At 70.8% G+C, this 227,681-nt stretch carries 210 protein-coding genes, 9 tRNA genes, 1 other RNA gene and 2 pseudogenes (2 of these 222 cut by a window edge); 111 read left to right on the plus strand and 111 right to left on the minus strand.

What is annotated here, in order from left to right; genetic code table 11:
• The 5 genes from ABT296_RS02220 to ffs all read right to left on the minus strand — a co-directional run.
• Positions 1–255: the start of a N,N-dimethylformamidase beta subunit family domain-containing protein gene (locus ABT296_RS02220; protein ID WP_351922460.1), read on the minus strand. It extends 1,263 nt beyond the left edge of the window; the window shows 255 of its 1,518 coding nt (coding positions 1–255); its start codon is at positions 253–255; its stop codon lies beyond the left edge, outside the window.
• A 232-nt stretch (positions 256–487) separates the two neighbouring features.
• Positions 488–2,254, minus strand: coding sequence for a M48 family metalloprotease (locus ABT296_RS02225; RefSeq protein WP_351922883.1), 1,767 nt, complete (start codon positions 2,252–2,254; stop codon positions 488–490).
• A gap of 343 nt (positions 2,255–2,597) precedes the next feature.
• Complete coding sequence (gene purD, locus ABT296_RS02230) at positions 2,598–3,848, minus strand: phosphoribosylamine--glycine ligase (RefSeq protein WP_351922461.1); 1,251 nt, start codon at positions 3,846–3,848, stop codon at positions 2,598–2,600.
• 132 nt (positions 3,849–3,980) lie between these two features.
• Complete coding sequence (locus ABT296_RS02235) at positions 3,981–6,209, minus strand: DNA polymerase III subunit gamma and tau (RefSeq protein WP_351922462.1); 2,229 nt, start codon at positions 6,207–6,209, stop codon at positions 3,981–3,983.
• Between the two features lie 43 nt (positions 6,210–6,252).
• Positions 6,253–6,351, minus strand: an RNA gene (gene ffs / locus ABT296_RS02240) — signal recognition particle sRNA small type.
• 72 nt (positions 6,352–6,423) lie between these two features.
• Between ffs and ABT296_RS02245 the strand changes: the two genes are divergently transcribed.
• Positions 6,424–6,511: transfer RNA gene (locus tag ABT296_RS02245), tRNA-Ser, on the plus strand.
• Positions 6,512–6,619: 108 nt separating this feature from the next.
• Here ABT296_RS02245 and ABT296_RS02250 read toward each other — a convergent pair.
• Complete coding sequence (locus ABT296_RS02250) at positions 6,620–8,269, minus strand: hypothetical protein (RefSeq protein ID WP_351922463.1); 1,650 nt, start codon at positions 8,267–8,269, stop codon at positions 6,620–6,622.
• 303 nt (positions 8,270–8,572) lie between these two features.
• Between ABT296_RS02250 and ABT296_RS02255 the strand changes: the two genes are divergently transcribed.
• Entirely contained in the window at positions 8,573–9,085 is a 513-nt protein-coding gene (locus tag ABT296_RS02255; RefSeq protein ID WP_502977158.1) for a DUF4396 domain-containing protein, read from the plus strand.
• 36 nt (positions 9,086–9,121) lie between these two features.
• On the opposite strand, the gene ABT296_RS02260 is transcribed toward ABT296_RS02255, so the two are convergent.
• From ABT296_RS02260 to ABT296_RS02280, 5 genes are all read right to left on the minus strand, one after another.
• Positions 9,122–10,861 (minus strand): copper resistance CopC/CopD family protein, encoded by a 1,740-nt coding sequence (locus tag ABT296_RS02260; protein ID WP_351922885.1) that lies wholly within the window; start codon positions 10,859–10,861, stop codon positions 9,122–9,124.
• A 130-nt stretch (positions 10,862–10,991) separates the two neighbouring features.
• Positions 10,992–11,741 (minus strand): SDR family NAD(P)-dependent oxidoreductase, encoded by a 750-nt coding sequence (locus ABT296_RS02265; RefSeq protein ID WP_351922465.1) that lies wholly within the window; start codon positions 11,739–11,741, stop codon positions 10,992–10,994.
• Positions 11,738–12,217, minus strand: coding sequence for a cupin domain-containing protein (locus ABT296_RS02270; protein ID WP_351922466.1), 480 nt, complete (start codon positions 12,215–12,217; stop codon positions 11,738–11,740). The genes ABT296_RS02265 and ABT296_RS02270 overlap by 4 nt, the downstream gene beginning before the upstream one ends.
• Entirely contained in the window at positions 12,214–12,813 is a 600-nt protein-coding gene (locus tag ABT296_RS02275) for a GNAT family N-acetyltransferase (protein ID WP_351922467.1), read from the minus strand. Before ABT296_RS02275 ends, ABT296_RS02270 begins: the two co-directional genes overlap by 4 nt.
• Complete coding sequence (locus tag ABT296_RS02280) at positions 12,806–14,860, minus strand: penicillin acylase family protein (RefSeq protein WP_351922468.1); 2,055 nt, start codon at positions 14,858–14,860, stop codon at positions 12,806–12,808. Before ABT296_RS02280 ends, ABT296_RS02275 begins: the two co-directional genes overlap by 8 nt.
• 89 nt (positions 14,861–14,949) lie before the next feature.
• Between ABT296_RS02280 and ABT296_RS02285 the strand changes: the two genes are divergently transcribed.
• The 5 genes from ABT296_RS02285 to ABT296_RS02305 all read left to right on the plus strand — a co-directional run bounded on the left by ABT296_RS02285 (position 14,950) and on the right by ABT296_RS02305 (position 17,595).
• Positions 14,950–15,657, plus strand: a complete 708-nt coding sequence (locus tag ABT296_RS02285; protein ID WP_351922469.1) for a siderophore-interacting protein — start codon at positions 14,950–14,952, stop codon at positions 15,655–15,657.
• Between the two features lie 48 nt (positions 15,658–15,705).
• Complete coding sequence (locus tag ABT296_RS02290) at positions 15,706–16,299, plus strand: HhH-GPD-type base excision DNA repair protein (RefSeq protein ID WP_351922470.1); 594 nt, start codon at positions 15,706–15,708, stop codon at positions 16,297–16,299.
• A 61-nt stretch (positions 16,300–16,360) separates the two neighbouring features.
• Positions 16,361–17,029, plus strand: coding sequence for an HdeD family acid-resistance protein (locus ABT296_RS02295; RefSeq protein ID WP_351922471.1), 669 nt, complete (start codon positions 16,361–16,363; stop codon positions 17,027–17,029).
• Positions 17,030–17,108: 79 nt separating this feature from the next.
• Positions 17,109–17,408: a hypothetical protein gene (locus tag ABT296_RS02300; RefSeq protein ID WP_351922472.1), complete on the plus strand. Its 300-nt coding sequence runs from the start codon at positions 17,109–17,111 to the stop codon at positions 17,406–17,408.
• 52 nt (positions 17,409–17,460) lie between these two features.
• A complete protein-coding gene (locus ABT296_RS02305; RefSeq protein ID WP_351922473.1) occupies positions 17,461–17,595 on the plus strand; it encodes a hypothetical protein in 135 nt (44 codons plus the stop codon).
• A 184-nt stretch (positions 17,596–17,779) separates the two neighbouring features.
• Here the strand turns inward: ABT296_RS02305 and ABT296_RS02310 are convergent, their stop codons facing one another.
• On the minus strand, positions 17,780–19,390 hold the full coding sequence (locus ABT296_RS02310) for a helicase HerA-like domain-containing protein (RefSeq protein ID WP_351922474.1): 1,611 nt from the start codon (positions 19,388–19,390) through the stop codon (positions 17,780–17,782).
• A gap of 104 nt (positions 19,391–19,494) precedes the next feature.
• On the opposite strand from ABT296_RS02310, the gene ABT296_RS02315 reads away from it, so the two are divergent.
• Positions 19,495–19,791, plus strand: a complete 297-nt coding sequence (locus tag ABT296_RS02315) for a type II toxin-antitoxin system VapB family antitoxin (RefSeq protein WP_030420160.1) — start codon at positions 19,495–19,497, stop codon at positions 19,789–19,791.
• 148 nt (positions 19,792–19,939) lie between these two features.
• Complete coding sequence (locus ABT296_RS02320; protein WP_351922887.1) at positions 19,940–20,554, plus strand: LytR C-terminal domain-containing protein; 615 nt, start codon at positions 19,940–19,942, stop codon at positions 20,552–20,554.
• A 158-nt stretch (positions 20,555–20,712) separates the two neighbouring features.
• On the opposite strand, the gene upp is transcribed toward ABT296_RS02320, so the two are convergent.
• Positions 20,713–21,348 carry a uracil phosphoribosyltransferase gene (gene upp / locus ABT296_RS02325; protein WP_351922475.1) on the minus strand — a complete coding sequence of 212 codons (636 nt, stop codon included), beginning with the start codon at positions 21,346–21,348 and terminating at the stop codon, positions 20,713–20,715.
• 93 nt (positions 21,349–21,441) lie between these two features.
• Here upp and ABT296_RS02330 point away from each other — a divergent pair, with 93 nt between their 5' ends.
• From ABT296_RS02330 to ABT296_RS02370, 9 genes are all read left to right on the plus strand, one after another.
• Entirely contained in the window at positions 21,442–21,627 is a 186-nt protein-coding gene (locus ABT296_RS02330; protein ID WP_351922476.1) for a hypothetical protein, read from the plus strand.
• A 230-nt stretch (positions 21,628–21,857) separates the two neighbouring features.
• Positions 21,858–22,376, plus strand: coding sequence for a tRNA adenosine deaminase-associated protein (locus ABT296_RS02335; protein WP_351922477.1), 519 nt, complete (start codon positions 21,858–21,860; stop codon positions 22,374–22,376).
• Positions 22,377–22,432: 56 nt separating this feature from the next.
• Positions 22,433–22,864: a tRNA adenosine(34) deaminase TadA gene (gene tadA / locus ABT296_RS02340; protein ID WP_351922478.1), complete on the plus strand. Its 432-nt coding sequence runs from the start codon at positions 22,433–22,435 to the stop codon at positions 22,862–22,864.
• Between the two features lie 55 nt (positions 22,865–22,919).
• A tRNA-Ser gene (locus ABT296_RS02345) sits at positions 22,920–23,004 on the plus strand.
• A gap of 157 nt (positions 23,005–23,161) precedes the next feature.
• Positions 23,162–23,338 (plus strand): hypothetical protein, encoded by a 177-nt coding sequence (locus tag ABT296_RS02350; RefSeq protein ID WP_351922479.1) that lies wholly within the window; start codon positions 23,162–23,164, stop codon positions 23,336–23,338.
• Positions 23,338–23,631, plus strand: coding sequence for a Dabb family protein (locus tag ABT296_RS02355; protein WP_351922889.1), 294 nt, complete (start codon positions 23,338–23,340; stop codon positions 23,629–23,631). Before ABT296_RS02350 ends, ABT296_RS02355 begins: the two co-directional genes overlap by 1 nt.
• Positions 23,632–23,781: 150 nt before the next feature.
• A complete protein-coding gene (locus ABT296_RS02360; RefSeq protein ID WP_351922480.1) occupies positions 23,782–24,636 on the plus strand; it encodes an RNA polymerase sigma factor SigF in 855 nt (284 codons plus the stop codon).
• A gap of 266 nt (positions 24,637–24,902) precedes the next feature.
• Entirely contained in the window at positions 24,903–25,796 is an 894-nt protein-coding gene (locus ABT296_RS02365) for an RNA polymerase sigma factor SigF (RefSeq protein WP_351922481.1), read from the plus strand.
• A 372-nt stretch (positions 25,797–26,168) separates the two neighbouring features.
• Positions 26,169–26,606 (plus strand): hypothetical protein, encoded by a 438-nt coding sequence (locus ABT296_RS02370; protein WP_351922482.1) that lies wholly within the window; start codon positions 26,169–26,171, stop codon positions 26,604–26,606.
• 43 nt (positions 26,607–26,649) lie between these two features.
• Here ABT296_RS02370 and ABT296_RS02375 read toward each other — a convergent pair whose 3' ends face one another.
• Entirely contained in the window at positions 26,650–26,844 is a 195-nt protein-coding gene (locus ABT296_RS02375; RefSeq protein WP_351922483.1) for a hypothetical protein, read from the minus strand.
• A gap of 228 nt (positions 26,845–27,072) precedes the next feature.
• Between ABT296_RS02375 and ABT296_RS02380 the strand changes: the two genes are divergently transcribed.
• The 4 genes from ABT296_RS02380 (at position 27,073) to ABT296_RS02395 (ending at position 31,438) form a co-directional block, all read left to right on the plus strand.
• The gene (locus ABT296_RS02380; RefSeq protein WP_351922484.1) at positions 27,073–27,555 is read left to right on the plus strand and encodes a MarR family winged helix-turn-helix transcriptional regulator; all 483 of its coding nucleotides are present in this window, start codon (positions 27,073–27,075) and stop codon (positions 27,553–27,555) included.
• A gap of 82 nt (positions 27,556–27,637) precedes the next feature.
• Positions 27,638–30,058: an MFS transporter gene (locus tag ABT296_RS02385; RefSeq protein WP_502977168.1), complete on the plus strand. Its 2,421-nt coding sequence runs from the start codon at positions 27,638–27,640 to the stop codon at positions 30,056–30,058.
• Between the two features lie 91 nt (positions 30,059–30,149).
• Positions 30,150–30,971, plus strand: a complete 822-nt coding sequence (locus ABT296_RS02390; RefSeq protein ID WP_351922486.1) for a YceI family protein — start codon at positions 30,150–30,152, stop codon at positions 30,969–30,971.
• 5 nt (positions 30,972–30,976) lie between these two features.
• A complete protein-coding gene (locus tag ABT296_RS02395; RefSeq protein WP_351922487.1) occupies positions 30,977–31,438 on the plus strand; it encodes a PPOX class F420-dependent oxidoreductase in 462 nt (153 codons plus the stop codon).
• A gap of 61 nt (positions 31,439–31,499) precedes the next feature.
• Here ABT296_RS02395 and ABT296_RS02400 read toward each other — a convergent pair whose 3' ends face one another.
• The 7 genes from ABT296_RS02400 to ABT296_RS02430 all read right to left on the minus strand — a co-directional run bounded on the left by ABT296_RS02400 (position 31,500) and on the right by ABT296_RS02430 (position 40,954).
• Positions 31,500–32,252, minus strand: coding sequence for a TetR/AcrR family transcriptional regulator (locus ABT296_RS02400; protein ID WP_351922488.1), 753 nt, complete (start codon positions 32,250–32,252; stop codon positions 31,500–31,502).
• Between the two features lie 118 nt (positions 32,253–32,370).
• Entirely contained in the window at positions 32,371–33,843 is a 1,473-nt protein-coding gene (locus ABT296_RS02405; protein WP_351922489.1) for an MFS transporter, read from the minus strand.
• A 65-nt stretch (positions 33,844–33,908) separates the two neighbouring features.
• Positions 33,909–36,074 carry an ArnT family glycosyltransferase gene (locus tag ABT296_RS02410; protein ID WP_351922490.1) on the minus strand — a complete coding sequence of 722 codons (2,166 nt, stop codon included), beginning with the start codon at positions 36,072–36,074 and terminating at the stop codon, positions 33,909–33,911.
• Positions 36,071–37,573 (minus strand): bifunctional glycosyltransferase family 2/GtrA family protein, encoded by a 1,503-nt coding sequence (locus ABT296_RS02415; protein ID WP_351922491.1) that lies wholly within the window; start codon positions 37,571–37,573, stop codon positions 36,071–36,073. Before ABT296_RS02415 ends, ABT296_RS02410 begins: the two co-directional genes overlap by 4 nt.
• Before the next feature lie 14 nt (positions 37,574–37,587).
• On the minus strand, positions 37,588–39,234 hold the full coding sequence (locus tag ABT296_RS02420; RefSeq protein ID WP_351922492.1) for a sensor histidine kinase: 1,647 nt from the start codon (positions 39,232–39,234) through the stop codon (positions 37,588–37,590).
• A complete protein-coding gene (locus ABT296_RS02425; protein WP_351922493.1) occupies positions 39,231–39,968 on the minus strand; it encodes a response regulator transcription factor in 738 nt (245 codons plus the stop codon). The genes ABT296_RS02420 and ABT296_RS02425 overlap by 4 nt, the downstream gene beginning before the upstream one ends.
• Positions 39,969–40,081: 113 nt before the next feature.
• Positions 40,082–40,954 carry a DUF2797 domain-containing protein gene (locus tag ABT296_RS02430; protein WP_351922494.1) on the minus strand — a complete coding sequence of 291 codons (873 nt, stop codon included), beginning with the start codon at positions 40,952–40,954 and terminating at the stop codon, positions 40,082–40,084.
• A gap of 155 nt (positions 40,955–41,109) precedes the next feature.
• On the opposite strand from ABT296_RS02430, the gene ABT296_RS02435 reads away from it, so the two are divergent.
• Together ABT296_RS02435 and ABT296_RS02440 are read left to right on the plus strand one after the other, a co-directional pair.
• Complete coding sequence (locus tag ABT296_RS02435) at positions 41,110–41,556, plus strand: GtrA family protein (protein ID WP_351922495.1); 447 nt, start codon at positions 41,110–41,112, stop codon at positions 41,554–41,556.
• A gap of 290 nt (positions 41,557–41,846) precedes the next feature.
• Entirely contained in the window at positions 41,847–42,206 is a 360-nt protein-coding gene (locus tag ABT296_RS02440; protein WP_351922496.1) for a hypothetical protein, read from the plus strand.
• Positions 42,207–42,269: 63 nt separating this feature from the next.
• On the opposite strand, the gene ABT296_RS02445 is transcribed toward ABT296_RS02440, so the two are convergent.
• Together ABT296_RS02445 and ABT296_RS02450 are read right to left on the minus strand one after the other, a co-directional pair.
• A tRNA-Arg gene (locus ABT296_RS02445) sits at positions 42,270–42,342 on the minus strand.
• Between the two features lie 174 nt (positions 42,343–42,516).
• Positions 42,517–42,607 (minus strand) — tRNA-Ser (locus ABT296_RS02450).
• A gap of 169 nt (positions 42,608–42,776) precedes the next feature.
• Here ABT296_RS02450 and ABT296_RS02455 point away from each other — a divergent pair.
• Together ABT296_RS02455 and ABT296_RS02460 are read left to right on the plus strand one after the other, a co-directional pair.
• On the plus strand, positions 42,777–43,334 hold the full coding sequence (locus tag ABT296_RS02455) for an SSI family serine proteinase inhibitor (protein WP_351922497.1): 558 nt from the start codon (positions 42,777–42,779) through the stop codon (positions 43,332–43,334).
• A gap of 231 nt (positions 43,335–43,565) precedes the next feature.
• Positions 43,566–47,933, plus strand: a complete 4,368-nt coding sequence (locus ABT296_RS02460; RefSeq protein WP_351922498.1) for a hybrid sensor histidine kinase/response regulator — start codon at positions 43,566–43,568, stop codon at positions 47,931–47,933.
• Between the two features lie 93 nt (positions 47,934–48,026).
• On the opposite strand, the gene ABT296_RS02465 is transcribed toward ABT296_RS02460, so the two are convergent.
• From ABT296_RS02465 to ABT296_RS02490, 6 genes are all read right to left on the minus strand, one after another.
• Positions 48,027–49,685, minus strand: a complete 1,659-nt coding sequence (locus ABT296_RS02465) for a long-chain fatty acid--CoA ligase (RefSeq protein WP_502977159.1) — start codon at positions 49,683–49,685, stop codon at positions 48,027–48,029.
• Between the two features lie 129 nt (positions 49,686–49,814).
• On the minus strand, positions 49,815–50,372 hold the full coding sequence (locus ABT296_RS02470; protein ID WP_351922499.1) for a SigE family RNA polymerase sigma factor: 558 nt from the start codon (positions 50,370–50,372) through the stop codon (positions 49,815–49,817).
• Positions 50,373–50,677: 305 nt separating this feature from the next.
• Positions 50,678–51,823: a lipid-transfer protein gene (locus ABT296_RS02475; RefSeq protein ID WP_351922500.1), complete on the minus strand. Its 1,146-nt coding sequence runs from the start codon at positions 51,821–51,823 to the stop codon at positions 50,678–50,680.
• Positions 51,820–52,209, minus strand: a complete 390-nt coding sequence (locus ABT296_RS02480) for a MaoC family dehydratase (RefSeq protein ID WP_351922501.1) — start codon at positions 52,207–52,209, stop codon at positions 51,820–51,822. Before ABT296_RS02480 ends, ABT296_RS02475 begins: the two co-directional genes overlap by 4 nt.
• Positions 52,206–53,171 (minus strand): bifunctional MaoC family dehydratase N-terminal/OB-fold nucleic acid binding domain-containing protein, encoded by a 966-nt coding sequence (locus tag ABT296_RS02485; protein ID WP_351922502.1) that lies wholly within the window; start codon positions 53,169–53,171, stop codon positions 52,206–52,208. Before ABT296_RS02485 ends, ABT296_RS02480 begins: the two co-directional genes overlap by 4 nt.
• A 192-nt stretch (positions 53,172–53,363) precedes the next feature.
• A complete protein-coding gene (locus tag ABT296_RS02490; RefSeq protein WP_351922503.1) occupies positions 53,364–53,690 on the minus strand; it encodes a hypothetical protein in 327 nt (108 codons plus the stop codon).
• Between the two features lie 398 nt (positions 53,691–54,088).
• Here ABT296_RS02490 and ABT296_RS02495 point away from each other — a divergent pair, with 398 nt between their 5' ends.
• Positions 54,089–54,958, plus strand: coding sequence for a bifunctional DNA primase/polymerase (locus ABT296_RS02495; protein WP_351922504.1), 870 nt, complete (start codon positions 54,089–54,091; stop codon positions 54,956–54,958).
• A 33-nt stretch (positions 54,959–54,991) separates the two neighbouring features.
• On the opposite strand, the gene ABT296_RS02500 is transcribed toward ABT296_RS02495, so the two are convergent.
• From ABT296_RS02500 to ABT296_RS02510, 3 genes are all read right to left on the minus strand, one after another.
• Positions 54,992–56,398 carry a hypothetical protein gene (locus tag ABT296_RS02500; RefSeq protein ID WP_351922505.1) on the minus strand — a complete coding sequence of 469 codons (1,407 nt, stop codon included), beginning with the start codon at positions 56,396–56,398 and terminating at the stop codon, positions 54,992–54,994.
• 97 nt (positions 56,399–56,495) lie between these two features.
• Complete coding sequence (locus ABT296_RS02505) at positions 56,496–57,149, minus strand: calcium-binding protein (protein ID WP_351922506.1); 654 nt, start codon at positions 57,147–57,149, stop codon at positions 56,496–56,498.
• A gap of 331 nt (positions 57,150–57,480) precedes the next feature.
• Entirely contained in the window at positions 57,481–58,047 is a 567-nt protein-coding gene (locus tag ABT296_RS02510) for a DUF4240 domain-containing protein (RefSeq protein ID WP_351922507.1), read from the minus strand.
• 83 nt (positions 58,048–58,130) lie between these two features.
• Between ABT296_RS02510 and ABT296_RS02515 the strand changes: the two are divergent.
• Together ABT296_RS02515 and ABT296_RS02520 are read left to right on the plus strand one after the other, a co-directional pair.
• Positions 58,131–58,346, plus strand: a pseudogene (locus ABT296_RS02515) (GntR family transcriptional regulator); the annotation flags it as partial.
• Between the two features lie 369 nt (positions 58,347–58,715).
• Positions 58,716–59,309, plus strand: coding sequence for an SMI1/KNR4 family protein (locus ABT296_RS02520; protein WP_351922508.1), 594 nt, complete (start codon positions 58,716–58,718; stop codon positions 59,307–59,309).
• Between the two features lie 67 nt (positions 59,310–59,376).
• Here the strand turns inward: ABT296_RS02520 and ABT296_RS02525 are convergent, their stop codons facing one another.
• The 12 genes from ABT296_RS02525 to ABT296_RS02580 all read right to left on the minus strand — a co-directional run bounded on the left by ABT296_RS02525 (position 59,377) and on the right by ABT296_RS02580 (position 66,780).
• Positions 59,377–60,513 (minus strand): tyrosine-type recombinase/integrase, encoded by a 1,137-nt coding sequence (locus tag ABT296_RS02525; RefSeq protein ID WP_351922509.1) that lies wholly within the window; start codon positions 60,511–60,513, stop codon positions 59,377–59,379.
• Positions 60,513–60,734 (minus strand): helix-turn-helix domain-containing protein, encoded by a 222-nt coding sequence (locus tag ABT296_RS02530; RefSeq protein WP_351922510.1) that lies wholly within the window; start codon positions 60,732–60,734, stop codon positions 60,513–60,515. Before ABT296_RS02530 ends, ABT296_RS02525 begins: the two co-directional genes overlap by 1 nt.
• Complete coding sequence (repSA, locus tag ABT296_RS02535) at positions 60,728–62,149, minus strand: replication initiator protein RepSA (protein WP_351922511.1); 1,422 nt, start codon at positions 62,147–62,149, stop codon at positions 60,728–60,730. The genes ABT296_RS02530 and repSA overlap by 7 nt, the downstream gene beginning before the upstream one ends.
• An 88-nt stretch (positions 62,150–62,237) precedes the next feature.
• On the minus strand, positions 62,238–62,573 hold the full coding sequence (locus ABT296_RS02540) for a SpdD-like protein (protein WP_351922512.1): 336 nt from the start codon (positions 62,571–62,573) through the stop codon (positions 62,238–62,240).
• Positions 62,574–62,597: 24 nt separating this feature from the next.
• On the minus strand, positions 62,598–62,753 hold the full coding sequence (locus ABT296_RS02545; RefSeq protein WP_351922513.1) for a hypothetical protein: 156 nt from the start codon (positions 62,751–62,753) through the stop codon (positions 62,598–62,600).
• 12 nt (positions 62,754–62,765) lie between these two features.
• On the minus strand, positions 62,766–62,957 hold the full coding sequence (locus ABT296_RS02550) for a mobile element transfer protein (RefSeq protein ID WP_351922514.1): 192 nt from the start codon (positions 62,955–62,957) through the stop codon (positions 62,766–62,768).
• A 1-nt stretch (position 62,958) separates the two neighbouring features.
• On the minus strand, positions 62,959–63,153 hold the full coding sequence (locus ABT296_RS02555; RefSeq protein ID WP_351922515.1) for a hypothetical protein: 195 nt from the start codon (positions 63,151–63,153) through the stop codon (positions 62,959–62,961).
• Between the two features lie 21 nt (positions 63,154–63,174).
• Positions 63,175–63,852: a DUF2637 domain-containing protein gene (locus ABT296_RS02560; RefSeq protein WP_351922516.1), complete on the minus strand. Its 678-nt coding sequence runs from the start codon at positions 63,850–63,852 to the stop codon at positions 63,175–63,177.
• Positions 63,852–64,055 (minus strand): hypothetical protein, encoded by a 204-nt coding sequence (locus ABT296_RS02565; RefSeq protein WP_351922517.1) that lies wholly within the window; start codon positions 64,053–64,055, stop codon positions 63,852–63,854. The genes ABT296_RS02560 and ABT296_RS02565 overlap by 1 nt, the downstream gene beginning before the upstream one ends.
• Before the next feature lie 86 nt (positions 64,056–64,141).
• Positions 64,142–65,503 (minus strand): FtsK/SpoIIIE domain-containing protein, encoded by a 1,362-nt coding sequence (locus ABT296_RS02570; protein ID WP_351922518.1) that lies wholly within the window; start codon positions 65,501–65,503, stop codon positions 64,142–64,144.
• A gap of 2 nt (positions 65,504–65,505) precedes the next feature.
• Positions 65,506–65,862, minus strand: coding sequence for an SCO3933 family regulatory protein (locus tag ABT296_RS02575; protein ID WP_351922519.1), 357 nt, complete (start codon positions 65,860–65,862; stop codon positions 65,506–65,508).
• Between the two features lie 138 nt (positions 65,863–66,000).
• A complete protein-coding gene (locus ABT296_RS02580; RefSeq protein WP_351922520.1) occupies positions 66,001–66,780 on the minus strand; it encodes a GntR family transcriptional regulator in 780 nt (259 codons plus the stop codon).
• 18 nt (positions 66,781–66,798) lie between these two features.
• Here ABT296_RS02580 and ABT296_RS02585 point away from each other — a divergent pair, with 18 nt between their 5' ends.
• Both ABT296_RS02585 and ABT296_RS02590 read left to right on the plus strand, forming a co-directional pair.
• Positions 66,799–67,263, plus strand: coding sequence for an NUDIX hydrolase (locus ABT296_RS02585; protein ID WP_351922521.1), 465 nt, complete (start codon positions 66,799–66,801; stop codon positions 67,261–67,263).
• 298 nt (positions 67,264–67,561) lie between these two features.
• Positions 67,562–70,117 carry a hypothetical protein gene (locus ABT296_RS02590; RefSeq protein ID WP_351922522.1) on the plus strand — a complete coding sequence of 852 codons (2,556 nt, stop codon included), beginning with the start codon at positions 67,562–67,564 and terminating at the stop codon, positions 70,115–70,117.
• 299 nt (positions 70,118–70,416) lie between these two features.
• Here ABT296_RS02590 and ABT296_RS02595 read toward each other — a convergent pair whose 3' ends face one another.
• From ABT296_RS02595 to ABT296_RS02615, 5 genes are all read right to left on the minus strand, one after another.
• Positions 70,417–70,719: a hypothetical protein gene (locus ABT296_RS02595; RefSeq protein ID WP_351922523.1), complete on the minus strand. Its 303-nt coding sequence runs from the start codon at positions 70,717–70,719 to the stop codon at positions 70,417–70,419.
• Positions 70,716–71,459, minus strand: coding sequence for a GntR family transcriptional regulator (locus ABT296_RS02600; protein ID WP_351922524.1), 744 nt, complete (start codon positions 71,457–71,459; stop codon positions 70,716–70,718). Before ABT296_RS02600 ends, ABT296_RS02595 begins: the two co-directional genes overlap by 4 nt.
• Positions 71,456–71,680 (minus strand): hypothetical protein, encoded by a 225-nt coding sequence (locus tag ABT296_RS02605; protein ID WP_351922525.1) that lies wholly within the window; start codon positions 71,678–71,680, stop codon positions 71,456–71,458. Before ABT296_RS02605 ends, ABT296_RS02600 begins: the two co-directional genes overlap by 4 nt.
• On the minus strand, positions 71,677–71,868 hold the full coding sequence (locus ABT296_RS02610) for a hypothetical protein (protein WP_351922526.1): 192 nt from the start codon (positions 71,866–71,868) through the stop codon (positions 71,677–71,679). The genes ABT296_RS02605 and ABT296_RS02610 overlap by 4 nt, the downstream gene beginning before the upstream one ends.
• A 314-nt stretch (positions 71,869–72,182) precedes the next feature.
• On the minus strand, positions 72,183–72,461 hold the full coding sequence (locus ABT296_RS02615) for a hypothetical protein (protein ID WP_351922527.1): 279 nt from the start codon (positions 72,459–72,461) through the stop codon (positions 72,183–72,185).
• Positions 72,462–72,539: 78 nt separating this feature from the next.
• On the opposite strand from ABT296_RS02615, the gene ABT296_RS02620 reads away from it, so the two are divergent.
• Entirely contained in the window at positions 72,540–73,295 is a 756-nt protein-coding gene (locus ABT296_RS02620) for a GntR family transcriptional regulator (RefSeq protein WP_351922528.1), read from the plus strand.
• A 186-nt stretch (positions 73,296–73,481) separates the two neighbouring features.
• Here ABT296_RS02620 and ABT296_RS02625 read toward each other — a convergent pair.
• A tRNA-Ser gene (locus tag ABT296_RS02625) sits at positions 73,482–73,566 on the minus strand.
• A 60-nt stretch (positions 73,567–73,626) separates the two neighbouring features.
• The gene (locus ABT296_RS02630; protein WP_351922529.1) at positions 73,627–75,129 is read right to left on the minus strand and encodes a S1C family serine protease; all 1,503 of its coding nucleotides are present in this window, start codon (positions 75,127–75,129) and stop codon (positions 73,627–73,629) included.
• Between the two features lie 256 nt (positions 75,130–75,385).
• Between ABT296_RS02630 and ABT296_RS02635 the strand changes: the two genes are divergently transcribed.
• From ABT296_RS02635 to ABT296_RS02645, 3 genes are all read left to right on the plus strand, one after another.
• Positions 75,386–76,195, plus strand: coding sequence for a glycerophosphodiester phosphodiesterase (locus tag ABT296_RS02635; RefSeq protein WP_351922530.1), 810 nt, complete (start codon positions 75,386–75,388; stop codon positions 76,193–76,195).
• A 261-nt stretch (positions 76,196–76,456) separates the two neighbouring features.
• Entirely contained in the window at positions 76,457–77,083 is a 627-nt protein-coding gene (locus tag ABT296_RS02640) for an ATP-binding protein (RefSeq protein WP_351922531.1), read from the plus strand.
• 110 nt (positions 77,084–77,193) lie between these two features.
• Complete coding sequence (locus ABT296_RS02645) at positions 77,194–78,183, plus strand: DUF5926 family protein (RefSeq protein ID WP_351922532.1); 990 nt, start codon at positions 77,194–77,196, stop codon at positions 78,181–78,183.
• Positions 78,184–78,426: 243 nt separating this feature from the next.
• Here the strand turns inward: ABT296_RS02645 and ABT296_RS02650 are convergent, their stop codons facing one another.
• Together ABT296_RS02650 and ABT296_RS02655 are read right to left on the minus strand one after the other, a co-directional pair.
• Positions 78,427–79,032 carry a hypothetical protein gene (locus ABT296_RS02650; protein WP_351922533.1) on the minus strand — a complete coding sequence of 202 codons (606 nt, stop codon included), beginning with the start codon at positions 79,030–79,032 and terminating at the stop codon, positions 78,427–78,429.
• 56 nt (positions 79,033–79,088) lie between these two features.
• Entirely contained in the window at positions 79,089–79,754 is a 666-nt protein-coding gene (locus tag ABT296_RS02655) for a bifunctional DNA primase/polymerase (protein WP_351922534.1), read from the minus strand.
• Between the two features lie 505 nt (positions 79,755–80,259).
• Here ABT296_RS02655 and ABT296_RS02660 point away from each other — a divergent pair.
• Both ABT296_RS02660 and ABT296_RS02665 read left to right on the plus strand, forming a co-directional pair.
• The gene (locus tag ABT296_RS02660) at positions 80,260–81,780 is read left to right on the plus strand and encodes a PP2C family protein-serine/threonine phosphatase (protein WP_351922892.1); all 1,521 of its coding nucleotides are present in this window, start codon (positions 80,260–80,262) and stop codon (positions 81,778–81,780) included.
• 87 nt (positions 81,781–81,867) lie between these two features.
• Positions 81,868–83,325: an aminopeptidase P family protein gene (locus tag ABT296_RS02665; protein WP_351922535.1), complete on the plus strand. Its 1,458-nt coding sequence runs from the start codon at positions 81,868–81,870 to the stop codon at positions 83,323–83,325.
• Positions 83,326–83,405: 80 nt separating this feature from the next.
• Here the strand turns inward: ABT296_RS02665 and ABT296_RS02670 are convergent, their stop codons facing one another.
• The 3 genes from ABT296_RS02670 to ABT296_RS02680 all read right to left on the minus strand — a co-directional run bounded on the left by ABT296_RS02670 (position 83,406) and on the right by ABT296_RS02680 (position 85,724).
• Positions 83,406–84,230 carry a triphosphoribosyl-dephospho-CoA synthase gene (locus tag ABT296_RS02670; RefSeq protein WP_351922536.1) on the minus strand — a complete coding sequence of 275 codons (825 nt, stop codon included), beginning with the start codon at positions 84,228–84,230 and terminating at the stop codon, positions 83,406–83,408.
• An 8-nt stretch (positions 84,231–84,238) separates the two neighbouring features.
• Positions 84,239–85,183 (minus strand): intradiol ring-cleavage dioxygenase, encoded by a 945-nt coding sequence (locus ABT296_RS02675; RefSeq protein ID WP_351922537.1) that lies wholly within the window; start codon positions 85,181–85,183, stop codon positions 84,239–84,241.
• Between the two features lie 91 nt (positions 85,184–85,274).
• Positions 85,275–85,724, minus strand: coding sequence for an ATP-binding protein (locus tag ABT296_RS02680; protein ID WP_351922538.1), 450 nt, complete (start codon positions 85,722–85,724; stop codon positions 85,275–85,277).
• Positions 85,725–85,947: 223 nt separating this feature from the next.
• Here ABT296_RS02680 and ABT296_RS02685 point away from each other — a divergent pair, with 223 nt between their 5' ends.
• The 9 genes from ABT296_RS02685 to ABT296_RS02725 all read left to right on the plus strand — a co-directional run bounded on the left by ABT296_RS02685 (position 85,948) and on the right by ABT296_RS02725 (position 95,706).
• Positions 85,948–86,739 carry a hypothetical protein gene (locus tag ABT296_RS02685; RefSeq protein WP_351922539.1) on the plus strand — a complete coding sequence of 264 codons (792 nt, stop codon included), beginning with the start codon at positions 85,948–85,950 and terminating at the stop codon, positions 86,737–86,739.
• A 143-nt stretch (positions 86,740–86,882) separates the two neighbouring features.
• Entirely contained in the window at positions 86,883–87,629 is a 747-nt protein-coding gene (locus ABT296_RS02690) for a YcnI family copper-binding membrane protein (protein ID WP_351922540.1), read from the plus strand.
• 76 nt (positions 87,630–87,705) lie between these two features.
• Positions 87,706–88,356, plus strand: a complete 651-nt coding sequence (locus tag ABT296_RS02695; RefSeq protein WP_351922541.1) for an SCO family protein — start codon at positions 87,706–87,708, stop codon at positions 88,354–88,356.
• Positions 88,353–88,811, plus strand: a complete 459-nt coding sequence (locus ABT296_RS02700; protein WP_351922542.1) for a copper chaperone PCu(A)C — start codon at positions 88,353–88,355, stop codon at positions 88,809–88,811. Before ABT296_RS02695 ends, ABT296_RS02700 begins: the two co-directional genes overlap by 4 nt.
• 12 nt (positions 88,812–88,823) lie before the next feature.
• Positions 88,824–90,719, plus strand: coding sequence for a copper resistance CopC/CopD family protein (locus tag ABT296_RS02705; protein WP_351922543.1), 1,896 nt, complete (start codon positions 88,824–88,826; stop codon positions 90,717–90,719).
• 6 nt (positions 90,720–90,725) lie between these two features.
• A complete protein-coding gene (gene efeB, locus ABT296_RS02710) occupies positions 90,726–92,021 on the plus strand; it encodes an iron uptake transporter deferrochelatase/peroxidase subunit (RefSeq protein ID WP_351922544.1) in 1,296 nt (431 codons plus the stop codon).
• A gap of 69 nt (positions 92,022–92,090) precedes the next feature.
• On the plus strand, positions 92,091–93,023 hold the full coding sequence (gene pheA, locus ABT296_RS02715) for a prephenate dehydratase (RefSeq protein ID WP_351922545.1): 933 nt from the start codon (positions 92,091–92,093) through the stop codon (positions 93,021–93,023).
• A gap of 596 nt (positions 93,024–93,619) precedes the next feature.
• Positions 93,620–94,897, plus strand: a complete 1,278-nt coding sequence (gene serS / locus ABT296_RS02720; RefSeq protein WP_351922546.1) for a serine--tRNA ligase — start codon at positions 93,620–93,622, stop codon at positions 94,895–94,897.
• The gene (locus ABT296_RS02725; protein WP_351922547.1) at positions 94,894–95,706 is read left to right on the plus strand and encodes an HAD family hydrolase; all 813 of its coding nucleotides are present in this window, start codon (positions 94,894–94,896) and stop codon (positions 95,704–95,706) included. The genes serS and ABT296_RS02725 overlap by 4 nt, the downstream gene beginning before the upstream one ends.
• A 410-nt stretch (positions 95,707–96,116) precedes the next feature.
• On the opposite strand, the gene ABT296_RS02730 is transcribed toward ABT296_RS02725, so the two are convergent.
• The 5 genes from ABT296_RS02730 to ABT296_RS02750 all read right to left on the minus strand — a co-directional run bounded on the left by ABT296_RS02730 (position 96,117) and on the right by ABT296_RS02750 (position 99,962).
• Positions 96,117–96,201, minus strand: a tRNA-Ser gene (locus ABT296_RS02730).
• Between the two features lie 271 nt (positions 96,202–96,472).
• Complete coding sequence (locus ABT296_RS02735; RefSeq protein WP_351922548.1) at positions 96,473–97,192, minus strand: ABC transporter permease subunit; 720 nt, start codon at positions 97,190–97,192, stop codon at positions 96,473–96,475.
• A 10-nt stretch (positions 97,193–97,202) separates the two neighbouring features.
• Entirely contained in the window at positions 97,203–98,114 is a 912-nt protein-coding gene (locus ABT296_RS02740) for an ABC transporter ATP-binding protein (protein WP_351922549.1), read from the minus strand.
• Positions 98,111–99,010, minus strand: a complete 900-nt coding sequence (locus ABT296_RS02745) for an ABC transporter permease (RefSeq protein ID WP_351922550.1) — start codon at positions 99,008–99,010, stop codon at positions 98,111–98,113. The genes ABT296_RS02740 and ABT296_RS02745 overlap by 4 nt, the downstream gene beginning before the upstream one ends.
• Positions 99,000–99,962 carry an ABC transporter ATP-binding protein gene (locus tag ABT296_RS02750; RefSeq protein WP_351922893.1) on the minus strand — a complete coding sequence of 321 codons (963 nt, stop codon included), beginning with the start codon at positions 99,960–99,962 and terminating at the stop codon, positions 99,000–99,002. Before ABT296_RS02750 ends, ABT296_RS02745 begins: the two co-directional genes overlap by 11 nt.
• Before the next feature lie 226 nt (positions 99,963–100,188).
• Here ABT296_RS02750 and ABT296_RS02755 point away from each other — a divergent pair, with 226 nt between their 5' ends.
• The 5 genes from ABT296_RS02755 (at position 100,189) to ABT296_RS02775 (ending at position 105,543) form a co-directional block, all read left to right on the plus strand.
• A complete protein-coding gene (locus tag ABT296_RS02755; protein ID WP_351922551.1) occupies positions 100,189–101,031 on the plus strand; it encodes a M24 family metallopeptidase in 843 nt (280 codons plus the stop codon).
• Positions 101,028–102,782, plus strand: a complete 1,755-nt coding sequence (locus tag ABT296_RS02760) for an SDR family oxidoreductase (protein WP_351922552.1) — start codon at positions 101,028–101,030, stop codon at positions 102,780–102,782. The genes ABT296_RS02755 and ABT296_RS02760 overlap by 4 nt, the downstream gene beginning before the upstream one ends.
• A gap of 230 nt (positions 102,783–103,012) precedes the next feature.
• Complete coding sequence (locus ABT296_RS02765; RefSeq protein WP_351922553.1) at positions 103,013–103,588, plus strand: RNA 2'-phosphotransferase; 576 nt, start codon at positions 103,013–103,015, stop codon at positions 103,586–103,588.
• A 41-nt stretch (positions 103,589–103,629) separates the two neighbouring features.
• On the plus strand, positions 103,630–104,532 hold the full coding sequence (locus ABT296_RS02770) for an LLM class flavin-dependent oxidoreductase (RefSeq protein WP_351922554.1): 903 nt from the start codon (positions 103,630–103,632) through the stop codon (positions 104,530–104,532).
• A gap of 123 nt (positions 104,533–104,655) precedes the next feature.
• Positions 104,656–105,543: an HAD hydrolase family protein gene (locus tag ABT296_RS02775; RefSeq protein WP_351922555.1), complete on the plus strand. Its 888-nt coding sequence runs from the start codon at positions 104,656–104,658 to the stop codon at positions 105,541–105,543.
• 121 nt (positions 105,544–105,664) lie between these two features.
• Here the strand turns inward: ABT296_RS02775 and ABT296_RS02780 are convergent, their stop codons facing one another.
• The 5 genes from ABT296_RS02780 to hisC form a co-directional block, all read right to left on the minus strand.
• Positions 105,665–106,711 carry a M23 family metallopeptidase gene (locus ABT296_RS02780; protein ID WP_351922556.1) on the minus strand — a complete coding sequence of 349 codons (1,047 nt, stop codon included), beginning with the start codon at positions 106,709–106,711 and terminating at the stop codon, positions 105,665–105,667.
• Between the two features lie 178 nt (positions 106,712–106,889).
• Positions 106,890–110,450, minus strand: coding sequence for a thiol reductant ABC exporter subunit CydD (cydD, locus tag ABT296_RS02785; RefSeq protein ID WP_351922557.1), 3,561 nt, complete (start codon positions 110,448–110,450; stop codon positions 106,890–106,892).
• A gap of 51 nt (positions 110,451–110,501) precedes the next feature.
• Positions 110,502–111,506, minus strand: coding sequence for a cytochrome d ubiquinol oxidase subunit II (gene cydB, locus ABT296_RS02790; RefSeq protein WP_351922558.1), 1,005 nt, complete (start codon positions 111,504–111,506; stop codon positions 110,502–110,504).
• A 20-nt stretch (positions 111,507–111,526) separates the two neighbouring features.
• Positions 111,527–113,035: a cytochrome ubiquinol oxidase subunit I gene (locus ABT296_RS02795; RefSeq protein ID WP_351922559.1), complete on the minus strand. Its 1,509-nt coding sequence runs from the start codon at positions 113,033–113,035 to the stop codon at positions 111,527–111,529.
• 312 nt (positions 113,036–113,347) lie between these two features.
• Complete coding sequence (hisC, locus tag ABT296_RS02800; protein WP_351922560.1) at positions 113,348–114,427, minus strand: histidinol-phosphate transaminase; 1,080 nt, start codon at positions 114,425–114,427, stop codon at positions 113,348–113,350.
• A gap of 417 nt (positions 114,428–114,844) precedes the next feature.
• On the opposite strand from hisC, the gene ABT296_RS02805 reads away from it, so the two are divergent.
• The 3 genes from ABT296_RS02805 to ABT296_RS02815 all read left to right on the plus strand — a co-directional run bounded on the left by ABT296_RS02805 (position 114,845) and on the right by ABT296_RS02815 (position 118,299).
• Positions 114,845–115,957 (plus strand): LacI family DNA-binding transcriptional regulator, encoded by a 1,113-nt coding sequence (locus ABT296_RS02805; RefSeq protein ID WP_351922561.1) that lies wholly within the window; start codon positions 114,845–114,847, stop codon positions 115,955–115,957.
• Between the two features lie 201 nt (positions 115,958–116,158).
• Positions 116,159–117,235 (plus strand): metallophosphoesterase, encoded by a 1,077-nt coding sequence (locus ABT296_RS02810; RefSeq protein WP_351922562.1) that lies wholly within the window; start codon positions 116,159–116,161, stop codon positions 117,233–117,235.
• Between the two features lie 194 nt (positions 117,236–117,429).
• On the plus strand, positions 117,430–118,299 hold the full coding sequence (locus ABT296_RS02815) for a hypothetical protein (protein WP_351922563.1): 870 nt from the start codon (positions 117,430–117,432) through the stop codon (positions 118,297–118,299).
• A 140-nt stretch (positions 118,300–118,439) separates the two neighbouring features.
• Here the strand turns inward: ABT296_RS02815 and ABT296_RS02820 are convergent, their stop codons facing one another.
• Positions 118,440–119,876, minus strand: a complete 1,437-nt coding sequence (locus ABT296_RS02820; protein ID WP_351922564.1) for a VWA domain-containing protein — start codon at positions 119,874–119,876, stop codon at positions 118,440–118,442.
• A 484-nt stretch (positions 119,877–120,360) separates the two neighbouring features.
• On the opposite strand from ABT296_RS02820, the gene ABT296_RS02825 reads away from it, so the two are divergent.
• Complete coding sequence (locus ABT296_RS02825) at positions 120,361–120,792, plus strand: hypothetical protein (protein ID WP_351922565.1); 432 nt, start codon at positions 120,361–120,363, stop codon at positions 120,790–120,792.
• Positions 120,793–120,906: 114 nt separating this feature from the next.
• On the plus strand, positions 120,907–121,179 hold the full coding sequence (locus ABT296_RS02830) for a hypothetical protein (RefSeq protein WP_351922566.1): 273 nt from the start codon (positions 120,907–120,909) through the stop codon (positions 121,177–121,179).
• A gap of 338 nt (positions 121,180–121,517) precedes the next feature.
• On the opposite strand, the gene thiC is transcribed toward ABT296_RS02830, so the two are convergent.
• The gene (thiC, locus tag ABT296_RS02835; RefSeq protein WP_351922567.1) at positions 121,518–123,362 is read right to left on the minus strand and encodes a phosphomethylpyrimidine synthase ThiC; all 1,845 of its coding nucleotides are present in this window, start codon (positions 123,360–123,362) and stop codon (positions 121,518–121,520) included.
• 250 nt (positions 123,363–123,612) lie between these two features.
• On the opposite strand from thiC, the gene ABT296_RS02840 reads away from it, so the two are divergent.
• Positions 123,613–125,007 (plus strand): YibE/F family protein, encoded by a 1,395-nt coding sequence (locus tag ABT296_RS02840; protein ID WP_351922568.1) that lies wholly within the window; start codon positions 123,613–123,615, stop codon positions 125,005–125,007.
• Positions 125,008–125,304: 297 nt separating this feature from the next.
• On the opposite strand, the gene ABT296_RS02845 is transcribed toward ABT296_RS02840, so the two are convergent.
• From ABT296_RS02845 to ABT296_RS02860, 4 genes are all read right to left on the minus strand, one after another.
• Positions 125,305–125,742: an SsgA family sporulation/cell division regulator gene (locus ABT296_RS02845; RefSeq protein WP_351922569.1), complete on the minus strand. Its 438-nt coding sequence runs from the start codon at positions 125,740–125,742 to the stop codon at positions 125,305–125,307.
• A gap of 100 nt (positions 125,743–125,842) precedes the next feature.
• Positions 125,843–126,727 carry an IclR family transcriptional regulator gene (locus ABT296_RS02850; protein ID WP_502977160.1) on the minus strand — a complete coding sequence of 295 codons (885 nt, stop codon included), beginning with the start codon at positions 126,725–126,727 and terminating at the stop codon, positions 125,843–125,845.
• Positions 126,728–126,926: 199 nt separating this feature from the next.
• Complete coding sequence (locus tag ABT296_RS02855) at positions 126,927–127,139, minus strand: DUF5326 family protein (RefSeq protein WP_351922570.1); 213 nt, start codon at positions 127,137–127,139, stop codon at positions 126,927–126,929.
• A 183-nt stretch (positions 127,140–127,322) separates the two neighbouring features.
• On the minus strand, positions 127,323–127,640 hold the full coding sequence (locus ABT296_RS02860; RefSeq protein ID WP_351922571.1) for a cupin domain-containing protein: 318 nt from the start codon (positions 127,638–127,640) through the stop codon (positions 127,323–127,325).
• A gap of 60 nt (positions 127,641–127,700) precedes the next feature.
• Here ABT296_RS02860 and ABT296_RS02865 point away from each other — a divergent pair, with 60 nt between their 5' ends.
• From ABT296_RS02865 to ABT296_RS02885, 5 genes are all read left to right on the plus strand, one after another.
• Entirely contained in the window at positions 127,701–128,078 is a 378-nt protein-coding gene (locus ABT296_RS02865; protein WP_351922572.1) for a phage holin family protein, read from the plus strand.
• Positions 128,079–128,084: 6 nt separating this feature from the next.
• On the plus strand, positions 128,085–128,576 hold the full coding sequence (locus ABT296_RS02870; protein ID WP_351922573.1) for a low molecular weight protein-tyrosine-phosphatase: 492 nt from the start codon (positions 128,085–128,087) through the stop codon (positions 128,574–128,576).
• The gene (locus tag ABT296_RS02875) at positions 128,573–129,739 is read left to right on the plus strand and encodes a cystathionine gamma-lyase (RefSeq protein WP_351922574.1); all 1,167 of its coding nucleotides are present in this window, start codon (positions 128,573–128,575) and stop codon (positions 129,737–129,739) included. The genes ABT296_RS02870 and ABT296_RS02875 overlap by 4 nt, the downstream gene beginning before the upstream one ends.
• 216 nt (positions 129,740–129,955) lie before the next feature.
• Entirely contained in the window at positions 129,956–130,861 is a 906-nt protein-coding gene (locus ABT296_RS02880; RefSeq protein ID WP_351922575.1) for a LysR family transcriptional regulator, read from the plus strand.
• A gap of 139 nt (positions 130,862–131,000) precedes the next feature.
• The gene (locus tag ABT296_RS02885; protein WP_351922576.1) at positions 131,001–131,483 is read left to right on the plus strand and encodes an NUDIX domain-containing protein; all 483 of its coding nucleotides are present in this window, start codon (positions 131,001–131,003) and stop codon (positions 131,481–131,483) included.
• 39 nt (positions 131,484–131,522) lie between these two features.
• On the opposite strand, the gene ABT296_RS02890 is transcribed toward ABT296_RS02885, so the two are convergent.
• On the minus strand, positions 131,523–132,833 hold the full coding sequence (locus ABT296_RS02890; protein ID WP_351922577.1) for a globin domain-containing protein: 1,311 nt from the start codon (positions 132,831–132,833) through the stop codon (positions 131,523–131,525).
• A 429-nt stretch (positions 132,834–133,262) separates the two neighbouring features.
• Positions 133,263–133,895, minus strand: a complete 633-nt coding sequence (locus ABT296_RS02895; RefSeq protein ID WP_351922578.1) for an HAD family hydrolase — start codon at positions 133,893–133,895, stop codon at positions 133,263–133,265.
• A gap of 200 nt (positions 133,896–134,095) precedes the next feature.
• On the opposite strand from ABT296_RS02895, the gene ABT296_RS02900 reads away from it, so the two are divergent.
• Together ABT296_RS02900 and ABT296_RS02905 are read left to right on the plus strand one after the other, a co-directional pair.
• A complete protein-coding gene (locus ABT296_RS02900; RefSeq protein ID WP_351922579.1) occupies positions 134,096–134,962 on the plus strand; it encodes a GNAT family N-acetyltransferase in 867 nt (288 codons plus the stop codon).
• A gap of 78 nt (positions 134,963–135,040) precedes the next feature.
• Positions 135,041–135,493, plus strand: a complete 453-nt coding sequence (locus ABT296_RS02905; protein WP_351922580.1) for a GNAT family N-acetyltransferase — start codon at positions 135,041–135,043, stop codon at positions 135,491–135,493.
• A 73-nt stretch (positions 135,494–135,566) separates the two neighbouring features.
• Here ABT296_RS02905 and ABT296_RS02910 read toward each other — a convergent pair whose 3' ends face one another.
• Complete coding sequence (locus ABT296_RS02910) at positions 135,567–136,952, minus strand: serine hydrolase domain-containing protein (protein WP_351922581.1); 1,386 nt, start codon at positions 136,950–136,952, stop codon at positions 135,567–135,569.
• Between the two features lie 61 nt (positions 136,953–137,013).
• Positions 137,014–138,492, minus strand: a complete 1,479-nt coding sequence (dnaB, locus tag ABT296_RS02915) for a replicative DNA helicase (protein WP_351922582.1) — start codon at positions 138,490–138,492, stop codon at positions 137,014–137,016.
• A 460-nt stretch (positions 138,493–138,952) separates the two neighbouring features.
• On the opposite strand from dnaB, the gene ABT296_RS02920 reads away from it, so the two are divergent.
• A complete protein-coding gene (locus tag ABT296_RS02920) occupies positions 138,953–140,290 on the plus strand; it encodes an MATE family efflux transporter (RefSeq protein ID WP_351922583.1) in 1,338 nt (445 codons plus the stop codon).
• Positions 140,291–140,429: 139 nt separating this feature from the next.
• Here the strand turns inward: ABT296_RS02920 and rplI are convergent, their stop codons facing one another.
• From rplI to rpsF, 4 genes are all read right to left on the minus strand, one after another.
• On the minus strand, positions 140,430–140,876 hold the full coding sequence (gene rplI / locus ABT296_RS02925; protein ID WP_351922584.1) for a 50S ribosomal protein L9: 447 nt from the start codon (positions 140,874–140,876) through the stop codon (positions 140,430–140,432).
• Between the two features lie 18 nt (positions 140,877–140,894).
• A complete protein-coding gene (rpsR, locus tag ABT296_RS02930) occupies positions 140,895–141,131 on the minus strand; it encodes a 30S ribosomal protein S18 (RefSeq protein WP_003949403.1) in 237 nt (78 codons plus the stop codon).
• A gap of 81 nt (positions 141,132–141,212) precedes the next feature.
• Positions 141,213–141,806, minus strand: a complete 594-nt coding sequence (locus ABT296_RS02935; protein WP_351922585.1) for a single-stranded DNA-binding protein — start codon at positions 141,804–141,806, stop codon at positions 141,213–141,215.
• Between the two features lie 77 nt (positions 141,807–141,883).
• The gene (gene rpsF, locus ABT296_RS02940; RefSeq protein ID WP_017240415.1) at positions 141,884–142,174 is read right to left on the minus strand and encodes a 30S ribosomal protein S6; all 291 of its coding nucleotides are present in this window, start codon (positions 142,172–142,174) and stop codon (positions 141,884–141,886) included.
• 265 nt (positions 142,175–142,439) lie between these two features.
• On the opposite strand from rpsF, the gene ABT296_RS02945 reads away from it, so the two are divergent.
• The 3 genes from ABT296_RS02945 to ABT296_RS02955 all read left to right on the plus strand — a co-directional run bounded on the left by ABT296_RS02945 (position 142,440) and on the right by ABT296_RS02955 (position 145,156).
• A complete protein-coding gene (locus ABT296_RS02945; RefSeq protein ID WP_351922586.1) occupies positions 142,440–142,754 on the plus strand; it encodes a hypothetical protein in 315 nt (104 codons plus the stop codon).
• 174 nt (positions 142,755–142,928) lie between these two features.
• Positions 142,929–144,050, plus strand: coding sequence for a peptidoglycan bridge formation glycyltransferase FemX (gene femX, locus ABT296_RS02950; protein ID WP_351922587.1), 1,122 nt, complete (start codon positions 142,929–142,931; stop codon positions 144,048–144,050).
• 74 nt (positions 144,051–144,124) lie between these two features.
• Entirely contained in the window at positions 144,125–145,156 is a 1,032-nt protein-coding gene (locus ABT296_RS02955) for an alanine racemase (RefSeq protein ID WP_351922588.1), read from the plus strand.
• 114 nt (positions 145,157–145,270) lie between these two features.
• Here ABT296_RS02955 and ABT296_RS02960 read toward each other — a convergent pair whose 3' ends face one another.
• Both ABT296_RS02960 and ABT296_RS02965 read right to left on the minus strand, forming a co-directional pair.
• Positions 145,271–146,770, minus strand: coding sequence for a glycosyltransferase family 87 protein (locus ABT296_RS02960; RefSeq protein WP_502977161.1), 1,500 nt, complete (start codon positions 146,768–146,770; stop codon positions 145,271–145,273).
• Positions 146,771–146,913: 143 nt separating this feature from the next.
• On the minus strand, positions 146,914–149,613 hold the full coding sequence (locus ABT296_RS02965) for a transglycosylase domain-containing protein (RefSeq protein WP_351922590.1): 2,700 nt from the start codon (positions 149,611–149,613) through the stop codon (positions 146,914–146,916).
• Positions 149,614–149,968: 355 nt separating this feature from the next.
• Here ABT296_RS02965 and ABT296_RS02970 point away from each other — a divergent pair, with 355 nt between their 5' ends.
• The 4 genes from ABT296_RS02970 to ABT296_RS02985 all read left to right on the plus strand — a co-directional run bounded on the left by ABT296_RS02970 (position 149,969) and on the right by ABT296_RS02985 (position 153,726).
• Positions 149,969–150,652: a PadR family transcriptional regulator gene (locus ABT296_RS02970; RefSeq protein ID WP_351922591.1), complete on the plus strand. Its 684-nt coding sequence runs from the start codon at positions 149,969–149,971 to the stop codon at positions 150,650–150,652.
• A 44-nt stretch (positions 150,653–150,696) separates the two neighbouring features.
• Positions 150,697–151,779 carry an inositol-3-phosphate synthase gene (locus ABT296_RS02975; RefSeq protein WP_351922592.1) on the plus strand — a complete coding sequence of 361 codons (1,083 nt, stop codon included), beginning with the start codon at positions 150,697–150,699 and terminating at the stop codon, positions 151,777–151,779.
• 87 nt (positions 151,780–151,866) lie between these two features.
• The gene (locus ABT296_RS02980) at positions 151,867–153,135 is read left to right on the plus strand and encodes an MFS transporter (RefSeq protein ID WP_351922593.1); all 1,269 of its coding nucleotides are present in this window, start codon (positions 151,867–151,869) and stop codon (positions 153,133–153,135) included.
• 123 nt (positions 153,136–153,258) lie between these two features.
• Complete coding sequence (locus ABT296_RS02985; protein ID WP_351922594.1) at positions 153,259–153,726, plus strand: LppU/SCO3897 family protein; 468 nt, start codon at positions 153,259–153,261, stop codon at positions 153,724–153,726.
• Between the two features lie 130 nt (positions 153,727–153,856).
• On the opposite strand, the gene ABT296_RS02990 is transcribed toward ABT296_RS02985, so the two are convergent.
• On the minus strand, positions 153,857–155,302 hold the full coding sequence (locus ABT296_RS02990; RefSeq protein WP_351922595.1) for a CCA tRNA nucleotidyltransferase: 1,446 nt from the start codon (positions 155,300–155,302) through the stop codon (positions 153,857–153,859).
• A gap of 212 nt (positions 155,303–155,514) precedes the next feature.
• On the opposite strand from ABT296_RS02990, the gene ABT296_RS02995 reads away from it, so the two are divergent.
• The 7 genes from ABT296_RS02995 (at position 155,515) to trxA (ending at position 165,348) form a co-directional block, all read left to right on the plus strand.
• Positions 155,515–157,863 carry a DUF6049 family protein gene (locus ABT296_RS02995; RefSeq protein WP_351922596.1) on the plus strand — a complete coding sequence of 783 codons (2,349 nt, stop codon included), beginning with the start codon at positions 155,515–155,517 and terminating at the stop codon, positions 157,861–157,863.
• Positions 157,864–157,907: 44 nt separating this feature from the next.
• On the plus strand, positions 157,908–160,184 hold the full coding sequence (murJ, locus tag ABT296_RS03000; protein ID WP_351922597.1) for a murein biosynthesis integral membrane protein MurJ: 2,277 nt from the start codon (positions 157,908–157,910) through the stop codon (positions 160,182–160,184).
• A 118-nt stretch (positions 160,185–160,302) separates the two neighbouring features.
• On the plus strand, positions 160,303–162,003 hold the full coding sequence (locus ABT296_RS03005) for a protein kinase family protein (RefSeq protein WP_351922598.1): 1,701 nt from the start codon (positions 160,303–160,305) through the stop codon (positions 162,001–162,003).
• A gap of 154 nt (positions 162,004–162,157) precedes the next feature.
• Positions 162,158–162,883 (plus strand): RNA polymerase sigma factor SigM, encoded by a 726-nt coding sequence (gene sigM, locus ABT296_RS03010; protein ID WP_351922599.1) that lies wholly within the window; start codon positions 162,158–162,160, stop codon positions 162,881–162,883.
• Positions 162,880–163,818 carry an anti-sigma factor family protein gene (locus tag ABT296_RS03015; protein WP_351922600.1) on the plus strand — a complete coding sequence of 313 codons (939 nt, stop codon included), beginning with the start codon at positions 162,880–162,882 and terminating at the stop codon, positions 163,816–163,818. Before sigM ends, ABT296_RS03015 begins: the two co-directional genes overlap by 4 nt.
• Positions 163,819–164,000: 182 nt before the next feature.
• A complete protein-coding gene (gene trxB, locus ABT296_RS03020) occupies positions 164,001–164,969 on the plus strand; it encodes a thioredoxin-disulfide reductase (RefSeq protein WP_351922601.1) in 969 nt (322 codons plus the stop codon).
• 46 nt (positions 164,970–165,015) lie between these two features.
• Entirely contained in the window at positions 165,016–165,348 is a 333-nt protein-coding gene (gene trxA / locus ABT296_RS03025) for a thioredoxin (RefSeq protein ID WP_351922602.1), read from the plus strand.
• Between the two features lie 97 nt (positions 165,349–165,445).
• On the opposite strand, the gene ABT296_RS03030 is transcribed toward trxA, so the two are convergent.
• The 9 genes from ABT296_RS03030 to rpmH all read right to left on the minus strand — a co-directional run bounded on the left by ABT296_RS03030 (position 165,446) and on the right by rpmH (position 172,357).
• Positions 165,446–166,063, minus strand: coding sequence for a GNAT family N-acetyltransferase (locus tag ABT296_RS03030; protein ID WP_351922603.1), 618 nt, complete (start codon positions 166,061–166,063; stop codon positions 165,446–165,448).
• Positions 166,064–166,381: 318 nt separating this feature from the next.
• On the minus strand, positions 166,382–167,464 hold the full coding sequence (locus ABT296_RS03035; RefSeq protein ID WP_351922604.1) for a ParB/RepB/Spo0J family partition protein: 1,083 nt from the start codon (positions 167,462–167,464) through the stop codon (positions 166,382–166,384).
• Positions 167,461–168,534 carry a ParA family protein gene (locus tag ABT296_RS03040; protein ID WP_351922896.1) on the minus strand — a complete coding sequence of 358 codons (1,074 nt, stop codon included), beginning with the start codon at positions 168,532–168,534 and terminating at the stop codon, positions 167,461–167,463. The genes ABT296_RS03035 and ABT296_RS03040 overlap by 4 nt, the downstream gene beginning before the upstream one ends.
• 309 nt (positions 168,535–168,843) lie before the next feature.
• A complete protein-coding gene (rsmG, locus tag ABT296_RS03045; protein WP_351922605.1) occupies positions 168,844–169,560 on the minus strand; it encodes a 16S rRNA (guanine(527)-N(7))-methyltransferase RsmG in 717 nt (238 codons plus the stop codon).
• A gap of 129 nt (positions 169,561–169,689) precedes the next feature.
• Positions 169,690–170,202, minus strand: a complete 513-nt coding sequence (locus ABT296_RS03050) for a Jag family protein (protein ID WP_351922606.1) — start codon at positions 170,200–170,202, stop codon at positions 169,690–169,692.
• A 15-nt stretch (positions 170,203–170,217) separates the two neighbouring features.
• Positions 170,218–171,474, minus strand: a complete 1,257-nt coding sequence (gene yidC, locus ABT296_RS03055; RefSeq protein ID WP_351922607.1) for a membrane protein insertase YidC — start codon at positions 171,472–171,474, stop codon at positions 170,218–170,220.
• Between the two features lie 3 nt (positions 171,475–171,477).
• The gene (gene yidD, locus ABT296_RS03060) at positions 171,478–171,831 is read right to left on the minus strand and encodes a membrane protein insertion efficiency factor YidD (protein WP_351922608.1); all 354 of its coding nucleotides are present in this window, start codon (positions 171,829–171,831) and stop codon (positions 171,478–171,480) included.
• On the minus strand, positions 171,828–172,199 hold the full coding sequence (gene rnpA / locus ABT296_RS03065; protein WP_351922609.1) for a ribonuclease P protein component: 372 nt from the start codon (positions 172,197–172,199) through the stop codon (positions 171,828–171,830). Before rnpA ends, yidD begins: the two co-directional genes overlap by 4 nt.
• 20 nt (positions 172,200–172,219) lie before the next feature.
• Positions 172,220–172,357, minus strand: coding sequence for a 50S ribosomal protein L34 (gene rpmH / locus ABT296_RS03070; protein WP_007265229.1), 138 nt, complete (start codon positions 172,355–172,357; stop codon positions 172,220–172,222).
• 385 nt (positions 172,358–172,742) lie between these two features.
• Here rpmH and dnaA point away from each other — a divergent pair, with 385 nt between their 5' ends.
• The 9 genes from dnaA to ABT296_RS03115 all read left to right on the plus strand — a co-directional run bounded on the left by dnaA (position 172,743) and on the right by ABT296_RS03115 (position 185,456).
• Entirely contained in the window at positions 172,743–174,692 is a 1,950-nt protein-coding gene (gene dnaA, locus ABT296_RS03075; protein ID WP_351922610.1) for a chromosomal replication initiator protein DnaA, read from the plus strand.
• Between the two features lie 860 nt (positions 174,693–175,552).
• Positions 175,553–176,683 (plus strand): DNA polymerase III subunit beta, encoded by a 1,131-nt coding sequence (gene dnaN, locus ABT296_RS03080; protein ID WP_351922611.1) that lies wholly within the window; start codon positions 175,553–175,555, stop codon positions 176,681–176,683.
• A 170-nt stretch (positions 176,684–176,853) separates the two neighbouring features.
• Positions 176,854–177,729 (plus strand): phosphogluconate dehydrogenase (NAD(+)-dependent, decarboxylating), encoded by an 876-nt coding sequence (gene gnd, locus ABT296_RS03085; protein WP_351922612.1) that lies wholly within the window; start codon positions 176,854–176,856, stop codon positions 177,727–177,729.
• Positions 177,730–177,784: 55 nt separating this feature from the next.
• Positions 177,785–178,906, plus strand: coding sequence for a DNA replication/repair protein RecF (gene recF, locus ABT296_RS03090; protein WP_351922613.1), 1,122 nt, complete (start codon positions 177,785–177,787; stop codon positions 178,904–178,906).
• Complete coding sequence (locus ABT296_RS03095) at positions 178,903–179,436, plus strand: DciA family protein (protein ID WP_351922614.1); 534 nt, start codon at positions 178,903–178,905, stop codon at positions 179,434–179,436. Before recF ends, ABT296_RS03095 begins: the two co-directional genes overlap by 4 nt.
• A 387-nt stretch (positions 179,437–179,823) precedes the next feature.
• Entirely contained in the window at positions 179,824–181,869 is a 2,046-nt protein-coding gene (gene gyrB, locus ABT296_RS03100) for a DNA topoisomerase (ATP-hydrolyzing) subunit B (RefSeq protein ID WP_351922615.1), read from the plus strand.
• Positions 181,870–181,911: 42 nt separating this feature from the next.
• Positions 181,912–184,506, plus strand: coding sequence for a DNA gyrase subunit A (gyrA, locus tag ABT296_RS03105; RefSeq protein WP_351922616.1), 2,595 nt, complete (start codon positions 181,912–181,914; stop codon positions 184,504–184,506).
• A 17-nt stretch (positions 184,507–184,523) separates the two neighbouring features.
• Complete coding sequence (locus ABT296_RS03110; RefSeq protein ID WP_351922617.1) at positions 184,524–185,270, plus strand: DUF3566 domain-containing protein; 747 nt, start codon at positions 184,524–184,526, stop codon at positions 185,268–185,270.
• Between the two features lie 112 nt (positions 185,271–185,382).
• Positions 185,383–185,456 (plus strand) — tRNA-Ile (locus tag ABT296_RS03115).
• Between the two features lie 208 nt (positions 185,457–185,664).
• On the opposite strand, the gene ABT296_RS03120 is transcribed toward ABT296_RS03115, so the two are convergent.
• Positions 185,665–189,603 (minus strand): nSTAND1 domain-containing NTPase, encoded by a 3,939-nt coding sequence (locus ABT296_RS03120; RefSeq protein ID WP_351922618.1) that lies wholly within the window; start codon positions 189,601–189,603, stop codon positions 185,665–185,667.
• Between the two features lie 430 nt (positions 189,604–190,033).
• On the opposite strand from ABT296_RS03120, the gene ABT296_RS03125 reads away from it, so the two are divergent.
• Positions 190,034–191,248 (plus strand): amidohydrolase family protein, encoded by a 1,215-nt coding sequence (locus ABT296_RS03125; RefSeq protein ID WP_351922619.1) that lies wholly within the window; start codon positions 190,034–190,036, stop codon positions 191,246–191,248.
• Between the two features lie 69 nt (positions 191,249–191,317).
• On the plus strand, positions 191,318–191,530 hold the full coding sequence (locus tag ABT296_RS03130; RefSeq protein WP_351922620.1) for a ferredoxin: 213 nt from the start codon (positions 191,318–191,320) through the stop codon (positions 191,528–191,530).
• A 43-nt stretch (positions 191,531–191,573) separates the two neighbouring features.
• Here the strand turns inward: ABT296_RS03130 and ABT296_RS03135 are convergent, their stop codons facing one another.
• The 3 genes from ABT296_RS03135 to ABT296_RS03145 all read right to left on the minus strand — a co-directional run bounded on the left by ABT296_RS03135 (position 191,574) and on the right by ABT296_RS03145 (position 193,670).
• On the minus strand, positions 191,574–192,356 hold the full coding sequence (locus ABT296_RS03135) for a glycosyltransferase family 2 protein (RefSeq protein ID WP_351922621.1): 783 nt from the start codon (positions 192,354–192,356) through the stop codon (positions 191,574–191,576).
• A gap of 8 nt (positions 192,357–192,364) precedes the next feature.
• Positions 192,365–192,976 (minus strand): hypothetical protein, encoded by a 612-nt coding sequence (locus tag ABT296_RS03140; RefSeq protein WP_351922622.1) that lies wholly within the window; start codon positions 192,974–192,976, stop codon positions 192,365–192,367.
• A 118-nt stretch (positions 192,977–193,094) separates the two neighbouring features.
• Positions 193,095–193,670 (minus strand): DUF6344 domain-containing protein, encoded by a 576-nt coding sequence (locus ABT296_RS03145; protein WP_351922623.1) that lies wholly within the window; start codon positions 193,668–193,670, stop codon positions 193,095–193,097.
• Positions 193,671–193,998: 328 nt separating this feature from the next.
• Between ABT296_RS03145 and ABT296_RS03150 the strand changes: the two genes are divergently transcribed.
• Entirely contained in the window at positions 193,999–194,127 is a 129-nt protein-coding gene (locus ABT296_RS03150; RefSeq protein ID WP_003999697.1) for a DLW-39 family protein, read from the plus strand.
• A 236-nt stretch (positions 194,128–194,363) separates the two neighbouring features.
• Positions 194,364–195,653, plus strand: a complete 1,290-nt coding sequence (locus ABT296_RS03155) for a hypothetical protein (protein WP_351922624.1) — start codon at positions 194,364–194,366, stop codon at positions 195,651–195,653.
• Between the two features lie 142 nt (positions 195,654–195,795).
• Here the strand turns inward: ABT296_RS03155 and ABT296_RS03160 are convergent, their stop codons facing one another.
• Together ABT296_RS03160 and ABT296_RS03165 are read right to left on the minus strand one after the other, a co-directional pair.
• Positions 195,796–197,130 carry a serine/threonine-protein kinase gene (locus ABT296_RS03160; protein WP_351922625.1) on the minus strand — a complete coding sequence of 445 codons (1,335 nt, stop codon included), beginning with the start codon at positions 197,128–197,130 and terminating at the stop codon, positions 195,796–195,798.
• Positions 197,131–197,305: 175 nt separating this feature from the next.
• On the minus strand, positions 197,306–197,854 hold the full coding sequence (locus ABT296_RS03165) for a helix-turn-helix domain-containing protein (RefSeq protein WP_351922626.1): 549 nt from the start codon (positions 197,852–197,854) through the stop codon (positions 197,306–197,308).
• A 184-nt stretch (positions 197,855–198,038) separates the two neighbouring features.
• Between ABT296_RS03165 and ABT296_RS03170 the strand changes: the two genes are divergently transcribed.
• The 4 genes and pseudogenes from ABT296_RS03170 to ABT296_RS03180 all read left to right on the plus strand — a co-directional run bounded on the left by ABT296_RS03170 (position 198,039) and on the right by ABT296_RS03180 (position 199,213).
• Positions 198,039–198,111, plus strand: a tRNA-Ala gene (locus ABT296_RS03170).
• A gap of 390 nt (positions 198,112–198,501) precedes the next feature.
• Positions 198,502–198,648 (plus strand): hypothetical protein, encoded by a 147-nt coding sequence (locus ABT296_RS03175; RefSeq protein WP_351922627.1) that lies wholly within the window; start codon positions 198,502–198,504, stop codon positions 198,646–198,648.
• A gap of 54 nt (positions 198,649–198,702) precedes the next feature.
• Positions 198,703–198,750, plus strand: a pseudogene (locus tag ABT296_RS38690) (hypothetical protein); the annotation flags it as partial.
• Positions 198,751–198,844: 94 nt separating this feature from the next.
• Positions 198,845–199,213 (plus strand): threonine/serine exporter family protein, encoded by a 369-nt coding sequence (locus ABT296_RS03180; RefSeq protein WP_351922628.1) that lies wholly within the window; start codon positions 198,845–198,847, stop codon positions 199,211–199,213.
• 17 nt (positions 199,214–199,230) lie between these two features.
• Here ABT296_RS03180 and ABT296_RS38695 read toward each other — a convergent pair whose 3' ends face one another.
• Entirely contained in the window at positions 199,231–199,869 is a 639-nt protein-coding gene (locus tag ABT296_RS38695; protein ID WP_502977163.1) for an NAD-binding protein, read from the minus strand.
• A gap of 59 nt (positions 199,870–199,928) precedes the next feature.
• Here ABT296_RS38695 and ABT296_RS03195 point away from each other — a divergent pair, with 59 nt between their 5' ends.
• Positions 199,929–200,798 carry an RNA polymerase sigma-70 factor gene (locus ABT296_RS03195; protein ID WP_351922629.1) on the plus strand — a complete coding sequence of 290 codons (870 nt, stop codon included), beginning with the start codon at positions 199,929–199,931 and terminating at the stop codon, positions 200,796–200,798.
• 106 nt (positions 200,799–200,904) lie between these two features.
• On the opposite strand, the gene ABT296_RS03200 is transcribed toward ABT296_RS03195, so the two are convergent.
• Positions 200,905–201,594 carry a DUF5324 family protein gene (locus ABT296_RS03200; protein WP_351922630.1) on the minus strand — a complete coding sequence of 230 codons (690 nt, stop codon included), beginning with the start codon at positions 201,592–201,594 and terminating at the stop codon, positions 200,905–200,907.
• A gap of 255 nt (positions 201,595–201,849) precedes the next feature.
• Between ABT296_RS03200 and ABT296_RS03205 the strand changes: the two genes are divergently transcribed.
• Together ABT296_RS03205 and ABT296_RS03210 are read left to right on the plus strand one after the other, a co-directional pair.
• The gene (locus ABT296_RS03205) at positions 201,850–202,377 is read left to right on the plus strand and encodes a peptidylprolyl isomerase (protein ID WP_351922631.1); all 528 of its coding nucleotides are present in this window, start codon (positions 201,850–201,852) and stop codon (positions 202,375–202,377) included.
• 113 nt (positions 202,378–202,490) lie between these two features.
• Positions 202,491–203,378: a rhomboid family intramembrane serine protease gene (locus ABT296_RS03210; protein ID WP_351922632.1), complete on the plus strand. Its 888-nt coding sequence runs from the start codon at positions 202,491–202,493 to the stop codon at positions 203,376–203,378.
• A 324-nt stretch (positions 203,379–203,702) separates the two neighbouring features.
• On the opposite strand, the gene crgA is transcribed toward ABT296_RS03210, so the two are convergent.
• Positions 203,703–203,957, minus strand: a complete 255-nt coding sequence (gene crgA, locus ABT296_RS03215) for a cell division protein CrgA (protein WP_351922633.1) — start codon at positions 203,955–203,957, stop codon at positions 203,703–203,705.
• A 141-nt stretch (positions 203,958–204,098) separates the two neighbouring features.
• Here crgA and ABT296_RS03220 point away from each other — a divergent pair, with 141 nt between their 5' ends.
• The 6 genes from ABT296_RS03220 to ABT296_RS03245 are packed head-to-tail and all read left to right on the plus strand — an operon-like array spanning position 204,099 to position 208,238.
• A complete protein-coding gene (locus ABT296_RS03220; protein ID WP_351922634.1) occupies positions 204,099–204,878 on the plus strand; it encodes a DUF881 domain-containing protein in 780 nt (259 codons plus the stop codon).
• Between the two features lie 19 nt (positions 204,879–204,897).
• The gene (locus ABT296_RS03225) at positions 204,898–205,593 is read left to right on the plus strand and encodes a class E sortase (protein ID WP_351922635.1); all 696 of its coding nucleotides are present in this window, start codon (positions 204,898–204,900) and stop codon (positions 205,591–205,593) included.
• A gap of 18 nt (positions 205,594–205,611) precedes the next feature.
• Positions 205,612–205,809 carry a hypothetical protein gene (locus ABT296_RS03230; protein ID WP_351922636.1) on the plus strand — a complete coding sequence of 66 codons (198 nt, stop codon included), beginning with the start codon at positions 205,612–205,614 and terminating at the stop codon, positions 205,807–205,809.
• Complete coding sequence (locus ABT296_RS03235; RefSeq protein ID WP_351922637.1) at positions 205,806–206,444, plus strand: aminodeoxychorismate/anthranilate synthase component II; 639 nt, start codon at positions 205,806–205,808, stop codon at positions 206,442–206,444. The genes ABT296_RS03230 and ABT296_RS03235 overlap by 4 nt, the downstream gene beginning before the upstream one ends.
• Complete coding sequence (locus ABT296_RS03240; RefSeq protein WP_351922638.1) at positions 206,441–207,478, plus strand: class E sortase; 1,038 nt, start codon at positions 206,441–206,443, stop codon at positions 207,476–207,478. The genes ABT296_RS03235 and ABT296_RS03240 overlap by 4 nt, the downstream gene beginning before the upstream one ends.
• A gap of 13 nt (positions 207,479–207,491) precedes the next feature.
• Entirely contained in the window at positions 207,492–208,238 is a 747-nt protein-coding gene (locus tag ABT296_RS03245; protein WP_351922639.1) for a class E sortase, read from the plus strand.
• Between the two features lie 68 nt (positions 208,239–208,306).
• Here ABT296_RS03245 and ABT296_RS03250 read toward each other — a convergent pair whose 3' ends face one another.
• The 7 genes from ABT296_RS03250 to ABT296_RS03280 all read right to left on the minus strand — a co-directional run bounded on the left by ABT296_RS03250 (position 208,307) and on the right by ABT296_RS03280 (position 217,673).
• Positions 208,307–209,338, minus strand: a complete 1,032-nt coding sequence (locus ABT296_RS03250; RefSeq protein ID WP_351922640.1) for a restriction endonuclease — start codon at positions 209,336–209,338, stop codon at positions 208,307–208,309.
• 152 nt (positions 209,339–209,490) lie between these two features.
• Positions 209,491–211,491, minus strand: a complete 2,001-nt coding sequence (gene pknB, locus ABT296_RS03255; RefSeq protein WP_351922641.1) for a Stk1 family PASTA domain-containing Ser/Thr kinase — start codon at positions 211,489–211,491, stop codon at positions 209,491–209,493.
• 171 nt (positions 211,492–211,662) lie between these two features.
• Positions 211,663–213,132, minus strand: a complete 1,470-nt coding sequence (locus ABT296_RS03260; RefSeq protein WP_351922642.1) for a penicillin-binding transpeptidase domain-containing protein — start codon at positions 213,130–213,132, stop codon at positions 211,663–211,665.
• On the minus strand, positions 213,129–214,571 hold the full coding sequence (locus tag ABT296_RS03265; protein WP_351922643.1) for an FtsW/RodA/SpoVE family cell cycle protein: 1,443 nt from the start codon (positions 214,569–214,571) through the stop codon (positions 213,129–213,131). Before ABT296_RS03265 ends, ABT296_RS03260 begins: the two co-directional genes overlap by 4 nt.
• Positions 214,572–214,598: 27 nt before the next feature.
• Positions 214,599–216,155, minus strand: a complete 1,557-nt coding sequence (locus tag ABT296_RS03270) for a Stp1/IreP family PP2C-type Ser/Thr phosphatase (RefSeq protein ID WP_351922644.1) — start codon at positions 216,153–216,155, stop codon at positions 214,599–214,601.
• Positions 216,156–216,283: 128 nt separating this feature from the next.
• Positions 216,284–216,799, minus strand: coding sequence for an FHA domain-containing protein FhaB/FipA (locus ABT296_RS03275; protein WP_351922645.1), 516 nt, complete (start codon positions 216,797–216,799; stop codon positions 216,284–216,286).
• 10 nt (positions 216,800–216,809) lie between these two features.
• Positions 216,810–217,673 (minus strand): FHA domain-containing protein, encoded by an 864-nt coding sequence (locus ABT296_RS03280; protein ID WP_351922646.1) that lies wholly within the window; start codon positions 217,671–217,673, stop codon positions 216,810–216,812.
• Between the two features lie 466 nt (positions 217,674–218,139).
• Here ABT296_RS03280 and ABT296_RS03285 point away from each other — a divergent pair.
• A tRNA-Leu gene (locus ABT296_RS03285) sits at positions 218,140–218,226 on the plus strand.
• Between the two features lie 145 nt (positions 218,227–218,371).
• On the opposite strand, the gene ABT296_RS03290 is transcribed toward ABT296_RS03285, so the two are convergent.
• Complete coding sequence (locus ABT296_RS03290) at positions 218,372–219,595, minus strand: beta-ketoacyl-[acyl-carrier-protein] synthase family protein (RefSeq protein WP_351922647.1); 1,224 nt, start codon at positions 219,593–219,595, stop codon at positions 218,372–218,374.
• A gap of 293 nt (positions 219,596–219,888) precedes the next feature.
• Entirely contained in the window at positions 219,889–220,875 is a 987-nt protein-coding gene (locus ABT296_RS03295; protein ID WP_351922648.1) for an NAD-dependent epimerase/dehydratase family protein, read from the minus strand.
• Between the two features lie 184 nt (positions 220,876–221,059).
• On the opposite strand from ABT296_RS03295, the gene ABT296_RS03300 reads away from it, so the two are divergent.
• Positions 221,060–221,824, plus strand: coding sequence for an SDR family NAD(P)-dependent oxidoreductase (locus ABT296_RS03300; protein WP_351922649.1), 765 nt, complete (start codon positions 221,060–221,062; stop codon positions 221,822–221,824).
• 699 nt (positions 221,825–222,523) lie between these two features.
• Here ABT296_RS03300 and ABT296_RS03305 read toward each other — a convergent pair.
• Positions 222,524–223,543 carry a ScbA/BarX family gamma-butyrolactone biosynthesis protein gene (locus ABT296_RS03305; RefSeq protein WP_351922650.1) on the minus strand — a complete coding sequence of 340 codons (1,020 nt, stop codon included), beginning with the start codon at positions 223,541–223,543 and terminating at the stop codon, positions 222,524–222,526.
• 159 nt (positions 223,544–223,702) lie between these two features.
• Between ABT296_RS03305 and ABT296_RS03310 the strand changes: the two genes are divergently transcribed.
• The 4 genes from ABT296_RS03310 to ABT296_RS03325 form a co-directional block, all read left to right on the plus strand.
• On the plus strand, positions 223,703–224,368 hold the full coding sequence (locus ABT296_RS03310) for a ScbR family autoregulator-binding transcription factor (protein WP_351922651.1): 666 nt from the start codon (positions 223,703–223,705) through the stop codon (positions 224,366–224,368).
• 49 nt (positions 224,369–224,417) lie between these two features.
• On the plus strand, positions 224,418–224,774 hold the full coding sequence (locus ABT296_RS03315) for a LysR family transcriptional regulator (protein ID WP_351922652.1): 357 nt from the start codon (positions 224,418–224,420) through the stop codon (positions 224,772–224,774).
• A gap of 627 nt (positions 224,775–225,401) precedes the next feature.
• On the plus strand, positions 225,402–226,790 hold the full coding sequence (locus tag ABT296_RS03320; protein WP_351922653.1) for a class II 3-deoxy-7-phosphoheptulonate synthase: 1,389 nt from the start codon (positions 225,402–225,404) through the stop codon (positions 226,788–226,790).
• Between the two features lie 218 nt (positions 226,791–227,008).
• Positions 227,009–227,681, plus strand: partial view of a helix-turn-helix domain-containing protein gene (locus ABT296_RS03325; RefSeq protein WP_351922654.1) — the 5' portion only. It continues 308 nt past the right edge of the window; only the first 673 of its 981 coding nucleotides appear in the window; its start codon is at positions 227,009–227,011; its stop codon lies beyond the right edge, outside the window.

Below are 227,681 nucleotides of genomic sequence, written 5' to 3' on the forward strand. Positions count from 1 at the left end.
GACGTCGTCGGCCGAGCGGGGGCCCTCGGAGGAGCGGCCGCTTCTGCGCGGACCGGGTACGCGGGGCCCGCCCGGGCGGGTGGCGGCGTCCGGGGCGGCGTCCGCGGTGTCGACGTACCAGGGGATCATCTGGCCGCTGTCGCCGAAGTAGCTCTCCGTGCCGCGCAGCCAGGGGACGGGGCCCTGGCCGAAGGGGTCCGTGACGCCGTGCGCGAGTGCTCCCGACTCCCAGCGGCGGATCCGCTCCGGTCCCATGGTCGCTCCCCTCCTCCTCGCCCCCGTGGTGCTGCCGGGCATCGGCCCGTGCGGTGGCGGGGGCCGCGCCCTGTCGTGCGGTCGTGACGGTCGTATGTCGCGGGCTCATGCCATGTGCGCTATCGGTCCCAGCACATCACATTGCGCACGCATGCTGTCACTACTCGTTGCGAATTCGCCGAAAGTGGAATTAGCGCTTCCGGTACAGCGGTTCGGCCGGGTGTCCGGTGCGTCAGACGAGTCGTACGGGCTTCTCCGGGCGTATGCCGGATTCGACCAGCCATGCCCTCAGTGGAGCGGGGTCGCCGTCCTCGACGAGGCTGTGCACCCGGGGGGTGAGGTCGGCGGCGCGCTCCCCGTTGACCAGGAGGGTGGGGCCGTCGAGCCAGTCCAGGCCGGGGGTGGCTCCCGCGGTGTCCATGGCGGCGCAGCAGACCATCGCGGTGACGTGGTCGGTGAGCAGTTCCCGGGCGGAGCGCGGGGGCTGGAGGGGGAAGAGGGGGAGGGCGCCGTCGTCCCAGAGGGGGGTGTCCTGGGCGGCCGGGGCGGTGGGGACGGCCGGGGCGGCGGCCTCCTCGCGGGCGAGTTCGGCGGTGAGGACGGCGGCGAGGGCGGCGGAGCGCTCGTTCTCGGGCTCGTCGGGGTCGCGGTCGGGGTCGGGGGCGCGGTCGTCGAGGGCGCGGTCCGGGTCGTGGTCCGGGCTGACCTCCGGTGCTCGGGGCGTGGGTTGCGCCGTCGGCTCGGTGGTGTCCGGTGCCGTCAGGTGGTCCAGGACGCGGGCCAGGGTCGGGCCGTCGGTCCGAGGGGCCGCGGGGCGGACGCCCAGGGTGTCGAGGACGCGGTGGAGGCGGGCCGCGTCGGTGCGCCATTTGCGGTCCACGACCTCCTCCGGGTACTCCTGCCAGTCCACCGGGGACCAGTCGGGGCCCGATTCGGCCGGGCCGCCGTGGAAGAGGCGGGCGGCCAGCAGCGAGGCCGCCGCGTCCACCGTGCCCGGCTCCTCCAGCAGGTCGCAGGCGGGGCGTTCGCCCAGGCGGGAGGCGAAACCCTCGGCCAGGCGGTCGCGCCGGGACAGCTCCGTCAGCGCCGCGACCACGCCGGCGTCCAGCCGGGACGGCCAGCGGCCCATCCGCCAGGCCGGGAGCGCGACCCGTGTCAGCAGCCGGTCCCACCCGGCGTACGCCAGGCCCACCTGCTCCTGGGCGACGATGCGCAGCCCGTAGTCCACAGCCTGTGCGCGCTCGGCCGCCGCCGCGGCCACCCCGCGCTCCATCTGTGCCGCGTGCTCCCGGCAACCGCGCAGCAGCAGGCGGGAGACCCGGCCGACCCCGGCCAGCAGGAACCGGGAGAGCGGACCCCGGTTCGGGGCGGCGGCGACCGCCACCGCCGCGTCCAGTCCCCGTACGAAACGGCGGGCCGCGGCTATGTCGGGGTGCGCGGAGGGGCCCGTGCCGGCCACCACGGGGGCGAGCACCGCCCGGAGTTCGCCGACCCGCATCCACCACAGGAACGGGGAGCCGATGACCAGGACCGGGGCCGCGGTGGCCCGGCGGTGCGCACCGCGTCGCCCGCCGGTGAGTTCGTCGCCCTCGCCCGGCGGGGGCGGGGCGTGGGCCGGGTGGGTCCGGTCCTCCAGCCAGCTGTCGCAGTCCGGGGTGAGCGCTATCGCGGAGGGGGCGGGCACGTCGAGCCGGTCGGCCAGGTCACGCACCATCCGGTACAGATCGGGGGCCGAGTCCTCGGCGATCGAGACCGTCGGACTGAGCGCGGGCCGGGCCCTGGCTACGACCAGGGCGACCCCGGCGGCGGCCAGCAGCACCAGCACGGCGACACAGCCCACCACCCAGCGGGCGACGTCCCAGCCGGAGCCCACGAGGTGGCCGGTGGAACCGCCGGCCAGCAGCACCACGGCGAGCGCGGCGGGCAACAGGGCCACGGCCAGCGCCCGGCCACGGATCCGCAGTACGCCCAGCGCACGGGACCGCGCGCCCTCCTCCATACCGATACCGGTCACGCCCGACCTCACCCCCTCCCCGATGCGCGTGCCGTCACGGCTGCGCTGCCTGTCCCACCTGTCCTGGTGTTGGTCACTCCCCCACTGTGGCACCCGGCGCCGACATCGCAATGCCGGTGGGCCAAGTGCCGGACCACTTGCGCCGCACCATAGTTGGGGCTCACGCCCCCGTCAGCCGGATGGGGGATCGGTCACTCGATGGAATGGCTGTGGGGAGAGGTGGATGACGGAAAGCAAGCATCAGGCCCCGGATCCTGAGACGGATCCGGGGCCTGCGGGGTTCATCGGACGCACCGCGTCCGCCTGAGACCGCCGGTTGGCGGCTCGGCTACTCGGCCGCGGCCTTCGCCGCGATGTCCGTGCGGTGCTGGGAGCCGTCGAGGCCGATGCGGGCGACCGCGCGGTAGGCGCGCTCGCGGGCCTGGGCCAGGTCCCCGCCGGTCGCGGTGACCGACAGGACGCGGCCGCCGGCGCTGACCACGGCGTCGCCGTCCGTCCGGGTGCCGGCGTGCAGGACGTACGCGTGCGGGGCGTCCTCGGCAGCGACCTCGGCGAGACCGGTGATCGGGTCGCCGGTGCGCGGGGTGCCGGGGTAGTTGTGCGAGGCGACGACCACGGTGACGGCGGCGTCGGCGCTCCAGCGCAGCGGCTCCAGGTCGGCGAGGTCGCCCTTGGCCGCGGCGAGCAGGACACCGGCGAGCGGGGTCCTGAGACGGGCCAGCACGACCTGGGTCTCGGGGTCGCCGAAGCGGGCGTTGAACTCGATCACGCGCACACCGCGGGAGGTGATGGCCAGTCCCGCGTAGAGCAGTCCCGAGAAGGGCGTGCCGCGGCGGCGCATCTCGTCGACGGTGGGCTGCAGGACGGTCTCCAGGACCTCCTCCACCAGCTTGGGGTCGGCCCAGGGCAGCGGGGAGTAGGCGCCCATGCCACCGGTGTTCGGGCCCTCGTCGCCGTCGAGGGCGCGCTTGAAGTCCTGGGCCGGCTGGAGGGGGAGGACCGTCTCGCCGTCGGTGATGGCGAAGAGGGAGACCTCGGGGCCGTCGAGGAACTCCTCGATGACGACCCGCTCGCAGGCGTTGGCGTGGGCCCGGGCGGCCTCCAGGTCGTCGGTCACGACGACGCCCTTGCCGGCGGCGAGGCCGTCGTCCTTGACGACGTAGGGGGCGCCGAAGGCGTCGAGGGCCTCGTCGACCTCCTCCGGCGTCGTGCAGACGTACGAGCGTGCCGTGGGGACCTCGGCACCCGCCATCACGTCCTTGGCGAAGGCCTTGGAGCCCTCGATCCGCGCGGCCTCACCGGAGGGGCCGAAGGCCGGGATGCCCGCCTCGCGCACGGCGTCGGCGACACCGGCGACCAGGGGCGCCTCCGGGCCGACCACGACCAGTTCGGCACCGAGATCGGTCGCCAGGGCGGCCACGGCGGCGCCGTCCAGGGCGTCGACCGGGTGCAGCTCGGCGACCTCGGCGATACCTGCGTTGCCGGGGGCGCAGTGCAGCGCGGTGACGTCGGGGTCGAGGGACAGGGAGCGGCACAGGGCGTGTTCGCGGGCGCCGCTGCCGATGACGAGGACCTTCACGGGGGTCACCCTATCCGGAGCGGGGGTGACGGGATTGTGCGGGCCGCCGAAGCGGGGCGGGGGCGGGGGTTGTGGTTTCGCACAGTCCGGTCGGAGAGAGCCCCCGAGCGCCAGGGGGTTCGGAGGGATCGCTCACTCGTTGGTGAACTCCTCGACGACCGTGGCGCCCAGTTCCCGGACGATCAGGTCGTGGCCGGAGAGGGCCGATTCGTTCAGGTCCGGGTCGTCGTCCTCGGGGATGTCGTCCTCGGGGGCGACGGGTGCCGGGGGCTCCGGGGCGGGGCGGTGGGGTGCGGCGGCCGGGGCGGCCGCCGCCGGGGCGGGCGCCGGATGCGCGGGGGGCGCGGAGGAGGCGGGCGCGGGCGCCGCGGGGCGGGCGGGAGCGGCGGGGGCGCCACCTCCGTAACCGCCGCCGCCGTAACCACCGGTGCCACCGCTGCCGCCGTAGCCCTGGGCGGGGGCCGAGCCGCCGCCCGAGGGGTCGATGATCGCCTCGATCTTCCACTGGATGTTGAACTGCTCGGCGAGCGCCTGCCGCAGCACGTCCTCGCTGCCGCTGCCGGAGAAGTTGTCCCGGGCTCCGGCGTTGACGAAGCCGATCTGGAGGGTGGTGCCGTCGAAGCCGGCGACCTGGGCGTTCTGGCTGAGCAGGATCCAGGTGAAGCGCCGGCGGTTCTTCACCGCCTCCAGGATGTTCGGCCAGAGCGCACGGGGGTCGGGTCCGCCGGCCGGGGCGGACGCGGCGAGGGGCGCGGGCTGCGCGGCCGCGGGTTGGGCCGGCTGCGGGGTGCTCTGGGCGGGCGCGGGCCTGCCTCCGGCGCCGGTGGGGGCGGCGGTGGGCCAGCCGCCGGGACGGCGACCGCCGCCCGCGGGGGAGGCGGTGGGCCAGGCGCCGGGAGCGGAGGCGGCGGGTTCCGGGGTCTGCGAGGCCTGCGGAGCCGGTTGCGGCTGGACCGGCTCAGGAGTGTCGGCGACCGGAGTCGCCTGGACCGGCTGACCGGGCTGCCCCACCGGCACCCCAGCCCCTGGGCCCGTGCCCGGCCCCGTACCGCGGACCGCCGCACGGGCCGCGGCCGCGCCGCCGCCGGGCGGAACGGCAGCCGGCGGAACGGCGCCCGGAGCCGCCTGGACGGGCCCCGGCGCATGCGCCTCGGGCCCGGGGACGTACCCCATCGCGGGAGCGCCGCCGCCCCCGGAGAAGTTGACCCCGCGCTCCAGCCGGTCCAGCCGGGCCAGGAGGGAGCGCTCGTCCCCGTACGCGGCGGGCAGGAGCACGCGCGCGCAGATCAGTTCCAGCTGGAGTCGGGGCGAGGTGGCGCCCCGCATCTCGGTCAGGCCCTCGTTGACGAGGTCGGCGGCGCGGCTGAGCTCGGCGGCGCCGAAGGTGCCGGCCTGGGCCTGCATCCGTTCGAGGACGTCGGCGGGTGCGTCGATGAGCCCCTTCTCCACGGCGTCCGGCACCGCGGCGAGGATCACCAGGTCCCGCAGCCGCTCCAGCAGGTCGGCGACGAAGCGGCGGGGGTCGTTGCCGCCCTCGATGATCCGGTCGACGACCTCGAAGGCGGCGGCGCCGTCGCCGGTGGCGAAGGACTCGACGACGGAGTCGAGGAGCGAGCCCTCGGTGTAGCCGAGGAGGGAGGTGGCCATGGTGTACGTCACGCCCTCCTCCCGCGCCCCGGCGAGCAGCTGGTCCATGACGGACATGGAGTCACGCACGGAACCGGCGCCCGCGCGCACGACGAGCGGCAGCACGCCGTCCTCGACGGGGATGTCCTCCTTCTGGCACACCTCACCGAGGTAGTCGCGCAGGGTGCCCGGCGGGACGAGCCGGAAGGGGTAGTGGTGGGTCCGCGAGCGGATGGTCCCGATGACCTTCTCGGGCTCGGTGGTGGCGAAGATGAACTTCAGATGCTCCGGGGGCTCCTCGACGACCTTGAGCAGCGCGTTGAAGCCCGCCGACGTGACCATGTGGGCCTCGTCGATGATGTAGATCTTGTACCGGCTGCTCGCGGGCCCGAAGAAGGCCTTCTCCCGCAGCTCGCGGGCGTCGTCCACGCCACCGTGCGAGGCGGCGTCGATCTCGATGACGTCGATGGAGCCGGGGCCGTTGCGCGCGAGGTCCTGGCAGGACTGGCACTCCCCGCACGGGGTCGGCGTGGGGCCCTTCTCGCAGTTCAGACAGCGCGCGAGGATGCGGGCGCTGGTCGTCTTGCCGCAGCCGCGCGGACCGCTGAACAGGTACGCGTGATTGACCCGGTTGTTCCGCAGCGCCTGCTGCAGCGGGTCGGTGACATGCTCCTGCCCGATGACCTCGGCGAACGACTCCGGGCGATAGCGGCGGTACAGCGCGAGAGACGACACGCCTACGAGGTTATAGGCGCCCACTGACATCCCGGCCCACGGGAACGCAAGCGCCCCCCACGCACCCGCCAGAGCCGACCTACCCTTGCTGCCTTCCGGCCCTGGGGGAGTTCAGTCAGATAGCGCCGCGTGAGGGGCTCCGCACAGAGTACCCGACGTCAGGGGGTGGGAACGAGTTCGCGAGCACTCCCCTCGGTCATGTAATGTTCCGAGCGGAGGATTCGCCTAGAGGCCTAGGGCGCACGCTTGGAAAGCGTGTTGGGGGCAACCCCTCACGAGTTCGAATCTCGTATCCTCCGCCAGTGCCTCACCGGGCACGATGTCGAAGGGCCCCACCGTTCGCGGTGGGGCCCTTCGACGTTGGTGGACGCGGTTGGCGATCCGGGGCTCGGGCCGAGGCCCGTCGGGCGCTACCGGTCCGCCGATGGGTCGGCCTCGGCGTCAGGGCCCGCCTCGGTGTCAGGGTCCGTCTCGGTGTCAGGGTCCGCCTGCGGGGCGCGGATCGCCGCTCGCTGGGACGCGAGTCTGCGGTGCAGTTCCAGGAGCCAGTCCGGCGGGTCGTGGAAAAGGGCGGCGAGTTCGCCGACGGTGCGCACGTCCAGGTCCTGCGCGTCGCCCGTGGCGTGCGAGATCTGGAGGGCTTTGGTGACCTGGGCGGGCTGCAGCCGCTCGGTGGGCGGTTTGGCCAGAGTCCGCTCCGCCCGGGTCGAGATCAGCATGTGCGGATGGGGCGGACCGGCGCAGGGGGCCGTTCCGGCGGAGACGGGTGCCGCCCCGGCCGTCGCCCCAGCCGTCGCCTCGGTCTTCGTGGTGGACGCTCGCGCCAGGTGGCGTGCCCGACTGGCCGCTCGCTGGGCCGCCAGGGTCTGGTGGTGGCCGACCAGCCACCGCGGCGGCGTGGCGAAGACCGCCCGGAGTTCACGGACGTTCCTGACCACCAGTCCGCGGGCTTCGAACGTCCCCGGCGCCATCTGGAGTGCCTTGCCCACCTGCGTGGCGGTCAGCTTCCGGTCGGGGGAGAGCGACAACAGGCCCTGTGCCCTGACCGACACGAGCAGGCCGGGGTGCGGGGGTGACGGCGGCGCCGTGCGCTGGGCCGGCATGACCGCGGGGGTGACGGCGGGGCGCCGCTGTTCGGCGAAGGTGATCAGTTTGGTGACCGCGCTGTCCGGGATGTGGTCCCAGCGGGGTCCGGGACGGTGGTTGGGGCGGGCGGTGGGCTGGTGGTAGCGCATCGGCAGCCGCCAGCCCTCGTGCCGGGCCAACCGGGAGGCGACCCGGGCCTCGGCCTCCGGAACACCGCCCTTGACCGTCAGCATGTCCATCAGACGGCCTTCCGGCGTGTCCGAGCACTGCTCGCACTGATCGCAGATCCGCCAGACGCGGCCCCGGATCTCCAGTTCGACGGCGTCCGCCGGGGCCGGGCCACCGCAGTAGGCGCAGCCCCACGCCGTATGCGCGGCGACCGTGGGCCGGACCGTGCGCGGAAGCGGGGCGACCGGCGGCAGGTCGCTCAGGAGCCCCTCCAGGACGGCCAGTTCGGGCGGCAGTGACTCATCGGGATGCGGCGTCCGGGGCGCTGCCGTACGCAGTGACAGGGGCTGGGGAGCCAGCGGGCGCAACCCCAGAAGCACACGCATCGCGTCCACCCGTGCCTCGTCGGCGATCGGGTGGCCGGCCACCGTGCCGTAGACCTGGGGCCGCCGTTCGGCCACGCACAGCGCGTCGGTGGCCTCCGCCAGGAGACCGCCGGGGATACGGCGCTTCTCCGCCGCCGCCGCGACCAGGGGCAGGATCTTGCGGATCTCCGGTCCGTCCATGGCCAACAGGATGCGGTGGGCGGCCTGCACACCCTGGTCGCCGACCTGCTCCCTGCCCGGCCAGCTCCGCAGGGAGGCGCACGCGGTCGCCAGGTACTTGAACGCCTCGCGGCGGCACTGGGCCGCGTAGCGGACACGGTTCGCCTTCTCCGCCGGGCCGGCCTCACGGACCCGCCGTCGGGTGTCCTCCACCCTCGCGGCCCACTGCTCCAGTCCGGCCCGGATCTCCTTGGTCAGCATTCCGGTCCACGGGTCGCCCCGGCGACGCGGCCGCATCCCGCTAGACGGCCGCGTGGGACGCCCTCCACCGTCCGGAACCGGTCGGTGGGGCGATGAACCGCGGGAGCAGCCATGACGGAGAAGTCCTCCTGGTGGGGACGCCGGGCGAAAGCGGCCTCATGGTGGACCATGCCGCCCGGTCCTGACGGCGGCACTCGGCAGAGATCACCCGTCCGAGTGGAATGGAATACCCCAGGGGGGTATATGGTTGCCTGCGGTGGGCCCGGGAACCCGGGCCGCGGCAGGGGAAATGGGGACGCAGTCATGGATCACCACGGCGCTCACCACACAGGTCACGCGGGCGAGCACATGAGGCACGCGGACCACGACGGCCACTCCCCCGGCGCCTCCTGGGGCATGGCCGTGCGGGCCACGCTGCACTGCCTCACCGGGTGTGCCGTCGGCGAGATCCTCGGCATGGTGATCGGCACCGCCCTGGGCTGGGGGAACGCGCCGACCATGGTCCTGGCGATCACGCTGGCGTTCCTGTTCGGGTACTCCTTCACCCTGTTCGCCGTGGTGCGCGCCGGGCTGGGGCTCAGGTCCGCCGTCAAGGTCGCGCTGGCCGCCGACACCGTCTCCATCGCCGTGATGGAGCTGGTGGACAACACGATCATCGCGCTCACGCCCGGGGCGATGGAGGCCCATCTGGACGAGGGCCTGTTCTGGGGTGCCCTGCTGGGCGGGTTCGCCGTGGCGTTCGTCGTCACCACGCCCGTCAACAAGTGGATGATCGGGCGCGGCAAGGGGCACGCCGTCGTGCACGCCCACCACTGACCGCCCGGAGCCCCGGCAGCGCGGTGGGCCGGCGGCTCAGCGGACGTCGACCCGCCGCTCCACGCTGACCTGGTCGATGTCCGAGACCCGCACCGTGACCTTCATGGTCCAGGTGCCGGCCAGGGGGAGCTTGACGAAGCTGTTGGCCCAGTAGCCGCCCTGGTCGGTGAGGCCGGCGTCGAGGGGGCCGATGTCCTGGGCGGGCAGCGTGAAGGTGACCTTCAGCTCGGGCACCGAGGTCAGGCCGCCGTCCGCGCCGATCACCACGGCCTGGAGCGAGTTGTCGCCGACCCGGCCCGGGGCGAGGGCGATCTCGACCTTGCCGGTGCCGCCCGGGGTGCCGACGTCGAAGGGGACGGTGAGGCCGACCGTGCCGCCGGGCGGGGGCGCGGCGGCGGCCGCTGCCGCCTCGGCCTCGGCCCGCCCCGGCAGGGTCCCGGTGAGCACGGTGGTGACCACCAGCACCACGACGCCGAGGGCCACCTCGGCCAGCACCGAGCGGCGCAGCGCGCTCCGGCGGTGACCGGCGGGCGGCGGCGGGGGCGGCGCCTCGGGCAGGGACGGAGCCCCGACGGTCTCCGGCACCTTCTCCCGTACGACCGCCTCGGTCACGAGCGTCGCGTCCGCCGCGGCCCGCGTGGTCCAGCGGCGGGAGAGGGCCGCCGCGGCGAGGAGCAGTGCCACCACGGCCAGTTTCAGGAGCAGGAGCCTGCCGTACGGGGAGCCGGTGAGCGCCGTCCAGGAGCCGAGGCCGCGCCAGGACTGGTAGACGCCGGTGACGACGAGGACGGTCACCGAGGCGAAGGCGAGCCGGGAGAACCGGGTGACGGTGCCGGGGGACGGCGGCGGCGTCCGGAACAGGGTGAGGAGCAGGGCCGCGAGCCCGCCGAGCCAGACCGCGGTCGCCAGCAGGTGCAGGACCGAGGAGGTCATGGCCACCGGCACCTGGAGGCCGGCGGAGGCGTGGTCCGAGGCCGCCCAGGTCAGCGCCAGTCCGACGGCCAGGACCGCGCCCGCGCAGGCGTCGGCGCGGCCCCAGGTCCAGCCGCGCCGGGACTGCCGCAGGAGCAGGGCGGCGGTGAGCAGGAGCAGGGCGAGGCGGACCAGCAGGACCACGCCGGGGCGGCCGGTGAGGGTGCGGGTCAGGGCGTCGGCGTCGAGGGCGGCGGCGGGGCCCTCGCCGGTCTCGTAGGGGGCGCGCAGGAGGAGCAGGACGCAGGTGGCGGCGGCCAGGGTCCACCAGCCGGCCAGGAGCGGCCGGCGCAGGGGGGCCGGGTCCGGCGGGCGGCAGACGGCGAGGAAGACGGCCGTGCCGATGAGCAGGGAGACCGCGAGGTAGGCCAGGTAGCGGGCCATCTTGTGCAGGGCGGCGGTCGCCGGGTCCTCGGCGGGGCCGGTGTCCAGGGCGGCCGGGGTGGGTGAGGGCTTGCCGACGGAGAAGGTGAACGCGCCGGACACCGGGTGGCTGTCGGCGGAGACGACCCGCCAGGCCACGGTGTAGGTGCCCTCGTCCATGGCGCGGGGCAGGGTGACCCGGGCGGCGGACTTCCCCGCGTGCTCGGCGTCGCCCAGGGTCAGCCGCCGGCCGTCGGGGCCGACGACGCGGACGGAGTCGTCGAGGAGGCCGACGGACTCGGTGAAGGTCAGGGTGAGCTGACGGGGGGCCGTGGGCAGGACGGATCCGTCGGCGGGGTCGGTGCCGCTGAGGGCGGCGTGCGCCGACGCCGTTCCCGCGCCGCCGAGGACGAGCAGGACCAGCAGGGCGCCCAGCAGCACCAGCCCTTGAACTCCGCGCCGTCCGACCACGTCGTCTCCTCGCCCTCCGCGCTCCCGGCGTCTTCCCCGGTCCCCGCGTCTTCCCCGGTCTCAGCCACGTGGACATGTACGTACGCCACGTCCCGGCCGCTCACCAGGTGGGTCGGGCCGACACCCCTCCGTCCACCACCAGGTCGTGGCCGGTGATCCAGGAGGCCATGCCGGAGGCCAGGAAGACGCACGCGTCGCCCACGTCCTCCGGGCGTCCGAGGCGTCCCACCGCCGACGCCCGCCGCCATCGCCGTACCCCCTCCGGCCAGGCGTCCGCCAGACCGTCCCGTTCGATCAGGCCGGGCGAGACCGTGTTGACCCGGATCCCGACGGAACCGTACTCCAGGGCCGCGGAGCGGGCGTGCATGACCACCGCCGCCTTCGCGGCGGCGTAGTGGGCGTGGCCCTCGGCGGGCATCCGGGCCTCGACGGAGGCGATGTGGGTCACCGTGCCGCCGCCGCCCGCCCGCATGATCTCCGCGGCCTCCCGGGTGCAGGCGAACACGGTCGTCAGGTTGGCGTCGAGCACCGCGCGCCATTCGGCGGCCGTCGTCCGGGACAGTTCCCGCACGGGTTGCGCGCCCGCGTTGTTGACCAGCGCCGTCAGCCGTCCGCCGCCGAACTCGGCGGCCTCCCGCACCACCCGCCGGCACTGCTCCTCGTCGGTCAGATCGCCCCTGAGCACCACGGACCCGCCGATCTCCTCGGCCAGTTCACGCGTGGCCGCGACCGAGGTCCGGCAGTGGAGGGCCACGGCGGCGCCCTCTGCGGCGAAGCGCCGGGCGATGCCCCGGCCGATGCCGCCGCCGGCCCCGGTGATCAGGGCGACCTGGCCCTGGAGCAGCTTCATGGGCGGCACAGTCGCACGATCCGCTCGGCCTCGTGGGGATAGCGGGCCAGCAGGTGCCGCGCGTCGCCGTGCTCGTAGTCCTCGTAGGTGAAGCCGGGTGCCATCGTGCAGCCGAAGAAGGTGAACCTGCCGCCCGGTGCGACCCGCGCGCCCATCCAGGTGCCGGCCGGGACGGTCAGCTGCGGTTGCTGGCCGTGCGGTATGTCCGGGCCGAGGGCGATCGTGCGGGAGCCGCCGTCGGGGTCGAGCAGCAGCAGCTCCAGCGGATCGCCGAGGTAGAAGTGCCAGACCTCGTCTCCGCCCAGCCGGTGCAGGGCGGAGAAGTCGTCCGGCTCGGCGGTGAGCAGGGCGACTATGGCGGTGCCCGCGGGCCGGCCGTCCGGTCCCGCGGGCCCCTCCCAGGTACGGCGGAACAGGCCGCCCTCGCGCGGAATGGGCTCCAGGCCGTAATGGGCGACGAGGTCCTCGGGGGTCACCCGGGGAAGGCTACCTCCCGGCGCAGGAAGGCCAGTTGGGCCTTCTTCTCGGGCAGGTACACGTCCGGGAGGTCGATCTCGGGGAGGGTGACCACCGGGCCCTCGTCGAAGCCCTGACGCAGGAAGCGGGCGACGGCACGGTCGTTGGAGACGTCGGGGTCGACGACGACCCGCCGCCGGTCGAGGCCGACCAGGACGTAGTGGGTGAGCGCGGTGAGCAGCGCGCCGGTCCAGCCGGGGCGGCCGCCCGGCGAGCCGGCGGGCGCGAGCAGCAGGTGGACGCCGATGTCGCCGGGCTCCACGTCGTAGCACTCGCCGACCCGGTCGGCCTCGGGCTCGTAGGTCTGGAGCAGCGCGGCAGGGACACCGTCGCGCCGGACCAGGAAGGCGTGGTGGGTGTCGAGGGTGTCCAGGTGGGCGTAGATCTCGGTGACCTGGTCGAGGGTGAGGCCGTTCATGCCCCAGAACGCGGCGCGTTCCGCACTGACCCAGGCGTGCACGACGTCGGCGTCGGCCCGCGGGTCGAGGCGCAGGACGCTCACCGTGCCGAAGCCGTCGACCGGCCGTTCGTAGAGCGTCACGCGGGGCTCAGACATCTCTTTCCTTCTCCAGTTCGTCGAAGTCCGTGACGACGGGGACCAGTTCTCCGCGCGTCCACAGGGGCAGTTGGTCGCGGTGGTGGGGGGTGCCGGGCACGCCGGAGGCGCCGAACGGCACGCTCCACAGGCTGTGTTCGCGCCGGTCGAGGTCCCACACGTAGCGGGCGGCGGGGCCGCGCGCGGCCAGGTCGGTGAGGCCGGGCACGGAGGAGGTGCACAGCACGCAGTCGTGGTCGCCGGAGAGCGCGGGCTCGTCGTGCTCGGCGGGCAGGGCACGCCAGGGGGCGAGGCGGTGGGTGTCGCCCCAGGTGCCCTCGGGGGGCCGGGCGGCGACCTCCTCCAGGGCGGCGCGCACGGCCTCGGGGCGGTCGATGCCGTACAACTCCTCGGCGCGCAGGAGGTGTTCGAGGGCGAAGCCGACGCGGGGGACGAGGGCGAGCCAGGGGAGCAGGACCTCGGGGTAGGCGGGCGGGGCGGTCAGCGCGGCGAGCGCGGGGTGGGCGGCGAGCCGCCGTACGACGCCGTGGCGCAGGGCCGCGTAGAGGGCCGCGGGCCGGCTGTCGGCGTCCATGTGGCGGTCCCAGGCGAGCAGGGTGTCGCGGGTGCGCTCCGCCTCGGCGGACAGGCCGTCGAGGGCGGCGACCCGGTCCAGCAGGGCGGCCGTGGAGGCGAGCCGGGTGTCGGTGTGGACGGCGGGCATGTCGCCGGGCGCCCAGCGCCGCCGGCCCGCGAGCAGTTCGGCGATGCGGTCGGCGCGGTGCGGCGCCGCGAACTCGACGCCGAGCGGGGTGGCCGGGCCGCGCTGGTTGGCCATCACCGCCACTCCGTCGGCGATGTCGCCGTACGGCATCTCGTGCCAGCCGCGCCACTCGTGGCCGGGTTCCCAGGCGGGGACCAGCCGGGTGCGGTTGGCGCCGGCGCGCAGCGGGACCTTTCCGGCGACGCGGTGCAGCAGGCCGCCCTCGGTGTCGGCGGCCTGGACGACGTTGACCGGTTCGGCCCACTGGTCGAAGGCGCGGTCGACGTCGGCGACGCGGCGGGCGCGCAGCAGCGGCAGCAGGGTGCCGAAGCCGAGGTCGCCGGTGACGCGGGGCGGGTAGCGCAGGCTGATGGCGCACTCGGCGTCGGAGCCGTCGTAGAGCCCTTCGGGGCCGCCGATGACGACGGGGCCCCGCCCGGTCTCGATGACCTCGATCTCGACGGGTTCCTCGCCGGCCACCTCGATCCGCTCGGTGTGCCGGGCGGCCCGGTGCCAGACGCCGTCCGGGCCGAGGGCCTCCACGCCGGCGCCGGTGCGGCGCAGCCGTTCCCGGTAGAGGTCCTGGTAGTCGGCCATGGCGTTGGTGATGGACCAGGCGACGGTGCCGGTGTGCCCGAAGTGGGCGATGCCGGGGACGCCGGGGACGGCGAGGCCGACGACGTCGAACTCGGGGCAGGAGAGGTGGATCTGCTGGTAGACGCCGGCGTCCTCGATGAACCGGTGCGGGTCGCCGGCGACGATGGGCCGGCCGGTGACCGTGCGGTCGCCGCCGACCAGCCAGCCGTTGCTGCCGGAGGTGCCGGGGCCGTCGACGGCGAACAGGCCGACGGCCTCCTCGCCGAGGTGCCGCACCGCCTCCTCGCGCCAGAGCTTGGCGGGGAAGCCGGCGAACAGGATGTGCACGCCGAGCCAGATCCCGAAGGGGGTCCAGGGCTCCCAGTGACCGGGGGTGCCGAGCGGCAGGGAGGTCTCGGCGAGCCCTTCGTTGACGCCGTCGACGTAGGCCCTGATCCAGTCGGCCGTCTCGGTGTCCCCGCGCTCCAGCGCGGCCCAGCAGCGCCGGGCGGTGTCGTCGATCCGGGCCTGCCGGACGAAGCGGTCCCAGGGCAGGGACTCGGCGCCGAGCAGGGCGGCGGAGGTGCCCTCGGCTCGGCGCCGCTCCACCTCCAGCTGCCAGGCCCGGTCGAGGGCGGTCACCCGGCCCTGGGCGCGGGCGAGTTCGCGGACACCGTCCGCGCGCAGATGTGGGATGCCCCAGGCGTCGCGGTGGATCGCTGCGGTCACCTGTCACCCTCCTGTGCTAGTCACTGAGCTTTAGGTTAGCCTTGCCTAACTAATTCGTGGCGGAATAGTACGCGAAGGGTGAAGAGGCAATGGGGCAGGGGCACGGGTGGCAGGGCACGGTCCTGAAACTGATGGGCGCCAAGGACTTCGAGTTGACGGTCACCGGTGCCGAGGACGTCTCCTCCGCGTACCGGCGGCTGCACCTCACCGACGGCGGCCTGCTCACGGCCACCGGCGTCCATCCGACGATGTGGGTCCGGCTCTGGTTCGACAACGGCGGCAAGCCGCACCAGCGGGCCTACACCCTGGTCGACCCCGACCCCGAAGCCGGCACCTTCAGCCTGGAGTTCGCGCTCCACGAAGGGTGCGCCAGTGACTGGGCGCGGGCGGCGAAGGCCGGGCACACCATCGAGGCGACGGTCCAGGGCACGGGCTTCCAGCGGCCCCGGCCCGAGCCCACGCACGTCTTCGCGATGGCCGACCCCGCTTCGCTGCCCGCGCTCAACTCCCTGCTGGACGAACTGGGTTCGGTCCCGGCCACGATCTGGTTCGAGGGCGACCCCGACGGCCTGCCCTACCGGGGCGACCCGTCCCGGCACGAGCTGCGCCGGGTCGCCCGCCACCAACTCGCCGACGCCGTACGCGCGGACCTCCCCGGTCCGCTGGCCGACACCGAGCACCCGTACGTCTGGATCGCCTGCGACACCCTGACGACCCGGACCCTGTCGACGTACGCCCGCAAGGAACTCGGCGTGGCCAAGGAGCGGATGCACGCGCTCGGGTACTGGCGGCCCTGACCCGACGGTGGAGAGGTGGCCCCCGGCGCCCGGGGGCATCATCGGCCCATGGACGTCACCCTTCACCTCGCCCAGGAACCGGAAGCCGACGAACTGCTCGGGCGCAGCCCGCTCGCCGCGCTGGTCGGGATGCTGCTGGACCAGCAGGTCCCGATGGAGTGGGCGTTCAAGGGCCCCCGGACGATCGCGGACCGGCTCGGCGCGGACGACCTCGACGCCCATGACATCGCCGTGCAGGACCCGGAGGTCTTCTCGGCCCTGCTCGCGCAGAAGCCGGCCGTGCACCGCTACCCGGGGTCCATGGCCAAGCGCGTCCAGCAGCTGTGCCAGTACCTCGTCGACCACTACGACGGCAACGCCGAACTGGTCTGGAAGGGCGTGCCGGACGGCAGGGAGCTGCTGCGGCGCCTCGAGGGGCTGCCCGGCTTCGGCAAGCAGAAGGCGCAGATCTTCCTGGCGCTGCTGGGCAAGCAGCTCGGCGTGGCCCCCAAGGGCTGGCGGGAGGCCGCGGGCGCCTACGGCGAGCGCAGGTCCTTCCGTTCGGTGGCGGACATCACCGGACCGGAGTCGCTGGCGAAGGTGCGGGCCCACAAGCAGGAGATGAAGGCGGCCGCGAAGGCGGCGAAGGCCGCCGGGAAGTAGCCGTACGTCGTCCAGCCCCGCTCGGGTGGCAGCCGCCCGGCGCCCGGTTCGAGCATGAACCATGAGCGAGGCACCGTCCGGCCGCTCCCCGGGGCCGGAGTACGACGACCGCAGGGTCCACGCGCGGCACCCGCTGCCGCGCGGCGGCCCCGAACCCGAACCGCCGTTCGAGAGGCCGCTCGCCCTGCTGTCCCGCGCGGCCTGGCGGACCGTCCTGGCGGCCGGCGCCCTCTCCCTGGTCCTCGGGGTGCTCGTCCTGGTCTGGCCCGACGCCTCCCTGCTCGTCGCCGGTGTGCTGTTCGGCCTCTACCTGCTGGTCGGCGGGCTCCTCCAGCTCGTCGCCGCGTTCGGCACCCACCGCACCGCCTCGCTGCGCGTACTGGCCTTCGTCAGCGGCGCCCTGGCGGTGCTGCTCGGACTGTTCTGCTTCCGCGGCCCCATGCGCTCGATCCTGCTGCTCGGGCTGTGGATCGGCATCGGGTGGGTGGTCCGCGGGATCACCCAGACCCTGGCCGCCGCCTGCGACCCGGCCGTGCCGGCCCGCGCCTGGCAGGAGTTCCTCGGCATCGTCACCTTCATCGCCGGGATCGTGCTGATCGTCTCGCCGGTGGAGTCGGTCGCCGTGCTCACCCTCGTCGGCGGCTGCTGGCTGGTCGTGGTCGGCGTCGTCGAGATCGTCACCGGGCTGCGGGTGCGCGCCCGTGTCCGACGGCTCCCGCGCGCCCTGTGACCGGCGCCGATACGCCGTGCGGGCGGTTCTCGGGCGCGGCGCGATGGGCGGCCCGACCCGGCCGGGGAGATGACCTTCCGTGAGCACCGCCCGAGGGATCCCGCCCGGCCGCGCCTGGCTGCGGGCCTTCGTCCTGCTGCTCGCCCTGTGCGTACCGGCGGCCCCCGCCGGCTCCCCCGCCGCCCCCGTCGCCGCGGCCACGGAGACCATCGAGTACGACGTCCTGGACGCCGTCCCCAGACCGGCGGCCGCCCGCCGCGCGCACCGCACCGCGGCCCCGCCTCCGGCTCCCGCGCCCCGCCCCCGAGCCGTGGCACCCGTCCGCGTGCCGCGGGCGCGCACCCCGTTCGCCCGGCGCTCGGTGGTCCTGCGCTGCTGACCGGACCGGTCCCCACCGGTTCATCAGTCAGCACGAAGCGAGGAGCAGTGCCATGCCCATGGATCCCTACGCCGTCCTGCGCGCCCTGTTGCGCGCGGAGGCCGCCCGCAACGGCGGCGAGCCCAAGCCCGAGCCGCGGCCGCGGCTGAACCAGGACGAGCGGCCCGCGAGGAAGCGCGACCGCTGAACGTGGGCGGAGGCGGGCCTACCGCCTCCGCCGGACCGAGGGGGCCCAGTGCCTCCGCGGGACCGAGGCCGGCCTACCGCCTGCGCGGGGCCGAAGTGGGCCAAGCGCCTCCGCCGGGCCGAGGCTGGCCCAGCGCCTCCGCCGGGCCGAGGCCGGCCCACCGCCTGCGCGGGCCCAAGTGGGACTACCGCCTCCGCCGGGCCGTGCCGAAGACCGAGCGGGTGATCTCCCGTCCGATCTGGGTGCCGATGGAGCGGGCCAGCGACTTGAACATGCCGCTGCCGACGACCTGTTCGACCATCGACCGCTCCTCCTCGGGCTCCCTCGGCGCCGCCTTCCCCCTCGCGGCCTCCTTCCCGGGGGCCGCCGTCAGCTCGTCCGGGCCCTTGCCCGCGGGCGGCCGCCGGAGCCTCTCGTACGCCGACTCCCGGTCGACCGCCTGCGCGTACCGCCCGTACAGCGGCGACCCCGTCACCGCCTGCCGCAGCGCGTCCGGCGCGACGGGCCCCATCAGGGACTCGGGCGCGCGCAGCCGGGTCGCGGCGACCGGGGTCGGGGCGCCCTTCTCGCTGAGCACGGTCACCACGGCCTCGCCGGTGCCCAGCCCGGTGAGCAGCTCCTCCAGGTCGTAGCCGGAGTTCGGGAAGGTCCTCACGGTGGCCGCGAGCGCCTTCTGGTCGTCCGGGGTGAAGGCGCGCAGGGCGTGCTGGACACGGTTGCCGAGCTGGGCGAGGACGTCGCCGGGCACGTCCTTCGGGGTCTGCGTGACGAAGAAGACGCCGACCCCTTTCGAGCGAATCAGCCGGACGGTCTGCGTGATGGAGTCGAGGAACGCCCTGGAGGCGTCCTTGAAGAGCAGATGCGCCTCGTCGAAGAAGAAGACCAGCTTCGGCTTCTCGGCGTCGCCGACCTCGGGCAGGTCGTGGAAGAGATCGGCCAGCAGCCACATCAGGAAGGTCGAGAACAGCTGCGGCCTGTCCTGCACCGCGGGCAGCTCCAGCACCGACACCAGCCCCCGGCCGTCCGGCGCCGTACGCAGGAACTCGGCCGTGTCGAACTCCGGCTCACCGAAGAACGCGGCCATGCCCTGCGCCTCGAAGGCGGTGAGCGAGCGCAGGACGACCCCGGCCGTCGCCGTCGACAGACCGCCGATGTTCTTCAGCTCGCCCCGGCCCTCGTCCGAGGTCAGGAAGGTGACCACGGCCCGCAGGTCCTTGAGGTCGACCAGCTCCAGGCCCTTGTGGTCGGCGTAGTGGAAGATCAGGCCGAGGGACTGCTCCTGGGTCCGGTTCAGCCCCAGGACCTTCGACAGCAGCACCGGGCCGAAGCCGGTGACCGTGGCCCGCACCGGAACGCCCTCGCCGAGGCCGCCGAGGGCGTAGAACTCCGCGGGGAAGCCCGTCGCCGTCCACTTCTGGTGGACCTCGCCGGCCCGGGCGGCGACCTTGTCGTTCGCCACGCCCGGCGCCGAGATCCCGGACAGGTCGCCCTTGATGTCGGCGAGGAACACCGGCACGCCCTGCGCCGAGAGCTGCTCGGCGATCAGCTGGAGCGTCTTGGTCTTGCCGGTGCCGGTGGCGCCGGCCACCAGACCGTGGCGGGTGAGCATCGGCAGCGGGATCCGGATCTGCGCGTCGGCCAGGCACTCTCCGGCCCACATCAGGGCGCCCAGATCCAGCGCCGGGCCCGCGAAGGCGTATCCGGAGGCGATCTCCAGGGCCTCCTTCGGGAGGGCGGGCGCGCTTCCCGGCTTCTCGGGAACGGTGGCCTGCGGCACGGTCTCGCTGTCACTCATCTCGGGCCCCTGTTCCGGTTTGCCCCGCTTCGCGGCATCTTTTCCAGCGTCGCACTCCGTCGCCATGGCTGCGCCCGGAACGTCTGGACCGGTAGGCTTTCCGTGTGATCTTCAAGCGCATCGGAAACGGCAGGCCGTACCCCGACCACGGCCGGGAGAGCACCCGGCAGTGGGCGGACGTCGCGCCGCGCCCGATCCGCCTCGATCAGCTCGTGACGACCAAGGGCCAGCTCGACCTGGAGACCCTGCTCGCCGAGGACTCCACCTTCTACGGCGACCTGTTCGCGCATGTCGTCAAGTGGCAGGGCGATCTGTACCTGGAGGACGGTCTGCACCGGGCCGTGCGCGCCGCGCTGCAACAGCGCCAGGTGCTGCACGCCCGCGTACTGGAGCTGGACTGACCGGTACGGCGGCGGGCGCGGATCGCGTGGCCGCGGGGTGAAGGTTGGCCCTTTCGGGTTTTCCTGACCCCTGTCGAATGATCATCTAGTAGGCATGGCCGCCGTGGCGCACTACGCTGCGCCCATGAGCATGCTGACTCCCCCCGGCATGGGCGGCCAGTACCGCATCACGGGGGACAAGTACCCGCGGATGCGCCGCCCCCGGCGGCGCGGCAGGCTCGTTCTCCTGAGCGTCGCCTCCGTCACCGCGCTCGGCGTGCTCGGCTGGGGCACGCTGCAACTCGTCGACGTCTTCACCGGCGGCGGCGAGAAGGCGTCGGCGGCCGGGCCCAAGGCGGACTGCGCGAAGCGGGCCGCCGTGGCCTCGCCGAGCCCCGCCGCGTTGCCGAAACCCGCGCAGATCACCGTCAACGTCTTCAACGCCACGCCCGTCAGCGGGCTCGCGAAGAAGACCGCGGACGAGCTGAAGAAGCGCGGCTTCAAGATCGGTGACGTGGGCAACGCGACCAAGGAGTACGACAAGAAGGTCAAGGGGGCCGGGGTGCTGCTCGGGCCCGCGGCGGCGCTGGACACGTCGTTGCCGGTGCTCGGCGCGCAGCTGAGTGGGGCGGAGCGGCGGACCGACGGCGCGCGCAAGGGGGCCTCGGTCGATCTGATCCTCGGGAACGGGTTCAAGAAGCTCGCGTCCCAGGGGGATGCGGAGAAGGCGCTGGACGCTCTTGGGGCAGCGCGGGTTGCTGCTGCGGCTGAGAAGGGGTGCTGAGCGGGGGCTCTTCGGGTGCGGCGCCGTTTGGGCTTGTCGCGCAGTTCCCCGCGCCCCTAGGGGGGTGCCGCGAGCGGCCGTCGCTCGGGTGCCGCGGTGTTGTGGTTGAGCGCGCCGTTCCCCGCGCCCCTGGTGGGGCGCGGGCTTCGGGTGGGGTGTTACTCGGCTGCGCCGTACATGCGGTCGCCTGCGTCGCCGAGGCCCGGGACGATGTAGCCGTGTTCGTTGAGGCGTTCGTCGACCGAGGCCGTGACCACCGTTACCGGGGTGCCCGCCAGTTCTCGTTCCATGATCTCGACGCCCTCGGGGGCGGCCAGCAGGACCACCGCGGTCACGTCGTCGGCGCCGCGCTTGATCAGCTCCTGGATCGCCGCGACCAGGGTGCCGCCGGTGGCCAGCATCGGGTCCAGGACGTAGACCTGGCGCCCTGAGAGGTCCTCCGGCATGCGCGTGGCGTACGTGGACGCCTGGAGGGTCTCCTCGTTGCGGATCATGCCCATGAAGCCCACCTCGGCGGTCGGCAGCAGCCGGACCATGCCTTCGAGCATGCCGAGGCCGGCCCGCAGGATCGGCACCACCAGCGGGCGCGGGTAGGAGAGCTTGACGCCCGTGGTCCGCTCGACCGGCGTCTGGATGTCGACCTGTTCGGTGCGCACGTCACGCGTGGCCTCGTAGGCGAGCAGGGTGACCAGTTCGTCGGCGAGGCGGCGGAAGGTCGCGGAGTCGGTGCGCTGGTCGCGCAGCGTGGTGAGCTTGTGGGCGACCAGGGGGTGGTCGACGACGTGGAGACGCATGGCTCTAACAGTAACCGGGTCACCGCGTCCATCGCGCTGGCATCAAACCGCCCATCAGAGGGAAAGTGGGAGGGACGTACTGGGGGTGTGAGCATGCCTGACAGTGAGTCCCGGGAGGGCGGGACCCGGCCGGAGACCGACGCGGAACGCCGGAGGCGACGCGCCCAGTTCCTCCGGGACCTGGCCGAGGCGCGCGAGTTGCGGGACCGCGTCCAGCCCCGCCGCGCCAAGGCCGCGCGGCTGCGCCACGCCATGCGTATGCGCACCTTCCGCTGGTAGCCGTCGGCGCCTTCTTTGCCCTACTGATGCGTGCGGCACACCGCGGGCCGCGTACGATCCCGCTGGTGGACGATCAAAACGGGCGGACACAGGGAGCCGAAGACGTCCCCTGAGCGCTCCGTTTCTGCCACGATTCCGAGTGGGCGGGGCTCGGCGCACCGCACTCCCGCCCGCAACCTCCGCCGGGGGGACCCCCAACCGGCACGCCTCAGACCAGTGGGAGAGTCACGGTGTACTTCGCCGCACTGCTCGCGCGCACCGAAGACGGGTGGGAAGCGAGCGACACAGAGCTCGACAATGTGGAGTCGCTGTCCGATCTGGCCGACCTGGCCAGGGAGGCCAACCCCGACGAGGACACGGTCCTCGTCCTCATCGAGCAGGAGGAGTCCTGGTTCGGTGTCGTCCGCATAGACGGCGAGGACGACCCGCGCATCTATGTCTCCGACGCCGCCGCGGCCGCCCGCAGCAGCTACGGCGAGATCCTTCTCACCGATGAACTGCTCGGGAGGGAGCCCGGTGACGACTCCGATCTGGACTCCCTCGACCTCGACGGCACGGAGGAGCCCGACGGCGACTCCGACGACGAGGACGGCTCCGACGCCGTACCGCACAGCCCGGTCGGCGACACCGAGATCCTCGACGACCTCGGTGTCAGCGAGAAGGAGCTGAAGGCGCTGGACGCCGACGACGCGCTGGGCGCCATCGCCGAGGCGCTGGGCGCCGCGGACGTCCTGGAGACCGTCCGCTGACGCCCGCGCAGGCCACGGGTCCCCCGGACCCGGTACGCGACCCCTGGCGGTCCGCCATGCGACTCGCCCTGGACGAGGCCGAACGGGCCGTCCGGGGCGGGGACGTCCCCGTCGGCGCCGTCGTCCTGTCCCCGGACGGTACGACGGTGCTCGGCACCGGCCACAACGAACGTGAGGCCACCGGCGACCCGACCGGGCACGCGGAGGTCCTGGCCATCCGGCGGGCCGCCGCGCGGCTCGGGGAGTGGCGGCTGTCCGGCTGCACGCTCGTCGTCACGCTGGAGCCCTGCACGATGTGCGCGGGCGCGCTCGTGCAGTCCCGGGTGGACCGGGTCGTCTACGGCGCCCGGGACGAGAAGGCCGGCGCGGCGGGCTCCCTGTGGGACGTCGTGCGCGACCGGCGGCTCAACCACCGCCCCGAGGTCGTCGAGGGCGTGCTGGCGCGGGAGTGCGCCCGTCTGCTCACCGACTTCTTCCGGGGCCGCTGAACCCCGCCGGATACCGATTTCGGAGCACGGGCCCCGGTGCTGTAATGTCTCCCTCGGTAGCGTGTCCGAGCGGCCGAAGGAGCTCGCCTCGAAAGCGAGTGTGGCGCAAGTCACCGAGGGTTCAAATCCCTCCGCTACCGCTCTGGAAGGGCCCCGTCGAAAGACGGGGCCCTTCGTGCGTCCGGGCCCCCGTAACGGGTCGCTCGCATCAGGGCGTTGACCCGGGAAAAGGCGTGACGGTTACACTCACCGCCGTCAACAGGGGGCCCTTCGGGGCGACAAGGGCAGGAGGCCGCGGTGGCGGTGAATTCCAAGAAGCTCGCCGTCTACGTACTCGTGGTCTTCGTGCTCTACGTGATCATCACGGACCCGGCCAAGGCGGCCGACTACGTGCAGATAGGGTTCGAGGGCATATCGGACGCCGCCAAGGCCATCGGCGACTTCATGACGTGGATCGCCAACGGAGGAGAATGATGATCCGCCACCTGGTCCTCTTCAAGCTCAACGAGGGTGTCGAGCGGGACGACCCGCGTGTCGTGGAGGGCGAGAAGGCCTTCCGGGAACTCGACGGCAAGATCTCCGAGATCCGCTTCTGGGAGCTCGGCTGGAACCTCAGCGACCGCCCCATCGCCTACGACTTCGCGATCAACTCCGGCTTCGAGGACGCCGACGCGCTGCGCCGGTACGTCGAGCACCCCGAGCACCAGGCGGGCGTGGCCCTCTGGAAGGAGTTCGCCACCTGGGTGATCGCGGACTACGCGTACTGAGCCCGCCGCGCTCGCCGAGCACGGCCGGCAGCAGGCCCTCCGCCCGAACGGCGGGGGGCTTTTCTGCGCCCTTTAAACCACTTCGCACTCAACACGGCGTTATGCGGTGCTTGCACACAGTGCACATGTCTTGTGATGCTATGACCGCTTTTGACGGATGAGTTGACGGATCAAGAGGTGGAGTTGACCGTGTCGGCCAGTACTGCGCCTCCCCAGGAAGCACCCTCCCCCGCCCCGCGCAGCCGGGGCGCCGACACCCGCGCCCTCACCCAGGTGCTCTTCGCCCAGCTGAAGGACCTCCACCGGGGCACCCCGGAGCACAACCGCGTACGCGGGGCGCTCATCGAGGCGAACCTCCCTCTCGTGCGCTACGCCGCCGCCAGGTTCCGCTCCCGCAACGAGCCGATGGAGGACGTGATCCAGGTCGGCACCATCGGTCTGATCAACGCCATCGACCGCTTCGACCCCGAGCGGGGCGTGCAGTTCCCGACCTTCGCGATGCCGACGGTCGTGGGCGAGATCAAGCGGTACTTCCGGGACAACGTCCGCACGGTCCACGTACCGCGCCGGCTCCACGAGCTGTGGGTGCAGGTCAACAGCGCGACCGAGGACCTCACCACGGCCTTCGGGCGCACCCCCAGCACCGCCGAGATCGCCGAGCGGCTGCGGATCGGCGAGGACGAGGTGCTGGCCTGCATCGAGGCGGGCCGGTCGTACCACGCCACCTCGCTGGAGGCGGCCCAGGAGGGCGACGGGCTGCCCGGACTGCTGGACCGGCTCGGCTACGAGGACCCCGCGCTGGACGGCGTGGAACACCGCGACCTGGTCCGGCACTTGCTGGTGCAACTCCCCGAACGGGAGCAGCGCATCCTGCTGCTGCGCTACTACAGCAATCTGACCCAGTCGCAGATCAGCGCGGAACTCGGCGTCTCCCAGATGCACGTCTCGCGGCTACTGGCCCGTAGCTTCCAGCGGCTCCGGTCCGCGAACCGGATCGAAGCCTGACCGAAAGCGTGAGCGAAGGGTAACCGGGGAGAGCGAATCGCTCACCCGGGTCTTTCCCGACAGTTTCGGGCCGAAAAACCGTCAGACCCCTTGTTTCCAGGGCGGATTCACGTCTTACATGTCGACATGTCACTACAGCGTGTTGCCGACATGTGACATTCTGCCGGAAGCGCGTTTGCCGCGGCTTCGGCTCCGGTATTCAGGTGAAGGCTGCGTTCCTCGGTGGAACGTCCGCCGCGACCGTCCCGCGACCCAAAGGGGGTGGCATGTCCGCAGACCAGGGCAGCTCGAAGGTGCTCACGCTCACAAAGAGCGAGGCTGCGCCCGCGCTCGACGACGTAACGGCCCTTGTCGAGGCCGCGCCGGCCCCGGCACTCCCGACTCCGTCGGCCTCGCCGAACATCGACACCCGCACCCTGTCCCGCTCCCTGTTCCTGCGGCTCGCCGCGCTGGACGAGAACAGCCCCGAGCGCGCCTACGTCCGCGACACCCTGATCGAGCTGAACCTCCCGCTCGTCCGGTACGCGGCCGCCCGCTTCCGCTCCCGCAACGAGCCGATGGAGGACATCGTCCAGGTCGGCACGATCGGCCTGATCAAGGCGATCGACCGCTTCGACTGCGAACGGGGCGTGGAGTTCCCGACGTTCGCGATGCCGACGGTGGTCGGCGAGATCAAGCGGTTCTTCCGGGACACCTCCTGGTCGGTGCGTGTCCCGCGCCGCCTCCAGGAGCTGCGGCTGGCGCTGACGAAGGCCAGCGACGAGCTCTCCCAGAAGCTGGACCGCTCGCCCACGGTCACCGAACTCGCCGCGGTCCTGGGCGTGTCCGAGGAGGACGTGGTCGACGGCCTGGCGGTCGGCAACGCCTACACGGCCTCCTCGCTGGACTCCCCGGCCCCCGAGGACGACGGCGGCGAGGGCTCCCTGGCGGACCGCCTCGGCTACGAGGACACCGCCCTGGAGGGCGTGGAGTACCGCGAGTCCCTCAAGCCGCTGCTGGCCAAACTCCCACCCCGCGAACGGCGCATCATCATGCTGCGCTTCTTCGCCAACATGACCCAGTCCCAGATCGGCGAGGAGGTCGGCATCTCGCAGATGCACGTCTCGCGCCTGCTGACCCGGACGCTGGCCCAGCTGCGGGAGGGCCTCATCTCGGACTGAGGTCCGGGGTCACCCGGAGACTCCGGGGTTCCGAGGGTTCCAGGGGTTCACTTCTGACGATACGTCAGTCACCATGACCCGATGCTTCGGGCCACGACATGGACACATGGCCGCAGGGGCGCACTGGCAGGCGCCTCGGCGGCCGTCGTGTGTCTGGGCGGGCTGCTCGCCGCATGCGCGGGCGGCGGTGAAGGAGACGGCCACGTCGCCGTGGGAGCGCCGGGCGGCGCCGGCACGGTGGTCGCGTCGCCGAGCGGCGGGGTGAGCCTGGTGCCACTGGAGCCCCGGCGGTCGGGAGAGCCGGGTGCGCCGGACAACTCCCGTGGCGGTGAGGGCTCTTACTCCGGGGAGGGGACGGATCGGGACTCGCCCGTGCCGACCGCGGATGCTTCGGCGCGGGGCGCCAAGCCCAGCCGTACGCCCACGAGTTCGCCCTCCGCCTCCTCGCCCGCGCCCTCGCCGGACCGTCCCGGCGCCTCACCCACCTCCGCGGCTCCCGCGGCCCCCGCGGCCCTCGTGTGGGCCGAGCCGGAGCGGGCGGCGGCGGAGCAGCGGTGGTGCGAGGAGGTGACGCTGGCGTTCCACAACTCCGGTGGCACCCCGGTGCGTTCGGGCACGGTGACCTTCGGGACGCACGTCATCGGGGCGCTCGGGGTCGACTGGGCGACCGTCGAGTCGGACGTGGGCCTTCCGGCGCCGATCGGGGCCGGCGCGCGGACGGAACGGACCTGGACGGTGTGCGTGGAGCCGTGGCGGGTGCCGCTCGGCATGCACGTGGAGACGCGGGACGTCTCCGTGGAGTGGAGGTGAGCGGGCGGCGGGCCGGCCGCGGAGGCCGGCCCCGCGACAGCGCTCAGGCGAGCGCCAGCCAGGCCACCGCGGCGACGATCACGACGGCGGCCACGACACCGATGATCAGGCCGATACGGGGGCCGGCGGGAGCGGCCGCCTGCTGACGGCCCTGCGGGGCCTCGTCGACGAACGCGCGGAACATCTGGGTGCTGCCGGCGGGGTCGTGGTTGCCCTGCGGGCCCTGGGTGTTAGCCATGGGCCGAAACCCTAGCGAACCCGGGGTGTTCCCCCAAGTGGGGGCCCAGGTCCGGGCGGCCGGGCCGGGCGATACGTCCGCAGCCCGGGGCACCGCTCCCCACCTGCGCGTTTACACCCGCAATACTTGCCTTTGCCAAGTTTTTATGGCGTACCCACCCCTATTTATTTGCCTGTAGCAACCAACCGTACTTACGGTTGCCTGGAGCAACGAACTCCGGGAGGTGTGATGGCCGAACAGGCGCAGTACGAGGAGCTCGTCCGCCAGTTCAGTGCCTTCGGGGCGGTGAAGCGGGAGTTGGGACGCGTGCTGCCGGCCGACTGTCCCGGTGGTTCCGCCGCCGTACTGACCCTGCTGGACCGCCACGGCGAGATGCGGATGGGCCGGCTGGCCGAGCTGCTCGCCGTCGACATGTCGGTGACCAGCCGCCATGTCGCCCATCTCGCCGAGCGCGGCTGGATCGAACGCTCCCCGGACCCCGCCGACAAGCGCAGCCGGATCCTGCACCTCACACCCTCGGGCCGGGCCCGGGTAGAGGAGCTCTCCCGGCGCACCACCGAACTGCTGGCCGAGCGCCTGGGCGAGTGGACCGACGAGGAGGTCATCCAGCTCACCCGGCTGATGGCCCGGCTCAGGCGCTGCTTCGACGAGCAGTCACCCCGTACCCCCGCGGACGAGCAGTCCCCCCGTACACCCGCGATCACCACGTAAGAGAAGGAAGTCCATGGCAACGACCACACCGGCCGGTGTGCGGGCTCATGCCAAGCACTCGGGAGGCTCCGGCGAGGCTCCCATGACGCATCGGCAGATCATGGAGGCGCTCTCCGGGCTGCTGCTCGGCATGTTCGCCGCGATCCTGTCCTCCACCATCGTCTCCAACGCGCTGCCCGAGATCATCCAGGACCTCGGCGGCGGCCAGAGCGCGTACACCTGGGTCGTGACCGCCGCGCTGCTGGCGATGACGGCCTCCACCCCCCTGTGGGGCAAGCTCGCGGACCTGGTGAGCAAGAAGGCCCTGGTCCAGATAGCGCTGGTCGTCTACGTCATCGGCTCGGTGATCGCGGGTCTGTCCCAGAACTCCGGGATGCTGATCGGCGCCCGGGTGATCCAGGGCATCGGCGCGGGCGGTCTGACCGCGCTGGCCCAGATCATCATGGCCGCGATGATCTCCCCGCGGGAGCGCGGCCGGTACTCCGGCTACCTCGGCGCGACGTTCGCGGTCGCGACCGTCGGCGGTCCGCTGGTCGGCGGTGTCATCACCGACACCGACTGGCTGGGCTGGCGCTGGTGCCTGTACGTGGGCATCCCGTTCGCGCTGATCGCGCTGTTCGTGCTGCAGAAGACGCTGCACCTGCCGGAGACGAAGCGGAAGGTCAAGGTCGACTGGGCGGGCGCCTTCTTCGTCACCGCGGCCGTCTGCCTGCTGCTGATCTGGGTGACCTTCGCCGACGACAAGTACGACTGGCTGTCCTGGCAGACCGGTGCGATGGTCGGCGGCGCGGTCGCGCTCGTGCTGGTCTTCCTGTTCGTGGAGACCAGGGCCGCCGAGCCGATCATCCCGCTGCACCTGTTCCGCAACCGCACGATCACGCTGGCCTCGCTGGCCTCCCTGCTCGTGGGTGTCGCGATGTTCGCGGGCACGGTCTTCTTCAGCCAGTACTTCCAGCTGGCCCGGGACAAGTCCCCGACCATGTCGGGCGTCATGACCATCCCGATGATCGCCGGTCTGTTCGTCTCCTCGACGGTCTCCGGCGCGGTCATCACCAAGACCGGCAAGTGGAAGGCGTGGCTGGTCACGGGCGGTGTGCTGGTGACGGCGGGCCTCGGTCTGCTGGGCACCATGCGCTACGACACCGCGTACTGGCACATCGCGGTCTTCATGGCCGTCATGGGCCTGGGCATCGGCATGATGATGCAGAACCTGGTGCTGTCCACGCAGAACCAGGTCGCCCCGCACGAGCTCGGCGCGGCCAGCTCCGTGGTCACCTTCTTCCGGTCCCTCGGCGGCGCGATGGGCGTCTCGGTGCTGGGCTCCGTGATGACGACCCGGATCAGCCACTACGCCACCGACACGATCGGCACGCTCAGCCCCAAGGAGCAGGCGGCCGCCGCCCAGGCCGTCGGCAGCGGCGAACTGCCCGACATGGACGCGCTGCCCACGCACGTCCGCACCTGGCTGGAGAGCGCCTACGGGCACGGCATCGCCGACATCTTCCTGTACGTCGCGCCGGTCGCCCTGCTCGCCTTCCTGGTGACGCTGTTCATCAAGGAGGTCCCGCTGCGCACCTCCGGCGCCCTGGCCCAGGCGGCCGAGGCCACCTCCACGAAGGCCGCGGATGCCTCCGCCTCCGCCGAGGTCGCCGCCACGACCGCCGTCGCCGCCGCGGCCACCGCCGCGCCGGTCACCGCCGTCGCCGAGGAGCCCGCCCCGGCCGAGGAGGCACCCGCCACCGGTGGCATCCCGGTCCGCGGCTTCGTCCGCGGTGCGGAGAACGCACCCCTGCCGAGGGCCGCGGTCACCCTGATCTCGCTCACCGGACGGCAGTTGGGCCGCTCGGTGGCCCAGCAGGACGGCTCCTACGGCATCGACACGCCGGGCAGCGGTTCGTACGTCCTGATCGCCTCCGCCGACGGGTTCCAGCCGCAGGCGTCCACGGTCGTCGTCGGCGAGGAGCCCCTCGCCCACGACATCCTGCTCAGCGGGACCAGTGGGCTGAGCGGTGTGGTGCGGGCGGCCGACGGCGCGCTGCCGGTCGAGGACGCGATGGTGATCGTCACCGATGTGCGCGGGGACCTGCTGGCCACCGCCGCCACCGGTGAGCAGGGCGAGTTCGCCCTCTCCGAGCTGGTGCCGGGGGCGGTGACCGTCGCGGTGAACGCCGAGGGGTTCCGGCCGCGCGCGGTGCCCGTGGAGGTCGGCGCCACCGGTGTCACCCGCGTCGACGTCGACCTCGACGCCGGTTCCCGGCTCCAGGGCGTGGTCACGGCCCCGCACGGCCCGCTGGCCGACGCCCGGGTGACCCTCGTGGACGCCGCCGGCAACGTCGTCGGCACGGCGACGACCGGTACGGACGGGGCGTACGCCTTCACCGACCTGGACGGCGGCGAGTACACCGTCATCGCGGCGGGCTACCCGCCGGTGGCCTCCGCGCTGACCGTGCGGGGCCGTGCCGTCGACGGCCACGACATCGCTCTCGCCCACCCCGGCGAGTAGCCGGAGAAAGCCCCGGCCCGTGGAGCGCGCTCTGAGCGGAGGTGCGCCCCACGGGCCGGTTCACGCGTCTGTGTTCGAGGAGTTGTGTGGGATGGGACTGACCGCGAGGATCCGCACCCGGGACGGATGGGCCGTGTCGCACGCGGTCGTCACGGTGACGGACGCGACCGGGACGCAGGTGCTGCGGGCCGCGGCGGACGACGAGGGCACCGTACGGGATGCGACCGTGCTGCCGCCGGGGGCGTACACGGTCGTGGTCACCGCCGTCGGGTACGCGCCCGCCGCGGCCGGCGCGATCGTCACGGCGAGCGGCCGGGCCGAGGTCGGCACCGTGACGCTGGCCCGCGCGGGCGGGGCGGAACTGCCGCCGCCGGGGACGTGGACCGTGGACCCCGCGCACTCCGCGGTCGGGGCGGTGGCCCGGCATCTGGGGATCTCCAGTGTGCGCGGGCGGTTCACGGAGTTCGGCGCGACGGTGCGGATCGCGCCGGGCGACGTCACCGGGTCGCGGGTGGAGGCGGTGATCCGGGCCGCGTCCATCGACACGGGGAACACGGCCCGGGACACGCATCTGCGGTCGGCGGACTTCCTGGACGCCGAGCGCCACCCGGAGATCACCTACCGCTCGACGGGCCTGACCGCGGCCGGCCAGGACCGCTGGACGGTCCACGGCGACCTCACCCTGCGCGGAGTCGTACGCCCCGTCGACCTGGACCTCTCCTACCTGGGCACCGGCGCCGACCCCTGGGGCGGGACCCGGGCGGCGTTCCGGGCCACGGCCGAACTGCACCGCGAGGACTTCGCGATGAACTACAACCAGGTCGTCCAGGCCGGGATCGCCGCCATCGGGACGACGCTGAGGGTGGAGCTGGAGGTGCAGGCCGTGCAGGGCGCCGACCTCCCCCTAGGCTGAGACTCATGGCACGGAACATCGCGACCAACACCACCGTCTCGCTGGACGAGTTGCTCGACTTCGTACGGCCCCGGCATCGGGCGCTGCTGCTGACCCGGCGGGCCGACGGGGGCCCGCAGGGGTCGCCGCTGACCTGCGGGGTGGACGACTCCGGGCGGATCGTCGTCTCCACCTACCCCGAGCGGGCCAAGACCCGCAACGCCAAGCGCGACGCGCGGGTGAGCCTGATCGTGCTGAGCGACGACTGGAACGGGCCGTGGGTCCAGGTCGACGGCACGGCCGAGGTCGTCGACGCGCCCGACTCCGTCGAGCCGCTGGTCGAGTACTACCGGAACATCGCCGGGGAGCACCCGGACTGGGACGAGTACCGGGCGGCGATGCTGAAGCAGGGCAAGTCGATCATCCGGATCACTCCGGAGCGGTGGGGGCCGGTCGCCACGGGAGGATTCCCGGCTCGGCTGGCATAGAGCCGGTCGAGGGACCCCGGTAGGTGAGCCCTCTGCGACCGGCCCAGGACCTGGGTGCCGGTCAGCCCTCCCTGGCCACCATCTCCTCGATGCCGGCCACCAGCAGGTCCAGGGCGAAGGCGAAGTCGCGCTCCAGCATCTCCTCGACCGTGTCCCCGCCCCGGGCCGCCATGATGTCCTTGGCCTCCTCGACCGCCTCGGCCGCCGAGGGGGCCTCGCTCACCTTCGCCATGGCGTGCCGGTAGTAGGCGTCGGCGGTCATGCCGGTGTCGTGGACCCGGGTGAAGAAGTGGCCCTCGATCGTGCCGTAGCCGTACACGAACTGGCAGACGGCCGAGATCGCGCCCGTCACCCCGTGCGCGGGCAGGCCCGTTCTGCGGATGACCTGCTGGATCGCCCGGGCGAAGCCGAGCGAGTTGGGGCCGATGTTGAGGTAGGTCCCGGCCAGCGGGGAGATCCAGGGGTGGCGGACCAGCAGGGTGCGGTACTCGCGGGCCAGGGAACGCAGTTGGCCGCGCCAGTCCTCGCCGGCCTCCGGGTCGGGCAGCGGGATCTCGCCGTAGACGGCGTCCAGGGCGAGTTCGAGGAGGTCGTCCTTGGTGTCGACGTACCAGTAGACGGACATGGCCGTCACGTTCAGCTCGGCGGCCAGGCGCCGCATGGAGAACTTCGCGAGCCCCTCCGCGTCGAGCAGCCGTACGGTCGCCTCGGTGATCCGGTCCCGGTCGAGCCCGGAGGGCTGGCCCCCGCCCTTGCTGCCGCGGCGCCCCTTGCCCTCCAGCCAAACGCTGCCCCGCTCGGCTGCCTTGTTCATGGCACACCTTCCTGCTGTCCCGGTGCCGGTCATGCTAGGCGCCCTGGTCGGGGCGCGGAGAACGGTACTGCGGGTCGCACCGGGGGCCCGGGGGCGCACACCCGCCGGACCCGGGCCGCTACGCGCTCACCATCTCCGAGTCTGCCCGCTCCGCCCTGCGCAGCAACGCCGCCGCGAGCAGCCCGCCGAGCAGGACGGCCAGCGCCCCCACCAGCTGGCTGGTCTCCAGGCCGGCCGAGAAGGCGTCGGTGAGCTCCCTCTTCTCCGCCGCCGAGTCCGCCGAGGCCAGCGCCGCCGGCAGGGAGGACGCGGCGAGGGGAATCAGCGCCGCGAAGCGGGAGTTCAGGACGGCTCCGAGGACCGCGACGCCCAGCCCGTTGCCGAACTCCGCGAGCGTGCCGTTGATCCCGGCGCCGACGCCCGCCTTCTCCCGGGGGATGGCGCTCATGATCGCGTGGGCCATCGCCGGGTTGGCGACCGCGCAGCCCACACCGATCAGGACCAGTCCCAGCAGGGTGCCCGAGTAGCCGTCGGAGGCGACCGCGATCGACACCAGACCCGCCGACATCAGCACCATGCCGAGCAGGATCGACGTCGGAGTGCCCAGCTTCGCCGTCCACTTCGCCGACACCCCGGTGAAGTTCAGCGCCACGACGGTCAGCGCCAGCGGGGCGGTCCTCAGACCCGCCTCCAAGGGGCCGTAGCCGAGGACGAACTGGAGGTGCTGGGTGAGCAGGAACAGCGCGCCGCCCATGCCGAAGGTGATCAGCACCGCGCCGGCGACCGCGCCGGTGAACCGGCGGTCCCGGAAGAAGTGCGGGTCGAGCATGGGGTACGGGATGCGGCTCTCCCAGCACGCGAATAGCGCGAGCACCAGCACCGCCACGGCGCCCGTGGTCAGCACCCGCGTCGAGGTCCAGCCGTGTTCGGGGCCGGAGATGATCGCGTAGACCAGGGCGGCCATGCCGATCGTGGAGAGCAGCGCGCCGAGCAGGTCGGGGCTCTCGCCCCGCGGGTTCTTGGACTCGGGAACGAGGGCGACGACGGCGACCAGACCGAGCGCCGCGACGGGCAGGTTGATCAGGAAGATCGCGCCCCACCAGAAGTGGTTGAGCATGAACCCGCCGAGCAGCGGGCCGCAGGCGAAGCCGAGGGCGTTGACCGCGCTCCAGATGCCGATCGCCTTCGGGTGCTCCTCCGGCGCGAAGATCTGCATCGCCACCGCGAGGGTCGTGGTCAGCAGCAGCGCGCCGCCGACGCCCATCCCGGCCCGTGCGGCGATCAACTGGCCCGCGCTGTCGGCGAGTCCGGCCACGAGTGAGCCGATGCCGAACAGGGCGAGACCGGTGATCAGCATCTTCTTGCGGCCGTAGCGGTCGGCGGCGCTGCCGGCGGTGAGCAGCAGACCGGACTGCACCAGCGAGTACGCGTTGATCATCCACTGGATGTCGGAGGTCGACGCGCCCATCTCCTGGGTGAGCGTGGGGATGGCCACGTTCAGGATCGTGTTGTCGAGCAGCACGGTGAGCTGGGCGAGGCAGATGACACCGAGGATCGGCCAACGCTGGGGATGTCCTTGGGAGACGGGCATGCTGTACACCGTAGAACAGCTCCCATACGGTGTACAGCACGCCCCTTTTCCGGGCCTCGCCCGGCCTAGCCCGCCTTCTGCGTCAGGTCGTAGAAGGTGGCCGAACCGGCCGTCACCTCCTTGAAGTTGACCTCGACCCACTCCGTGATCTGGGCGGACGTACCGCTGTCGCCGCCACCCATGCCGCCGCCGGAGCCGCTGGAGATGAAGTAGTGGACCTTTCCGTCCGCCACGTACTCCTTGAACTGGGCCAGCGTCGGGGACGGGTCGGTGCCGTTGAAGCCGCCGATCGCCATCACGGGTTCACCGGTGGAGAGTTGGTAGCTCGCCGCGTTCTGGGCGCCGATGGCCGCGGCCGCCCAGGTGTAGTCGCCGGCGTCCTCCGTGAGGAGGGACTTGGCCTCGTCGGAGACCGAGGCGCCGTTGAGCAGACCGCCCATGCCGCCGCCACCGCCGCCGCCGGGCATTCCGCCTTCGCCGTTCTGCTGGCCGTTCTGGCCGTTCTGCTGGCCCGGCATGCCTCCGCCGCCCGGGAAGCCGCCGCCGGTACCGCCGGTCGGGGGCTGGCCCATGCCACCGCCCTGCTGCCCCTGGCCCTGGCCCTGACCCTGCTGGCCCGGCATGCCTCCGCCGCCCGGGAAGCCATCGCCGCCGCCACCGCCCCCGCCGCCCGGGCCGCCGCCGCGCCCGCCCTGGACCGACGGTCCCGCGGTCACGATCGACCCGGTGTGGGCGTCGCCGACCGTGGTCAGCGTGTACGCCGTGGGACCCGCCAGCGCCGCCACGAGCCCGAGGCCCACGACACCCAGCGCCGGTCCACGGCCGAGCCTGCTCACGAAGAGCAGCCCGAGGGCCGCGGCCAGACCGCCCACCAGCACCAGCCACTTCAGCCACGGCAGGTAGTCGGCGGACCGGTTGAGCAGCACGTAACCCCAGGCCGCGGTCGCCGTCATGGCCGCCGCGAGGCCCAGTGAGGCCCACACCCGGTCCCGCTTCTCCCACAGCAGCGTCGAGCCCATACCGACGAGCGGCGCGATGTAGGGGGCCAGGGCCACCGTGTAGTACTCGTGGAAGATGCCCTGCATGTAACTGAAGACCACCATGGTGGTCAGCAGCGCGCCGCCCCAGACCAGGAACGAGCCGCGCGTCACCGAGGCGCGCCGCGCCTTGCGGGTGGCCACCAGGCCCGCGGCCAGCAGGATCAGCGCGGCCGGGATCAGCCAGGAGATCTGTCCGCCGATGCTGGAGGAGAACATCCGGTCCCAGCCGGTCTCGCCCCACTGCCCGGTGCCGCCCCCGCCGCCACCGCCGCCGACGCTGCCGGTCTCCTCGCCGTTGAGCCGACCCAGGCCGTTGTAGCCGAAGGTCAGCTCCAGGAAGGAGTTGTTCTGCGAGCCGCCGATGTACGGCCGGGAGGACGCCGGCCACAGCTCGACGACCGCCACCCACCAGCCGCCGGAGACGACGATGGCGGCCAGGCCCGCCGCCAGCTGACCGATCCGCTTCCGCACCGACACCGGCGCGCAGACGCCGTACACGAGGGCGAGCGGGGGCAGGATCAGGAATGCCTGGAGGGTCTTGGCGAGGAACGCGAAACCGATCGCCGCGCCCGCGAACAGCAGCCACCGCGTCCGGCCGTCCTCCAGCCCGCGGATGACGAAGTAGCAGGCCAGCGCCATCAGCAGGGCCAGCATCGCGTCCGGGTTGTTGAACCGGAACATCAGGGCCGCGACCGGGGTGAGCGCGAGCACCGCGCCGGAGATCAGACCGGCGGCCGGGCCGAACCGGCGGCGGACGGCCGCGTACACGACGGCGACCGTGCCGACGCCCATCAGCACCTCGGGCACCAGGATCGCCCACGAGGAGAGGCCGAAGATCCGCACCGCGAGGGCCATCGGCCACAGCGCGGCCGGGGGCTTGTCGACGGTGATGGCGTTGCCGGCGTCCAGCGAGCCGAAGAAGAACGCCTTCCAGGACTCGCCGCCGGCCTGGACGGCCGCCGAGTAGAAGGAGTTGGCGTAGCCGGAGGCGCTCAGGTTCCAGAGGTAGAGGACGAGGGTGGCGGCGAGCAGGCCGAGCAGGGCCGGGCGGACCCAGCGCGGGTCCTCGGGCCGCCCGCGCCACACTCTGCGCGCGAACGGCTGCCTCGGCTCACCGGCACCGGGCGCCGCCGGGCCGTCGGCCGCCGGTTCCTGATCCTGTTCCTGTACGGCGGTGTCTGTGATGGTCATCGGGGGTCCCCCGGGTCGGTGTCGGCGGGGCGCACGGGCCGAAGCCGCGTGGTGGCGTCCCGCCAGGAGTGGTCCGCGGCGTCACCGGCGCGGAAACGGTCTGCGGCGTCACCGGCGCGGAAGCGGTCCGCGGTGCGCTGCGGGAGCGGCGGGTGGGGTGCGCCGTAGGTCGGGGCGGGCGTCGGGATGTGCGTCGAGGCGTGCGTCGGGATGTGGAAAGGGGCGCGCGTGGCCACGACCGTCGAGGCCGGTGCCTCCTCGCGCCGGTCGGGGAAGACCCAGGCCCGGAAGAGCAGGAAGCGCAGCACGGTCGCGGCGAGGTTGGCGGCGATGAGCACCGCCAGCTCGGTGGAGTGCGCGGGGTTGCCGGTGGCCACGTCGAGGGCGGCCAGCGAGCCGCTGGTCAGCGCGAGTCCGATCCCGAACACGACGAGGCCCTGCGCCTGGTGCCGGACCGCCCCGCCCCGGCCCCGCACCCCGAAGGTGAGACGGCGGTTGGCGGCCGTGTTGGCGACCGCCGAGACCAGCAGGGCCAGCGCGTTGGCCGTCTGCGAGCCGGCGAACTGGCGGAAGCCGCTGTAGAGCAGCAGATAGAACAGCGTGGACATGGCGCCGACCACGCAGAAGCCGACGAGCTGACGGGCCAGCCCCCTCGGCACGTCCTCGATGTCCCGGTCGCGGGGGTCGTCGCCGAACGGACGGGCCAGCCGGTCCAGCGGAAGCGACCCCGTCGCGAGCGCCCTGCCGACCCGCCACACGCCCTTGAGGTCGTCGGTGGCGGTCCTGACGATGTGCACGGTGGAGTCGGGGTCGTCGACCCAGTCGACCGGCACCTCGTGGATCCGCAGCCCCGCGCGCTCGGCGAGCACCAGCAGCTCGGTGTCGAAGAACCAGCCGGTGTCCTCGACCAGCGGCAGCAGCTCCTGGGCGACATCACGGCGGATCGCCTTGAAGCCGCACTGCGCGTCGGAGAAGCGCGCCTGGAGCGAACCGCGCAGGATCAGGTTGTACGAGCGGCTGATGAACTCCCGCTTCGGGCCGCGGACCACCCGCGAGGAGCGGGCCAGCCGGGAGCCGATCGCCAGGTCCGAGTGGCCCGAGATCAGCGGGGCCACCAGCGGCAGCAGGGCGTTGAGGTCCGTGGACAGGTCCACGTCCATGTAGGCGAGGACCGGTGCGTCCGAGGCGGACCACACGGTGCGCAGGGCGCGGCCGCGGCCCTTCTGTTCCAGCCGGACGGTACGGACCTCGGCGATCTCCGCCGCCAGCCGCGCGGCCACACCCGGGGTGGTGTCCGTGGAGGCGTTGTCCGCGACGGTGATCCGGAACGCGTACGGGAAGGTGCGCCTGAGGTGCTCGTGCAGTCTCAGCACGCATGGCTGGAGGTCCTTCTCCTCGTTGTAGACGGGGATCACTACGTCCAGGACAGGCGTACCGGCGTCTGTGGCCGGGAGGTGCTCCCGCGCCGGCAGGTTGCCGGGAGAAGAGTCGGTTCGCATGGAACCGACTCTTCTCAACCGCCCTGTCGCACCCGTGTGGTGGCGCTGTGCTCCGCCTGTGAGTACGACTGCCAGTCGGTTTCGGGCGCCGGCTGCGGGCCGAGCGCGGGCAGGTGGACCGTGAAGACGGTCCGCCCGGGCACGCTGTCCACGGTCACGGCACCGCCGTGCGCGGCCGCCACGGCCTGCACGATGGCGAGGCCGAGGCCGGTCGAGCCGGAGGCGCGGGAGCGCGAGGAGTCGCCGCGTGCGAACCGTTCGAAGACGTGCGGGAGGAGTTCGGCCGGGATGCCCTGGCCGTCGTCCTCGACGTCCACGCACAGCCAGGGCCCGCGCCGCTGCACGCGCGCGGTGACCGTCGTACCGGGCGCGGTGTGCGTACGGGCGTTGGCGAGCAGGTTGACCAGGACCTGTTGCAGGCGGGCCGCGTCCGCGCTGACCAGCGCGGGTTCGTCGGGCAGGTCCAGGCGCCAGTTGTGGTCCCGGCCGGCCGCGCGGGCGTCGCTGATGGTGTCCACGACGAGCGGGACGAGGTCGGTCTGCTCGAACCGCAGGGGGCGTCCGGCGTCGAGCCGGGCCAGCAGCAGGAGGTCCTCGACCAGGAGGGTCATCCGGCCCGCCTCGGACTCGATGCGGCCGAGGGCGTGCCGGGTGTCGGGGCCGACGTCCTCCCGGCCGCGCCGGGTCAGTTCGGCGTAGCCGCGGATGGAGGCCAGCGGGGTGCGCAGCTCATGGCTGGCGTCGGCGACGAACTGCCGTACCCGTGTCTCGCTCTGCTGGCGGGAGTGCAGGGCGCCGTGGACGTGGTCCAGCATCCGGTTGAGGGCGGCGCCGACCTTGCCGACCTCGGTGTGCGGGTCGCACTCGGACTCGGGGACCCGCTCGCTGAGGTTCACCTCGCCGGTGTGCAGGGGGAGTTCGGAGACCCGGGTGGCGGTCGCGGCGACCTTGCGCAGGGGGCGGGTGGCGACGCCGACGATGACGAACCCGGCGAGGGAGGCGGCGATCAGGCCGGCGGCGGTGACGCTGACCTCTATGAGGATCAGGGTGTTGAGGGTGTTGTCGACTTCCTCGGTGGGCACGGCGACGTAGTAGCTGCCGTTGGCGCCGTCCTTGTACTCGACCCGGTACTCGCCCAGGCTGCCCAGGTCCACGGTGTGCTTGTGGCCGTCCCGGGGGACGGAGCCGAGGGCCCGGATCTGGCCGGCGGAGAGGTCCTTGGGCACCATGCCGCTGATGTCGGTGCTGTTCTCGTCCTCCTCGCCGACCTTGGCGGCGGTGATGGCGCCGCCCGACACCTCGGCGATGACGGTGCCCCTGGGCTGCGGGCCGCGGGTGACGAGGTCGTCGATGGTGAAGCCGTCGCCCTCGCCGGGCGCGTTGTCCTTCTCCACCCCGTTGGCCGCCCCGCCGCCCGCCCCGTCGGCCTTGCCCGGGTCGCCGGGCGGCCCGCCGAAGCCTGCGGTACGGCCCACGACCTCGGTGAGCCGCTCGTCGAGCTGGGCGTAGAGGTGGGAGCGCAGGGCCAGGGTGGTGACCGTGCCGATCACCGCGCACACCACGGCGATCAGCACCACGGAGGCGACGACGAGCCGGGTCCTGAGGGTCCGCGGCTGTCCCGCCCGCATCCTCCGCGGACGCGTCCGCCGTCGCCCGCTCATGCGGCGGGCTTGATCAGGTACCCGGCGCCGCGCCGGGTGTGGATCATCGGCTCACGGCCGGCGTCGATCTTCCGCCGCAGGTAGGAGATGTACAGCTCGACGACGTTGGCCTGGCCGCCGAAGTCGTAGGACCAGACCCGGTCGAGTATCTGCGCCTTGCTGAGCACGCGCCGCGGGTTGCGCATCAGGAAGCGCAGCAGCTCGAACTCGGTGGCGGTGAGGTGGATCGAATGGCCGGCCCGGCTGACCTCGTGGCTGTCCTCGTCGAGGGTGAGGTCGCCGACGACCAGCACGGACTCGGAGCGGCGGTCGGCGGCGCCGGAACGGCGGATCAGGCCGCGCAGCCGGGCGACGACCTCCTCCAGGCTGAACGGCTTGGTGACGTAGTCGTCCCCGCCCGCGGTGAGACCGGCGATCCGGTCCTCGACGGCGTCCTTGGCGGTGAGGAAGAGCACCGGCACGTCCGGCAGTTCCCGGCGCAGCCGCCCCAGGACGGTCAGCCCGTCCATGTCGGGCAGCATCATGTCGAGTACGACGGCGTCGGGCCGGAACTCGCGCGCGGTCTGGATGGCGCCCGTGCCGTCTCCGGCGCTGCGGATCTGCCAGCCTTCGTATCGCAGAGCCATGGAGAGCAGCTCGGTGATCGACAACTCGTCGTCCACCACAAGCACTCGGACGGGGCTCCCGTCCGGCCTCAGCAGTTCGGTGCGCCCCTGGGGCGAGGTCGTGGTCATGCTGGACACCCTCGCGGGGCCCTCTGAGAACACGCTTTCTGCTGCCTGTGATTTTCCTGAGAAACGCACAGGAGGCTCTCAGGCGGTACCTGGGTCCGGGGCGCCGAAGCAGGTCAGAACAGCCCGTCCTGGGCGATTGCCGAGGTTTTGATCCCCCTGGTCGGTACGGATATCTCCGTGCCGTCCGCCGCGACCAGCGGCCACCCTCTCATCAGCCGGGTGTCGAGCACGACGACACCGGCGCCGGTCCCCAGATGCAGATCCGGTCCCGCGGCGGCGAGGAGCCTGCCGCCGACGGTGCCGCCCGCCACCAGCTCGGCCACTTCGGCGACGGCCGGCGGCAGCCCCGCGAGCCCGAAGGCGTCGGCGTGGTCGACGGGACGGCAGGGCGCGGGGGCGAGGGAGTCGGGCCAGCCGGGCAGGGCGCGGGCCCGGGCGTGCAGCAGCTCCACCTCGGCGGCGCGCTCGGCCCCGGTCCCCGGCAGCGCCGAGCGGACGGCCCGCTTGCCGCCGTACGGGATCCGGTCCGGCACGCCTAGCGCGGCCCGCAGCAGTTCCTCGGTGCGGCGGGCGGCCATCAGCGGTCCGGTGCCGAGCCAGCTGAAGCAGACGGCGCCCTGTTCGAGCAGGCGGCGCGAGCCCCGCTCCTCGGCGGTGATCCCGACCTTGACCAGACCGGGCCCGAACCAGGCCAGATAGACCCGGTACGGCCGCGGATCGTCGGCGAGGGTGTCCGCGGCCACGGAGTGCGCGCGGTCCAGCCGCCCGCACTCCTCGCACCGCACACCGGTGCTGCGCCCCGACACCGGCGCCCGCACCGGACAGGCGTTGCCCCGGGCCCCCACACAACTCCGCACACCCCCGTCCACCACCCCGAACGCCACCCGCTTCCCCCGGTCCAGCGCCGTCCGCCGCCCCCCGCCCCACTGCAGCACCGGCCCGCCCCGGTCCCACCGGAGCCCTTCGCACACCCACGTCCGCACCATCGCTTCGAGCGTAGACGCCACCACCGACAACGCACCGGGGTAGGGCTGCCCCCACCCCCGATCCGGGAGCGTGCCACCTCGCCCGAACCCCCGCGACAGGGAATCGTCGACCATGCCCGCCCAAGCCCAACCACCGTCTCCGGAAAGGCCGTTCCATGACCTCGCCCCTGGCCTCCTTCGCCCGGTTCGTGGTGTGCGGGGGCGGCGTCGGCCTGGTCTCCGGTGCCACGGTCCCGCTGCTGGCGCACTCGATGCCGTGGGCGCTGGCCAACGCCCTGATCACCGTGGCCTCCACGCTGCTCTGCACCGAGCTGCACGCCCTGTTCACCTTCGGCACGGGCCGCCGGGCGGGCCTGCGCCGCCACCTCCAGTCCGCGGCGTCGGCGGCGGTGGCCTACGCGGTGACGTCCGCCGCGATCCTCACCCTGCACCTGCTGAAGCCGTCCCCGACCCTGCTGTGGGAACAGTCGGTCTACCTCACAGCAGCGGCCCTGGCAGGCACAGCCCGCTTCCTGACCCTCCGCCTCCTGGTCTTCGCCCCGCCCCAGGCCAAGGCACCCTGGCCCACGGTTGCCAGCACCCCTTGCCAGGTTGCCCACTGACGGAAGGCCAGCCGTAGAACTCCCAAAGTCCGCGGTCCAGGGGCTCTGGCCCACGTACCCGTGGCGGCCCGGAGCGGAATCCCTGAGTCGCGCGCCCGGCGAGGTTGCCCGACGCTGAGGCCATGAGCGAACCCACCCCCGGGCAGCCGTCCCAGCACGATCCGTACCAGCAGCAGCAATGGGGACAAGGCGCGCAGCAGCGCCGGCCGCAGGGGTGGGGACAGTCACCACCCGGTGGCCCACCACCTTATGGAGCACCGCCGAGGAAGAAGAGACGGAAGTGGCCCTGGGTGCTGCTCGTGCTCGTCCTGTTGGTGGCGGGCGGCTGCGTGGCCGTCGTCGCCGGCATCTCGAACGAGGTCTCAAAGACGGTCGAGGTCGAGTACGAGGTCACCGGCAACGCGCGGGACGTGACCATCGCGTACTCCGTCTGGAACGACGACGGTGTCTCCTCGCGATCCGAGACCGTCGAGACCTTGCCGTGGCGGAAGGTCGTGAAGACGAAGGGATTCATGAAGGGTGGATCCCTGCTCATCAGCCTCAGCGGATCGGGAGGAACCGCTACCTGTTCCGTGACTGTGGACCAGGGCGACCCGAAGACGTCCACTGCCTCGGGGCCGTCAGCCGCCGCCACCTGCTCGGGGTTCTGAGAACAGGTCAAACGCAAAAGCCAGAGGCCCCGTGGACTGCTCCACGAGGCCTCTGGTCTGCTGTGCACTCGGCAGGATTCGAACCTGCAACCTTCTGATCCGTAGTCAGATGCTCTATCCGTTAAGCTACGAGTGCTTGTTCTGTTTTCCGTCGGTCCCGGGCTTGCGGCCCGTTCGCGGCGACAGGAAGAACATTACATGACTGCCGCCGCCATGTGAAATCCATTGGGTCCACCCCTTGTGACCTGCGGAAACGGCCTTGGAAGCACCGAAGCCCCGGTCGGGTGACCGGGGCTTCGGTGATCTTCGGCGGAGGCGGAGGGATTTGAACCCTCGATGGGATTTAAGTCCCAAACCGCATTAGCAGTGCGGCGCCATAGACCGGACTAGGCGACGCCTCCAGCACAGCCATCGCGCGAGCGCGAATGGTGCGTGCCGATGATGACACAGTCGAGCGCGGTGTCACCAATCGCCCCCCACGGTACTAGGCGGGCGGGGTGCGGGGCAAAGCCCTTGCCGCTGGTGGGGCGCGCCGCGCAACGTCCCGGGGCGCCGGGCGTTAGTCACGTCATGTTGCAGGTCTTCCGCGCCACCGGCGCGCACCGCGCCGTGTCCCTCCGTCGTTCCGGCCGGACCGGCCGGCTGGGGCGGCTCCTGGTCGTCGCCGCCGGATCGGTGGCCGCCGCGTCGGTCACGTCCGTCGCCCCCGTATCGGCCGCCGTCGGGGAGGCGCCCTCCGGGGCGCACTTCGCCGACGCGGTGCGCGCCGCGCTGCCGGGCGGCACGAAGGACGGTGACCGGCTCACCGTCACCGTGCGGAACGCCGGCGACGCCGACGGGCGGTACGAGCTGTACTGCCACCCCGGCGCCGGCGACCACCCCGACGTGTCCGGCGCCTGCGCCGCCCTGGACCGCGGCACCACCTGGGGCAAGGACACCTTCGCCCCCGTGCCGGAGGGCAGCTTCTGCACCATGCAGTACGGCGGGCCCGCCACCGCGTACATCACCGGGACCTGGGCCGGGCGGCCCGTGGACGCCCGGTTCGACCGGGGCGACGGCTGCGAGATCGCCCGCTGGGACCGGCTCGTCCCGGTCCTGCCCGATCTGCGCCCCGCGGGCCGGGCGTGACTCGCACAGGTCGTACAGGTCGTACAACGGCTCCGTAAAAGTCCCGCGAAGGTCTCGCGGAGCGAGGGAGGCGGTCATACGTTCTGGGTCAATTCGTTGTGCGACCTCGCTCTCATCCGGGGCCGCCGTCACAACCCCAGCCCTTAGACTCCCTCGCGTGACACGTCGCGGGCCGGTTGGCAATATGGCCCGAGCGGTCGGCAAGGTGCGGTAACAGGAGGGAAGCGTCTCGTGAGCAGCAGGCCATCCCGAGGCGCTGCTCGCCTCGCAGCCATACTCGATGCGCTCCCCGATGCGTTGGTGCTGGTCAACGCCAATGGGACCGTCGTCAACGCCAACACCATCGCGCTGGAGGCCTTCGAGGCCCCCGGCACCGCGCTGGTGGGCCGCGGCCTGCTCGATCTGCTGCCGGAGTTCGACTCCAAGCTGATCCCTGGCTCCATGCGGCGCCCGGACCACATGGACCCGCGGGGCCGGACCAAGCCGACCCGGATGACGGCCCGCCGGACCGACGGCGGCGAGTTCCCCGTCGAGGTCACCAGCGCGAACCTGGAGAACGGCCAGCAGGCCTACGACGGTTACGGCTACGCCGGCGACGAGCTGCTGATGCTCGTCGTGCGCGACCTGTCCGGGACCATCGACACCGAGGCCGAGCTGGCCCGCTCGCAGCGGCAGACCGAGATGATCCTGCGGGCCGCCTCCGAGGGCGTCGTGGGCACCGACACCGACGGCCGGATCGTCCTGGTCAACCCGGCCGCCGCCCAGATACTGGGCTACCGGGCCAGCGACCTCGGCGGGCGCGAGCTGCACGAGCTCGTCCTGCACTCCCGTCCCGACGGCTCGCCCTTCCCGTACGACGAGTCGCCGCTCGCCGACACCCTGCGGTCCGGGCGCAAGCACCGGGTGCGCGGGCAGGTGCTGTTCGCCAAGAGCGGCGACAAGCTGCCGGTCGACCTGACCACCGCGCCGGTGCGCGACGGCGACCAGCTCGTCGGCGCCGTGATGACCTTCACCGACCGCCGGCCCTACGACGCCCTCGCCGACGAGAAGGCCGACGCCGACAAGCGGCACGAGACCGAGCTGGAGCGGCTCGCCGAGGAGCACGCCTCCGAGCTGACCGCGCTGCGGCAGAAGCACGTCACCGAGGTCGAGGACCTCCAGGAGCGGCACCAGGAGGAACTCGCCGCCGGCGAGGACCGCTACGCCGCGCTCGGCGAGCGGGAGAAGGACCGTTTCGAGGCCCTCGCCGGCCGCCACGAGCAGCTGCTGACCCTGCTCGGGCAGTCGCTGCGCGGCCCCCTCGACGAGCTGCGCCGGGAGCTGGCCGCGCTGGCCGCCGACGACGCGGGCCAGCTGTGGCCCGAGGCCAACCAGGTGCTGCACCATCTCTCGGCCGGCTACTCCCGGATCACCACCCTCATCGACAACGTCCTCGGCTACCAGCGCCTGGACACCGGCGGTGAGGCGATCACCCGTACGAAGGTGATGCTGGACGCGGTGGTCGCGGCCGGTGTCGACGGGGCCGTCGAGCTGATCGGGCCGGGGCGGGTGCAGTTCGCCGTGCACGCGCCGCCCATCGAGGCGGAGGTCGACGCGCGGCTGCTCGCGACCGCGCTGGCCCATCTGGTCGCCGACGTCGCGGGCGTCGACGCGACCGGCAACGCGCCCGTGTCGGCGGGCGGCTACATGGACAACACGGTCGTGGTGGCCGCGGCGCAGCGCGGTGAGGGCGTCCGCATCGAGGTGCGCGGGCCGTACCCCGGCGGGGACCCGGTGCACGAGCCGATCGTGCGCGGGATCGTCCGGGCCCACGGCGGTGTGCTGCAGACGCACGAGGTGCCGGGCATGAGCGGCAGCGCGTTCGTGCTGGAGGTGCCGATCGGCGAGGGCGCCGGGGCGGTCCCGGCCGCCGAGATCGTCCCCGTGGCGGCCGAGCCGGCCGTCGAGCAGCCCTCCGGCGGGCGGCGGCGGGCCCGCCGGTCCTCCGTCGACGCCTTCCTGGAGAGCGAGGTCGCCGCCCCTGCCGAGGGCGCCGAGGCCGACTCCGCTCCCACCGGACGGCGCAGGCGCCGGGCCGTCGAGGAGGCGGCGCCGGTTCCGGCCCAGGCGCAGGCCCCGGCCGAGGCCTCCGGCGGTACGGGGCGGCGGCGCGGGCGTCCGGCGGAGAACGGCGAGGCCGCCGGTGCGGCGGGTACCGGTGCCGAGGTCGCCCTGGTGGGCGGGCCCGACGCCGGGGTGTCCGAGGGCGCTGTCGTCACGGCCGCCGAGCACGCGGCGGGTACGGCGGCGGCGGGCACCGGGCTCGGCGGCACGGTGCCGCCGCAGGGTGTGCCGGCGCCGGGCGGCCGACGGGGCCGGCCGGACTCCGGTGAACAGCACGCGCTGCCCGCGGCACTGCCCGCCGTGGCCTCGCCCGCTCCCGGGACGGTTCCGGCGCAGGGCGGCCCGGGCGAGGGCGAGCAGCCCACCGGGCGCCGTCGGCGTGCGCTGGCGGCGGCGAACGAGCGTGCCGCCGCGCAGGACTCGGGGCCGCGTACGGTGTTCGCCCTGCCGCCCGCCGAGGCGGACCGCGCGGACATGGACACGGACCAGGACGAGGCCACACCGGGACAGGGTCAGGGTCAAGCACCCGGGCTGGTCCAGGCGCAGGGACAGGCACCCGGGCTGGTCCAGGGTCAGGGTCAAGCACCCGGGCTGGTGCAGGCGCAGGGACAGGCACCCGGGCTGGTCCAGGCGCCGGGCCAAGCACCCGGGCTGGTCCAGGCGCCGGGACAGGCACCCGGGCTGGTCCAGGCGCCGGGCCAAGCACCCGGGCTGGTCCAGGCGCCGGGACAGGCACCGGGGCTGGTCCAGGGTCAGGGTCAAGCACCCGGGCTGGTTCAGGCGCACCCCCAGGCCGCCCCCATGCCACTGCCCGCCCCGGCTCCAGCTCCCGCCCCGGCTCCGGCCCCCACCCCCGCAGCCCCCGCGCAGGCGCAGCTCCCGGCGCCCGCCGCCGAGGGTGCCGCCGTCGACGACGGGCGGCACGACGCCGTACCGCACGACCACGCCGAGGACCACACGCCGCCGCAGCCGCATCCGACGAGCGCGCCGACCGGCCGCCGTCGACGGGCCGTGGCACAGCCGGATCAGGTCCAGCCGGGGCAGGTCAGGCCCGAGCAGGTCCAGCCGGAGCAGGTCGTGCCGGAGGCCCCGGAGGGGGCCGCCCAGCCGGTGCCGCCGCAGGCGCAGCCCTCCGCCGGCCAGGCACTCCCCGCCGAGGCCGCCCCCGGCACCGCCACTCCCGCCCAGGGCACCCCCCAGCCGTGGCCCGCCACGGACGGGACGCCCGGCGCCGGTACTGCCGTACCCGGACCCGGCCCCGTACCCGTACCCGCGGAGCCGGCGCGGCCGCAGCACACGCCCGCCCCCGGCACCCCGCTGCCCCCGGAGGGGACGGCGGCCCGTGCCGCGCAGCCGCTGCCGGCCGAGGCACCCGCTCCCGCGGACCCGAACTCCACCCAGGGGCCGGCCATAAGCGTGCGGACGCTGGGGCAGGGTGTGCCGTTCACCCGGCAGGCGGCGCAGGTGCAGCAGCCCTCCGCGACCCCTCCCCCGCACCAGACGAACGGCTCGGGCCGCCGCCGCAAGCTGGGCAACCGGCCCGACCCCGCCGCCACCGACCGGCCGGAGCAGGCCGCGCGGCCGCACCCGCAGGCCGAGCAGCCCGCGCCCGCCGCGCCGTCCCGGCCGGCGCAGGGCACCGAGGGCACGGGACGGTCGTACGCGATAGGGGCGCCGGACGAGAACGCCGGCGAGGGCGCCGAGCCGCTGGACGGCCCGGGCGGCGCGGTGGAGGTGTCGGACCCCCCGCGCCCGCAGCCGATGGACGACGAGCTGCCGCCGGAACCGCTGGACAACCCGCGCCGGCTGCTGGTGTGGCCCGCGCCGGACGTCCCGACCCAGCAGGCGCTGAGCGACCGCGGCTACCGGCCGGTCGTCGTGAACTCGCGCGAGGAGGTGGACGCGCAGATCGCGGCGTTCCCCGCCGCGCTGTTCGTCGACCCGCTGACCGGCCCGATCACCCGGACCGCGCTCCAGTCGCTGCGGCAGGCCGCGGTGGCCGCCGAGGTGCCGGTGATGGTGACGGCGGGGCTCGGACAGGCCACCCGCGAGGCCGCCTACGGCGCCGATCCTGCCGTCCTGCTGAAGGCGCTGGCGCCGCGGGACAGCGAGCAGCACCCGCCGCGGGTCCTGCTGATCGAGGAGCACGCGGAGATCGCGCTGGCGCTGACCGCCACGCTGGAGCGGCGCGGGATGCAGGTGGCGCGGGCCGCGAGCGACACGGACGCGGTGACGCTGGCGGGTCAGTTCCGGCCCAACCTGGTCGTGATGGACCTGTTGCAGGTGCACCGGCGTCAGGCCGGCATCGTGGACTGGCTGCGCGCGAACGGGCTGCTCAACCGCACCCCGCTGGTCGTGTACACGGCCGCCGTCGACCAGGCCGACCTGCCGCGGCTGGCGTCGGGGGAGACGGTGCTGTTCCTCGCCGAGCGCTCGACGAGCCCCGAGGTGCAGACCCGGATCGTCGACCTGCTGGCACGCATCGGCACCAACTGACCCCACCGGGGCGGGGCTTCGGCCCCTCGGTGGACATACGGGCAAAGCCCCCGGTCGCATCGACCGGGGGCTTTGCTGTCGTGCGGGGCGGGCTCAGCCGAGCCGGGTGACGTCCAGCTCGCCCTCCGCGTACTGCCTGCGCAGCACCTTCTTGTCGAACTTGCCGACGCTGGTCTTCGGGACGGACTCGATGATCGTCCAGCGCTCCGGGAGCTGCCACTTGGCGATGCCTGCCTGATCGGCGAGGAAGGTGCGCAGGGCGGCGAAGTCGGCCGACGCGCCCTCCTTCAGGACCACGGTGGCCAGCGGCCGCTCGCCCCACTTGTCGTCGGGGACGGCCACCACGGCCGCCTCCGCGACCTCCGGGTGGGACATCAGGGCGTTCTCCAGCTCGACGGACGAGATCCACTCGCCGCCGGACTTGATGACGTCCTTCGCGCGGTCGGTCAGGGTGAGGAAGCCGTCCGCGCTGATGGTGCCGACGTCACCCGTCTTCAGCCAGCCGTCCGCGCTGAACTTGTCCTCGGGGCGCAGGGGTTCGGCGTCCGGGCCGTTGTAGTAGGCGCCGGCGATCCACGGGCCGCGGACCTCCAGCTCGCCCGCCGACTCGCCGTCCCAGGGCAGGCGCTCGCCGCCGGGGCCGCTCAGGCGGGCCTCCACCGAGGCCGGGAAGCGGCCCTGGGTGAGGCGGTAGCCGAACTCCTCGTCCGTGCCGACCGCGTGGGCCGGCGGACGGGCGATCGTGCCGAGCGGGGACGTCTCGGTCATGCCCCAGGCGTGGCAGACCCGCATGCCGAGCCGGTCGAACGCCTCCATGAGGGAGGGCGGACAGGCCGAGCCGCCGATGGTGACCTGGCCCAGCGAGGCGACCTCGCGCGGGCGGGCCGTCAGCTCGGCGAGCAGGCCCTGCCAGATGGTGGGGACGGCGGCCGCGTGGGTCGGCTTGATGCGCTCGATCATCTCCGCCAGCGGCGCCGGCTGGAGGAAGCGGTCCGGCATCAGCATGTTGACGCCGGTCATGAAGGTGGCGTGCGGCAGGCCCCAGGCGTTGACGTGGAACTGCGGGACCACGACCAGGGAGGTGTCCTGGTCGGTCAGGCCCATCGACTGGGTCATGTTGACCTGCATCGAGTGCAGGTAGATCGAACGGTGGCTGTACACCACGCCCTTGGGGTCGCCGGTCGTGCCGGAGGTGTAGCACATGGCCGCCGCGGCACGCTCGTCCAGCTCGGGCCAGTCGTACGCCGTCGCCTTCCCGGCGAGCAGCTCCTCGTACTCGTGCACCGAGACCGGCAGGTCGGCCAGCGCGGAACGGTCGCCGGGGCCGGACACGACCACGTGCTCGACCGTCTTCAGGTGCGGGAGCAGCGGGACCAGCAGCGGCAGCAGCGAGCCGTTGACGATGACCACGCGGTCGGCGGCGTGGTTGACGATCCACGCCAGCTGCTCCGGGGGCAGCCGGAGGTTGAGGGTGTGCAGGACCGCGCCCATGGAGGGGATCGCGAAGTACGCCTCGACGTGCTCGGCGTTGTTCCACATCAGGGTCGCGACCCGCTCGTCGCCCGCCACGCCCAGGTCGTCCTCGAGCGCGTGTGCCAGCTGGGCGGCGCGGGTGCCGATCTCGGCGAAGGAGCGGCGGTGCGGCTCGGCCTCGCCGGTCCAGGTGATCACCTGTGATGTGCCGTGGATCGCCGATCCGTGGGCCAGGATCCTGGAGATCAGCAGCGGTACGTCCTGCATGGTGCTCAGCACGGCGGTCCTCCCGGGGCGACATTGCCTACGCGGTGGTAAGAGTTGCGCAAAGTCTGCGCACATACCGTGCGGTATGTCACTAGGGAGGCGTGATCGATCACATCACGTTGCGTTCATCGCGCGAGGGCGCTAGCGGTTGGGAGCGAGTTCGGGGTCCTCGCGCAGCTTGCCGAGCGCGCGGGAGACCGCCGACTTCACCGTGCCCACGGAGACCCCGAGCACCTCGGCCGTCTGGGCCTCGCTGAGGTCCTCGTAGTACCTGAGAACGACCATCGCCCGCTGTCGGGCCGGCAGTTTCATGATGGCGCGCCACATCGCGTCGCGCAGCGCCTGCTGCTCGGCGGGGTCGTCGCCGCCGGGGCAGCACTCCGGCTCGGGCAGCTCGTCGGTCGCGAACTCGTCGACCTTGCGCTTGCGCCACTGGGAGGTACGGGTGTTGACCAGTGCCCGGCGCACATAACCGTCGAGCGCGCGGTGGTCCTCGATGCGCTCCCAGGCGACGTACGTCTTGGTGAGCGCGGTCTGCAGCAGGTCCTCGGCATCGGACGGGTTCGCGGTCAGCGACCTGGCCGTACGCAGCAGCACCGGCTGGCGGGCCCGCATGTACGACGAGAACGACGGGTAGGGGAGGGTCTGCGCCCTGGGTGCGGCGGCCTTCGAAGCGCTGGTGCAGACGGGTGTGGTCATGGCTCCACGCTAGGAGCGCACACCCCCTTCGCTCATCGCCCGGAGGTCCCGAAGCCGGGTCCCCCTCAGGTTGTAGGGGTGGGGGCAGCTCCACCTCCTGAGGGTGGACGAGGGGGCGGGGACTACTGCGGGTTTACCCCTGGGGGAGTACGAGGGGGGCGGCGCCGGGGACCGTCGGCGCAGGGCGCCCCTGGGGCTTGGGCGGCGGCGCAGGGCGCCCTGGCCCACAGCCGAGGACCCCGGAGTCCAGGCGGTGTCCGGAGCCCAGTCGGCGCCCGGACGCAACAGGGGGCCCCGGCGCCCCCTCACCCGTCCGCCGTGAGCACCAGCCCCGACGTGGGCACCCCCGTGCCCGCCGTCACCAGGGTCCGGGCCGCGCCGGGGACCTGGTTGACCGAGGTGCCGCGGATCTGGCGCACGCCCTCCGCGATGCCGTTCATCCCGTGCAGGTACGCCTCGCCGAGCTGGCCGCCGTGGGTGTTCAGGGGCAGCAGGTCCGCCGCGACGAAGTGCGCCGCCTCGCCCCTCGCGCAGAACCCGTACTCCTCCAGCTGCATCAGCACGAACGGGGTGAAGTGGTCGTAGAGGATCGCCACGTCGATGTCGGCCGGGCCCAGCCCGGCGGTGCGCCACAGCTGACGGGCGACGACCGCCGACTCGGGCAGGGCTGTGAGGTCGCCGGTGTGGAAGCCGGTCATCTGTTCCTGGCCGCGCCCGGAGCCCTGCGCGGCCGCCGCGACGACCGCCGGGGGGCGGCGCAGGCCGCGGGCGCGTTCCAGGGTGGTGACGACGAGCGCCTGGCCGCCGTCCGTCTCCTGGCAGCAGTCCAGCAGGCGCAGCGGCTCGGCGATCCAGCGGGAGGCGGCGTGGTCGGCGAGGGTGATGGGGCGGCCGTGGAAGTAGGCGGCCGGGTTGCCGGCCGCGTGGCGGCGGGCGGTGACGGCGACGGGGCCGAAGGCGGCCTCGGGGGTGAGTCCGTAGGTGTGCAGGTAGCGCTGGGCCGCCATCGCCACCCAGGAGGCCGGGGTGAGCAGGCCGAACGGCATCACCCAGCCGAGTGCCGCGCCCTCCGCCGACGGCTCCCGGTGCGACACCCCGGAGCCGAAGCGGCGGCCGGAGCGCTCGTTGAAGGCGCGGTAGCAGACGACGACCTCGGCAACCCCCGCCTCGACCGCGAGCGCGGCCTGCTGGACCGTGGCGCAGGCGGCGCCGCCGCCGTAGTGGACGCGGGAGAAGAAGGACAGCTCCCCCATCCCGGACGCCTGGGCCACGGTGATCTCCGGACTGGTGTCCATGGTGAAGGTGACCAGCCCGTCCACGTCGGCCGGGGTGAGCCCCGCGTCGTCGAGCGCGGCCCGGACCGCCTCCACGGCCAGCCGCAGCTCGCTGCGCCCGGAGTCCTTGGAGAACTCGGTGGCGCCGATCCCGGCGATCGCCGCGCGGCGGTTCACCGCCCGCCGCCCAGGACGACGGTGGCCGTGCCGGTCACGTGCGCGCCCAGGCTGTTCGTCCCGACGACGCGCACGGTCAGGGTGTCGCCGTCGACGGCCTCGATCCGGCCGGTCAGCACCATGGTGTCCCCGGGGTGGTTGGGGGCGCCGAGCCGGATGGCGAGGGCGCGCAGCGCCGACGCGGGTCCGAGGCGGTCGGTGAGGTAGCGGCCGACGAGGCCGTTGGTGGTGAGGATGTTCATGAAGATGTCCGGGGAGCCCTTGGACCGGGCGAGTTCGGGGTCGTGGTGCACGTCCTGGTAGTCGCGCGAGGCGATGGCCCCGGCGACGATGAGCGTGCGGGTGACCGGGACGGTGAGCGGCGCCAGTTCGTCCCCGGCCCTCATCCGGCCGCCTCCTCGCCGGCCCGCCGATCGGGCAGCGTCAGCTCCTTCTCGCCGGCCCGCCACACGGGCAGCGTCAGCTCCTCGTCGCAGACCTGGAACTCCACCCGCACCGGCAGCCCGACACGCACCTTGTCGTAGGGCACCCCGACCACGTTCCCGAGCATCCGCACCCCTTCCGCGAGGTCGATCAGCGCGACCGCGTAGGGCGGGTCGAAGGCCGGGAAGCGCGGGTGGTGCATGACCACGTACGAGTGGACGTGCCCGGTGCCGACCGCCTCGACGGTGTCCCAGTCCTGGCCGCCGCAGGCGTTGCAGCCGGGCAGCCAGGGGTGGCGCGGCCGGGTGCAGGCGGTGCAGCGCTGGATCAGCAGCCGCCCCTGCCGGACGCCTTCCCAGAAGCCCGCGTTGTCGCGGTTGACGACCGGGCGGGGACGCCGGGGCCGGTCGGGCTCGCGCGCGGAGGGGCGCCGCGCGGGCGCGTACTTGAGGATGCGGAAGCGGTGGGTGCCGACGAGTTCGGCGCCGACCCGCAGCTCGGTGCGGGTGGTCACGAAGTGGCCGGTGCCGAGCCGGGTGGTCTTGCGGTCCGACACCGACTCGACGACCGTGTCGAAGGTGACCTCTTCGCCGGGGCGCAGCGGGCGCGGGTACTCCTGCTCGCAGTCGGTGGCGACCACGGAGGTGAAACCCGCCGCGTCGAGCAGGCCGAGCAGTTCGTCGTAGGCCGCCGCGCGGGCCGGATGCCCGGACAGGCCGCCCATCGTCCACACCTGGAGCATGGTGGGCGGGGCGATGGCGTCGGGGCCGGTGTAGGCGGGGTGGGTGTCGCCCATGGCCTCGCACCAGTGCCGGATCATGGGCAGGTTGACGGGGTCCTTGCCGGTGCCCCCGGTGGCCGCGGTCCGACCCTCGAAGCCCTTGAGCCGCGCGGTGAGCGCTTCGGTGTCCACGTCGGAGTCCACAGCCGCCTCCCCTCCAAGACTTTCTGACTGTCCGTCAGATGTGAGGGAGTGTCAAGAGCGTTCAGCCGCAAGGGTTCGAGGGCACCGAACGGGACGGAAAACGTCCGCGCGGCGATGCCGTAGCACCGCCGCGCGGACGTGAACACCCCACGGAGCACACCTCGGGAGGGACCGGGGAGCCGGCCCCTCAGCTCACCACCACAGCGGGGTGAAGCCGATGGCCACGTTGTCGTTGCCCTGGTTGACGGCCGTGAAGGCGGACCCGTCGACCTGGGCGGTGTTGCTCTGGTTCGAGGCGCCGGAGCCGATCGCCTGCTGCTGCGTGGTGGAGGAGTTGCCGTTGTTGTCGCCGCCGACCCCACTGCCGATGATGCCCTGCCAGGCATGGGTGACGGCCGCGCTCGATCCGTCGCCCGCGAGGGCGCCGTCGTCCGCGGACGCGACGCCGGTGAAGAGGGCGGCGGCGAGCGGCAGTGCGGAGACGGCGGCGATGACGCGGGCGGTACGGATGCTTGCCATGTCTGTTCCTCCAGAACGTGAATCGCGTGAAGCCGTTGGGACCGGCTTCGGAACTTCCGAGCTACGGCCTCGGCCGAACTTCGACCTGGCCCGAACTACGGCCTTGACCTGGGCAGTTGGCCGACCGCCCGGTGTTGATCACGACGTCGCGAGTCCAGAGTTGCCCACCGAATCCCCGGCGAACCACCCCGGAAGCCCTGATTCGCTCTCAAGCGTGATGACAAGTCGATAAACCCCCTTCCCGTACCAGAAGCCCCACTTTCGGACACCCGGAACGACCCGCTCCAAGCACCGCGGGAGAGGAAGCGTTCCGTCACATTTCCAGCCAATCCACGCCACCCGGCGAGTCGCCGCCCACCTCTCTTCCTTTTCTCGAACACACGTACGAACATGGATGCATGGCCACCACCGACCGGCAGGCCACGACACTGGCCCTCGCGCACGCCCTGTCAGCCGCGGAACGCGGCCTGGCCGTCATCCCCCTGTCCCGGACGAAACTCCCGGCCCTGCGCTCCCCCCACCGCCACGAACCCGACCCGCTCCCCTGCCACGGCGAGTGCGGCCGCCCGGGCCACGGCGTCCACGACGCCTCGACCGACCCCGCGCGCATCCGCGAACTGTTCTCCGCGGCCCCCTGGACGACCGGCTACGGCATCGCCTGCGGACTGCCCCCGCACCACCTGATCGGCGTCGACCTCGACACCAAGTCGGGTACGGACTCCTCGGCCGCCCTGCGCGAACTGGCGCTGCGCCACCTGTTCACGATCCCCGACACGGTCGTCGTCCTGACCCCGAGCGGCGGCCGCCACCTCTGGCTCAGCGGCCCGCCGGACGTCGTCGTCCCCAACTCGGCCGGCCGCCTCGCCCCCGGCATCGACATCCGGGGCGCCGGCGGCTACCTCGTCGGCCCCGGCTCCCGCACCGAACACGGCGTCTACGGCACGGCCCCGGGCACCGCACACCTGGCCCCGGCCGCCTGCCCGCCCGCCCTGCTCCGCCTGCTGCTCCCACCGCCGAGGGCGCCCAGGAGCCCGGTGCCCGCTTCGGCGGGCGATCACGGCCGGGGGCTGGTCCAGTTCGTCCTCGCCGCCCATGAGGGCCAGCGCAACACCCGCCTGTTCTGGGCCGCCTGCCGGGCCTACGAGGACGGCATCGGCCCCGACCTGGTCGACCCCCTGGTCGAGGCGGCCCGCGGCACCGGCCTGAGCGAGCGGGAGGCCCGGGCGACGATCGCCTCGGCGGCCCGGATGACGGGGCACCGGGCGTGAACCCCCTGGGGGCCCGGCGAGCCCGGCCCGGTCCTACGGGCGCCGACGCCCGCGCAGGGCCCGAAGCAGACCCTCGACCGGCGACGCCTCCACCGCGCCCTCCCTCCCGCGCCCGCTCCCGGGCAGGGGCGCGCCGAGATCGAGCGCGTCCGCCAGATACCTGGTCACGGAGTCGCCCCCGCGGGCGTGCGGGAACCTGAAGTAGAAGGCGTGGGCGAACCCCGGCACCAGGCTCCAGGGCCGGTTGCCCCGTACCGCGACATCGGTGATCCCGTTCCCGAACAGTCCCCGGAGCGGACCGCCGAACCAGTCGCCGAGGATCCCGAAGAACGACGGCACCGCCGGGAACCACAGGTTCGTCCAGCGGACGACGGCGAACGGCGACCAGTCGTTGAGCACGTCCGCGCCCTTCACCCGGTAGGTGTAGCGGCCGTCGCCGGGGCCGAGGTCGGCCTGCTTCAGCGGCGGGCAGGTGACGATCTCACCGCGGGCGACCCGTTGGTCGAAGTCCTCGCGGTTCTTCGTGTACAGCCGGTCGGCGAAGCACATGGGCGTGCCGCAGCTGACGAAGTCGGTGATCCGCCAGGGGTTCCCGCGGTCGCGCAGATCACCCCAGAGCCGCCACTGGGCGGCCCGGTAGCGCCGGAGCGCGTCCTCGTCCGGAGCCGGCCCGGACCCGCGCTCCGGCAGCGCAGCCACCGCACCTTCGAACTCCCCCAGGGAGGGCGGGGCACCGGTGACGCCCGGGCGGAACCGGCCGTGCTGGGCGCCCCAGAGGGAGTTGATGCCGTCGTAGGCGATGTAGGCGCCGAGGCTGTGCGCGACGACGACGATCCGGTCGTACCGGGGGCGGCCGCCGATCTCGGACTCGTGCAGCCCCTTCAGCAGCTCGACGAACCCCTTGCGGATGTCCCGCCGCACCGCGTACGAACGCGGCGAGGTGTCGAGGTAGCGCACGACGTCGACGAAGCTGTTGGTCAGGAGCGAGGGCCCGAACCGGGTGGCGAGGAAGAGCAGGAGGACGCCGAGCGTCCCGGCGCCGAACGCGCTGAGCGCGATGCGCAGCAGGTTCTCCGCCACCGCCCGGTCGGGGTCGAAGGCGAGCCCCAGCCGCAGGATCCCCCAGCCCACGGCGGCGAGCAGCAGCCAGCACAGCGTCCACGGCAGCCGCAGCCCCCTGGGCGGGAGCCGGCGGATCATCTTCAGGAAGACCGGCACCATGTCCGACAGCCGGTTGCCCTGCATCAGATGCGCCCAGTGGTACTCGAAGAACTCCGTCTGCGGACGCTCCCCGCTCGACGGCGCCAGGAACCGGCGGGACTCGAAGGACCCGGACACGATGTCCCGCCGCGAGTAGAACCTCCACTTACCCGGCTCCTCGGGCGGCAGCCCCGCCCGGATGAACCCGGTGAGCGCGTCCAGCGGGCGCTGCTCACCCATCCCGTGCACGATCACTACCGCCTGGCGCCGAGTCCCCATGCACGCTCAATCGGCACGGGCGGCACCGTACTTGACCGGCGCCGAGGGGGACGGTCACTCACCTGGTGTCGACGTAGTCCCCGGCGGCCTTGGCGGACGCGGTCGTGGCGGTACCCGCGAAGGCGTAGCGCCAGTAGCCGTCGGCGGAAGCGGTGACGGTGCTCCGCAGGGTGCCGGTGCTGCTCGTGGTGACGTTCTTGACGGTGGTGCAGGTACTGGTGCCCGCCTTGCGGAACTGCGGCTTCACCGACTGGCCGGCGTACCCGTGGTAGGCGTTGTCGTCCCAGTTGGCCCGGCTGAGCCTGCCCGTCACGGTCAGGGTCGCGCCCTTGCGCACGGGTTCGGGGGAGGCGTCGGTCGTGAGCTTGGCGTACCGCTGGACGGAGAACCTGGTCGGCCAGTTCTGCGTGACGACGTCGTGGTCCTTGGAGCTGATGTCCACGTACGCCTGCCAGGCCCCGGCCTGCGCGTTCTCCAGCCCGTAGCGGCCCGGGTCCATGACGTAGCTCATGGAGCAGGTCGCGGTGGTGGCGTTGACGGCCCGGCAGCCCAGGTTCTCGTGGTAGCCGAACCCGGTGGCGGTCGCCGAACTCCAGATGTCGCTGTAGTAGGCCCCGTTGATCCCGGAGCTGTCCGTGGCGGTGATCGCCAGAACGAAGGTCTTCTTCGCCGTGGCACCGACCACGACGGGCTCACCGCCGTTGAACGCCACCTTCGTGATCCTCAGATCCCCGTCCCCGGACGCGGCCTCGGCAGCCGGAACGCCCGGACCCGAGAGCACCACCGCCCCCGAAAGCAGCAACCCACCACCAAGCCTCCGCACAGAACCCCCCGCAGACCACGTCCACCACCTTGCTCCAAGGCGGCGGGACGAACAGGTGAGCGGAGCATGGAGCGCCCCGAACAGGCCGCCTCCGGCGGGTCGGCGAGCCCGCGGAAGGGGTGCCCCCCATCCGACGATCAGAGCCGCAGCCGCCACCTTTCACCTGCGGTGACGCATCGAGCAGCGGAGTCGGGCTCACCGTCGCACGCCCTTGTGTCAGTCAGCGTGGTCCGGGGCCGAGATGGAGCGCAGCCAGACACGGCATACGCCGACGCATCTGCCGGCCGTCGTCAAAGTCGAACGACTCGCCCATGTCGTCGCTGTCGTCCGCTTCGGCCGTGGCGCGGGCGTCGACGTAGGCAGCCCAGTCCGACCAGAAGGCCTCCACGTCACCGGTCAGTCGCTCATACGCACTGGACGACACAAAGTTGAATGCTTCATCGAAGATGACGTCCTGATCCCCGGCAGCCGCCGCTACACGCACGGCAGGATGCTCGGCGAGTGCGTCAGGCGAGGCGGCGGCCCGTTCGTACCACTCACGTCCGAGCGCCACCAGACCCGCTGTGAAGTCACTGAACCGGTCATCGGAACAGCCGCCGCCCATGAGGTAGGCGGCCGCCCATACGTCCCAGCGATGGACCGCGTGGCGCAGGTGGGAGAAGCGGTGTTCGAAGGCGAGAATCTCCTCCGCGGTCAGGGCCGACAGATGGTCGACGACAGCCACGTCGAACGGCTTGTCACTGTCCCTGGCTGCTTCGACCACGCGCCAGAACGCTTCGGTGTCCATGGCGGGCAGTTTGCCAGGGCGCTATGACAGCCTCCTCCGCGTCGGCCCGGAGATCAGGACCCGAGGTGGCGGCGCCTGCCGAAATCTCCGCGGGCGAGTTGTGCGTCCGGAGGGCGTACGACGGCAAGCCGGTCCAACTGTCGGCGAGTTGGGATCTGTACGACCTCACCACAGGCTCTCTCGGCGCTCTCCCCGAGGGCGGACCCCACTCCGGGGCCGGAGTCGTGAACCGCCTGGCCGCGATCGAAGTCACCGTCAGCCACGCCGTGGAACAGCCCGAGCCGCGAACGCCGAGGGCGCATCGCTGATCGGTCACCCACGAGGCGCAGTGCGCCAGGCGCATGACCCCAGCACTGCTCACCGCGCCCTCCACATGTCCCACCCGTGCCCGACAGCGCAGGAGACCACGGGTAGCAGCGGTGCGCGACGGGCGCCCCGAACGGCAACGGCCCCCGACCAGACATGCTGGTCAGGGGCCGTTCACCACCGCGGTGGGTGTGGGATTTGAACCCACGGTGACTCGCGCCACGACGGTTTTCAAGACCTTCCGGCGGCCTGAGCGCCTCGCGATTGCGCCGCAGGTCAGACCGGTACAGGCGCCCCGGTGAAACCGCCGCCATCATCTTCGTGCCCGCTACGTGCCCCAGGGCGTCTCTTTCAGATCTTGGATGATGACCGGCATGAACACGGAAATCTGCGACCACACCGAGTTGGCCACCCTCCGCGAGGTCTTCGCTTCCCGTCCCGAAGCGATACCGGCGGCCGGATGGACGGCGGTGCGGTCATTCGAGGCTGAGCACGGCATCGTGCTCCCTGAGCCGTACCGCACCTTCGTGGCGGAGATCTGCGACGGGCTGCGCGCAGGTCCTCCCTACTACGGTCTGCTGCCCCTCGCACAAACACCGTCGGACTGGGGCTCGGACCGACCGGAGCGCCTGCTTGCCGAGCCCTTTCCGCTCACCGCGTCCTGGTTGTGGGAAGAAGAGTCGGAGGAGGACGAAGAAGTGTCGGAGCAGGAGTTGGAGGCCCGGATGGACTCCGTGTTCGATCACGGCTCACTGTTGCTCGGCACTGACGGCTGCGGGATGTACTGGCACCTGATCATCACCGGCCCGCAGCGCGGTCACGTCTGGTTGATCGATGAGAACGGCGCGGTGCCGTTCGGCACCCGGCCGGACACCTCCCTGATGCTGGGCACGCCCGGTTTCACCGGGTGGGTGACCCACTGGGCCCAGGGCCGCTCCTGGTTCGCCGAGGCGTAGAGCCACGAAATGATGCCCCTGGCGCTCTTCCCGGCCAAGGGCATCACCTTGTGTTCACGTCCCAGGGCTACTCGCATGCCTCAGACGAACCGCCGTTCTCGTGCTCCACCAGCCATGCATCAGCAGCTTCCGCCACTTGGTCATCGCGCCCCGCGACAGGACGGGCATAGTGGCGGGTGGTGACACTCGCGTTCGAGTGGCCGAGGCGGTGGGCGGCGGTCATGACGCCGTACCGGTCGGCGACCCAAGTCCCATGCGACGCCCGGAGATCGTGCGGGGTGACGTCCGTCAGCCCGGCCGCCGCCACCGCAGGGTCGAAGTACGCCTTGCGCCACTGGTTGTAGCGCAGCGGCTTGCCACCGGGCGTCACGAAGAGGAGTGCGTCCTCCCCACCCTTCAGCGTCTCCAGGTGCCGGCCGAGCCGCTGCACCAGCGAAGGACCGATCCGTAGAACTCGCTTCTGATGGGTCTTGGGGGTGTCGAAGACGAGCGTGCCGTTGGCCTCAGCCAAGTTCTCGTCGACGAGGACCAGGCCGCCGGAGACGTCGATGTCCGCCCGCCGAAGCGCGAACGCCTCACCGACCCGCAGGCCCGCGTACGCGAGCAGGGAGATCAGCAAGTCATGCGGCGCCGCCGCGTTCCGCACGATCCGCGAGGCTTCCAGCGGGGTGAGGATGTGCGGCTCGGTCTGCGGCATCCGAGGCAGCTTTACGCCCCGGCACGGGGTCTGCGGGATCATGTCGTTGTCGACGGCCGCACGCATGATCTGCGAGAGCACCCGGTACGCCTGCCGAATCCGCGACGCGCTCAGCCCCCGGGTCTTCATGGCGCCCACCCACTCAACGACCGTGATCGGCCGGAGGCTGGACAGCTCACGCTCCCCCAGCGCCGGGACGATGAGCGAGTTGATCAGTGACCGGTACGACGCCTGCGTCTTGTGCTTGAGCTGCGGCGAGACGGCGGTGAGCCACCGGCCCGACCAGTCGCGGACGGTGGTCTGTCCCTCCGCAGGGTCGAGCCAGCGCCCCTCTTCGATCTCTATGCGCTTCCGGGCCAACCAACGATCGGCGTCCGTCGTAGTGGCGAACGTCCGGTCGGCGGCGCGGAGCACGCCGTCAGGACCCGGGTAGCGAGCCTGGAAGCGACCGGACGGCAGCTTCCGGACACGGCCGAAGCTGCGGCGGGACTTGCGCTTGCCGGCCATCAGGCGGGCCTCCGGTACGCCGACGCCGGCCGCAGGACAATCGGCTCCACCGTGTGAGCGGTGACGTACGCGTCCACCGCGCTCTCCGGGATGCGGACATGACGGCCGACCTTGACGAAGGTGATCCGGCGTTCCTCGATGAGTCGGCGCGGGAAGCGGAGGCTGGTCCCGAGGCGTTCGGCGACCTGGTCCACGGTGAGGAGTCGGTCCACGGTCACCACTCCCCTTCGTCGGCGGCAAGGCTGTTCAGGGCGTCACGAGCGGTCTCACGATTCGTCTGGAGGTCGCGCGCGATGGTGGCGGCGAGGGCGGCTTCACCGGGCGTGTGGCCGTGGCCCGCGTACTGCCAGTCGGTGAGGACGAGGACCGTGTCCGGCTCGCGGTCGTCGAGGCCGAGGGCGGAGGCCTCTTGGGCGGCGCGGTAGTCGGCACGTTCCTTGCGGAGGGCGCCGAGCGTGGTGGAGTAGCTGCGCGACTTGGACGAGAAGTGGCCGCGGAAGCCGAGCATGTGTGCCCAGGCCCAGAGGCGCCGGTCCGGGTAGAGGGCATCCAGGTCGCGGCAGGCCGTGATGAGTCGGCGGGTGTGGTCGGGGACGTGGTGGCGGTCGAGTTCGGCGAGTTCGCCAATACGGCGGTCGAGGCTGCCGGTGTTCTCGGCGGCTTTGGTCGCGTACTTGGCCACGTACGAGGCGACGGCCTGTTCGGTGATGTCGGAGCCGTCACCGAAGGCCTTGACCGGGCGGACGTCGAGTTGCCGACCCCAGCGGAAGGTACGGGCGGGTTGGTCGGCGGCGGCCGGGACGGAGACGGACGTGTAGGAGTGCCGGGCGGCGGCGCGTATCGCGTCGGTGAGGAGTGCGGCGGTAGCCCACTTGGGCGGCGGTGTGCCGGGTCCGTCCGGGCCGTCGAGGCGGATGACGGCGTGAAAGTGCAGAGCCCCGCGCTTCTGGAATTCGGCGACTTTGCCGTACGAGACGCGGAGGTGCTCGGGGAGTTCGCGGCGGGGCAGGCCGGCGCGGGCGGCGAGTTCGCGGCGCAGGCGTGTGGTGAAGCGCTGCCAGAGCTGTCCGGCGTGGTTGTTGAAGAGGACGGCGCCCTCGTAGTCGTACGTGTCGGGGTCGAGGGCGGTGCCGAGTTCGGGGGCGTCGGGGGTGTGGGGCGTGCCGCAGCGGCAGGTGCCGCCGTGGTCGGGGCGGTTGTGGACCGGGCCGAAGGAGGGGGCGGTGAGGGTGGTGAAGACGCGGGGGTGGTCGCGGACGGCGGCGGGGATGTCGCGGCGGTCGTCTCCGGCGAGGCCGGCGCGGATGAGGTGGTAGGTGTCGCCCGCGTAGGTCCAGGCGCAGGAGGGGCAGCGGGAGGCTCGGCGGTTGCCGCAGGCGAGGCGGAGGCGTCCGCCGGGTTCGATGGCGGTCGTGTAGTGGTGCAGGGTCTCGCCGGTGGTCTTGTCCTTGTGGAGGGTCCAGCCGGTGAGGTGGATGGGGTCGGAGCAGCCGCCGGTGCGGCGGATCTGATCCTCCCAGCGGGTGTAGTCGGAGGCCGAGGCGACTCGGAGGACGTCCCGGAGGGTGGTCGGGTCGAGCGGCGGGCGGGCGGGAGTGCGGTTCTTCTGCGTCGCGGTTGAGGCCCGGTGGGCCATGCTGGAGGTTCCTTCCGGTTCTGTGGATCGGACGGGTCGGCTCCCGGGCGGCGGATGCTTGGCGGTATCGAGGCCGCCCGGGGGCCTTTCAGCGGTGCTTGGTCTCGGCGCGGAGCAGGGAGCGCAGGACGACCGCGCAGACGGCGACCGAGGCCCCGGTAACGGCGACGGCCAGGAGCAGCGAGACCAGGACGGCGCCCACGACCAGGACCACGGCGGTACCGGCGCCGACGAGGGCGAGGGCGGTGCCGGGGGTGAGCTGGACGACCGGGCGGGACGTCGGTGCGGGCGTGGGGGCCGTGGGTGCCGGCTGGCCCGGGGCGGCGTTCGGGGTGCCGGGGGTGATGCTGGTCGGCTGGATGACGGCGGGCGGGGTGACCAGGCCGGTGGGCTGGGGCATGGTCGGGAGCTTGGGCCGGAACATGGGCGGTTTCCCTTCCGGGGCGGGCTACTTGAGGGAGCTGTTGATCAGCGGGGCGAAGACGCTGTCGGCGAGGAGGTAGCCGCCGAGGAGCAGCACGCAGATCAGCCACCAGGGCGGGCGGATGAGCTTGACGCCGAGGTAGCCGACGGCCAGCAGGGCGAACCAGAGGGGAACGTCCACGGTCGGTGTCTCCTAGCGGACGGTGCAGCGGTGGGTGCGGGCGGCGAGCTGGGCGGCGGTCTGGCTGGAGTAGTCGGCGGACCAGCCGCAGCGGTCGGCGGTGCAGGCGGCGGCGTGGGTGGTGCGGCCGTTGCGGTCGCGGTGGGTGCCGATCTGCACGGGGCCGATTCGCATCAGGGAGTGGAAGTTGTCGCGGGAGGGCATGTCAGTCGCTCTCCGTCCGGGTGGTCGTCGGGTCGGGGAAGGCGGCGCGGATGCCTGCGGCGGTGGCCGGGTCGGCGGTACGGAGGGCGGCTTCCTCGGCGAGGAGGTACGCGAGGTAGGGGCGGCCGGCGGCAGCCATCTCGCGGGCTCCGTCGAGGTAGTCGGCGGCGGTCAGGTCGGCGTGGTCGCGGATCATCTGGGCTCGGCCCCTTCCTGGTCAGGTGAGTTGGGCGGCGATGGCGTCGGCGAGGTGGGGCGGGACGCCGAGGCGGGAGCGGAGGGTGTCGGGGTCGATCGGGGCCCCGGTGCGGGCGCGGTGGTCGGCGGCGACCTTGCGGGCGTGGTCGACGAGGGCGGCGGGGACCGGGCGCGCAGGAACCGCGGGGGCGGTGACTTCCGGAGCGGGCGGCGCGTCGGGCGCGGCCGGAGCCTCCGCTACGGACCCCTCGGCGTCCGGCACAGCCAGGGCGGTGGCCGACTGGACCGGCTCACGCTCCGGCTCCGGCTCCGGCTCCGGGTGGGCGCTGGGTGAGTGGGCGAGGAGCGTGCCACCGAGGAAGGCGACGGCCGGCCATCCGGCGACGCCGAGGCGGAGCAGTGCGGGCGGGTCGGCCAGGTCGAGGAACCCGGCGGTGGCGACGTTGGCGCCGAGCGAGGCAAACAGCGCGACCAAGAACCAGCACCAGGCCATCCGCGACGGCCCCTCGCTCCGCAGCCGACGCCAGGCGGCGACGAGGAGCAGATCAACGCTCACCGGGTACGCCCACGCCTTCCATCCGTCCTGCCCGGCAGCGGCGGCCAGGTCGTGAAGGTGGGCGAAGGACAGGGCACCGGCGATCACGGCCTGAATCAGCACCGCGTCGACCCGCAGGCCGTGACGAGCGGCGGCGCTCATCAGGCGTCGCCCGGGTAGGTCGGACCGCTGTCCGGCCCGCAGTCGTCCGGGAACGTCCCCGGCGGCGGCTCGGGCAACGACACGGCGAGCGCCGGGCTGACCACGTCCACGAAGTCGAGGTCGGCGCCGGCCATGTCGGCGTAGAGGGCGAGCTGTCCGAGGAGGAGCACGGTCCGGGCGAAGTCCTCGCAGTCCGGGCACATGACGGGGGTCTCCCTTCCTTTGGGCATGGCGGGGCAGGGACTTGGCGTGAAGGGCGGTCACGCCGACCGTGGGGAGCGTTGAGGGCTCAGGCGGTGGCCGAGGACGCCTTGGCCAGCGGCACGGGCGCAGCGTCAGCGGGCTTCGTGGCGAGGGCTGGCCGGAACGGTGCCAGCTCGGGCAGATCCGGGGTCCGGTCGGCGTACCGGTTGCAGATGTTCACGGCCTGCCGCAGCGAGGTGTGCGGGGCGCGGATGCGGTGCCAGCCGCCGGAGGAGTCGCCCGCGATGGCGAGTCCTCGCAGTTCAGCGGGGATTTGGATGGCGGCGAGGACAGCGTCCGGGGAGATGTCGCCGAAGGCCATGTTCGCCGAGGATTCGTCGTTGACGCGATGAGCGGTACGGCCGGTGAGCTGGGCGCGGAGCATCGTGATGCCCTTGCCGAGTTCGGAGCCGAAGCGCTGCCCGCAGATTTCCAGGTAGATGCCGGCCGCGCGCCCGAGCTGAGCCAGGCGCACCAGGGCGGTGACGATACGGTCCCGCCGCTTCTCCTCCTCCTTGCTTGCGTACAGAGCGAGTTCGGCGACCTCATCCACCAGGACCACGACCGGCACCGGCCGCAGATGGTCGGGGAGGTCCCAGATGTCGGCGGCAATCTCCGCGTCGGGCACGTCGGAGGTGATGCGCTGCTGGTCGCGGATGATCCGGTAGACCACCGCCATCCGCTCCACCAGCGCATCGAGCAGTTCGGCGACGGCGTCCGCGTTGTCGGCCAGCGCGGAGAACCGGCGGGCCAGCGGGAACAGCTCCACCCCTTGCTTGCAGTCGATCCCGACGAGGGCCACGTCCATCGGAGCCAGCCCGGCGACGAGGTTTCGCTGATAGACGGACTTCCCGGACTCCGTGGCGCCGAGGGTGAGGGCGTGGGGTATCGCCCGGTAGTCGCGGTAGTGCACCGCGCCGTCCTCCCGCAGCGCGACCGGCACCCGCATCGGCCGCGGATCGGTCTCGGCCGGCATCTGCACCCGCTTCAGCACGTCGTACCCGGTCATCCGCACCTCAACTACGCCCGATCGCAGTTCACGCGAGGTGACGCCGTACATCGAGAACGAGTGCCGAAGCCGGTCCGACGCGGCGGCGACGTCGAACGCGTCCTGCCCGGGTCGGAGTTTGAGCCGCAGGACCAGGCCCGTACGTGTCGGACGGAGCCGCAGAATGCGCGGCGCACGCGGCTCCGGTACGGGTCGGTTGGCCGCCCGTGCGAGGGCGAGCCGCCAGCGGGCGGGCGGGACGGTCAGTCCGCACGCGTCCATCACCGAGCCGTACCGGACCAGGACCCGCACCACGGCCAGCGTGACCCCTAAGGTCAACCAGTACCAGGCGGGGCGCCGCCACCGCAGGAGACCCACGGCGGCGACGACCAGCACCACAACGACCGCGAACCGGACCACGGTCAGGCCGCCTTGGACCCGGCGGCGACGTCGGCGAGCGAGGTGACCGCGACCGCGCGGAACGCGATGCCGTGACGCCGCTGACCGTTGAAGTCGTTCTCCCACGGCCGGGCGATCAGCCCGGTGAGCGCGACGGGCGTACCCATGGCCAGCTCACCGGAGATGCCCGGCTCCGGGACGGTGATGGACAGGATCTCCACCTCCTCGTTCGCCGCGAACATCACGTCGACCGTCATCAGCCGGGCCCCGCTCTCGGCGTCGGTGGCGATCTCACCGGTACGGCGGTCACGCACCTTGACCTGCGGGGACTTGGCGACCATGACGACCGCGCCGGAGGTGTCGACGGGAATCTGACGCACAGAGATCACTCCTCTATAGATGCTGCACTCCGCCACTCATGTATATGAGTGACATGAAGAAGAGTGCCTCACTCCTATACATGAGTCAACCCGCCGCGAAGAAGAACTCGCGACGGGCCGAGGGGAGTTGAGCGTGCGTCAGTCGTCAGCAGGGATGCGGTACTCGAAAACAAACTGGTCAGCGGCCATGAGCGTGTCGCAGACCTCCACCACCACACCCGCGGTCGTACGAGCCTCCCGGACCAGGTGGACCACCGGCGCCCCGGGGCTCAGCGCAAGCTCCGTCGCCTCGTCCTTCGAAGCCGGCCGCGCCTGCAAGCTCTCCACGAACTCGGCGAACTCATGCCCGTGATCCTCCAGCCGGGCGTAGATGCCACCACCGCCAGGGTTCTCGGCGAACAGCTCCGGGATGTCCTTCACGACGTCCCACGGCAGGTAGGAGGTGGCGGTCTCGACCGGAGTGCCGTTACGGAAGTACAGCCGCCGGCGAGCGAGCACCTGAGTCCCGGCGGGAACACCCAGCCGCGCGGCGGCATCCTCCGGCGCCTCCATCGGGCCGATGTAGAGGACGCTGACCTTGGCCGTCGCACCGGACTGCGCGGACTCAGCAAGATAGGCAGCCTGCCCACCCCGCCGCAGCGAACGCCGGAACCGATCGGAGGAGCGATGCCGCACGGGGGGCCGGTTCTTCACGATCGAACCCTTGCCGTGCCGGGTCTCCACCAGCCCGCTCGCCCGCACCTCAACCATGGCCTTACGAATGGTCCCGCCGGAGACGCCGTAGCGGTCCACCAGCTCCGACTCACTCGGCACCATGTCACCGGGCTTCAGTACACCAGCCCGGATCTGCTGCACGATCTCATCCGCGATCTGCACGTACCGAGGCCCGGAACCGACCCCTCCCGCCGCAGTTCCCATGACCCTCGCCCGCCTCCTATGCTCCTCTACATGAGTCAACCACAGGAAGCGACCACGCCTCCCCTGCACTCCGTGTCCGTAGCCGGAGCAGTGGTGCGCGAGGACGGCCGCCTCCTGGCGATCCGCCGAGCCGACAACGGCACATGGGAGCTTCCCGGCGGCGTCCTCGAACTCCACGAGACCCCCGAGGCCGGCGTAGCCCGCGAGGTCCTGGAGGAGACCGGCATCCACGTCGAGGTCGACGAACTCACCGGCGTCTACAAGAACTTGACCCGAGGCATCGTCGCCCTGGTCTTCCGCTGCAAGCCCTCTGGCGGCACCGAACGAACCTCCACCGAGTCCACCGCGGTCACCTGGCTCACCCCGGACGAGGTCAGAGCCCGAATGTCCGAGGTCTTCGCGGTCCGACTCCTGGACGCCCTGGACGGCAACTGCCCCCACGTCCGCAGCCACGACGGCAAGCGCCTCATCCCAACGGGATAAAACCTTCTCTCCATCATCAAGGCGGCTCGCTCCGCTCCCCGCGCGCGGCCCGGCCCCCGGCCGGGCCTGCGCTCCTGTCTCCGCCCCGCTCCAGCCCGGCCGGCGCCCGCGCCGCGCGCACAGCGATCAGCCACCTGATGGCAGAGAAGCGGGCGTTAGCGACTGGGGCAGGCCCGTTCCACGGCTATAGCCAACGCCTCCGCCTGGGCCCTGCATCGAGCACGGCCAAGGGACTCGTGCACATTGCGAGGCAGGTCCAAGCTCGCCCGAGTTGCTAACCGGCGTAGGCCCCCAGATCATGCTCGATTTCAGAGGCAGGCAGACTACCGATCTCGGCGGCCTGCCACCGAGAAGTTGCGTCGAACTGCTGCGAAGTGGGACCCAGGAACGTAACGTACCAAGTGAAGCCAGCGCACAAGGGGGTCCCGTGCTCAAAACTAAGGACGAATTTCTCGCCGAGTACGCGGATGATGAATTGCGAGAAAAGATTCTCCGACTGACAAGCCTGAGCGACATCCTTACCGAATGCATCATCTCTCACACCTATAAGGTGCCAGCATATCTTCATGAGCCAATCAAGCTAACCCCGTACGGCGAAGAGAAGGTTCAGCAGTTTCTACGCAAAAGAATTCCTTACGCCGAGGCCCGGCTAATGTGCCTGCTTGAATTTGCATGGACCGAACTCCTCGTCGACCCTTTGGAGACAAATCTAGAAGATCTACAGGCGGCAATCGGGCGTCAAATTGAAGAAGGATCAGTACGCCACCCATTCATTTTTGGCCGTCTGTTGTACGATAGGGCGTTCGATCACTGTGACATCACAGACGAGACATATGGACTGAACTTTTCGGAGACTCAATCGCTGATCGCGGACACACCTCAAGGCGTCTTCCAGGAAAGCACCTATATCACGGGCCCCTACGGAATACTAGAAAGTCGTCAATGGAGGTACTTGACTCCGACCAGGAGTATCCGTCTGCATCATTGCAGCGACCCAGCATGTGCAGCGGTTCATCCCATTATGCTGGCGACCAGTAGAGAGGCATCGATCAACAAACACCGCAGCGAGGCCAGTAAAATTCTTCGCAGGGATAGTGAAACACCCTGTGCATGGGGATCCTTCGTGGGTCAGATTTTCACTGACATCATGAACCCTGCGCGAGACAATGTAGCAGATGCACTTGTCCCTTTGATCGGCGACGCACTGACAGAGGCGGAGATTCGCACCCTGACGACATGGCTTTTGGATAACACGCGCGGGGAACTAAGGGCCACATGCAGCAAATTGGGAATGCGTGGCCGCGCGGAAGATATCAGCAGAACCCTGAACCGCGCCCAAATGATGCAGTTGTGCCTCACTCTAGGCGATCAAGTCATTATTCAAGGAATTGATGATCTCGTACGGAACGATAGAATCCAAGTACCACATGGAGAAATTCGACGAGCCAAGGTGAATGGGGGTAGACACTTCGGCAACCTTCATTTGACTGCCGAGATTGGACCCCAAGGAGTACGATTTCCTTCCGCCAAGATCAATATAGCCCCCCTGCGACTCAGGAATCTCATCGAGCGCATGTATCGAGCGGATTCGGTCGACGACCGAGAGGAGCTCGACTGGCAACTTCGCTCGGAAGCCGGCGAGACACTAGAAGCTCGCCTTGATAGTTACTTGAGTCGACACTCACCCGAAACCGTCGCCAAGTCATTGATCTTGGCCCGAAAATCAAATGCGATCACAGCATGCGAAGTCTTGGGGCTGCCTGACAGTTCACCTGAAGATCCGGAACTGATCCCAGTGATCCTCTGGAAGCTCGGTTTCCGCTCCCCTAACTCAGACGATCCTAACTCTGATTTTTGGCGGCTGCATAGAGAAATGGAAGACATGGTAAGGGCTGGCGCAACCGGCCCTCTGCCTCCATCTCCTGAAGATTTTCGCGGCGTGGCCGCCAATTATTTCGTACTAATGGAGAGCATGCTGGATGACAGCCTTGCCTTCACCATTTGGGCGCTTACCAATGATCATTTTGCCGGCAGGCAGCCATTTGTCTACTCCCCTGAAGAACATAGGTTGGAATCCTATCAATGGCTACAACAGGCTGGAGAGTCCTCTGGCGATTCCATGCTTGAATACGGGCAGAAAAACTCACTCTACGTCCTGTGTAGAGGTTTTGAACGACTTTCGAAAAAACTCAAGAATCTAAGCGCTGAACGTCAAAATTGGAAGCGCCCGGACGACGACGTTCCCGAATGGGCCAAACAGCAGAAACTACTTAAGTTCCCGTTTCTGCATGTCATCCCTTTTCTCGACCTGACCGACGCCTCTAGGGAGCGCATTGTAAATCAGCTGCAGGAGATCAGCCGATTGCTAGTAAGTAACAACATCTCCGAGGCAAGGAATAGCTGGCTGCACGGAGGGCGGAGTACCGCAGACTTCGACGAAATCCGATCTAGCCTGGATGCAATCCGTCAAGCAGTACAGGCCATCGAGGATTGCGGATTCATTCGCATGCAATTCAGCATCTCTTCACGCCAACTCGACTCGCATGACCGGTCTATTACTCGATTCACACGGCCACGAGGCTTCTCGTTTGAGCTGCATAAACCTTCACAATACGACTGGCTACAACTCCCAACATTCAGAACACCGATCCACGTCATGACTGCCGCGTGTTTCTCGGCCCCGAATCACTTCCTTCGCTTTCGGTCTGAAACTCGATCGACGTACTCAGAGATGTGGGCCGACTATCCGCGTAGAAAGCCTCGCTCCCAACGTGCGAGTCGAGCACTGGCGGACGCCTCAGGGGGATGGGATATGTTGGATAGTAGTAGTGATGAAAGGAATGCTCCTTCCTGACACACTCCCTCAGCGCTCCGACTGAGAGTTCTGGCCTCTACGAGCCAGCCGCATCCGTTTGCCCTAGTCAACGACGCTCTCCCAATAGCGTGGCTGAGGCCGGTGGGGGTGCAGCGAGGCACACGCGGGCGTGGTCGGTCGGCGCACCCGCCGTCGTGGCTGACTTTCGTCGGCTGAGGATCAAGCAAAGCATCAGCAGGGCTGGCATAGCTCGGAGGGGGAGGGGATCCCTGGGTGATCAGGATCTCCTCCCCCTCCGAGCAGGTTTCAGGGGCGAGCAGTACGCGCCGCAGCGCGCATCAGGTGTTGTGCATCTCGCCCACCGCCAAGAGGTCACCACGGCTGGTTGCAATGCGGAGGACGTCACGCAGGGAGCAGGTCAGTTCACGCGTCAGCCGCCGCATGTCGTCCAGGCCCGCCTTCTTGTCGTCGAGCAGGTCAGAGGCGAGGTCCAACAGCTGTGCCGCCGAACCGATCTGGATGGATTCGACGTTGTCAGCCAGGCGGGACATGTAGCCGTCCCGGTCGTCGGTGCTCAGGTAGCAGGGCTTGCCTTCCGGGCCCGACCACGGGAGGAGCCGGAGTTCCTGTGGTGCCGTCATGCTGAAGTCTGCCTCTCGTGGTTCGCGTGGTGGGTGGTGAAGACCGCGTCGACTCGGTCCCCGGGGAATGTCAGGAGCGCCGCTTCCACGACTCGGCCTGCGGAATCGGTCGAGACGCGGGTGACTGCAAGGACCGGTGCGGCGGTGCCGATTCGGAGGGCCGAGGATTCGTCCGGTGTCGGTGAGCGGGTGCACACCGTCTCCCGGGTGGCGGCCGGCTGCGGGCCAAGGAGGGCGAAGCGGGTGAACGCTTGGCGGTCGGCGGAGTCGCCGTCGAGTACGGCAGCCGGAGCCAGGTCGCGCGGCATGTAGATCTTGGCAAGGCCGTGGGGTGTCCCCCCTTCGATGCTGAGGCATGAGAACTCGGCGAGGGGGCTCCCCAAGGGCACCTTCAGCAGCGTCGCCAGATCGCCGTGGGCCGGGACGGTGCTGCTGCGGACGGAGACCCGCAACGCCGGCTCGGCGGCGGTCCACGGGTCGAGCGTTCCCCAGCCACCGACGTACATGATCTTGCGGTGGGGACGGCGGACGAAGTTGCCCTTGCCGTGGATCTTCTCTACGAGGCCCTCGCCCTGGAGTGCCGAGAGGGCGCGGCGCAGGGTGACCGTGCTGACCGCGTACCGCTCGGCCAGGACGGTTTCGGACGGCAGGCGTTCGCCAGAGGGAAGGCGACCGGTCGTGATCTGTTGCCGGAGGTCGGCAGCGATGTCGTGGTGGCGCGGCGGCACTGTTCCGCTCACCGTCCCCTCAGGGTGCGCATGACGGCGAGGCGGGTGCAGGTGTGGATGGTCAGGAGTTCGCCCGACTCGAAGACGAGTTGCTTTGCACCCTGGGGGAGTTGGAACAAGTCCCGCACCCGGCAAGCTCGGCCCCCCAGGTGGATGACGTCGCCGCGCTGCACTGTGGTCGAGGTGACTTCGATGGTGACGACCAGGGCGCCGCCAGGAAGTCGTTCCTTCACTGGGCCACCGCCTTGATGCCGGAGCGGTCGCGCTCCGCGTGACACGGGCAACCGCACGCCTCGTAGATCACCGGCACGTCGGTCGGCGCCATGGCCGGGGAGGACTCCGCGCAGACGAGGTGCGTACCGATGCAGCAGGCAGCGGAGCGGTAGGCGTCAGCAGGGTCGTCTACGGTGCGCGGCGGCATCAGTGGGCCCCTACGAGCGTCGACCAGGCGTCGCCCGAGAGATGGGGAGCTACGACCACAGGCCGCCGCGACGCGCGCATCCGTGCCTCCCAAGCCAGGACGTAGGGACGGACGAGGGCAATGTCCTCCCCTTTGAGCGGCTGCTGGTGGTCCGCCACTGCGGGGGCCCGGCCGAGCACGAGGGTCGAGGAGTCCGTAGCCCCAGGGGAGGCGGCAGAGAGCGGTAAGGGGCGACGGTGCCTTCCCTTAGGGAGGGGCCGCGCTCTGGTGAGTGCAAGGGCGCGGCGGATACGGTTGAGCACGCTGGTCAGCTCCTATCGCTGATCTCCCGGTCCCCCGACATCGCCCGTCGTGGGGACCGTTCTGCGTACGACCGCCCAGAGGGTGCGGCCGTTCAAGCTGGTGGCGTGGAGCCCGAATCGGTCGGCCTCAGCCACCACGTCCAGGACCTCCCGCCATAACTCGGCGGAGAGCGCGTCCGGGATCTCCGCCTCCACCGTCGTGTGCCGGGGGTGTTCCTCCACTCGTGTGACTAGCCCGAGGGCTGACAGCCGGGCGGCGAGGGCCGCCGCGCTAAATCCCGAAGCGGGCACAGGGCAGCCTCCGTCACCAGCGATCACTTTGAGTGAAGCTAGTTAACTAGATTAGAGCTAGTGGACTAGATTTTCCATATGCCTGAGCAGCCGCCCTATCTCCGCATCGCCGACGAGCTTCGGCAGCGCATCGCGGAGCACGTATGGGAGCCGGGCGACCGTCTGCCCTCCCGCGCCCAGATCGGCCAGGAGTACGGCGTGGGCGAGAACGTGGTCCGCAGGGCTCAGGAGTTGCTGATCTCTCAGGGCGTGTTGGAGGGGCGGGCCGGTTCAGGCACGTACGTCGCCGAACCGCGTCAGCGAGTGCGGGTCGTACGGTCGTCGGCGCGGGAGCAGCCCAACGGATCGCCGTTCCGGGCCGACATGAACGCCGTTGGCCGACAGGGCGATTGGGAGAGCCGTACGGACGCCAAGGTGCCGGCGCCTGCCGAGATCGCCGCGCGACTCGGGATCTCTGAGGGGGAGTTGTGCGTCCGGACGACGTACGAGTTCCTGGCGGACGGCAAGCCGGTGCAGCTGTCGACGAGTTGGGAGCCGTACGACCTCACCGCGGGCTCTCTCGTCGTTCTCCCCGAGGGAGGCCCGCATGCCGGGGCCGGAGTCGTGAACCGCATGGCGGCCATCGGGGTCACCGTCAGCCATGCCGTCGAGCAACCCGAGCCGCGAACGGCGACCGCCGAGGAGGCGTCGCTACTCGGCATCCAGAAAGCCGCGTTGGTCACCCACATCCGGCGGACCTACTACAGCGACCAGGGCAGGCCAGTCGAGACGGCGGACATCGTCGTCCCCGCAGCCCACTGCGAGATCGTGTACGAGATCCCGATCAATCGCTGATCTCTCACCCCACGCATGAAGCGCCGTGCACCAGGCGCATGACCCAAGCCCCGCTCGCCGTGCCCTCCGCGTGCCCCATCCGTGCCCGATAGGGCGGGAAAGCACGGGGAACAGCGGTGTGCGACGGGCACCCCGAACGGCAACGGCCCCCGACCAGACATGCTGGTCAGGGGCCGTTCACCACTGCGGTGGGTGTGGGATTTGAACCCACGGTGACTCGCGCCACGACGGTTTTCAAGACCGTTCCCTTAGGCCGCTCGGGCAACCCACCCCGCGCCGCTGATCGGCGGCGCGGGGACAAGAGTAACGGGTGGGCGCGGGCTGGTGGGGGTCAGCTGTCGCCGACTCGGGAGCCGAGGGTGAGTTCGGCCGTGCGGGTCTGGCCGCCGCGCTCGTAGGTGATCTCCACCTCGTCGCCCGGCTTGTGGGTCCAGATCTCGCCGATCAGGGTGGGGCCGGAGTCGATGACCCGGTCGTCGAGCTTGGTGATGACGTCCCCGGGCTTGAGGCCCGCCGCGGCCGCCGGGCCGCCCGCCTCCACCGGGTCCGAGCCGCTCGCGCCCTCCTCGGTGATCTTCGCGCCGCCGGTGCCCTCCTCCAGCGAGACGGAGGCGCCGATCTTGGCGTACACCGGCTTGCCGGTCTTGATCAGCTGCTGGGCGACGTACTTGGCCTGGTTGATCGGGATGGCGAAGCCCAGGCCGATGGAGCCGGACTGGCTGGTGCCGCCCAGGCCGTTGCCGGCGGACTGGATCGCGGAGTTGATGCCGATCACGTTGCCCTGGGCGTCGAGCAGGGGGCCGCCGGAGTTGCCCGGGTTGATCGAGGCGTCCGTCTGGAGGGCGCTCATGTAGGAGGCGTTGCTGCCGGTGCCGTCACTGGAGGCAACGGGCCGGTTCTTGGCGCTGATGATGCCGGTCGTGACGGTGTTGGACAGGCCGAAGGGGGCGCCGATGGCGATCGTGGAGTCGCCCACCGCCACCTTGTCGGAGTTGCCGAGGGTGAGCGGCTTCAGGTCGCCCGGGGTGTTCTTGAGCTTGATCACCGCGACGTCGTAGCCCTGGGCGTGTCCGACCACCTCGGCGTCGTACTTCTTGCCGTCGGGGAAGGTCGCCGTCAGCTTGCCGCCGTCGACCGCGTCGGCCACCACATGGTTGTTGGTGACGATGTGGCCCTCGGTGTCGAAGACGAACCCGGTGCCGGTGCCGCCCTCGCCGCTGCTGCTCTCCGCCTCGATGGTGACGGTGCTGGGCAGCGCCTGCGCGGCCACGCCCGCGATGGTGCCCGCGTCGCGCTTGACGTCGCCGCCGGTGTCGTTGGCGGAGACGGTGGTGGAGGAGGTGGAGTCGTCGTCCTTGGCCAGGGTGTAGCCGAGTCCGCCGCCGATGCCGCCGGCCACCAGCGCGGCGATCAGCACCGCCGCGAGCAGACCGCCGCGGCCGCGGCCGGACTTCGGGGCCGGCGCGGGCTGCTGGTACGCCGCGCCCCAGACGGTGCCCGAGCCCGAGCCGCCGTCGGAGGCGTGGGCGGCGGAGGGGTCGGAGGCGTCGGGGGTGGGGAGGGCGTAGGCGGGGGTGGCCGGTGCGGGCGGCGGCCAGGAGGCGTCCGGGACGGCGGGGCCCTGCGGATGGGCCTGGTGGGCCGTCGGGTGGGCCGGGTCCGGTCCGGCGGCCGCGGGCGGCCCGCTCTGGGGCACCGGCGGCAGCTGCGCGGTCGGGGCGCCGGCGTCGGCGGCCGGGTACCCCTGGGGCTCCGGAGCAGCGGGAGCGTCCACCGGCACGGGGGGTGCGGACGGGGCCGGGGGTACCGCGGCGCCCTCGTTCTCGGTGCTCACAGCTTGTCTCCTCGATCCACGGCTGTAGTTTTCGGTCGCACTCGGTCACGCCCGTTCACGCGTGTCGACGGCCCGGTGCGCTTCAGCTGTGCATGTCTTTTTGTATGCCGTCAGCTTTTCCCACGGGGCGTCAGAGCACCATAAGCGGTGGCTGTGGGTCCGAGGCCATTCCTTATATAGTTCATGTCCGACAAAAAGGACACAATAGTCAGCTCTCCCCCGTACACCTGCCCCCGCACGGTGGCACCATGACGCGGTGACCCAAGCCCGGCAGGACCCGCCTCACGTCGTCGCCCACCGCGGAGCCTCCGAGGAGGCCCCCGAGCACACCCTCGCCGCGTACCGCAAGGCGATCGAGGACGGGGCGGACGCCCTGGAGTGCGATGTCCGCCTGACCGCCGACGGCCATCTCGTCTGCGTCCACGACCGCCGGGTGAACCGCACCTCCAACGGCCGCGGCGCGGTCTCCGCGCTGGAGCTGGCCGACCTGGCCGCGCTCGACTTCGGCTCCTGGAAGAACCGGGACGAGGAGCCCGACTGGGAGCACCGCCCCGAGGACCGGGAGGCCACCTCCGTCCTCACCCTGGAACGGCTGCTGGAACTGGTCGCCGACGCGGGGCGCCCGGTGGAACTGGCGATCGAGACCAAGCACCCCACGCGCTGGGCGGGCCAGGTCGAGGAGCGACTGCTGCACCTGCTGAAGCGGTTCGGGCTGGACTCCCCGGCCGACGCCGACCGTTCGACGGTGCGCGTGATGAGCTTCTCGGCCCGCTCCCTGCACCGCGTGCGGGCCGCCTCGCCGACGCTGCCGACCGTCTATCTGATGCAGTTCGTCTCCCCGCGGCTGCGCGACGGACGGCTCCCGGCGGGGGTGCGGATCGCCGGGCCCTCGATCCGGATCGTGCGCAGCCACCCCGCCTACATCCAGCGCCTGAAGCGGGCCGGCCACCAGGTGCACGTGTGGACCGTGAACGAGCCGGCGGACGTCGACCTCTGCGTCGAACTGGGCGTCGACGCCATCATCACCAACCGCCCGCGCGCGGTGCTGCGTCAGCTCGGCCGCTGAACCGCCGGTCCCGCACCGGCCGGGGCGCCGACCCCCGCAAAACCGCAACCGCCGGCACCACCGACACCGCACCGCCGGCACCACCACCGCCCCCGCACCGGCGAGGGCGCCGTACCACGCGAAAACTCAAGTCCCGCTACGACCTCTTGACCCAGTGGTCCCACCGGCCTCATTCTCCACTTCTCGGCCACATCGTCGATTTCCGGCCAGGCAATTACAGGGAGTGCTCCGGCGCGTTCGCTGCGTGTTCGATCGTGTCGAATGCGTCACGGGAGAGCGATTGGCCGGTTTCCGGTACAGGCCAATGGGGCATCCACACCGTGGCGTGGGGCGAAGGAGGTCTCGGGGGTGGCGTTGGTGGTGGCACAGGAGGTGCCCACGTCGTCGAGCATGGCCGTACCCCATGGCCCTGCGGGCGTGGGCAGAGCGAGGCATCGGATGCGCGATCAGCTGCGCATGGGCGGTGTCACGGAGTCGGTCATCGACGATGCCGTACTGATTCTTTCCGAACTGCTGAGCAACGCGTGCAAACACGGCAGGCCCCTCGGCGACGCGCTGGCCGGCGACGGCGACGTCCGGGCCGCCTGGCGGGTGGACGCGGCGGGCCGGCTCACCGTGGAGGTGACGGACGGCGGCGGGCCCACCCGCCCGGCGCCGGCGACCCCCTCGGTCACCGCGCACGGCGGCCGCGGGCTGAACATCATCACCGCGCTGGCCGACGACTGGGGCGTGCGGGACGACGCCCGCGGCGAGGTCACGGTGTGGGTCGTCGTGCACGACTCCGACCCCGGCCACCGTCGCCACGACTTCGCCACGCGCGTCGTGGCGCCCGCGCTGCCCGCGATCGCCGAACTGGACTTCGCGGACGCCTTCGACGACCTGGACTGACCCGGCCCGCGAAGGGGACACGGCCGCGTTGTCCACAGGGTCGCCTCGGCCATGGCGCGAACAGCTAGGCTCCCGGCGTACCAGACGAGCCGTTTCCGGGAGACACCCTCATGGCCAAGAAGCGACCCCAGACGAAGGCCACGCGCCCGCAGCAGACGGGCAAGGCCCGCGCCGCCGGCGCCGATGAGAACGTTCCGGTCGTCGGCGCCCGCGAGCCCTGCCCCTGCGGCAGCGGCCGCCGCTACAAGGCCTGTCACGGCCGGGCCGCCGCCCAGGCGGTGACCGAGCTGGTGCAGCGCCCGTTCGAGGGCGTGCCCGGCGAGTGCGACTGGGTGGCCCTGCGCGAGCTGGTGCCCGCCGCCACGGTCGCCCTGAACCTCAAGGGCGGCCTGCCCGAGGGCGTCCCCTCGGTCACCCTGGCGACCGTGCTGCCCATGGCCTGGCCCGCGCTGCGCCGTGAGGACGGCTCCGTCCTGCTGGGCCTGCAGAACGACACGGCCTCCGGCGACATCAGCCGCGACCTGGCCGACACCCTCCAGCGCGCCCTGGAGGCGAAGCCCGGCTCCCCGGTGCAGGCGCGGCGCGCCCCGGCCGACGGCCCGCGGCTGCAGGATCTGCTCGACCCGGAAGGCGCGTTCGAGCCAGTTGTGCACGAGGGCTTCGAGTTCTGGGTCCCGGACGCGGAGAACGCCACCCCCGAGGTGACCGCCTCCCTGGAGCGGGCCAACGCCGCCGCCATCCCGACGGTGCGGCTGACCGGCGTGGATGCCGCCTACTGGTGCGAGACCCCGGACAAGAACCACCTGCGCTGGGTCATGCCGTACCCCGAGGAGCAGCTTCTGGACGCCCTCGCGCGGCTGCACGCGGCGGGCCGGTCGAACCTCGGCGAGGGCACCCGGCTGGTGGGCTCCTTCCGCGCCCACGGGCTCACCGTGCCGGTCTGGGACCTGCCGAGCGGGGTCGGCGCGCAGGACGTGGAGAAGCCGGCCGCCGAGTTCGCCGAGCGGCTCGCCGCCGCCCTGGCCACGGACGCACCGCTGACCGCGGACGAGCGCCGCGCGCGCGGCGGGCTCACCAACCGTCAGGTCACGCTCAGCTGACGGACCGCCGGCGGTGCTCTCCGGCTGACCGGTCGGTCAGCCGGAGAGCGGGTGTGCGCAACGGGTGACTCCTGTCACAACTCGCCGTCCCCACAAGGAAATCGGTGACCGGAAAGCCCGGATCGAATTTGCGAACCGCGGATCTCTTGTTACCGTTCCAGTAGCCCGGTTGCTGGTGCATCCCCCGTCGCCAGCAACCGGGTCTTTTGCTGCCCGCGGGCCTGTACGGAACGCCGTCGCGCGTCAACTGCCCGTAGCCACTTCCGAGTTGCTCCCGGAACGCAGCAACAGCGGCCCTTCCTGGGCACGTTTGGCGAACTCCGCGACCGCCGTGTATCCGTCCATGCCGCCCCGTACCGTCTCGCGGGGCGTCTCGCAGGTTCCCGGCTCGTCCTCGGCGCCCAGCGCGCACCGCATCTGCACGGTGCGGCCGCCCGGCGCCATGAGGCTCAGCACCGCGTCCAGTGCCCCGCCGGTGGTGTTGCGGTAGTAGGTGCGCGCCCATGCCTCCTCGCCCCGGGTGAGCACACAGGTCTGCGCCTCGATGCCCTCGGGGGAGGTGAGTTCGGGTCCGCACCGCGCGGCGGCGGCCAACCCCAGGCCCAGACTCGCCACCGGCCGGGGGGCCGCGGGGGCCGCCGCCTTGGCGTCGGCGGACGGGGACGAGAGCGGGGCGGGCGCGGACGGCCGTACGGAGGGGGCGGGCGGGGCGGTGTGGCGCTCCTCGCCCACCTGCCCCGCGGACGCCACGGCCAGCGGCAGCGCCACCGCGCACACCGCCACGGCCGCGAGGGCGAACAGACGGACCTTGTGGGGGTCCGGGGGTCGTCCCCCGGATTGACGCAGCATGGGACGGAAGATAACGACAGCGGGCGGGCGCCCGGTCCGGCGCGCGCCCGACACCCCTACAACTCGGGTGCGCTCACACCCGTACGAGTGAGGGCCTCCACCACGGCGTCCACCACGGCCTCCACGTCCGGCACCCACGGGGAGGCCGAACCGGGCAGCGGCGCCCGCTCCCAGCGGACCTCGCCCCCGCCGGTGCCGGAGGGGGGCAGGGCGATGTAGCCGCCGGTGCCGTGGAAGCGCAGGGAGCCGGGGACGAAGTCCTTGGCGTACAGCAGTTCGCCCAACTGCTCCATGGAGTAAGGCTTGACCAGGATCGACCAGCGGGTGGGCGAGGCGACGACGGGGCCGAGCCGGATGCCCGCGCGGTCGAGCGCGGCGAGGGCCTGGGCCGCCGGCAGGGCGGGCAGGCTGACCGCGCAGGGGGCTCCGCCGCCGGTGGCGAGCACGATCGGCGCCGCCGGGCGGTTGGTCCACCACCAGCGCACCATGCGCCCGTCGGTGGTGGCCGCGAGGAGGCCGGGGTCGAAGGGGTGCGCACCGGGCACCGCGCACTCGGGGTCGGGGCAGCCGCAGCGGGACCGCGCCTGCGGGTCCGCCGTCACACCCGGGAGTACGGGCCACTGCCATTGAGTCGCGAAGGTCAGGGCCGCGCCGAGCAGGTCAGGCCTCCCGTCGCTGCGCCGGGACAGGAGCCTGCGTCGCCTTCCGAGGATCTCGCGCATGAGCGCTCGTTCCTTTCCGTTGCACCGCTGGCAACACCGTGGTCCACATCACATCATGTGTCGATCACTTCACTGTGCGTACCTAATGGCGCATCACACCCCCGCTTCGAGCAGGGGGAACCCCTATGGGCCGAGCGTTGGCTGCGTCCGCGGCAGCCTCGTCCACACCTGACGTCTATCAAAAGCATGGGCATGGCGTGGGGTGGCGAAGTCTGGCGTTTTGCCGTCGCGCGTATTTCTCTTCGCCTCCGCCACGGGAGGATGGGGCTCGGTCGTCGGTGGCTAAGACGCCCGGGTCCGCCACCAGGTTCCGGGCGGCTGTCAACCACCCCTGGCCTTCTCCGAGTACGTACCCATCACGACCGCTGTGACGCTCTGTGGAGCAAGCCCAGTCGACCGCAATAGGGCGTTCACTGAGGCAGTTTTAAGCCAACTTCAGCTTTTCGCAAGAGGGTGGGACCAGGTGCACCGGTTCCTCATGGACACCAGGAATCCCGGCAGGACAATGCTGGACATCCCCTTACGAGTGCGTGTACATGTGGAGACACCGCCAGCGGCGCAGAATGACATGGGGGTTTGCGATGCTTTTGAGCAAAACGCACCGGTCGGAAAGCCGGACGCCATGAACGCCCCTCACCCTCCGAAAGTGGCCGGAATCGATTCAACGGTTCCCTCGCCCGCACACACTGTCCCGCCCGCGCCCCTGACCCCGGGTACCCCTCCCGTCGCGGCCCCGAGCGCACCGGGCGCCCCCGGACCGGTCCTGCAGGACCGTCTCGCCGGCTGGGTCTCCGACCTCACCACCCTCCATGAACTCACCGAGCGCCTGGCCCGCACCAGCGCGCTCCCCGAGGCCCTGGAGGAGCTGCTCAGGGCCGGTTCCGCCCTGGTCGGCGCCCGCCGCGGACTGGTCGTGCTGGAGCCCGCCGACGGCCGCGGCCCCGACACCACCGTCGGCCTCGGCCTCGGCCGCGCCGACCTCGGGCACATCGAGACCGTGCCGCGCGGCGCCCTGTCCTACGGCCGGATCCTCGACGGACTGCCGGGCGGGGACGGCGAGATCGCGCAGCCCGACCTGTTCGCCGAGGACGGGCTCGACCCGCGCCACCGCGAGGTGGCCGCGCGCCTCGGCTACGCCGCGAGCTACGCGCTCCCCCTGAGCACCCCGGCCGCCGGCCGCCTCGGCGCCGCCGTGTGGCTCTACGACGAGCCGGCCGAGCCCGGCGAACGGGCCCGCCACCTCGTCGGCCTGTACACGCGCTACGCCACCGAGCACCTCGCCCGGCTGCTGGAGGTGGAGCGCACCCGCGCCGGCATGGCCACCATGTGCGAGGAACTCCTGCCCTCCCGGCTGCCCCGGGTGGCCGGCGTGCAGCTCGCCGCCCGGCACCGCACCGGGCCGCTCGGCGGCGGCGACTGGTACGACGCGCTGCCGCTGCCGGACGCCGCGCTCGGCCTCGCGGTCGGCTCGGTCACCGGGTCCGGGCCCAGCGCGGTCGCCGCGATGGGCCGGCTGCGCGCCTCGCTCAGGGCGTACGCCGTGATGGAGGGCGAGGACCCCGTCGCGGTCCTGTCCGACCTGGAGCTGCTGCTGCGGCTGACCGAACCCGCCCGCTCGGCGACCGCCCTGTTCGCCTACTGCGAACCCGCCCTGAACAAGATCACCCTCGCCGGGGCCGGGCACTGCCCGCCGCTGCTGATCGGCGAACGGCGCACCGACTTCGTGGAGACCTCCGTCTCCGCCCCGCTCGGCATGCTCGCGTGCTGGGAGGCGCCCGGCGTGGAGTTCCGAGCGGAGGCGGGCGAGACGGTTCTGCTCTACACCGACGGCCTCCTGAACCGGACCGGCGACGCCACCGACCGGGCCTTCGCCCGGCTGCACGCGGCCGCCGCCGGGGTCCCCCGCGCGATGCGCCACGACCCGGACGCCGTCGTCGACCACGTACTGCGCACGGTGCTGCCCGACGGACTGGACACCGCGGACAGCGCGGAGGACGTGGTCCTGCTCGCCGCCCGCTTCGAGTGAGGTCGGTAACAGGTCCTCCTGCCCTGGGCCCCCTTCCGTGCGAACGTACGATGGACGGGGTCCAGTGCCGTATCTAGGAGGATGACCGTGGCCGAAGAGCTCACGCCGGAGACCCCGGAAGAGGCCGAGGAGCCGATCAAGCAGCGCAAGAACGGCCTGTATCCGGGCGTGTCGGACGAGCTCGCCGAGAGCATGAAGTCCGGCTGGGCCGACACCGAGCTGCACGACCTCCAGCCGATCGCCCAGGCCGCCGAGACGGCCGCCCGGCGTGCCGCGCTGTCGGCCCGCTTCCCCGGTGAGCGTCTGGTCGTCCCCGCGGGCAACCTGAAGACCCGCTCGAACGACACCGAGTACGCCTTCCGCGCCTCCGTCGAGTACGCCTACCTCACCGGCAACCAGACCGAGGACGGCGTCCTGGTCATGGAGCCCGCCGCCGACGGCCACCGCGCGACGATCTACCTGCTGCCCCGCTCCGACCGGGAGAACGGCGAGTTCTGGCTCTCCGGCCAGGGCGAGCTGTGGGTCGGCCGCCGGCACTCCCTGACCGAGGCCGCGCAGCTGTACGGCATCCCCGCCTCCGACGTGCGGGAACTGGCCGGCGCGCTGCGCGAGGCCACCGGCCCGGTGCGCGTCGTGCGGGGGTACGACGCCGGCATCGAGGCCGCGCTGACCGACAAGGTCACCGCCGAGCGGGACGAGGAGCTGCGGGTCTTCCTGTCCGAGGCCCGGCTGGTCAAGGACGACTTCGAGATCGGTGAGCTGCAGAAGGCCGTCGACTCCACCGTGCGCGGCTTCGAGGACGTCGTCCGCGTGCTGGACAAGGCCGAGGCGACCTCCGAGCGGTACATCGAGGGCACCTTCTTCCTGCGCGCCCGGGTCGAGGGCAACGACGTCGGCTACGGCTCGATCTGCGCCGCCGGCCCGCACGCCTGCACCCTGCACTGGGTGCGCAACGACGGCCCGGTCCGCTCCGGCGACCTGCTGCTGCTCGACGCGGGCGTGGAGACGCACACGTACTACACCGCCGACGTCACGCGGACCCTGCCGATCAACGGCCGGTTCACCGAGATCCAGAAGAAGATCTACGACGCCGTGTACGACGCCCAGGAGGCCGGCATCGCGGCCGTCCAGCCGGGTGCGAAGTACCGGGACTTCCACGACGCGGCCCAGCGGGTGCTCACCGAGCGGCTCGTGGAGTGGGGCATCGTCGAGGGGCCCGTGGAGCGGGTTCTGGAGCTGGGCCTCCAGCGGCGCTGGACCCTGCACGGCACCGGGCACATGCTCGGCATGGACGTCCACGACTGCGCCGCCGCGCGCGTGCAGACGTACGTGGACGGGGTCCTGGAGCCGGGCGTGTGCCTGACGGTCGAGCCCGGTCTGTACTTCCAGGCCGACGACCTGACCGTGCCGGAGGAGTACCGGGGCATCGGCGTCCGGATCGAGGACGACATCCTGGTGACCAAGGACGGCAACCGCAACCTGTCCGCCGGGCTGCCCCGCCGGTCCGACGAAGTCGAGGCGTGGATGGCGTCGCTCAAGAGCTGACGACCGCACGCGACGACGGCCGAGCACCTTCCCCCGAGGTGCCCGGCCGTCGTGCGTACGGCGGTGGCCGGCGCTGCCGCTCAGCGGTGCCGCGTGGCCACCGCCGGGGTCCGCAGCGCGTCCACGAACAGGGCGCCCGCGAGGAGTCCCGCGCTGCCGCGTGGGCTCCACGCGTGTGCGTGCAGGTCCGCGTCGAGGGCCGCCAGTGCCGCCGTCCCGGCCGCCGTCGCCGTGCCGCCCGCCTCCAGCACCCCGCGGGCGCCGGCCTGCACCTGACGCAGCCCCACCGGGCCCGCCGTGTACAGCAGTTCCGTGTCCTGGAGCGTGGACATGACGGTGAGCAGGGCGTCGAGCCGGCACCGCGGTTCGGGGGCGCCCGCGGCACGGGCGGCCGTCAGCGCGTGAAGGGCCCGACGGACGTGGGGGAAACCGGCCCGTGCCTCGCCCCTGGCTCCGGCGGCCCCGTACTTCGCGGAGACCGACGAGCCCCGGGAGGGCCGACGCGGGGCGCCCCTGTCGGGGTGCGCGGCGATGCGCTTGGCCACCGCCGTCGCCTCTCGGGGGTCCAGGGCGGCGCCCGCCACCAGCAGGCCCAGCGTCCACAGGGCGCCCCGGTGGCCGCCGCCCGCCAGCCCCACGCGGTGCTCGGCGCAGCGGCCGATCGAGCCCAGCTCCGCACGCAGCCCGGGTGTCGGTTCCCCGGTGCGCCGGGCCGCGGCGGCCATCGCGGCGAGGCCGGGTGCGAGCGCCTTCGCCGACCAGCACAGGGCGCGGTGGTCCCGGTGGGCGGTGCGGGCGTCCAGGTCGCGGGGGTCGGGCAGACCCGGCTTGGGGACCAGCGTCAGCTGGCCGGTCAGCGCGGCCACGGCGGCCCGCGCCAGCGCCTCGTCCGCGGGGCTCGTCATCACCGTGCCTACGAGGAGGCCGAGGCCGACGGGGCGTCGCTCGGCGGGGCCCCGGTGGGCGGGGTGCCGGTGGGCGGGGTGCCGCCGTCCCCGCCGCCCGCGCCGCCGCCGGCGCCGGTGTTCTCCGCGTCCGGGTCCACGCCGAGCGTCAGGAAACCCCGGTAGCCCTTGGCCGGGTCGGCCTTCTTGACCGGTTCCAGGGTGAGCAGGCCGCTGCCGGCGCCGCCCCCGTCGTAGACCATGTCGTCGTCGAGCTTGGTGTAGCTGCCGGAGTGCCGGTCGTACGGCTCCAGGGTGAAGATCTCCTGGGCGGCCTCGTCGTCGAAGAACAGCTGGCCGGTGAAGTTGACCTTGCCGCCCTCGTAGGTGCCGTCCTCCTTCTCGCCGCCGGTGTGCACCTTGACGTGGATGTGGCAGGTGCGCGGGGTGTACCAGCCGGGGAAGATCGTGCGGAACTTCACCACCCCGTTGGCGTTGGCGATCTGATAGCCCCGCAGATACGTGTCGTCGTCGGCGGTCGAGCCGTCCTCGCTCTCCGCGGGGGCCGAGCCGCCGGGGTTGGCCGTGGTGTAGCCGGAGTAGTAGCCCCAGGCGTCGCAGTGCCAGATCTCGACCGCCGCGCCGGGCACCGGGGTGCAGCCGTCGGTGGCGTCCACGACCGTCAGGCGCAGGGTGAGCGGGACGCCGCTCTTGCCCTCGGTGATGTCCTTGCGCACCAGCGCGCCGTCCAGGTAGTACGGCCCCTCGGTGACACTCGCCATCAACGTGGTGCAGGAGCCGCCGCCCGAGGAGGCGGAGGCCGAGGCGGTCGCCGTGGCCCCGGCGGCCGGGGTCCCGTCCGCGAAGGCCGCCTGGTAGCCCGCGACGGCCAGCCCGCCGGCCACGACCGTGCCGCCCGTCACCGCGAGTGCGCGGCGCCGGCTGACGTTTGAGTCCTTGTGGTTTCCCGTCATGCACATGAACGTAGGAACGGCAACCGTCAGGAGCTTGGGAGGCGGCTGTGCGCGGGCTGGGAGTCCTGGGAAACCTGAAGGCGCCCTGCGGCTACACGGCCATCAACGGGGGTGCGTCCTCGCGCCACTTGAGGATCTTGTCGAAGCTCACCACGGCACCGGGCCGGCCTGGCTTGTTGCCGATCCGCACATGGTCGGCGAGCTCCTGGATCAGATACAGCCCCCGGCCGTTCTCCGCCTCCATGGACACCGCCGGCTCGTCGCGTCCCACGGCCCCGAACCCGGGACCGGAGTCGGCGACCTCGATCCGGCAGGTCTCGCCGTCCAGATAGGCGGTGACGCGATACGCCTCGCAGCTCCCCGTGAGCGTGGTGCCCCCGTGCTCCACGGCGTTGGCGCACGCCTCACTGAGGGCGACCGAGAGGTCGTAGGAGACGTCCGGGTCGACGCCCGCGCTCTCCATGGTGCCGAGCAGCAGCCGCCGGGCGAGCGGGACGCTCGCAGCCTCACGCCGCAAATGGAGTGACCACCAGATGCTCATGCTCCAGCCTCCCGGCCGCGGCTCGACATACCGTTACGTATTGCCACCGACGCCCTCCGGTAAGCACATCGTTGACGTGATACCGCCCATATGGGGGATGCGTCTGGAGTAGCGGACGGTGTATGTGGGGGCGGTTCGCACCAGAGGGGGACCTTCCGCGCACAGCGCACCTTGCGGACCTGCCGTATGGAGGCCGTAAGGCCAGTGCGATGATGAGGCCGCCATGAGTGCCCCCCAGCCGCGCCCGGCTCACGCCGGACGCGACGTACGGATCCTGCGGGCCGCGGTGTTCGCCGCGGTCTGTGTCGTGCTGGCCGCGGGCGGACACGCACTCGCCTCCTGCGTCCCGATCCCCTGGTGGACCCTGGGCGCCGGCTTCCTCGGGGTCCTCGCGGTCGCCGTGCCGCTGGCCGGACGCGAGCGGTCGCTGCCCGGCATCGTGGCGCTCCTCGCGCTCGGACAGACCGTCCTGCACACCCTGTTCGGCATCGGCCAGCACGGGACGCAGGCCACCCAGACCGCCACCGCGGCCGACGCCTCGCTCGTCGCCCAGGCCGCCCGCCTGGTCTGCGGGACCACCGCCGCGGCCATCAGCCCCGCCGAGGCCCACCGCATCCTCACCGAGGCCCGGCTCCGGCCGGACCACGCCGCGCACCCCGTGGAGACGGCCACCGGCTCCGCGTCGCTGCTGCCGACCCTGCCGATGCTCCTCGGTCACCTGCTCGCGGCCGCCGCCACCGGCTGGCTGCTGCACCGCGGCGACCTGGCCCTCGGCCGCCTGGCCGAACTCTCGGCCCACACCCTGACGGACGCGGCGGCCGTACGGTCGCTGCGCGCCGCCCTCGCCCTGGTCCGCGCCCTCGGCGCCGGGCTGCCCGGCGCCCCCGCGGCGGGCCCGCGTCCGCCGCGCACCGCGCGCCTCGCACCGCCCGCCCCGCACACCACCGCGCTCCAGCACACGGTCGTCCGGCGCGGCCCGCCCGCCGCCACCCCCGCACTCGTGCTCGCCGCCTGACGCGACGCGACCGCCCCCGGGAGCTCCCTTCGGACTCCGGTGAAGGCCGCCGTCGTGCGGCCCGCGCATGCCACCCGTCGGCATCCGCGCACCTCTTCACCTCCGGAACAACCGAATCTCAACCCACCGTGGAGCGCTCCCGCATGAACCTCTCCGCCCGCGTCGCCGCCGCCGGTACCCTCGCCGCGACCGCCGTGCTCGCCCTGTCCGCCCCCGCCTTCGCGCATGTGACCGTGCAGCCCGAGGGCGAGGCCGCCAAGGGCGGCTACGCGGTCGTCGACTTCCGGGTCCCCAACGAGAGCGACACCGCCTCCACCGTGAAGCTGGAGGTCAGCTTCCCGACGGACCACCCGCTCGCCTCCGCCATGCCGGAGCCCATCGCCGGCTGGACGGCCAAGGTCACCAAGGCCAAGCTCGACAAGCCGCTCGAACTGCACGGCCAGAAGATCGACGAGGCCGTCAGCAAGATCACCTGGACCGCGACCGGCAAGGGCGTCGAGCCCGGCTTCTTCCAGAAGTTCCCCGTCTCCATGGGCGCCCTGCCCGAGGACACCGACGAACTGGTCTTCAAGGCCGTCCAGACCTATTCCGACGACGAGGTCGCCCGCTGGATCGAGGTCCAGCAGGACGGCCAGGACGAGCCCGAGAAGCCCGCCCCGGTCCTCGCCCTCTCCGCCGCCTCCGAGGACGACCACGGACACGGCTCCGAGGCGAGCGAGGAGCCCTCCGACGAGGCGTCCGCCGCCTCCCACGCCTCCGCGAGCAGCGACGAGGCCGCCGCCGACAGCAGCGACACCACCGCCCGCGTCCTCGGCGTCGTCGGCATCGTCGTCGGCGCCATCGGCGTGGCCTACGGCGTCCTCGCCGGCCGTCGGCGTACCAACGCCTAGTCCGCCACCTCGGGCGCGCGCCGGTGCCCACCGCCCGGCGCGCGCCCGAACCCTCCACTTCCCGGGACATCTCGCCATGCGCACCAAGAAGTTCACGGCGGCGGCCCTGCTCGCCGCCGCAGCCCTGACCCTGACCGCCTGCGGCAGCGGCGGCACCGACAACGCCCCCGCCACCGTCGTCTCCGAGGAGCCCGGCGCCGACAGGGCCGCCACCGTCCTCGACAAGCCGTTCGAGAAGCCGGACCTGGTCCTCACCGACACCACCGGCAAGGAGTACGACCTCCGCGCGGAGACCGCCGGCAAGCCGACGCTCATCTACTTCGGCTACACCAACTGCCCCGACGTCTGCCCCCTGACGATGAACAACATCGCCGTCGCCAAGAAGCAGCTGCCCCAGGCCGAACAGGACGCACTGCGCATCGTCTTCGTCACCACCGACCCCGAGCGCGACACCGCCGACGCCCTCGGCAAGTGGCTCAAGGGCATCGACCCGCAGGCCGTCGGCCTCACCGGCGACTTCGCCACCATCCAGGCCGGCGCCCGCACCCTCGGCATCACCATCGAGCCGCCGCACGAGGAGAAGGGCAAGACCGTCTCCACGCACGGCACCCAGGTCATCGCCTTCAACCCCAAGACCGACGGCGGCTACGTCCTCTACGGCGAGGACGCCACCGTCGACGACTACACCGCCGACCTCCCCGCACTCGTCAAGGGCGAGAAGCCGTGAGGCGACCCGCGGCCCTCGCCGCCGGCCTGGGCCTCGCCCTGGCCCTCGCCGGCTGCGGATCGGGCGACGGCGACCAGGGTCCCGAACTCACCGTCAGCGGCGCCTACATGCCCCAGCCGGTCTCCGACTCCATGGCGGCGGGCTTCCTCACCATCACCAACGACGGCTCCGCCCAGGACCGGCTGACCTCCGTCACCAGCGACATCGCCGGCACCGTCACCGTCCACGAGACCGTCGACTCCGCCATGCGCGAGGTCAAGAACCTCGCCGTACCCGCGGACGGCTCGATCGTGTTCAGGAGCGGCGGCAACCACCTGATGTTCGAGAAGCTGAAACAGAAGCCGAAGCAGGGCGACACGGTCACCGTGGTGCTGCACTTCGCCGACACCGACCCCGTCACGGTCGAGATGCCGGTCAAAGCCGCCACCTACACCCCCGCCGCGCACGGACACTGAGGGAGGGACCCCTTGACCCCGACCATCGCCCTTCGCCTGAGGACCGTGCTGCCGCTGCTGCTCGCCGCGGCCGCACTGCTCCTCGCCGGTGCCGGACCCGTCTCCGCGCACGCCGCGCTGACCGGGAGCGACCCCCAGCAGGGGGCGGTGGTCGACCAGGCCCCCGACCGGGTCTCGCTCACCTTCTCCGAACAGGTCGCCCTCTCCGACGACTCGGTCCGCGTCCTCGCCCCCGACGGCGAACGCGTCGACACCGGCGACCCCGCCAACGTCACCGGCACCACCTACGCCGTACCCCTGGAGAAGAACCTGGCCGACGGCACCTACACCGTCTCCTACCAGGTCGTCTCCGCCGACAGCCACCCCGTCGCCGGCGCCTACACCTTCTCCGTCGGCGCCCCCTCCGCGACCACCGTCTCCGTCTCCGACCAGACCGCCGGCGGCGGCGCCGTCGGCTTCCTCTACGGCCTCGGCCGCTACCTCTCCTACGTCGGCTTCGCCGTCCTGGCCGGCGGCGCCGCCTTCGTCCTCGCCTGCTGGCAGCGCGGAGCCGGCGTACGCGCCGTGCAGCGCCTCGTCGTCGCCGGCTGGCTCACCCTCACCGCCGCCACCCTCGCCCTGCTCCTGCTGCGCGGCGCCTACACCCGCTCCGGCACCCTCGGCGACGTCCTCGACCTGAACCTCCTCAGCGACGTCCTGCAGACCAAGACCGGCGCCGCCCTCGTCTCCCGGCTCCTGCTGCTCGCCGCCGCCGCCCTGTTCATCGCGGTCCTCTTCGGCGCCTACGCCCGCCTCACCGACCCCGGCGACGACACCGACCCGGACGACCCCGGCGACCAGCAGCACAAGCGCGACCTCACCTTCGGGCTCGCCATCGGCGGAACCGTCGTCGCCGCCGGACTCGCGGCGAGCTGGGCCATGGCCGAACACGCCTCCTCCGGCCTCCAGCCCGGCATCGCCATGCCCGTCGACGTCGTCCACCTGCTCGCCGTCGCCGCCTGGCTCGGCGGACTCACCACCCTGCTCGTCGCCCTCTACCGCGCACCCGAGACCCCGCCCGACGCCACCGCCGTACGACGCTTCTCCACCCTCGCCTTCGCCAGCGTCGTCGCCCTCGTCGTCACCGGCGTCTACCAGTCCTGGCGCCAGCTCGGCTCCTGGTCCGCCTTCACCGAGACCCGGTACGGACAGCTGCTGCTCGTCAAACTCGCCCTCGTCGCCCTGCTCGTCGGCGTCGCCTGGATCTCCCGGCGCTGGACCGCTCGGCTCGCCGAGACACCGGCCGCCGCGCCCCGTAAGCAGAAGGTGCCGGCCGGCACCTCCGGCAACCCCAAGCGGGCCGCCCAGCTCGCCCGCCAGCAGGCCGCCATCGAGGCCGCCCGGCAGAAGCGGCTCAGGGACGCCGACCCCGACCGGTTCGGACTGCGCCGCTCGGTGCTCGCCGAGGCCGGCATCGCGGTCGTCCTGCTCGCCGTCACCACCATGCTGACCTCCACCGAACCCGGCCGCACGGAACAGGAGGCCGCCCGGGCCACCGCCGCCGCCCAGGCCCCCGCCGACGACTCCGGCGCACTGACCCTGGACATGGCCTTCGACACCGGCGGCACGGACGGCAAGGGCGTCGTACGCGTCGAACTCGACCCCGCCCGCACCGGCGCCAACGAGATGCACGTCTACGTCCAGCGGCCCAACGGCCGCGCCTTCGACATCCCCGAGGTCAAGGTCGCCTTCACCCTCGAAGCCCAGGACATCGGCCCGCTGCCCGTCGTTCCCGACCACATCACCACCGGCCACTGGTCGGCGGGCGGCGTCCAGCTCCCCATGGCCGGCGACTGGACCGTCGCCGTCACCGTCCGGACCTCCGACATCGACCAGACCACCGTCTCCAAGAACGCCCAGATCGGCTGAACCACCATGGCTGACCAGTCCATCCCGGAGGCCCTCACTCCCCGCCCCGAGGAGACCCTCCCCGCCGCAGCCCCGGCCGGCGTCTCGCGCCGCGCCCTCCTCGGCACCGCCGCGGCCACCGGCCTCACCCTCGGCGCGGCGGGCGCCGCCGCGGGCTACGCCGCCGCCCCGGCCGCGGCGACACCCCTCACCTCGCTCGGCTCCGGGCAGGCGATGTTTCACGGGAAACATCAGCCCGGCATCCTCCAGGGCCTCCAGGCCCGCGGCCACCTCATCGCCTTCGACCTCGCCGCGGGCGCCGGCCGCAAGGAGGCGGCCGCCCTGCTGCGCCGCTGGTCACGGACGGCACAGCGGCTGATGGCGGGCGAACCCGTGGACTCCGGCGACACCGGCGTGGCCCGCGACGCCGGCCCCTCCTCGCTCACCGTCACCTTCGGCTTCGGCCACAGCTTCTTCACCCGCACCGGACTGCACAAGCAGCGCCCCGTCGCCCTCGACCCGCTGCCCGACTTCTCCTCCGACCGGCTCGACAAGGCCCGCAGCGACGGCGACCTGTGGATCCAGATCGGCGCCGACGACGCCTTGGTCGCCTTCCACGCCCTGCGCGCCCTCCAGAAGGACGCCGGCGCCGCCGCCCGCGTCCGCTGGCAGATGAACGGCTTCAACCGCTCACCGGGCGCCACCGCCCACCCCATGACGGCCCGCAACCTGATGGGCCAGGTCGACGGCACCCGCAACCCCAAGCCCGCCGAGTCCGACTTCGAGCAGCGGGTCTTCGTCCCCGCCTCCGGCGCGAAGGACCCCGCGTGGATGGCCAACGGCTCCTACGCCGTCGTACGCCGCATCCGCATGCTCCTCGACGACTGGGAACAGCTCTCCGGCAAGGACCAGGAGAACGTCATCGGACGCCGCAAGGCGGACGGGGCACCGCTGTCCGCGGGCGCCGACGGGACCGAGACCACCGAGATGGACCTGGAGAAGACGGACGCGGGCGGCGACCTGCTCGTCCCGATCGACGCCCACGCCCGGATCTCCCGGCCCGACCAGAACGGCGGGGCGGCGATGCTGCGGCGGCCGTTCTCGTACCACGACGGAATCGCCTCCGACGGCACCGCGGACGCGGGCCTGCTCTTCGTCTGCTGGCAGGCCGACCCGCTGCGCGGCTTCGTCACCGTGCAGCGCAAACTCGACCGGGGCGACGCCCTGTCGCGGTTCATCCGCCACGAGTCGAGCGGCCTCTTCGCCGTCCCCGGCGGCGCGGCCGAGGGAGAGTACGTCGGCCAGCGGCTGCTGGAGGGGTGAACCCCGAGTGGATCACCCGGTCGTGAGACGCGTGCCCGGGGCCGCGCCCGCGGCCATTAGGGTGAGGTCATGCCAGCGAGCTACGCCTATCTCGGCCCCGAGGGCACCTTCACCGAAGTCGCCCTGCGCACGCTTCCGGAGACGGCCACCCGGGAGCTGATCCCGTACGTCTCCGTCCAGTCCGCGCTCGACGCGGTCCGCGTGGGCGAGGCCGAGGCCGCGTTCGTGCCGATCGAGAACTCCGTCGAGGGCGGCATCACCACCACCCTCGACGAACTGGTCGCCGGCACCCCGCTGATGATCTACCGCGAGGTGCTGCTGTCGATCACCTTCGCGCTGCTGGTCCGCCCGGGCACCGCGCTGTCCGACATCAAGACCGTCTCCGCCCACCCCGCCGCCCAGCCCCAGGTGCGCAACTGGCTGCGCAAGAACCTCCCCGAGGCCGCCTGGGAGTCCGCCGCCTCCAACGCGGACGCCGCCCGTCTGGTCCAGGAGGGCCGCTACGACGCCGCCTTCGCCGGGGAGTTCGCCGCCGCCCGGTACGGACTGGAGATCCTGGAGAGCGGCATCCACGACGCGGAGAACGCCCAGACCCGGTTCGTCCTGGTGGGCCGCCCGGCCCGGCCCGCGGCCCCGACCGGCGCCGACAAGACCTCCGTCGTGCTGTGGCAGCGCGACGACCACCCCGGCGGCCTGCGCGACCTGCTCGGCGAGTTCGCGACCCGGGGCATCAACCTGATGCTGCTCCAGTCCCGGCCGACCGGTGCCGGCATCGGCAACTACTGCTTCTGCATCGACGCGGAGGGCCACATCTCCGACCGGCGGGTCGCGGATGCCCTGAGAGGGCTGAAGCGGATCTGCCTGGAGGTGCGCTACCTCGGCTCCTACCCGCGCGCCGACGTCGGCGTGGACGAGGTGGGCGCGCCACGGCCGGGGACGTCGGACGAGGCGTTCCTGGACGCCTCGGACTGGGTGGCACGCTGCCAGGACGGCCGTTTCTGAGGCACCGCGCCGCGCTCCCCGTCCCTGGGGCGGGCCGGGGCTTCGGTGACTCTCAGCGACCGGTTTTTCCGGTCCTATCTACCGATCATCGTTATCCACAGAAGTTATCCACAGGCCGACCTCTCGACCTGGGGACAAGTCGACACGGCGGTACGACTCAGTCGACAAATCGGCCTACAGCACCCCACCTCGTCCACCGTCACGCAGTTCACCCTTCGTCCACTCGTTTCCTGCGAGCAATCCTTTGAGGCGACGCATAACCACTCGATCGTGGGCGTACGGGAGGTTTGGCCTGGGGATCACTGGGATGGCCGTGGATATTCGGAGCGATCAATTCCGGAGTCCACAGATCTTCCACACAGCCTGTGGATAACTCGCCGGGGATGTGGATGCCTGTGGATGACACAGCCCCAAGTTCCGGTCCCCGCAAGGAAATCCGGTCAACGCAGCTCTCGCCCGCTCATCCGTCTTGGGGAATGGGACACCTTTTATTGACACCGGAAGCAATTCCCCCATAACGGAACGTAAGGAACAGTTCGGGGTGGCTCGGGAAAGCGAGTCGTGAGTTGCGACGCGGCCCCGGTAGCCTGGGCCGCGTGATTGACCTTCGCCTGCTCCGTGAGGACCCCGACCGTGTGCGCGCGTCCCAGCGCGCCCGTGGAGAGGACGTCGCGCTCGTCGACGCTCTCCTGTCCGCCGACGAACGGCGCAGGTCGTCCGGCGTCCGCTTCGACGAGCTGCGCTCCGAGCAGAGGTCGCTCGGCAAGCTCATCCCCCGGGCCACTCCCGAGGAGCGCGCCGAGCTCCTGCAGAAGGCGGAGCTGCTCAAGACGGACGTGAAGGCTGCCGAGGCCGCGCAGAACGAGGCCGACGAGGAGACCAAGCGGCTCGCCCTGCGGCTCGGCAACCTGGTCCACCCCGACGTCCCGGTCGGCGGCGAGGAGGACTTCGTCGTCCTGGAGACGCACGGCACCATCCGTGACTTCGGTGCCGAGGGCTTCGAGCCCAAGGACCACCTGGAGCTCGGCGAGGCGCTGGGCGCCATCGACGTCGAGCGCGGCGCGAAGGTCTCCGGCTCGCGCTTCTACTACCTCACCGGTGTCGGCGCCCTGCTGGAGCTGGCGCTGGTCAACGCCGCCATCGCCCAGGCCACCGAGGCCGGCTTCATCCCGATGCTGACCCCCGCGCTGGTCCGTCCGCGCGCGATGGAGGGCACCGGCTTCCTCGGCCAGGCCGCGGAGAACGTGTACCACCTGGAGAAGGACGACTACTACCTGGTCGGCACCTCCGAGGTCCCGCTCGCCGCGTACCACATGGACGAGATCGTCGACGCCGGCAAGCTGCCGCTGCGGTACGCGGGCTTCTCGCCGTGCTTCCGCCGCGAGGCCGGCACCTACGGCAAGGACACCCGGGGCATCTTCCGGGTGCACCAGTTCGACAAGGTCGAGATGTTCTCCTACGTGGCCCCCGAGGACGCGGAGAACGAGCACAAGCGGCTCCTGGAATGGGAGAAGCAGTGGCTCACCGCCCTCGAACTGCCCTTCCAGGTCATCGACGTCGCCTCGGGCGACCTGGGCTCGTCCGCCTCCCGCAAGTACGACTGCGAGGCGTGGATCCCGACCCAGGGCAAGTACCGCGAGCTGACCTCGGCCTCCAACTGCGACAGCTTCCAGGCGCGGCGCCTGTCGGTGCGGATGCGGGACGGCAAGAAGGTCCAGCCGCTGGCGACCCTCAACGGCACGCTGTGCGCGGTTCCGCGGACGATCGTGGCGATCCTGGAGAACCACCAGCTGGCCGACGGTTCGGTCCGGGTGCCCGAGGTGCTGCGGCCGTACCTCGGCGGCCGGGAGGTCCTGGAGCCGATCGCCAAGTGAGCACCGCATTCCCCTACGGGCTGATCGCGACCGACCTCGACGGGACGCTGCTGCGTTCCGACGACACGATCTCCGTGCGCACCCGTGAAGCGCTCGCCGCGGCCACCGCGGCGGGCGCCGCGCACATCGTCGTGACGGGGCGCGCGGTGCCCTGGACCCGGCACATCCTGGACGACCTCGGCTACGAGGGGCTCGCCGTGTGCGGGCAGGGCGCGCAGGTCTACCACGCCGGCGAGCACCGGCTGCTGACGTCGGTGACGCTGGACCGGCAGCTGGCCGGGGTGGCGCTGGCGAAGATCGAGGCGGAGGTCGGCCCGCTGTTCCTGGCGGCGAGCCGGGACGGGCTGGACGGCGAGGTGCTGGTCGGCCCGGGCTACGCGGTCACGGGCAAGCTGCCGTCGACGCCGTTCAGCGATGCCTCGGATCTGTGGTCGGCCCCGCTGAACAAGATCTACATACAGCATCCGGAGCTGTCCGACGACGAGCTGGCGCAGGCGGCGAGCGAGGCCGCGGGCGGTTTCGTCACGGTGGCCATGGCGGGCGCGGGCATCGTCGAACTCCTGCCGCTGGGGCTGTCGAAGGCGACGGGCCTGTCGATCGCGGCCCGCCGTCTCGGCCTGAAGGCCGCCGACACGATCGCCTTCGGCGACATGCCGAACGACATCCCCATGTTCGCCTGGGCCGCCCACAGCGTAGCCATGGCCAACGCCCACAAGGACCTGAAGGCAGTAGCCGACGAGTCCACGACATCCAACGACAACGACGGAATCGCCGAAGTCCTGGAACGTCTCCTGAACACCACCGACTGAACATCCCGCGGAAGGCACCGACAAACGCCGGGGTCCGCGTGAACGCCGCGCCCCTGTACCCACCTTCAGGGGCGCGGGGAACTGCGCGACAAGCCGACACACCACGCAACCCCACCGGCGGGCCCGCCGCAACACCTGCCCCGGGGCCCAGAAGAACCCCGAGCCCCGAAACCAACCCCAGGGGCGCGGGGAACTGCGCGACCAGCCCCCACCGGGCCGCAGCCGACACAAGACACGACCCCACCGGCGGCCCGCCAAAACACCTGCCCCCGGGCCCAGAAGAACCCCGAGCCCCGAAACCAACCCCAGGGGCGCGGGGAACTGCGCGACCAGCCCCCACCGGCCGGCACCGCACACCACACCTGAACGCAATCCGACGCAGCCTGCCCAGTCACAGTGACAACGTCTCGCGGAGGATGCACGATTCGAACGTGCGCGGGCCTGAACCCGACCACGGCTTAGCAAGCCGGTGCCTTACCACTCGGCCAATCCTCCGGGTGGGCGGCCTCACGCGAAGTGGGATTCGCGTGCTCGAAGCGGCCGCCCCGGGCAGTGCGCTCGCGGGGTGGACTCGACGGTGGGTAACTACACCGGAGTCCGCCGCGGACTGCCCCGCAGGGAGCTGGACGTACTGTCGTGCATGGACATCGCCCCGCTCCTCTCCCGGTCGGTGGCGCCGCTGCGATCCCCGGCGTCCTGGACACAACCATCGTGCCTGTCGGCCGAGTTGGGCGCCACCGATTAATCCGCGAGGACGATGTGGCGGCTACTCCTCGCCCGCCAGCGTCAGCGTCCGCAGCTTCTGCCCCGCGTACCAGGTGGCGAGCACGGTGACCGAGATCAGCAGCACGGTCGCCGTGACGAGCCCGACGTCGGAGACGACGAGGTCTCCTCCGGTCACCTCGTGGGCGACGGCGAGGGACCACTGCTGGACGCTGAGGGTGCGGGCGCCCGAGACCAGGGAGCCGAAGAGGGCCTCCCAGACGAGGGCGTAGACGAGTCCGAAGACCACCGCGTGCCGGGACACCGTGCCGAGGAGCAGGAAGAGGGCGGCGTAGGCGATGGAGGCGACCAGCGCGGCGACCGTGTAGGCGACGGCGATCTGTCCGCCGTTGCCGTTGAGGATGAAGCCGGCGATCAGGGTGGGCACCGCGGAGAACACCATGGTGACCGCGACGGCCACGATCAGCTTGGTGAAGATGATCGTGGGGCGTTTGATCGGCTTGGAGAGCAGGTACACCACCGAGCCGTCGTCGATCTCAGGACCGATCGCGCCGGTGCCCGCGATGACGCCGATGATCGGCACCATGGTGGCGAGGGCGAGCCCGCCGAGCAGGTCGGAGGCGGTCTGGTCGTCGACGCCGGCCAGCGCGCGCACGATCACCGCGATGACGATGAGCAGCAGCGGCAGGGCGCCGAGGATGAGGGCCCGGCGGCGGCCGAGCAGGGCCCGGTAGGTGAGCCGGGCGACTGTGGGGTCGTACATCTTCGGCCTCCTACGCGGCGACGAGATACGAGAAGACGGACTCGAGGGACTCGTCGGACGGCGAGACCGTGTGCAGCCGGATGCCCTGGTCGCGGGCGACCCTGGGCAGCAGTGCGGTGAAGCGGGCGAAGTCGACGGCCTGGATGCGCAGGGCGCCCTCGGCGAGGTCGACCTCGATGCCGGAGGTCGAGGGGTCGGCGATCAGGGCGGCCGCGAGGGCGCGGTCGTCGCTGGAGCGCACCAGGTAGCGGTGGGGCCGGTCGGTCATCAGCCGGCGGATGCGGCGGAAGTCGCCGCTGGCCGCGTGCCTGCCAGCGACGACGACCTCGATGTGCCAGGCGAGCTGTTCGACCTCTTCGAGGATGTGGGAGGAGAACAGGACGGTGCGGCCCTCGTCGCCCATGCGGCGCAGCAGGTCCATGAGCTGCATGCGCTGGCGCGGGTCCATGCCGTTGAAGGGCTCGTCCAGCAGGAGCAGCGAGGGGTCGTGGACCAGGGCGGAGGCCATCTTCACGCGCTGGCGCATGCCCTTGGAGTACGTCTGGATCTTGCGGTCCTGGGCGTACTCCATCTCGACCGTGGCCAGGGCCTTCTGGGCGGCCTTGGCGCCCAGGCCGTGGAGTTCGGCGTTGGCGAGGACGAATTCGCGGCCGGTGAGGAAGTCGTACATGGCTTCGCGCTCGGGGACGATGCCGATGTGCCGGTAGATGTCCTCGTTGCGCCACACCTGCTGTCCGTCGAGGGTGACGGTGCCGCTGGAGGGGGCGAGGAAGCCGCCCATCATGTTGATGAGGGTGGACTTGCCGGCGCCGTTGGGGCCGAGGAGGCCGGTGACGCCGGGGCCGATGGTCATGGTGATGTCGTTGACGGCGACCACGTTGCCGAACCAGCGGGAGACGTGGTCGATGCTGAGCGTGGTCACAGTCCGGCCTTTCGGTAGCGGCGGATCAGCAGGCCGTAGGTGGCGGCGATCACGCCGAGCGCGACCAGCACGTACACCGCGCCCTCGCCGTTGGACGGGCCGATGCCGCCGGGGAAGGCGGAGGCGGCGCCCAGGAATGCGGACTGCACGCCGTCGATCAGGGTGATCGGCGAGAACAGGCCCATCCAGGCGATGACGTCGCCGCTGCCCTGGGCGTCGGCGATGGCCTGGAGGGTGGAGACGGCGCCGTAGGAGATGGTCAGTACGGCGATCACGGCGGCGATGCCGAAGCCGCGGCGCGGGGTGAGCGCGGCGATGACCAGGCCGAGGCCGGCGAGGAGCAGGGAGAGCAGGGCCACGGAGACGAGCCCCTGGGCGAATCCCTTCGTCTGCTCGGTGAAGTCGAGCTTGGCGAGCAGCGCGCCCACGTAGAGGACGAGCAGCGGGCCGGCGGTGAGGATGAACAGGGCGGAGGCCAGGGCCGCGTACTTCGCCCGGACGTAGTCCGCGGTCTCGATGGGCCGCGAGAAGTACAGCGGCACGGTCTTGAAGCGCAGGTCGCGGGAGACGGACTGGGGTGCCTGCGAGGCGACGAAGAGGCTGATGACGGCCTGCATGACGATCGCGTAGCGGGTGTAGTCGACGGGCAGGTCGTTGGCCTTGGTGGCGACGGCGACGGCGACCATGATGGCCGCGGGCACGCACATCACCACGAACAGCAGCATCGGCAGGACCTTGGACTTCGCCGAGCGGCCGAGGCCGTAGGCGCCGCGCAGGGACTGCGAGTAGAGGCTGCGGGTGGCGTAGGAGCGGCCGAGGCGGGGGCCGTCGTAGTTGCGGTAGCCGATGTCGTGGATGCGGGTCTGGTCACCCGCCACGGGCTGGTCAAGAGCCATGGACGGCCGCCTCCTTCCGCTGCTCGTCGCTGTCGGTGAAGACCTCGGAGATGTGGTGCCTGCGCTGTTCCATGCGCACCAGGCCGAGGCCGAGGTCGGCGATGACGTCGCGGACCAGGTCGTAGGTCTCCTCGCCCTGCGCGGTGAGCAGCAGGATGTGTCCGGCGCCGGGCAGGCCGCTGCCGGACTCGACGCTGACTCCGCGCGCGGCGAGCGCCTCGCTGACCGTGCGGGTGCCGTCGGGGTGTTCGTCGGTGTCGGTGACCTCGATGGCGAGGGTGGTGGTGGTCTGGGTGAAGTCGGTGGTGGAGCTGGAGCGCAGGAGCTTGCCGCCGTCGACGACGACGACGTGGTCGCAGGTCCGCTCCAGTTCGCCCAGGAGGTGGGAGGTGACCAGGACGGAGATGCCGAAGTCGGTGTGGATGCGGCGGATCAGGCCGAGCATCTCGTCGCGGCCGACCGGGTCGAGGCCGTTGGTCGGCTCGTCGAGGAAGACCAGGTCGGGGTCGTGGACGAGGGCCTGCGCCAGTTTCACGCGCTGCTTCATGCCGGTGGAGTAGCCGCCGATGGGCCGGTAGCGCTCCTCGTAGAGGCCGACGTGGCGCAGGGTGTCCGCGGTGCGTTCGCGCGCGGCGGTCGGCGGCAGGCCGGACATGCGCGCCATGTGGACGACGAACTCGGTGGCCGAGACGTCGGGCGGCAGACAGTCGTGCTCCGGCATGTACCCGACGCGCTCACGGATGGCGGCGCCCTTGGTGGCGACGTCGAGGCCGAGCACTTCGGCGCGGCCCTCGGTGGCGGGGGACAGACCCAGCAGGATCTTGATCAGTGTGGACTTGCCGGCTCCATTGGCTCCGACGAGTCCGGTCACACCGGGCCCGACGTCCACGGAGAGCCGGTCAAGCGCGGTCACCCGGGGGAACCGCTTGCTCAGGCTTTCGGTCGCGATCACAGTCACGTCCACGACGTTAGTGACGCGGACCACGTCGGTCGTCAGACCGTAGAGCCGTCTTGGGATCCCTCTGGAGTCGTACGGGTCCTTAGGGGTCACCCTGAGGTCGAACAACGCATACCCCGGAAGCGCCGTCCGCCCCTGCTATTGACGCCGCTTCTAACAAGTGCCAGATTCTCGGGTGTCAAGTTACGAGCGCGTACCGCAACCGGTGGGACGGGGTGCCATGGCTACGGCAGTGACCAGTGAACGCTCGACGGAGCTGGAAGGTTTCCGCAGAGTGCAGCGCCTCGCCTACGAGTGCGCCGAGGCGGTCGCCGCCCAGCTCCAGCCTGGGGTGACCGAGCGCGAGGCGGCGCGGATGCAGCGCGAGTGGCTGCACGCGCGCGGGGTCCGCGACTGGTTCCACCTCCCCTTCGCCTGGTTCGGCGACCGCACGGCCTTCGCGGGCTTCCGGATCCCGCTCCAGTTCTTCCCGACCGGCCGCCGGCTGGAGGCGGGCATGCCGTTCATCCTCGACATGGCACCGGTGTTCGACGGCTTCACCGCCGACGTCGGCTACTCGGGCTCGCTCGGGGTGAACCCGCTCCAGGACAAGCTCATGGACGACCTGCGGGCCCACCGCGAACTGATCCTGCGCGAGGTGCGCGAGCGCCGGTCGCTGCGCGAGATCTACGAGGACGTGGACCGGCTGATGGTCCGCCAGGGCTATGCCAACCGGCATCGCGCCTACCCCTTCGGCGTGATCGCCCACAAGGTGGACCGGGTCCGCGAGAGCCGCTTCTCTCCGCGGCTGTTCGGATTCGGCGCGCAGTCCCTCAAGGGCCTCGCCGCCGACGCCCTGCACGGCCACCGCGAGGGATGGTCGCCGCTGTGGTCGCCCTACCGCTTCTCCGACCACCCGCCGAGGCCGGGCCTGTGGGCGGTCGAACCCCACCTCGGATTCCGGGGGACCGGCGCGAAGTTCGAGGAGATCCTGGTCGTCACGGACTCCGCGGACCCCGGGGAGAGCGCCTTCTGGCTGGACGACGATCTGCCGCACACGCGGCGCTGGACGGAGGAGAAGTGACGCTTCAGGGCGCGCGCGAGCGCTGGGTGCGGACCGGCGGGGTCGAACTGTGCGTGGCGGAGCTGGGCGACCCCGGCCGACCCACCGTGCTGCTGGTGCACGGCTACCCGGACAGCAAGGAGGTGTGGTCCGAGGTCGCCCACCGGCTCGCGGACGACTTCCATGTCGTGCTGTACGACGTCCGCGGCCACGGCCGCTCCACGGCCCCGCGGCCGCTGCGCGGCGGGTTCACGCTGGAGAAGCTGACGGACGACTTCCTCGCCGTCGCGGACGCGGTCAGCCCCGGCCGGCCGCTGCACCTGGTGGGCCACGACTGGGGCTCGGTGCAGTCCTGGGAGTTCGTGACGGTGCCGCGCACCGAGGGCCGCATCGCGTCCTTCACCTCCCTGTCGGGACCGTCCCTGGACCACTTCGGGCACTGGATCCAGCGCCGGATGAAGCGTCCGACACCGCGCCGGGTGGGCCAACTCCTCGGCCAGGGCGCGAAGTCCTGGTACGTGTACCTGCTGCACACCCCCGTCCTGCCCGAGCTGGCGTGGCGGGGGCCGCTGGGCAGAACCTGGCCGCGCATCCTGAACCGGGTCGAGAAGGTGCCGGCCGGCAACTACCCGACTCCGTCGCTCCCTTCGGACGCCGCGCACGGGGCATGGCTGTACCGCGACAACGTCCGCCCGCGCCTGCGCCGCCCTCGCCCGGACGCCTACTCCCACGCCCCCGTGCAGCTGATCACCCCCCTCGGGGACGCGTTCCTCTCCGAGCGCCTCTACGACGAACTGGAGCAGTGGGCTCCGCAGTTGACGCGGCGGACGCTGCCCGCGAAGCACTGGGTGCCGCGCACCCGCCCCGACCAACTGTCCGCCTGGATCGCCGAGTTCGTGACCTCGGTGGAGGGCGGCAGACACGAGCCGGGAACGGACGGCCGCTACGCCGACCGGTTCGGCGGGCAGTTGGTGCTGATCACGGGTGCGGGCAGCGGCATCGGCCGGGCGACCGCGTACGCGTTCGCCGAGGCGGGCGCCCGGGTGGTCGCGGTCGACCGGGACGAGGAGGCGGCCTGCCGTACGGCGGAGCTGTGCCGGCTGGTCGGCGCGCCCGAGGCGTGGGCCGAGACGGTCGACGTCTCCGACGAACAGGCCATGGAGAAGCTGGCGGAGAAGGTCGCGGCCGAGTACGGGGTGGTCGACGTCCTGGTGAACAACGCGGGCATCGGCCTGGCGGGCCCGTTCCTCGACACCACCCCGGAGGACTGGCGGAAGGTCCTCGACGTCAACCTGTGGGGGGTCATCCACGGCTGCCGTCTCTTCGGCAGGCAGATGGCGGCTCGCGGTCAGGGCGGCCACATCGTCAACACGGCTTCCGCGGCGGCCTATCAGCCCTCGCGGGCCCTGCCCGCCTACAGCACGTCGAAGGCGGCGGTGCTGATGCTCAGTGAGTGCCTGCGCGCCGAACTCGCCGAGCAGGGCATAGGGGTGACCGCGATCTGCCCGGGGCTCGTGAACACCAACATCACATCGACCGCGCGGTTCGCGGGAGTTGACGCGGAGGAGGAGGCGCGGCGCCAGAAGAGGTCGGCGCGGCTGTACGGGCTGCGGAACTATCCGCCGGAGAACGTGGCCGAGGCGATCCTGAAGGGCATCGTCGACAACGCGGCGCTGGTGCCGGTCACCCCCGAGGCGCACGGGGCGCGTTGGCTCTCCCGCTTCGCGCCGGGGCTGCTGCGCAGGCTCGCCCGCGTGAAGCCACCCATGTGAACTCCGTGACGTGTGGGGCAGTTGGGCAACAAGGGTTTCCCGGCAGGGCACTTGCCGCGACCCGGCCCAACTGACCGCAAGTCAAACGATTTTGACGAAACCCGTTGATTTGACGGCCCGTTGTCCACAGAACCTCGAAATCGGCTGTGGATAACACTAGTTGCTTGTGGATCAAACCTCCCTCCCAAAATCGTTCGCGTGATCCGCGTCTCTCCCGCCACCCTGAGACCATGAACGAAAGACCCATGGACGCGCATCGCACGGTGAAGGTGTCGAAGTACCTCTCCAAGCACCTGCGCCATCAGCCCGAGCGCATCGGCCTCACCCTCGACGAGGCCGGCTGGGTGGAGATCGACACCCTCATCGCCGCGGCGGCGGCCCACGGATTCCGGTTCAGCAGGGCAGAGCTGGACCATGTGGTCGCCACCAACGACAAGCGCCGCTTCGCCGTCGACGGCACCCGGATCCGGGCCAGCCAGGGCCACAGCATCGAGGTGGAGCTGGGCCTGGCCCCGGCCACCCCGCCGGCGTACCTCTACCACGGCACCGTCGCCCGCAACCTGGACGCGATCCGCGCCGAGGGCCTGCGCCCGATGAACCGCCACGACGTGCACCTGTCGGCCGACCGGGAGACCGCCACCCGGGTGGGCGCCCGCCGGGGCCGTCCCGTCGTCCTCTCGGTCGACTCCGGCGCCATGCACCGAGACGGCCATGTCTTCCACGTCAGCGACAACGGCGTCTGGCTGACCCAGGCCGTTCCGCCGCGCTATCTGCGCTTCCAGGAGCCCGGTCACGACGCGCGGTGACCGTTTCACGTGAAACCCGTACGGCCGCATACGCTCGCCCCATGAGCCTGCGCCTGAGCACCGTGATCCTCCCGTACCGACGCTGGCACGAGGGGAGCCGCCGGACCTGGCAGCAGGCGGAGCAGCTCGGCTTCCACACCGCCTACACCTACGACCACCTCTCCTGGCGCTCCTTCCGGGACGGCCCGTGGTTCGGCGCGCTGCCGACACTGACCGCCGCCGCGGCCGTCACGGAGCAGCTGCGGCTGGGCACCCTGGTCACCTCCCCCAACTTCCGGCACCCGGTGACCCTCGCCAAGGAACTGATCTCGCTCGACGACATCTCCGGCGGCCGGGTCACCCTCGGCATCGGCGCCGGCGGCACCGGCTTCGACGCCACCGCGCTCGGCCAGGAGCCCTGGACCCCGCGCGAGCGGGCGGACCGGTTCGCCGAGTTCGTGCCCCTGCTCGACCGGCTGCTCACCGAGGACACCGTCTCCTACGAGGGCGACTTCTACTCCGCGCACGAGGCCCGCAACATCCCCGGCTGCCTCCAGCGCCCCCGGCTGCCCTTCGCCGTCGCCGCGACCGGCCCCCGCGGACTGCGGCTCGCCGCCCGGCACGGACAGGCCTGGGTGACCACCGGCGACCCGAAGCTGTACGAGGAGGGCACTCCCGAGCAGTCGGTTCAAGCCATTCGCGGGCAGATCGAGAAGCTGGGCGACGCCTGCGCCGCGATCGGCAGGGACGGCGGCGCCATGGACAAGATCCTCCTCACCGGCTTCACCCCGGACCGCGCCCGCCCGCTGGAGTCCCTCACCGCGTTCGTCGACTTCGCTGGGCGCCACCGGGAGCTGGGCTTCACCGAGATCGTGATCCACTGGCCGATCCCCGACTCCGACTTCGCCGCGGACGAGAAGGTCTTCGAGCAGATCGCCACGGAGGCCACGTCCCAGCTCAAGTGAGGCGAGGGTCGTCCCGGACCTGCGCACGGGCCCGTCCCCGCCCCGTCCCCGCCCCGTGGGCGGCCCGGGGAGGGGCGGTTCCTACTCACCTGTGCACACTCCCGCACGGGCGTGCGAGCATATATGCGTGACAATGGCCCGGTGACCTCAGCGACTCGACAGCCCGAGACACCGGCCGCCGCCCTCCCGCCCCGGCTGATCGCCACCGATCTCGACGGCACCCTGCTGCGGGACGACAAGTCCGTCTCCCCCCGCACGGTCGCGGCCCTCGCCGCCGCGGAGGAGGCGGGCGTCGAGGTCTTCTTCGTGACCGGCCGCCCCGCCCGCTGGATGGACGTCGTCAGCGCCCATGTGCACGGCCACGGCCTGGCGATCTGCGGCAACGGCGCCGCGGTGGTCGACCTGCACGGCGGCCCCGGCGCCCACCGCTTCGTGATGGTGCGCGAGCTGCCCCGGGCCAACGCCCTGGACGCGGTACGGCTGCTGCGCGACGCGGCACCCGGCACGGTCTACGCGGTCGAGCAGACCTACGGCTTCCACCAGGAGCCGGACTATCCCAAGCTGCACATGGAGATCCCCGACAGCCTCGCGCCCGCCGAGGAACTCCTGGCCGAGGACGCCCCGCACGCCGACGAGCCGGTCCTCAAGATCCTCGCCTACCACCCCGACCTCGACCCGGACGCCTTCCTCACCCTGGCCCGCCTGGCCATCGGCGGCGGCGCCAACGTCACCCGCTCCAGCCCCAGCGCCCTGCTGGAGATCAGCGGCCCGGACGTCTCCAAGGCGAGCACGCTCGCGCTGTGCTGCGCCGAGCGCGGTATCTCCCACGAGCAGGTCGTCGCCTTCGGTGACATGCCCAACGACGTCGAGATGCTCACCTGGGCCGGACGGTCCTACGCGATGGGCAACGCCCACCCGGACGTGGTCGCCGCGGCCTCCGGGCAGACGGTCGCCAACAACGACGACGGGGTGGCGGTCGTGATCGAGCGACTGCTGGCGGGAGGGGCGTAGCCGGCACCCGGTCCGGCGGGGCGGGCGTCCGCCCGGCTCGGCTGGGCGGGCGTCGGGCATCGGCCCGGCTCGGCGTCCGGTTCAGCCGGATAGGCGTCCGCCCGGTGCGTGAGCGCCCCGCTCATCCCAGGTTCACCTCCCGTGCCGCCAGCCACGCCTCCGGGTCCACCGCCGACCCCGACTCCGGTGTGACCCGCACCTCGAAGTGCAGGTGCGGTCCGGTGGAGTTGCCGCTGGTGCCGGACTGGCCGATCCACTGTCCGGTGCCCACCCGCTCGCCCTGGTCGACGGCGACGGCGGCGAGATGGGCGTACTGCGTGTAGTAGCCGCCCGCGTGCTCCACCACCACCTCGACGCCGAAGGGGCCTCCGCAGGAGACCCGTGCCACCCGTCCCGCGCCGACCGACCGCACCGGGGTGCCGATCGGCACCGCGAAGTCCTGCCCGGTGTGCCGGCGCGCCCAGCGTGCGCCGCCGCTGCCGTAGGACGCGGACAGCTCGTACGTCTCCACGGGCGCCACCCAGGGCGTGGTGAACTGCGAGGGCGGCTGGTCCAGCCGTACCGCGCCGCGGCACGAGCCGGCCGCCACGGCCGCGTCGGCGCGGCCCTGCAACTGCCAACGGGCCTCTTCGAGCTTGCCCTCGATGTCCTTCTTCAGGACCGCGAGTTCGGTGCTGCGCCGGTCCAGCTCCCGCCAGGTCGCCGCGGCCTTCTCCTCGTCGGCGGCGAGCCGCGCCTCGGCCCGGCGGCTCTTCTCGATGGCGTTGTTGACGGCCAGGTTGGTCCGCGAGAGGACGTGCTGGCCGCGCATCAGCTCCTCCGGGCTCCTGGCGAGGATGATCTGCGCGGTGACCGGCATGCCGCCGCCGTCGCGGTACTGGGAGCGGGCGATGCGGCCCAGGTCCTCGTGGAGGACGCCGATCTCCTGGCGCTGGCGCTCCAGCAGCGCCTCGGCCCGCTGGGCCCGCGCCCGCTGCGTGTCCGCCTCCCGGCGCCCGGCCTCGTACCGCGCCGTGGCGAGCGCCGCGTCCTCGTACAGCCGGGCCACCTCGGCGCTGAGCCCGGAGTCGTCGATCGTGTCGGCGGCGTCGGTGGGCCGGGCCGCGAGGACGGCGAAGGCGCACAGCAGGGCCGGAACGAGCAGCGGGTGACGCCGATATGAACGCATGTCAGCGATCGTGGCCCGCACCCGTGCGCCCGGTCCTGTTCAAGGCGTACGCCCGGGGGAACGGTTGGCCCGGACGGGCGAGGCCGGCCCGGCGAAGCGGGCGCCCGGCGGGGGCCCGCCCAGGGCCTGTCGTCACATTCCCGACGTCGCCCGAAGGGCGGCGCAGCGGCGTCAGGCCCTAGACCGCCGACACCAGCAGGTCCGCCTCCGCCTCGCGTTCCGACATCGCCCGCAACGGGCCTTCCACGGCCGTGAGTTCCGCGTACGAGCCGTGCTGGACCACTCGTCCCGCGTCGAGGACGACGACCTCGTCGACCGCTTCGAGACCGGCGAGGCGGTGCGTGATGAGCAGGGTCGTACGGCCCTCGGTGGCCGCCAGCAGATCGGCGGTGAGGGCGTCGGCGGTGGGCAGGTCGAGGTGTTCGGCGGGCTCGTCGAGGACGAGCACGGGGAAGTCGGCGAGCAGCGCGCGGGCCAGCGCCAGCCGCTGCCGCTGGCCGCCCGAGAGCCGGGCCCCGTGCTCACCGACCAGCGTGTCGAGCCCGTCGGGCAGGCTGTCGGCCCAGTCCAGCAGCCGGGCCCGGCCGAGCGCGTCGCGCAGTTCGTCCTCGGTGGCGTCCTTCCTCGCCAGGAGCAGGTTCTCGCGCACCGAGCTGTCGAAGAGGTGCGCGTCCTGGGCGCACAGCCCCACCAGCCGCCGTACGTCGTCGCCGGTCACGGCGTACGCGTCGACGCCGCCGAGCGTGTACGCGCCCGCCCCTGCGTCCAGGAACCGCAGCAGCACCTGGGCCAGGGTCGTCTTGCCCGAGCCGGACGGTCCCACCACGGCGATCCGGCGGCCCCGGGCCAGGGTCAGGTCGACGCCGGTGAGCGCGTCCCGGTCCTGGCCCGCGTGGCGGGCGGTGAGGCCCTTGAGCACGACCGGGAACGGCGTCACGGGCGCCTGCCGGGGCCGCTGCGGCTCCCGTACGGGCTCCGGGGCGTCCAGCACCTCGAAGACCCGCTCGGCGCTTCGGCGCACCCGCTGGCGGTACTGGACGGCGAGCGGCAGCCCGAGGACGGCCTCGAAGGCGGCGAGCGGGGTGAGGACGACGACGGCCACGGCGACCCCGCTCAGCCGTCCGTCGGCGACGCCCTGGGCGGCCACGAGGGCGGTGGCGGCGACCGTCAGACCCGAGATCAGCGCGGTGAGTCCGTCGCCGAGCGCGGTGGCCGTGGCGGCGCGCGAGGCGATCCGGGTGAGCGTCCCGTCGGCGCGCCGCGCTTCGGCGGTACGGGCGGGCAGGGCTCCGGCGACGGTCAGTTCGGCGGTTCCGGTGAGCAGATCCGTCACCCGGGTCGCCAGGACGCCCCGGGCGGGGGCCAGCCTGCGCTCCGCGCGCCGGGCGACGGCGCCGGTGAGGAGCGGGACGCCTACGCCGGCGGCCAGCAGGCCCGCGGCGAGCACCGCGCCGGCCTCCGGCAGCAGCCAGGCCGTGAAACCGACGGAGACCGCCGACACGGCGGCCGCGGCACCGGCGGGGAGCAGCCAGCGCAGCCAGTAGTCCTGGAGCGCGTCCACGTCGGCGACGAGCCGCGACAGCAGGTCGCCGCGCCGGGTCGTGCGCAGTCCGGCGGGCGCCAGCCGCTCCAGGCGCCGGTACACGGCGACCCGGGTGTCGGCGAGCATCCGCAGTACGGCGTCGTGCGACACGAGCCGCTCCGCGTACCGGAAGACGGCGCGGCCGATGCCGAAGGCGCGCGTCGCCGTGACGGCCATCATCAGGTAGAGAACGGGCGGCTGTTGGGACGCCCGCGAGATCAGCCAGCCCGAGGTGGCCATCAGTCCGACCGCGCTGCCGAGGGCCAGCGCGGCGAGCAGCAGCGCGAGGGCGAGACGGCCCCGGCGGGCGCCGGACAGGGCCCGGACGCGCGCGAGGACACCGCCACGGCTCCCCGCGCCGGCCTCGGCACCCGGTTCGGCGCCCGGCTCGGCACCTGCCACCCCGACGACCTCCTCGACCGCCGGCTCGACACCCCGCCCCGCGGCCGCCGCGGAGGTCTGAGCGGTGACGGCGGATTGCGCCCCGGCCCGCCCGGGAGCCGCACCCGGCTCCGTCGGCCGCTCCGGGTCCTGCGCCAGCCGCACCACGCGGTCGGCGATGCCCAGCAGGGCGGGCCGGTGCACCACCAGGAGCACCGTCCGGCCCACGGCCAGCCGCCGTACCGCCGCGACGACCTCGGCCTCGGTCTCCCCGTCCAGCGCGGCGGTCGGCTCGTCGAGCAGCAGCACCGGCCGGTCGGCGAGGAAGGCCCGGGCGAGCGCGAGGCGCTGCCGCTGCCCGGCGGACAGCCCCGCGCCGTCCTCCCCGAGCACCGTGTCCGCGCCCTCGGGGAGCGCGGCCACGAACTCCATGGCTCCGGCGTCCCGCAGGGCCCGTGCCACGGCGGTGTCGTCGGCGTCGGGCCGGGCCAGGCGGACGTTCTCGGTGATCGTCCCCGCGAACAGGTGCGGCCGCTGCGGCACCCACGCGATCCGCGACCGCCACTGCTGGAGATCCAGTCCGGCGAGATCGGCACCGCCGACCCGCACCCGCCCCTCGGCGGGCCGCACGAAGCCCAGCAGGACGTTCAGCAGCGTCGACTTGCCCGCGCCGCTCGGCCCGACGAGCGCCACGGTCTCCCCGGGCTCGACGGTGAAGGACACGTCCGAGACGGCGTCACCGGACCGGCCGGGGTAGCGCACGGTCACGCCCTCGAAGGCCAGTCCGCCCGAGGGGACGTCCGCGCTGCCGGAGGCCGGAGCCGGCGTCTCCAGTACGGCGAAGATCTCCTCGGCCGCCGCCAGCCCCTCGGCCGCCGCGTGGTACTGCGCTCCCACCTGGCGCAGCGGCAGATACGCCTCGGGCGCGAGCACGAGGACGACCAGACCGATGTACAGGTCCATCTCGCCGTGGACCAGCCGCATGCCGATCGTCACGGCGACCAGCGCCACCGAGATCGTGGCCAGCAGCTCCAGGGCGAAGGAGGAAAGGAAGGCGATCCGCAGGGTCCGCATCGTCGCCTGCCGGTACTCGCCGGTGATCCGCCGGATCGAGTCGGCCTGTGCCTTGGCCCGGCCGAACACCTTCAGCGTGGGCAGTCCGGCGACCACGTCCAGGAAGTGCCCGGACAGCCGGGACAGCAGCCGCCACTGACGGTCCGTCCGCGCCTGGGTGGCCCAGCCGATCAGCATCATGAAGACCGGGATCAGGGGGAGCGTGCCGACGATGATGGCCGCCGACACCCAGTCCTCGGTGACGATCCGCGCGAGCACCGCCACCGGCACCACGACCGCGAGCCCCAGCTGGGGCAGATAGCGGGAGAAGTAGTCGTCGAGGGCGTCGACACCGCGCGTGGCGAGCGCCACCAGCGATCCCGTCCGCTGTCCGCCGAGCCACCCCGGGCCCAGCTCGGCGGCGCGGTCCAGCAGCCGTCCCCGCAGCTCCGACTTGACCGCCGCGCTCGCCCGGTGGGCGGCCAGCTCGGTCAGCCAGGCCACCACGGCCCGGCCGACCGCGACGGCCGCCAACAGCAGCAGGGGAGTGCGCAGTTCGAAGACGGACATGCCGTGCTGGAAGGCGCCCACCACCGCCTCGGCGATGAGCATCGCCTGGGCGATGACGAGCAGGGCCCCCACTACTCCGAGGCCGACCACCACCACCAGGAAGAACCGGGTGGCGCGGGCGTACCGGAGCAGGCGCGGATCGATTGGTTTCACGTGAAACACACCTCAATGCCCAGATTCAGTGCACGGCTTCGGGCGTACGGCTCAGTGCGCGGATTCGGCGATGTGCTGCGTACCGATGCGCTTGCGGAACACCCAGTAGGTCCAGCTCTGGTAGAGCAGGACGATCGGCGTGGCGATCGCCGCGCACCACGTCATGATCTTCAGGGTGTACGGGCTGGACGAGGCGTTGGTGACCGTGAGGCTCCACTCCTCGTTCAGCGACGACGGCATGACGTTCGGGAAGAGCGTCAGGAAGAGCATCGCCACGGCGGCCACGATGGTCACACCGGACAGGGCGAACGCCCAGCCCTCACGCCCGCCCTGGTTGGCCACCAGCGCGGCCACCAGCGCGGCCACGGCCACCACGAGTGCGACCAGGCTCTGCCCGTCACCGTTCTCGACCTGGGTCCACAGCAGGAAGACCAGCGCGAGCACGGCCGTGACGAGACCGACCTGGAGCGCCAGTTTCCGCGCCCGCTCCCGGATGTCGCCGACCGTCTTGAGCGCCACGAACACCGCGCCGTGGAAGGTGAACAGCGTCAGGGTCACCAGCCCGCCGACGACGGCGTACGGGTTGAGCAGGTCCCAGACGTTCCCGACGTACTCGAAGTCGGCGTCGATCTTCACGCCGCGCACGATGTTGCCGAAGGCCACGCCCCACAGGAACGCCGGGATCAGCGAGGACCAGAAGATCGCGGTCTCCCAGTTGCGCTGCCACTTCTCCTCCGGCCGCTTGGCCCGGTACTCGAAGGCCACGCCCCGCACGATCAGCGAGACCAGGATGATCAGCAGCGGCAGGTAGAAGCCGGAGAACAGGGTGGCGTACCACTCCGGGAAGGCGGCGAAGGTGGCGCCGCCCGCGGTGAGCAGCCACACCTCGTTGCCGTCCCAGACCGGGCCGATGGTGTTGATCAGTACGCGCTTCTCGGGCCGGTCGCGGGCCAGCAGCCTGGTGAGGATGCCGACCCCGAAGTCGAAGCCCTCCAGGAAGAAGTAGCCGGTCCACAGGACGGCGATCAGGACGAACCAGACGTCGTGCAGTTCCATGACTGTGCAGCTCCCTCGGCCTAGTACGAGAAGGCCATCGGCTTGTCGGCGTCACGGGAGTCGCCGCCGATCTTCGTGGGCGGGTTGAGGTCGGCCTCGGTGAGCTCGGGCGGGCCGGCCTTGACGTACTTGGCGAGCAGCTTGACCTCGATCACGGCGAGGATCGCGTAGAGCGCGGTGAAGACGATCATCGAGGTGAGCACCTCGGCCTGGGAGACACCGGGGGAGACCGCGTCCCGGGTGCGCAGCACGCCGTAGACGACCCACGGCTGGCGGCCCATCTCGGTGAAGATCCAGCCCCAGGAGTTGGCGGCCAGCGGGAAGACCATGGTCCAGATCGCGATGCGCCAGTACCACTTGGAGAGCCCCGGACCGAGCGTCTTCTTGTGGAACAGGACCAGGTTCGGCACCTCGTCCTCACCGGTCCTGAGCGCCTGTGGCAGCAGGAACTTCTTCCGGGTCAGCCACAGTCCGAGCAGACCGATCGCGAACGAGGTCATGCCGAAGCCGATCATCCAGCGGAAGCCCCAGTAGGCGACCGGGATGTTGGGCCGGTAGTCGCCGGGCCCGTACTTCTCCTGCTCGGCCTCGTTGACGTCGTTGATTCCCGGGACGAAGGAGCTGAAGTCGTCCTTGGCCAGGAAGGACAGCAGGCCCGGGATCTCTATGGCGACCTTGTTGTGGCCCTCGTCGACGTCGCCGTAGGCGAAGATCGAGAAGGGCGCCGGCGCCTCGCCGTCCCACAGCGCCTCGGCGGCGGCCATCTTCATCGGCTGCTGCTCGTACATGATCTTGCCGAGCGTGTCGCCGCTGACCGCGGTGAGCAGGCCGCCGACGGCGAGGGTGACCAGGCCGAGGCGGAGCGAGGTCCTCATCACGGGGACGTGCCTCTTGCGCCGCAGGTGGAAGGCGGCGATGCCGGCCATGAAGGCGCCACCGGTGAGGACGGCCGCGGAGAGGGTGTGGAAGGCCTGGGCCAGTGCGGTGTTCTGGGTCAGGACCTGCCAGAAGTCGGTGAGTTCGGCCCGGCCCCGCTCCTCGTTGATCCGGTAGCCGACCGGGTGCTGCATCCACGAGTTGGCGGCGAGGATGAAGTAGGCCGACAGGACCGTGCCGATCGACACCATCCAGATGCAGGCGAGGTGGATCTTCTTCGGCAGCTTGTCCCAGCCGAAGATCCACAGCCCGATGAAGGTGGACTCGAAGAAGAAGGCGATCAGGGCCTCGAAGGCGAGCGGAGCGCCGAAGATGTCGCCGACGAAGCGCGAGTAGTCGGACCAGTTCATGCCGAACTGGAACTCCTGCACGATGCCGGTGACGACACCCATCGCGATATTGATCAGGAAGAGCTTGCCCCAGAACTTGGTGGCCCTGAGGTACTTCTCGTTCTCCGTGCGCACCCAGGCGGTCTGCAGTCCCGCGGTGAGCGCGGCGAGCGAGATCGTCAGAGGGACGAACAGGAAGTGGTAGACGGTGGTGATACCGAACTGCCATCGCGCCAGGGTCTCGGGCGCCAAAGCCAGGTCCACGTCGTCAGTCTCCTTACATCGCCGTGATCACAGCGGCAGTTTGCCCCTTATGTCGCACGCATCATGGGATCAACCCGGACACGCTTGTGAACGCGTTCACATTCACAAGCAATTATGACGTACGGATTATCGAAGCTCGAAGGGGGGTCCCGCTTGGGCCGTTCGGCACCCCTACCGACGGCGGCGGCACCCTCGCCTCCGAGGGCGGCGGCCCTCGCCCCGGAGGCCGCACCGGCGCCTCGCCCGCCCGCTGAACGCCGTCGGGCCCCCGCGGAGAGGTCCGCGGGGGCCCGACGTCCTGACCAGGTGCGCTCAGAGGTCCTTGCGGAACGCCTCCGCCACCTTCAGGAAGATGTCGTTCGCCTCGGTCTCACCGATCGTGACCCGCACGCCCTCGCCCGCGAACGGCCGGACCACCACACCGTGCTCCTCGCAGGAGGCCGCGAACCCGGCCGTGCGCTCCCCCAGCCGCAGCCACACGAAGTTGGCCTGGCTCTCGGGCACCGTCCAGCCCTGGGCGCGCAGCGCGTCGGCCACCCGCTTGCGCTCGCAGACCAGCGAGCCGACCCGGCCGAGCAGTTCGTCCTCGGCCCGCAGCGAGGCCACGGCCGCGTCCTGCGCCAGCTGGCTCACACCGAAGGGCACCGCGGTCTTGCGCAGCGCCGCCGCGACGGGCTCGTGGGCGATCGCGAAGCCGACCCGGAGCCCGGCGAGGCCGTACGCCTTGGAGAAGGTGCGCAGCACGCAGACGTTCGGCCGGTCGCGGTAGATCTCCACGCCGTCCGGCACCTCGGGGTCACGGATGAACTCGCGGTAGGCCTCGTCCAGCACCACCAGCACATCGCTCGGCACCCGGTCCAGGAACCGCTCCAGCTCGGGCCGCTTCACGACCGTGCCGGTGGGGTTGTTCGGGTTGCAGACGAAGATCAGCCGGGTCCGGTCGGTGATGGCGTCGGCCATCGCGTCCAGGTCGTGCACATCGCCCTCGGTCAGCGGGACCCGGACCGAGGTCGCGCCGCTGATCTGCGTGATGATCGGGTAGGCCTCGAAGGACCGCCAGGCGTACATGACCTCGTCGCCGGGGCCCGCGGTGGCCTGGATCAGCTGCTGGGCCACGCCCACCGAGCCGGTGCCGGTGGCCAGGTGGGTGAGCGGGACGCCGAAGCGCTCGGAGAGCTCGTTCATCAGGCCGGTGCAGGCCATGTCCGGGTAGCGGTTGAAGGCGGAGGCCGCCGCCGTCACGCTCTCCATCACGCCCGGCAGCGGCGGATAGGGGTTCTCGTTGGAGGAGAGCTTGTAGGCGACCGGGCCGCCGGCCGCGGCCGGCTTGCCCGGCTTGTAGGTGGGGATACCCTCCAGCTCGGCGCGCAGCTTGGGGCTCGTCTCGCTCACCGCAGTCCTCCTCGCGACCACCGGCGGTCCGTCGTCACCACCGGCTTCCAATGCTTCTCACCTTATGAGGATTCGGCTCGGCTGCGTACAGGTGAGAGCGGACCACATCCGTCACACCGGCATCAGGGGCATCACACCGCGAACGTGTACGAATCGGGGGCGCGTCACACATATATCTATGCGCCGGTGGCTCGCGCCGTGGCGCGCATCGCTCGTGAAGGTGAGTTGAGACCTCTTCGAAACATCGAGACCTCGCCAGGTGTGCGCACTCCGACAAGTCACGTATCACTATGCAAGCGCTCAACTCCCTTGCAATCCAATGCGTTTGACGTTTGATGACCATGCAGAAACGTGCCTGTCAACCGCTGCATATGCGTCCGCACTACCCCACCGCATGAGCCCTACTATCGGCTCGCCATGACAGCAGCAGGGAAGCACCAGGTGAGCCGCGCGGAGACCGCCCGCCGGGGCAACCGGCCGGGCCGGGCAGGCATCAGAGACGTCGCCGCCGCCGCCGGGGTCTCCATCACGACCGTCTCAGACGCCCTCAACGGGAAGGGCAGACTCCCCGACGCCACCCGGCGTCACGTCCGCGAGGTCGCCGACCGGCTGGGCTATCGCCCGTCCGCCGCGGCCCGGACCCTCCGCACCGGCAAGTCGGGGCTCATCGGCCTGACCGTGACGACGTACGGGGATGAACCTTTCACCTTCACCGAGTTCGCGTACTTCGCCGAGATGGCCCGCGCCGCCACCTCCGCGGCGCTGGCCCGCGGCTACGCCCTGGTCATCCTGCCGGCGACCTCGCGCCACGACGTGTGGTCGAACGTCGCCCTGGACGGCACGGTCGTGATCGACCCGTCCGACCAGGACCCGGTCGTCAGCGAACTGGTCCGCCAGGGCCTGCCGGTCGTCTCCGACGGCCGCCCCGCCGGATCGCTCCCGGTCACCGCCTGGGTCGACAACGACCACGAGGCCGCCGTCCTCGGCATCCTCGACCATCTCGCGGACGCCGGCGCCCGCCGGATCGGCCTGCTGACGGGGACGACGACGGACACGTACACCCATCTGTCCACCACCGCCTACCTCCGCTGGTGCGAGCGGGTCGGCCAGGACCCGGTGTACGAGGCGTACCCGGCCCACGACCCGTGCGCGGGCGCCGTCGCCGCCGACCGGCTGCTCGCCCGCCCCGACCGCCCGGACGCCGTCTACGGCCTGTTCGACCCCAATGGGACCGATCTGCTCGCCGCCGCCCGCCGCTACGGACTGCGGGTCCCCGAGGACCTCCTGCTCGTCTGCTGCAGCGAGTCGACCGTCTACGCCAACACCGAGCCGCCCATCACGACGCTCTCGCTCAAACCACGCCGGATCGGCACGGCGGTGGTGCAACTCCTCATCGACGCGATCGAGGGGGTCGAATCGGACCAACCGGTCGAGCAGGTGATACCGACCGAGCTGATCGTCCGTACCTCTTCCCAGCGACGCCTGCCGCGTACGACCGTCAGTCCGCCCCGGTCGCCCGAGGAACAGTAGAAACCGAGCGGACAGCGGACGGCCCAAGCCCTGCCCAACCGGGGCGAAAGCCGCGGTGAACCGGAGCCCCGTTCTGATTCACCACCCCTGGGTCATCACACGGCGCGATCTGCATTCCTATGATGGGCCCACGACACCGCGGGCCGCTGCGACCAGGCAGTCCGACGCGGTGCAGATGCGGCGCGATGGTGGAGGGGTCTGATGACTCAGGGGGCCGGTCAGGGACCCGAGGTGGAGCGGACGGCGACGTTGCGCGACTTCCGGGTGCCCGCGTACGTCCACGAGACCGGTCCGTACGCCCAGAGCACGCATCCCGGGGACGTGGTCCCGCCCGCCGAGCGGTCCTACCCCGAGGGGTACACGCCGACCCAGCGGGACCTGCCGGTCATCAACCGCGGTGACACGCTCCAGGTGACCGTCGAACCGGCGGCGGCGCCCCTGGCGCAGCAGGGCGACGGTCCCGGTCCGCTGTTCGTCGTCGGGGACGTGCACGGCTACCTCGACGAACTGACGGCCGCCCTGCGGCACCGGGGTCTGATCGACGCCGCGGGCAGCTGGTGCGCGGGCACCGCCCGGCTGTGGTTCCTCGGCGACTTCACCGACCGCGGCCCGGACGGCATCGGCGTCATCGACCTCGTGATGCGGCTGTCGGCCGAGGCCGCCGCGGCCGGCGGCTACTGCAAGGCCCTCATGGGCAACCACGAGCTGCTGCTGATCGGCGCCAAGCGGTTCTCCGACACCCCCGTCAACTCCGGCGCCGGCACGGCAACCTTCCAGGCCGCCTGGCTGCTCAACGGCGGACAGAAGACCGACATGGACCGGCTCCAGGACCACCACCTGCAGTGGATGTCCCGCCTGGACGCCATGGAGGAGGTCGACGGGCACCTGCTCGTCCACTCCGACACCACCGCCTACCTCGACTACGGCCGCTCGATCGAAGAGGTCAACGACACCGTCCGCGAGACCCTCACCCGCAACGACGCCGACGAATGCTGGGACCTGTTCCGCAAGTTCACCCGGCGCTTCTCCTTCCGCGACGAGGGCGGCTCCGACGCCGTACGCTCCCTGCTCGATACGTACGGCGGCACCCGGATCGTTCACGGCCACAGCCCGATCCCCTACCTGCTGGGCGAAGTCGGCTCCGAGGAGGGCGAGGACAGCGGCGGCCCCGTGGTCGAGGGACCGCACGTCTACGCCGACGGGCTGGCCATCGCGATGGACGGCGGTGTGACCATGGCCGGAAAACTGCTGGTCCAGCAACTCCCCCTCGGCAACTGACCGTTCCCGGGGGCCCTCGTACCCCGGGAACGCGGCGGCCGCGGACGGCACAGCCCGGCGGGCAATTTCTGGAAACCCCCTGTCACCGTGTGCCGTCGCCGCTCTACCATCGGCTTATCCGTAGCAGGCTCCCCTCCGTTTCTGCCCGACGGCTCGTTGCCATGCGAGCCCCAAGCCCTACGGAGCATCGGGGGATGCACATGAACAGCGTTCCGCAGCACCTGTACAGCGAGGACCGCCAGGAGTACGAGCGGATCCTCGACGAGGCGCTGCGCTCCGCGCCAACCCGCCCGGAACTGGCCGCTGTCGGACAGCGGCTCAACTCAGAACAGCTGCGCACCATGGCGCTCAACGCCACCGCGATCATCACGGCGGCCGCGGCGACCGAGTACCAGCACTACGTGAAGGTCCGCGAGGAACTGCGCCATCCGGCGCCGTCCACCCCGTCGTCCGCCCGCGACACCGGCTCCAGCGAGTCGGGCTCGAGCGCGATGGGGCTCGCCGCCACCATGAGCGAGGCCGCCGAACCCGCCGGCGCGGGCGTCGTCGCCGTCGCGGCCGTGCTCACCCCCGTCCTCGCCGGAATCGCCGCGGCGATCTTCCTGCTCGTCGGCTACATCCTGAAAATGCTCAGCCCCGAGCCGGCGTTCGCCCAGACGATGCTCACCGCCGGGTGGGTGTTCGGCGCCGTGACGGCGGCCGCGATCCTCGTCGCCGCCGTCGGACTGCTGCTCACCGCCCTGCGCAACAGGCCGGCACTCGACACCGGCCCCTACGGGGAGTCGGGCGGCGAGGTGGCACGGGCCAGGGAAGTCTGGCGCGAAGCCCTGCTGGAACGCGGCATCCTGCCGTTCCTGCGGGATGCGCTGGCCGATCCCGGCACCGCCGCCGCCCTGCACCGCACGGCACCCACGGCGCCCACCAGCCGTATCCCGAACCTCGGTTACGACCGGCCCGGCTTCAGCAGCCCCGGCGGGGTCCCCTCGTCGGACCAGCGCCCGAGTTTCACCAGCCCGGACTACACCAGCCCGGATTTCGGGGGCCCGGAGCACCAGCCGGAGTGACCCTGGGCCCCTTCGGCTTGCGCCCCCGCAGCGGGGAGCGCAAGCCGACCGTCCGGGACACCGCCGCGCCTACGACGGATTCGGTAGGCCCGGCGCCACCGGCGCGGTAGATCCCGTGCGCTGCTTCGGACGCGGCTCGCTCAGAGGATGCCCGCTCCGCGTGCGGCCGCCGTCCACTGCGGGAACTCCGACAGCAGACGGTCGTAGAGCTCCTGGTCGGGCACGGTGCTGATGTCGTCCACCGCGAAGAAGCCCGTGTTGTCGACGCGGCGGCCGGCGAGGGTGTCGAGGCGCTCCAGCACGCCGTAGTTGGACTTGCCGAGGCCGACGAACTGCCAGAAGATCGGCTCGTCGACGGCCTCCCTGAGCTCCTTCTCGATCTGGGCGTTGCGGTAGATGCCGCCGTCGGAGAAGAACAGCACCAGGGTGGGTGCGGTGACCGGGGTCTGGCGGACGTAGGCGCGGACCTCGGCGATCACCTTCTGTTCCTCGTTCTGGATGCCGACCGAGCGCATGTCGACCTGGCTGTCGTCCAGCCCTTTCTTCCGCTTCTTGCCCCCGAAGAGGCTGAGCTCCCCGCACCGTACGTGCAGCCGCGTCCACTCCGGCAGTTCGCCGATCCGGAAGTCGGGCAGCCGGGCCGGGTTCGAGGCGAACGTCCAGGCCTGCATGTCACCGTCGTCGTCCAACTGCGCCGCGACCGCGGCCATCCGCTCCACGACGTCGGCGACGACGCCCCGGGTGTACAGGAACGACATGGAGCCGGAGGCGTCCAGGACGAGGATGACGCGGGCGGTGATACCGGTCGCGCCGTGCTTGGTGAGGCTGACCGCCACCTGCTGCTTGCGCAGGTCCAGACGCTTGCGCATGTCCACCGGGAGGTGTTCCTCGCCCTTGGTGAGACTGTGCGCGCCCGCCGGAGGCGCGGCCTGCGGCGCGGGCTGGGCGGGTGGCGCGGGTGGCGCGGGCCGGGGCGGCTGTACCGCGACGGGAGGTGCCCCGAGCGGCGCGGGGGATACGGGCTGCGGTGCGGGGGCGTCAGCGGCGTCCTCCGCGTCGACGGTGATCCCGAAGTCCGTGGCGAGGCCCGCGAGACCGGACGCGTATCCCTGTCCCACCGCCCGGAACTTCCACTTCCCCTGGCGCAGGTACAGCTCGCCGCCGATGAACGCGGTCTCGGTCCCGGCCTCCATGACGAAGTGCGCGATCTCGGCCCGGGTCCGCTCGTCGACCACCCGCAGGACCAGGCCCGGGACCTGCCCGAACGTCCCACCGTCCGCCGAGGCGCACAGCACGATCCGCTCGATGGCCGGCTCCAGCGCCCCGAGTTCCACCGTGACGCTGTCGATGGTCGTGCCCGCACCGCGCTGCTTGCCCAGATGACTCACGGCCTTCGAGGCGTGGTGCGGCTGGTTGTAGAAGACGAAGTCCCCGTCGTCGCGCACCCGTCCCGCCCCGGTGAGCAGCAGCGCCGAGGCGTCCACGTCCGGCACCCCCGGCCCTTCGGACCAGGTCAGCTCCACGCGCACGACCGCGGCATCCACGGAAAGGTTGGCGCCCTTGCTCAGTGCAGTCATGGGATCAGTGTGCCTACTGATCAGGCACCCCCGGAAGAGCTCCGGTGACCGGCCGAGGGGCGTGTTGTTTCACGTGAAACGTCACCGCCGGGTCGGCCGTTTCGGCCACCCCGGCTCGATGCGCCATGTCAGGCCAGTGGTCTACGACTTGGAGAGGTGTCTTTACACACCCCACGCATGCAAACCCAACTTTTGGCAAAGCGACTCACGGCTGTGTTAGGTTCTATGCGCGTTGAACACCCGGACAGACCAACCGGGTTAAGACGTCAGGACCCCACATTCACTGCCCACTCATGCGGCCTGACCAGCCGTCGGCAGTTCTCCGTGGTGCGTCCGAGAAGTTATCGGGGGAAGAAGTCCGGGGGGACCCTTTCGGTTTCCACGCCTGTCCAGGTCGCCCACACGGGCTTCCTCCCCTTGCGATAGAACGCAAGGGAGATTTTACATGACGCGCAATACATTGCGTATGGCTGCTGTTTCGGCTATGGCCGCGGTGACTTTCGGTACTGGTGCCGGTCTGGCGCAGGCCTCGGAGGCGACCCAGGCCCGTACGGCGGCTGCCGCCGAGGTGACCATGTCCGCGGCTGACGCCCGCGCCCTCCTGGCCAATCCGGCCGTGAAGGCCGAACTGACGGCGAAGGAAGTGCAGTCGGTGCGCGCCGTGGCGAACGGCACCGCCACCGAGCGCCAGACCCGTGGTGTCGTCGGCAGTGCCGCCAAGGCCCTCTTCAACCTCATGAAGAAGCACGGCGGCAAGCTCTACGACGACGCGATCAAGGCGGCCAAGGGCGGCTGGGGCAAGTTCCGTTCGTACATGGACGGCCTGGCCTGGTACCACCCGGTTCGCATCGCCTGGGTCGCGGCCGGCGCCGAGGCCCAGTACCAGCTGTACAGCTACATCCGCAGCCTCTTCTAGTGGCCGCAGGTGCTCGGGCGCCGGGCGTGGCCCGGCGCCCGGGCACCTTCCGCCGGCACGCGCATGCGTGTCGCGTCATCCCGTCCGACCCCGGCCCATTCCGAGGGAGAACCCATGCACTCCGCTCCCGAAGCACCCTCCGCCCTGAAGACCCTCTGGGCTTCGCCTTTCTGCTTCATCGCGGCGGCTTTCGTCGCGTTCAACATGATCGGGCACAGCAAGGCGGGCTGGGCCCTGATGGCCGCCGGACTTCTCGGACCTCTCGCGGCCCTCGTCTGGGGCGCGGCGCGGCGCGAACGGCCCGACTCATTCGTGATCGTCCCGCTGGGAGCGATGGTCCTGTTCACCGTGCTCTTCGGGATCAATGAAGGATTTCCCTGGGCCTGATGTCTCCGTCAGGGAGGCCCGGAAGGACATGTCGTGAGGGCGGTCACATCTGCGGACAGTGGCCGACGGATGCGGCACGCCGGCCCGGCGCGCGGCGACATGCCGCAACTGATGGGTACTGGCTTCCGTTCATGTCGGGCGGGGCGATGCACACCAAGGCATGAGGGTTTGCACACCAGGAAACTTGATTCGCAAAAGCAATTTCCGGGTCAAGGGTCTCGCCTCGGGCGGCTCCGGTGGTCCACTCCGTGTGATCCGGGCCGCGGTCGCCACCGGAGTCACGGGAGGGGGCCCGCCTCGTCGAACGCGGGCCCCCTTCCGTGACTGCTGGTGGTGGCTCAGTCGGCCAGCGGGAGATACACGCGATTGCCGAGAGACGCGAACTCCCTCGACTTCTCCAGCATCCCGGCCCGGACCTCCTCGGGCGTCGCCCCGGCCTCACCGCCGAACTGCTCCGTGATGCTCCTGCTGATCTTCATCGAACAGAACTTCGGCCCGCACATGGAGCAGAAGTGGGCCGTCTTGGCGGGCTCCGCCGGGAGGGTCTCGTCGTGGAACTCCCGGGCCGTGTCCGGGTCGAGGGCCAGGTTGAACTGGTCCTCCCAGCGGAACTCGAAGCGGGCGTCGGACAGGGCGTCGTCCCAGTCCTGGGCACCGGGGTGGCCCTTGGCGAGGTCCGCGGCATGAGCGGCGATCTTGTAGGTGATGACGCCGGTCTTGACGTCGTCGCGGTTGGGCAGGCCCAGGTGCTCCTTGGGCGTGACGTAGCAGAGCATCGCCGTGCCCCACCAGGCGATCATCGCGGCGCCGATGCCCGAGGTGATGTGGTCGTAGGCCGGCGCCACATCCGTCGTCAGCGGGCCGAGCGTGTAGAACGGGGCCTCCTCGCAGATCTCCTGCTGAAGGTCGATGTTCTCCTTGATCTTGTGCATGGGGACGTGCCCCGGGCCTTCGATCATGGTCTGGACGTGGTGCCGCTTCGCGATCCGGTTGAGTTCCCCGAGCGTCCTCAACTCCGCGAACTGCGCCTCGTCGTTGGCGTCCGCGATCGACCCGGGCCGCAGCCCGTCACCGAGTGAGTAGGTGACGTCGTAGGCGGCGAGGATCTCGCAGAGTTCCTCGAAGTTCTCGTACAGGAAGCTCTCCTTGTGGTGCGCGAGGCACCACGCGGCCATGATCGAGCCGCCGCGCGAGACGATGCCGGTCTTGCGGTTCGCGGTCAGCGGCACGTACGGCAGCCGGACACCCGCGTGGACGGTCATGTAGTCCACGCCCTGCTCGGCCTGCTCGATGACCGTGTCCTTGTAGATCTCCCAGGTCAGTTCCTCGGCCTTGCCGTCGACCTTCTCCAGCGCCTGGTAGAGCGGCACCGTGCCGATGGGGACGGGGGAGTTGCGCAGCACCCATTCCCGGGTGGTGTGGATGTTGCGGCCGGTGGAGAGGTCCATGACCGTGTCGGCGCCCCAACGGGTCGCCCAGGTCATCTTCTCCACCTCCTCCTCGATGGAGGAAGTCACCGCGGAGTTGCCAATGTTGGCGTTGACCTTCACCAGGAACCGCTTGCCGATGATCATCGGCTCGATCTCCGGGTGGTTGACGTTCGCGGGCAGCACGGCCCGCCCGGCCGCGATCTCCTCGCGGACCACCTCGGGCGAGACGTTCTCCCGGATGGCCACGTACTCCATCTCGGGCGTGACCTCGCCCCGGCGCGCATAGGCGAGTTGAGTGACGGCCCGGCCGTCCCGTCCCCGGCGGGGCTGGCGCGGCCGGCCGGGGAAGACCGCGTCGAGGTTGCGCAGTCCACCGCGCGGAGCCGTGTGCTTGATCCCGTCGTCCTCCGGACGGACAGGACGGCCCGCGTACTCCTCGGTGTCGCCGCGGCCGATGATCCAGTTCTCCCGCAGCGGGGCCAGCCCCCGGCGGACGTCGGTGTCGACGAGTGGATCGGTGTACGGGCCGGAGGTGTCGTACAGCGTGACCGACTGCCCGTTGGTGAGGTGCACCTGACGGACCGGCACCCGCAGGTCGGGGCGCGATCCCTCGACATACCCCTTGTGCCAGCCGATGGACTTCCCGTTCTCCTCGCCCGACGAGCCGTTCGGCGATCCGGCCGCTGAACCGGTCGGCAAGTCGTTCGTCGCGTTCTGCGTGGAGGCAGGCGTGCGTGCGTCCTTGATGGTCATGAGACCTACTCCCTACGCCGGCATTACCCGGTAACAGGTTCGGCGGTCGACGCAGCGATTTCCGTCTGCCGATGTCGCGTGTGCAACGTCACTCCCTGGTGACGTTCCACGTGAAACATCGCTGGGACGGAGGTCAGCGCCCTCTCAGCCCGGTGCTCCGAGCTCCCGCGTGTACAAAGGTGACTCCACGCTAGCGTCAATTCGGGCGCGCTGAACAGGGGGCCTCTGTCGTTCTTGCGATGATCGGTCGGTGACCTCGACGCATGAACCTCCGTTCCCACCGCCCGAGCCCCCGCGCGGCCCCGGTTCCGGCTCCACCGGCGGTGGCGGCGACGGCCATGGGCACGGGCATTCCCACAGCCATTCCCACGGCCCCGCGGCTCCGGTCTCCCAGCATCTGCGGAAGGTGATCGCGGCCATCCTCATCCCGTTCGCCACGGCGGTGGTGGTCGGGCTCGTGGTGCTGTGGCCCGGCGGTGCACCTCCGCACGAGCGCACCGGGGTGGGCTTCGACCGGCAGACCCAACAGGCCACCGTCACCGAGGTCGAGAGCGTCAGCTGTTCCTCGGTGAACGCCTCGGGGGTCCCCCCGACCGGCGACACCTCCACCGCCGAAGGGTCCACGGCACAGCGGCAGGCCGACGAGGAGACCTGCAAGAAGGCGACGATCCGGGTCGACACCGGCAAGGACGAGGGACGCACCTTCACGGAGATCGTGCAGCCGGACCAGTCCCGGCAGTTGCACGAGGGCCAGGAGGTCGTGGTCGCCTACGAGCCCTCGGCGCCCAAGGACCTCCAGTACGCGGTCACCGACGTCAACCGCCGGGTCCCGATGGCGGTGCTCTCCGGCATCTTCGCGCTCGTGGTCGTGCTGGTGGGCCGGATGCGCGGGGTCCTGGCGCTCGTCGCGCTCGCCATCAGCTTCCTGGTGCTGACCCTCTTCATCCTGCCCGCCATCCTCCAGGGGTCGAATCCCCTGATCGTGGCGGTGGTCGGATCCAGTGCCATCATGCTGATCTCCCTCTATATGTGTCACGGCCTGTCGGCACGCACCTCCGTGGCGGTGCTGGGCACGCTGATGTCCCTGCTCCTGATCGGCATCCTCGGTTCCGTCTTCATCGACTGGGCCGCCCTCACCGGCAACACGGACGACAACACCGGTCTGATCCACGGGCTGTACCCCGAGATCGACATGAGCGGTCTGCTGCTCGCGGGCATCATCATCGGCTCGCTCGGTGTCCTCGACGATGTGACGGTCACCCAGACCTCGGCCGTCTGGGAGCTGCACGCGGCCAGCCCCGCCATGGGCCGGCGCGAGCTGTACGGTGCCGCCATCCGGATCGGCCGCGACCACATCGCGTCGGTGGTCAACACCCTGGTCCTCGCCTACGCGGGTGCCGCGCTGCCGTTGCTGCTGCTCTTCACGATCGCGGAGAGCAGTGTGGGCACGGTCGCCAACAGCGAACTGGTGGCGGAGGAGATCGTGCGGACGCTGGTCGGCTCGATCGGTCTGGTCGCCTCGGTTCCGCTCACCACGGCGCTCGCCGCGCTGGTCGTCTCGGCGGACCGGCCCCAGCAGCCCGCCACGGCCGGCGGCCCCCCTGCTCCGTCCCGCGGCGGACGGGGACGCCGCCGCAAGCGGTGACGGCGTTCGAGGACGAGGGCGGGAGCCGTGACGGCGGTGCCTCTCAAGTGACGGCGGGAGCGGGCGCCCCTCAAGTAGCGCCGGGGACGCCTCAGCTGACGAGGGGAGCGCCCACGGCGACGGCGAGGGGGAGCGCCGTAGCCTCCGGTGGCGGACGCGACGACGGCGTCCTGAGCCCCGCATCGCGCGGCGCCCCTCCGCGTACATGACTCACTCCAGGAAGAAGCGTTACTGCACAACCCCCGCGCCCAGCTGAAGCGTTACGGCGACCACCACCGGCCGTCCTGCCGCACCGCCTCAGCCCGCGCTCTGCTCCTCCGCCAGGATGCGGTCCAGGGCCTCGTCGAGGCTGGCGTCGAAGTCGGACAGGGCGCCCTCCTGGCCCAGCGGCACCAGCTTGTCGGTGCGGTCGAGGAACGCCACGAGCGGTGCCGAAGACGACCGGAAGAGCGCGTGATCGCTTCCGACCTGAAGCCGGATCAGGACGTCGCCGAGCGAATCGGGGTCGGCCGGCGCGACCCGGACATCGCCCTCCCCGCACGGCCTGCCCACCCCGTCGATCAGCAGCTCCCGCCCGAACGCCCAGGTCACCGGGGCGTCCCCGGGCAGGTGGAAGGTCAGCCGCACGGCATAGGGATCAGAGGTCTCGTACCGCAACTCCACCGGGATCCGGAAGGAGAGCTCCTCGGAGACGAGAAAGTTCATCATGACCTCTGCCTGCACGGACTCACCCATCGTCTACCCCGTCGTCTGCGGTCGGATTGGCCAGGAATGATCCGCCTGACACTGAGGGAATCTTGCTGAACGTGCACGACAGATCACAAGGAGTGAGTTTTCAGATACTGATAGAGATCGCCAGTGACCCCAGATGCTGACCGATTTCGCCCTGCAATTGCCGTGCTGCGGCTGTCAAGCGGTCCGCCTGATGGGCCGGGAGAGAGATGGCGAGGGTCGCGGCCGTGTTACCCAGCGTAATCGGAATGGCGGCGCAGACCGTGCCGAGCGCGTACTCCTGACGCTCGATCACCACCTCCATGCGCTCCATCCGGTCCAGCCGCCGCAGGAGGGCGTGGTCGTTGCAGACGGTGTACGGGGTGAGCGGCCGCACCGGATGCCGCTTGAGATGATCGCGCCGCGTGGCCTCGTCGACCTGGGCCAGCAGACACTGGCCGATGGCGTGCGCGTGCCCGGTCTCACGGAAGTCGGCCCACTCCTCCACCGCCGGATTGGCCGGGGTGTCGGAGACGCACAGGACCTCGATCTCGCCGTCCCGGTACATCGCGTAGTAGACGGGCGCGCCCAGGGTGTCGCGCCAGTGGGCGAGCGTGTCGGCGACCGTGCCGCGACGTTTCTCCTGTGCTCCGCTGCTGCTCAGCCGCTCCGCCGCCTCCCCGAGGAAGAACAGCCCCTTGTCCCGCCGGAGATAGCCCTCGTGGACCAGGGTGCGCAGGAGGTGGTAGGCGGTGGGCAGGGCCAGACCGTTCTCCCGGGCCAACTGCTTGGCCGGGGCGCCGTGTTCATGGTCGGCGACGGACTCCAGCAGGCGCATGGCACGCTGCACGGATCCGATGAGGGTCGCGGAACCGGACGGGTTCGTCAGCTCCGCGGAGTTCCGCGGAGTCGGCTGTGCCGGCGGCCGGACGCAGGTGCCGGGGTAGGGGGTCCCGGCGGACGCGTGGACCGCGCGGGTCTGCGAGGGTGCGGTGTCAACCGTGGCCAAGGGTCACTCCCGAAGCGCGAGGGGGCAGCCCGTGCGGGGAACACGGGTGGGGGTGTACGCCGCTCGCGGGGTGGTCCCCGCGTCGATTTTTCGGACTCTATGCGTCCGTCACCGCTCGCAGGGGGCCAGCTCGGAAAACTTCCCCCGGCCGAGGGAACCGATGGATCGCGTTACCGCCCATCGGCCGCCCACGGGTCCCTCAGAAGTCGCTCCGCGAGGACGAGCTGGACGTGAACTTCCGTACGACATAGATCAGTCCGCCGACCAGGGCCACGAAGACCAGCACCTTGAACAGCAGCCCGATGACGAAGCCGACGATGTTCACTATCAGCCCGCCGAACACGACCAGGGCGATGACCGGCACCGCGATCCACTTCACCCACCACGGCAGTCCCGCGAAGATCTCACCCATCGCCCTCGTCCTTACCTCTCCACCCGTCGCTGCACCGGGTCCTGTCGGACGGTCCGCACCTGCACCGGTGGGACCGTCTGTCGTTGCCTGCCTTCGATGCTAGAGCCGCGGGGAGTGCCGGCGGGGACTCCGGATCCCCCGTCCTCCCCTGAACGATCCCCTAGGGAATCGGGGACCGGACCCTCAGCTCTCCGGCGGAGAGAACACCACGAGCACCCGCAGGTCCTCGCTGATGTGGTGGAACTTGTGGGCGACACCGGCCGGCACGTACACGACGCTGCCCCGCGCCACCTGGGTGGTCTCCATGCCGACGGTGATCGCGGCGCGGCCGCTCACCACGAAGTAGACCTCGTCCTGACTGTGCGGCTTCTGTGGATCGTGCTCGCCCGCGTCCAGCGCGTACAGTCCGACCGACATGTTCCGTTCACGCAGAAACTGCAGGTAAGCGCCCTCGTTGGCGGCGCGCTCCGCCTCCAGTTCGTCCAGCCGGAATGCCTTCATCCCTGTCGTCCGCCCTTGTCCCACTGCTCGTATCCGATCTCTTCTGCCACGATCAGACACATGAAGAATTTTGTAGTCAAGACGATCGCCAACGCGGGCGCCCTGGCGGTCGCCGTGTGGCTGCTGGACAAGATCACACTCACCGGGGACAGCACCGGCAAGGAGATCGGCACCCTGCTGCTGGTCGCCCTGATCTTCGGCCTGGTCAATGTTCTGGTGAAGCCGATCGTGCAGTTGCTGAGCCTGCCGCTGCTGATCCTCACGCTCGGCCTGTTCACCCTGATCGTGAACGCGTTGATGCTGCTGCTGACCTCCTGGCTCGCCGACAAGCTCGACCTGAGCTTCCATGTCGACGGCTTCTGGACCGCCGTGCTGGGCGGCCTGATCATCTCGGTCGTCTCCTGGGCGCTCAACGTCGTCCTGCCCGACGGGGACTGAGCTGCCATGTCCTACCGTGTCTGCTTCGTCTGCACCGGCAACATCTGCCGCTCCCCGATGGCCGAGTCCGTCTTCCGCGCGCGGGTGGCCGAGGCCGGTCTCGACGGCCTGGTCGACGTCGACAGCGCCGGAACGGGCGGCTGGCACGAGGGCGACCCTGCCGACCCGCGCACCGTGTCCGTCCTGGAGGAGCACGGCTACGACGGCGCCCACCGCGCGCGGCAGTTCGAGGCTTCCTGGTTCGCCCGCCTCGACCTGGTCGTGGCGCTCGACGAGGGCCATCTCAGGGCGCTGCGCAGGCTCGCCCCGACCGAACAGGACGCGGAGAAGGTGCGGCTGCTGCGCTCGTACGACCCCGCCGCCGGCGACGACCTCGACGTACCGGACCCCTACTACGGGGGCCCGGAGGGCTTCGAGGAGTGCCTGGCGATGGTCGAGGCGGCGAGCGTCGGACTCCTCGACGCCGTGCGGGAGAAGGCGCGGGAGCGGGCGGCATGAGCGGCGGCGCGCGGGAGGCTTGGGACGTGGGGGGCCTGGGGGACGTCGGGGACGGCACGCGCGCGGTGCGTGCGGGGCTGCCCGAGCCGGTCAAGCACGAACCGGTCCTGCCGGGGCCGGTCTTCGCCGCCCACTTCCACCTGCCGGGCGACCCCACCGGCCCGTACACCTACGGCCGCGACGAGAACCCCACCTGGACCCGTCTGGAGCGGGCCGTGGGCGAGCTGGAGGCGCCGGACGAGGACGGCGTGCAGACCCTCGCCTTCGCGTCCGGCATGGCCGCCGTCTCCTCGGTCCTGTTCTCCCAACTGCGCGCGGGGGACACGGTCGTCCTGCCCTCCGACGGCTACCAGGCGCTGCCCCTGGTGCGCGATCAGCTGGAGGCGTACGGCATCGGGGTGCGCACCGCGCCGACCGGCGGCGACGCCCAGCTCGACGCCCTCGACGGGGCGCGGCTGCTGTGGCTGGAGACGCCCTCCAATCCGGGCCTGGACGTCTGCGACATCCGGCGGCTCGCCGAGGCGGCGCACGCGCGCGGCGTCCTGGTGGCCGTCGACAACACCCTCGCGACGCCCCTCGGACAGCGGCCGCTGGAACTGGGCGCCGACTTCTCGGTGGCGAGCGGCACCAAGCAGCTGACCGGGCACGGCGACCTGCTGCTCGGCTACGTCTGCGGCCGTGACGGCGAGGCGATGGCCGCCGTCCGGCGCTGGCGCAAGATCGTCGGCGCGGTTCCAGGTCCCATGGAGGCATGGCTCGCCCACCGGTCCCTCGCCACCCTGCAGTTGCGCGTGGACCGCCAGGACGCCACCGCCCTCACGCTCGCCGAGGCCCTGCGCGACGGGCCGGAGGAGCTGGGGGTGCGCTATCCGGGACTCCCGACCGACCCCTCGTACGCGACCGCCGCGCGGCAGATGCGGCGCCATGGCTGCGTGGTCTCCTTCACGCTCCCCACACGCGCGCGGGCCGAGCGGTTCCTCGGCGCCCTGCGGCTGGTGGACGACGCGACGAGCTTCGGCGGTGTCCGGTCTACGGCCGAGCGGCGCGGGCGCTGGGGCGGCGACGCGGTGCCCGAGGGTTTCGTGCGGCTGTCGGTCGGCGCGGAGGATCCGGCGGACCTGGTCGCCGATGTGCTGCGCGCACTGGAGGAGTCGCGGGGCTGAACGGCCCCGGGGGTGCCCGGCCACGCTCGACGGACGGTCCGAGCCTCCCCCCTCGTGGCTCGGACCGTCCTCGGTTCCGCGCGCGAAGAACCGCGCCAACAAGGCTAGTTGACTCTGTGTCAGTGTCCAATCACGTTAGCGACAGAGACCTATCGACATATTTATAGTGGGGCGCGACCTGGGGGCCGAGGGAGGTCTGGGAAGAGGAGGTGTGCCATGGATCTGGCCTTGTTGCGCACCTTTGTGACCGTGCACCGGGCGGGCTCCTTCACCCGCGCCGCGGCTCTGCTCGGCCTGTCCCAGCCCGCCGTGACCTCCCAGATCCGCACCCTGGAGCGGCAGCTGGGACGTCCGCTGTTCCTGCGCCAGGCCCGCGGTGTCACGCCGACGACGATCGGCGACGAACTCGCCCACAAGGCGGCACCGCACCTGGACGCCCTGGTCGAGATCACCGAGACAGGCCTCGACGACGAGTCCTCGGTGCGGACGCTGCACCTCGCCGGGCCGCCCGAGTTCACCGCCGAACGTGCCCTGCCCGCGCTCACCGAGCTGACCGGGGAGGACGGCCAGGGATTCGCGCTGCGGGCGTCCTTCGGCAACGCCGAGGAGACGCTGGAAGGGCTGGCCGCCGGACATCACGATCTGGCCATCACCACGGCCCGCCCACGCGGCGCTCTGCTCACCGCGACTGCGCTCTGCGACGAAGAGCACGTCCTGCTCGCCGCCCCGCGCTGGGCCGAGAGGATCGACTCCGGGATGCCGCACCACAAGGGTGCGCCCGTGCTGGAGGACGTTCCGGTGATCGAGGTGCACGAGTCGCTGCCGTTCGTCTCCCGCTACTGGGCCTCCGTCTTCGACACCCGCCCGGCCGTCCCGGGCACGGTCATCGTGCCCGACCTGCGAGCGGTGCTGGCCTGCGCGGTCGCCGGCGCCGGTCTGGCGGTGCTGCCCCGCTATCTCTGCGGGCCCGAGCTGAGCCGGGGCGATGTCGTCGCCCTGCACGAACCCGCGGTGCCGCCGCTGCGGACGTACTTCCTGGTGGTCCGCACCGGCACCCTGGCGATGCCCCACATAGCGCGGGCCCACGAGTGGCTGCTGCAGACCGCCTCGGACTGGTGCTGAACGGACCGATGCCGGGCCCCGGCTACGCGGCACCGAACGCGTCGCCAGGAGCTGCCGGTGGCCGAGGCGTCACCCGCTGGGCGCACACCGGGACGCGTGGCGATGTTTCACGTGGAACCAGCCGGGCCACATTTCTCCCATGACCGTCCGACCCGTGGTCAAGCGCACCGCACGCGCCGTTCTGCTGGACGGCGACGACCTGATTCTGATCAAGCGCACCAAGCCTGGTGTGGACCCCTACTGGCTGACCCCCGGCGGCGGGGTCGAACCGACCGACACGACCGTCGTGGAAGCCCTCCACCGCGAGGTCCACGAGGAGCTCGGCGCCAAGGTGGTCGACGTGGTGCCCTGCTTCGTCGACACCGTCGAGCACATCGGCCCGGACGCCGAGACCACCGGCGTGAAGGTGCAGCACTTCTTCGTCTGCCGCCTGGAGTCGATGGACATCTCGCTGCGGCACGGCCCTGAGGTCGACGAGCCGATCGGTGAGTACGAGATCGTCCGGGTGCCGTTCACCCGTGTCGGCATCGCCTCGGTACATCTCGTGCCGCTGTCGCTGCGCCACTATCTGGACGGCAACATCGAGGGCGTGCGGGCGATGCACGCCCCGGACCTGGGCTGAGGCCCGGACAGCGGCTGAGGCCCCGCACTCCGGCCGAGATCAGCCCTCCGCGGTGACCAGGTCCTCCAGTGCGTCATGGCGTATCCGCTCGGAGGGCACCCCGATGTCCCGGAGCACGTCCACACCGCTGCGGATCATGCCGGGCGGGCCCGAGACATAGGCGTCGTACTCGTACCAGGGCCCGAAGCTGCGGATCGCGTCGGGCAGCTGGATCAGTCCGTGCCGGTCCACCACGGGGCGGACGGCCAGCCAGGGGTGGGACTGCTGAAGCCTGAGCATCGTGTCGATGTCGTACAGGTCGTGATCGCTGCGGGCTCCGTAGAACACCTCCACCGGGCGCCGCTCACCGCGCTCGGCGACGTCCTCGACCAGCGCCTTGATGGGGGCGATGCCGGTGCCGCCGCCGAGGCAGAGCAGTCCGCTGTCGGTGGTGTGGTCCACCGTCATCGAGCCGGCCGGCGGGCCGAGCCGGATGATGTCCCCCGGCCGGGCCCGGTGCACCAGGGCGTTCGACACCCACCCCGCGGGGACGGCCTTCACATGGAACGACAGCAGGCCGTCCGAGCGGGGCGCCGAGGCGAAGGAGTAGTGCCGCCAGATCCGCGGCCACCAGGGCGTCTCCACACTGGTGTACTGCCCGGCGAGAAAGGGGTACGGCTGGTCGGGGCGGACGGTGACGACCGCGACGTCCCGGGTCCTCAGCTCGTGCGAGACGACCTCGGCGTACCACCAGGCCGGGGCGCGCAGCTCGTCCGTTGCCGCGGCGTCGATCATCACCTGCGAGATCGTCGTGTACGTCCGCACCCAGGCCGCCTCCGTCTCGGCGTCCCAGACGGCGGAGGCATACCTGGCGAGCGCTCCGATGAGGCACTCCCCGACGGCCGGATAGTGCTCGGCGCGGGTGCCGTACTTGCGGTGGCCGCGGCCCAGGTTCTGCAGGTACGCGACCAGGACCTCGGTGTTGTCGATGTGCTCGGCGGCCGTGAGCAGCGCCTTGAGCAGCCGGTCCCGCTGGGTGTCCATGGCGGCCGGGAACAGCGAGCGCAGATCGGGGTGGCGGACGAAGAGCAGCGCGTAGAAGTACGACGTCACCTTGTCGGCCACGGGGCCGACCTCTGCCATGGTCCGGCGGACGAGGACGGCGTCCGGGGACGCCTGCTGCGCGGGGACGGACCGCTGGAGCGGGGCACCGGACCCGGAGGACGGGGGCACGGGCTGCCGGGGCCCTGCCGCGGCCGCGTCCCGAGGTGCGGCGGACTGGGGTGGCGTCGTCTGGGCGCGGGACGCGAACCAGCCGTCCCCACCGCCGGAAGTGCCGTTGTCGGCCGACGTGGTGGCCGGAGCGTCCATGGTGTGTGCCTCGCCTCGAACATTTCGGTCGGTCTGCGCACTTCCTCGCTCGGAAGATGCCTGCTTTCCCCCGCAGACGGCTGTGCCTTCCCCTTCGGTGCCCTGGCCGACGTGGCCATATTCAACCCGTGCTCACACGGCGTACGGACAAGTACGGAGGGAGTGTGACATTGACCGCAGTCCGCTCAAACGCAGCATCCCACCGCGCGTGCACACCCCGGTCGCATATGCGCAAATACGGGTCTTCGATCTCTCCGTCCCGTTAAGCTGCGTCGCCCTGCCCGCGGCCCGCGCGTACCGGATACGACCGTCCCGCGACACCCGTTCCGGATGCGAACCGGAGTCGACCCTATCGGCCCGCGCCGCGCGCACAAGTCCCCCCATCGACCGCCGCCGGACGACCAGGGATGAAGCCGTAGTTTCGTTCAATTACCGTTCCCCGCACACCAATTCATAGGCATCCCACAGATCCCTCCCGATGTACGAATGGGTTGCCAGACCGGACAGACGACGGTCCGCGTTGACCGCCACGGAGATCGGTACAACAGCGAACAAGTCCATGTCCGACCCGGAGTCCCCATAGGCGACGCAGTCGGCCCGGGTGAGCCCGAACCGTGCGCACAGACGGTCGGCGACCTCCACCTTGGCGGCAGCGCTGAGCACGCCCGCCGGATCGACCGGCTCGGTGAACGGCACCACCGGGAAGAGCGATCCGTGCGCCGCGTGCGCACCCCAGCCGAGGAGCCGTTCGACGAAGAACGACGGCGAGAGGGACACCACCGCGCAGTAGTCCCCCCGCTCACGGATCTCCGCCCAGACCTCCCGGATCCGCGCCAGCCACGGCGCGGCCTCGAAAGCCGCGGCGATGTGCGCTTCGGTGAGTTCCGCCCAGAGCGCATGGGCGCGCACCGCGTACTCCGGCGGCGCGATCCTGCCCAGCGCCGCCGCCCGGTCCAGGGCCACCGCCTCGGCCTCCAGACCGAGTTGCCGTGAGATCTCCACAGGGGCGGACGTCCCGTGCAACAGGGTGCCGTCCAGGTCGAAGAGATGCAGTCGCGCCATGACCCGTGAGGCTAGCGCCGGCAGAGCCGACGAGCCTGCGAACGAACGAACCCACCTCCACACACGCTTCGTCCATGTTTCACGTGAAACGGCCTGCCCCCACCGCGTTTTGAGCCGCCGACAGCGACATGGCCAAAAGGGCGCATGTCTCACCGGAAACGGCTGGACGAGACGGCCACCCGTCAGACAGCCTGACCTGCGTGCCGACTCCTTCCCCCGCCACTCTGCCCATTCGCCGTCTGACGCTGCGCGACCTCGCCTCCTGCGCCGACCTGTCCGAGAACCGGGGATGGCCCCGGGAGGAACACAAGTGGGGTCTCCTCCTCACCGCGGGCCAGGGGTACGGCATCGACGACCCCGACGGCGGGCTCGTCAGCGCCTGCGTGGTCACCCGGTACGGCCCGCACGAACACCCCGACCTGGCGGCCATCGGCATGGTGCTGGTGGCCGAACGACACGCCCGCCAAGGCATCGGACGCCGTCTGATGCGCCATGTCATCTCGGCCCAGGACACCACCCCGCTCACCCTCCACGCGACCCCCGGCGGCCGGCCGCTCTACGAGGAGCTCGGCTTCAAGGCCACCGGCCGGGCCGAGATGCTGCGCGGTCACTTCACGCCGGGCGGAGTGGAGCCGGGCATCGCCACCCGCCCCGCCACCGCCGACGACCTCTCCGCGATCCTCCGGCTGGACGAGGAGGTCTTCGGCTCCGACCGCACCCCGGTCATCACCCGCCTGCCCGCCTTCGCGGACCAGCTGCGGGTCGCCGAGGAGAACGGACGGATCACCGGATACGCGGCCGCCTGGCCCAACATGGACACCCATGTCGTCGGCCCGCTGATCGCCGAGGACACCCGGACCGCACAGGCACTGATCACCTCGCTCGCCGCCCGCACCGACCGCCCCCTGCGCACCGACATCGACGTACGGCACGAGGAACTCCTCGCTTGGGCGAAGGAACGCGGCCTGGCCCCCGTCGCCTTCAACGCGGTGATGACCTACGGCATCGACGGGCTGCCCGGAGACTGGAAGCGCCGCTTCGCGCCCCTCACGGTGGCGGCGGGCTGAACCTCCGCTCCCGCAGGCCGGTTCCTCTCCACGACGGGGAACCGGCCACGCTCACCCCCGGCGCATAGGGTGAGCGCCATGGGAGATCTTGAAATACGGCCGGCCACCGGGGACGACCTTCCCGCGATCGTCGCGATGCTCGCCGACGACCCCCTCGGCGCCCGGCGCGAGTCCCCCGAGGACCTCACCCCCTACGTGGCGGCGCTGGAACGCCTGAGCCGGGACCCCAACCAGCACCAGATGGTGGCCGAGCGGGACGGCAGGGTCGTCGGAACACTCCAGCTCACCATCGTCCCCGGCCTCTCCCGCCAGGGCGCGACCCGCTCGATCATCGAGGCCGTACGCGTCCACGCCGACGAGCGGGGCAGCGGTCTGGGCACGCGGTTCATCGAGTGGGCCGTCGAGGAGTCCCGCCGCCAGGGCTGCCAACTGGTCCAGCTGACCTCGGACACCTCCCGCACCGACGCCCACCGCTTCTACGAGCGGCTCGGGTTCACGGCCTCACACGTCGGCTTCAAGCTCGCCCTCTGACACACCGCCACGCCCCGCGACACAGAAACGCCCTGTTTCATGTGAAACAGGGCGTTCTCCCGCTCGGCGAGCGCTACTTGATGCCCCGCCAGCCCTCGGGATCCACCCCGCCCGGCACCGGAGCCCCCTCCTCGTACGGCTGACGGGTGAAAACGAACGACCCGAGGTCCAGATGGCTCACGCCACCGTCCGGGCGCCGTACGGCCGTCAGGAGCTCTCCCGCGTAGTAGCCCTCAAGGCCCGTCCAGGTCCCGTCCCCGTTCGCCCGGAACCGGGAGCGACGGCCCTTGCCGGACAGCGGCTCCAGCACCAGCAGCCCGTCGGCGGCCGCCCTGAGCCCGTAGCCGTACGTCCCCCAGTACCACTGCCCCACCAACTCCATTACCGCGGGATCGACTTCGGCCATCGGCCGCCAGGGTTCGGGGATCCGCGGTTCCGCCTCGGCCACGATGGCGATGAGATCGGCCACGACCAGGGAGAGCGCCGGCCCCGAGGTGCAGTTGGCGAGCACCACCGCGGCGACGTCGTCGCTCTCGCTGAAGAACAGGCTCGCCAGGAAGCCCGGCAACGACCCCGAGTGCCCCGCCAGCAGCCGCCCCTGCCGCAGCTGAATCTGGACCCCCAGCCCGTACGCCGCGCCGTCGGCCACGTCCGCGGCCTCCCCCGGCGCCGCCGGTGTCCGCATCTCCCGGACGCTCTCCGCGCTCAGCACCCGCTCGTCGCCCCGGGCGAGGAAGACCGCGAACCGCGCCAGATCGGCCGTGGTGGACCAGAGTTGTCCCGCGGCGGCCATGAGCCCGAGATCCTCCGCCGGCTCGGGCAGCATCGCGTCGGCCCACGGATGCACCGCCCAGCCGCCCGCGTGCGGAGCCTCCGGCCGCCCACCGGTGCGGCTCAGCCCGAGGGGTTCGAGCACCTCGTCACGGAGCACCTCCTCCCACGGCCGCCCCCGGAGCCTCTCCACCAGCGCGCCCAGCAGGGTGTAGCCGGGGTTCGAGTAATGGTGACGGCGGCCCACGGGATGCAGGAGGGGCTGCTCGCCCAGCACATCGGAGAGTTCGGGCCGGGTCGACCCGGGTGTCCGCTCCCACCAGGGCGCGGGCGACTCGGCCGCCAGGCCCCCGGTGTGCGCGAGGAGTTCGGCGATCGTGGCCTCCCCCGCGCCGGTGCCGGGCAGATGCTTCTCCAACGGGTCACCGAGATCGAGCAGGCCCTCGTCACGCAGCCGCAGCACGAGCACGGCCGTGAACGTCTTGGTGATCGAACCGATCCTGTACTGCACGTCGTCGTCCGGCGCATGCCCGTCCACACAGGACCGGGACCCGTGCCAGACCGTCCGCCCGCCGCGCACGACCGCGGCGACGAGCGAGGGAGCCCGCCCCTCGGACTGGGCCACGGCGATCCGGTGCAGCAAGGCCCGTCGGGTGGCCGGCAACAACTCTTCCTGGAATGTCGTCATCCCCCCAGTCCACCCCGAGCGGCCCGGGAGAGTCGAGCGCATTCCGCCCGACACCGACGGGTCAGGTCTGCGCCATGTCCACGAAACGGGAGTAGTGCCCCTGGAAGGCGACGGTGATCGTCGCCGTCGGGCCGTTACGGTGCTTGCCCACGATGATGTCCGCCTCGCCGGCGCGCGGCGACTCCTTCTCGTAGGCGTCCTCGCGGTGCAGCAGGATCACCATGTCGGCGTCCTGCTCGATCGAGCCGGACTCACGCAGGTCCGACACCATCGGCTTCTTGTCCGTGCGCTGCTCGGGACCACGGTTCAGCTGCGAGAGCGCGATCACGGGGACCTCCAGCTCCTTGGCCAGGAGCTTGAGGTTACGGGACATGTCCGAGACCTCCTGCTGACGGCTCTCGGAGCGCTTCGAACCACCGGACTGCATCAGCTGGAGGTAGTCGATGATGACGAGCTTGATGTCGCTGCGCTGCTTCAGCCGGCGGCACTTGGCACGGATCTCCATCATCGACAGGTTCGGGGAGTCGTCGATGTAGAGCGGAGCGGCCGAGACCTCGGGCATCCGGCGGGCCAGCCGCGTCCAGTCCTCGTCCGTCATCGTGCCCGAGCGCATGTGGTGCAGGGCCACCCGCGCCTCGGCGGACAGCAGACGCATCGCGATCTCGTTGCGCCCCATTTCGAGCGAGAAGATGACGCTGGGCAGGTTGTGCTTGATCGACGCCGCACGGGCGAAGTCCAGCGCGAGGGTGGACTTACCCATGGCGGGACGGGCCGCGATGACGATCATCTGCCCCGGGTGCAGACCGTTGGTGAGCGAGTCGAGGTCGGTGAAGCCCGTCGGCACACCCGTCATCTCGCCGCTGCGGGAGCCGATCGCCTCGATCTCGTCGAGGGCGCCCTCCATGATGTCGCCGAGCGGCAGGTAGTCCTCGCTGGTCCGCTGCTCGGTGACCGCGTAGATCTCGGCCTGCGCCCGGTTGACGATCTCGTCGACGTCGTCGTCGGCGGCATAACCCATCTGCGTGATCCGGGTACCCGCCTCGACCAGGCGGCGCAGCACGGCGCGCTCGTGGACGATCTCGGCGTAGTACTCGGCGTTGGCCGCCGTGGGAACCGTCTGTACGAGGGTGTGCAGATACGATGCGCCGCCGACCTTGTTGATCTCGCCGCGCTTGGTGAGTTCCGCGGCGATGGTGATCGGGTCGGCCGGCTCACCCTTGGCGTAGATGTCGAGGATCGCCTGGAAGATCGTCTCGTGCGCGGGCTTGTAGAAGTCGTGGCCCTTGAGGACCTCGACCACGTCTGCGATGGCGTCCTTGGACAGGAGCATGCCACCGAGGACGGACTGTTCCGCATCCAGGTCCTGGGGCGGCACCCGCTCGAAGGCCGAGCCGCCACGGTCCCACTCGCCGTTCTCACGGCCGCGGTCGTGCTGCTCGTCGCGGCCCCGTCCGGCGTCGCCCCGGCGACGTGAGGCGGGCAGACGGTCACTGGGCCCGCTGTCGGCCCACGGGTCGTCCAAGGGCTCGGAAATGCTCACCGAGCAACCCCCTCCCGTCCGCCGAGCGGACCTCGCCGTGCCCCTCATTTCTACGGCACGGCACTGACATCCAAGAGGCCCAACTCCGCTTCTGACGCGTCTGTTTTGTGCTGATTTCTCGACCGACGGACGGCGGGGGGCGACGGACCACGTTAGGCCCCTCGGCAGCTCCAGCCAATCTGGTTATCCACAGGCCTTGTGGACGACGGCCCTGATGCTGTGGAGAACTCCGCGAAACCTGTGCACGACGCGGTGGACAGCCCTGTGAACAAGACCGCACCCTTCTCGATGAGCCCGCTCTGACCAGCACGTTTCCCATCCACGGGCTGTGCAGAACAAAAAAACTCCCACTCGGCCCAAGATCAGCTCGAACAGTGCGCGATACCACAGGCCCCCACCGGGGAAGTAAGGGTCAGTTTCACATTGCATCTCTTACCTGTGGACGATTAAATTGGTGCTCATGACACAGGCTCCCGCGACCCCCAAGGCCGTACGCCGTCGGCACGATCGAGAGATCATCGCGCTGGCCGTACCGGCCTTCGGCGCCCTTGTCGCCGAGCCCCTCTTCGTCATCGCCGACAGCGCGATCGTCGGCCATCTCGGCACCGCCCAGCTCGCCGGACTCGGAGTCGCCTCCGCGCTCCTGATGACCGCCGTGAGCGTCTTCGTCTTTCTCGCCTACGCCACCACCGCGGCCGTCGCCCGACGCGTCGGCGCGGGTGATCTGCAGTCCGCCATCCGCCAGGGCATGGACGGCATCTGGCTGGCCCTCGCCCTCGGCGCCGCCGTCATCGTGACCGTGCTGCCGACAGCGCCGTTCCTGGTGGAACTCTTCGGCGCCTCCGACACCGCGGCCCCCTACGCGACGACCTATCTGCGGATCTCCGCACTCGGCATACCGGCCATGCTGGTCGTCCTCGCCGCCACCGGAGTCCTGCGCGGCCTCCAGGACACCAGAACCCCGCTCTACGTCGCCGTCGCGGGCTTCGTCGCCAACGCCCTCCTCAACGTCGGCCTCGTCTACGGCGCCGACCTCGGCATCGCCGGATCCGCCTGGGGCACCGTTCTCGCCCAGTGCGGCATGGCCGCCGCCTATCTCGTGGTCGTCGTCCGAGGAGCGCGCAGACACCAGGCCTCGCTCCGTCCCGACCCGGCCGGCATCAGGGCCGCCGCCCAGGCGGGCGCGCCTCTCCTGGTCCGTACCCTCTCGCTGCGCGCCATCCTGATGATCGCCACCGCGGTCGCCGCCCGGCTCGGCGACGCCGACATCGCCGCCCACCAGATCATCCTGTCCCTGTGGAGCCTGCTGGCCTTCGCCCTCGACGCCATCGCGATCGCCGGACAGGCGATCATCGGGCGCTATCTGGGCGCGGACGACGCCGAGGGCGCACGAGCAGCCTGTCGTCGCATGGTGGAGTGGGGCATCGCCGCCGGCGTGGTGCTGGCCGTGCTCGTGGTGGTCGCCCGGCCGCTGTTCCTGCCGTTGTTCACCAGCGATCCGGCGGTGAAGGACACCGCACTCCCCGCCCTGCTGATGGTGGCGCTCTCCCAGCCGATCTGTGGCGTGGTCTTCGTCCTGGACGGCGTCCTGATGGGTGCGGGTGACGGACGGTACCTCGCAGGCGCCATGGTGGTCACCCTGGCGGCGTTCACCCCGGTCGCCCTGCTCGTCCCGGTCCTGGGCGGCGGGCTGACCGCGCTCTGGGGCGCGATGACGCTGATGATGACCGTGCGAATGCTGACGCTCTGGCTGCGCGCCCGCTCGGGACGGTGGATCGTCACGGGCGCGAGCCGCTGACTGTTTCACGTGGAACCGGCGTTTCACGTGAAACATGACCGCGACCGTCCCACCGGCAGGCCGTCGTCATGACACGAAGAGGGGGCCGCACCCATTGGGTGCGGCCCCCTCTCTCAGCTCAGCGAGCCGAACTCGGCGATCAGGCCGAGATGACCTCGATGTTGACCTTGGCGGCAACCTCGGGGTGCAGACGCACGGACGTCTCGTGGGCGCCCAGGGTCTTGATCGGAGCGGTCAGCTCGATGCGACGCTTGTCGACCTCGGGGCCACCGGAAGCCTTGATCGCCGAGGCGACGTCGGCCGGGGTGACGGAGCCGAAGAGCCGACCGGAGTCGCCGGAGCGAACGGCCAGACGGACCTTGACGCCCTCGAGCTGGGCCTTCACCTGGTTGGCCTGCTCGATGGTCTGGATCTCGTGGATCTTGCGAGCACGACGGATCTGCTCGACGTCCTTCTCGCCACCCTTGGTCCAACGGATCGCGAAGTTCCGCGGGATCAGGTAGTTGCGAGCGTAGCCGTCCTTGACGTCGACGACGTCGCCGGCAGCGCCGAGGCCAGAGACCTCGTGGGTGAGGATGATCTTCATGTTTCGGTCACCCTTCCTTTAGCGCGCGGTGGACGTGTAGGGCAGCAGCGCCATCTCACGGCTGTTCTTCACGGCCGTGGCGACGTCACGCTGGTGCTGCGTGCAGTTGCCGGTCACGCGGCGGGCACGGATCTTGCCGCGGTCGGAAATGAACTTCCGCAGCATGTTCGTGTCCTTGTAGTCCACGTACGTGACCTTGTCCTTGCAGAAAGCGCAGACCTTCTTCTTCGGCTTGCGCACAGGCGGCTTCGCCATGGTGTTTCTCCTGTGTGATCAAGAAGTTTGGGTACGACCCGCCCTCGACCGGATCAGGCCCGGTAGCCCGGACCCGAGGGTCTAGAAGGGGGGCTCGTCCGAGTAGCCGCCGCCACCGCCGCCGCCGGAGTTTCCACCCCAGCCACCGCCACCGCCGCCCTGCTGGCCACCGGCGGGAGCGCCGGTCGCCCACGGGTCGTCGGCGGGAGCGCCGCCGCCCTGCTGGCCGCCACCGGAGCCGCCGCCCCAGCCGCCGCCACCCTGGCCGCCACCGCCACCGCCACCGAAGCCACCGCCCTGGCCACCGCGGCCGGCGGTCTTGGTGACCTTGGCCGTGGCATTGCGCAGGCTGGCGCCGACTTCCTCGACGTCCAGTTCGTAGACCGTGCGCTTGACGCCCTCACGGTCCTCGTAGGACCGCTGCTTCAGCCGGCCCTGCACGATGACGCGCATGCCTCGCTGGAGCGACTCGGCGACGTTCTCCGCCGCCTGACGCCAGACCGAGCAGGTCAGGAACAGGCTCTCGCCGTCCTTCCACTCATTGGTCTGACGGTCGAAGGTGCGGGGAGTGGACGCGACACGGAACTTCGCGACCGCCGCACCGGAAGGGGTGAAGCGCAGCTCGGGGTCGTCGACAAGATTGCCGACGACCGTGATGACGGTCTCGCCTGCCATGGATGAACCTCTCGGCGGGTTTGCTGCTGGCTGCTGGTGCTGCTACTCGAATCCCGAGATCAGCTGAGCGGGAGAGCTCAGTGGGTCTCGGGGCGGAGGACCTTGGTCCGGAGGACCGACTCGTTCAGGTTCATCTGGCGGTCGAGCTCCTTGACGACCGCAGGCTCGGCCTGCAGGTCGATGACCGAGTAGATGCCCTCGGGCTTCTTCTTGATCTCGTACGAGAGACGACGACGGCCCCAGGTGTCGACCTTCTCGACCTTGCCGTTGGCCTCACGGACAACGGAGAGGAAGTTCTCGATCAGGGGGGCGACAGCGCGCTCCTCCAGATCGGGGTCGAGGATGACCATCACCTCGTAGTGACGCATGTGGAACCCACCTCCTTTGGACTCGGCGGCCACGGTCGTTCCGTGGCAGGAGGGTTGTGATGCGTACGCAACGGTATCGGCCACCACTGACAATCGGGTTCCCTCTCGGGATTCCCTGTCCAGGGCATGGGCAGACACCGGTGCAGACGGTACAGAGTACCCGCACACCTGCTTCCGGTTGAAATCCGGGCTGGAGAGCAGACAATCTGTACACATCGGGTGTGTATGGCGCTACGATGCGCCGCCTTCCGCAGGAGGTGCCCTCATGGCACAGGCAATGCGACCCAACACCGTCGGCGGCCTTTTCGCCACGGACGGAAAGCCCCACCCTCTCCAGGACACGCTGCTCGCGGTGACCCTGGTGATGGGCGTCGTCTCGTTCGTCACGGCGATGTTCCACGATCTGCACCTGCTCAGCTCCTGGACCGGCCTGGTGGGCATCGCCACCGGCGCCTACGGCCAGTGGATCTCGGAGACCACCCGGGAACGCTTCGGCCTGATCCTGGGTCTGGGCGCCTCTGCCATCGGTTTCTACCTGGGCCTGGCCCACGGCGGTCTCTTCGGCGGGGTCGTCGGCTGACGCCGTAGCCCCCTCGGAGCCGCGTGACACCACCTCGCTTCGCCCCGGCGGCCCACAGGCCGGGGTGAAGCATCCGTACGCCCGGTCGAACCCGACGCGGGGCGCAGTAGGCTTCGGCGCTAGAGCCGGAGCCCCTGAACCCATGGGGACACACCAGCCCGAGGAGCGCCCCGAATGAGCCTGACCCTGAGGACCATCAGTCGCGAGCAGCATCTGGCGTACATCCAGAGCCTGCCGGCGGCTAGCCACATGCAGGTCCCGGCCTGGTCGGACGTCAAGGCGGAGTGGCGCTCCGAGAACCTCGGCTGGTTCGACGACCGTACCGGCGAGATGGTCGGCGCGGGTCTGGTCCTCTACCGGCAGCTCCCCAAGATCAAGCGCTATCTGGCCTATCTGCCCGAGGGCCCGGTCATCAACTGGTTCGCGCCGAATCTGACCGACTGGCTGGAACCGATGCTCGCGCACCTGAAGCAGCAGGGCGCCTTCTCCGTGAAGATGGGCCCGCCGGTGATCATCCGGCGCTGGGAGGCGACCTCGATCAAGGCGGGCATCCAGAACCCGGACGTGAAGCGGCTGCGCGACATCGAGGCCGACTTCATCGAGCCGCGCGCCTTCGAGGTCGCCGACAAGCTGCGCCGCATGGGCTGGCAGCAGGGCGAGGACGGCGGCGCCGGCTTCGGCGACGTCCAGCCGCGCTACGTCTACCAGGTGCCGCTGGCCAACCGCTCCCTGGAAGAGGTCCACAAGAACTTCAACCAGCTGTGGCGCCGCAACATCAAGAAGGCCGAGAAGGCCGGTGTCGAGGTCGTCCAGGGCGGTTACCACGACCTCGAGGAGTGGCAGCGGCTGTACGAGATCACGGCGGTCCGCGACCACTTCCGGCCCCGCCCGCTGGGGTACTTCCAGCGCATGTGGACGGCCCTCAACTCCGAGGACCCCAACCGCATGCGGCTGTACTTCGCCCGCCACAACGGCGTGAACCTCTCGGCGGCGACGATGCTCATCGTCGGCGGGCACGTCTGGTACTCCTACGGCGCCTCCGACAACATCGGCCGTGAGGTCCGGCCCTCGAACGCGATGCAGTGGCGGATGCTGCGCGACGCCTACGCGCTCGGCGCGACCGTCTACGACCTGCGGGGCATCTCCGACTCGCTGGACGAGTCCGACCACCTCTTCGGCCTGATCCAGTTCAAGGTGGGCACCGGCGGCCAGGCCGCCGAGTACCTCGGCGAGTGGGACTTCCCGCTCAACAAGCTGCTCCACAAGGCGCTCGACATCTACATGTCGCGCCGCTGAACCACGGGCATTTGCTTCGATAGCTTCCATACCTCTGATACACCGCAGCCACGAGAAAGGTTCCAGGTCCGGCCATGGCGCTCACGCTCTACGTCGACACCGCGCGCTGGCGGGCGCATCACAAGCACGTGCAGGAGCAGTTCCCGGGACTCGTCCCGGTCTGCAAGGGCAACGGCTACGGCTTCGGGCACGAACGTCTCGCGGAGGAGGCGACCCGCCTGGGCTCGGACGTCCTAGCCGTGGGCACCACGTACGAGGCCGCGCGCGTCAAGGACTGGTTCGGCGGTGACCTGCTGGTGCTGACGCCGTACCGGCGCGGCGAGGAGCCGGTGCCGCTGCCCGACCGGGTCATCCGCTCGGTGTCCTCGATCGACGGCGTCTACGGCCTCGTGGGTGCCCGGGTGGTCATCGAGGTGATGTCCTCGATGAAGCGGCACGGTGTGAGCGAGCAGGACCTGCCGCAGCTGCACTCGGCCATAGAGAACGTCCGGCTGGAGGGCTTCGCCATCCATCTGCCGCTGGACCGCACCGACGGCTCGGACGCCGTCGAGGAGGTCATCGGCTGGATGGACCGGCTGCGCGCCGCGCGGCTGCCCCTGCACACGATGTTCGTCAGCCACCTCAAGGCCGAGGAACTCGCCCGGCTCCAGCAGCAGTTCCCGCAGACCCGCTTCCGCGCCCGCATCGGCACCCGGCTCTGGCTGGGGGACCACGAGGCCACGGAGTACAGCGGCGCGGTCCTGGACGTCACGCGTGTGACCAAGGGCGACCGCTTCGGCTACCGGCAGCAGAAGGCGGCCTCCGACGGCTTCCTGGTGGTCGTGGCGGGCGGCACCTCGCACGGGGTGGGTCTGGAGGCCCCCAAGGCCCTGCACGGCGTCATGCCGCGCGCCAAGGGCGTGGCGCGCGCCGGCCTCGCCACGGTCAACCGGAACCTTTCCCCGTTCGTCTGGGGCGGCAAGCAGCGCTGGTTCGCCGAGCCGCCGCACATGCAGGTCTCCATCCTGTTCGTGCCGTCGGACGCGCCGGAGCCGAAGGTCGGGGACGAGCTGGTGGCCCATCTCCGGCACACCACCACGCAGTTCGACCGGATCGTCGACCGCTGAGCCGTCTCGCCCGAGCCCTTCAGTGGCAGCGAAAAGGCCGTGCACGGGGTGCTCCCCGCGCACGGCCTTCGTTGTCCGCGGGCCGCAACACCGCGGCCCACCGGCTCTGTTCGCTCAGAGCGAACGGCCTTCGGGTGCCGGTCCGCCCCATTCCACCTGGGGTCCGTCGAAGGCGTCCGCGTGCTTGGGCAGATGCGCCGCGGGCCCAAGGGCGAAGACGTCCTCCGCACCGTCGAGCACACCGCCCGACGGATCGTCGTCGCCCGCCCGCCGGACCACGTCCCGCTCGGGCATGAGGATGTCGCGGACGATCACGGCACACAGGTAGAGCGTGCCCGCCAGGTGGATGCCGATCGCCCAGTGGTACCCGTCGGTCGGCAGTCCCTTGTGGGCGTCTCCGCTGGTCGTGTACGCGAGGTACATCCAGATGCCCAGGAAGTACGCCACCTCGCAGGCCTGCCAGATCAGGAAGTCCCGCCACTTCGGCCGGGCCAGCGCGGCGAGCGGGATCAGCCACAGCACGTACTGCGGCGAGTAGACCTTGTTGGTGAGGATGAACGCCGCGACGATCAGGAACGCGAGCTGGGCGAAGCGCGGCCGGCGCGGGGCGGTCAGGGTGAGCGCGGCGACCCCGGCGCAGCACAGCAGCATCAGCAGCGTGGCGAGGGTGTTGACGGTCTCGGTGTCGAGCGGGTCGCTGGAGTTCTGGGCCAGGATCAGCCAGAAGGATCCGAAGTCGACGCCCCGCTCCTGGCTGAACGTGTAGAACTTCGACCAGCCGTCGAACGCGAGGAGCATGACAGGGCCGTTCACGACCGTCCAGGCGACGGCCGTGCCGCCCAGGGCCTTGCCGAAGTCCCGCCACTTGCCGGCCCGCCAGCACAGTACGAGCAGGGCGCCCAGCAGCAGCACCGGGTACAGCTTCGCGGCCGTGGCGAGCCCCAGGAGGACACCGAAGGCCAGCGACCGCCCCCGCGCCCACATCAGCATCGCCGCGGCCGTCAGGGCGACGGCCAGCAGGTCCCAGTTGATGGTCGCGGTCAGGGCGAGGGCCGGCGCCAGCGCGAGCAGCAGTCCGTCCCAGGGGCGCCGGGCGTGGGTCCGGGTCACGCAGACGGCGATGACGGCCGCGCAGGCCATCAGCATCCCGGCGTTGACCATCCAGTACCACTGCTCCTGGTCCTGGATGCTGCCGGTGCCCGGCGTGAGCCAGGAGGCGACCTCCATGAACACACCGGTGAGCACCGGGTACTCGAGGAACTCCATGTCACCGGGGAGCCTGTCGAAGTACGGCACCAGATTCTCGGCGAAGCCCCGGCCCTGGTAGAGGTGCGGGATGTCCGAGTAGCAGGCGTGTGTGTACTGCGAGCTGGCGCCGAAGAACCAGGCCCCGTTGTAGCAGGGCGCCTTCTGGACCAGGCCGAGGGCGAACACGCCGATCGCCACGAGCGCGATGATCCGCACGGGGGTCCACCACGACGTCCCCAGCAGGGCACGCCGTCCGATGGGGCCGCCGATCAGCTCGCTGCCGTTGCGGGCGACCGCGTCGTCCTTCGTGGGCCGCACCGGTCCGGGCTCGTGCACGCTCTTCGGCGTCGTCTCTGCACTGGGCATGGGGCACATCCTGCCGTACGAGTCTGGGAATACGCCGAGGGCCGCCGCACCTGGTCGGTACGGCGGCCCATGTTTCACGTGAAACACCCGCGCCGGGTCATACGGCACCCAATCGGGCGCCGCCCCGGGATCAGCCGGTCGCGCTAGCCGGTGGAGCCTTCGAAGAGGCCTCCGTTGCCGTTGCCATTGCCGTTCCCGTTGCTCGTGTCCTCGGACACCGTGGGCGAGGGCGAGGTCGTCACACCGCCGTCCGTGCCTCCGTTGTCCGTCCCGCCGTCGTCCTCGCACCAGAACCCGTTGCAGGTCTCGCTCGGGGTCGGGGTGGGAATGGTCCGCGTCGGGGTCGGCGTCGGAGTCGGAGTCGGAGTCGGCGACTCCTCCTCGGTCTCGGTGGGAGTGGGCGTCGGGCTCGGAGTGGCGTTGATGACCTCACCGATGGGCTCCGGGACGGGGAAGGCCTTCGCCGGCTGGCCCTTCAGCGCCTGCTCCATGTAGTCGTGCCAGATCTCGGCCGGGAACGAGGCACCGTGGATCGACTCCTGGTCACCCGTGCCGTACATCTCCAGGAACTTACGGTTCTTGATCGTCTCGTCGTCCGGGTACCGGAACATGCTGATCGCCGTCGACAGCTGCGGGGTGTACCCGACGAACCAGGCCGACTTGTTGCCGTCGGTCGTACCGGTCTTGCCGGCCACCTCACGGCCGGTGAGCTGGGCGGCGGTACCCGTGCCCTTCTCGACCACGGTCTTCAGGACGTCGGTGACGTTGTCGGCGACTTGGGCGGTGAAGGCCTGCTTCGTCTTGTCCTCGTGCTTGAAGACCGTGCCCTCGGCGCTCTTGACCTCGGTGACGGAGTAGGGCTCGCGCTGCTCGCCGCTGGCCGCGAAGGTGGCGTAGGAGCCCGCCATACGGATCGTGCTGGGCTCGGAGATGCCGATGGAGAAGGACGGGAAGCTCGTGCCCGTCAGGCTGTCCTCCTTCAGGCCCGCGTCGACGGCGGCCTCCTCCACCTTGTCCAGGCCGACGTCCATGCCGAGCTGCACGAAGGCGGAGTTCGCCGAGAACTGCATGGCGGTGCGCAGGTCGACCATGTAGTCCGGGGCCTCGCCGAGCGACTCGTCGCCGTCGTTGGCCTGGAGCCACTCCTTGCCCTTGTCGTCCTGCCAGACGTCGCCGTCGTACTCCTTGATCTTCAGGTCGTTCTCGCCGCTGTACAGGCTCTTCGGGGAGACCTTCCTGCGCTCGTCCTGCGCCTGCGTCTCACCGAGGTCGGGATTGCGCACGCCCCACTTCATGGCCGCCGCGAGGACGTACGGCTTGAACGTCGATCCGACCTGGGCGCCGGTGACGTCTGCGTTGTTGGTGAAGTGCTTGGTGGCGTCGCTGCCGCCGTAGATCGCCTTGATGGCACCCGTCTCCGGGTCCACCGAAGCACCGCCGAACTGGACGTGCGTGTCCGTCTTCGGGCGCTTCTTGGGATCGATGTTCGCCTTCTGGACCTTCTTCACCGCGGCCTCGAGCGCCTTGACCTTCTTCTTGTCGAAGGTCGTGTAGATCGAGTAGCCGCCCTGCTGGAGGTCGTTCGCGCTGATGTCGGTGTTGTTGATGACGTAGGCCTTGGCGAGGTCGACGAGGTAGCCGACCTGGCCGCCCAGCGCGGTGTTCGAGCGGGGGTTCTGCGTCTTGGGCAGTTCCTTGTACTTGGCCCGGTCGGTGGCGCTGAGGTGGCCGTACTCGACCATCTTGTCCAGGGTGTCCTGCATCTGGATCGTGGCCCGCTTGGTATTGGCCTGCTGGGTCGCACCCACCGGGTCGATGGAGGTCGCGCCCGCCGGGTCGTAGTACGTCGCGCCCTTGAGTACGGCAGCGAGGAAGGCGCACTGCCCGGTGGTGAGGTCGACCGAGTCCTTGTTGAAGTACGCCCGCGAGGCGGCCTGGATGCCGTAGGCGCCGCGGCCGTAGTAGGCGGAGTTCAGGTAACCCGCCATGATCTGGTCCTTGGAGAACTTGGCGCCCACCTTGACCGACACGAAGATCTCCTGGAACTTCCGGGAGACCGTCTGGGACTGGTCGTCCAGCATCGCGTTCTTGACGAACTGCTGGGTGATGGTCGAGCCACCCTGCGTCTCGCCGCCCCGCGCCATGTTGAACACCGCGCGCGCGATGCCCTTGGGGTCGATGCCGCTGTCGGTTTCGAAGGTCTTGTTCTCCTGGGAGATCACCGCGTTGCGCATGTCCTCGGGGATCTGGTCCAGCTTGACGATCTGGCGGTTGGTCTCACCACCGGTGGCGACCATCACCGTGCCGTCGGACCAGTAGAAGACGTTGTTCTGCGCCTCGGCGGTGTCCGCCACGTTGGGCACGCCCACCATGGCGTAGCCAATGCCCGCGATGGCCACCAGGCTGCCCATGAAGCCCAGGCACAGGCCCGACACCAGCTTCCAGGACGGCATCCAGCGACGCCAGCCGTCCTTGCCCGCGCGCGGATAGTCGATGATCCGCTTCTTGTCGGGAACGGCGGCCCGTCCACGGCCCCGGCCGGGACCGGTGGACCCTCCGGGTCCGCCCCGCCGGCCACCCGGGCCTGGCTCTGCTCCTCTGCGGCGGCCACCCCCACCGCCTTGCGAGGCACGGCGGGCCGCGGCGCGGCCGCCGTACGGCAGCGCCTCGGCGGCATCGTAGGAATCCGACCCGTGGGAGCTGGTCCCATGCGAATCGGCGGTAGATCCGGTGGCGCCTCGCGGTGCCGCGCGGCGGCCGGAGGACGGGCCGGGCTGGCCGCGTCGGGCCGCGGCACGTCCGCCTTCCTGCGGCTGCGGCGGTTTGCGACGGTGCTCGCTCATCGAACGACTACTCCTCGGGCAGGCGCACCCGTGTGACGCGCCTGGAAACGGCGGCAGGTTTCCGGTCCCCCCGAAGTACGGATGTGGTCGCTTCCGCATTCACCCGTACTGCACCGAGGACGACGACGCCCCCAGGCGTCACTTGGTTCCCGGTGGTGTGCATGGCGCACAGACTACGCACCGTCAAAACCTGCCGAGCCCCGAAGTTCACCCCAAATCAGGCAACTCGCATCCCATGAATCAGTGATGTGATCCCGTTCACGATCCTCCCCCTTGTCGCACACGCGGAGCCGTTCTATCGTCTTGATGTATCGAGTCGATACATCAACGCGAGATAAGGACGAGGAGGCGAAGGATGAGCCGACGGGCCGGGATCCTTGAGTTCGCCGTCCTCGGCCTGCTCCGTGAATCTCCGATGCACGGCTATGAGCTGCGCAAACGACTCAATACGTCACTGGGTGTGTTCCGTGCGTTCAGCTACGGCACGCTCTATCCCTGCCTCAAGACGCTGGTCGCCAACGGCTGGTTGATCGAGGAGCCGGGAAACGCCCCCGAGGACGCCCTCGCAGCGTCCCTCGCCGGCCGCCGCGCCAAGATCGTCTACCGGCTGACGGCGGAAGGTAAGGAGCACTTCGAGGAACTGCTCTCCCAGACCGGCCCCGACGTGTACGAGGACGAGCACTTCGCCGCCCGGTTCGCCTTCTTCGGGCAGACCTCGCGCGATGTCCGCATGCGCGTACTGGAGGGCCGCCGGAGCCGTCTGGAGGAGCGTCTGGAGAAGATGCGGGCCTCCCTGGCACGCACCCGGGAACGTCTGGACGACTACACGCTTGAGCTCCAGCGCCACGGAATGGAGTCCGTGGAGCGCGAAGTGCGCTGGCTGAACGAGCTCATCGAGAGCGAGCGGGCCGGGAGGGACCTCAAGGGGTCCGCCCCCGGGGGGCCCGCACAGCAGGACACCACATCTGGAGCGACGGGCGGCCTGCCCCGTACCGGGGGCGACCCCGGCGCGGATACGCCCGACGACACCGCCACGTGAGCGCTCACACAGGGCCTCACTCGTACACACAGGGAGCAACCGGAATGGGTTCGGTTCGCGTAGCCATCGTCGGCGTGGGCAACTGCGCCGCGTCGCTGGTGCAGGGCGTCGAGTACTACAAGGACGCCGACCCGGCGTCCAAGGTCCCGGGCCTGATGCACGTCCAGTTCGGCGAGTACCACGTCGGTGACGTGGAGTTCGTCGCGGCCTTCGACGTCGACTCGAAGAAGGTCGGCCTCGACCTCGCGGACGCCATCGGCGCCTCCGAGAACAACACCATCAAGATCTGCGACGTGCCGAACTCCGGCGTCACCGTCCAGCGCGGCCACACCCTCGACGGTCTCGGCAAGTACTACCGCCAGACCATCGAGGAGTCCGCCGAGGAGCCGGTCGACGTCGTCCAGATCCTCAAGGACCGCCAGGTCGACGTTCTCGTCTGCTACCTGCCCGTCGGCTCCGAGGACGCGGCGAAGTTCTACGCCCAGTGCGCCATCGACGCCAAGGTCGCCTTCGTCAACGCCCTCCCGGTCTTCATCGCCGGCACCAAGGAGTGGGCGGACAAGTTCACCGAGGCGGGCGTCCCGATCGTCGGTGACGACATCAAGTCGCAGGTCGGCGCCACCATCACGCACCGCGTCATGGCGAAGCTGTTCGAGGACCGTGGTGTGCGCCTGGAGCGCACGATGCAGCTGAACGTCGGCGGCAACATGGACTTCAAGAACATGCTCGAGCGTGACCGCCTCGAGTCCAAGAAGATCTCCAAGACGCAGGCCGTCACCTCCCAGATCCCCGACCGGGACCTCGGCGAGAAGAACGTCCACATCGGCCCGTCCGACTACGTCGCGTGGCTCGACGACCGCAAGTGGGCCTACGTGCGCCTCGAGGGCCGCGCGTTCGGCGACGTCCCGCTGAACCTGGAGTACAAGCTCGAGGTCTGGGACTCCCCGAACTCCGCGGGTGTCATCATCGACGCCCTGCGCGCCGCGAAGATCGCCAAGGACCGCGGCATCGGCGGCCCGATCCTGTCGGCGTCCTCGTACTTCATGAAGTCCCCGCCGGTGCAGTACTTCGACGACGAGGCCCTCGACAACGTCGAGAAGTTCATCAAGGGCGAGGTCGAGCGCTAAGGCTCCGCGAGTCCGCTCCTGCCAGAGCCGAGAAGGGTCCCCGGGTCGTACGACCCGGGGACCTTCCCGTATGTGAGGCTGAGCCCCATGTCCGTCGCCCGCGACCTGCGCGTTCTGCTGCGTTTTCGGAACTTCAGGCGTCTGCTCGCCCTTCGGCTGCTCTCCCAGGGCGCCGACGGCGTCTACCAGGTCGCGCTCGCCACGTACGTGGTCTTCTCCCCGGAGAAACAGACATCGGCCGCCGCGATCGCCTCCGCCATGGCGGTCCTGCTCCTGCCGTACTCCCTCGTCGGCCCCTTCGCCGGCGTCCTGCTGGACCGCTGGCAACGCCGCCAGGTCTTCCTCTACGGCAGTCTCCTGCGCGCCCTGCTCGCCTCGGCGACCGCCGTGCTGATGGTCAGCCAGGTCCCGGACTGGCTCTTCTACGCCTCCGCCCTGTGCGTCACCGCCGTCAACCGCTTCGTCCTCTCCGGCCTCTCCGCCGCCCTTCCCCGCGTCGTCGACGGCGAGCGCCTGGTCATCGCCAACTCCCTCTCCCCGACGGCCGGCACCCTCGCCGCGACCGCGGGCGGCGGCCTCGCCTTCGCCGTACGGCTGCTGGTGGCGGACTCCGACGCGGCGGTCGTCCTGCTCGGCGCCGCGCTGTACCTGTGCGCGGCGCTGGCGTCCCTGCGCATGTCCCGGGAGCTGCTGGGCCCCGACCGGGAGTTGGTACGGCCGGGGCTGCGCACGGCCCTCACCGGCACCGCGCGCGACCTCGTGGCGGGGGTGCGCCATCTGGCCACCCCACCGCGCAGGGAAGCGGCCTGGGCGCTGGCCGCGATGACGCTGATGCGCTTCTGCTACGGCGCCCTGCTGGTCATGCTGCTGATGCTGTGCCGGTACACCTTCTCCTCCGACACCGACTCGAACGACGGGCTGGCGCTGCTGGGGCTGGCGTTGGGCATCTCCGGCGCGGGCTTCTTCACGGCGGCCGTACTGACGCCGTGGGCAGCGGGGCGTCTCGGTCCGGGCCGCTGGATCGTCGTGTGCGCCGGCACCGCCGCGGTCCTGGAACCCGCCCTGGGGCTGCAGTTCGCCGTCGTGCCGATGCTTCTCACCGCGTTCGTGCTCGGGTTGACGACACAGGGCGCCAAAATCGCCACGGACACCGTCGTGCAGTCCTCGGTCGACGACGGCTTCCGCGGCCGCGTCTTCTCCCTCTACGACGTCCTGTTCAACGTCGCCTTCGTCGGCGCGGCCGGAGTCGCGGCGCTGATGCTGCCGCCTGACGGCCGCTCAGTGGCCCTGGTGGTAACAGTCGCCGTTATCTACGGTGCGGTTGCTGTGGCTATGGCCCGTTTTGAACGCCGATAAGTGTCACATCAGTGCCACAGAGACCCTCCTGACTTCTGGAGTGTCAGTGGGGCCCGATAACTTACGTGAGTCTTATGCGCGCTCCGTTCGCGTCACTCACCCATGTTCGAGGGGGACCCCCAAGTGACAACTCCGCCGCCCCAGGGCCAGAACCCGTTTGCTCAGGGCCAGAACCCGTACGCCCAGCCCCAGGGCCAGGACCCCCAGCAGCCGGGCTTCCCGCAGCCGGGCGCAGCCCCGTACGCGCCGGTCCCGCCGGAGCAGCCCCGCCGCAAGCTCAGCTTCAAGACGATCAAGAACATCGTCGTGGCTGTCGTCGTCATCGGCGTGGTGGTCGGCGGCTACATAGCGAGCCGTGACGACGCGGACACGGCGAAGGTCGGGGACTGCATGAGCATCTCGGACCCGGACAGCACGACCGACCCGGGCCTGGAAGTCGTGGACTGCAGCGACTCCAAGGCCAGGTACAAGGTCGCGGAGAAGAAGGACGGCACCATCGCGGGCTGCGACCGCACCAAGTACTCGGAGTACACCGAGACCGGCGGCAGCAAGGACTTCACGCTCTGCCTGGCGGACTACACCGCCAAGTAGGTCACGCTCCACCGCAGGGGCCATGTTTCACGTGAAACATGGCCCCTGCGCCATGCGCGCACCTGCGGCCGTACGCACTGCACGCACGCGGGGTCATGTTTCACGTGAAACATGACCCCGTTCCGTTGCATCAGGCCTCCTGGGTGGCCCACCACTCCTTGAGCGCCGTCACCGCGGCGTCGTGGCCCATGGGGCCGTTCTCCAGGCGCAGCTCCAGCATGTGCTTGTAGGCGCTGCCGATCACCGGCCCCGGACCGACCCCGAGGATCTGCATGATGTCGTTGCCGTCGAGGTCCGGGCGGATCGAGTCCAGCTCCTCCTGCTCCTGGAGCTGCGCGATGCGCTCCTCCAGGCCGTCGTAGGCCCGGGACAGGGCTGCGGCCTTGCGCTTGTTCCGGGTCGTGCAGTCGGAGCGGGTGAGCTTGTGCAGCCGCTCCAGGAGGGGGCCGCCGTCGCGGACGTAGCGGCGGACGGCGGAGTCGGTCCACTCGCCGGTGCCGTAGCCGTGGAAGCGCAGGTGGAGCTCGACGAGGCGTGAGACGTCCTTCACGAGCTCGTTGGAGTACTTCAGCGCCGTCATGCGCTTCTTCGTCATCTTCGCGCCGACCATCTCGTGGTGGTGGAACGAGACCCGGCCGTCCTTCTCGAAGCGCCGGGTGCGCGGCTTGCCGATGTCGTGCAGCAGCGCGGCCAGCCTGAGGGTCAGGTCGGGCCCTTGCTCCTCCAGCGCCATCGCCTGCTCCAGCACGATCAGCGTGTGCTCGTAGACGTCCTTGTGCCGGTGATGCTCGTCGCTCTCCAGCCGCAGGGCCGGCAGCTCGGGCAGCACCCGATCGGCAAGGCCGGTCTCGACGAGCAGCGTCAGACCCTTACGCGGGTGGGCGGACAGGATGAGCTTGTTCAGCTCGCCCTGAACGCGCTCGGCCGAGACGATCTCGATCCGCTCGGCCATCTCCGTCATGGCCGCCACGACCTCGGGAGCCACCTCGAAGTCCAGCTGAGCCGCGAACCGCGCGGCACGCATCATCCGCAGCGGGTCGTCCGAGAAGGAGGCTTCAGGAGTGCCCGGAGTGCGCAGCACCCGCTCCGCGAGGTCCTCAAGCCCACCGTGCGGGTCGATGAACACCTTCGCCGGCAGCGCGACGGCCATCGCGTTCACCGTGAAGTCACGGCGGACGAGATCCTCCTCGATGGAGTCGCCGTACGACACCTCGGGTTTGCGTGAGGTCCGGTCGTACGCCTCCGACCGGTAGGTGGTGACCTCGATCTGGTAGCCGTCCTTCTGGGCGCCCACCGTGCCGAAGGCGATCCCGACCTCCCAGACGGCGTCCGCCCACGGGCGCACGATCTTCAGGACGTCCTCGGGACGGGCATCGGTCGTGAAGTCCAGATCGTTGCCGAGCCGGCCCAGCAGCGCGTCCCGCACCGACCCGCCGACCAGGGCGAGTGAGAACCCTGCCTCCTCGAAGCGACGGGCGAGGTCGTCGGCGACAGGCGCGACCCGCAGCAGTTCACTCACCGCACGGTGCTGCACCTGGCTCAGGACACTGAGGTTGTCTTCGTTGGCGTTCGGCACAACAAAAGAGAGTACGTGGCCGTAACGGCCCGCAGCGCCTCCATTAAACGTGCACAGAGCCGGCCCGCTTCATACGGGAACATAGGGGACGGCGCGGTGCCCCGCGCCGATCTTGTGGAGCAGTCCGCGGCACTTCCCCTCAGCGGGCATCGTTACCATGCGTGGACGCACATTCCGACGACCACTGACGACGACGAGGGACGGGCGAGCGCGTGGCCGAGGCGGCAGACTTCCAGGGGACCAGTCCCTCACCTGCCCGCCGGTGGCTGCGGCGCACCGGGGCGCTGCTCACCGGCGCCCCCCTGCTGGCGGGTCTCCTCCAGCTGCCCGCGGCGTCCCCCGCCCAGGCCGCCACCGGTGACAGGACCGTCTCCGTCGCTGTCGACTCCCTCACACCGAGCGTCCCCACGGACGGCGACACGGTGACCGTGTCCGGCACGGTCACCAACACCGGCAAGCAGGCCGTCACCGAGGCCCAGGTCGACCTGCGGGTGGGCCAGGAGCTGACCACCCGCTCCGGCATCGACTCCGCCGCCAGGGCCACCGGATCCCAGCCGGGCACCGACGGGCTGCCGCTCGGCGGGAAGTACGTCGAGAAGTTCGCCAAACTCACCCCGGGCGTCTCGCAGCCCTTCTCCATCGAGGTGCCGGTCGACGAACTGGACCTGGGCGGCAACGGGATCTACCAGCTCGCGGTCTCCCTGTCCGGTGAGACGGCCGCCCAGCCGTGGACCCAGGTGCTCGGCGTGCAGCGGACCTTCCTGCCGTACCAGCCCGACGAGGCCGACACCCGGACGAAGACGACCGTGCTGTGGCCGCTGATCTCCACCGTCCACATGACGGCGCAGACGGGGTCCAACGAGTCGCAGACCCCGGTCTTCCGTGACAACGACCTCGCCGCGGAACTCGCGCCGGGCGGCCGGCTGGAGCGGATGGTCTCGCTCGGCAAGGACCTCGACGTGACCTGGGTCGTCGACCCGGACCTCCTGGCCTCCGTCGACGCCATGACCCGCAGCTTCCGCGTCCAGGGCGAGAACGGCACCACCACCCCCGGCACCCGGGCCGACCAGGAGCTCGCCAAGCGCTGGCTCACCGCGCTCCAGGGCGCCGTGCTGGACAACGAGGTCGTCGCGCTGCCCTTCGCCGACCCCGACCTGGCCTCCCTCGCCCACAACGGCACGGCCGTCACGGGCTCCCTGGGCCACCTCAAGGAGGCGACCGACGTCGCCTCCGACACCGTCGAGTCGATCCTGTACGTGGAGCCGACCACCGACTTCGCCTGGCCGGTCGAGGGCGCCGTGGACCCGTCGATCATGAAGGTCGCCACCTCGGCGGGCGCGGACAAGGTGATCGCGCGCAGCGACAGCCTGGACGAGACCTCGGACCTGACCTACACCCCCTCCGCGGCCCGTCCCGTCGGCGGCGGCACGACGGCCGTGGTCGCCGACGCACGGCTGTCCACGGCCTTCCAGGGCGACATGACAAGGGCGTCCACGGCCACACTGGCCCGTCAGCGGTTCCTGGCCCAGAGCCTGGCGCTGAACCTTCAGACGGACAAGCAGCGCAGCATCGTCGTCGCCCCGCAGCGCATGCCGACGGCGGCTCAGGCACAGACGCTGGCCCAGGCGGTGACGGACCTCCAGAACAGCGGCTGGACCGAGTTCCATGACCTCACCACCACTGCCGCGGCCAAGCCCGACCCGGGCGCCACGACCAGGATCCCCTCGAAGTCCGCCTACCCCTCCGCGCTGCGCAAGCAGGAACTCCGGCGCACGGCGTTCGAGCAGATCGCGGTGACCCAGGACAAGCTCGACCGGTTCAAGGTCATCCTCAGCGACAAGTCCCGGGTCGTGACCCCCTTCGGCCGTGCGATGAACCGCGAGATGTCGACCTCCTGGCGCGGCCGGGCCGCCGAGGCGGCCGAGTACCGCGACGAGGTGGAGAGCTACCTGGACTCCCTCGCGGACCAGGTCTCCCTCATCGACAAGTCCGAGGTGAAGCTCTCCGGCCGCAGCGCCACGATCCCCGTGACCGTGCAGAACAACCTGGTGCAGGGCGTCGACGACCTGGTGCTGCGTCTCACCTCGACCAGCCCCCGGCGTCTGAAGATCGGCGGGGACGACTACGAGGAGCAGCCGGTCACGGTCTCCGGCGGCCACAGCCAGACGGTGAAGTTCACCACCTCCGCCGAGGCCAACGGCCAGGGGGAGGTGATCGCACAGCTGTACACACGGGACGGCCAGAAGTACGGTGCCGAGGTCCGGTTCGACGTGAAGGTCACCGAGTTCACGGCAACGGTCATGCTCGTCATCGGCGGCGGTTTCCTCCTCCTGGTCCTCGCCGGGTTCCGCATGTACACCCAGCGCAAGCGGGCCGCCCGGCAGAGCGCGGAGAATGGTCCCGAGACCTCCGACGCGCCTGCCGGCACACCCGAGGAACCAGAGGGTCACAACGACCGCCCCGAGCGGGAGTCCGCCCCGGAGCAGCCGAGTGACCCGGTGCCGGACACCCCAGTGGAAAGCGCGGACCCTTCCGGCACGGGTGAGAGAGTGGACCGTTGAGGATGTCGTGGCCGGTGGGCCCGGGACGATGAGGTGGGGTAACCATGAACGCGCCGTACGACGGTGACCGCGGCCAGGGCGCGGGCAGCCCGGGCCACGCCGAGGGCCCGCCGCCCGAGCACGGCCAGGTGCCGCCGCAGCCCCCCGCGGACATGTACCTCCAGGACGCCTACGACCAGGACCCCTACCGGGCGCAGGACCTCTCCGCCCAGGACCCGGTCGCCGAGGCGCTCTACGACCGCTCCGCGCACCCCCCGCCGCCGCCCGGCACCTACCCGCCCCAGCAGCCCCTGTACGCCCAGCCCCAGCAGTCGCCGTACGCCCCCGACCCCCATGTGTGGGCCCAGACCCCGGCGCCCGAACCGGACGGTGCGACCCAGTACCTGCCGTACGGCGACGATCCGCGCACCACGCAGTACGTGGGCGTGGACGACCTGGTCACGCACTCGGCCGACGAGCGGCACGAGCCGGACGCCTTCGCACACCTCTTCAGGGACCAGCAGCAGGGCGGCGGACGCCCGCCCCACGAGCCCCCGTCGGTGCCCGGCCCCGCCGGTGAGCCCGCGCGGTACCAGCAGCCCCAGGCGCCCGCACAGGGCGGAGCCGGCGAGACCATGAACCTCGGCACCGCACCCGTACCCCCTCCGGCGGCACCGGCTCCGGCCGCTTCCGCCGCCCCCGCCAAGAAGGGCGGGAAGGCCGCGGGACTGCTGAAGTCCAGCGCGGTCATGGCGGCGGGCACGATGGTGTCCCGGCTGACCGGTTTCGTCCGGTCCATGATGATCGTCTCGGCGCTGGGACTCGGTCTGCTCGGTGACTCCTTCCAGGTCGCCTACCAGCTGCCGACGATGATCTACATCCTGACCGTCGGCGGCGGCCTCAACTCCGTCTTCGTGCCGCAGCTGGTCCGCGCGATGAAGGACGACGAGGACGGCGGCGAGGCCTACGCGAACCGCCTGCTGACCCTGGTGATGGTGGCCCTCGCCGCTCTCACCGCGCTCGCGATGGTCGCCGCGCCCCTGCTCGTCAAGGCGCTGTCGGCACCGGTCGCCAACAACCCGGCGGCCAACGACGTGGCCGTCACCTTCACCCGCTACTTCCTGCCCTCGATCTTCTTCATGGGCGTCCATGTGGTGATGGGTCAGATCCTCAACGCGCGCGGCAGGTTCGGCGCGATGATGTGGACCCCCGTCCTGAACAACATCGTCATCATCGTCACGCTCGGCATGTTCCTGTGGGTGTACGGCACCGCGGAGCGCTCCGGCATGGCCGTCACGAACATCCCGCCGGAGGGCCAGCGGCTCCTCGGCATCGGTGTGCTGCTCGGCCTGGTCGTCCAGGCCCTGGCGATGATCCCGTACCTGCGGGAGACGGGCTTCCGGCTGCGGCTGCGCTTCGACTGGAAGGGCCACGGGCTGGGCAAGGCGGCGATGCTCGCCAAGTGGACGATCCTGTTCGTCCTCGCCAACCAGGCCGGCGCGCTCGTGGTCACCCAGCTGTCCACCGCGGCCGGAGTCGACTCCGACGTCGACGGAACCGGCTTCGCCGCCTACGCCAACGCCCAGCTGATCTGGGGCCTGCCGCAGGCCATCATCACCGTCTCGCTGATGGCCGCCCTCCTGCCGCGCCTGTCGCGCTCGGCCGCCGAGGGCGACGGCGGTGCCGTCCGCGACGACATCTCCCAGGGCCTGCGCACGACGGCGGTCGCCATCGTCCCCATCGCCTTCGGGTTCCTGGCGCTCGGCATCCCGATGTGCACGCTGATGTTCGGCTCCTCCGGCACCAGCGAAGCCACCAACATGGGCTACATGCTGATGGCCTTCGGCCTCGGCCTCATCCCCTACTCGGTGCAGTACGTGGTGCTGCGTGCCTTCTACGCCTACGAGGACACCCGCACCCCCTTCTACAACACGGTCATCGTGGCGGCCGTCAACGCCGTCGCCTCGGCCGTCTGCTTCTTCGTCATCCCCGCCCGCTGGGCCGTCGTCGGCATGGCCGCCGCGTACGGACTGGCCTACGCGATCGGCGTCGGCGTCGCCTGGAGCAGACTGCGCCGCAAGCTCGGCGGGGACCTCGACGGCGCCCGGGTGATGCGCACCTACGCCAGGCTCTGCATCGCCTCGGTGCCGGCGGCACTGCTCTCCGGCGCCGTCTGCTACGGGGTCGCGCAGGTCCTCGGCCAGGGTGTGGCCGGCTCGTTCGCCGCACTGATCGTCGGTGGCGCCGTCCTTCTGGGGGTCTTCTTCGTCGCCGCGCGCAAGATGCGCATCGAGGAGCTGAACTCGCTGGTGGGCATGGTCCGTGGGCGTCTGGGACGCTGAGCCCGGGGTACGCGCACAACCATCGTTCGCCACCGTGTGTCGTGCATAGCGGCGGACTGTGGGCACAATTGGTCTCGGCGTTTCAAGGCGCGCGGAGTAAGGGGAGGCAGGAGCGACGGTGGCGGAACGGAGCACGGCTGCCGTTGACGTGGAGGACACCAGCGGCGACGAGTCGCTGACCGCGCAGGCGGACCAGTCCACGGCCGACGGGGTGGCCCAGAATCGGGAGCTGGACACGGACACCGACGAGGCACAGGGGAGTGGCGGGACCGCGAGTCCCGAGAAGGCCTCACCACCCGAACTGCACAGCGGGCACAAGCTCGCCAGGCGCTACCGCCTGGAGGAGTGCGTCACCCGTCTGGACGGATTCAGCAGTTGGCGTGCGGTGGACGAGAAGCTGCGGCGTGCCGTGGGCGTCCACCTCCTGCCCGCCGACCACGTCCGCGCCCGCTCCGTACTGGCGGCGGCCCGGTCCTCCGCGCTGCTCGGCGACCCCCGGTTCGTCCAGGTCCTCGACGCGGTCGAGGAGAACGACCTCGTCTACGTCGTCCACGAGTGGCTGCCCGACGCCACCGAGCTGACGACCCTGCTGTCGGCCGGCCCGCTGGAGCCGTACGACGGCTACCAGATGGTCTCCCAGGTGGCCGCCGCCATGGCCGCGGCGCACCGGGAGGGCCTCGCGCATCTGCGGCTGAACCCCAACGCGGTGCTGCGCACCTCCACCGGCCAGTGGCGCATCCGCGGTCTCGCCGTCAACGCCGCCCTGCGCGGCGTCAGTTCCGACACCCCGCAGCGCACGGACACCGAGGCGATCGGCGCGCTGCTGTACGCGGCGCTGACCCAGCGCTGGCCGTACGAGAACGACGCCTACGGTCTGACCGGGCTGCCCAAGGACGTCGGTCTGGTCGCCCCCGACCAGGTCCGTGCGGGCGTCCACCGCGGTCTGTCCGAGCTGTCCATGCGCGCGCTCGCCAACGACGGCGCGACCGCCTCCCGCCACGAGTCGGCGTGCACGACGCCGGAGGAACTGGTCAAGGCGATCAGCGAGATGCCTCGCATCCGCCCGCCGGAGCCCACGTTCACCGCCCCGCCGGACTACCAGCGCACGACGTACCAACAGGGCAACTACGGCCGCCAGGCGCCGCGTCCCGGTGCCACGCAGCCGGTGCCGGCCCCGCCGCTGCCGCTGCAGAGCCGCACGGGCAAGGCACTGAAGTGGGCCGTGTCGGCGCTGCTCATCGCCGCCCTGGGCCTGGGCAGCTGGCAGTTGGCGGACGCCCTGATGGACCGCAGCGGCAAGGCCGAGGACACCAACCAGACCCAGACGACGGACGGCGGCGACAAGAGCCCGAAGAAGCCCACCGTCGGCAAGCCGATCGCGATCCAGGACGCACAGGACTTCGACCCGTTCGGCGACGACCGCTCCGAGTACCCGGAGAACGTGGGCAAGGTCTACGACGGCGACCCGAGTTCGTACTGGCAGACCAGCTACTACGCCGGCGCCAGGTTCGGCAATCTCAAGTCGGGTGTGGGGGTCGTCCTCGATCTCGGCAAGGCTCAGCAGGTCGGCAAGGTGACCGTCAGCTTCCAGGGGAGCACCTCGGTCGAACTGCGTGCGGCGTCCGGCGACGCCGGCGCGATGCCGACGTCGCTCGACGGCTACGCCAAGGTCGCCGACGGCTCCGGGACGAGCGTGACGCTCAAGCCGGGCAAGAGCGTCAGCACCCGCTACCTGCTGGTGTGGCTCACCGAGCTGCCCATACAGGCGGACGACGGAAAGTGGCGAGGCAGGGTCATGGACATCAAGGTGACCAGCTGACGTCTCGAGCGGGCCGGCCCGAGGTCTTCCAGGACCACGGTCCGGCCCCTTTCGTCATTCGGCGGCGAGCGCCGTGTGGCATTCTGGCGATCGGGCCTACAAGTCGGGTTGCCGTCATCGCGAGTTGCCTCCCCTAGGGAGTCGGGGGATACGTGTGGATAGCGGATCGAGCCGAGCCGATCTCTCGGACGCCGATCTCCTGGCGCGCCATGTAGAGGGCGACAAGGACGCCTTCGCCGAGCTCGTGCGTCGGCACCGTGACCGGCTCTGGGCCGTCGCGCTGCGTACGCTGGGCGACCGTGAGGAAGCCGCGGACGCCGTCCAGGACGCGCTCGTCTCCGCTTACCGGGCCGCGCACACCTTCCGCGGCCAGTCGGCCGTCACGACCTGGCTGCACCGGATCACCGTGAACGCCTGCCTCGACCGGGCCCGCAAGGCCGCCTCCCGCAAGACCTCCCCCGTCGACGACACCGAGCGGCTGGAACAGCTCCTGGAGCCGCACGAGTCGGCCGCGGCGCCGGCCGAGCGCAACGATCTGCACCGGCAGTTGCTGGAGGCGCTCGGCACTCTCCCGCCCGACCAACGCGCCGCCCTCGTCCTCGTCGACATGCAGGGCTATCCCGTCGCCGAGGCGGCCCGGATCCTGGACGTCCCCACCGGGACGGTGAAGAGCCGGTGCGCCCGGGGCCGCGCCCGGCTGCTGCCGCTCCTGACCCATCTGCGGCCGGAAAGAACCGGTGGCGCCGACGGACCGGGCGGGGGACGGAACCACGGGGCGGGTACATCCGTCCCACCGGCAGCGGGACCCCGGGGCGCGGACCCCGGCGACAACGGGCCAAGTGATCCAACGGCTGTGAAGGGCGGAGGTGGGCGAGCGTGACGCCGACGACAGACACGGCCGGACACCCGGACGTCACCGAACTCTCCGACCTCACCGAGGGCCTGCTGCCCGAGTCCCGGAGCACTGACGTACGGCGGCACCTCGACGGGTGCGAACTCTGCGCCGACGTCCACGCGTCGCTGGAGGAGATCCGTGGGCTGCTCGGAGCGCTGCCCGAGCCGATGGAGATGCCCGACGACGTAGTGGAGCGCATCGAGGCCGCCCTCACGGCAGAGGCGGAGGCGGAGGCAGAGGCAGGGGATGCGGACCAGGACGACACGGACGCGACCGTGATCCCGGCCGCTGTGCTCGGCGAGCGCCGAGGCGCCGACAGCAGCGACGGTGTTTCACGTGAAACATCACCGCCGGCCGACCGTCCCGCGGGCCACGCCCGTGCCTCGACCACCGGACCCGGGCGCAAGGGCCACCGCCGGGGCGGGCGCCGACGGGTCGCCGTCCTCGGCACCGTCTTCACGGTCGCGGCGCTCGGCCTCGGCTCGGTTCTGCTCACCTCGCTCAACGATTCCACCGGTGGCCCCGAAGGTGACGGCGGTCAGTCGACCGCCGCGGACACCTTCGCCGCGGGCACCCTCGAGAACCAGGTGTCGGACCTCCTCGCGAAGACAGCGAGCGGGGGGCACACTCCCCGCAACAGCGTGAGCAGCATGGAATCCGTGCCCGGTTCCAAGGAGCCCCACGTCTTCAAGCAGACCACGGTTCCCGGCTGCGTCCAGGAGGGCATCGGGCGCAACGACACCGCCCTCGCCACCGAGGAAGGCGTCTACCAGGGCACCGAAGCGCTCCTCGTCGTCCTGCCCGAGCCGGGGGACAGCACCAAAGTCACCGCCTACGTCGTCGCCACCGGCTGTGTGGACGACCCCTCCATGGGCAAGGGCGAAGTGCTGCTGAAGCACACCTACACACGGACCTCCTGAGCACCTGCTCGGCCCGCGGACGCTTCGTCTCCGTCCCTCGTGGTATGCGCTACGGTGTCGCCCCTCCGTGTGCCCGGACACAGCGGGAATGCACGCCCCTTAGGATCCGTTGGGTGGGGTGAGAGTTCTGAGAGGGGCTCCCACCGGACCTATGACGCAGTCCAGAGACGAGGAATCAAGCCGTGAGCGACGTCCGTAACGTGATCATCATCGGCTCCGGGCCCGCCGGCTACACGGCGGCGCTCTACACCGCGCGCGCGTCGCTGAAGCCGCTGGTGTTCGAGGGCGCCGTCACCGCCGGTGGCGCGCTGATGAACACCACCGAGGTCGAGAACTTCCCCGGCTTCCAGGACGGCATCATGGGCCCCGAGCTCATGGACAACATGCGCGGCCAGGCCGAGCGCTTCGGCGCCGAACTGATTCCGGACGACATCGTCTCCGTCGACCTCACCGGTGAGATCAAGACCGTCACCGACACCGCCGGCACGGTGCACCGGGCCAAGGCCGTCATCGTCACCACCGGCTCCCAGCACCGCAAGCTCGGCCTGCCCAACGAGGACGCCCTCTCCGGTCGGGGTGTCTCCTGGTGCGCCACCTGCGACGGCTTCTTCTTCAAGGACCACGACATCGCCGTGATCGGCGGCGGCGACACCGCGATGGAGGAGGCGACCTTCCTCTCGCGCTTCGCCAAGTCCGTGACGATCGTCCACCGTCGTGACTCCCTGCGCGCCTCGAAGGCCATGCAGGACCGCGCCTTCGCCGACCCGAAGATCAAGTTCGTCTGGGACAGCGAGGTCGCCGAGGTCCAGGGCGACCAGAAGCTCGCGGCGCTGAAGCTGCGGAACGTCAAGACCGGCGAACTCTCCGACCTGCCGGTGACCGGTCTGTTCATCGCGATCGGTCACGACCCGCGCACCGAGCTGTTCAAGGGCCAGCTGGACCTGGACGCCGAGGGCTACCTCAAGGTCGACGCCCCCTCCACCCGCACCAACATCACCGGTGTCTTCGCCGCCGGCGACGTGGTCGACCACACCTACCGTCAGGCGATCACCGCGGCCGGCACCGGCTGTTCGGCCGCGCTCGACGCCGAGCGCTTCCTCGCCGCCCTCGCGGACGAGGAGAACGCCGAGCCCGCGACGACGACCGTCTGACAACTCACCCGCCCTCCCCACGCACCAACCAGTTAAGGAGCCCGCCGTGGCCGGCACTCTGAAGAACGTGACCGACGACTCCTTCGAGCAGGACGTCATCAAGAACGACAAGCCCGTCCTGGTGGACTTCTGGGCCGCCTGGTGCGGTCCCTGCCGCCAGATCGCGCCGTCCCTCGAGGCCATTGCCGCCGAGTACGGCGACAAGATCGAGATCGTCAAGCTCAACATCGACGAGAACCCGGGTACGGCCGCCAAGTACGGCGTCATGTCCATCCCGACGCTCAACGTCTACCAGAACGGCGAGGTCGCCAAGACCATCGTCGGCGCCAAGCCGAAGGCCGCGATCCTCCGCGACCTGGAGGACTTCATCGCCGAGTAGGCGTTGTTCCAGAGCGCCGAGTGGCGATGTTTCACGTGAAACACGAATGGGCCAACCCCGAGGGTTGGCCCATTTCGCTTGTCCGCCCCGCGTGACGTCACAGCGGGCGGAGCACCGGCTCCTTCTGCACGGCCCCCAGCAGCCGGTCCAGGGCCATCTCCACGTCTTCCTTCCACGACAGCGTCGTCCGCAGCTCCAGCCTCAGCCTCGGATGCGTGGGATGAGGCCGTACCGTCTTGAAGCCCACCGCCAGCAGATGATCGGCGGGAAGCACACAGGCGGGCTCCTTCCAGCGCGCGTCCCCGAACGCCTCGATCGCCTTGAAGCCCCGCCGCAGAAGATCCTTGGCGACCGTCTGGACCATCACCCGCCCCAGTCCCTGTCCCTGATATCCGGGCATGATGAACGACGTCATCAGCTGCACCGCATCCGGTGAGACCGGACTCGTGGGGAACGCGGTGGAGCGGGGGACGTACGCCGGAGGCGCGTACAGGGCGAAGCCCACCGGGATGTCATCGACATAGACGACCCGACCGCAGGATCCCCAGTCCAGCAGGACGGCCGAGATCCAGCCCTCCTTCTCCAGCGCCGGAGTGCCGGCGGCTACCGCGGCCTTGCCGCTGACGGGATCCAGTTCCCAGAAGACACACATGCGGCAACGCCGGGGAAGGTCCTGAAGGTTGTCCAGCGTGAGCGGTACGAGCCGACGCCCCATGAAGGCTGATCCTCGCTTCTCGCGCCCGCAGCGTCACGGGCGGCTGTCAGGGCGCTCCGTTCCCTGAGCAGGCTGCCGACGAATCCGCCGACCGCGCCCAGGCCCAAGCCCGCGCTCACCAGTCCGGTCCGGCTCACCGTTCGCATGGCCCCCGCCTCCCCTAGGAAATGCCGTCAGGTGGATGCGCCATACCCGTGGGCATCGTATCCACCATGCGAACGACCCGGTACCGCCGGAAAGCAAAGGGCGGGCCGTGTTCCGGTAGTCCCGGACACGGCCCGCCCTCCGATGGCCGACGACGGCGCACGGGCTCCGAGATCAGTCCTCGGAGTCCTCCGCACCGTCCTCCATGAGGCTCTTCTGCAGGGCGAGCCGCTCGCCCGGCGCCAGCGTGTTGAGGATGCGCTCAAGGTCGTCCGGCGAGGCGAACTCGACGGTGATCTTGCCCTTCTTCTGACCGAGCTCGACCTTCACCCGCGTCTCGAAACGGTCCGAGAGACGCGTCGCCAGATCGGTCAGAGCCGGGGAGACCCGGGCCCCCGCACGCGGGCCCTTGGCCCTCGGAGCCTTCTGGGCCCGCGAGCCCATCAGCGTCACGATCTCCTCGACCGACCGCACGGACAGCCCTTCGGCGACGACCCGGTACGCCAGCCGTTCCTGCTCCTCCGGGTCATCCACCGAGAGCAGCGCCCGGGCGTGCCCGGCGGAGAGAACACCGGCGGCCACCCGGTTCTGCACCTTCGGCGACAGCTTCAGCAGCCGCAGGGTGTTGGAGACCTGCGGACGGGACCGGCCGATGCGGTCCGCCAGCTGGTCGTGCGTGCAGTTGAAGTCCTTCAGCAGCTGGTCGTAGGCGGCGGCCTCCTCCAGCGGGTTCAGCTGAGCGCGGTGCAGGTTCTCCAGCAGCGCGTCCAGCAGGAGCTTCTCGTCGTCCGTGGCCCGCACGATCGCGGGGATGGCCTCCAGGCCGGCCTCACGGCACGCCCGCCACCGCCGCTCACCCATGATGAGCTCGTAGCGGCCCGGAGCCAGCTGCCGTACGACGACCGGCTGGAGCAGGCCCACCTCCTGGATGGAGGTGATGAGTTCTTGCAGCGCGTCCTCGTCGAAGACCTCACGCGGCTGGCGCGGGTTCGGCGTGATCGAGTCCAGAGGCAGCTCGGCGAAGTGGGCGCCCAGGGGAGGCGCGGGCATGTCCGCGCCGTTCACCGACGGCTCCTCCGCCTCGTGCGTCACGGGCGGCAGCGCGGCCACCTTCGCCGCGGCCACACCACGGTCGGTGAGCACGGGGACGGCAGCAGGCGCGGGAGCGCTCGCCGCCTGAGCCGCTGTGCTCTCCGCCGGCCCAGGGATCAGCGCGCCAAGGCCGCGGCCCAGGCCAATCCTCCGTCGGTCGCTCACTGGATGCCCTCCACCATGCTCGGGTCGTTCTGGGCGCCTGCGTGGGCGTGCGTCGCGTCGTAGCGGACGCCGACACCCCTCAGCGCGATTTCTCGTGCCGCCTCAAGATAGGACAGCGCACCGCTGGATCCGGGATCGTACGTCAGCACCGTCTGTCCATAGCTCGGCGCCTCGGAGATCCGCACCGAGCGGGGAATGCTCGTGCGCAGCACCTCCTCGCCGAAGTGGCTGCGGACCTCGTCCGCGACCTGGGACGCCAGCCGAGTACGGCCGTCGTACATGGTGAGCAGGATCGTCGAGACATGGAGGTTGGGGTTGAGGTGCCCACGGACCAGGTCGACGTTGCGCAGCAGCTGACCCAGGCCCTCCAGCGCGTAGTACTCGCACTGGATCGGGATCAGGACCTCCTGCCCGGCCACCATCGCGTTGACCGTCAGCAGGCCGAGCGAGGGCGGGCAGTCGATGAGGATGTAGTCGAGCGGCTGCTCATAGGCCTGGATGGCCCGCTGGAGCCGGCTCTCCCGCGCCACCAGCGACACCAGCTCGATCTCCGCGCCGGCCAGGTCGATCGTGGCGGGGGCACAGAAGAGACCCTCCACATCGGGGACCGGCTGGACGACCTCGGCGAGCGGCCTGCTCTCGACCAGCACGTCGTAGATCGACGGAACTTCCGCGTGATGGTCGATGCCCAGGGCGGTGGACGCGTTGCCTTGAGGGTCGAGGTCGATCACCAGGACACGGGCACCGTGCAGAGCCAGTGAAGCGGCAAGGTTGACGGTCGTCGTCGTCTTGCCCACGCCACCCTTCTGGTTGGCGACCACGATGAACCGGGTCTGCTCGGGTCGTGGCAGACCCTCCCCGGCACGACCGAGAGCCTCCACCGCCAGTTGGGCGGCACGACCGATCGGAGTGTCGTCCAGCGGGGGCGGTGTTTCACGTGAAACATCCTCCCCCATCGACTCGGTACGGGGACCGGGGACCGGATCGGTCATCGGTCCCGCGATGTTGGCGTCGGACCGCAAGGATTCACTCTCCTCGACTTCAGGCTCGCAATGAACAGAGCCTCCCATGCCTTCGGGGTCGTGAACCAGTGAGCCCTGGTGTTCTGTGGAGAAATCCACCTCTGTGGACAACTCCGTGCCCTCCACGAGGGACGCAGAGTTATCACGAGAAGGCTTTGCTTCAGAGGATCTCAAAGATCCCAATGGCTTGCGGTCGCGCGGTTCGGCCGCGGCCCGGCCCCGGCTGATGATGCCGTGCAGCAGTGAGCGACGTTTCACGTGAAACACGATGCACAGCAGCCGAGGCCGAACTACCGCCGACACTCCGGCATACCCGGGTTTGGCAGCTTGGGTGGAGTACGCCCGACCGGGAGCGGATCAGCGCCGCCGGCGCGCCCGCCCCGTCCGGGCCGCCTTCGCACGCTTCGCGGCGAAGCGCACACCGCCCGGACTCTCCCCCACCTCGACCCGCACGACCGTCGACAGCGGATCCACCACACCCTCACCGACATGGAGGACGGACGTCCCCACCGCACCGAGCTTGCTCAGAGCCGTGGCGGCGCTCTTCAGCTCCTCCTCGGCGGTGTCACCCTTGAGCGCGAGCATCTCCCCGTACGGACGCAGCAGCGGGATGCCCCAGGTGGCCAGCCGGTCCAGCGGCGCCACCGCACGCGCCGTCACCACATGCACCGGCTGCAGCGTGCCCATGACCTCCTCGGCCCGACCACGGACCACCGTCACATGGTCCAGGCCCAACAGCTCGACGACCTCGGTGAGGAACGTCGTCCGCCGCAGCAACGGCTCCAGCAACGTGATCTTCAGATCCTCCCGGACCAGGGCCAGCGGAATGCCCGGAAGCCCCGCACCGGAACCCACGTCGCACACCGTCACCCCCTCCGGCACGACCTCCGCGAGCACCGCGCAGTTCAGCAGATGCCGCTCCCACAGCCGGGGCACCTCACGCGGCCCGATCAGACCACGCTGCACACCCGCCTCCGCGAGCAGCTCCGCGTATCGGACCGCGTCCGCGAAGCGATCACCGAACACCTCACGCGCCTGCTCGGGCGCGGGGGGAAGCTCCGCTGCCTCCGTCACGGGGGACCGTCCTTCCGTACCGCGTCAACGCCACCCGGACGCCGACGTCAGAACCACCAGAACTATCAGGCTGACAAAGTTCGGCCCCGCCTGCCGGGCAGACGGGGCCGGGAGGAACGTACGTACCGATCAGGCAGGCAGCACGACGACGAAGCGCTGCGGCTCCTCGCCCTCGGACTCACTGCGCAGACCCGCGGCCTTGACCGCGTCGTGCACGACCTTGCGCTCGAACGGGGTCATCGGCTTGAGCTTCACCGGCTCACCCGTGTTCCGGACATCCGCCGCGGCCTTGGCACCCAGCTCGGAGAGCTCGGCACGCTTCTTGGCGCGGTACCCGGCGATGTCCAGCATCAGCCGGCTGCGGTCGCCGGTCTCCCGGTGCACGGCCAGGCGCGTCAGCTCCTGAAGCGCCTCCAGTACCTCACCGTCACGGCCGACCAGCTTCTGCAGGTCGCGGCCGCCGGAGTCGCTGATGATCGAGACAGCGGCGCGGTCGGCCTCGACGTCCATGTCGATGTCGCCGTCGAGATCGGCGATGTCGAGCAGACCCTCAAGGTAGTCCGCCGCGATCTCGCCCTCCTGCTCCAGGCGGGACAGGGTGTCTGCACCCTCGGCAGCGGCGGAGATGGTGCCTTCCGTCACGGGATGGACTCCTTCTTACTTCTTGGACGGGGACTTGGGCCGCTGCGGACCCTTGCGCTGTCCGGACTGGGCCTTGCTGCGGGTACCGGAGCCGGGCTTCTTGGCAGCGGTGGGCTTGGTGTCCTCCGGAGCGTCCGACTTGGTCAGGGACGTCTTGGGCTCGGGCTCACCCGCCGCCTTCGCCACACCGGTCTGACGCTGCGACTTGCTCTGCCGCTTGGGCTGCTGCCGCTTGGGCGTCGCCAGGGGCGTCCCGTCCTCGGTCTCGACGGCCACGGGCGTCTCGCTCTTGAGCACGGTGCCGTCGGTCTGCGCGGCGAGACCCGCCTTGCTCAGGCCGTTGATGAACTTGCGCTCGTACTCGTTGCGGTCGCGGCCCTTGGCGACGATCGCCTTGACGACGTTGCGCTCACCACGCCGGCGAACCTTGCCGTGGTGCGAGACGTGCTTGGTCAGGCGCTCCAGGTAGGCGGCCTGAGCCTTGGAACCCGGCGTCGGGTTGTTGCGGATCACGTACATCTGCTGGCCCATGGTCCACACGTTGGTGGTCAGCCAGTAGACGAGGACACCCACCGGGAAGTTGATGCCGAAGACGGCGAACATGACCGGGAAGATGTACATCAGCATCTTCTGCTGCTGCATGAAGGGCGTCTTCACCGTGGTGTCGACGTTCTTCGTCATCAGCTGGCGCTGCGTGTAGAACTGCGACGCCGACATCAGGACGATCATGACCGCGGTGACGATGCGGACCGTGGTGAGCGACGCGTCCAGCGCCTGGACGTCCGCGGCACTGTCGGTGAACTTCGCCGCCAGGGGCGCACCGAAGATGTGAGCCTTCTGCGCGCTGTCGAGCAGGCTCTGGTTGATCGCGCCGATCGTCTCGTTGTTCGCGATGCTGTTGAGCACGTGGTACAGCGCGAAGAAGAACGGCGACTGCGCCAGGATGGGAAGGCACGAGGAGAGCGGGTTGGTACCCGTCTCCTTGTACAGCTTCATCATCTCTTCGGACTGGCGCTGCTTGTCGTTCTTGTAGCGCTCCTGGATCTTCTTCATCTCGGGCTGCAGCGTCTGCATCGCCCGGGTCGCCTTGATCTGCTTCACGAAGAGCGGGATCAGGCAGATACGAATCAGGATCACCAGGGACACGATGGACAGGCCCCAGGCCCACCCGGTGTCATCGCCGAAGATGGCGCCGTACACCTTGTGGAACTGGACGATGACCCAGGAAACGGGTGTCGTGATGAAGCTGAAGAGGCTGGCAATCGTGTCCACTAATCATGCTCCTTGGGCATGGGACGGGGTCTCTGCGGCCGGGCTCGAAGGAACAGGGCCTTCGGTGGCCGTTTCGGCGGCGGAGGGCCCGCCCTTGCGTGCGCGCCATGCGCCCCGCAGCATCTCGTGCCATCGCGGCCGCTTGCGCGGCGGGACATGGTCCACACCGCCCAGCGACCACGGATTGCACCGCAGAATGCGCCAGGCCGTGAGCGCCGTGCCCTTGATCGCACCGTGCCGGTCAATGGCCGTGTAGCCGTAGTGGGAACACGACGGGTAGTACTTGCACACCGGTCCGAGCAACGGACTGATGGTCCACTGATAGATCTTGATCAGAGCCAGCAGCGGGTACTTCATCGCGCGCCCCCTCCCAGCAGCCGCTGCAGAGCGGCGTCCAGGTCTCGGGCCAGCTGTGCATGGTCGGCGTCACCCGCACCGGGCAGCGCTCGTACGACTACCAGGCTACCGGGGGGAAAGACGTCGACCCGATCGCGCACCAGATGGCGAAGCCTGCGCTTCACCTTGTTGCGCACGACCGCACCACCGACAGCCTTGCTGACAACGAAACCCGCACGCACCGGGGGAGCGCTCTCCCCAGGCGCGTGCGGGTCCGTGGCACCGCTACGAAGATGGACGACGAGAGTCGGGCGACCGGCCCGGCGCCCCTGTCGTACCGCGGTCGCGAAGTCCTCGCGCCGCCTCAGCCGATGCTCGGTAGGCAGCACGACGACACGACCTGATCAGATCAGGCGGACAGCGCGGAGCGACCCTTGCTGCGGCGGTTCGCCAGAATCGCGCGGCCGGCACGGGTACGCATCCGCAGGCGGAAGCCGTGGGTCTTCGCGCGACGACGGTTGTTCGGCTGGAAGGTGCGCTTGCTCACTCGGGGGCTCCAGAAATCAAATCGGTGTTGGCGGGTGCCGTCCTGGCTGTCACCGTGCGCCCACGAGTAGCTCGCGTTACGCCCGAGTGCACCGCTTCCCGATCACCCGTTCACCTCCGCAACGGCGGAGACGTGATCTTGTGCCCATCGGAGGCAGGCGGCAGCAGCCATCGACAACTCGACCTGGTTACGGTACGCGGGGCTACGCCATCCGGTCAAACCAGGGGTCACCGGGAGACACTGTCCACAGCCTGGGGACAACAACTTGAACCGTACCCGTTGCCCTGACTACCGTGGCTGAACCCCGATTCGCCCGGCCCGACCGATTTGAATCCCGATCCGTCCCACCTCACACGTTCGTGGGACCCGTGAGAGAGCGTGCCCTGTGGCTGACGTACCTGCCGATCTTGCCGCAGTGTGGCCACGCGTACTCGAGCAGCTCCTCGGCGAGGGCCGCGGCCAGGGGGTGGAGGCCAAGGACGAGCACTGGATCCGCCGCTGCCAGCCACTGGCACTCGTCGCGGACACCGCCCTGCTCGCCGTACCCAACGAATTCGCCAAGGGCGTCCTCGAAGGCCGCCTCGCCCCGATCGTCAGCGACACCCTCAGCCGCGAATGCGGCCGCCCGATCCGCATCGCGATCACCGTCGACGACTCCGCGGGCGAGCCCCCCGCACCCCCCACCCGCCCCCAGCCCCGCTACGAGGAGCCCGAACTCCCCGCCGGCCAGTACGAGGGCTACGGCCGCCACCGCGGCGCCGACGGCGACGCCTACGGAGCCCGCCCCGAACAGGGCGACCCGCTCCCCACGGCCCGCCCCGCCTACCCCGCCGAGTACCAGCGCCCCGAACCCGGCGCCTGGCCCCGCCCGCAGCAGGACGAGTACAGCTGGCAGCAGCAGCGCCTGGGCTTCCCCGAACGCGACCCCTACGCGACACCGCCCCAGGACACCTACGGGCAGGACTCCTACGGCCAGCCGCCCCAGGACTACCGCCCGCAGCCGATGGACCGCTCTCCCTACGACGGCAAGCGCCCGGAGTACGAAGCACCGCGCGGCGACTACGACCAGCCGCGCCCCGACTACGACAAGCCGCGCGGCGACTACGACCAGCCCCGCCCGGACTACGACCAGGGCCGACCCGACTACGACCAGCGCGACGCCCGTCGCGACCGGCCCGAACCGCAGAACGGCCCCGGCCCCGCACACCGCGGCGGCCCCGCCGGCCCCGGCCTGCCCGCCGCAGGCGGCGCCCCCGGACCGCTCGGCGCCAAGCCCGCACCGGCCCCCGGCCCCGGCGAACCGACCGCCCGCCTGAACCCCAAGTACCTCTTCGACACCTTCGTGATCGGCGCGTCGAACCGTTTCGCCCACGCGGCCGCCGTCGCCGTCGCCGAAGCACCCGCCAAGGCGTACAACCCCCTCTTCATCTACGGGGAGTCCGGCCTCGGCAAGACCCACCTGCTGCACGCCATCGGGCACTACGCGCGCAGCCTCTACCCCGGCACCCGCGTGCGCTACGTGAGCTCCGAGGAGTTCACCAACGAGTTCATCAACTCCATCCGCGACGGCAAGGGCGACAGCTTCCGCAAGCGGTACCGCGAGATGGACATCCTGCTCGTCGACGACATCCAGTTCCTCGCGGACAAGGAGTCGACGCAGGAGGAGTTCTTCCACACCTTCAACACGCTCCACAACGCCAACAAGCAGATCGTGCTCTCCAGCGACCGGCCGCCCAAACAGCTGGTCACCCTGGAGGACCGGCTGCGCAACCGCTTCGAGTGGGGCCTGATCACCGACGTCCAGCCGCCCGAGCTGGAGACCCGGATCGCGATCCTGCGCAAGAAGGCGGTGCAGGAGCAGCTCAACGCCCCGCCGGAGGTACTGGAGTTCATCGCCTCCCGGATCTCGCGCAACATCCGCGAGCTGGAGGGCGCCCTCATCCGGGTCACCGCGTTCGCCTCGCTCAACCGGCAGCCCGTGGACCTGGGCCTGACCGAGATCGTCCTGAAGGACCTGATCCCGGGCGGCGACGACTCGGCACCGGAGATCACCTCCACGGCCATCATGAGCGCCACCGCCGACTACTTCGGCCTCACCGTCGAGGACCTGTGCGGCACCTCCCGCGGCCGCGCCCTGGTGACGGCCCGCCAGATCGCCATGTACCTCTGCCGCGAGCTCACGGACCTGTCCCTGCCGAAGATCGGCGCGCTCTTCGGCGGCCGCGACCACACCACGGTCATGCACGCCGACCGCAAGATCCGCAATCTGATGGCCGAACGCCGCTCCATCTACAACCAGGTCACCGAGCTCACCAACCGCATCAAGAACGGCTGACAGTCGCTCCCGCACGACACCGAGGGCGCCCTCCGGAGCAGATCCGGGCGGCGCCCTTCGCCATGTCCGCGCCGCCCGCCGTTCGATTACTTGCCGGGTTACGGGCACGATCCACAGATTCGCCGAATTTTTTCCATCCACATCCTGGGGACTGTGAAGTTGTCCAGATAGTGTCCACAGGCTGCGCCGCTGGGAGACCATCAGGCCAGTTCAGTGGGTTGTGGATCCGTGGATGAAAGATCTCCACAGCCTGTGGACAAAGGAATGCTCCACAGGCTGTGCATGAAGTTTTCCACGCACAACCCACAAGCTGAGGTGAGTTGTCCCCAGCTATCAGCGAGTTCTCCACATGACTGTCCACTGTTCGGCAACCTGGCACGCCCTCTCACCGTCCCGAGTGAAAGGCGTCACACCGGGATGCCGAGGAGGGCTGTGGGAAAGCTTGCGATTCCTGGGGACAGGGTTGGGGACAACTCACCCCGTCCTGTGCACAGAGTGTGCAGAACTTTCTGTTCTCCACAGAGAGACGGAGTTGTCCACGGGTTCCACCCACAGGGTCGGTGGACAAAATTTCCGGGCTGAGCTGGGCAAACGGGGTTATCCACCGTTTCCACAGGCCCTACTACTACTCCCAACTAGAGAGAGCTGGGATTTCGTTTCGAAGTGGGTCCTGTGCACAACTCGGGGTCCGGGGCCCGGCTGACCCTCGTCACGACTTGACCCCGAGGGGCACCTACTGTCAGTGCCGTGCGTCAGACTGTTCCCCGGCGTCCTTCCCCGCATCGGGGCCGACGACACCGAGACAGACGACGTAAGCCAGGCAGGCCGATCAGCGCCGGCAACAGCAGGAGGCGGCAAGAGTGAAGATCCGGGTGGAACGCGACGTACTCGCGGAGGCCGTGGCCTGGGCGGCGCGCAGCCTCCCGGCCCGCCCGCCGGCGCCTGTCCTCGCCGGCCTCCTGCTGAAGGCCGAGGACGGCCAGCTGAGCCTGTCCGGCTTCGACTACGAGGTGTCCGCCCGGGTGTCGGTGGACGCCGAGGTCGAGGAGGAGGGCACGGTCCTCGTCTCCGGCCGGCTGCTCGCCGACATCTGCCGCGCGCTGCCGAACCGTCCGGTTGAGATTTCCACAGACGGTGTACGGGCCACGGTGGTCTGCGGCTCCTCCCGGTTCACCCTGCACACACTGCCTGTGGAGGAGTATCCGGCGCTGCCGCAGATGCCGACCGCGACCGGCACCGTGCCGGGTGAGGTCTTCGCCTCCGCCGCCTCCCAGGTCGCCATCGCGGCCGGGCGCGACGACACGCTGCCGGTGCTCACCGGTGTGCGCATCGAGATCGAGGGCGACCGGGTCACGCTGGCCTCCACCGACCGGTACCGGTTCGCGGTCCGTGAGTTCCTGTGGAAGCCGGAGAACCCGGAGGCGTCCGCGGTGGCCCTGGTGCCCGCGAAGACGCTCCTGGACACCGCCAAGGCGCTCACCAGCGGCGACAGCGTGACGCTGGCGCTGTCCGGTTCGGGTGCGGGCGAGGGGCTGATCGGTTTCGAGGGCGCCGGGCGGCGTACGACGACCCGGCTGCTGGAGGGCGACCTCCCGAAGTACCGCACGCTGTTCCCGACCGAGTTCAACTCCGTCGCGGTGATCGAGACGGCGCCGTTCGTGGAGGCCGTGAAGCGTGTGGCGCTGGTGGCCGAGCGGAACACTCCGGTGCGGCTGAGCTTCGAGCAGGGCGTGCTGATCCTGGAGGCGGGGTCGAGCGACGACGCACAGGCTGTGGAGCGGGTGGACGCGCAGTTGGAGGGCGACGACATCTCGATCGCCTTCAACCCGACGTTCCTGCTGGACGGGCTGAGCGCGATCGACTCGCCGGTGGCGCAGCTGTCGTTCACGACGTCCACGAAGCCGGCGCTGCTGAGCGGCAAGCCGGCGCTGGACGCCGAGGCCGATGACGCGTACAAGTACCTGATCATGCCGGTGCGGCTGAGCGGCTGACCTGCGTGGATGCCGGTGCGGGTGGCCTTGGTCGCCCGTGTCGGCGGGGTCGGGCCGGGGTCTGGGTCATATGAGCGGCTGTGCCCACAGTTGTGCGTGAGCGTCCGGGTTTAGGCTCGGACGTGGGTACTCAGGTGCCTCTCACGCCACAGCGACCTAAGGAACAACTGATGGAGCTCGGTCTCGTCGGCCTCGGCAAGATGGGCGGCAACATGCGCGAGCGGATTCGCCGCGCCGGCCACACCGTCGTCGGATACGACCGCAACCCGGACCTCGCAGATGTCCACAGCCTGGAAGAACTTGTGGGCAAGCTCAGGGGGCCGCGGGTCGTGTGGGTCATGGTTCCGGCCGGGGCCGCGACGCAGTCGACCGTCGATGAGCTCGCGGAGCTGCTGGAGCCCGGTGATGTCGTCGTGGACGGCGGGAACTCTCGCTGGACGGACGACGAGAAGCACGCCGAGGAGCTGGCGGCCAAGGGCATCGGCTTCGTGGACTGCGGTGTCTCGGGCGGTGTCTGGGGCCTGGAGAACGGCTATGCGCTGATGTACGGCGGTGACGCGGAGAACGTCGCCAAGGTGCAGCCGGTCTTCGACGCGCTGAAGCCGGAGGGTGACTTCGGTGCGGTGCACGCGGGCAAGGTCGGTGCGGGGCACTTCGCGAAGATGGTTCACAACGGCATCGAGTACGCGATGATGCAGGCCTATGCCGAGGGCTGGGAGCTGCTGGAGAAGGTCGACTCGGTGACGGACGTCCGGGAGGTCTTCCGGTCGTGGCAGGAGGGCACGGTCATCCGTTCCTGGCTGCTGGACCTGGCGGTGAACGCCCTGGACGAGGACGAGCACCTGGACGGGCTGCGGGGCTTCGCGCAGGACTCCGGTGAGGGCCGGTGGACCGTGGAGGCGGCCATCGACAACGCCGTGCCGCTGCCGGCGATCACGGCGTCGCTGTTCGCGCGGTTCGCCTCGCGTCAGGACGACTCCCCGCAGATGAAGATGATCGCGGCGCTGCGCAACCAGTTCGGCGGCCACGCGGTCGAGAAGAAGTAGTTTCCACAGGGCCGCCGAGCGGTCCACAACGCGTGGGGAGGTCGGCGAAACGACCATGCATGTGACGCATCTGTCGCTGGCCGACTTCCGCTCGTACGCCCGGGTCGAAGTTCCGCTCGATCCGGGCGTCACGGCTTTCGTGGGGCCGAACGGTCAGGGGAAGACGAATCTCGTCGAGGCGGTCGGCTATCTGGCGACCCTCGGCAGTCATCGGGTCGCCTCGGACGCGCCGCTGGTGCGGATGGGTGCGGAGCGTGCGGTGATCCGGGCGCAGGTGCGGCAGGGCGAGCGGCAGCAGCTGGTGGAGCTGGAGCTGAACCCGGGCCGTTCGAACCGGGCGAGGATCAACCGGTCTTCGCAGGTCAGGCCGCGGGATGTGCTGGGGATCGTGCGGACGGTGCTGTTCGCGCCGGAGGATCTGGCGCTGGTGAAGGGTGATCCGGGTGAGCGGCGTCGTTTCCTGGACGAGCTGATCACGGCGCGTTCGCCGCGGATGGCGGGTGTGCGTTCGGACTACGACCGGGTGCTGAAGCAGCGGAACACGCTGCTGAAGTCGGCGGCGCTGGCGCGCAGGCACGGTGGTCGGTCGATGGATCTGTCGACGCTGGACGTGTGGGACCAGCATCTGGCGCGTGCGGGTGCCGAGCTGTTGGCGCAGCGGCTGGATCTGATCGCGGCGTTGCAGCCGTTGGCGGACAAGGCGTACGAGCAGCTGGCGCCGGGCGGGGGTCCGTTGGCGCTGGAGTACCGGCCGTCGGCGCCGGGTGGGGCGCAGTCGCGGGAGGATCTGTACGGGCAGGTGCTGGAGGCGTTGGCCGAGGTCCGTAAGCAGGAGATTGAGCGGGGTGTGACCCTGGTGGGTCCGCATCGGGACGATCTGTTGCTGAGGCTGGGGCAGTTGCCGGCGAAGGGGTACGCCTCGCACGGGGAGTCCTGGTCGTACGCGCTGGCGTTGCGGCTGGCTTCGTACGACTTGTTGCGGGCCGAGGGCAATGAGCCGGTGCTGGTGCTCGACGACGTCTTCGCGGAACTGGACGCGCGGCGGCGGGAGCGGCTGGCGGAGCTGGTGGTGCCCGGGGAGCAGGTGCTGGTGACGGCGGCGGTCGGTGACGATGTGCCGCATGTGCTGGCGGGGGCGCGGTTCGCGGTGTCGGAGGGGACGGTGGAGCGGGTATGAGCGCCGAGGGTCCCGAGAAGAAGGCTCCGGAGCCGTCGGGTGTGGATCTGGCGCGGGTGGCGTTGCGCGCGGCGAAGGAGCAGGCGCGGGCGCGTGGGGATGCGCAGCAGCAGCGGAAGCAGGCGCGGCGCGGGGGTGGTCTGCGGTCGGGGTCGGGTGCGGACGGGCGGGATCCGATGGCGTTGGGTGCGGCGATCAATCGGCTGATCACCGAGCGGGGCTGGGAGACGCCGGCGGCGGTGGGCGGGGTGATGGGGCGCTGGCCGCAGATCGTGGGTGCGGATCTGGCCAATCACTGTGTGCCGCAGAGTTATGACGAGGACGAGCGGGTGCTGGTCGTGCAGTGCGACTCGACGGCGTGGGCGACGCAGTTGCGGCATCTGGCGCCGACGTTGGTGGCGCGGCTGAACGAGGATCTGGGGCACGGCACGGTGCGGTTGATCAAGGTGTTGAATCCCGGTGGTCCCGCCCGTCGCTTCGGTCCGTTGCGGGCTCCGGGGAGCACGGGGCCCGGCGACACCTATGGGTGACGTACATCACGTCGTGGGGTTCGGGCGGGGTCGGTTCGTGCAATCGCGCGCGGTTGCGAATCGGGTGGTGCGGTCGACGTGACTGCCAAGTAGCAACGGGTTGACACCTCGAAGCGCTGAGTGCCTCTGTGAGCCTCTTGGAGCCCCGTTCCGCATATGGGGAGTCGGGAGACGCCGGTTCAGGGCGGCACATGCGGACTCAGGTACCGGCAAACCCCCATCACTGTCGGCGCTACCGGTAGACTGGAAGCCAATCCCGCCCCATTCGTGGGGACCGCCCGGGAGAAGCTGAGCAACGCTGATCAAGGCTTACCAACGCAACATGCCGCAGCCGCTCCGGCAATCCGCCGACGAGCCCGGCTCGTGCTGTGCCAGAAAGGGCGCTTCGTGGCCGATTCCGGCAACCCCAACGAGAACATCCCGTCCACCGACGCCATGGCCGGCGCGGCCGAGGCCAACGCCACGGCGTACGACGCAAGCGCCATCACCGTCCTCGAGGGTCTGGACGCGGTCCGCAAGCGACCGGGTATGTACATCGGCTCGACCGGTGAGCGCGGTCTGCACCACCTGGTGCAGGAGGTCGTGGACAACTCCGTCGACGAGGCGCTGGCCGGTCACGCGGACACCATCGATGTGACGATCCTGGCCGACGGCGGTGTGCGTGTCGTCGACAACGGCCGTGGCATCCCGGTGGGCATCGTGCCGTCCGAGGGCAAGCCGGCCCTGGAGGTCGTGCTGACGGTGCTGCACGCGGGCGGCAAGTTCGGCGGCGGCGGTTACGCGGTCTCCGGCGGTCTGCACGGTGTCGGTGTGTCCGTGGTGAACGCGCTGTCGACGAAGGTCGCGGTCGAGGTCAGGACGGACGGCCACCGCTGGACGCAGGACTACAAGCTCGGTGTGCCGACGGCTCCGCTGGCCCAGCACGAGGCGACCGACGAGCACGGTACGTCGGTCACCTTCTGGGCGGACCCGGACATCTTCGAGACGACCGACTACTCCTTCGAGACGCTGTCGCGGCGTTTCCAGGAGATGGCGTTCCTCAACAAGGGTCTGCGGATCAACCTGACCGACGAGCGTGAGTCGGCGAAGGCCACGGCCGGGGCGGACGAGGCGGGCGAGGACGAGAAGCACGAGGTCAAGCGGGTCTCGTACCACTACGAGGGCGGCATCGTCGACTTCGTGAAGTACCTGAACTCGCGCAAGGGCGACCTGGTGCACGCCACGGTGATCGACCTGGAGGCGGAGGACAAGGACAAGCTCCTGTCCCTCGAGGTCGCGATGCAGTGGAACAGCGGCTACACCGAGGGTGTCTACTCCTTCGCGAACATCATCCACACGCACGAGGGCGGTACCCACGAAGAGGGTTTCCGTGCCGCGCTGACGTCGCTGATCAACAAGTACGCGCGGGACAAGAAGCTGCTGCGGGAGAAGGACGACAACCTCACGGGTGACGACATCCGCGAGGGTCTGACGGCGATCATCTCGGTGAAGCTGAGCGAGCCGCAGTTCGAGGGCCAGACGAAGACGAAGCTGGGCAACACCGAGGTGAAGACCTTCGTGCAGAAGGTCGTGTACGAGCACCTGGCGGACTGGCTGGACCGCAATCCGAACGAGGCCGCGGACATCATCCGCAAGGGCATCCAGGCGGCGACCGCGCGGGTGGCGGCCCGCAAGGCGCGGGATCTGACGCGTCGTAAGGGTCTGCTGGAGTCGGCGTCGCTGCCGGGCAAGCTGTCGGACTGTCAGTCGAACGATCCGACCAAGTGCGAGATCTTCATCGTCGAGGGTGACTCCGCCGGCGGTTCGGCCAAGTCGGGCCGCAATCCGCAGTACCAGGCGATCCTCCCGATCCGCGGCAAGATCCTCAACGTGGAGAAGGCGCGGATCGACAAGATCCTGCAGAACCAGGAGATCCAGGCGCTGATCTCGGCGTTCGGTACCGGGGTCCACGAGGACTTCGACATCGAGAAGCTGCGCTACCACAAGATCATCCTGATGGCCGACGCCGACGTCGACGGCCAGCACATCAACACCCTGCTGCTGACCTTCCTGTTCCGTTTCATGCGGCCGCTGGTCGAGGCCGGGCACGTGTTCCTGTCGCGTCCTCCGCTGTACAAGATCAAGTGGGGTCGGGACGACGTGGAGTACGCGTACTCCGACCGTGAGCGTGACGCGCTGCTGGAGATGGGCCGCCAGCGGGGCAAGCGGGTCCGTGAGGACTCCATCCAGCGCTTCAAGGGTCTCGGCGAGATGAACGCCGAGGAGCTGCGGGTGACGACCATGGACCAGGAGCACCGGGTGCTCGGTCAGGTCACCCTCGACGACGCCGCGCAGGCCGACGACCTGTTCTCGGTCCTGATGGGCGAGGACGTCGAGGCCCGCCGCGCGTTCATCCAGCGCAACGCCAAGGACGTCCGCTTCCTCGACATCTGAGTCGGTCTCAGCTGACCGCACAGGGAAGGATCTTCACCAGCAATGGCCGACGAGAACACTTCTGCCACCTCCGAAGAGGGCGGCGACATCGTGATGCGGATCGAGCCCGTCGGGCTCGAGACGGAGATGCAGCGTTCGTACCTCGACTACGCGATGTCCGTCATCGTCTCGCGCGCGCTGCCGGACGTGCGGGACGGTCTCAAGCCCGTCCACCGCCGGGTGCTGTACGCGATGTACGACGGCGGTTACCGCCCCGAGCGCGGCTTCTACAAGTGCGCGCGCGTGGTCGGCGACGTCATGGGCAACTACCACCCCCACGGCGACTCCTCGATCTACGACGCCCTGGTGCGTCTGGCGCAGCCGTGGTCGATGCGGATGCCGCTGGTCGACTCCAACGGCAACTTCGGCTCTCCGGGCAACGACCCGGCGGCCGCCATGCGCTACACCGAGTGCAAGATGGCGCCGCTGTCGATGGAGATGGTCCGTGACATCGACGAGGAGACCGTCGACTTCACGGACAACTACGACGGCCGTTCGCAGGAGCCGACCGTCCTGCCGGCCCGCTTCCCGAACCTGCTGATCAACGGTTCGGCCGGTATCGCGGTCGGTATGGCGACGAACATCCCGCCGCACAACCTGCGCGAGGTGGCGTCGGGCGCCCAGTGGTACCTGGAGAACCCGGAGGCCTCGCACGAGGAGCTGCTGGACGCGCTCATCGAGCGGATCAAGGGTCCGGACTTCCCGACCGGCGCGCTGGTCGTGGGCCGCAAGGGCATCGAGGAGGCGTACCGCACGGGCCGCGGCTCGATCACCATGCGGGCGGTCGTCGAGGTCGAGGAGATCCAGAACCGCCAGTGCCTGGTGGTGACGGAGCTGCCGTACCAGGTGAACCCGGACAACCTCGCGCAGAAGATCGCCGACCTGGTCAAGGACAGCAAGATCGGCGGTATCGCCGACGTCCGCGACGAGACGTCCAGCCGTACCGGTCAGCGCCTGGTCATCGTGCTGAAGCGGGACGCGGTCGCCAAGGTCGTGCTGAACAACCTGTACAAGCACACCGACCTGCAGACGAACTTCGGCGCCAACATGCTGGCGCTGGTGGACGGCGTGCCGCGCACGCTCTCCCTGGACGCGTTCATCCGGCACTGGGTGACGCACCAGATCGAGGTCATCGTCCGCCGTACGCGCTTCCGGCTGCGCAAGGCCGAGGAGCGGGCGCACATCCTGCGCGGTCTGCTGAAGGCGCTGGACGCGATCGACGAGGTCATCGCGTTGATCCGGGGCAGTGAGACGGTCGACGTCGCGCGTACGGGCCTGATGGAGCTCCTGGAGATCGACGAGATCCAGGCCAACGCCATCCTGGAGATGCAGCTGCGCCGGCTGGCGGCCCTGGAGCGCCAGAAGATCATCCAGGAGCACGACGAGCTCCAGGCGAAGATCACCGAGTACAACGCGATCCTGGCCTCGCCGGTGCGTCAGCGGGGGATCGTCAGCGAGGAGCTGGCGGCGATCGTCGAGAAGTACGGCGACGACCGCAAGACCACGCTGGTGCCCTACGACGGTGACATGTCCATCGAGGACCTGATCGCCGAAGAGGACATCGTCGTCACCATCTCGCGCGGCGGGTACGTCAAGCGGACCAAGACGGACGACTACCGTTCGCAGAAGCGCGGCGGCAAGGGTGTGCGCGGTACGAAGCTGAAGGAAGACGACATCGTCGACCACTTCTTCGTCTCCACCACGCACCACTGGCTGCTGTTCTTCACGAACAAGGGCCGGGTCTACCGGGCGAAGGCGTACGAGCTCCCGGACGCAGGCCGGGACGCGCGCGGTCAGCACGTGGCGAACCTGCTGGCCTTCCAGCCGGACGAGGCGATCGCGGAGATCCTCGCGATCCGCGACTACGAGGCGGCGCCGTACCTGGTCCTGGCGACCAAGGCCGGTCTGGTGAAGAAGACGCCGCTGAAGGATTACGATTCGCCGCGTTCGGGCGGTGTCATCGCGATCAATCTGCGGGAGCGTGAGGACGGTTCCGACGACGAACTGATCGGTGCCGAGCTGGTTTCGTCCGAGGACGATCTGCTTCTGATCAGCAAGAAGGCGCAGTCGATCAGGTTCACCGCGACGGACGACGCGCTGCGGCCCATGGGCCGTGCCACCTCGGGCGTGAAGGGCATGAGTTTCCGCGAGGGGGACGAGCTGCTCTCGATGAATGTTGTTCGACCCGGTACGTTCGTGTTCACTGCCACCGACGGCGGGTACGCGAAGCGGACTCCCGTCGACGAGTACCGCGTCCAGGGGCGTGGCGGCCTCGGTATCAAGGCCGCCAAGATCGTCGAGGACCGCGGTTCTCTGGTCGGCGCGCTGGTGGTCGAGGAGAGCGACGAGATCCTCGCCATCACGCTGGGCGGCGGTGTGATTCGTACGCGAGTCAGCGAGGTCAGGGAGACGGGCCGTGACACCATGGGCGTCCAACTGATCAACCTGGGCAAGCGCGATGCCGTGGTCGGCATCGCACGTAACGCCGAGGCGGGGCGTGAGGCGGAGGAGGTCGACGGCGAGGGCGCCGTCGACGAGTCCGCCGAGGACGTCGCGACCACCGGCACGGACGAGGGTGAAGCGCCCTCGCCCGAGTAGCACGAGGAGTGAGTCACGTGAGCGGAGCCACGGGCGCCGGATCGGCCGGGACCCCCAGGGGTACGGACACGGACGGCGGCGGCCGTGGCTCCGCCGCGCACACGGGCGACTCGCCCTCACCCGACACGCATGGATCCCAGGGGGGAACTGTGACGGACACCCGAGGCCCGCAGGCCCAGCAGTACGCGGCCGGCCCGGCCCCGGCGGACCGGCAGCAGCCGGCGCATCCCGCGCCGACGGCCTCGCCGCTGCCCGGCGAGCGGCAGCCGCAGCCCTCTTCGGGGCCCTACCACCCGCCGCAGGCGTACCCCGCGGCCGCTCCGGCGGGTGCGCCCGCGGGCTCTCCCGCGGGCGCGGTGCGCAGGCCCCGCACGGGGGCCCGTACGATGCCCCGCACCCGCAAGGCGCGGCTGCGGGTCGCCAAGGCCGACCCGTGGTCGGTGATGAAGGTCAGCTTCCTGCTCTCCATCGCGCTCGGCATCTGCACGATCGTCGCCTCGGCGGTGCTGTGGATGGTCATGGACGCGATGGGCGTCTTCTCGACGGTCGGCGGCACGATCTCCGAGGCGACCGGCTCGAACGAGTCCAACGGCTTCGACCTGCAGTCCTTCCTGTCGCTGCCGAACGTCCTGATGTTCACGTCGATCATCGCTGTCATCGACGTCGTCCTCGCGACGGCGCTGGCCACGCTCGGCGCGTTCATCTACAACCTCTCCGCGGGCTTCGTGGGCGGTGTCGAACTGACCCTGGCCGAGGACGAGTGAACGCCGCTTCACACCCCTCCTGACGGTCGCCCGACAACCGATTTTGGGACTGCGCACGTCGTGCGCTAATCTTCAGGAGTCAGCGCGCGGGACACACTCCGCACAGCGCGGCGGGGCTATAGCTCAGTTGGTTAGAGCGCATCCCTGATAAGGATGAGGCCACAGGTTCAAATCCTGTTAGCCCCACAGCATCGAGACCCTCGGTCCATTCGGACCGGGGGTCTTTTGCGTGGAGCGGGGTGCGGGTTCGGGGCGGGACATGCGAGCGCCCGATCGCTGGCGACGGGGGATGCACCAGCGATCGGGCTGTGGTCAGAGTAACAAGGCTGGTTGAACGGTGGGAGGCGGCCGCCGGGGACCGGGTGGGTGGTGTGAGCGGGATCACGTCGGGCGGTCAGGTGTCGCACGGGGGGTCGTAGGAGAGGCGGGGGAGGTACTCCTGCCACTTCTCCTCGGTCAGGACGCCGCGGGTGGTGGCGCAGATGCGTTCGACGGCGCGGTCGACGTCCAGGTCCCACAGGCGGACGGTGTCGGTGCCGCTGGACACCCCGAGCAGGGGGCTGGTGGGGCTGAAGGCGAGGAAGTTGCCGGTCTTGGCGTTGGGGCTCATCGAGCGGCCGATGGGGGCGGCGCCGACGGGGTCGGTGACGTTCCACAGGCGGACGGTGTTGTCGTTGCCGCCGCTGGCGAGGGTGCGGCCGTCCCGGTCGAAGGTCAGGGAGACGACGGCCTCGGTGTGGCCGGGCAGGGTCGCGGTGGGGTCGGTCGTGGCGGCGGGGTCGGTGACGTTCCACAGGCGGACGGTGTCGTCGTCGCCGCCGCTGGCGAGGGTGCGGCCGTCGGGGCTGAAGGCGAGCACGTTGACGGGGCTGGCGTGGGCGGTGAGCGGGCCGGCCAGGGTGGTGGGGTGCCGGGGGTCGGTGGTGTTCCACAGCCGGATCGTGCCGTCCGCGCTGCCGCTGACCAGGGTGCGGCCGTCCGGGGAGAAGCGCAGGGCGTTGATGTAGCCGCGGTGGCCGGTGAGGGGTTCGCCCGCGGGGGTGGGGCGGGACGGGTCGGAGACGTCCCAGAGCTGGAGGGTGCGGTCGTCGAAGGCGGTGGCGAGGGTGCGGCCGTCGGGGCTGAAGGCGAGTGCGTCGGCGCCCATGAAACGGGTGCGCAGGGTCAGGGGCGGGCCGTGGGAGACGGGGTGGGCGGGGTCGGAGACGTCCCACAGGTACACCGAGCGGTTGCCCGTCAGTACCGCCAGGGTGCGGCCGTCGGGAGCGAAGAGCAGGGAGCGCTGGCCGCCGTCGTCAGGCATGAACGGCTTGTTCAGGGCCCTGGGCAGGTGCGGGGTGCGGACGTTCCACAGCCGGACGCTGCCGTCGCGGGCGGCGGTGGCGAGGACCTGCCCGTCGGGGCTGAAGGCGCCGCTGCGGCCGAACATGTCGGAGGTGGGGATCGACCACAGGCGCACCTTGCTGTCGCCGCTGCCGGTGGCCAGGGTCTGCCCGTCGGGGCTGAAGCCCAGCGCGTACATCTCGCCGCTGCTGCCCGCCAGCGGCTCGCCCACCCGGGAGGGGTGGGCCGGGTCGCTGATGTTCCACAGGCTCGCGGTGCTGTCGGCGCTGGCGGCGGCGAGGGTGCCGCCGTCGGGGCTGAAGGCGACGGACCAGATGGGCCCGGTGTGCCCGGTCAGGGGCGGGCCGAGCGTGGCGGCGCGGCGGGGGTCGGCGACGTCCCACAGGCGGACGGTGTCGTCGGCGCCGCCGCTGGCCAGGGTGCGCCCGTCGGGGCTGAAGGCGACGGAGTGGACCAGGTCCGTGTGTCCGGTCAGCCGGGTGCCGTACGGCTCGGGGGCGCGGGGGTCGGTGACGTTCCACAGGCGGATGGTGTCGTCGTCGCCGCCCGCGGCCAGGGTGGTGCCGTCCGGGCTGAACGCCACCGATCGCACGGCCGCGCCGGCGCCTCTGAGGGTGCTGACGGTCTTGGGCCGGCCGGGGCCGTCCACGTCCCAGAGGCGGACCGTGCGGTCCTCGCCGGCGGAGGCCAGGGTGCGGCCGTCGGGGCTGAAGGCGATCAGGTAGACCGTGTCGCGGTGGCCGGTCATCGGGGTGCGCCGCGGTTCGGGCCGGCGGGGGTCGGAGACGTCCCACAGGCGGATGGTGCCGTCGTCGGAGGCGGTGGCGAGGGTGCGGCCGTCGGGGCTGAAGACGGCGCTGCTCACCCAGCTGGTGTGCCCGTACAGGGGTTCGCCCAGGGGCTTGGGGCGCCCGGGGTCGGAGACGTCCCACAGCCGGACGGTGCGGTCGTAGCTGGCGGTGGCCAGGAGCCTGCCGTCGGGGCTGAAGGAGGTGAGGTAGACGGCGCCGGTGTGGCCGAGGAGCGGGGTGGCCAGCGGGGCGTTGACGATGGACACCAGCCGGTTGTTGGTGCCCTCGTCGCCGGGGCGCAGCCGGTGCGCCACCAGGTCGAGCTGGGCGGAGAGCGACGGGTCGGTGTACTGCACGCGGTCCGCCTCGGCGACCACCTGTTCGAACACGGCGTCGTTGCGCTGCTGCCAGGCGACCACGGCGGAGCCGACGGCGACCAGGGCGAGCACGACGAGCGAGGCGACGGCCCCGCGGCGCAGCCACAGGGTGCGCCGGCGCAGCCGGACGGACGCGGCGAGGAACTCCACCGCGCTGCGGGTGAGGAAGGTGTCGCCGGCGGAGCCGGCCCAGGTGTCGGCCTGTTCCAGCCGTGAGCCGCGGTAGAGGAGGGCGGAGTCGCGGTGGGAGTCGTCCCAGGAGCGGCCGTCCTCCTCCAGGCGCTGGCGCAGGAGGTTGCCGCCGCGGTCCTCGTCGATCCACTCGCGCAGCCGCGGCCAGGCGTGCAGCAGGGCCTCGTGGGTGATCTCCACGGTCTCGGCGTCGAGGGTGACGAGCCGGGCGCGGACCAGCGCCTCCAGGGACTCCTCCGTCTTGTCGGGGTCGGTGGACTCGGCGGCCAGCTGGCGGCGGGTGCCGCGTCTGCGGGTGGCCTGGGTGTCCTCGCCGAGCCGTACCAGCCGCAGGAGCAGCAGCCGGGCGGCGGTGCGGGCGGCGGGGTCCAGGCTGGACCAGGCCCGTTCGGCGGTCGCCGCGACGGCTCCCTGGATGCCGCCGGCGGCCCGGTAGCCGGCCAGGGTCAGCCGGCCGGACTTGCGGCGCTGCCAGGTGGCGAGCAGGGCGTGGGAGAGCAGGGGGAGCACGCCGGCGTCGTGGGCGCCGCGGGGGCCGTCGGCGCTGACCTCGCGGACGATCAGCTCGGCGAGTCCGGGTTCGAGTTCCAGGCCGACGGCCTTGGCGGGGCCGGTCACCGCGTCGCGCAGTTCGGCGCCGGTGAGCGGGCCGAGGACCATGTGGCGGTGCTGGAGGGCGTCGGCGAGTTCGGGGTAGCCGAGGCACTGTTCGTAGAAGTCGGCGCGGATGCCGAGGACGACGAGGGCGGGGGCCGGGGTGCCGTCGGCGGCGGGTGAGGACGCGGCGTGCAGGAGGCGTATGAAGGCGTGCCGTTCGCGTTCGTCGGAGCAGAGGGTGAACGCCTCTTCGAACTGGTCCACGATGACGACGGGCCGGCCGCTGGAGGTCCGCTCCGCCCACGCGGTGACGGCGTCCCGGACGGACTGCTCTAAGTCGGCGTCCACGGCCGGGTCGGCGAGTTCGGGGATCCGCCGGACCAGTTCGGCCCGCGGGTCGGCGCCGGGCACGAGGTGCAGCACCTCCCGCTCACCGTCCAGCGCGCCCTTGCGTACGGCGGGTACCAGGCCGGCGTTGAGCAGGGAGGACTTCCCGGCTCCGGAGGCGCCGACCAGCATCAGCAGGCCGCCGGTGCGCTCGGCGGCCCGGAGCTGTCCGACCAGTGCGGCGGTGCTGCGTTCCCGGCCGAAGAACCACAGGGCGTCCTCCCTGCGGTAGGAGGCGAGCCCGCGGTAGGGGCAGACGACGCCGGGGACGGCGGGGGTCTCGGCGGGCGGTTCCTCCGCGGTGGCGGGGTCGGCGACGGCCCGTTCCCACAGCAGCTGCCACTGCGGGACGTCGTACAGGCCGGGGGAGACCGGGGTGGGGCGTGCGCGCCGCGCCTGCGGGATCAGGACCTGGAGGACGGCGGCGAGCGCGGTGAACTGGGCCGGTACGTTCTTGGCGCGCCGCCAGTCGCTGATGCGCTGCGCGGAGACCCGTACCGGGCGTCCCCGCTCGTCTACGCGCTGGAGTTGGACGACGGCCTCGGAGACGCGTTTGAGGGGCGGATTGCCCGCTTCCCGGTACAGGAGCGCGAGGCGTTCCGCGAAGGTCGTGCGTGCCCCTGAGTCGGAACTCAAGGCCTCCACCCTCACTTCCTGCGCCGCTGGACGTCCGGACCGGAAAACTCACTTTATACGGCTGACCTGGGCACAAGCCCAGAGCGGACGACCATGGCCTCCTCGTCGCGGGCCCCAACTGGCAGGATCACACCGCGTAGCCGGTCAACCGCGCGTCGTCCGGAGAGGCTGCGGGCGCCCGCCGTCCTCGCCGCCGTGACGGGAGTACCGCTTCCCGTCCATGAGCCGTTCAAGCCCTTCCGAGCCTTCGGTCCGCGTCCTCATGTGGACCGACTCCAGCGCGTCGTTTGGCACCGGTCCCCGCGAGGGGAGGGACCGGTGCCGAACGACGCGGCACTCTTCGCCTCCCCCGTCCGGTGCCCGACGCTTGCCGCTTTCACCCCGGGGCCGTACCGTCGTTTCTGACGAACCGTCAGATGCGAGGCGGGAGGTAGCCGGAGTGGTCGAGGTCGGGAACGGCACCAGGGAACTGCCCAGGGTCATCAGCGTGGACGATCATGTGATCGAGCCCGCGCACATGTTCGAGACCTGGCTTCCGGCGAAGTACCGGGACAGAGGGCCCAAACCACTCACCGCGGGCATCGGTGAACTCGCCTACGTCGGCGGGAAGTACCGGTTCACCACCGATCCGGACGGCCAGATCACCGACTGGTGGGAGTACGAGGGCGAGCTGTTCCCCTACAAGCGGATCATCGCGGCCGTCGGGTTCTCCCGGGACGAGATGACGCTCGACGGGATCACCCGCGAGCAGATGCGGCGGGGCTGCTGGGACCCCAAGGCCCGGCTCGCCGACATGGACATGAACCATGTGGAGGCCTCGCTCTGCTTCCCCACCTTCCCCCGCTTCTGCGGACAGACCTTCGCCGAGGCCAAGGACAAGGAGGTCGGGCTGGCCTGTGTGCGCGCCTACAACGACTGGATGGTCGAGGAGTGGTGCGGCGACAGCGGCGGCCGGCTGATCCCGCTCTGCCTGATCCCCCTGTGGGACATCGACCTCGCCGTCGCGGAGATCCGGCGCAACGCCGAGCGCGGGGTGCGGGCGGTGACGTTCAGCGAGATCCCCACCTATCTGGGGCTGCCCTCGATCCACTCCGGCTACTGGGACCCCTTCTTCGCGGCCTGCGAGGAGACCGGAACGGTCGTGAACATGCACATCGGGTCCTCCTCGCAGATGCCGGCCGCCTCCCCCGACGCGCCGCCCGCCGTGCAGGCCTCGCTGAGCTTCAACAACGCCATGGCCTCGATGATGGACTTCCTGTTCTCCGGCGTCCTGGTGAGGTTCCCGCGGCTCAAGCTCGCCTACAGCGAGGGCCAGATGGGCTGGATCCCCTACGCCCTGGAGCGCGCCGACGACGTGTGGGAGGAGCACCGGGCCTGGGGCGGGGTGAAGGACCTGATCCCGGAGCCGCCGTCGACGTACTACTACCGGCAGATCTTCTGCTGCTTCTTCCGGGACCGGCACGGCATCGAGGCGATCGACACGGTGGGGGTGGACAACGCCACCTTCGAGACGGACTACCCGCACGTCGACTCGACCTGGCCGCACACCAAGCAGGTGGCCGAGGAGCATGTCGCGGGCCTGTCCGACGAGGTCACCTACAAGTTGCTGCGGGGCAACGCCATCAGGATGCTCGATCTGCCCTTCGACCGCTGATTGAGCGGCGCGCGGCGGGGGCAGGCACCCCAGGGACCAGGCAATGCCCGCCGCGCGAGGGGAGCGCAGATGACTTCGGTGTCCGTCGATCCGGACCTGTGTTACGGCTCCGGGGAGTGCGTCTTCCGGCTGCCGTCCGTTTTCACCGCACGGGACGGGCTCGGGGCCGTGGTCGCCGGGCGCGAGGACAGCGGCGGGGAGCCGGGGGTGCGGGAGGCGGCGGAGCGGTGTCCTTCGCAGGCGATTTTGGTTGGGGGGAAGCCGCCGGGGGCGGGGTGGTGAGGGGGCGGGGGTGTAGTTCTGGGGCTTGGGCTAGCGGCCTGGTTCAGGTCGTGGCCGGGCAGGTTGTGGGGCGGCCGGGGGCGTAGGTCCAGTGCGAGGCCGCGAGGGCCTGGGCCCTGGACTCCGCGACCGCCATCCTGGCCGCCCGCTCCGCCGGATCGACGTGGGACGCCTGGCCGGTGGCCTGGCCCGGCCACTTGCGGTAGAGAAGGCCGGTCTCGGCGGTGAACCAGCCCCGGCTCACGGCGTTCAGGGCCAGCAGCAGCCCGGTGTCCTCGGAGGCGGGCAGGGCCATCCAGCCGCCGAGGGCGAGCAGCAGATCCCGGCGGACGCACAGCGAGGCCGGGTGCACCGGGGCGCGGAAGTCGTTGGCCCGGCAGAAGTCCAGCACCGCGCCCCGCTCTATCGGCCCGGCCCCGGGGTCGTCGGGGAAACCGGCCGTGGAGCCGTCCGGCAGCAGGTCCAGCACCCGCGAGGTGACCCACCCGACGCCCGATCCGCCCTCCAGGACGGCCAGATCGCGGGCGAGCGCGCCCGGCGTCAGCCGGTCGTCGGCGTCCAGCACCTTCACGTACGGGCCGTCGGCGTGCGCGAGCGCGATGGTGCGGGCGACTCCGGGGCCGCCGGGCCGGCCCTGCCGGAAGGTGACCCGCGTGTCGTCGGGGACGTGGGGCGCGACCGTCTCGCCGGTCCCGTCCTCCTGCACCACCCACTGCCACGCCCAGCCGTCGGGGAGCTCCTGCTCGCACAACGACGCGTAGGCCTCCGGCAGGAAGCGTGCCGAGGGGCCGTGGACTGCGGTGACGATGATGATGCGCCGGCGCACGGCGGCCCTCACCACCTTTCCTGATCGGTGGTGAACAGCGGCTCGGTACGGTCGCCGGGCGGGGTGGGACGGGAGCGCTTCACGACAGGGTCGTGGAGGTCGTACGACGTCCTGGGCGGGGTCGGTGCCGGTAAGCCGGTGGGCAGTCGGTGCCGGGTGCCGCCGGGCCACGGCTGGTCGCCGGGGTCGAGCAGGTCGGGGTCGGCCGCGATCGGCTCGCGGAGCGGGTGGGAGGTGACCGGCTCCGAGGGGGCGTACTCGGCGGTGTGGCGGTTGCGGTGGGCCTGTCGGAGGAGGGGGATGCCGACGGGGACGCCTAACGCGTCCGCTGGTTCCTCGGCCGCCTCGGTCTTGCGGTGCTCGGTCTTGCGGCGCTGGGTCTTGCCGCACTCGGTCCTGCGGTGCTCGGTCTCGCCGCGCTGGGCCGGTAAGACCGGGTCGGAGCCGTTGTTCGGGCTCGTGTCGTGCTCGGGGTGGTGCGGGGTGTGCTGCTCCGCGTCGTGCGGGGCGGCTTCGTGCGGGGCGGCTTCGAGGGCGGTCCGCTCCGAGTGCGAGCGGTGCGCTCGGGTCCTCTCTCCCTGGTGGTGCCGGCTGTCGCGGACCGCGGGAGTGCGAGGCATGGAGCAAGGCTACGACGCTGTCCTGACGACGTGTCGTCCGGCCGGCCCCGGGTCGGTGAGACGTATGACTCACCGGAACGGGAAGTGCGGGACGGGGAGTTGAGGGGGAAGGCGCCGGTCACCGATGGAGCGGGATGCGCGTGGTCTGCGCCGGGATGCGGGTGGCGGCGGGGGTGGCGTCGGCGGCGTTGGCGGAAGAGGTGGTGGAGGCGGTGGAGGCGGGGGAGGCGCCGGAGTCAGCAGAGGCTGTGAGGTCGGCAGGGGTGCCGGCGGCATCGGTGCTGCCCGTGGTGGTGGCCTCCGTCGTGCGAGTGGCGGTGCCGGTGCCGGTGGCGGTCGGTGCGGCCGGGGCGGCGGGTGCGGCCGGGGCGCAGTCGAGTGGTGCGGACTCGTCGGTCTCGGTGTCCGCGGGTGCGCGGTGGCGGCAGCTCGGGGTCTTGCCGTGCGCCTCGGCGCGGATGCGCTGCTTCATCGTGGGCGGCAGCGACCTGGAGAACGACCAGGGCAGCGGGACGAGCGCCGGTGCCGCGAGTTCCTCGGCGCGGTCGCTGTCGCTGTCACTGCCGCTGCGGGCAGACTCGGTCTGCGGGACGGCCGCCGCGGCGGTGGAGGTGACGAGTCCGAGCGCCGTGCAGAGCGCGAGGAAGGCGGTGACGATGGCGGTCCACATCTTCATGACCTGGTTCCGGGCCATGGTCCCTCACTTTCAGGTTGGGCGATTTGCGTACTTTCCTCATGATGTGTATGGCGGTCGTGAAGTGTCGGACCCGGGCCCGTGGCGCGTCGATCTTCGGATGAACACCACCCGGATGGGTGCAAGCAGCCAGAAAAATGGAGAAGAGTGATGAAAGTGACCGTGCGTAAGGGTGTGATCACCCTCCGGTCGGAGCGGTGACCTCCGCTCTACTGCGGCCCGCGGGAGGTGAGTTGAGGGCCTCCACGCAGGTCACCGATCGGTATCGGCCGGTGTGTATAGTCGGGCGCCAGAGGTCCCCTACGTCAAGGAAAGACGAGGTCGCGCGGTGAAGAAGCTTCTCCTGGTCGCACTGGCCGCCATCGGCGGGCTCCTCGTGTACCGCCAGATCCAGGCGGATCGCGCCGAGCAGGATCTGTGGACGGAGGCGACTGACTCCGTGCCCACGGGTTCGTGACAAGCCTGAACTGAGAACAGACCCCGACCGTCGTTGCGGTCGGGGTTTTGTGTTGTCCCGGCACCGTGTGATGCCGCGCCGCGCCGCCCGGATCCGGGCGTTTCGGACGCCTGTACGGATTGTGTGGGCGGTGCGCTGCCCGGATGGGCAGGATGGGGCACGTTCCGCGGTCCGGCGACGACAAGGGGTGACGCGAGATGGGGCGGCGTACGGCGTGGTGGCGTGCGGTGTGCCGCGTGGCCGTCGTGGCCGCGGTGGCCGGGGCGCTCGGCGCGACCGGCACCGGGTCAGGAACGCCGTCCGCGGTTGCGGCCCCGGCCCCCACCCCCTACGGCTTCTCGCCGGACGCCACCACCGTCCCCGGCGTCGCGGGCACCGCCGATGCCGCGGTCCTGCAACCCGGACGGACCTACCGCAGCTCCCTTCCGGTGACCGGCGAGGTCCACTACCGCCTCGAACTCGACGCCGCCTCCCGGATCTACGTCTCCGCCACCGCGGTTCCCCCGGCGGACGCCACCGTCTCCGCCTCCGACGGCATCCGGGTCTCGGTGCGCGACGCCGACGGCGGCTCCTGCTCCTTCGAGACCGAGACCTACGGCGGCGGCCGCAGCGCCCGCCCGATCACGGCCGTCGGCGCCCGGGAACCCTCGACGCGCAGCTCGCGCTGCACGGCCGCCGGCACGTACTACGCCGTCGTCGAACGCGTCGGCACCACCGCCCCCGACGACGCCGCCTGGGACCTGGAACTCGCCACCTTCTCGGAACCGCCCCTGCGTGACACCGCGGCCACCACCGCCCCCGAGAGCTGGGACTCCGCCTCCCCCGAACCCGTGACCGGCGAGGCCGAGACCCGCGCCGGCGGCACCGGCTTCGCCTCGGCCGTCCCCGTGACGCAGGGCGTCTGGCGCTCCGACGCCGTCCCCGGGCAGACCGCGTTCTACAAGGTGCCGGTCGCCTGGGGCGAACGGCTGTCCGCCTCCGCGGAGCTGGCGGGATCGGCCGGAGGCTCCCGGATCGCCGTCGGCGCGCTGGAACTCTCCGTCCACAACCCGGTGCGCGCCCCGCTCGACGACGTGAGCCTCAACTACCGGGGTGAGCGGGGTTCCGCCGCCCTCGACCCGCTGCCACCGGTCGCCTACGAGAACCGGTACGGGAACACCGACCAGATCGGCGGCGTGCGCTTCGGCGGCTCCTACTACCTGGTCGTGCATGTCGCCCCGCAGCTGGCGGAACGGTTCGGGGAGGGACCCTTCGCCCTGACACTGCGGGTGCGCCTCGACGGCCAGGCACAGCGCGGACCCGCCTACGCCGGCCGGTTCGCGCCCCGGGACGTGTTCACGGCCGTGGAGGCGGGGGAGCCGGGCGCGGAGTCGTCCGGCGGCGGCACGGGCGGTGGCGACGGCGGCGGCACGCTGATGACGATCGTCGCGGTCGGCGGCCTCGGCGGCGGCACGGCGATCCTGGCGGTGCTCGCGGTGTGGGCGGGCGCGGGACGGCGGCGGGCGCCGTCGTCCTGGTCCCGCTGAGGTCGGGCGGGCGGCCTTGTCCTGGTGCCGCTGAGCTTTGGCGGGCGCCCCTTTGCGTCGGCCCCGCTGCCTTCGGCGGGCCTTTGTGCCGGCCCCGCTGAGCTTCGACGGGCTGTGTACTCGCCCCGCTGAGCTTCGGCGCTCAGATCCGGGCCAGGGCCCAGAATCCCGTGGCGTAGCAGGCCAGGGCGAGCAGCAGCAGCGGGATCGCCACCTTCGCGGGCGGCCCGGGCCGGCGTGCGGCGCGGCGGCGTGCGGCACGCCGGCCGACCGGGGCGGGAACCTCCGGGATCTGGGCGGTGTATGAAGCAGTGGGGGCGGTGTTCGTCGCCGTGGACGGGGTCGGGGTCGGTGTGGGACTCGTCGACGGGGTCGGGGGCTGCGCCGGGTACTGCGGGATGTGGGAGCGGGGGGTGGACAGGTGATGCGTGGGGCCGTCGGAGGGCTGCTCCGGACCTTGCGGGTGCTGGTGATGTGGGGACTGTGGGTGCTCGGGGTTGGTTCGGGGTGCCTGGGGCGGGGCCGGCGGGAAGCCGCCGCTGTCCGACCCGCCGGGCACGGGCCGCGCGGGGGTGGGATCCACGCCCGGCGCCTTCCTGAGCGGGCCCTGGGGGCCGAACCCCTTCGGCAGCGGACCGAGTTGGTCGAAGATCTCGATCGCCTCGTCGTCGGCGCCCGGATCGGGCAGCAGCTCGACCGCAGCCGCGAGCGCCTTGCGCGCCCCCGTCGCCGTGCGGAACCGGGCCTGCGGAACCGGCTGCAACAGCGTCGCCACCACCTGCCACAGCGGCTCCGGGATGCCCTTGGGCGCACCCGGTGTGCCGTGCGCCGCGAAATACTCGATCAGCGCCTTGGCGTCCGGCTTGGCACCCTCCAGCAGATACAGCGCCACCAGCCCGACCGCGAACAGGTCCGAGGGGAAGTCCGGCTCCGCGCCCAGCAGTTGCTCCGGGGCGAGATAACCCGGCGTCCCCACCACGAGGTTGGTCTCCGTCAGCCGCGGCTCGCCCAGCCGCATCGCGATACCGAAGTCCGACAGCCGCAGCCTCGGCCGGCCCGTGCCCGTCGCCTCCAGCAGCACATTGGCGGGCTTGACGTCGCGGTGCACCACGTCCTCCGCGTGCACCGCGGCCAGCCCGGACAGCAACTGGTCGAGCAGGGTGCAGACGAACGACGTGGGCAAGGGGCCGTAGTCGCCGACCAGATGGACCAGCGAGCCGCCGGTGACCAGGTCCATGGTGAACAGGACCTTGTCGTCGTCGGCGGCCCAGCTGGCGGGCGCGAGCACATGGGGGTGGTCGATCCGCAGGGCCTGCTCGCGCACGAAACGCAGCAGGGAGTGCGCGTCGCTCTGCTGGAGCACCTTGGCGGCCACATAGCGGCGCCTGCGGTGGTCCCAGGCGCGCCACACCGCGCCCACCCCTCCGCGTCCGATCGGGTCGACCAGTTCGTACCGCCCGGCGAAGACCTCACCCATGACCGTGCGTCGCTCCTCCCCCTCCGCGTACCCCCGTTGCTTCCCCCGCGGCGAGCGGTACGACTCCCCCTCGCCCTGTGACACACGCCCCCTTCGAGCCGCGGGACACGGCACCCCCGTGTCCCGGCTCCGCCCGCCCGGCTGCCGAACCCCCTTCGGCGACCGGGACCGGGGGTCAGCTCTGGTGCGACTGGTAGTGCGCCACCGCGTCGGACGTACGGCCCGCTCCGTACACCCGCAGGAACTCCGCCAGCTCCGGATGGGTCGGGGCGAGGGAGTCGGCGGCGTCGATGATGTCGCCGGCGGCCGCGACCGAGCGCAGCAGCGACTGGATCTCCCGAACCACCCGCTTGACCGTCGGAGCACCCGAACTGCTCGTCGACTGCGTGGTGTTGCTGAGCACCGAGCCCCCCTGGGACTTCTTGATCTCGTCCATCCGCTCGGTGGCCTCGGCCGCGCTCACGCTGCCGTCCGCCACCTGCCCCGCCAGATCCTGCAGCAACTGCACCCGCTGCACCACCGCCGGATTGCCGATCTTCGCCCGCTGACCGCTCATCAACTGCGACAGCATCGGCGCCGACAGCCCCAGTACCCCCGCCAGACGAGCCTGGTTCAGGCCAAGATCATCTATGAGCTTACGGAAGAGCGCCCCCAGCGGCTCCCCGTACCAGTTCCGCTGCAGTTCCCGCGCTCTTGCGGTGGCTTCCTGCTGTGCGGCGTCCATTGCGTCTCCCCATCGCTTCCCCAGAACCGCGGTTCGCTGTAGCGAACCACGCGGCAGCATCTTACGGAGAGTGGTCGGTCACCGGGACCCCCAATCTTTTTGCGAGATACCCCGGGCGACCCGGTACTCTGGTTCGCGGCGGCCACCGGAAACGCTGTTCATCCGGCCGGACGTCTCCTGTCCCGGGGCCTTAGCTCAGTTGGTAGAGCGCTGTCTTTGCATGGCAGATGTCAGGGGTTCGACTCCCCTAGGCTCCACAGAAGAACACCCCCTGAACTGCGGAAACGCAGTCCCAGGGGGTGTTTTCGCATGCGCAGGGATCAGGGGCGGGCGCCAGGCGGACAGCGCCCTTCGGGGACCGCTCCGCCTCCGCAAGCCCCCGCCGCCGGAATGCCGGACGGCCCCGACCGGTGCAGCCTGAAGCCACAGCGAGCCCGGCCGGGCGGACGAGGAGGGCGCCGGTGGAGCGGACCGATGAGGTGGTGGACCTCGACGCGCTCACCTAGTTCCTCACCCGGCTGACCCGACTGCTGCTCCGGTGCAGCGGCGAGGGCGCCGAACTGATCGAACACCACGTCAGGACCGCGGCCGAAGCCCTCGGCGGCACCGCACACGTCCTGCTCGTACCGGACGGCGCGGTCCTCACCGTGACCCACCACGACCAGGCACGGACCACCATCGTCCGCGGCTTCCCCGAAGTGTTCCGCCTCGACCGGCCCACCGCCCTCAAACCCCTGCTCGCCGGCCTCCGCGCCGGCCGCACCGGCCTCGCGCAGGCAGACCGGAGCCTGTGACGCGTCGAGACATCACCGGCGCCGTACCCGTGGTGGCTCAAACTCGTGGGAATCGTGCTCTTCTCCGTCGGATTCGCGCCGCTGATACAGCCCACCTGGTACGAGATCGCCACCACAGCCGTCCTCGGCACCGTCGCCGCCGTCTTCGCTGTCGCAGCGGACCGGATGCCCCGCCTGGCCAAGCCTCCCCCTGCTGGTGTCCACCACGATCTCCGTGATCACCATCGAACTCTTCGCCCGCGACCCCGCCCACGGCGGCCCCGTCCTGCTGATGCTCCCCGCGCTCTTCTTCTTCGTCCCCGGCGACTACCTCAGCGCCGCCACCGCGGAACTCGCCGCCGGCCTCATCACCACCGGCGCGATCCGCCTCGTCCACTCCGTCTTCCTCCTTCTCCAGCTCTACGTCGGAGTGCTCCTCGGCGTCTTCGTCACCGGCACCTCCACCCGCGCCCTCTTCGACATCGCCGCCACCTCCGACCTGCCCCCCTGGGCCCTCTTCCTCGGCTGGATCGTGTTCACCGCCGGCACCGTCCTCGCCTTCGGCATCCCCCGCAGGTACTTCTGACCGCTCCTGGCACTCGTCTACGCCACGGTCGGCATCCAGCAGACCCTGTTCACCAAGCTGATCGGCGAGACCGGCGGCACCTTCGTCGCCGCGGCCGCCCTCGCCGCGGCGGCCACCGTCCCCGCCCGCGCCCCGCACCGGCCCCCACGGCTCGTACTCCTGCTGCCCGGCTTCTTCACCCTCACCGTCGGCTCCCTCGGCATGCGCGGACTGACCACACTCGCCGGCGGCCATGTGATCGAAGGCTTCAAGGACCTCCTGAAACTGGTCACCCTCGTCACCACCATCGCCGTCGGCATGGTCTTCGGAGCCGCCCTCGCCTCCCGCGACGACGACCACAACACCCAGCCGGCCCGGCCGCCCGCACCACCGCCCGACCCGCCGCGGCCCGGCTGACAACCGCCCGACCGACGCGCGCCCCCTCCGCTCCGCTCAGGCGGACCGCTCGGCAACCGCCGGCAGCCCGACCCGACCCGCCTGCCGCGCCCACCCACCCGGCCCACCCTCGGCCCAGGTACGGAAGCCGGGCCTGCGCGCCTCCCTCCACCGCAGACCAGCGTCACCGAACACCCCGCCGCAGCGAGCTCCGCAGCGGTCTCAAGACCCGTCGGCCCCGCCCCCACCACCGTCACCGAAGCCGCACCCGCGCCGAGCACCGCACACAACCCCCCAAACCCCTTGCCGCACGGGCTTTTCCGCTGACAGCCTGAAAACCGTGATCGACACGCCAGCGCCTCACGACGACTACACCAGCCACCGCCGCCTGCTCTTCGGCACCGCCTACCGCATGCTCGGCAGCGTCGCCGACGCCGAGGACGTACTGCAGGACGCCTGGCTCAAGTGGTCCCGGACTGACCGGGGTTCGGTCACCAACCCGCGTGCCTACCTCGTCCGGACGGTCACCAACCTCTGCCTCAACCGCCTCACCTCCGCCCGCGCCACCCGCGAGTCCTACATCGGCGAATGGCTGCCCGAACCCTGGCTCACCACCCCCGACAGCAGCGAGGACACCGAACGCGCGGACAGCGTCTCCATGGCCCTCATGGTCGTCCTGGAGAGCCTCAGCCCCGTCGAACGCGCCGTCTTCGTCCTGCGCGAGGTCTTCGGATACTCACACGCCGAGATCGCCGGCATCCTCGACCGCAGCGAAGCCGCCGTCCGCCAGACCGCCCACCGCGCCCGCGAACACGTCGAAGCCCGCCGCCCCCGCTACGACACCGACCAGGAACAGCGCAGAGCCGTCACCGAACGCTTCCTCGCCGCCTGCACCGGCGGCGACCTCAACGCCGTCATGGAACTCCTCGCCCCCGACGTCACCGCCTGGGCCGACGGCGGCGGCAAGGTCACCGCCGCCCGCCGCCCCCTCCACGGCACCGACCCCGTCGCCCGCTGGCTGCTCGGCGTACTCGCCAAGCCGGAACTCCACGACGTCACCTGGGAACACGCCGTCGTCAACGGCGAACACAGCGTCCTCTACCGCAGGAACGCACAGCCCGTCGGAGCACTCACCTTCGACCTCAACAACGGACTCATGCAGAACCTGCGACTCCAGGTCAACCCCGACAAGCTCCGCGGCATGTCCTGACCCCCACCGCACAAGAAGGCTGTTTCACGTGAAACAGCCCCGAGGGGCGGGAAACCCCCGACAGGTCTCCCGCCCCACGGGACGGTCAGTGCGAGACACCCCTACATCACGGGCGCTCGTCGCGGTTCGCGGCCTCCTCGGCCTCCTTCGCCTCCACCTCGGGATCGAGAACAGTCCCGTCCACCGAGGTCAGCCGACCCGACTCCGGAACCTCCGTCGCCGCCGGCGGCTCCACCAGCCAATCCGGATTGGCCTGCTTGTCCCACCACTTCCACGCCGCGAACGCGGCACCGGCCACAGCGCCCACCACCAGCACGGCCCTCGCGAACCGGCCGGACCTCGACCGCCGCTCATGCTTACGCGCCAGCTTCCGGATGTCGTCCGCGGAGACGTTGCCGCCCAACGCGACCAACGCCGCCGCACCACGCGCCGCGGCCTCGTCCTTCACCGGCACGGCCACCGCCACGGCGTGCTCCAGCTTCGGCAATGAGTAGTCCGCCGCCTGCCGGGCAGCGATACGGGTACGGAGCGCGGCTTCATGGGCGGCTTGGTCGACCTTCGGCGGCACATGGGTCCGAGCCTGCTCCAGACGCGGCACCACATGAGTGCCGTACTGGACGCGGGCCTGCTCAGCGGCCTGGGACACCATCGGCGCCAGCCGCACACGCGCCTCGTGCGCATAGTGTGCGGCCGTGTCCTTGGCTGTGCCGGCGTAGGGCGCCACCACGTCCGCGGCGTGCCGCACGCTGTCCTTCGCCGAGCCGGCTGCGGCGCGCACGCTGTCTTTGCGGGTCACGGGGTCCTCCTCCTCGGTGGCGTTACGTTAATTCGACTTTCCACCCTTTTAGGGATCATGCCTGTGAATGACACGGAGGGCACCTGCGGACGGGCATCCGGGTCACACAGGCAAAAAAGGAGCAACAAGAGCCTGTCGTCGACAATGCCACGGATCGCCTCCCCGCGCCCCCGGCCCAGGGCCACCCGACCGGATTTCTGCAAGGATTCGGACCACCACCAGCACCAGCATCAGCACCACAGAGGAAGGCACCCCGTGGCCGAGCAGCTCTACGCCACCCTCAAGACCAACCACGGCGACATCGAAGTACGGCTCCTGCCGAACCACGCACCCAAAACGGTGCGCAACTTCGTGGAACTCGCCAAGGGCGAGCGAGAGTGGACCAACCCCGCCACCGGAGAGCGTTCCACCACCCCCCTCTACGACGGCACGATCTTCCACCGCGTACTCAGCGGCTTCATGATCCAGGGCGGCGACCCCCTCGGCACCGGCATCGGCGGCCCCGGCTACGAATTCGAGGACGAATTCCACCCCGACCTGCGCTTCGACCGCCCCTACCTGCTCGCCATGGCCAACGCCGGCCCCCGCACCAACGGCTCCCAGTTCTTCATCACCGTCGCCCCCGCCACCCACCTCAACCGCAAGCACACCATCTTCGGCGAGGTCACCGACCCCGCCGCCCAGAAGGTCGTCGACGCCATCGCCACCACCCCGATCAACCCCCGCACCGCACGCCCCGTCAACGACGTCATCATCGAAACCGTCGTCGTCGAGACCCGCTGACCCCCCCCGGCTGCACCACCTCCGCGGCACTGTCCGAAGGGAACCAAACGCCCCGCTCGTCCGTAGGACATGAACGGGGCGTAAGCAGTCCGGACGATGACTTAGGGGACCTCATGGACCAGGCGCCAGACAGCGCGCAGCAGGCCCACGAACTGCCCGGCTGCTACCGGCACCCGGACCGCGCGACCGGCGTGCGCTGCACCCGCTGCGACCGGCCCATCTGCCCCGAATGCATGGTCAGCGCCTCCGTCGGCTTCCAGTGCCCCGACTGCGTCCGCACCGGATCCGGCACCGGCCACCCGCCCGACGCCTCCCGGCCCCGCACCCTCGCCGGCGGCAGCATCGCCGCCGACCCCCACCTGATCACCAAGATCCTCATCGGCATCAACATCCTGGTGTTCATCGCCGTACAGGCCCAGCCCTCCCTGCTCAACGACCTGGTCCTGCGCGGCGCGTGGCCGCCCGCCCCCTTCTCACCCATCGAGGGCGTAGCCGCAGGCGAGTGGTACCGCCTGATCACCTCGACCTTCACCCATGAGGCGATCTGGCACATCGCCTTCAACATGCTCAGCCTGTGGTGGCTCGGCGGACCCCTCGAAGCCGCCCTCGGCCGCGCCCGCTATCTCTGCCTGTACCTGGTCTCCGGCCTGGCCGGCAGCACCCTCGCCTACCTGCTGACCGCCCCCGGCACGGCCACCCTCGGCGCCTCCGGTGCCGTCTTCGGCCTCTTCGGCGCCACCGCCGTCCTGATGCGCCGCATGAACTACGACATGCGGCCGATCATCGCCCTGCTGGCGATCAACCTGATCTTCACCTTCAGCCCCGGCTTCAACATCTCCTGGCAGGCCCACATCGGCGGCCTGGTCGCCGGCATCGTCGTCGGCTACGGCATGGTGCACGCCCCGCGCGAGCGGCGGGCCCTCGTCCAGTACGGCACCGTCGTGCTGATGCTGGCGGTGGTGGTCGGACTCACCCTGCTGCGGACCGCACAGCTCAGCTGAGCTGCGTCGATCCGGCGTCGATCGATCCACAACCGTGCTGGAATTGTCCACAGGTCGTGGCGGGCTGTGCCGGATCTTGTGCACACGGTGCGGGAACAGCTGTGCCCCCTGTCACCGACCCGTGTTTCCGCAGGTCAGGCAGGGGGCGAGCAGGTTTTTGAGTGGTGGTACTTCCTTCACACCGGCGTCAACGTCCGGTGGGTTATCCACAGATCGTCTTTCTTTTCCCCACTGTGGATATCTCTGTGGATAACTCAGTGAACAGCCCTGGGTAGAGGTGGGCCGACCGCCGGGTTCACCACTGGGGTCACCGGCGTGGGGGCGCTACTTCCACTGGGTGGAGACGCCGAATCCGGCGGCGATGAAGCCGAAGCCGACCACGATGTTCCAGTTGCCCAGGGCGTCGATGGGCAGCGAACCGTCCGTCACGTAGAACACGACGATCCAGGCCAGCCCGATCACGAACATGGCGAGCATCACGGGCGCGACCCAGCCGCGGCTGTTCAGCTTGATGGCGGTCGCCTGCTTCGCCGGCGGCGGCGTGTAGTCGGCCTTCTTGCGGATACGTGACTTCGGCACGAGGGTCTCTCCTGTCGATGCGCTGCGTGGCCGCGCAGGGAACTCTGGCTGGGTCTGGGCAGCGTACAAGGGGACACTGAGCGCTCCCCCGGGCGTCCGTTAGCGTAGTGCTTCCGTGGCGCCGAAGGAGATAAGGGTACGTTGAGCAATTCTGCCGACTTCACCCCGCCGGAATCCAGCCCTGCCCGCGGGCGGCGTCCGCGGCCCGTGCGGCTGCTGACCGCTGCCGTCTTCGCCCTGGCGGGCCTGATCTTCTTCACGAGCTTCAACACGGCCAAGGGCACCAACATCCGTACGGACGACTCGCTGCTGAAGCTGTCCGATCTCATCCATGAGCGCAGTCTGAAGAACGGCGGGCTGGACGAGTCCAACGCGGCGCTGCGGGAGGACGTCGAGTCCCTGGCGGAGCGGGACGACGGCAGTACCCGGGCCGAGGACGAGAAGCTGGCGGGCCTGGAGAAGAGCGCGGGTACGCAGAAGCTGACGGGTGAGTCGATATCGGTCACGCTGAACGACGCGCCGCCGGACGCGACGGCGAAGCTGCCGGGTTATCCCGAGCCGCAGCCGGACTATCTGGTGATCCACCAGCAGGATCTGCAGGCCGTGGTGAACGCGCTGTGGCAGGGCGGGGCCAAGGGCATCAAGGTGATGGACCAGCGGCTGATCTCCACGAGTGCGGTGCGCTGTGTGGGCAACACCCTGATCCTTCAGGGGCGGGTCTATTCGCCGCCTTACAAGATCACGGCGGTGGGTGATCCCGGGAAGCTGCAGAAGGCGCTGGCGGAGAGCCCGGCGATCCAGAACTACATGGTCTACGTGAATGTCTACGGCCTGGGCTGGAAAGTGACCGAGGACGGGACGGTGACTCTGCCGGGTTACTCGGGCACAGTGGATCTGCAGTACGCCCAGCCCGTGGAGTGAGACCGATCGGGAGCCGCCGGTGCGGGTTGTCGTCAGGACCGTCAGCGAGCTGTGCATCACCGTGGGCACCGTGATCGTGCTCTTCGTCGTCTACGTGCTCTTCTGGACGGGCGTGAAGGCCGATCATGTGATGGACGACCAGATCGAGCAGTTGGAAGAGCAGTGGTCGCGGGGGAGTGTGCGGCCGACGGCGAGCGGGGCGCCGGGTGCGGGGGCGGCGGGGCCGCCGGAGCAGGCGGAGTACCGGGCGGGGCGGCCTTTCGCGATCATGTACATTCCGCGGCTTGGTTTCACGTGGAACAAGCCGGTGCTGGAGGGCACCTCGAAGGGCACGTTGAAGAAAGGGCTCGGGCATTACGCGCGGACGGCGCGGCTGGGGCAGAAGGGCAATTTCTCGGTGGCGGGGCACCGGCGGACGTACGGGGATCCGTTCAAGGATTTTCCCCGGCTGCGTCGGGGGGACGCGGTGGTGCTGACGGACGGGACGACGTGGTTCACGTACCGGGTCGACAAGGGTCCTTATCGGACGGTGCCGTCGGACATTGAGGTGATCGACCCTGTGCCACGTAAGTCGGGGTATACGCGTGCGGGCCGCTATCTGACGCTCACGACGTGCGATCCGGAGTGGGGTCACAGCCATCGGTTGATCGTCTGGGCGCATCTGGACTCCACACAGCCTGTGGAGGCCGGGAAACCAGCGGCGCTGCGCCGTTAGTCTGGTGGGCGGTACGGCGTGAGTCTGGTGCCGTGGCGCTACGGAAGGGACGGCATGTACGGCTGGATCTGGCGGCATCTGCCGGGGAACGCGTGGGTGAAGGCCCTGTTGTCCCTCGTGTTGGCCGTGGCTGTCGTCTACGTCCTGTTCCAGTACGTGTTCCCGTGGGCCGAGCCGCTGCTTCCCTTCAACGATGTGACGGTGGACAACCAGTGAGCGCGCGCATTCTCGTTGTCGACAACTACGACAGCTTCGTCTTCAACCTGGTCCAGTACCTGTATCAGCTGGGTGCCGAGTGCGAGGTGCTGCGCAACGACGAGGTGTCGACGGCGCATGCCCAGGACGGTTTCGACGGGGTGCTGTTGTCGCCGGGTCCGGGGACGCCGGAGGAGGCGGGTGTCTGCGTGGACATGGTGCGGCACTGTGCGGCCACCGGGGTGCCGGTGTTCGGGGTGTGTCTGGGGATGCAGTCGATGCAGGTGGCGTACGGGGGTGTGGTGGACCGGGCGCCGGAGCTGCTGCACGGGAAGACGTCGTTGGTGGAGCACGGGGGCGGGGGTGTGTTCGCGGGGCTGCCGTCGCCCTTCACGGCGACGCGGTATCACTCGCTGGCGGCGGAGCCGGCGACGGTGCCGGCCGAGTTGGAGGTCACGGCGCGGACGCACGACGGGATCATCATGGGGCTGCGGCATCGTGAACTTCCGGTCGAGGGTGTGCAGTTCCATCCGGAGTCGGTGCTGACCGAGCATGGTCACCGGATGCTGGCGAACTGGCTCGAGGAGTGCGGCGACCGGGGTGCCGTGGCGCGGTCTGCGGGGCTCGCCCCGGTGGTGGGCAGGGCCACGGCGTGACCGCGCTGCGCCCCGAGCGCGAGTCCGGTGCCTCGTACGGGGAGCAGCCGTACGGGGATTCGGGTGCGCTCGGGGAGTGGTACGGCTCGGCGGCGGGGTCGGGTTCGGGTGAGGCGTGGTTGCCGCCGGCCGATGAGGAGACGGTGGCGCTGCGGCTGCCGCCTGGCTCGGTATCGGCTTCTGGGGGCCGGTCGGGGGCTTCCGGGGCTGGGAGTCCGGGGGGTGGCCGTGCGGCCCGCAGGAAGGCGGCCAAGCGGCGTGGTGGGCGTCATGGGGGCGCTGCCGAGGAGTCGGGTCGGCCGGAGGTCGGGGAGCGGCCGCTTTCGCGGGTGGAGGCGCGGCGGCGGGCGAAGGCGCGCAGGCCGAGTGCGGGTGTGGTGGCGAGCCGGGCGATCGGCGAGGTGTTCATCACGACCGGTGTGCTGATGCTGCTGTTCGTGAGCTACCAGTTGTGGTGGACGAATGTGCGGGCGCATGCGCAGGCGGACCGGGAGAAGAGCAGTCTCCAGGACGACTGGGCGAGCGGTGAGGGTGCGCCGGGGACGTTCGAGCCGGGGCAGGGTTTCGCGATCCTGCACATTCCGAAGCTGGACGTGGTGGTGCCGATCGCGGAGGGGATCAGCAACAAGAAGGTGCTGGACCGGGGGATGGTCGGGCATTACGGCGAGGGTGAGTTGAAGACGGCGATGCCGGACGCGAAGTCGGGGAACTTCGGGCTGGCGGGTCACCGTAATACGCATGGGGAGCCGTTCCGGTACATCAACAGGCTGGAGCCGGGCGATCCGATCGTGGTGGAGACGCGGGACGAGTACTACGTCTACAAGATGGCGTCGGTGCTGCCGGTGACGTCGCCGAGCAATGTGAGTGTGCTGGATCCGGTGCCGAAGGACTCGGGGTTCACGGGTCCGGGGCGGTACATCACGTTGACGACGTGTACGCCGGAGTTCACGAGCAAGTACCGGTTGATCGTCTGGGGCAAGATGGTCGAGGAACGGCCGCGCAGCAAGGGCAAGCCGGATGCGCTCGTGCAGTAAGGGCAGATGAACAGTGGCAGCCACCACCGAGCAGCAGGAGCTCACCGACGTTTCCGTGGCGCCGCGGCGCCGGGGTACCGGTCGTGTCGCGGCGGCGATCAGTGTCTTCGGTGAGCTGCTGATCACGTCGGGGCTCGTGCTGGGCCTGTTCGTCGTCTACTCGTTGTGGTGGACGAACGTGGTCGCGGATCGTGCGGCGGACCGGCAGGGGGACAAGGTCCGTGACGGGTGGGCGCAGGAGGACAGCGGGGGCGGTCCGGTGGCGTACGACTCCAAGAACGGGGTCGGGTTCCTGCATGTCCCGGACATGAGCAGGGGCGAGATACTGGTGGAGAAGGGCACGTCGTCGAAGATCCTCAACGACGGTGTGGCCGGCTACTACACGGATCCGGTGAAGTCGGCGCTGCCGATGTCGGGGAAGAAGGGGAACTTCTCGCTGGCGGCTCATCGTGACGGGCACGGTGCGAAGTTCCACAACATCGACAAGCTGGAGAAGGGCGACCCGATCGTCTTCGAGACGAAGGACAAGTGGTACGTGTACAAGGTGTACGCGATGCTGCCGGAGACCTCGAAGTACAACGTGAAGGTGCTCGGTCCGGTCCCGAAGGAGTCGGGGAAGTCGAAGGCGGGCCACTACATCACGTTGACGACGTGCACGCCGGTGTACACGAGCCGGTACCGGTATGTGGTGTGGGGCGAGTTGGAGCGGGTGGAGAAGGTGGACGAGAACCGGACTCCGCCGAAGGAGCTCAGCAGCTGACTTGGCCGAGGGCCCGAAACCACGCCTTGATCTCGTGGTTTCGGGCCCTTCGCTGTGTCCGGTGGCGGTCAGCCGAGGATCTTGAGCGGTTCTCCGGCGCTCCATTCCTCCAACTGGCTGCGGTGTACGGGGGTGATGCCGCTCTCGGCGGCGATGTTGAGGGCGTCCCGGGTGAAGGCGCAGGTTGCCACGTAGAGGGCCACCTCACCCTTGTGGAGGACCTTGGCGGCGCCGGCGAACCGCTGGATCTCGGGGCTGGTGATGGAGAGGTGGGGCGCGAACCGCTTGCACTGGACGACGAGTTGGCGTCCGTCCGGGGTGCGGGCGGTGATGTCGATGCCGCGGTCCCTGGTGCCGCCCCGCACGACGACCTTGGTGCAGCCGTCGCGTCGCAGGAGGCCGGCGATGTGCTCCTCGAACTCGCGTGGGTTCATGGCGTCCATGGCGGCGATGACTCCGGCGAGGGGGCGGTTTTCGTGGGGGCTCTCCAGCCTTCGGAGTCGGGCGTGGTGTTGCTGGAGCCGCTTCTCGATGCGTTGGACGCCCGTGCGGAGGGCGATCATCTCGCGGCGGTGTTCGCCGGAGGTTTCGATGAGGGCGTTGAACATCGGTACGACGGTCTTGCCGAGGATGTGGGTGATGCGCTGGTCGATGCGGTCGTCGAGGGCGGTGGTGTCCGGTGGGGCGGGGTTGTCCACAGGCTGTGTGCGGGCCAGGTACTCCATGTCGAGGAGGTAGACACGCACCTGACGTGCGACTTCGCTGTCCCGGAGGAGCATGGCGACGTTGAGGACGGCGCGGCGGGAGAAGAGGGCGAGGGAGCGGGTGCGGGACTGGGTGCCACTGAGTTGCTTGAAGTAACTCAGTTCTGAACCTGTCAGAACGCGGTATCCGTTGGTCTCCAGCTCTGTGCGGTGGTCGAGGACGAGGGCGCGGACGGCCTCGACCGTGACGCCGAAGTAGGTGGCCACCATCGCCGTCGTCACGTGGGTGCCGTCGGGGAGCAGTGAGAGGGCTTTGACGCGGTCGAGTGCGTCGGTGCGGTCGAGTGCGGAGGCGCGCAGGGTCCTGGATTCGAGGAGTGCCGATTCGTTGATCATGGGGTGCCTTTCCGTTTGTGGGGTGACCTGATCAACGAGTCGTGGGAGGGGAGGGCACGTTCGGTGTGCGTACTGGTGTGCAGGGGTGGGGGTGAGCAGAAGAGTCCCGGAACCTCTGGGGTTCCGGGACTCTCTGTTGGGGCTTGGAGGGGTCAGTTCTCCGTGCGGTAGGCGACGCCGTTGACTCCGCCGAAGAATCCGCCGTCGTCGTTTCCGCCGTTTCCGCCGTTGCCGGCGATGGCCACGATGTTGACGGTCTGGCCCTTGTTGACCGTGCTGCCGGGGGCGGGGTCGGAGCTGAAGACGGTGGCGTTGTCGTCCTGGGAGCCGGTGATGGTGCCGACGACCAGGCCTGCCTGGGTGAGCGCGTTCTTGGCGTCCTTGAGCTTCTGGCCCTGGATCTGGGGGACCTGGACCTGCTCGTTGGCCTGCTTGCCGACCTGGATGTTGACCTTGGAGCCGGGGGTGATCTCCTGGCCGCCCTGCGGGGTGGTCTGGATGACCTTGCCGACCTGGTTGGCGTCCTGGGTGTCGACCTCGGTGCACTCGCCGACGAGGCCGTTCTCCGTCATGCGGGCCTTGGCCTCGTCGCAGGTGGAGCCGACGACGTCGGGCACCGTGGACTTCTCCTCCGCCTTGGCGACGGTGAGGGTGATCGTGGAGCCCTTCTCGACTTCCTCGCCGAGTTCGGGGTCCTGGTCGGTGACGGTGCCCTCGGGCTCCGAGGAGACTTCCTCGACCTTCTTGACCTCGAACTCGTACTTGTCGCCTTCGAGGGTGGACTTGGCGTCGTCGAAGTCGTCGCCGAGGACGCTGGGGACCGCGACCTTGGGTGCGCCGGTGGAGACCACGATGTTGATCGTGGAGTTCTTCTCGACGGTGGCGTTGGCCTGCGGGTCCTGGGTGCAGATCTTGCCCTTGGTCTGGTCCTCGCAGGGCTTCTCGGTGCTCTCGAGTTTGACCTCGGCGTTGTCGGCGAGTTTCTCCGCTTCCTTGAGGGTGAGGCCGACCAGGGAGGGGGCGGTGGTGGTGTTGTTGGACACCCCGTCCCCGTCGAAGATCCACTTGCCGATGAGGATGGCGCCGACGAGGACGAGTACGGCTGCCACGGCCAGCAGGATCGTCGAGGTGTTCGACTTCTTCTGGCGGCGGCGGTCGGGGCGGTCGTCGTAGCCGAAGCCGCCGTCGTCGGGGTTCATCGGCGGGAGCATCGAGGTGGCGCCGGCGTCCGCGGAGCGCAGGGCGGTGGTCGGCTGGTCGTCGCCGTAGCCGCCGTAGCCGACGGAGCCCATGGCGGCGGTGGCCGCGACGGGCTGGCCGTCGAGGCAGGCCTCGATGTCGATGCGCATCTCGTCGGCGGACTGGTAGCGGTAGTTCGGGTCCTTGACCAGTGCCTTGAGGACGATGGCGTCCATCTCGGTGGTGATCTCGGGGTCGAAGACCGACGGGGGCTGGGCCTCTTCGCGGACGTGCTGGTAGGCGACGGCCACCGGGGAGTCGCCGACGAACGGCGGCCGTACCGTGAGCAGTTCGTAGAGCAGGCAGCCGGTGGAGTAGAGGTCGGAGCGTGCGTCGACCTGTTCGCCCTTGGCCTGCTCCGGGGAGAGGTACTGGGCGGTGCCGATGACCGCGGACGTCTGCGTCATGGTCATGCCGGAGTCGCCCATGGCGCGGGCGATGCCGAAGTCCATGACCTTGACCTGGCCGTTGCGCGTCAGCATGACGTTCGCGGGCTTGATGTCGCGGTGCACGATGCCGTTGCGGTGCGAGTACTCCAGGGCCTGGAGGATGCCGATGGTCATCTCCATGGAGCGTTCCGGCAGCAGCTTGCGGCCGCTGTGCAGAAGCTCGCGCAGGGTGGAGCCGTCCACGTACTCCATGACGATGTACGGGATCGACACATCACCGATGTAGTCCTCGCCCGTGTCGTAGACCGCAACGATCGCGGGGTGGTTGAGCGAGGCGGCCGACTGGGCCTCCCGGCGGAAGCGGGCCTGGAAGGACGGGTCGCGCGCGAGGTCCGCGCGCAGCGTCTTCACCGCCACGGTGCGGCCGAGGCGCTGGTCATGCGCGAGGTAGACCTCCGCCATGCCACCACGGCCGAGCACCTGGCCCAGCTCGTACCGGCCGCCGAGGCGACGCGGCTCTTCCATAAGCTACCTACCAGCCCTCTCCGTCGGTCCCGATCCGTACGTGCGTGCGGTTCGGAGGCTGCCGTCCGGGCCTACCGTACCCGGATCGCTCTGTGTGACCTGGCCAAGCCCGTCACCCGATACAGGACCGGTATCGCAACGTGCACCGATGTGAAGGCGGCGTGATCGGGGTCACTTGTTGCTGTCGATGACTGCCTTCATCACGTCCCTCGCGATCGGGGCCGCGAGGCCGCCACCGCTGATGTCGTCGCGGTTGGCCGAGCCGTCCTCGACGACGACGGCCACGGCCACGGGCGAGCTGCCGTCGGCCAGCTTGGCGTAGGAGATGAACCAGGCGTACGGCTTCTCGCTGTTGTTGAGGCCGTGCTGGGCGGTGCCGGTCTTGCCGCCGACGGTGACGCCGTCGATCTTGGCGTTGCCTCCGGTGCCCTGCGGGTCGTTGACGACCGTCTCCATCATGTCCTGGAGCTTCTGGGCGGTCTCCGGGGAGACGGCCTGGGAGAGCTCTTCGGGGTCGTTGGTCTCGATGGTGTCGAGGTTGGAGGTGAGGGAGTCGACCATGTACGGCTTCATCAGCTTGCCGTCGTTGGCGACGGCCGCGGCGACCATGGCCATCTGCAGCGGGGTGGCCCGGTTGGAGGCCTGGCCGATGCCGTCCATGGCGTTCTGCGGGGCGTTGTCCTCGGGGTAGATGCTCTCGGCGGCGCGGACGGGGGTGTCGAGTTCGGGGTTGTTGTAGCCGAACTTCTCCGCCTGCTCGATCATGCCCTCGTTGCCGACGTTGTCGGCCATCTTCGCGAAGACGGTGTTGCAGGACACCATGAGCGCGTACTTGAGGCTGGCGTTCTTGCACACACCGTGCTCGTTGGTGAGGTCGGTGGTGGTGCCGGGGAGCTGGTAGGGGTCCGGGGTCTTGGTCTTGTCGTCGATCCCGGAGACCTCGCCGTTCTCCAGTGCGGCGGCGGCGGTGACGACCTTGAAGGTGGAGCCGGGCGGGTAGGTCTCGCGCAGGGCCCGGTTGAGCATCGGGTCGTCGGGGTTGTTGGACTTCTGGACCGCGTTCCAGGCCTTGGCGTCGGCGTCGGAGTTGCCGGCGAACTTGGAGGGGTCGTAGGAGGGGGTGGAGACCAGGGCGAGGATCTTGCCGGTGGCGGGGTCGATCGCGGCGACGGCGCCCTTCTTGCCGCCGAGGCCCTCGTAGCCGGCCTTCTGCGCGGCGGCGTTGAGGGTGGTGACGACGCTGCCGCCCTGCTTCTTCTTGCCGGTGATCATGTCGAGGGTGTTGCGGAAGAAGAGCCGGTCGTCGTTGCCGGTGAGGATGCCGTCCTCCAGCTTCTCCAGCTGGTTGGCGCCGAAGGCCTGTGAGGAGTAGCCGGTGACCGGTGCCCACATGGAGCCGTTGGTCCAGGTGCGCTTGAACTTGTAGTCGCCGCTCTTGGACTCGGTGGATCCGGTGATGGCCTTGCCGCCGACGATGATGTTGCCGCGCTGGGTGGAGTACCGCTCGATGTTGACGCGGCGGTTCTCGCTGTCGGTGGCGAGGTCGTCGGCCTTGACGTACTGCAGGTAGTTGTTGCGCAGCAGCAGGGTCAGGATCAGAAGTCCGCAGAAGAGCGCGATCCGGCGCAGGGGCTTGTTCATGACGGGCGGACCACCTGGGTCATCTCGGCGTCGGGGTTGGGTGCGGGGGTGGGCGCGGGTCGGCGCGCGGTGTCGCTGATGCGCAGCAGGATGCCGATCAGGGCCCAGTTGGCGATCACGGAGGATCCGCCGTAGGCGACGAAGGGCAGGGTCATGCCGGTCAGCGGGATGAGGCCCATGACGCCGCCGGCGACGACGAAGACCTGGAGGGCGAAGGCGCCGGAGAGGCCGACGGCGAGGAGCTTGCCGAAGGGGTCGCGGGCGGCGAGCGAGGTGCGGATGCCGCGTTCGATGATCAGCCCGTAGAGCAGGAGGATCGCCATGACGCCGGCCAGGCCGAGTTCCTCGCCGAAGGTGGCGAGGATGAAGTCGGAGTTGGCGGCGAAGCCGATGAGGTCGGAGTTGCCCTGGCCGAGGCCGGTGCCGAGGGTGCCGCCGGAGCCGAAGGCCCACAGGGCCTGCATGGCCTGTTCGGAGTGGACGACGCCGTCCTGGACGCCCTCGCGGCTGAGGGTGAACTCGCGCATGGGGTCGAGCCATGCCTGTACGCGGGTCTGGATGTGGGGTTCGAAGCTGGCCACGCCGACGGCGCCGACCGCGGACATCAGCAGACCGAAGACGATCCAGCTGGTCCGCTCGGTGGCGACGTACAGCATGATGACGAACATCCCGAAGAACAGCAGGGACGTGCCGAGGTCGGTCTCGAAGATCAGGATGAGGATCGACATCACCCAGACCACGAGGATCGGGCCGAGGTCGCGGCCGCGTGGCAGGTACAGGCCCATGAAGCGGCGGCTGGCCAGGGCGAGTGCGTCTCTTTTGACCATGAGGTAGCCGGCGAAGAAGACCGCCAGGGCGATCTTGGCGAATTCGCCGGGCTGGAGGGTGCCGAGGCCGGGGATCTTGATCCAGATCTTGGCGCCGTAGGTGGGGGCGGCGAGGCCGGGCACCAGCGGCAGGAGCAGCAGGACCATGGCGCCGGCCATGGAGATGTAGGTGTAGCGCTGCAGGACGCGGTGGTCCTTGAGGAAGATCAGGACGACCGCGAGGAGGGCGACGCCCATCGCCGAGTAGAGGAGCTGGCGTGGTGCGGCCTCGGCGTAGTTGCTGAGCCGCTTGGACTGGTCCAGGCGCCAGATGGCGACGAGTCCGAGGCCGTTGAGGAGGGTGGCGATCGGCAGCAGCAGGGGGTCCGCGTACGGGGCGAACTTCCGTACGGCGAGGTGGCCCACGCCCGCGAGCAGGCCGAGGCCCAGGCCGTAGCCCAGGAGGCCGGCCGGTACTTCGTCGTTGATCGCGAGGCCCACGTTGGCGTAGGCGAAGACCGGGATGACGACGGCGAACACCAGGAGCGCGAGCTCGGTGTTGCGTCGGCTCGGTGCGCCGATGGAGCCGATCGTGGACGTGTGGTGCGTCGGCGTGTTGGACGTACTGCTCATCGTGTGACGGGGCCTCTCACGGCTTGTCTACTGCGTACCGCACTTCGAGACGACCTTCTTCTCTTCCTCCGAGAGCGTGGGGCCGGGGCTGGGAGTGGGTGCGGTCGTGGTGGACGGGGACGGGGAGGTGGACGGGGTGCCCGAGGGCTTCTCCGACGGGTTGGGTGTCGGTGACGCCTTGGACGTGAAAGCGGTACGGGTGGTTCCCGTGACGCCTCCGGCCTCGCCCTCGCCGGTCTTGGAGTTCTGTTCGCTCTCGGCCTGCTGCCGCTCGGACTGCTTCTTGCACGCGGAGGCCTGCAGGGCGAGTTCGTCGATCTGTTCCTGGGCGGACTTCAGTCCGCCTTCGGCGATGGTCGCCTCGACGAGTTCCTGCTGGTACGGCGGTAGGTACTTGAGTTCGATCTCGGGGTGGTCCTTCTCGACGTCCGAGAGCGAGACCCAGGCCAGGTCCTGGCTGATGCCGCGGTAGAGGGCGACGTGTTCGCCGTTGGCGCCGACGTAGTACTGGGTCTGGGTCCAGCGCCAGCCGCCGTAGAGGCCGCCGCCGACGACGGCCAGGGCGAGGGCGGTGTAGAAGGTCCGCTTGAGCCACTTACGGCCGGTGCGGGGCTTGACGAAGTCGTCGTCGGAGTAGGCGCCGAAGCCGGCGGTGTCGATGTAGCCGGTGACGTCGCCGGAGCCGGGCGGGCCGAACTCGCCGCCGGAGCCGCCCTGTCCGGGGACCTGGCGGCCGAGGCCGGAGGCGCGGCCGGCGGGGGTCTGCATGATGCCGTTGTCGTGCAGCTGGAGCTGGTTCTCGGCGACGGCGCCGACGATGACGGGCTGGTCGGAGATCTGTCCGGCGAGGGTGTCGCCGGTGTCCAGGTCGAGGACGTCGGCGACGATGACGGTGATGTTGTCGGGGCCGCCGCCGCGCAGGGCGAGCTGGATCAGTTCCTGGACGGTCTCCTGGGGGCCCTGGTAGCTGGCGAGGGTGTCCTCCAGGGTCTGGTGGGACACGACGCCGGAGAGGCCGTCGGAGCAGATGAGGTAGCGGTCGCCGGCGCGGACCTCGCGGATGGAGAGGTCGGGTTCGACGTGGTCGCCGCTGCCCAGGGCCCGCATCAGCAGGGACCGCTGGGGGTGGGTGGTGGCCTCTTCCTCGGTGATCCGGCCCTCGTCGACGAGGCGCTGGACCCAGGTGTGGTCCTGGGTGATCTGGGTCAGGACGCCGTCGCGCAGGAGGTAGGCGCGGGAGTCGCCGACGTGGACGAGGCCGAGTCGCTGTCCGGTCCACAGCAGGGCGGTGAGCGTGGTGCCCATGCCTTCGAGCTGAGGGTCCTCCTCGACCATGGAGCGCAGCTGGTCGTTGGCGCGCTGCACGGCGGTGCCGAGGGAGGTGAGGATGTCGGATCCGGGGACGTCGTCGTCGAGGGCGACGATGGTGGAGATGGCCTCGGAGGAGGCGACCTCGCCGGCGGCGGCGCCGCCCATGCCGTCGGCGATGGCGAGGAGCCGGGGTCCGGCGTATCCGGAGTCCTCGTTGCCCTCTCGGATCATGCCTTTGTGCGATCCGGCGGCGAAGCGCAGTGACAGACTCATGCGCACCTCGCCCGTCGGCTCCGGGTACATCCGCACGGTGCCCACCCTCCGGTCGGGAGCGCGCCGGGGCCCGTCGTGGGGGCCGCCTCCGCGTGCTCGCTCCGCTCGCGCCTAATCATGATGTAGCACTACTTCCGCAGCTCGATGACGGTCTTGCCGATGCGGATCGGCGCGCCCAGCGGAATCGGTGTGGGGGTCGTCAGCCGCGTTCGGTCGAGGTACGTGCCGTTGGTGGATCCGAGGTCCTCGACGATCCACTGGCCGTCGCGGTCCGGGTAGATCCTGGCATGCCTGCTGGAGGCGTAGTCGTCGTCCAGCACGATGGTGCTGTCGTGCGCCCGGCCCAGGGTGATGGTCTGGCCCTGGAGCGCGACCGTGGTGCCGGTGAGGATGCCCTCGGAGACCACGAGCTTGCTGGGGGCGTTACGGCGCTGCCGGCCGCCCCCGCCGGCCTGCTGGCGCTGTTGAGGCGGCGCGGCCTGGCGGGCCGCCTGCTGCGGCCGGTTCGCTTCCCGGCGCGATCCGCGCTGTGTGACGCGCGTTCCGAACAGGTCGCTGCGGATGACCTGTACGGCCACGATCACGAACAGCCACAGGACGGCCAGGAAACCCAGCCGCATGACCGTGAGGGTCAGCTCTGACATTGCCCCCGCTTCACCCTTCGGCTTGCCTATAGATAACGGTGGTGCTGCCCACGACGATCCGCGAGCCGTCGCGGAGCGTAGCGCGGGTGGTGTGCTGTCCGTCCACCACGATGCCGTTGGTGGACCCGAGATCCTGGATCGTCGGGGGGTTTCCGGTCCGGATCTCGCAGTGCCGGCGGGAGACGCCGGGGTCGTCGATCCGCACGTCGGCCTCGGTGCTGCGGCCCAGGACGAGGGTCGCGCGGGAGATCTGGTGGCGGGTGCCGTTGATCTCGACCCAGTAGCGGGTGCGGTTGCCGGCCGCGGGTGCGGTGGGGCGCTGGCCGCCGGCGGGCTGGGGGTAGCCGTAGCCGCCGGGTCGGGCGCCGCCGCCGGGGGGCGGTGCGCTCGGCATGGGCGGCGGGGCTCCGGTGGGTGCGGCCGGTGCGGCGGGCTGCGGGTAGCCGTAGCCGCCGGGCCGGGCGCCGCCTCCGGGGGGGCCGCCGGCCTGCTGGTCGGTGGAGCCGGCCAGGGTGCGGCTGCGGACGCGGTACAGGCCGGTGTCGAGGTCGTCGGCCTTCTCCAGGTGGACCTTGATGGGGCCCATGAAGCTGTAGCGCTGCTGCTTGGCGTAGTCACGGACCATGCCGGCGAGCTCGTCGCCGAGCTGGCCGGAGTAGGGGCTCAGGCGCTCGAAGTCGGGTGCGCTGAGTTCCACGATGAAGTCGTTGGGGACGACCGTGCGGTCGCGGTTCCAGATGGTGGCGTTGTTGTCGCACTCGCGCTGGAGCGCGCCGGCGATCTCCACGGGCTGGACCTCGGACTTGAACACCTTGGCGAACGTGCCGTTGACCAGACCTTCGAGACGCTGCTCGAACTTCTTCAGGACTCCCATGGGGCACCTCCTCCGTAGCTGCTTGCGTCCTGCGTCCCGCCTCGCGGGTGCTTCCTTGCCCGGTACTGCTTACTGATCGTATCCACGCGCCGGTGAATCGGCTGGTTCCCCCTGTCGGCACGGGCCGACCGGTGTCGACGCCTGACGAAGTTCCCTGTGGAGTGTGCCCTCGAACTCGTCTCGGGCGACGTCCTGCATAAGGATCGTAGAGGCGGTCGCAGACCAGTGTCCCGCACCTGACTGTGGACCTGGACCGGCTCCGGGGCGGACGGGCCGGACCGGTACGAGGTTGATACGTGAACAAGCACACCCTGATACGTGGGTTCCGGGCACCGGTCGGTCGACCGTGCTGGTGGGCGGCTGCCCCGGGGAAAGGGATGTGAACCCACCCTGGACCCCGTGCTAATGTTCTGCATGTCGGAAGGCGCCGCACCGCAAGGGATCGGGGCCCGAGGACGCACCCAATGCGCGGGTGGCGGAATAGGCAGACGCGCTGGATTCAGGTTCCAGTGCCCGCAAGGGCGTGGGGGTTCAACTCCCCCCTCGCGCACCATCCGGAACGGCTGGCATCGATCACGATGCCGGCCGTTCCGCGTTTCCCGGGTTCTCCCGGGCTCCGGTTGCCGGTGCTCGTGGTGTGATTTTCCCGGCTGTGTGACGTCCGTCTCACAGCCGGTGAGGGGGGTCGGCGGGCCGGTTCAGGAGGCGCGCTTCATGACCAGGGTGACGTTGTGGCCGCCGAAGCCGAAGGAGTTGGCGAGGGCGGCGTCCCAGGTGCCGGTGCGGTTCTCGCCGCGGACCACGTCGAGGCGGACCTCGGGGTCCTGCTCGTCGAGGTTGCGGACGGCCGGTACGACCCCGTGGTGCAGGGAGAGCAGGGTCGACAGGGCGCCGAACGCGCCCGAGGCGCCGAGCATGTGGCCGGTCATGGACTTGGTGGCGGTGACCGCCGCGTCCTCGCCGACGACCTTCGCCAGCGCCTCGGCCTCCGCGAGGTCGCCGCTGGGGGTGGAGGTGGCGTGCGCGTGGACGTGCCCGATGTCGCGGGCCTCGACGCCCGCGTCGGCCAGCGCGGTGCGCATCGCCTGTACCTGGCCCTCCGCGTCGGAGGCGGTGATGTGGTGGGCGCTGGAGTGGACGGCCGCGCCGGCGAGGGCGCCGTAGACGCGGGCGCCGCGGGCGCGGGCGAACTCCGCGCGTTCCAGGACGACCAGGGCGGCGCCCTCGGCGATCACGAATCCGGTGCGGTCCCGGTCGAAGGGGCGGGACACCGCGGCCGGGTCGCCGCCCTGCGCGGACAGTGCCTTCATCTGCGCGAACGCGGCGATCATGAACGGGTGGAGGGTGGCCTCGGTGCCGCCGGCGACGACGACGTCCGCGCGGCCGGCGCGGATCAGGTCCAGGCCGAGCGCGATGGACTCCGCGCCGGAGGCGCAGGCGCTCACGGGGGCGCGGGCGCCGGCCCGTGCGCCCAGTTCCATGGAGACCCAGGCGGCGGGGCCGTTGGGCATCAGCATGGGCACCGCGAACGGTGACAGGCGCCGCATCCCCGAGCTCTCGTAGAGGTCGTCCTGGGTGAGGGCGGTGAGGATGCCGCCGATACCGGTGCCGACGACGACGGCGAGGCGCTCCGGTTCGACCGGGGGGCCGCCGGCGTCCTGCCAGGCCTCGCGGGCGGCGAGGACGGCCAGCTGTTCGCCGCGGTCCAGCCGGCGGGCCCGGACCTTGCCGAGGGCCTCGGCCGGGTCGGCCGGCACCGTGCCGGCGATGCGCACGGGCAGTTCGGCGGGCCAGTCGGCGCCGAGGTCGCGGACGCCGGAGTGCCCGGCCAGCAGGCCCGCCCAGGAGGAGTCGGCGCTCGCGCCCAGTGGCGTCAGCGCACCGACACCCGTCACCAGTACGTCGTCCGTGTGCGGGGCCATCTCGTGTCTCCTCGGATTCGGGTACGTCCCCTCAGCGTTGCCCGGGGGTGGGCCGGGCGGGCCCGCGGGACGCGAACGGGCAAGAGATCCTGCGTGAACGCGGCATCGGATCGCGGCAGGTCAAGTCGGCGTTCCGGGGCGGGCGGCGGCGTGCGCGGATGTGCCACAGTGCGTGCGCTGCCGGGCGAGACGGTCACCGGTGGGGCACGTAGCGTGAGCGACGGTGCAGCGGTGCCCCATCGGACCGGGGACAGTCCGGTGGGGTTCGCGGCCGTGTGGGCCGGTGCGGGTCGTCATCCCGTGGGGAACGGTTCGCCGCCTGTGCGGCGGGCGAGGTGCGACCGGTACCAGGCGGCACCGACGGCGAAGTCGCGGGCGAAGTCGTTCGTGGGCGCCGTGTCGAGCAACTGCCACAGACGGGAGCTGTCGTACCAGTGGTCGACCGCCAGCAACGACAGATGCCTGCGGACCCGCCCATCGTGGTCGGCGCCGGTCAGGGCGGCCGCCCGGGCGTAGGTGACCTCGCCGCGGGGCGGGTCGAGCCGCAGTTCGCGGCAGACCGTCTCGATGAGGTCCCGCGCGGTCACCGGTTCGGGCCGGGAGGCGTGCAGGACCTCGGCGCGCGGCAGTTCGGGCCGTACGGCCAACGCGGCCACGATCCGGGCCAGTTCGTGCGCACCGATCATCGACGTGCGGGCCCGTCCGCCGTCGATCCAGTGGGGGAAGGCGGTGAGGAGGTCCACCAGGGCCGGGACCACCCAGACGTCTCCGGCGCCGTACACCAGGTGCGGGCGCAGGACCAGGCCGCCGGCTTCGAGGACCCGCCGCTCCCCGGCGAGCCTGCTGACGCTGGTGGGTGAGGAGGGGCCGAGTTCCGGTTCGCCCTCCTTCGCCCCGGACGCGGATTCGTCCCGGTACACGGCCGTCGTGCCGAGCTGGACGATCCGCTCGACGCCCGCGCGGGCGGCCTCCGCCAACAGGGCGCCGGTGCCGGTGTCGTTGACGGCCGCGCAGTCCTCGGGGCTGCCGCCGATCAGTGAGGCCAGGTGCAGGACGGTGTCCACGCCGTCGCAGACGCCCCGCAGGGAGCGCGGATCGGTCAGGGAGCCGCGGCGGATCTCCACCGGGCCCGGGCCGGCGACGGCGGGGGCGCGGTGGTGGGTCAGGAGGCGGATGTGCGGTGCGTGGGCCGGGTCGGCGCCGGCGGTCAGTCGTCGGGTGACGTGGGAGCCCACGAAGCCGGTCCCACCGGTGATGAGTATCCGTCGCGTCGATGCCATGTGAATTCTTTCCGGTCTCGTCTCGGGAAAAGGCGGCGGGGCGGGCGGTGCGGAACGGAAGGGGGAGAGGAGAACGGCGTGCGGGGATGCCGTGGTCCGGGCGAGGGGCCGGGAAATGCATTCGAGCCATATTTGACCGGGGCGCGAATCACAGGCTCAATTCGAGGGTAATGTGAGGCCATGCATGCGGTATCGCGGACTTCTTGAGGGAAAGCACGCGTTCATCACCGGGGCCAGCAGTGGGATCGGGGCCGCGGCGGCCCGGGTCTTCTGCCGGGAGGGTGCCGCGGTCACCTTGGCCGCCCGTCGTGAGGAGCGGCTGTCCGCACTCGTCGACGAGCTGCGCGCCACAGGGTGCGAGGCGCAGTACGTCGTGGTCGACGTCGTGAGGAAAGAGCAGGTTGAGGAGGGGGTGGCGCGGGCCGTGGAGAGATTCGGGAGACTCGACGTGGCCTTCAACAACGCCGGTGTCGCAGCCGCGGGGACGCCCATGCACATGATGGGCGACGAGGTCTACGACACCGTGATGGACGTCAATGTCCGAGGAATGTGGAACTGTCTCAGACATGAAATCTCCGCCATGCTCGACGAGGGCGGATCGATTGTGAACACCAGTAGTACGGCGGGGCTCGTGGCTACTCCGGTGGCCGCTCCCTATATTGCCGCGAAACATGCCGTCATCGGGCTGACGAAAGCTGTGGCTACAGAATATGCCGCGCGCGGAATCCGGGTCAATGCGATTGTGCCCGGCGCCACACACAGTGAAATGACGGACGCGTGGATGGCGGCTTTTCCGGGGGTGGAGGAGGAGTTGGTGCGGGCGGCTCTGCTGCCGCGGATCGCGGAGCCGGAGGAGATCGCCGAGGCGGCGGCCTGGCTGAGCAGTGACCGGGCCTCGTTCGTGGTCGGGGCGGCGATGCCGGTGGACGGCGGGTGGACGGTGCGATGAGCCGGCGCGGCGTTCGGGAGCCCCGGATCGGGGCGGAGGGGGTGCCGCGGTGGCGCCTCGCGCCGTGCGGGCTCCGTCGGTGCGGGTCATGGACGGGCTCCTGGGCTGGGCCGGAACGGGGTGCGGTGTCCGGTGCGGGCGGGGTGCCGCCCACCCGGGTCCGCCTGTGCGCGGCGGACCCGGGTTCGGGCGGGTGATGCGGGAAGGGGGTCCCGGGGTGCGGGACCGCGGCGGGCGGGGGATCGGTGGCGGGACAGCGGGAGAAGGGCGGTGAGGGTGGATGGGCGGATGTCGGCCGGGTGACGCCGAGGAGGATCCGGCGGGTGGGGACCGCGCGCCGCGGCACCGGTGCCGGGGCACGGACGTACGGCTCGGGCGAAGGGAACGCCCGGGGGCCGGTGCTGGTGGCGGATCGGTGTGGGGGCGGCGGTGTCCGGGGGCGGCGGGCCGTGCGGACGCGGCCCCTCCGGTGCGATGCGGGAGCGGGCGGTGCGCCTACTAGGGCGCGGTGGGTGCGGCGCGGTGGCCGGGGCGGTGCGCCGGGCTGCCGGGTGGGGCCGGTGGGCGCGGTGGTGTCCGGTCTCGCGGTTCACGGACGGCGGCCCGCGGACAACGGCCCGCGGACGGCGGCGGCCCGGTGGGTGCCACGGCGGAGCCGGGGCCCCGGGGCGGTCCGACACCGTACGGCCGGCCGGGAGTTCAGCGTGGACAGGCCGCCCGGGTGCCCTCGTGGAAGAGGATCTCGAAGACCTGCTCGCCGCCCTGGTGTCCGGTGACGGACAGGACGTATCCGCGGCCGTCCTCTTCGGTGAGGTGGGTGCGGACCGTGCAGGGCGCGTCGAACTCGACGTAGCGGGAGCAGGAGACCTCGCAGGACGAGGGGAGGAAGGGGCGCGCTCCGAAGAGGGTGTGCGCGGCCTGCTGGGCGGCGTCGAGGAGGACCATGGCGGGCAGGTGGTCGTTGGGGTGGTCGAACATCAGCTCGTTCGACACGTCCGCCCGCAGCAGCCAGGGGCCGGTGCCGTCACCGGGGGCCAGGGCCACGTCGCAGGCGTGGGTCCGGCCGACGGAGTGCGGCGGCACGGGTGCGGGCAGGGGCGCCGAGAGCGCCTGTGACCAGGCGGTGTCGGTGAGGCCGCGGCGCAGTCGGCGGTAGACCTCGGCGTTCATCACCGAGCAGTCGCCGCCGCCGGTGCCTATGATCTCGCCGTTCACGCGCAGGACGACCCGGGCGGTGAGGGACGAGGGGATTCCGCGGCGGTGCTTGAGGTCGTGCACGGAGACGTCCAGGTCGAGCCGGGCGGGCGCGTGCGAGGCGAGCAGCCGGCTCGGGTCCACCCGGTGATGGGCGGAGGAGACCAGGAACTTGTGGTCGAGCGGTACCCCGAGGCCGTCGTGGGCGACCAGGATCACGGCCTGGCGGATGCTCTCGATCACCAGCGAGGGAAGGAAGTTGCCCGCTGCGTCGGTGAAGCGGCGGTGATCGGCGGGCCATTGGGTGGAGACGGTGTAGTGGGTGTCGTCGAGCTTGGTGATACCGGTGGGCAGTACGTCCCTTCGGTCGGTGCGGTGTACGAGCCTGGTGTCGATCGTCGCCGCGGGTGGCGGGCCGACGGGCCTGACCGGTGCTGCCGGTGTGGCCGGCCTGACCGGAAACTGCGACCTGGTGATCCCCCCGTGGCGGCGTCGGCCCCTGTGAATACCAATGTTGGTGGTCATTGCTCTTCCTTCTGGAACGAGAAGGTGCATGACGGGTGACTGGTTCCAACCCCGCCGGTAAGATACGCGCATGCGGGTATGTTTTTCAATGAGAGCGAGTCGTTCCGCATACGAGCCCGCTCCTGTTCATCATCAACAACGACGAAGGAAGGGGGCCCGGTGGCACAGCAGGATCGAGCCATCAGGACGCGCCAGGCGATTCTGGAAGCGGCCGGCGAGGTCTTCGCGGAGTGCGGCTACTCCGCCACGAGGATCTCGGACGTCTACCAGCGGTGCGGTGTGACGAAGGGGGCCTTCTACTTCCATTTCACCTCCAAGGCCGAACTCGCCCAGGCGGTGCTGGACGAGCAGGTGGCGGAGCAGATGGGGTACTTCGCCCCGCCGCAGGAGGCGGGCGCTCCCAAGCTCCAGGAGTGGGTGGACGTCGCGCTGGTGGTGGCGCACCGGCTCACCTTCGACCGGATGCTCCAGGGCAGCATCCGGCTCGCGGTGGACCTGGGGCACGACGTCATCGACCGCAAGGTGCCCTACCAGGCGTGGATCGAGGTCAGTACGCGGCTGCTGACGGAGGCCCGTGACCTGGGCGAACTGGTGCCGGGCGTCGAGGTCGAGCCCCTCTCGGAGGCGGCGGTGGGCGCCTTCACCGGGGTGCAGCTGCTGTCGGAGATCATGACCAACCGGGTGGACGTGGAGGAGCGGATGGCCGTGCTCTACGACCTGATGGCCCGTTCGCTGGCCAGGCCCGAGGTCTACGCCCGGCTCGGCATCACCGCCGACCGCGGCAGGGCGCTGGCCCGCGGGGCCGCGCTCCACAGCCCCGTCTGAGGCGGTACCGGGGCGGTCCCGGCAGGGCCCGCCCCGAAAGGAGCGGCACGTGCAGATCCAGCAGTTACGGGCATTTCGTGAGGTGGCGGCCGAGCTGAGCGTCACCCGGGCCGCGCGCAACCTCAACTACGCCCAGTCCACGGTCACCGCGCAGATCCAGAACCTGGAGGAGTCCGTGGGCGCGGCGCTGTTCGACCGCAGCCGGCGGCAGTTGGCGCTGACCGAGGCGGGCGAGCGGCTGTTGCCGTACGCCCGGATCATCATCGACGCCGCCGAGGAGGGGCGGCGGGCGGTGGCGGAGCCGGGTGCGGTGTGCGCCGCTCCGGTGCGGCGGGCCCGGGGCGGCGGCCGGGGTGGCCGGGGCGGGGTGCGCGGGGGCGTGCTCGGCGGAGCGCGGGGCAGGTAGTCGGGGCTCTCGGGGCGGGGGCCGGTGGGTGGGTTGTGGCGGGCCGGGGTCGGGGACGGCTCGGGGAGGGCCGCGCACCGTGCGGGCTGGGAGCGGAACGCGTCGTACCGGGGGCGGAATTGATTATTCCTTTGTGTTCCCTTCGCGTTGTAAGCGTGGAAGTTCATATTCCGCGGGGGTGGTTTGGCCGGAAAAAATCGTCGTGCGGGGCGGGGTCCCCGGTTCCCCGCCCGGAATGATCCGCTCCATTGATTTCCCCGTAAGACCGCGGGCCCCGGAATGTGAAACTCCGGGGCCCGCGGTCGTTCGCGCGTGTTTCGGCAAGGCGCGGTGCGCGGTGCGGCAACCAGAGGGCCGGCGGCGTTCGTAGAGTCGGGGCATCGCGGTGAGTCCGGGGCCGTAGGCGGGCCGGATGCCGCTCGCCCCCAGTCGCGGCCCTCCCGCCGACCGGCGCCTTCCTCGTAATCCCCCGGCGAGGAGGGCCCGGCGGCGGGAGGGCCGATCCCCTTCTTCCTCCCGGCTTCTCGGGCCGCGCCCCCGCGAGGGCGGCGCGCTGCCCGGCGCCCGCCGCTTCCCCGCACCCGCGAACCGACACCCTTCCCGGACAAGAGTGAGGCTCAGCCCGACATGAACGCTGACCAGCGCACGACGGACGTGGATTCCTGGCGTCTGCTCCCGGCCGCCCAGCAGCCCGACTGGCCCGACCCGGACGCTCTCAAGGGCGTTCTCGAAGAACTCGAGTCCTACCCTCCGCTCGTCTTCGCCGGGGAGTGCGACCAGTTGCGCGAGCGCATCGCCCGGGTGGCGCGGGGTGAGGCGTTCCTGCTCCAGGGCGGCGACTGCGCCGAGACCTTCGACGCGATCACCGCCGACCAGGTGCGGGACAAGGTCAAGACGCTGCTGCAGATGGCCGCCGTACTGACCTACGCCACCTCCGTGCCGGTCGTGAAGATCGGCAGGATCGCCGGCCAGTACTCCAAGCCGCGCTCCCGGCCGGTCGAGGTCCGCGGCGACCTCACCCTGCCCGTGTACCGGGGTGACGCCGTCAACGGACAGGAGTTCACCGCCGAGGCCCGCCGCCCCGACCCCGAACGCCTCAAACGCATGTACCACGCCTCCGCCTCCACGCTGAACCTCATACGGGCCTTCGTGACCGGCGGTTACGGCGATCTGCGCCAGGTCCACGAGTGGAACCGGGACTTCGTCAACAACTCCCCCATCGGCGCCCGTTACGAGGCCCTGGCCGGCGAGATCGACCGCGCCCTGACCTTCCTCGCCGCGTGCGGCGCCGACCCCGGCGAGTTCCACCTCGCCGAGTTCTGGTCCAGCCACGAGGCGCTGCTGCTCGACTACGAGGCCGCCCTGACCCGTACCGACTCCCGCACCGGACACGCCTACGACGTCTCCGGGCACATGGTGTGGATCGGTGAGCGCACCCGGCAACTCGACCACGCGCACGTGGAGTTCGCCGCCGCCGTGCGCAACCCGGTGGCGGTCAAGCTCGGTCCCTCGACCACCCGGGAGGAGGTGCTCGCGCTGATCGACCGGCTCGACCCCGCCCGGGAGGCGGGCCGGCTGTCGTTCATCGCGCGGATGGGCCGCGACAAGGTGCGGGACGTGCTGCCCGCGCTGGTCGAGGCGGCGGCCGAGGCCGAGGCGCCGGTCGCCTGGATCTGCGACCCGATGCACGGCAACACCTTCGAGGCGGCCAGCGGCCACAAGACCCGGCACTTCGACGACGTACTGGACGAGGTGGCCGGCTTCTTCGAGGCGCACCGCGGGCTCGGCACCCACCCCGGCGGCATCCACATCGAGCTGACCGGGGACGACGTGACCGAGTGCGTCGGCGGCGGCCATCCGATCGGGCTGACCGATCTGCACCGGCGCTACCAGACCGCCTGCGACCCCCGGCTCAACCGCTACCAGGCCCTCGATCTCGCCTTCCAGGTCGCGGAGCTCTACGCCGACCGCAATCTGCCCGCCGCCGGCCGCCCGCGGATCGCACGGGCGGCCTGACCTGCGGGGATTCCCGCCTTCGCGACGGTGGGGCCGGGCCCGGCGACGGTCCGGCCCCACCGTCGCGTGCCCCTTGAACCATCGAAACTCTCGATCGAAGTAGAAAACCCGCATGCGGGTATGTTTCTCTTGTGGTGCTTCACCGGGCGCCCGTAGCGCTTCACCGAGCGCCCGTGGTGCTTATCGAGAGCTTCTGACATCGGTACAGGGGGTACGCGATGCAACGTGTCAGTGAGGTGAGGGCCCGGCAGACGCGCCGGTGCACCGCCGATCCGCCGCCCGCCCCGCGCGGCGGCCTGCAGATCGTCAAGAGCCACGAGGACGTCCTGGAGGGGACGGCGGTGAGGCATCGCTTCGGCGAGGTCACCGTCTCCCTCGTGCAGGGCGGCCCGCGCGAACTGGTCAGGCCCGCCCGGCTCATCGGCGACGGCGAGCGGTCCCGGCTGCGGATGTGCCGGCCGCTGCACGGCGAGGTCTGGGTGTTCCAGGACGGCCGGCACGGCGTCGTACGCACGCCGCAGCTGATCTCCTTCGACACCGGGCGCCCGTTCAAGGTGATCATGCCGGAGGAGTTCCGGATGGTCGACGTCCTGGTGCCGCACTCCCTGGTCGGGCTGACCGCCGACGACAGCCGGCGGCTGACCGCCCGCGCCTGGAGCGGCGACCAGGGTGCCGCCGCCCTGCTGAGCAGCCTGCTGGAAGGGCTCGACCGGCACGGCGAGGAGGTGGAGACGGCCGTCGACCTGCTCGGCGCGAGCGTCGCCGGCCTCACCGCCGTCCTCTTCGCCGAGCGGATGCGCGAGGTCGCGGCCGACAGCGAGATCGCCCGCCAGGCCCTGATGCTGCGGATCCAGGCCCATGTCCGCGAGCACCTGGCGGAGCCGACACTGA

The sequence above is a fragment of the Streptomyces sp. NPDC000983 genome, assembly GCF_040299205.1.
GTDB lineage: Bacteria > Actinomycetota > Actinomycetes > Streptomycetales > Streptomycetaceae > Streptomyces.

What these genes read in the sequence shown, in the direction of transcription:
- ABT296_RS02225 (WP_351922883.1), bottom strand. Translation starts at nt 2,254, where the DNA reads ATGGAGGAGGGCGCGCGGTCCCGTGCGCTGGGCGTACTGCGGATCCGT.
- ABT296_RS02250 (WP_351922463.1), bottom strand. Translation starts at nt 8,269, where the DNA reads ATGCTGACCAAGGAGATCCGGGCCGGACTGGAGCAGTGGGCCGCGAGG.
- ABT296_RS02255 (WP_502977158.1), top strand. Translation starts at nt 8,573, where the DNA reads ATGGATCACCACGGCGCTCACCACACAGGTCACGCGGGCGAGCACATG.
- ABT296_RS02265 (WP_351922465.1), bottom strand. Translation starts at nt 11,741, where the DNA reads ATGAAGCTGCTCCAGGGCCAGGTCGCCCTGATCACCGGGGCCGGCGGC.
- ABT296_RS02275 (WP_351922467.1), bottom strand. Translation starts at nt 12,813, where the DNA reads ATGTCTGAGCCCCGCGTGACGCTCTACGAACGGCCGGTCGACGGCTTC.
- ABT296_RS02285 (WP_351922469.1), top strand. Translation starts at nt 14,950, where the DNA reads ATGGGGCAGGGGCACGGGTGGCAGGGCACGGTCCTGAAACTGATGGGC.
- ABT296_RS02290 (WP_351922470.1), top strand. Translation starts at nt 15,706, where the DNA reads ATGGACGTCACCCTTCACCTCGCCCAGGAACCGGAAGCCGACGAACTG.
- ABT296_RS02295 (WP_351922471.1), top strand. Translation starts at nt 16,361, where the DNA reads ATGAGCGAGGCACCGTCCGGCCGCTCCCCGGGGCCGGAGTACGACGAC.
- ABT296_RS02305 (WP_351922473.1), top strand. Translation starts at nt 17,461, where the DNA reads ATGCCCATGGATCCCTACGCCGTCCTGCGCGCCCTGTTGCGCGCGGAG.
- ABT296_RS02310 (WP_351922474.1), bottom strand. Translation starts at nt 19,390, where the DNA reads ATGAGTGACAGCGAGACCGTGCCGCAGGCCACCGTTCCCGAGAAGCCG.
- ABT296_RS02320 (WP_351922887.1), top strand. Translation starts at nt 19,940, where the DNA reads ATGGGCGGCCAGTACCGCATCACGGGGGACAAGTACCCGCGGATGCGC.
- upp (WP_351922475.1), bottom strand. Translation starts at nt 21,348, where the DNA reads ATGCGTCTCCACGTCGTCGACCACCCCCTGGTCGCCCACAAGCTCACC.
- ABT296_RS02330 (WP_351922476.1), top strand. Translation starts at nt 21,442, where the DNA reads ATGCCTGACAGTGAGTCCCGGGAGGGCGGGACCCGGCCGGAGACCGAC.
- tadA (WP_351922478.1), top strand. Translation starts at nt 22,433, where the DNA reads ATGCGACTCGCCCTGGACGAGGCCGAACGGGCCGTCCGGGGCGGGGAC.
- ABT296_RS02355 (WP_351922889.1), top strand. Translation starts at nt 23,338, where the DNA reads ATGATCCGCCACCTGGTCCTCTTCAAGCTCAACGAGGGTGTCGAGCGG.
- ABT296_RS02365 (WP_351922481.1), top strand. Translation starts at nt 24,903, where the DNA reads ATGTCCGCAGACCAGGGCAGCTCGAAGGTGCTCACGCTCACAAAGAGC.
- ABT296_RS02375 (WP_351922483.1), bottom strand. Translation starts at nt 26,844, where the DNA reads ATGGCTAACACCCAGGGCCCGCAGGGCAACCACGACCCCGCCGGCAGC.
- ABT296_RS02380 (WP_351922484.1), top strand. Translation starts at nt 27,073, where the DNA reads ATGGCCGAACAGGCGCAGTACGAGGAGCTCGTCCGCCAGTTCAGTGCC.
- ABT296_RS02385 (WP_502977168.1), top strand. Translation starts at nt 27,638, where the DNA reads ATGACGCATCGGCAGATCATGGAGGCGCTCTCCGGGCTGCTGCTCGGC.
- ABT296_RS02390 (WP_351922486.1), top strand. Translation starts at nt 30,150, where the DNA reads ATGGGACTGACCGCGAGGATCCGCACCCGGGACGGATGGGCCGTGTCG.
- ABT296_RS02395 (WP_351922487.1), top strand. Translation starts at nt 30,977, where the DNA reads ATGGCACGGAACATCGCGACCAACACCACCGTCTCGCTGGACGAGTTG.
- ABT296_RS02400 (WP_351922488.1), bottom strand. Translation starts at nt 32,252, where the DNA reads ATGAACAAGGCAGCCGAGCGGGGCAGCGTTTGGCTGGAGGGCAAGGGG.
- ABT296_RS02405 (WP_351922489.1), bottom strand. Translation starts at nt 33,843, where the DNA reads ATGCCCGTCTCCCAAGGACATCCCCAGCGTTGGCCGATCCTCGGTGTC.
- ABT296_RS02410 (WP_351922490.1), bottom strand. Translation starts at nt 36,074, where the DNA reads ATGACCATCACAGACACCGCCGTACAGGAACAGGATCAGGAACCGGCG.
- ABT296_RS02415 (WP_351922491.1), bottom strand. Translation starts at nt 37,573, where the DNA reads ATGCGAACCGACTCTTCTCCCGGCAACCTGCCGGCGCGGGAGCACCTC.
- ABT296_RS02420 (WP_351922492.1), bottom strand. Translation starts at nt 39,234, where the DNA reads ATGAGCGGGCGACGGCGGACGCGTCCGCGGAGGATGCGGGCGGGACAG.
- ABT296_RS02425 (WP_351922493.1), bottom strand. Translation starts at nt 39,968, where the DNA reads ATGACCACGACCTCGCCCCAGGGGCGCACCGAACTGCTGAGGCCGGAC.
- ABT296_RS02430 (WP_351922494.1), bottom strand. Translation starts at nt 40,954, where the DNA reads ATGGTGCGGACGTGGGTGTGCGAAGGGCTCCGGTGGGACCGGGGCGGG.
- ABT296_RS02435 (WP_351922495.1), top strand. Translation starts at nt 41,110, where the DNA reads ATGACCTCGCCCCTGGCCTCCTTCGCCCGGTTCGTGGTGTGCGGGGGC.
- ABT296_RS02455 (WP_351922497.1), top strand. Translation starts at nt 42,777, where the DNA reads ATGTTGCAGGTCTTCCGCGCCACCGGCGCGCACCGCGCCGTGTCCCTC.
- ABT296_RS02470 (WP_351922499.1), bottom strand. Translation starts at nt 50,372, where the DNA reads ATGACCACACCCGTCTGCACCAGCGCTTCGAAGGCCGCCGCACCCAGG.
- ABT296_RS02480 (WP_351922501.1), bottom strand. Translation starts at nt 52,209, where the DNA reads ATGAGGGCCGGGGACGAACTGGCGCCGCTCACCGTCCCGGTCACCCGC.
- ABT296_RS02490 (WP_351922503.1), bottom strand. Translation starts at nt 53,690, where the DNA reads ATGGCAAGCATCCGTACCGCCCGCGTCATCGCCGCCGTCTCCGCACTG.
- ABT296_RS02495 (WP_351922504.1), top strand. Translation starts at nt 54,089, where the DNA reads ATGGCCACCACCGACCGGCAGGCCACGACACTGGCCCTCGCGCACGCC.
- ABT296_RS02500 (WP_351922505.1), bottom strand. Translation starts at nt 56,398, where the DNA reads ATGGGTGAGCAGCGCCCGCTGGACGCGCTCACCGGGTTCATCCGGGCG.
- ABT296_RS02510 (WP_351922507.1), bottom strand. Translation starts at nt 58,047, where the DNA reads ATGGACACCGAAGCGTTCTGGCGCGTGGTCGAAGCAGCCAGGGACAGT.
- ABT296_RS02520 (WP_351922508.1), top strand. Translation starts at nt 58,716, where the DNA reads ATGATGACCGGCATGAACACGGAAATCTGCGACCACACCGAGTTGGCC.
- ABT296_RS02525 (WP_351922509.1), bottom strand. Translation starts at nt 60,513, where the DNA reads ATGGCCGGCAAGCGCAAGTCCCGCCGCAGCTTCGGCCGTGTCCGGAAG.
- repSA (WP_351922511.1), bottom strand. Translation starts at nt 62,149, where the DNA reads ATGGCCCACCGGGCCTCAACCGCGACGCAGAAGAACCGCACTCCCGCC.
- ABT296_RS02540 (WP_351922512.1), bottom strand. Translation starts at nt 62,573, where the DNA reads ATGTTCCGGCCCAAGCTCCCGACCATGCCCCAGCCCACCGGCCTGGTC.
- ABT296_RS02550 (WP_351922514.1), bottom strand. Translation starts at nt 62,957, where the DNA reads ATGCCCTCCCGCGACAACTTCCACTCCCTGATGCGAATCGGCCCCGTG.
- ABT296_RS02555 (WP_351922515.1), bottom strand. Translation starts at nt 63,153, where the DNA reads ATGATCCGCGACCACGCCGACCTGACCGCCGCCGACTACCTCGACGGA.
- ABT296_RS02560 (WP_351922516.1), bottom strand. Translation starts at nt 63,852, where the DNA reads ATGAGCGCCGCCGCTCGTCACGGCCTGCGGGTCGACGCGGTGCTGATT.
- ABT296_RS02565 (WP_351922517.1), bottom strand. Translation starts at nt 64,055, where the DNA reads ATGTGCCCGGACTGCGAGGACTTCGCCCGGACCGTGCTCCTCCTCGGA.
- ABT296_RS02580 (WP_351922520.1), bottom strand. Translation starts at nt 66,780, where the DNA reads ATGGGAACTGCGGCGGGAGGGGTCGGTTCCGGGCCTCGGTACGTGCAG.
- ABT296_RS02585 (WP_351922521.1), top strand. Translation starts at nt 66,799, where the DNA reads ATGCTCCTCTACATGAGTCAACCACAGGAAGCGACCACGCCTCCCCTG.
- ABT296_RS02590 (WP_351922522.1), top strand. Translation starts at nt 67,562, where the DNA reads ATGCTCGATTTCAGAGGCAGGCAGACTACCGATCTCGGCGGCCTGCCA.
- ABT296_RS02595 (WP_351922523.1), bottom strand. Translation starts at nt 70,719, where the DNA reads ATGACGGCACCACAGGAACTCCGGCTCCTCCCGTGGTCGGGCCCGGAA.
- ABT296_RS02610 (WP_351922526.1), bottom strand. Translation starts at nt 71,868, where the DNA reads ATGCCGCCGCGCACCGTAGACGACCCTGCTGACGCCTACCGCTCCGCT.
- ABT296_RS02620 (WP_351922528.1), top strand. Translation starts at nt 72,540, where the DNA reads ATGCCTGAGCAGCCGCCCTATCTCCGCATCGCCGACGAGCTTCGGCAG.
- ABT296_RS02640 (WP_351922531.1), top strand. Translation starts at nt 76,457, where the DNA reads ATGCGTCACGGGAGAGCGATTGGCCGGTTTCCGGTACAGGCCAATGGG.
- ABT296_RS02645 (WP_351922532.1), top strand. Translation starts at nt 77,194, where the DNA reads ATGGCCAAGAAGCGACCCCAGACGAAGGCCACGCGCCCGCAGCAGACG.
- ABT296_RS02650 (WP_351922533.1), bottom strand. Translation starts at nt 79,032, where the DNA reads ATGCTGCGTCAATCCGGGGGACGACCCCCGGACCCCCACAAGGTCCGT.
- ABT296_RS02655 (WP_351922534.1), bottom strand. Translation starts at nt 79,754, where the DNA reads ATGCGCGAGATCCTCGGAAGGCGACGCAGGCTCCTGTCCCGGCGCAGC.
- ABT296_RS02660 (WP_351922892.1), top strand. Translation starts at nt 80,260, where the DNA reads ATGCTGGACATCCCCTTACGAGTGCGTGTACATGTGGAGACACCGCCA.
- ABT296_RS02670 (WP_351922536.1), bottom strand. Translation starts at nt 84,230, where the DNA reads ATGACGAGCCCCGCGGACGAGGCGCTGGCGCGGGCCGCCGTGGCCGCG.
- ABT296_RS02675 (WP_351922537.1), bottom strand. Translation starts at nt 85,183, where the DNA reads ATGACGGGAAACCACAAGGACTCAAACGTCAGCCGGCGCCGCGCACTC.
- ABT296_RS02680 (WP_351922538.1), bottom strand. Translation starts at nt 85,724, where the DNA reads ATGAGCATCTGGTGGTCACTCCATTTGCGGCGTGAGGCTGCGAGCGTC.
- ABT296_RS02685 (WP_351922539.1), top strand. Translation starts at nt 85,948, where the DNA reads ATGAGTGCCCCCCAGCCGCGCCCGGCTCACGCCGGACGCGACGTACGG.
- ABT296_RS02690 (WP_351922540.1), top strand. Translation starts at nt 86,883, where the DNA reads ATGAACCTCTCCGCCCGCGTCGCCGCCGCCGGTACCCTCGCCGCGACC.
- ABT296_RS02695 (WP_351922541.1), top strand. Translation starts at nt 87,706, where the DNA reads ATGCGCACCAAGAAGTTCACGGCGGCGGCCCTGCTCGCCGCCGCAGCC.
- efeB (WP_351922544.1), top strand. Translation starts at nt 90,726, where the DNA reads ATGGCTGACCAGTCCATCCCGGAGGCCCTCACTCCCCGCCCCGAGGAG.
- pheA (WP_351922545.1), top strand. Translation starts at nt 92,091, where the DNA reads ATGCCAGCGAGCTACGCCTATCTCGGCCCCGAGGGCACCTTCACCGAA.
- ABT296_RS02735 (WP_351922548.1), bottom strand. Translation starts at nt 97,192, where the DNA reads ATGTACGACCCCACAGTCGCCCGGCTCACCTACCGGGCCCTGCTCGGC.
- ABT296_RS02745 (WP_351922550.1), bottom strand. Translation starts at nt 99,010, where the DNA reads ATGGCTCTTGACCAGCCCGTGGCGGGTGACCAGACCCGCATCCACGAC.
- ABT296_RS02755 (WP_351922551.1), top strand. Translation starts at nt 100,189, where the DNA reads ATGGCTACGGCAGTGACCAGTGAACGCTCGACGGAGCTGGAAGGTTTC.
- ABT296_RS02765 (WP_351922553.1), top strand. Translation starts at nt 103,013, where the DNA reads ATGAACGAAAGACCCATGGACGCGCATCGCACGGTGAAGGTGTCGAAG.
- ABT296_RS02770 (WP_351922554.1), top strand. Translation starts at nt 103,630, where the DNA reads ATGAGCCTGCGCCTGAGCACCGTGATCCTCCCGTACCGACGCTGGCAC.
- ABT296_RS02775 (WP_351922555.1), top strand. Translation starts at nt 104,656, where the DNA reads ATGCGTGACAATGGCCCGGTGACCTCAGCGACTCGACAGCCCGAGACA.
- ABT296_RS02780 (WP_351922556.1), bottom strand. Translation starts at nt 106,711, where the DNA reads ATGCGTTCATATCGGCGTCACCCGCTGCTCGTTCCGGCCCTGCTGTGC.
- cydB (WP_351922558.1), bottom strand. Translation starts at nt 111,506, where the DNA reads ATGGAACTGCACGACGTCTGGTTCGTCCTGATCGCCGTCCTGTGGACC.
- ABT296_RS02805 (WP_351922561.1), top strand. Translation starts at nt 114,845, where the DNA reads ATGACAGCAGCAGGGAAGCACCAGGTGAGCCGCGCGGAGACCGCCCGC.
- ABT296_RS02810 (WP_351922562.1), top strand. Translation starts at nt 116,159, where the DNA reads ATGACTCAGGGGGCCGGTCAGGGACCCGAGGTGGAGCGGACGGCGACG.
- ABT296_RS02815 (WP_351922563.1), top strand. Translation starts at nt 117,430, where the DNA reads ATGCACATGAACAGCGTTCCGCAGCACCTGTACAGCGAGGACCGCCAG.
- ABT296_RS02820 (WP_351922564.1), bottom strand. Translation starts at nt 119,876, where the DNA reads ATGACTGCACTGAGCAAGGGCGCCAACCTTTCCGTGGATGCCGCGGTC.
- ABT296_RS02825 (WP_351922565.1), top strand. Translation starts at nt 120,361, where the DNA reads ATGGCCGCGGTGACTTTCGGTACTGGTGCCGGTCTGGCGCAGGCCTCG.
- ABT296_RS02830 (WP_351922566.1), top strand. Translation starts at nt 120,907, where the DNA reads ATGCACTCCGCTCCCGAAGCACCCTCCGCCCTGAAGACCCTCTGGGCT.
- thiC (WP_351922567.1), bottom strand. Translation starts at nt 123,362, where the DNA reads ATGACCATCAAGGACGCACGCACGCCTGCCTCCACGCAGAACGCGACG.
- ABT296_RS02845 (WP_351922569.1), bottom strand. Translation starts at nt 125,742, where the DNA reads ATGGGTGAGTCCGTGCAGGCAGAGGTCATGATGAACTTTCTCGTCTCC.
- ABT296_RS02855 (WP_351922570.1), bottom strand. Translation starts at nt 127,139, where the DNA reads ATGGGTGAGATCTTCGCGGGACTGCCGTGGTGGGTGAAGTGGATCGCG.
- ABT296_RS02860 (WP_351922571.1), bottom strand. Translation starts at nt 127,640, where the DNA reads ATGAAGGCATTCCGGCTGGACGAACTGGAGGCGGAGCGCGCCGCCAAC.
- ABT296_RS02865 (WP_351922572.1), top strand. Translation starts at nt 127,701, where the DNA reads ATGAAGAATTTTGTAGTCAAGACGATCGCCAACGCGGGCGCCCTGGCG.
- ABT296_RS02870 (WP_351922573.1), top strand. Translation starts at nt 128,085, where the DNA reads ATGTCCTACCGTGTCTGCTTCGTCTGCACCGGCAACATCTGCCGCTCC.
- ABT296_RS02875 (WP_351922574.1), top strand. Translation starts at nt 128,573, where the DNA reads ATGAGCGGCGGCGCGCGGGAGGCTTGGGACGTGGGGGGCCTGGGGGAC.
- ABT296_RS02880 (WP_351922575.1), top strand. Translation starts at nt 129,956, where the DNA reads ATGGATCTGGCCTTGTTGCGCACCTTTGTGACCGTGCACCGGGCGGGC.
- ABT296_RS02885 (WP_351922576.1), top strand. Translation starts at nt 131,001, where the DNA reads ATGACCGTCCGACCCGTGGTCAAGCGCACCGCACGCGCCGTTCTGCTG.
- ABT296_RS02890 (WP_351922577.1), bottom strand. Translation starts at nt 132,833, where the DNA reads ATGGACGCTCCGGCCACCACGTCGGCCGACAACGGCACTTCCGGCGGT.
- ABT296_RS02895 (WP_351922578.1), bottom strand. Translation starts at nt 133,895, where the DNA reads ATGGCGCGACTGCATCTCTTCGACCTGGACGGCACCCTGTTGCACGGG.
- ABT296_RS02905 (WP_351922580.1), top strand. Translation starts at nt 135,041, where the DNA reads ATGGGAGATCTTGAAATACGGCCGGCCACCGGGGACGACCTTCCCGCG.
- ABT296_RS02910 (WP_351922581.1), bottom strand. Translation starts at nt 136,952, where the DNA reads ATGACGACATTCCAGGAAGAGTTGTTGCCGGCCACCCGACGGGCCTTG.
- ABT296_RS02920 (WP_351922583.1), top strand. Translation starts at nt 138,953, where the DNA reads ATGACACAGGCTCCCGCGACCCCCAAGGCCGTACGCCGTCGGCACGAT.
- rplI (WP_351922584.1), bottom strand. Translation starts at nt 140,876, where the DNA reads ATGAAGATCATCCTCACCCACGAGGTCTCTGGCCTCGGCGCTGCCGGC.
- rpsR (WP_003949403.1), bottom strand. Translation starts at nt 141,131, where the DNA reads ATGGCGAAGCCGCCTGTGCGCAAGCCGAAGAAGAAGGTCTGCGCTTTC.
- ABT296_RS02935 (WP_351922585.1), bottom strand. Translation starts at nt 141,806, where the DNA reads ATGGCAGGCGAGACCGTCATCACGGTCGTCGGCAATCTTGTCGACGAC.
- rpsF (WP_017240415.1), bottom strand. Translation starts at nt 142,174, where the DNA reads ATGCGTCACTACGAGGTGATGGTCATCCTCGACCCCGATCTGGAGGAG.
- ABT296_RS02945 (WP_351922586.1), top strand. Translation starts at nt 142,440, where the DNA reads ATGGCACAGGCAATGCGACCCAACACCGTCGGCGGCCTTTTCGCCACG.
- femX (WP_351922587.1), top strand. Translation starts at nt 142,929, where the DNA reads ATGAGCCTGACCCTGAGGACCATCAGTCGCGAGCAGCATCTGGCGTAC.
- ABT296_RS02955 (WP_351922588.1), top strand. Translation starts at nt 144,125, where the DNA reads ATGGCGCTCACGCTCTACGTCGACACCGCGCGCTGGCGGGCGCATCAC.
- ABT296_RS02960 (WP_502977161.1), bottom strand. Translation starts at nt 146,770, where the DNA reads ATGCCCAGTGCAGAGACGACGCCGAAGAGCGTGCACGAGCCCGGACCG.
- ABT296_RS02965 (WP_351922590.1), bottom strand. Translation starts at nt 149,613, where the DNA reads ATGAGCGAGCACCGTCGCAAACCGCCGCAGCCGCAGGAAGGCGGACGT.
- ABT296_RS02970 (WP_351922591.1), top strand. Translation starts at nt 149,969, where the DNA reads ATGAGCCGACGGGCCGGGATCCTTGAGTTCGCCGTCCTCGGCCTGCTC.
- ABT296_RS02975 (WP_351922592.1), top strand. Translation starts at nt 150,697, where the DNA reads ATGGGTTCGGTTCGCGTAGCCATCGTCGGCGTGGGCAACTGCGCCGCG.
- ABT296_RS02980 (WP_351922593.1), top strand. Translation starts at nt 151,867, where the DNA reads ATGTCCGTCGCCCGCGACCTGCGCGTTCTGCTGCGTTTTCGGAACTTC.
- murJ (WP_351922597.1), top strand. Translation starts at nt 157,908, where the DNA reads ATGAACGCGCCGTACGACGGTGACCGCGGCCAGGGCGCGGGCAGCCCG.
- ABT296_RS03030 (WP_351922603.1), bottom strand. Translation starts at nt 166,063, where the DNA reads ATGGGGCGTCGGCTCGTACCGCTCACGCTGGACAACCTTCAGGACCTT.
- ABT296_RS03040 (WP_351922896.1), bottom strand. Translation starts at nt 168,534, where the DNA reads ATGGGAGGCTCTGTTCATTGCGAGCCTGAAGTCGAGGAGAGTGAATCC.
- yidD (WP_351922608.1), bottom strand. Translation starts at nt 171,831, where the DNA reads ATGAAGTACCCGCTGCTGGCTCTGATCAAGATCTATCAGTGGACCATC.
- gnd (WP_351922612.1), top strand. Translation starts at nt 176,854, where the DNA reads ATGGAGCTCGGTCTCGTCGGCCTCGGCAAGATGGGCGGCAACATGCGC.
- recF (WP_351922613.1), top strand. Translation starts at nt 177,785, where the DNA reads ATGCATGTGACGCATCTGTCGCTGGCCGACTTCCGCTCGTACGCCCGG.
- ABT296_RS03095 (WP_351922614.1), top strand. Translation starts at nt 178,903, where the DNA reads ATGAGCGCCGAGGGTCCCGAGAAGAAGGCTCCGGAGCCGTCGGGTGTG.
- gyrA (WP_351922616.1), top strand. Translation starts at nt 181,912, where the DNA reads ATGGCCGACGAGAACACTTCTGCCACCTCCGAAGAGGGCGGCGACATC.
- ABT296_RS03130 (WP_351922620.1), top strand. Translation starts at nt 191,318, where the DNA reads ATGACTTCGGTGTCCGTCGATCCGGACCTGTGTTACGGCTCCGGGGAG.
- ABT296_RS03140 (WP_351922622.1), bottom strand. Translation starts at nt 192,976, where the DNA reads ATGCCTCGCACTCCCGCGGTCCGCGACAGCCGGCACCACCAGGGAGAG.
- ABT296_RS03145 (WP_351922623.1), bottom strand. Translation starts at nt 193,670, where the DNA reads ATGGCCCGGAACCAGGTCATGAAGATGTGGACCGCCATCGTCACCGCC.
- ABT296_RS03160 (WP_351922625.1), bottom strand. Translation starts at nt 197,130, where the DNA reads ATGGGTGAGGTCTTCGCCGGGCGGTACGAACTGGTCGACCCGATCGGA.
- ABT296_RS03165 (WP_351922626.1), bottom strand. Translation starts at nt 197,854, where the DNA reads ATGGACGCCGCACAGCAGGAAGCCACCGCAAGAGCGCGGGAACTGCAG.
- ABT296_RS03210 (WP_351922632.1), top strand. Translation starts at nt 202,491, where the DNA reads ATGGACCAGGCGCCAGACAGCGCGCAGCAGGCCCACGAACTGCCCGGC.
- ABT296_RS03250 (WP_351922640.1), bottom strand. Translation starts at nt 209,338, where the DNA reads ATGATCAACGAATCGGCACTCCTCGAATCCAGGACCCTGCGCGCCTCC.
- pknB (WP_351922641.1), bottom strand. Translation starts at nt 211,491, where the DNA reads ATGGAAGAGCCGCGTCGCCTCGGCGGCCGGTACGAGCTGGGCCAGGTG.
- ABT296_RS03260 (WP_351922642.1), bottom strand. Translation starts at nt 213,132, where the DNA reads ATGAACAAGCCCCTGCGCCGGATCGCGCTCTTCTGCGGACTTCTGATC.
- ABT296_RS03265 (WP_351922643.1), bottom strand. Translation starts at nt 214,571, where the DNA reads ATGAGCAGTACGTCCAACACGCCGACGCACCACACGTCCACGATCGGC.
- ABT296_RS03270 (WP_351922644.1), bottom strand. Translation starts at nt 216,155, where the DNA reads ATGAGTCTGTCACTGCGCTTCGCCGCCGGATCGCACAAAGGCATGATC.
- ABT296_RS03275 (WP_351922645.1), bottom strand. Translation starts at nt 216,799, where the DNA reads ATGTCAGAGCTGACCCTCACGGTCATGCGGCTGGGTTTCCTGGCCGTC.
- ABT296_RS03280 (WP_351922646.1), bottom strand. Translation starts at nt 217,673, where the DNA reads ATGGGAGTCCTGAAGAAGTTCGAGCAGCGTCTCGAAGGTCTGGTCAAC.
- ABT296_RS03290 (WP_351922647.1), bottom strand. Translation starts at nt 219,595, where the DNA reads ATGGCCCCGCACACGGACGACGTACTGGTGACGGGTGTCGGTGCGCTG.
- ABT296_RS03295 (WP_351922648.1), bottom strand. Translation starts at nt 220,875, where the DNA reads ATGGCATCGACGCGACGGATACTCATCACCGGTGGGACCGGCTTCGTG.
- ABT296_RS03300 (WP_351922649.1), top strand. Translation starts at nt 221,060, where the DNA reads ATGCGGTATCGCGGACTTCTTGAGGGAAAGCACGCGTTCATCACCGGG.
- ABT296_RS03305 (WP_351922650.1), bottom strand. Translation starts at nt 223,543, where the DNA reads ATGACCACCAACATTGGTATTCACAGGGGCCGACGCCGCCACGGGGGG.
- ABT296_RS03320 (WP_351922653.1), top strand. Translation starts at nt 225,402, where the DNA reads ATGAACGCTGACCAGCGCACGACGGACGTGGATTCCTGGCGTCTGCTC.